Source organism: Rickettsia senegalensis, from assembly GCF_056135685.1.
Window position 1 is genome coordinate 1 of sequence record NZ_JBVYTQ010000002.1, and the last position, 179,658, is coordinate 179,658.

Below are 179,658 nucleotides of genomic sequence, written 5' to 3' on the forward strand. Positions count from 1 at the left end.
AATTCATTCGTAAATTTGTCGAAAATTGAGGAATGGCTCCCCGGGCCGGACTCGAACCAGCGACCGAACGGTTAACAGCCGTTTGCTCTACCACTGAGCTACCGAGGAATATAGAAGTTATCTAAAAATTTTTAGATAACTTCTTATAACAAATCTTTATTATAACGTCTAGCGTTTTTTTGATATAAAATAAAAAAGTTTACTCATCCCCAATTTTCAACGCTGCGATAAAAGCAGATTGCGGGATTTCGATATTACCGTACTGTCTCATTCTCTTTTTACCTGCTTTTTGCTTCTCAAGAAGCTTACGTTTACGGCTTATATCACCACCGTAGCATTTAGATAAAACATCTTTACGTAGGGCTTTAATAGTCTCACGAGCAATAATACGGCTACCGATACTTGCTTGAATTGCTATATCAATCTGCTGTCTAGGAATTAAATCCTTTAACCTTACGCATAACGCCCTACCCCTCTGCTCGGCACGTGAGCGGTGTACGATTGTGGACAGTGCATCAACCGCCTCTGCGTTAACTAAAATCCCAAGCTTAACAAGTTCAGAAGGTTCATAAACATCCATTTGCCATTCAAAACTTGCATAACCTTTAGAACAGCTTTTTAAACGATCGTAGAAATCGTAAACTATCTCATTTAGCGGTAATTTATAAATTATTTTAGCTCTATTTGCTATATAGCTATGATCGAGCTGCACACCTCTTTTTTCTGTACAAAGTGATAATACTGTACCTAAAAACTCATCAGGTACCATTATAGTTGCCTTAATCCAAGGTTCTTCCATCGATTCGATTTTTTGCAAATCAGGCAAATCTACCGGGTTATGAATCTCTAAGCTTTCGCCATCCCGCATATGGATTTTATACACAACACTTGGAGCGGTAGTGATTAAATCTAAATCGAATTCCCTACTTAAACGTTCTTGGATTATCTCTAAATGTAGCAACCCTAAAAAACCGCACCTAAATCCTACTCCAAGTGCTGACGAGCTTTCCATTTCATATTCAAAGCTAGCATCATTGAGGCGTAATTTAGCAAGCGAATCCTTTAGATGCTCGAATTCTGCGCTATCTGTTGGGTAAAGCCCACAAAACACTACGGGTAGGTTCGACTTAAAGCCAGGCAGTGCTTGCTCGCAAGGTTTCTTCTCATCAGTTATAGTATCTCCGACTTTACAATCCGCTACTTGTTTTATAGAAGCAGTAAAGAAACCGATTTCGCCTGCATGTAAAACATCCGAAATATGTTTTTTTGGAGTAAAATATCCGACATTCTCAACTGTATAAACTGAGTTAGTAGCCATCATTTTAATACGCATATTCTTACGTAAAGTTCCATCAATAATACGTACTAAAATAACCACCCCGAGATATGGGTCATACCAACTATCAACAAGCAGAGCTTTTAAAATATCAGTTTTACTTTCTTTCGGCGGAGGTAATTTATTTACTATCGCCTCTAAAACCAAATCAATTCCTATACCGCTTTTTGCCGAAATCAATACCGCTTCACTTGCATCGATTCCGATTATATCCTCTATTTGCTGCTTCACCTGCTCAGGTTCTGATGCCAGCAGATCAATCTTATTAAGCACCGGTACAATTTCATGATCATTCTCGATTGCTTGGTAAACATTGGTAAGCGTTTGGGCTTCTACTCCTTGCGTACTATCAACTACTAATAACGACCCTTCACAAGCAGCAAGCGACCTACTAACCTCATAAGCAAAATCGACATGCCCGGGAGTGTCCATCAAATTAAAGTAGTAAGTATTACCGTCTTTAGCCTTATATACAAGCCGCACGGTTTGTGCCTTAATAGTTATACCTCTCTCTTTTTCGATATCCATCGAATCTAGCACTTGCTGACTCATTTCTCTAGCCTGCAAGCCGCCGCAGTGCTCAATTAACCTATCAGCTAACGTAGATTTACCGTGATCAATATGAGCGATTATTGAGAAGTTCCGTATATATTTTTGATTATTCATAATTATTGTGATATAATTTGCATTTTGTCATCCCCGTCATTGCGAGGAAATTACGTTAGTAATTGACGGCGCAATCTCAGGAGTATTATTTCATGAGATTGCCACGTCGCTTCGCTCCTCGCAATGACGAACGACGCAGGCAGTACTCACTTGCAATTACGGCTACAATCACGATAATATACAATAAAACCAAAATTTATAACAGAAAAAAATAATGAGAGCCGAAATAGAAAATTACGTAAAAAAAATTGAGCAGTCTTTAGAACTACTTTGGAGGTCACTTTGACGTTGAAGCATTAACTGAAAGACTGAAAGAGTTAGAAGAGTTAACAGCCGATCCGAGTTTATGGAACGATCAGGCTAATGCTCAAAAATTACTGCGAGAAAAAAGTATTCTAGAAGAAAAACTAAATGCTTTTAATAAACTCAAATCCGATTTAAAAGATGCTTTAGAACTTGAAGAAATGGCTGAAGCCGAAAACGACTCAGAAACACTTTTACAAATTGAACAGGACTTAAAAAATTTAAGTGTCATTGCTGCAAAATTTGAAACTGAGTGCTTATTTTCAGGTGAAGCAGACGGTAATAATTGCTTTTTAGAGATTAATGCCGGCGCGGGAGGAACTGAAAGTCATGATTGGGCATCTATCATGATGCGTATGTATTTGCGTTTTGCAGAAAGGCTCGGCTTTAAAACCGAGATAATTAATATGATTAATGGCGAAGAAGCAGGCATTAAATCATGCACGATTAGGATAATAGGCAAGCGGGCTTACGGCTGGTTTAAGACTGAAGCGGGAGTTCATAGGCTAGTGCGTATTTCTCCGTTTAATGCGGCAGGTAAAAGAATGACTAGCTTTGCAAGTAGCTGGGTATATCCGGAAATTGACGATAATATAGCAATTACTATTGAGGATAAAGATTTAAGAATCGATACTTTTAGAGCATCAGGCGCAGGCGGGCAGCACGTTAATACTACCGATTCAGCCGTACGTATTACCCATATACCGACAAATACAGTAACTCAATGTCAAAGCGATAGGTCGCAGCATAAAAATAAAGCTCAAGCTATGAAAATGCTTCAGGCAAAACTCTATGAGCTTGAAATGCAAAAACGTACAGACAGCGTTAATGAACAGAACGCCGCTAAAACCAATAATAGCTGGGGGCATCAAATCAGATCATATGTGTTGCAACCTTACCAAATGGTGAAAGATTTACGCACTGATTATGAAACTTCTGATACTAAGGGCGTACTTGACGGTGACCTTGAAGAATTCGTCTCCGCAAGCCTTGCTATGAATGCGGGTGGTAGGAGGTAAAATTTACGCAGTAGGTTGCTGTGCAAATTCTCCAACAGGCTGTTGGAGAATTTCCATGGAGTCAATGGATCAATTTTTCCGTCATTGCGAGGAGATGCATAGCATCGACTCGGCAATCCAGTTAAAAATACTAATATTATTAGTATTTTTCATTATTTTTCTAGATTGCGGATGTATAATTACTTTGTAATTTCCTCGCAATGACGGAAAATAGTAATACCGGTTACTAAAAGTTATTTTTTTGCTATCATGGTCAAGATGTGATATGACCTTTTCATATTTCAACCTTATTATTTTTATCACAATATGAAAAACTGCAAAAATTTTAACGTAGCTATTTCTATAATTATTATAAGAATAGTCTCGGTTCTAGGGTTTCAAAATTACCAAAAATATTCTCAAGATAAACATTTTGAGCAAATAATTAGCAATCTAAATAATCTAGAGTTTGATCCTGCTAATGAAAAAATCCGCAAGAATTTTATCTCTGAAATACAAAATATTTATGAAACCGAAAATCCTGAGATAGATAAGAATATAAAATATGTATGGGTTTTATCGGCAAGACATTCTTATACAAAAATACCGATTAATTCTGATGCTCAAAATATAGGAGCTGCAGATAAAGAAGACGGTTATAATAGGATGAGACTTGGCATAGAGATTGCAAGAGAAGTGACAGCTAAAAAACTTGATAAGCAAATATCTAGCCTAACATCTGAAGAATTACAAAAATACGGACCGATAATTTTGTTTAATGGCGGAGCTTATGATAATAGCTTACTAAAAGAAGCCCTCGATAAAAATATTATTACCGATTATCCAAAAGAAAATTTTTATATTTTTACATTACCTGAAGGACAGGTTAATACAGGCGGACAATTTAAAACTTTATATAAAGAACATGAACACGGTAATATCGACTTAAGTAACGCCGAAATTGCAATTGTTACTCATGCTTATCATTTTCCCCGTGTTAACAGGTATTTTGATAACAAACCGAATTTTGACTTTTTCTTCACCCATAACACCAAACCTATAATTTCTTAGTTGATCGGAAATTTGAAGCCTCAGGAGTAGATAATGAACTAAAACAGGAGCTAATAAAATTACCGGGCTATATAGAGAAAGGTTTTGTTTCAGAAAAATTAAATGCTAATATTTAGCAATGCTTGATTAATCAATTACTATCTCTCTTGCGTCTTGCTCTTTAATCTCAATGCGAGGTAGAATAATAGTAAGTATTCCATTCTTAAGGCTTGAAGAGATATTTGCCTGGTCTACATCTTCATATAATGATATTACATAATTAAAATTTTTATTCATATAATTATCTGAATCATCAGCTTTATTTTTTGCTTCTATATTCCCTGTAATAAATAATTTATTGCCGTTCACTTTAACCTTAATTTGACTTTTATCAAACCCAGGTACTTCCATTATAATAATATACTGCTTGTCTTTAGTAATAAAATTGCTTTTTATGCTATTGGATTCATAAAGCGGCAATCTATTTTTAAATAAATTATCAATATTTGTAATTTGATTATCTATTAAATCCGCTACTTGACGCAAAGGCGTCGCATGACCGGTGTCATAATTATTATTAGCCATTGCAATATTACTAGATAAAATAATAGCCGCTATAGACGGAATATATAATTTTGCACTCTTTAACATAAAATTACCTTTACATTTATTGCTGATATATTTAAATATATAAAATTATCTACTCAAAATTCAAGTCTTACATTTCCATAATTTGCTGAAAGTACGCTGCCCAAAATAAAAACTAATAATCCCCGCAAAAATAGTTTAGTAATCCTCCCATTTTGCATCGCAATAGAGAGTAGAGAGTTAAGTTGCGAGAGCTAATTTTTATATTGGTGTTATACCGCCAATAACCATATTAGGTCTTTCGTTATTATAAGACCAAAGCCATTGAGTTGCAAGATCCTGTGCTTCTTGTATATTAACAAATAAATACTGATTTAACCAACCATATCTTACAGTTCTAGGTCATGCCTCCATATTGCAGTTATGCCTATTAAAAAGCTATACGTTCAATAAGAGTACCAATAACCTTATCATGAATATCCAATGACTTGGAAAAGCAGATTGTCTTACGTGCAAGCCTCTTGCATCTCGTTCTAAGGTTCAAGTTACTTCGTTCTATCCGTTGAGTGTATTTTTTACTGATAATATGCTTTTTAGGGTCTAATAACCTAGCATAACTCCCCCATCCATCTGTATAGTAAAAAGTCACCTTGAAATTCTCTAGTTTTTTCAGTAATGATTCTAATGTGCTATCACATCTTGTACCAAACGTATAAGCAACTACTTTTAACGAAATCTTATCCAAGGCATACCAAAGCCATCGTTGTATGGATTTATTCTGTACATAAGACCATTGTTCATCTATCTCAGGAGCAATAATACTGTAATAGTTGAGATTTAATCTTACATTTAGTAAAATTAAGATAATATTAAATGGAGGATTAGAGATGAATCTAAATCAAAAAATAATAAAGCCAAAAATAGGATTACTAGAATTAGCTAGGAGTCTTGGTAGTATATCGTCAGCATATAAAGCTATGGGTTACAGTAGAGACAGTTATTATAGGTTTAAAGAGTTATATGAAACAGGAGGAGAAGAAGCATTATATGAGATTAGTCGGAAGAAGCCAATTATAGCGAATAGAGTTGATCCTGCCGTAGAGAGAGCAGTATTAGATATGGCAATAGAATACCCCGCTTATGGTCAGCTGCGAGTATCAAATGAGCTTAAAAAGACTGGTATTCTTGTATCACCTGGAGGAGTTAGATCTATTTGGCTACGTAATGATTTAAATAATATCAATAAAAGACTTAAAGCATTAGAAGCCAAAATGGCTCAGGATGGTATTGTTCTTACCGAAGCTCAGTTACAAGTATTAGAGAAACGGCGTAGCGAGAAAGAAGCTCATGGTGAGATTGATACACAGCATCCAGGTTATCTAGGATGCCAAGACACATATTATGTAGGTAATTTTAAAGGCATAGGCAAGGTATATTCTCAAGTGTTTATTGATAGTTACACTCGGGTTGCAGAGGCTAAACTATATACTGATAAAACAGCACTTACCGCTGCTGACATGCTTAATGATAGAGTGTTACCATGGTATGAGAGTCAGCAAATACCAGTACTTCGTATTTTAACTGATAGAGGTGGTGAGTATAAAGGTAATATAGAACATCATGCTTTTGAATTGTTCTTAAGCATTGAGGGTATTGAGCATACTACTACTAAAGCATATTCTCCTCAAACAAATGGTATGTGTGAACGTTTTAATAAAACTATGAAACAAGAATTCTTTGATACTGCTATGCGTAAAAAGATCTATACTGATCTTGATGATCTACAACTAGATCTTGATATTTGGCTAGAATATTATAATAATGAAAGACCGCATTCCGGTAAATATTGCTATGGAAAAACACCTATGCAGACTTTTATGGATAGTAAAAAGTTAGCTGTTGAAAAGAATAACGAAATCTTATATCTTGAATACTCATCTGACAGTCATAACTTATCAGACATTCAGATATAATTTTTATAATGTCTGTAAGATTAAATCTTGACTTCTACAATATCTTACAGTTCTATTATATCTTTCAATATATGCATTTTGCTGAGGCATGCCTGGCTGAATGAATAATAACTTGATATTCTTTTCTTTTGCCCACTTGCTCAATAATTTGTAGAAGTCAAGATTTAATCTTACAGACATTATAAAAATTATATCTGAATGTCTGATAAGTTATGACTGTCAGATGAGTATTCAAGATATAAGATTTCGTTATTCTTTTCAACAGCTAACTTTTTACTATCCATAAAAGTCTGCATAGGTGTTTTTCCATAGCAATATTTACCGGAATGCGGTCTTTCATTATTATAATATTCTAGCCAAATATCAAGATCTAGTTGTAGATCATCAAGATCAGTATAGATCTTTTTACGCATAGCAGTATCAAAGAATTCTTGTTTCATAGTTTTATTAAAACGTTCACACATACCATTTGTTTGAGGAGAATATGCTTTAGTAGTAGTATGCTCAATACCCTCAATGCTTAAGAACAATTCAAAAGCATGATGTTCTATATTACCTTTATACTCACCACCTCTATCAGTTAAAATACGAAGTACTGGTATTTGCTGACTCTCATACCATGGTAACACTCTATCATTAAGCATGTCAGCAGCGGTAAGTGCTGTTTTATCAGTATATAGTTTAGCCTCTGCAACCCGAGTGTAACTATCAATAAACACTTGAGAATATACCTTGCCTATGCCTTTAAAATTACCTACATAATATGTGTCTTGGCATCCTAGATAACCTGGATGCTGTGTATCAATCTCACCATGAGCTTCTTTCTCGCTACGCCGTTTCTCTAATACTTGTAACTGAGCTTCGGTAAGAACAATACCATCCTGAGCCATTTTGGCTTCTAATGCTTTAAGTCTTTTATTGATATTATTTAAATCATTACGTAGCCAAATAGATCTAACTCCTCCAGGTGATACAAGAATACCAGTCTTTTTAAGCTCATTTGATACTCGCAGCTGACCATAAGCGGGGTATTCTATTGCCATATCTAATACTGCTCTCTCTACGGCAGGATCAACTCTATTCGCTATAATTGGCTTCTTCCGACTAATCTCATATAATGCTTCTTCTCCTCCTGTTTCATATAACTCTTTAAACCTATAATAACTGTCTCTACTGTAACCCATAGCTTTATATGCTGACGATATACTACCAAGACTCCTAGCTAATTCTAGTAATCCTATTTTTGGCTTTATTATTTTTTGATTTAGATTCATCTCTAATCCTCCATTTAATATTATCTTAATTTTACTAAATGTAAGATTAAATCTCAACTATTACAAACCAAATAAATACTGATTTAACCAATCATATCTTACAGTTCTATTATATCTTTCAATATATGCATTTTGCTGAGGCATGCCTGGCTGAATGAATAATAACTTGATATTCTTTTCTTTTGCCCACTTGCTCAATAATTTACTGATATATTCAGGTCCATTATCACAACGTATAGATTTTGGCTTACCTCGCCATTCTATAATTTGATCTAGTGACCTGATAACTCTTCCTGCTGACAATAAAAAATCAGTCTCAGTACCAAGGCTCTCTCTATTAAAGTCATCAATCACATTAAATAAACGATATTTCCTACCATTCTCTAAACTATCGTGCATAAAATCCATGGACCAGCAATCATTTATTGTTTTAGACACTATAAGCTTTTTAGGCTTTGCTCTAAGTAATCTCTTCTTAGGCTTTATTCTCATATTAAGGGCTAGCTCCTTATATATCCTGTATACACGTTTATGATTCCAACCAAAACCTTTGATATTACGTAAATATAAAAAGCAGAGGCCAAGGCCTCAGTTCTTTTGATCACCTACTAAACGCATTAGCTGGCCTGCTATAATATCATCCTCAGATGATAGCTTCCTTTTATATCTATAGCATGTTTCGCTGACACCAAAGATCTTGCATGCACTCCTTATAGAAATATCTTTTTCTCCAGATATTATTTTAGCCATCTCCCGCCTTTGAGATGGCTTCCTAACTTTTTTTCAAGTACTTCCTTTAATATATCAGCTCTTAGCCTTTCCTCAGCATACATCTTTTTAAGCCGTGCATTTTCCGATTCTAACTCCTTTAATTTAGTAATCATCGGTAAAGCCATACCACCATACTTTGATCTCCATTTATAAAATGTCGCTGATGGTATTTTGTGCTCTCTCAGTATAGACGCTACAGGCATCCCACCGCTCGCTTGCTTTAAGATAGACATGATTTGGCTATCACTGTGCTTTGATATTGTCATTTATAGAATCTCCTCCTTTGTTTCTAGAAAATTCTACTCCTTTTGTCGATTGTTTTTGGGGGGGTTACCGTTTGATCTTCTATGCTCTATAATATGTCTAGATACTCAACTAGCAGAGCAGAGCTTTTTAACGATTTATATTGCACATATTTAACACCTCCATACATTGCAAAGAAACTATAAGCAGCACCGGTCTTACCGAACCGTTTAAAGCATCAACCCAACTAACACCTGATTTATAGGTAGAATAAAAGAGAATATTGCTCTACCATTTCTTGTGATATGGTAAGCTCTGTAAAAGTCTTGGATTGATTGAGTTTGTTATTGGCAATTTGACGATCTAAAATATTTATCTCGTGTTTTTTTGTCGTTAATATCTTTGTATATTTTTAAAATCTCAGGAATGATAGAACTAATAAAGCCTGTAATCGCTGCAAATAAAGTAATCATAAATACCTATCTATATAATTTAGGATAAGTATAGCAAAGATTAATTACTGCACTAAGAAAGAGGAAAAAAGCGGTAGCATGGACTATGTCATTCCCGCGTAGGCGGGAATCCAGCATAAAGCGAGCTTTTAATTTTAAAAATTTACTGTATTTATATTTTTTTTTTGGATTCCTGCTTTCGCAGGAATGACATAGAGCACGTTTAATAATCTCTACAACAACACCAATAATAGGAACTACTTCAGATTAGACCAAATGCGGTTTTTTGCAATATAGAAAAAGATAGTAAGCACTACTAAAAACATCATAACTTTAAGACCCATAGATTTACGGTGTTCCATTTCCGGCTCAGCTGCCCATTGCAGAAATACCGCAACATCATGGCTCATCTGCTCTACGCTTGTTTTAGTACCGTCCATATAGGTTACCTGCCCGTCTGTAAGCGGCGGCGGCATTGCTATTTGCTCACCTGGAAAATACGGATTATAATGAGTCCCTTGCATCAACTTAAAATCTGCCGGTGGTTCGGTATAGCCGGTAAGCAGCGAATATATATAATTAGCTCCATCATGACGTGCTTTTATTATCAACGATAAATCAGGAGGATGTGCTCCGTTATTAGCTGCTCTTGCTGCCTGCTCATTAGGGTAAGGAGGTACAAAACGATCGGATGGAAGAGCGGGACGGTCAAACATCTCACCGTCATCATTCGGACCATCTTTTACCGTATAGCCTTTGGCAATCTCTTTTATCTCATCATCCGAAAAGCCAATATCTTTCAAGTTACGGTAATATAAATTGTTTAAACCGTGGCAAACGCTACAAACTTCTTTATAGACCTGAAAACCTCTTTGTGCTGCTTCACGATTAACTGTGCCAAATACACCGTCAAACGACCATTTCATCTTTTTTGGATGTAATGCTTCTTCACCTGCTAGGCATACGCTAGAAGTTATTAATATGATGATAGAGATAAGTAATTTTGTTTTCATAAATTTTTTATATCTTCGTGACGATGTCAGTCCTACAAAGCATTACCGGGATCGGTGTCATTCCTGCGAAAGCAGGAATCCAAAAAAATCCTAAATACAAAGCTCGATTTATCTCGCGTTATAGTGGATTCCTGCTTTCGCAGGAATGGCATCGAGTAGGTCTTTCGATCCATGCAACAAGGTTATATCAACGCGGGAATGACATAAAACCATCTGCTCGCAATGACGACTTCGGTACTGCAATGACAGTATCACAACTCCTCCGGTAGAGGTAGCGACTTCTCATATTTACCTACCAGCGGCAAGGCTGCTAAGAAATGGAAAAAGTAATAACAAGCAGCAAAGCGGCTAATTGTAATATACGGCTCTTCCGCCGGCTGTCCGCCTAAATAACCGAGTAATAAACAATCTGCCATAAATATCCAAAAAGCAATTCTATATATCGGTCTATAATTGCTACTTCTGACTTTTGAAGTATCAAGCCACGGTAGTAAGAATAACACGAATATACTTCCGAACATTAATAACACTCCACCGAGCTTAGACGGTACGGCTCTAAGGATTGCATAAAACGGTAGAAAATACCATTCAGGTACGATATGAGCAGGCGTAACTAAAGGATTTGCCGGGACGTAATTATCGGGATGCCCTAAATAATTAGGTTCGTAAAAAATAAAATAGGTAAATATTATGAAATAAACTCCGAAACCGACAAAATCCTTTACGGTATAATAAGGGTGGAAAGGGATAGTATCTTTAGGACTTTTAACGTCGATACCTTTCGGATTATTTGAACCATGTTGATGCAAGGCTACCAAATGCAACATCACTAAAGCAACGATAATAAACGGTAATAAATAATGCAGTGAAAAGAATCTGTTTAATGTCGGATTATCAACGGAAAAGCCGCCCCATAACCACGTAACTATCGACTTCCCTATTAATGGAATAGCTGAAAATAAGTTAGTAATAACCGTAGCTCCCCAGTAGCTCATCTGCCCCCAAGGCAGTACATAGCCCATAAAAGCAGTAGCCATCATGGTTAGAAAAATGATAATACCAATATGCCAAAGCAACTCTCTCGGTGCTTTATAAGAGCCGTAATACAAACCTCTTGCTATGTGTAAGTATACGGCAGCAAAAAACATCGATGCACCTACCGCATGAGTATAACGCAGTAACCAGCCGTAATTAACGTTACGCATGATTCGTTCAACACTATCGAAAGCATGATCAACATGCGGTGTATAGTGCATAGCAAGTATCACACCGGTAATTATCTGAATTACTAATGCAATACCTGCGATAGAACCTAAATTCCATAAATAGCTAAGATTTTTTGGAGTTTGATAATGGCTAAAATGCTTTAGGAAAGAGAAAATAGGTAGGCGATAATCTATCCATTCTATAATAGCATTGGGCTTTTTAGGGGTAATATCTTCATTCATAAATAACTACCCGATTCTAATTTTTTTGTCGCTAATAAAACTATAAGGCGGCACTGCTAAATTTAAAGGAGCAGGACCTCTTCTAACCCTACCTGAAGAATCATATTGTGAGCCATGGCACGGACAGAACCATCCGTCATACTCACCTTGATTAACAAGCGGCACACAACCTAAATGCGTGCAAATCCCGATTGTTACAAGCCAATTATCATACCCTGCTTTCACACGCGATTCATCAGTCTCAGGATCAATAAGCTCCGACATCTTTACCGCTCTTGCTTCAGCTATTTTATCAGGAGTACGGTTCGTTATAAAAACCGGTTTACCTTGCCATTTAACCGTAACTGTTTGCCCTACCGCAATATTTGATAGATCAACCTCAATTGATGATAAAGCAAGCACGTCTGCGGAAGGGTTTAAGGAATCAACGAGAGGCCAAAGCGTACACACAGCCCCAACTGCTGCAACACTACTAGCCGTTAGAACCATAAAATCACGACGTGTAGTTTGTTTGTTTTTATTATCTTCAGTATCCGACATATAATATTAAAGTGACATAAATTAACGATTATTATTACTACCGCTTTGGGTATTATTAAGATTATTTGGATTTTCTAGTTCTTCATAAGGATTTATTATGGGAGGTTCAGCGTCTGCAGCACTATCTGCTTGTTTTGGTGTAAGCTTATTTATTTCATCTTCTAACACTTTTGCCCCTGTCCCTTCTTCATGCTTATATTCTCCGGGATTACTTAAGCAATTCCAAAAACTAACTAAATGATTCCAATTAGGACCGAGTTTTGTAGTACAATTTTGAGCAACTGCTTTAGTTGTATCTAATATCTCAACTGTAGTTTCAGTAAAGTAATCTATAAACCCGATTTTTTTTAAGCCCAATACTGTATAATATAAAGTAATCAAGGAAGCAACTGCTATAATTAAATACCATTTAGTGATAATAGACCACAGAAAAAATCCCATAGGATTAGCTGCAATTAACCTTCGTAAAGCCTGCCACATATATTTTTCTCAAAAAAATTTATTAATAATATTCATCTTTATTTTATATCACTACATTAGTAAAAATAAAGCAAAATCACGTAATATTATAAATATTTTTAATTAAATAGGAACTCAAGAAGAATGAAATCGGTAAAAATACTAAATTCATTCCTATCGTAATAAAAATTAATTGTAAGTTATTATCTTGTAATATTAAGCCCGTCATTATAATATTCGGAATTAATAGCGGCATAATAAACGTACCGACAAAGTTAGCATTCTTCTTAAAATAACATTGCACGCTACCGGATAACACTACTAAACTACTTGATAAAACTAACATCATCCATACGCTAATAAAGAAAAATATTATCTCAAGCAAAGTTTGATCAAAAAAAACATAAATAATGGGTAAAACAAAAACCAGCCCTACCGTACTACTGATAAATATAGCAAAAAATTTAGCTAATATAATTTTTTCATAACTGACCGCCGATAACAATAATTCTAAAGTACCGTCTTCCAAATCAGATTTAAATATAACCGCAGAAAAACCGATTAATGAAATTAATAAACAAATTACCGAAAAAATTAAACCGAATTTGTTAATATCCCTTTCACTGTTAATTAAAACAGTACTAATTATGCAAAATAAAAAAAATATAACTATATATTTAATTATATTATTAATACGATTCTGCACTATAAATTCACGCTTAATTAATAAAAGTAAGTTATTCATGATTATTAAATACATTATAAATTAAGTACATTATTGCAGAAACCGTCAAACCTATACCAATTTCAACAATAACTATAGCGATATGCTGAGCAAGTAACTTATCATCGATAAAATTTGTTAATGTATAATAATTTAAATAATTATCGTTAAAAAAGAGTGATATTGTTCCTACAATTGCATATATTGCTACACCTAAAACAGCAATAGAAATTAGCACGTTAGGAGGAAAATATCTGCTTAATTTTCGATTGCCGTAAACTAAATCATAAGCAATGAGAGCGGAAGCAAATATAACACCCGCTTGAAACCCTCCACCCGGGGAAGATTCACCATTAAGCTGAATATATATACTATATAAAATTATATAAGGTATTATAAAACTAGTGATATATTTTATTATCGGATACGCTTTTAATATAGTGGCATCCTTACTCTCTGCTATGTCATTCCCACGAAAGCGGGAACCCCCTTTCACTTCCTCAAGTTTCTTTGAAAATACCAACAACACAGCAATTCCTGCAATTAAAATTACGCTAGTTTCACCTAAAGTATCATAAGCGCGGTAGCTTGCAAGAATAGCCGCAACAAAAGAAGGTACACCTATATCTCTAGAGGTGTTTGCGAGATAATATTTACTTAAATACATATGAATAGGAGCATTATCATCACCGTAATTCGGTAATTCTAACCCTATATAAGCAAGAGTTACTACAAACAATAAACATATTAAACTTGCGGGAATAATATTAGTTCTCTCAATATTCTTTAAATCAGGAGGTAATTTACGTAACAAATTCAAATATACGCATGTTGATAAGCAAGCTCCAAGTGCTGCCTCGGTCATTGCGACATCAGGGGCATCCATAATAAGATAAGACACACCGATTAATAAGCTAAATATTGACGCAGCAATAACTGCATTTAGTAAATCTTTAGCAAAAATTATTTTTATTGAGATTAAAATCAATAAAAAAGCAATTAAGTTAAGTAGGTAATTGCCGAGATCAAAATTTAAAGCTGTTGTTACTGACATACGGTTGTTAAAATTTAATGTCATTGCGAGGAGAAACGTAGTTTCGACGTGGCAATCTTATTAAGCAGCCTGAGATTGCTCCGTCAAATTACTTCGCAATTTTCTTCGCAATGACGGTAGCTCGAATTTTCATAAATAACGATGCTTTACCGAGCGCATGAGTTGCTACCGGATTTAGTAAGAAAATCAATAAAGCCGCTAAAATTAATTTACCGGAGTTAACAATATCTGCTTCAATGCACGCAAAACCTGTTAAGCAAACAGGCACTCCAAAACTTTCAATAACACTTGCTGCATGTAATTTAGTATAAAAATCAGGAAATCTAAAAAAACCGATTATCCCTGAAAATATAGCAAATAATCCAATAATTACTAATAATATTCCTATATAGTATAGTGTCATTGTGTTTATCCTTTTTTCGTCATTCCCGCAAGACCTTGTTGAGTAGATATAAAAAAAGTAGCTGCGAACTAAGAAAAGTAGTAAATCGACAAAAAACTTAACCACAAGTGTGTATGTCAAAGCTACAAAAAGTTTGCAACTGGAAAGAATATAACAGAAGTTTAAAGAAAAGAGGAACAATAATTTTCACATTTTGTGAAGAATATTTAAAAGAGTTATATTATGGAGGGGAACAGAGGCAAGGAGGAGCGAGAAGATATAATAGCAAGATGTATGAATATTTGCTAACAATTAAGCTGTTATTAAGATTGCCATGGCGAGCAACAAGCGGATTTGCAGAAGGAATGTTTAGCAAAATATTTGCGGGTAAAGATTTAAGGGTCGTGCCTCCGTATTGCAGTTTAGAGTAAATAGTCTATAATCCTCAAACAGTAATAAGAGAGAATTATAGTTAAGGAGTTATGGCAAAAATAGATGTTAAGTGTAGATATTGTAACAACACAGAAGAAGTAATAAAGTCAGGATATTCAATTTCAAAACAACAGAGATATCAATGCAAGCGGTGTAATCGATATTTTCAATTGGGTCATGCCTCCATATTGCAGTTACGCCTATTAAAAAGCTATACGTTCAATAAGAGTACCAATAACCTTATCATGAATATCCAATGACTTGGAAAAGCAGATTGTCTTACGTGCAAGCCTCTTGCATCTCGTTCTAAGGTTCAAGTTACTTCGTTCTATCCGTTGAGTGTATTTTTTACTGATAATATGCTTTTTAGGGTCTAATAACCTAGCATAACTCCCCCATCCATCTGTATAGTAAAAAGTCACCTTGAAATTCTCTAGTTTTTCAGTAATGATTCTAATGTGCTATCACATCTTGTACCAAACGTATAAGCAACTACTTTTAACGAAATCTTATCCAAGGCATACCAAAGCCATCGTTGTCTGGATTTATTCTGTACATAAGACCATTGTTCATCTATCTCAGGAGCAATAATTACTTCTGTTGTACTGATAGAATGATTTATTGTTTTTTAATACTAGATTTTTTTAAAACACGGATAACTGTATTGATACCCACTTTTAATACTCTTACTGTATCTCTAACTCCAGAGCCGTTGATTGACATTTCTACTATTTGCTCCTTAACTCCAGGCTTAGATGCATTATTAATATACTCCAATTGAAAATATCGATTACACCGCTTGCATTGATATCTCTGTTGTTTTGAAATTGAATATCCTGACTTTATTACTTCTTCTGTGTTGTTACAATATCTACACTTAACATCTATTTTTGCCATAACTCCTTAACTATAATTCTCTCTTATTACTGTTTGAGGATTATAGACTATTTACTCTAAACTGCAATACGGAGGCACGACCAAAGCATATTATCAGTAAAAAATACACTCAACGGATAGAACGAAGTAACTTGAACCTTAGAACGAGATGCAAGAGGCTTGCACGTAAGACAATCTGCTTTTCCAAGTCATTGGATATTCATGATAAGGTTATTGGTACTCTTATTGAACGTATAGCTTTTTAATAGGCGTAACTGCAATATGGAGGCATGACCGCTTGCTTTAAGATAGACATGATTTGGCTATCACTGTGCTTTGATATTGTCATTTATAGAATCTCCTCCTTTGTTTCTAGAAAATTCTACTCCTTTTGTCGATTGTTTTTTGGGGGGGTTGCCAAGTCACAAGATGAATTAAAGAATAAAAGCAAGGTAGAGAAAGAACATTTAGCTTACAGAGATAAAGTAATAAAAGGAATTAGAGAATATAAAAATTTTGATGAAGGTTTAAAAGCATGGAAAATTAATAGCGGCTATCATCAAAGGTCAAGGGTTGAATCGTTTATGTATAATGGACTGAGAAATCAAGACAAAAAATAATCAAATTCGTTTCCTATTTTTATTATATTGTTAAGCAGCTAATTGATAATAATTTTGCGTATAATTCAGATAAACATCCATAGGTTTTTTGTAACCAATACCCGAATGAAATCTTTGATAATTATACTTATACAGATAATTATCAATACCTATCCTCAGTTCTTTAATATTTTTAAAATCATTAATAAATATACAGTTATATTTTATAGTCCTAAAAAATCTCTCTATTACGATATTATCAATACTTCGACCTTTTCCATTCATTGAGATTTGAATATTATTATCTTTTAGTATCTGTATATGGTCATGACTAGTATATTGACTACCCTGATCACTATTAAATATCTTTGGAGCATTATATTTATTAAGGGCATCCTTCAAGACATCAGTAACAAGAGTTGCATCCATAGAATTGGATAATTTATAACTTAATATAGCTTTGCTATGCCAGTCTATAATAGCCGCCATATACATAAAGCCATCATGAGTTCTAATGTAAGTAATGTCACCACTCCAAACCTCATTGACATTAGGTACATGTACTGTTTTTGTTGTTCTAGATTTAGTCCAATATTGATCAAGTAAATAACTGTATACTTTATGCTCATTATCCTTTACAGAAGTAGACTTTCTCTTATGAGGATAAATGGCTTCTATTCCCATCATCCTCATATATTTTAATACTCGATCTCTGCCAATTGAAAAACCATCCTCTAATAACTGATGATAAATATAACGATAACCAAATTCGGGATTATCTGTATATATTTCATCTATTCTATTTAAGATACTTAATTTATCTACACTAAGCGGTTTAACTTTATAATATGTTGTAGAGCGACTAATATCTAGCAACTCACATTGTCTTGTCTTTGGTAGTTGATCTAGCTTGGACTGGACAAGACTCTTTCTATTTGATAAGTCCAAGCTTTTTAGCTTTCCCACAGCCCAGTCCCTCTCCACCGTAGCTTTCCCAAGAGCTTTAGCTAGTTCATCATTTTGTTCTTTGAGATCACTAATTTGTTCTTGATATTCACTCAAAACTTTAGCTGGCTCAAAAGCTAGAGCTGCATTAGCAACAAACTGCTTTTTCCAATTCTGAATTGTCTTGGAGCTTATCTCATATTTTGATGCTAATTGACTTAAGGTAGCATCCTCTTTTATTAATTCTAATACTACCTTAGTCTTTTCTTCACTACTGAAAATCCTAACCTTATTTTTCTTCATCTTTCCTCCTAAGTTTTACCTATTTATTGTAACTTATTTCGGAAACTTGAGTACTATTTTTTCTGTCCTGTTTTCTCAGTCCATTATACCTTTATACCCACCACCTCTATCAGTTAAAATACGAAGTACTGGTATTTGCTGACTCTCATACCATGGTAACACTCTATCATTAAGCATGTCAGCAGCGGTAAGTGCTGTTTTATCAGTATATAGTTTAGCCTCTGCAACCCGAGTGTAACTATCAATAAACACTTGAGAATATACCTTGCCTATGCCTTTAAAATTACCTACATAATATGTGTCTTGGCATCCTAGATAACCTGGATGCTGTGTATCAATCTCACCATGAGCTTCTTTCTCGCTACGCCGTTTCTCTAATACTTGTAACTGAGCTTCGGTAAGAACAATACCATCCTGAGCCATTTTGGCTTCTAATGCTTTAAGTCTTTTATTGATATTATTTAAATCATTACGTAGCCAAATAGATCTAACTCCTCCAGGTGATACAAGAATACCAGTCTTTTTAAGCTCATTTGATACTCGCAGCTGACCATAAGCGGGGTATTCTATTGCCATATCTAATACTGCTCTCTCTACGGCAGGATCAACTCTATTCGCTATAATTGGCTTCTTCCGACTAATCTCATATAATGCTTCTTCTCCTCCTGTTTCATATAACTCTTTAAACCTATAATAACTGTCTCTACTGTAGCCCATAGCTTTACATGCTGACGATATACTACCAAGACTCCTAGCTAATTCTAGTAATCCTATTTTTGGCTTTATTATTTTTTGATTTAGATTCATCTCTAATCCTCCATTTAATATTATCTTAATTTTACTAAATGTAAGATTAAATCTCAACTATTACACAATAAGAGTACCAATAACCTTATCATGAATATCCAATGACTTGGAAAAGCAGATTGTCTTACGTGCAAGCCTCTTGCATCTCGTTCTAAGGTTCAAGTTACTTCGTTCTATCCGTTGAGTGTATTTTTTACTGATAATATGCTTTTTAGGGTCTAATAACCTAGCATAACTCCCCCATCCATCTGTATAGTAAAAAGTCACCTTGAAATTCTCTAGTTTTTTCAGTAATGATTCTAATGTGCTATCACATCTTGTACCAAACGTATAAGCAACTACTTTTAACGAAATCTTATCCAAGGCATACCAAAGCCATCGTTGTCTGGATTTATTCTGTACATAAGACCATTGTTCATCTATCTCAGGAGCAATAATTACTTCTGTTGTACTGATAGAATGATTTATTGTTTTTTAATACTAGATTTTTTTAAAACACGGATAACTGTATTGATACCCACTTTTAATACTCTTACTGTATCTCTAACTCCAGAGCCGTTGATTGACATTTCTACTATTTGCTCCTTAACTCCAGGCTTAGATGCATTATTAATATACTCCAATTAAAAATATCGATTACACCGCTTGCATTGATATCTCTGTTGTTTTGAAATTGAATATCCTGACTTTATTACTTCTTCTGTGTTGTTACAATATCTACACTTAACATCTATTTTTGCCATAACTCCTTAACTATAATTCTCTCTTATTACTGTTTGAGGATTATAGACTATTTACTCTAAACTGCAATACGGAGGCACGACCCTGAATATATCAGTAAATTATTGAGCAAGTGGGCAAAAGAAAAGAATATCAAGTTATTATTCATTCAGCCAGGCATGCCTCAGCAAAATGCATATATTGAAAGATATAATAGAACTGTAAGATATGATTGGTTAAATCAGTATTTATTTGTTAATATACAAGAAGCACAGGATCTTGCAACTCAATGGCTTTGGTCTTATAATAACGAAAGACCTAATATGGCTATTGGCGGTATAACACCAATACAAAAATTAGCTCTCGCAACTTAACTCTCTACTCTCTATTGCGATTAAAAATGGGAGGATTACCAGATTGCTTCGTCGATCCCTATGGCGTCTTCTCGCAATGACGAAAAAAAACTCTACACACAACGCCGCCGGAGGGGTCACGGAATAACATTTATTTTTTCTTTTGACTATTAATAGCAGCATTCAACGCTAATTTAAACCACTTGCCTAATAACTCTTGATCCTCCATAATTTCAGATACCACCTTCCAATATGATAAAGTTACAAGTTTACCTTTACTTTGATATATAAATGGCTCAGAACCAAAAGATTGAAAATATTCATAAGTGCTTAGGTCTGACTTAAAATATAATTCATTGCCTTAATAATTCCTACCATAACACCACTCTTATATATACCATATCCACCAAACATTGCACGAACGGTTACTGAACCATATGGTTCTAACAATTCTTTGACATATTCAGTAAGTTCATTTTTATTCATAATAATCGCTTCAAATACAGTAGCCCATAAATAAACATACCTAATATAATAAACAATGGAGTTAAAGGTAAGTCAAAATAGAAAGAACTAAGTGCAGCACAAAAATTAATAAATAAAGAGATAAAAATTGATATTATAATCATCTGAGAGGGGCTATATGCCACAAACCGTGCAATCATTGCAGGAATAAGTAAAACAGCGGTCACCATCAATGCACCGACAATCTTTATAGCAGAAAATACCGATAATGAGAGAAGAAGTAAAAATATTAGCTCAATAATATTAACTTTTAAGCCTTTTATGACTGCAATATCTCTATTGATGATTATAAGAAGAATTTGATTATAAAAATATACTATAAAGCTTATAATAGTTATTAGCACTACCCCTAGTATAATCAAATCATTAAAAGACACAGATAAAATATCCCCAAACAATAAATTTACTATATTGTTCTGCGAGGAAGTAAAATAATTAATAACTAAAGCAATAGCGAGCATAAAGCTAGAAATCAAATTAATAACTGCATTTTTTTCAGAATTATTTTTAAAAATAAACACAAATAATGAAAAAAGAATTGCAACTATTATTCCTGAATATATTAATGGAAAATGTGCTATAATGCTTATGCTAGCCGCTAAAAAACTGCTATGAGCAAGCCCGTCACCGAAATAAATATATCTCTTCCATAGGGCAATGCAGCCAAGGGGAGCAAATATGCAGCTAATTAAAATTAAGGCTAGTATTATTAAAGTCATCTGAGTATATTATATATGTTTGTTGTATAGTGTGGTGATTCTGATGTCATTCCTGCATAGGCGGGAATTCAGCAAAATATATAAAAATTTATTTTGTACTAATATTAAGTTTATTTATTATAGATTCCCGCCTGCGCAGATAATGACATATACTACTTGATAATAATATAATACCTATATCATAGACTATGTCTTCAATCGATAAAAAAGAATTAGAAAAATTTGAGAAAAGTTCTCATAATTGGTGGAATAAGGATGGGGAATTCGGTATCTTACACCGCATAAATCCTATTCGCCTTGAATATATAATAGAGAAAATAACCTCGCATTACAATGATATTTCTAGTAGGCCTCTTTGGAAATTCGCTTATAGGGAGGAATTTGAAGGAGACACGGAAGCACTTGCCACTGCAGCGTATATAAGCATACGTGAGGATGCGAGTACCGGATCGACGTACAAATTACCCCTAGAAGTAGAGTTTCCGAAGAGGTCTAGTTTAGAAATATTAGACGTCGGTTGCGGCGGAGGGTTAATTGCAACGCCTTTAGCTGCTCAAGGTTTTAATGTTACAGCCATTGACGCTCTGCAAAGTAATATTGAAACGGCAAGCACTTATGCTAAGGAAAACGGCGTAAAAGTAAATTATTTACAATCTACTATAGAAGAATTACAGAGTGACAAGCTATATGATGTAGTAATTTGTCTTGAGGTTATTGAACATGTAGAAAACGTGCAGCAATTTATACTAAATTTGGTCAAACATATTAAGCCAAATGGTATGGCAATAATTTCTACGATTAACCGTACTAAAAAAGCTTATGTACTTGGAATAATAGTTGCTGAATATGTTTTAGGTTGGGTACCTAAAAACACTCATGATTATAGCAAATTTTTAAAACCATCAGAATTTTATGAAATGCTTACGGATACCGACATCGAAATTAAAGAGCTGAAAGGCTTGGTATATGATCCTGCTAAAAATGAATGGAAATTAAGCGACGATATAGACGTAAATTATTTTATGTGTTTGGGTAGGAAAACAAACCGTCATTGCGAGGAAATTACGAAGTAATTGACAAAGCAATCTCAGGATATTTGATGAGATTGCCACGCAGCCATGGCTGCGGTCTTGTTGCATGGCTTGAAAAACACACTCGCTGTCATTCCTGCGAAAGCAGGAAGGACATAAAGAGCATTACCGGTCCACGCAATTGTAAAGGTTACGTAACCTTTACACGGTATGACACCGAAGGTGTTTTTTGAGCTATGCAACAACGCCTACAGTCGCTCGCAATAACATATATATATTTAAAAAAGATAATAAATGACTAATAACGTAATCACTAGATTTGCTCCGTCACCGACGGGATTTTTACATATAGGTTCGGCAAGAACTGCTTTATTTAACTATTTGTTTGCAAGGTATCATAACGGTAAATTCTTGCTTCGCATCGAAGACACCGATAAAGAGAGATCAACTAAAGAAGCTGTAAAAGCTATATTCGCAGGTCTAAAATGGCTAGGACTTGATTGGGACGGCGAAGTTATATTTCAGTCTAAACGTAATAATCTTTACAAAGAGGCAGCACTAAGATTACTACAAGAAGGTAAAGCATATTATTGTTTTACTAGCCAAGAAGAAATAGAAAGACAGCGGCAAAAAGCTTTAGAAAATAAACAACATTTTATTTTTAATAGCGAGTGGCGTGATAAAGATTCGTCCACCTACCCTACCGATATTAAACCAGTAATACGCCTAAAAGTACCTTGTGAAGGTAGTATAACCATTCATGACACTTTACAAGGCGATGTAGTAATTGAAAACTTGCATATAGACGATATGGTACTACTCCGGGCAGACGGCACTGCTACTTACATGCTAGCCGTTGTAGTAGATGATCATGATATGGGTATAACTCATATTATTAGAGGTGACGATCATTTAACCAATGCAGCAAGGCAAATTGCTATTTATCAGGCTTTCGGCTATGAAGTACCGAGCATGACTCATATACCTTTAATTCATGGAGCAGACGGAGCAAAATTATCCAAAAGGCATGGGGCTTTAGGTGTTGAAGCTTATAAGGATATGGGATATTTACCGGAAAGTTTGTGTAATTATTTATTGCGTCTTGGATGGAGTCACGGTGATGATGAAATTATCTCACCGGCTCAGGCTATAGAATGGTTTAATCTTGATTCACTTGGTAAATCACCTTCTAAGCTTGATTTTGCTAAGATGAATAGCCTTAATGCCCATTACTTAAGAATGCTTGACAATGATAGCTTAACTTCAAAGACTGTAGAGATATTGAAACAAAATTATAAGATTAGTGAGAAAGAGGTAAGTTATATAAAACAAGCAATGCCGAGCTTGTTAGTTAGAAGCGAAACATTACTTGATCTAGCACGGCTTGCTCAAATTTATCTCATAGATTCGCCTATCATTTATAACCAAGATGCAAAAGAGATAATAGAAAATTTTGATACAGATTTAATCAAACAAGTTATAGAATCCTTAAGCAAACTTGAGCAGTTTGATAAGGAATCCGTGCAGAATAAATTTAAAGAAATAGCAACTCATAATGGCTTAAAGCTAAATGACATTATGAAACCCGTAAGAGCTTTAATAACTGGCATGACCGCATCGCCTAGCGTATTTGAAATTGCGGAAATTTTAGGAAAAGAAAATATTTTAAAAAGGTTAGAAATTATATGAAAGATTGTATAAAAAAAATTGCTTTTGTTCTTAGTGGATTATTTATAATAACCGGTACTTTTATTGTATACAGAGTAGAAAATGTCGATGCTTCATCAGCACCAAAAAAGTACGGAGCGTGGACCTTAAATTGCACTCTTAATAATGAGAAAAAACAACTTTGCTTCTTATCACAACAAATTAATAATCTAGAGAAAGATAAAGAAAAGGAAATATTAGCCATTTATCACATAAGTGATTTCAATGGGGAGCAAGAAGAACAGGAATTAAAAATAATAGAAATAGTCCCGTCAAATGTTCAAATTCCGGCAGGTACAGTTATTAATAGCGGTGATAAACGAATAGCAGCCGGAAAATACGTAAATTGTACGGTAAACGGCTGTCAGGCTTTGGCTGTTATTACAAAAGATGATCTAGATATGATTTTATCAAACGATAATTATTTAGAACTAATCACTGCAGACGGCAAACAAGCTAAAATTTCATTTATAAAAGACGGTCTAAAGGAAGGTCTAAAAGCGTTGAGTAGATAGTAACGGAATTTAAGCTGTAATAGTTGAGATTTAATCTTACATTTAGTAAAATTAAGATAATATTAAATGGAGGATTAGAGATGAATCTAAATCAAAAAATAATAAAGCCAAAAATAGGATTACTAGAATTAGCTAGGAGTCTTGGTAGTATATCGTCAGCATATAAAGCTATGGGTTACAGTAGAGACAGTTATTATAGGTTTAAAGAGTTATATGAAACAGGAGGAGAAGAAGCATTATATGAGATTAGTCGGAAGAAGCCAATTATAGCGAATAGAGTTGATCCTGCCGTAGAGAGAGCAGTATTAGATATGGCAATAGAATACCCCGCTTATGGTCAGCTGCGAGTATCAAATGAGCTTAAAAAGACTGGTATTCTTGTATCACCTGGAGGAGTTAGATCTATTTGGCTACGTAATGATTTAAATAATATCAATAAAAGACTTAAAGCATTAGAAGCCAAAATGGCTCAGGATGGTATTGTTCTTACCGAAGCTCAGTTACAAGTATTAGAGAAACGGCGTAGCGAGAAAGAAGCTCATGGTGAGATTGATACACAGCATCCAGGTTATCTAGGATGCCAAGACACATATTATGTAGGTAATTTTAAAGGCATAGGCAAGGTATATTCTCAAGTGTTTATTGATAGTTACACTCGGGTTGCAGAGGCTAAACTATATACTGATAAAACAGCACTTACCGCTGCTGACATGCTTAATGATAGAGTGTTACCATGGTATGAGAGTCAGCAAATACCAGTACTTCGTATTTTAACTGATAGAGGTGGTGAGTATAAAGGTAATATAGAACATCATGCTTTTGAATTGTTCTTAAGCATTGAGGGTATTGAGCATACTACTACTAAAGCATATTCTCCTCAAACAAATGGTATGTGTGAACGTTTTAATAAAACTATGAAACAAGAATTCTTTGATACTGCTATGCGTAAAAAGATCTATACTGATCTTGATGATCTACAACTAGATCTTGATATTTGGCTAGAATATTATAATAATGAAAGACCGCATTCCGGTAAATATTGCTATGGAAAAACACCTATGCAGACTTTTATGGATAGTAAAAAGTTAGCTGTTGAAAAGAATAACGAAATCTTATATCTTGAATACTCATCTGACAGTCATAACTTATCAGACATTCAGATATAATTTTTATAATGTCTGTAAGATTAAATCTTGACTTCTACACTCATCTGACAGTCATAACTTATCAGACATTCAGATATAATTTTTATAATGTCTGTAAGATTAAATTTTGACTTCTACAGCGTGAACTGTTTCCCTCTGTCATTCCGTGTTTTATTCACGGAATCCAGTTAAAAATATAATGTATTTTAGTTGTTTTCTGGACACCGTGAACAAGTTACCAAATGACACTGAGTGCGTTGTCCAATCCACGCAGCAGGCAATTGTTAGAGGCTCTCGATGCTCTGACCTACTAATTCAGTTTCACCCTCAAAATAAAATGTACTCATATCTATGTTTTGCTTAACACATTTATGACCTAAACCTTCATGTGCAGCATTAGATAGTGCGCCATTATCCTGATCTACGGTCCATGTGAAAATTCCTCCAAGACCAAATTTCTTTACATATTCTGCTTTAGCTTTAACAGTTCTAGGTGTGTCTATGGACATAAATACTTTAGATGTAGGATTGTAAAGGAAATCAGCATTAGCTACTGTATCAGTATAAAGTATAAATCCATTTTTCCCTTTTCCTGTGCTTGGATCAAAATAATTAAAATAAACATCATTCTGCTCAGTAACACCGTTTTCAAAAGTTCCAACTATTTGAGGATCTACTTTATATGTACCCTTTAATGGAGAAACTGACTCTATCTCTACCTCACGTGCATTACGGCTATAACCTGCATAACCTATATGCACACATTTCGCAGGGATCTGCAGTTTTTCAATAAGATATTGTACAGATTGATCTATAGACCACTCATTATTGTCGCTGCCACTACTATAAAGGTTAGTATGGTGTGCTAATTTTCCCTCTCCGTAGGTACCACCGAAAAGATCATATGTCATCAAGTGAATTTGGGTTACTCCTGCAGCAACCAAGTCTTTTATATTTGATAGCGCTAGTTTTGCAGGATCAGCTGCTGCTGCTATAGCAATGACAACATCTGTATGCCCCTTGGTGTTAAGTGTTTCTCTTAACTCTTTAACTAATAATGTATAATTCCTACCATCTTCAGGACCATGTGGGTTACCATTCCCTGCTGCTCCTGGATATTCCCAATCAATATCAATTTGTTTATACATTGGAAATTTTTCTATAAACTTTACTATTGAGTCATTGAATATTTTACGAGTTTCTGGAGATTTAGCCATTTCATGAAAAGCTTCGCTCATAGTCCATCCGCCGACGCTAAGGGCAAATTTTGTTCCCTCAGGACTTGCTTTTTTTAGGTTGTGAAAAGCACCTAGTGCTCCTTGAGCTTTTTGTTGGGTGTATAAGTTTGGGTAGTCTTCACTTACGTATGCTGGAAAACCACAATTAACATATGCTGCAAGCATATCCCAATTACCAACGGTGGTCATTTCAAACTTTTGTAATCCTAACTGATCAGCAGATAGTTTTATGATTGCTTCTTTTTCTCCTTTATCACCATTGATTGCAGCAAATCCTAAAACCAGCTTGTCAAAATTGTGATTATAATGTTTCTTTATATCTACGCCTCGCCCAGCCTCATTAATCGTTGCAGGCTTCTGTAGGCGTCCGTCAAATTGTGACCAAGCCGTATAGTAACCACCAACTTCAAATTTCTTATCTGACTCATATTTATTGTAAACATCTTTAAGTACCCTACCTGATGTATAACTAAAGTTAATAGTTTCGCTCTTAGGATTAAACCCAGTCAGTGTATATGTCTGCTCAGTTAAATCATCTTTTTGTACTAGTTTACTAGTTCCTGGCTCTGGTTCTGGCTCTGGCTCTGGTTCTGGCTCTGGCTCTGGTTCTGGCTCTGGTTCTGGCTCTGGTTCTGGCTCTGGCTCTGGATTCCCTATTAGTTCACCATTAAAAGTAAATTTTTCAGGTAGTGCATTTGGATTAGGAAGCACCGCCGGATTAAAATTCACCCCAAAAGTTACAGTTACAGAACCGTTAGCCGGTAGAGTTGCTAAATGTTCTGCTAACTTACCTTTAATTACAGGTAAAGTATTTGTTTGATGAGTAAAACCGGTATGAGCGTTAATTGGTTGTGTAGGATTAATGTGTTCTACTTTACTAAGATCAAAACTTATTTCCGGAGCAAATACTGCCTGGTTAGTATTGTTTTTTATTGTAACTTCTAATGGAAAATACCATCCAGTATCATGAGAACTTGTTACCCATTTTGCAGTAATTTCATATGACGACATAAAATAACCTCTTTAGTTTAATTGTTAAAAATTATAAATATTTTTGAAATAAAAATAGATTGAATAATAATCTACCTTTACAGTTAACAATGATTACTAAATTTTCAATATATTGCAAGAAGTTATAAAACACTAAAACGAAAAAATATTTGAGAATAAATAAAAAAAGCTTTTCTTTTTATTAAATTTTATTAACTGTTTTTATATTTTTACTTAAGCTACTAGATATTATTATACTGATTTCTTCAATTTATTATGTTAACAAAAATTAATATTAATGTAATGTAGCTGTGTAAAAAAATCACAAGAATATAATTCTATTTAAAAATCAAGATATAGTTTAACTTGTGCTTAACCATTGGCACCCCCCAAAAACAATCGACAAAAGGAGTAGAATTTTCTAGAAACAAAGGAGGAGATTCTATAAATGACAATATCAAAGCACAGTGATAGCCAAATCATGTCTATCTTAAAGCAAGCGAGCGGTGGGATGCCTGTAGCGTCTATACTGAGAGAGCACAAAATACCATCAGCGACATTTTATAAATGGAGATCAAAGTATGGTGGTATGGCTTTACCGATGATTACTAAATTAAAGGAGTTAGAATCGGAAAATGCACGGCTTAAAAAGATGTATGCTGAGGAAAGGCTAAGAGCTGATATATTAAAGGAAGTACTTGAAAAAAAGTTAGGAAGCCATCTCAAAGGCGGGAGATGGCTAAAATAATATCTGGAGAAAAAGATATTTCTATAAGGAGTGCATGCAAGATCTTTGGTGTCAGCGAAACATGCTATAGATATAAAAGGAAGCTATCATCTGAGGATGATATTATAGCAGGCCAGCTAATGCGTTTAGTAGGTGATCAAAAGAACTGAGGCCTTGGCCTCTGCTTTTTATATTTACGTAATATCAAAGGTTTTGGTTGGAATCATAAACGTGTATACAGGATATATAAGGAGCTAGCCCTTAATATGAGAATAAAGCCTAAGAAGAGATTACTTAGAGCAAAGCCTAAAAAGCTTATAGTGTCTAAAACAATAAATGATTGCTGGTCCATGGATTTTATGCACGATAGTTTAGAGAATGGTAGGAAATATCGTTTATTTAATGTGATTGATGACTTTAATAGAGAGAGCCTTGGTACTGAGACTGATTTTTTATTGTCAGCAGGAAGAGTTATCAGGTCACTAGATCAAATTATAGAATGGCGAGGTAAGCCAAAATCTATACGTTGTGATAATGGACCTGAATATATCAGTAAATTATTGAGCAAGTGGGCAAAAGAAAAGAATATCAAGTTATTATTCATTCAGCCAGGCATGCCTCAGCAAAATGCATATATTGAAAGATATAATAGAACTGTAAGATATGATTGGTTAAATCAGTATTTATTTGTTAATATACAAGAAGCACAGGATCTTGCAACTCAATGGCTTTGGTCTTATAATAACGAAAGACTTAATATGGCTATTGGCGGTATAACACCAATACAAAAATTAGCTCTCGCAACTTAACTCTCTACTCTCTATTGCGATTAAAAATGGGAGGATTACCCATTGATTATCGATCAATTTAAAAAATAAATATCATATCTTTCTAAAATCTTATTAATTTTCTTATAAAAATATTTGATACTAATAATATGTATATACTCCTTTTAAAAGAAGTTTAAATAATTAGTAGGTTTATGGAAGATATTGATACTTGGCAGCAAAAATTTGAGGTTTATGATTATAGTAATAAATTAATTGATCGAATTAAATATTTGAATACTATAGTAGACTCGCCTATAGATATCACAGAAATTGAAAAAGGTCTTTATTATACCCGTAAATATCATGCTTCTCAAATGCGTCAATCAGGGGAGCCTTATTATTCTCACCCTATAGAAGTTGCAATCATGCTTGCAGATTTTACGGCTCTTGAGGCTCCTAAACTTTACAAATCGTATATGACAAATGTCGCCCTTCTTCATGATACTATAGAGGATACAATACTTACATACGCTGATATTAGCAAAATTTTTGATAAGAATATTGCCGGTAGCGTAGAACGTTTAACAAGAATTAAGCTGTACGGTAAAATTAGCTCCGGTGAAATGTTAAATTTACTAATACAGGAACAAAGATATGATAACGCACTTATTAAAGCGTTTGATCGCCTACATAATTTACAAACTATAAATGCTAAATCTACAGAAAAGGTTTTAGAAACAGTAAAAGAAACTATAGAAAGTTTCTTACTCATAGCAGCTTATTTAGAAATACGAACCGTAGAACAACAACTATTAAATGTTTGCACTAATTTTATCAAGCAACATTTCCCTTCAGAACAAAAAGAAATATTTCAAAAAGCCTGTTTACGAAATTTCTTTTTTAAACTTCAAAATAATACAAAATAAATTAAAGAGTATACAATACTACTTTAGAAAGAAAGTGTATATTAGCTAAAATGTAATAGTTGAGATTTAATCTTACATTTAGTAAAATTAAGATAATATTAAATGGAGGATTAGAGATGAATCTAAATCAAAAAATAATAAAGCCAAAAATAGGATTACTAGAATTAGCTAGGAGTCTTGGTAGTATATCGTCAGCATATAAAGCTATGGGTTACAGTAGAGACAGTTATTATAGGTTTAAAGAGTTATATGAAACAGGAGGAGAAGAAGCATTATATGAGATTAGTCGGAAGAAGCCAATTATAGCGAATAGAGTTGATCCTGCCGTAGAGAGAGCAGTATTAGATATGGCAATAGAATACCCCGCTTATGGTCAGCTGCGAGTATCAAATGAGCTTAAAAAGACTGGTATTCTTGTATCACCTGGAGGAGTTAGACCTATTTGGCTACGTAATGATTTAAATAATATCAATAAAAGACTTAAAGCATTAGAAGCCAAAATGGCTCAGGATGGTATTGTTCTTACCGAAGCTCAGTTACAAGTATTAGAGAAACGGCGTAGCGAGAAAGAAGCTCATGGTGAGATTGATACACAGCATCCAGGTTATCTAGGATGCCAAGACACATATTATGTAGGTAATTTTAAAGGCATAGGCAAGGTATATTCTCAAGTGTTTATTGATAGTTACACTCGGGTTGCAGAGGCTAAACTATATACTGATAAAACAGCACTTACCGCTGCTGACATGCTTAATGATAGAGTGTTACCATGGTATGAGAGTCAGCAAATACCAGTACTTCGTATTTTAACTGATAGAGGTGGTGAGTATAAAGGTAATATAGAACATCATGCTTTTGAATTGTTCTTAAGCATTGAGGGTATTGAGCATACTACTACTAAAGCATATTCTCCTCAAACAAATGGTATGTGTGAACGTTTTAATAAAACTATGAAACAAGAATTCTTTGATACTGCTATGCGTAAAAAGATCTATACTGATCTTGATGATCTACAACTAGATCTTGATATTTGGCTAGAATATTATAATAATGAAAGACCGCATTCCGGTAAATATTGCTATGGAAAAACACCTATGCAGACTTTTATGGATAGTAAAAAGTTAGCTGTTGAAAAGAATAACGAAATCTTATATCTTGAATACTCATCTGACAGTCATAACTTATCAGACATTCAGATATAATTTTTATAATGTCTGTAAGATTAAATCTTGACTTCTACACGAATAACTAAACACCAATTAAAGCAATAAACTTGATTAAATTCTATTAATATTTCTAATTAATTTGCTATTTTAGTAAATATCAATAAAACTCAGCTTTAGTTGGATATTAATAGGAAAAATTGAGCTTGTGGCGAGCTTCGCACTACCCTACCCTATTATTTTTATCTTTTAGAACCTATTTTTTTAAGTTTTACATATAAAATTTAAATTATCTTATTTTAGTCTTTCTTAACTGTATAATTATAAGATTTTTTTAAAATAAGAATAGTAATTTTCTAAAACCTTACTAATTTTAATTAGTATAGTTAACAGACCAAAAGCTAAAAACTTTTATTACTAATTTTTTAAATTAAACGAATATATATTATAGATTAAGCTTGCCTATAGCTTTAACAAAAAATCTATTCTTAATAATTAAGGCAAAACCGCTTTAAACCTTTTGATCTTCTATATGGGACTGTTAACAAAATAACTTTAATTGAAATTAACAAGATTTTTGATAGGATAGCTATCCTTATTTTAACAAAACCTTATAATTTGTAATTAAAAAGAATTTAATGAGCTTTAAAATTATTTTGTTAACAGTCTCATAGGATAAATTCCAAAGGTTGAGCTATTATAATTAATTAAAAATTATTTGCAATCATTTATTGAAATAATTACAAGAAATTCTATATTTTATTTTTTAAGGAAGAGTTTTATTAAAGAATTTATTTTCAAGTTAAGCAAAGAATCGCTTTAAAACCCATTTGTTACATAAATCAGTTTTTAGTATCCTAACTACGACTTGATAGTATGTTGTACGGTACGTTGTTAAAATCGTTATTATAACAAGCATTGCCTGCGTGGACCACAAAACGCATTCGGTGTCATACCGTGACTTGTCCACGTTATCCAGTAAAACAACTAAAAATACTAATATTATTAGTATTTTTAACTAGCTCCCGTGTGGTCAAGCCAGCGTTGTTGCATGGCTCGTTTATGTCATTCCCGCAAGACCTTGTTGCGTAGATATAAAAAAAGTAGCTGCGAACTAAGAAAAGTAGTAAATCGACAAAAAACTTAACCACAAGTGTGTATGTCAAAGCTACAAAAAGTTTGCAACTGGAAAGAATATAACAGAAGTTTAAAGAAAAGAGGAACAATAATTTTCACATTTTGTGAAGAATATTTAAAAGAGTTATATTATGGAGGGGACAGAGGCAAGGAGGAGCGAGAAGATATAATAGCAAGATGTATGAATATTTGCTAACAATTAAGCTGTTATTAAGATTGCCATGGCGAGCAACAAGCGGATTTGCAGAAGGAATGTTTAGCAAAATATTTGCGGGTAAGGATTTAAGAATACCGGATTATGCCCATGCATCAAGAATCGCTAGTAAGCTAAAGTTACGAGTAAAAAATATTGGAGTACAAGAGAAAGGTTCAGGGAAAGAGATAGTATTTGATAGTACCGGAGTAAATGTATATAGCACCAGTGGGTGGCATCAAAGGAAATACGGTAAGGATGGATTATAACGGTAAGGATGGATTATATCGTAAGAGAGAACAGTGGAAGAAGATACATGTAGCAGTCGATTTAGATAGTATGGAAGTACTATCTGTAGCCTATACGGATAGTAACACAAACGACTGTGAAGTTGTTGGTGATATGAGCAAAGAGATAACAGGCAAAGCTAAAACCGTTATAGCAGATGGAGCTTATGATACGCAGGAGTTTAGAAAGATAATATATGATTGGGGAGCACAAGATTTAATGCCCCCAGCACGAACATCTAAGTCACAAGATGAATTAAAGAATAAAAGCAAGGTAGAGAAAGAACATTTAGCTTACAGAGATAAAGTAATAAAAGGAATTAGAGAATATAAAAATTTTGATGAAGGTTTAAAAGCATGGAAAATTAATAGCGGCTATCATCAAAGGTCAAGGGTTGAATCGTTTATGTTTAGGTTGAAGCGAACGTTTGGCTTTAACTTACAACAAAAAACAGAGAAAGGAAGAAAAAACGAAGTAATTACTAAGATAAATATATTAAATGAAATGATTGCCCTTGGGAAAGCTCAATATAGCTTTTAGAATTATATAAAATTTAATTATTTTTATACTCTAAGCGCTATATTGACTTTTTTTAATCTCCACGCAACAACGCCTTGCGAGAAAGGCTTGCTTGCGTGGACTCCCAGTCGTCATTGCGAGGAGCGAAGCGACGTGGCAATCCAGAAAAAGATTAAAAAAATTCTGTAAATCAGCATTTTTACTGGATTGCTTCGTCGAATTACTACGTAATTCTTCTCGCAATGACGAAAAGCAGGTCTACGCAACAATGCTTCACGGGAATGACATAGAATAGAAGTCCGGTACTATAGGTCAAGCCACTGAGTGACGGCGGTAAAACCGATCCATGCAGCAATGTCTCCTCGCAATAATGGAAGCGTGCAATGCAACAAGACGAGTTTATTAGACCTATTGCATAACATATCTTATGGAGATATAGACTTAGAAGTCCATACCGCCCATGCCTCCCATACCACCACGCATTGGCGGCATTGAATCTTCTTTATCAGAAGGCTCGTCAACAATTAAAGTTTCCGTGGTAATAATTAACGAAGCAACGGAAGCAGCATCTTGAAGTGCAGTACGCACTACTTTAGCCGGATCGATAATTCCTGCTTTAATCATATCGACATATTGCATGTCTTGAGCGTTAAAGCCATATTTTTTATCCTTATGCTCTAGTAATTTACCAACTACTACGCCACCGTTTTCACCGGCATTTTCAACAATCTGTTTTAACGGATCTTTTAGAGCTTCTATTACTATTTCAATACCTGCTTGTTGATCCTTGTTATCTACTTTAAGATTTCTTAAAGTTTGTGAAGCGTGAAGTAATGTTACACCGCCCCCTGCAACAACACCTTCCTCAACTGCTGCTCTTGTAGCAGCAAGCGCATCTTCAACACGATCTTTACGCTCTTTCACTTCAACTTCTGTAGCACCGCCGACCTTTAATACGGCAACACCGCCGGAAAGTTTAGCTAAACGCTCTTGTAGTTTTTCTTTATCATAATCAGAAGTAGTTTCAGCTATTTGAGATTTAATTTGTAATACCCTATCTTCAATATTTTTCTTATCACCGTTACCGTCAACAATTACGGTATTTTCTTTAGAAATTGTTACTCTTTTTGCCGTCCCTAGACTTTTAATACTCACATTTTCAAGCTTCATACCTAAATCTTCAGTAATAAGCTCACCTTTAGTTAGGATAGCAATATCTTCCATCATTGCTTTTCTTCTATCACCAAAACCTGGGGCTTTTACTGCCGCAACTTTTAAACCACCACGTAATCTATTGACTACAAGCGTTGCAAGAGCTTCACCCTCAACATCCTCAGCAATAATTAACAGCGGACGTTGTGATTGTACTACGGCCTCAAGTATAGGTAACATCGGTTGTAAATTTGATAATTTTTTCTCAAATAATAAGATGAAAGGATTTTCAAGCTCAGCAACCATTTTCTCGGGATTCGTTACAAAATACGGTGATAGATAACCCCTATCAAACATCATACCTTTAACTACTTCAACATCGAAGCTAAAATTCTTTGCTTCTTCAACGGTTATCACGCCTTCTTTACCGACTTCCTCCATTGCCTTAGCAATCTTCTCACCGATTTCCTTATCACCGTTTGAAGAGATAGTACCAACCTGTGCGATTTCCTCTTGGCTATTGATTTTTTTACTGGATTTTTTAATTTCTTCTACTACTGCGTTTACTGCTAAATCCATACCACGCTTTAAATCCATAGGATTATAGCCCGCTGCGACTAACTTATTACCCTCACGAGCTAATGCTCTAGCAAGTACCGTAGCTGTAGTAGTACCATCACCGGCTACTTCTGCAGCTTTTGTAGCAGCTGATTTTAATAGCTGAGCTCCTGCATTTCTAATTTTATCTTTTAACTCGATCGATTTTGCAACCGTCACACCGTCTTTGGTAATTTTCGGTGAACCGAATGATTGCTCGATAAGTACATTTCTGCCTTTTGGGCCTAAAGTAACTTTTACTGCATCTGCAAGTATATCAATGCCTTCCAGCATTTGCTCACGAGCTTTTGAGCCGTGTTTAATAAGTTTTGTTGCCATATTTAATTTCTCCTTAAAATAAATAATTAATTAATAATACCAAATACGTCGCTTTCTTTCATGACGATCAGTTTTTCGCCTTTAATTTCAATTTCGGTGCCTGCCCATTTACCGTATAAAACTTTATCGCCTATTTTTAGCTCTAAAGGATGAATTTCACCTTTTTTATTACGAATACCGTTACCTACGGCTACTATTTCACCTTGCATCGGCTTTTCTTTTGCGGTATCAGGAATAATAATTCCACCTTTAGTTTTTTCTTCGTGTTCGATAGGCTTTATTGCAATTCTATCATGTAATGGTTTAAAAGACATTTTAACCTCCAATTATTAAATCTTTAAATGTACATACTATATATATTTTATTTTTGCTAGTTCAAGGGGAAAGAATAATTTTTTTTTACGGACCTCTTTCAAATTCTTCTTTGTTTATACAAGAGGTCTATTCTTTCTCAAAATCCTCTAAACTAGTGCCGTGTTTAGTTTTGCTCCATTTGAAAGTACAGAAAATTATTTCAAATACTGCTTTATATGAAGCGATGGTATGTAATATAAAATAGCTATCCCATAAAACCAACGCTACTATATCCTGAAATTTTACTTTTCCGCTTTTTAAAGAATTCTTTAATATATACAGAGCAGTACTATAAGAGATATAAAAACGAAATAATACTATTAACAAGCCATAAATAATTAATTATAGAATTTTTATTTATAACAATAGAAAATATTATAAAAGGTAAACTCCAAAAATTATAGGTAGATAAGCCGATAAAAATATAAGTTGTTATTACTTGCAATAAAGTGAATTTTCGGTATTTATCTTTTTGTGCTTTAAATACAAAAATGTTTGTAGAAAACCTTTAATCCACATTGTAATAGTTGAGATTTAATCTTACATTTAGTAAAATTAAGATAATATTAAATGGAGGATTAGAGATGAATCTAAATCAAAAAATAATAAAGCCAAAAATAGGATTACTAGAATTAGCTAGGAGTCTTGGTAGTATATCGTCAGCATATAAAGCTATGGGTTACAGTAGAGACAGTTATTATAGGTTTAAAGAGTTATATGAAACAGGAGGAGAAGAAGCATTATATGAGATTAGTCGGAAGAAGCCAATTATAGCGAATAGAGTTGATCCTGCCGTAGAGAGAGCAGTATTAGATATGGCAATAGAATACCCCGCTTATGGTCAGCTGCGAGTATCAAATGAGCTTAAAAAGACTGGTATTCTTGTATCACCTGGAGGAGTTAGATCTATTTGGCTACGTAATGATTTAAATAATATCAATAAAAGACTTAAAGCATTAGAAGCCAAAATGGCTCAGGATGGTATTGTTCTTACCGAAGCTCAGTTACAAGTATTAGAGAAACGGCGTAGCGAGAAAGAAGCTCATGGTGAGATTGATACACAGCATCCAGGTTATCTAGGATGCCAAGACACATATTATGTAGGTAATTTTAAAGGCATAGGCAAGGTATATTCTCAAGTGTTTATTGATAGTTACACTCGGGTTGCAGAGGCTAAACTATATACTGATAAAACAGCACTTACCGCTGCTGACATGCTTAATGATAGAGTGTTACCATGGTATGAGAGTCAGCAAATACCAGTACTTCGTATTTTAACTGATAGAGGTGGTGAGTATAAAGGTAATATAGAACATCATGCTTTTGAATTGTTCTTAAGCATTGAGGGTATTGAGCATACTACTACTAAAGCATATTCTCCTCAAACAAATGGTATGTGTGAACGTTTTAATAAAACTATGAAACAAGAATTCTTTGATACTGCTATGCGTAAAAAGATCTATACTGATCTTGATGATCTACAACTAGATCTTGATATTTGGCTAGAATATTATAATAATGAAAGACCGCATTCCGGTAAATATTGCTATGGAAAAACACCTATGCAGACTTTTATGGATAGTAAAAAGTTAGCTGTTGAAAAGAATAACGAAATCTTATATCTTGAATACTCATCTGACAGTCATAACTTATCAGACATTCAGATATAATTTTTATAATGTCTGTGAGATTAAATCTTGACTTCTACAGAAGCGAACGTTTGGCTTTAACTTACAACAAAAAACAGAGAAAGGAAGAAAAAACGAAGTAATTACTAAGATAAATATATTAAATGAAATGATTGCCCTTGGGAAAGCTCAATATAGCTTTTAGAATTATATAAAATTTAATTATTTTTATACTCTAAGCGCTATATTGACTTTTTTTAATCTCCACGCAACAACGCCTTGCGAGAAAGGCTTGCTTGCGTAGACTCCCAGTCGTCATTGCGAGGAGCGAAGCGACGTGGCAATCCAGAAAAAGATTCTGATTTACAGAATTTTTTTAATCTTTTTCTGGATTGCCACGTCGCTTCGCTCCTCGCAATGACGACTCGGGTATCCACGCAGGAATTGCATAAAAAGAACTATATGATAACCCCTCTAAGCCCCAAGCAGCACTTGATTTTGTAGTTTAAATAATTCTGCCGCACCGCCTTTAGCAAGTTTTAACATTGCTATAAACTGCTCTTCGGAAAAAGGTTCTTTCTCTGCCGTGCCTTGTACTTCGATTAGATTACCGTTACCTGCAAATACAAAATTACTATCCACTTCAGCATCACTATCTTCTAAATAATCCAAATCTAGTATCGCCTCACCTTTATATATCCCGCAAGAAACAGCTGCGATTTGACTAATTAACGGATTTACCTTTAAAATTCTCTTTTTCATCAATGATCTAATAGCTAGGTGTAATGCTACGTAGCTTCCTGTTATCGCTGCCGTTCTAGTACCGCCATCAGCATTAATAACATCACAATCTATAATAATCTGCCTCTCACCTAGTTTCTTCAAGTCAACTACACATCGCATGCTTCTTCCTATCAAGCGCTGTATTTCTTGGGTTCTTCCTCCTTGCTTCCCTTGTGCTGCTTCTCTTTTAATACGCTGGGATGTAGAGCCTGGGAGCATGCCGTACTCAGCGGTAACCCAACCTTGATTCTGCCCTCGTAAAAACGGCGGTACGGTAGTTTCGCAAGTAGCACTACACATGACATGTGTATTACCGATTTTAATAAGGCATGAACCTTCCGTATTAATAAGCGGTGATAATTCTAATGAAATAGGACGTAATTGGTTGCTTTTTCTTCCTGACTGTCTCATAATACAATTTGTACTCCTAAATCGGTAGACGAAGTTTAATTTGAAAAAGGGCAAGACACTTTAAAGCTTACAACCGCAACGTAGGTATACTACGTGAGAATTATAAGCGCAAAGTGACGCCGCAATTTTTTAAATTAAACAAGTATACCATTGAAAAAATTTTTATTATATCTATATATACCTCAAAAAAGAACATAAATATAAAGTAAATAATATGATAAATGATAATATAGAAAATAATGAACAAACAATAAATGATATTGCTGAAGAGATAGTTGAAACGGCAAATCCGGAAATAACAGAGTTAAAAGCAGAAATTGAAGAGCTAAAAGACAAACTAATTAGAACTACTGCCGAAATAGATAATACAAGAAAGCGTTTAGAAAAAGCACGTGACGAAGCAAAAGATTATGCAATTGCTACATTTGCTAAAGAACTACTAAATGTTAGTGATAATCTTTCAAGAGCATTAGCTCATAAACCAGCGAATTCTGATATAGAAGTCACAAATATTATTGCAGGCGTTCAGATGACTAAAGATGAACTGGACAAAATCTTTCATAAACATCATATTGAAGAAATAAAGCCGGAAATAGGATCAATGTTCGACTATAATTTACATAATGCAATTTCGCAGATAGAACATCCTGATCATGCACCGAATAGCATTATTACTTTAATGCAATCAGGATATAAAATTAGAGATAGGCTACTTAGACCCGCTACCGTACAAGTAGTTAAAAAATCCGAATAGAAAATAATAATATGAATAGAACCGCTATATTTTGGCTAGTTTTTTTAGGGCTTTTTATAAGCGGCTTTATGCTAATTTCAGATGCAGTAAAACCATTTTTTATCGCATTTATAATATCTTACTTACTACAACCTGCTATAGGTTTTATCGCATCAAAATTTAAAATATCAAATAAATTTGCATCAAGCATAATTTATCTGATATTTTTGAGCATATTTTTCTTAAGCTTAACTATTTTAGTACCGATAATTTATGGACAAATTTTTACTTTTATAAATAATATTCCAAAATATAAAAATTATTTACAGGCAGAAATATTACCTCCTATAATGGCAAAAATTTATTCGATAGAGCCTGATATTGCCGATAAAATCAAGAATTCTTTAAGTGATTTTATAAATAGTATATTTATTATACTTGGCAGTATTGCTAATAATTTTTGGCGTTATACCATTATTACCATTAACATATTTGTTTTATTTTTACTTATACCTATAATATTATTCTATTTTCTACGTGATTGGGCTAAAATTATTGCAAACATAAAATCGTTATTACCTATAAAAACCCGACCGAAAATCCTTGAAATATTATCGGCAATTAATAATCTGTTATCTGCTTACATAAGAGGACAACTAAATATTTGCTTATTATTATCTACTTATTATAGTATTGCATTTACCGTAATAGGTATTGATCTCGCTCTTTTACTCGGTATTTTAACAGGGTTTTTAGTCATTATTCCTTTGCTTGGTACTTTTATATCGTTTCTTTTAACTCTAATTATCGGCTATTTAACTTTTGGTGTAACTAGCAAATTACTATATATAATGATAATTTATCTAGTCGGAAATATTTGTGAATCTTATATTCTAACCCCTAAAATTATCGGTGATAAAATAGGGTTGCATCCTCTTTGGATTATATTCTCGATTTTTGCCTGCGGCAGTTTATTTGGAATTATTGGAATATTTTTTGCTATACCGATTGCAGGGATTACAAAAATTTTACTCCTAAATCTAATTAAATTTTATAAATCTAGCAAATTCTATCAAACAGACGGCTAAGTTATAATATTATTGTATGATTTTTAAAAAGTGTCTAATGTCATACCCACTAAAGCGGGAATCCAGGCAAACCTATAAAAAACTTGTTTTTTTAGGTTTATTGTATGAATTAATGTATAATTGTTGTACTAGTATTAAGATTATTTTTTGGATTTCCGCTTGCGCGGGAATGACATAGAGAAGCATGAAAATGACCTCCTCGACCAACAACAATGCTGCTAAGGATTAATAAATGCAGCAATATATATTTCGATTTATTACTTCTAATAAATATCATCCTGATGAGTTTATTGTTTCTAGTTCTAACGAGCAAGCTTATAATATTATAAAAAATTGGCAGTGCAGCTTTGGCGTTAATCCTTATAAATCTACTTTATTAATTAAAGGACCTTCTTCGTCAGGAAAAACTTATTTAACCAAAATATGGCAAAATTTAAGCGGTGCCTATATTATTAAAGATATTTTTTTTAATGAAGAAATTTTAGAAAAATATAATGCTTTTATCATTGAAGATATTGAAAACTGGCAAGAGTCGGCATTACTTCATATATTTAATATTGTTAATGAAAAACAAAAATATCTTTTACTTACCTCATCTAATAAAAGCAGAAATTTTACTTTACCCGATTTATCTTCACGTATTAAATCAGTCCTTAGTATAGCATTAAACTCACCTGATGATGAATTAATCAAAATTCTAATATTTAAGCATTTTTCTATTTCTTCGGTAACAATATCAGAACAAATAATAGATTTTCTTTTAGTAAATTTGCCTAGGGAATATTCTAAAATTATAGAAACATTAGAAAATATTAACTATTTTGCTTTAATTTCCAAAAGAAAAATAACAACTTCATTAGTCAAAGAAGTTTTAAATAAGTATAATCATAAAATATTGTAACTTTTTTCTTGACTTTAAATCTTCTCAATATAACCTTTCTATAAATTAACTTTTTAGAAAAAATTGTGTTGGGATACGAAAAAAACAAAAAAATTTAAATAGAGCACAAAAATAGACTATCAGCTTACTATCGATAGGTACTTTTTTAGAGTATTTTGATCTTATGCTATATGTTCATATGGCAGTACCACTTAATGAGCTTTTCTTTCTGCATTATGATACTCACGTTAATCGCCTTCTTGCAGCTTTTTCTTTTTGTTCTACTTTTATTTTTAGACCCTTAGGAGCTTTGTTATTTGGCTGGATAGGAGATAATATAGGTCGGAAATTTACAGTCATTATTACCGCTATTTTAATGTCGTTTTCTTGCATCGTTATGGCCAATCTTCCTACTTATGCCCAAGTAGGTGCTAGTGCCGTTTGGATAGTAACAATATGCCGTATAGTGCAAGGTATGTCGTCCATGGGAGAAAGAGTAGGAGCAGAATTATATTTAACGGAATCCGTCGGAGTTCCTAAACGCTTTCCTGCCGTAGCATTTGTAGGGGTGTGTGCTAGCTTAGGATTAGCTGTCGCCCTTGGCGTAGCAACTTTAGGTCGTGCCTCCGTATTGCAGTTTAGAGTAAATAGTCTATAATCCTCAAACAGTAATAAGAGAGAATTATAGTTAAGGAGTTATGGCAAAAATAGATGTTAAGTGTAGATATTGTAACAACACAGAAGAAGTAATAAAGTCAGGATATTCAATTTCAAAACAACAGAGATATCAATGCAAGCGGTGTAATCGATATTTTCAATTGGAGTATATTAATAATGCATCTAAGCCTGGAGTTAAGGAGCAAATAGTAGAAATGTCAATCAACGGCTCTGGAGTTAGAGATACAGTAAGAGTATTAAATGTAGAAGTCAAGATTTAAACTTACAGACATTATAAAAATTATATCTGAATGTCTGATAAGTTATGACTGTCAGATGAGTATTCAAGATATAAGATTTCGTTATTCTTTTCAACAGCTAACTTTTTACTATCCATAAAAGTCTGCATAGGTGTTTTTCCATAGCAATATTTACCGGAATGCGGTCTTTCATTATTATAATATTCTAGCCAAATATCAAGATCTAGTTGTAGATCATCAAGATCAGTATAGATCTTTTTACGCATAGCAGTATCAAAGAATTCTTGTTTCATAGTTTTATTAAAACGTTCACACATACCATTTGTTTGAGGAGAATATGCTTTAGTAGTAGTATGCTCAATACCCTCAATGCTTAAGAACAATTCAAAAGCATGATGTTCTATATTACCTTTATACTCACCACCTCTATCAGTTAAAATACGAAGTACTGGTATTTGCTGACTCTCATACCATGGTAACACTCTATCATTAAGCATGTCAGCAGCGGTAAGTGCTGTTTTATCAGTATATAGTTTAGCCTCTGCAACCCGAGTGTAACTATCAATAAACACTTGAGAATATACCTTGCCTATGCCTTTAAAATTACCTACATAATATGTGTCTTGGCATCCTAGATAACCTGGATGCTGTGTATCAATCTCACCATGAGCTTCTTTCTCGCTACGCCGTTTCTCTAATACTTGTAACTGAGCTTCGGTAAGAACAATACCATCCTGAGCCATTTTGGCTTCTAATGCTTTAAGTCTTTTATTGATATTATTTAAATCATTACGTAGCCAAATAGGTCTAACTCCTCCAGGTGATACAAGAATACCAGTCTTTTTAAGCTCATTTGATACTCGCAGCTGACCATAAGCGGGGTATTCTATTGCCATATCTAATACTGCTCTCTCTACGGCAGGATCAACTCTATTCGCTATAATTGGCTTCTTCCGACTAATCTCATATAATGCTTCTTCTCCTCCTGTTTCATATAACTCTTTAAACCTATAATAACTGTCTCTACTGTAACCCATAGCTTTATATGCTGACGATATACTACCAAGACTCCTAGCTAATTCTAGTAATCCTATTTTTGGCTTTATTATTTTTTGATTTAGATTCATCTCTAATCCTCCATTTAATATTATCTTAATTTTACTAAATGTAAGATTAAATCTCAACTATTATATGCATGGCCAGTATGCTTTTATATTATCTATTTTCACTGTGGGAATATTATGAAAAATAATTTTAATTTTACCAGTGAGCAAATTATTCATCAAAATTTTATTGTTTCAATATTTCAGATATTTAGTTTCATAATATGGACCTATTTAAGCTATTATATCTATCCCTTAACTCTTTTAAGAGTTAATATAGTAATATTTGACATTCTTATTCTTATTTTTCCTTATTTATTAAATATAATAACTGCTCCTTTGAGTTTATTGATATTACAAGTTATACTAATTTCATTTTCTCTTAATTATTCACCTGCTGTACCTATATATATAAAGCATTTTCCAATTTTTAAACATTTTACCTATCCAAGTTGGTTATTTGCTTTATCACGAGCCTTAATGCATATTATTACCTCTTTTGGACTAGTTTTTTAGTTAAATATTTTGATAATTGGGGGGGGTATTGTTTATACTAATTCCAGTAAGTATAGGTTTTACGTGGAGAATATTATATTTTGAAAAGCTGGATAAAGTGGTTGAAAGCTATCCTCAAACTTCGTTAGTGACCGTTCCAGCTGATAATCTTTAGGATATAGATACTGATAGCATAAAAATAAGAGCCTTTCTTTTATTACTGTAATTTTAAAATATACAGCTATAGTTACAAAATGTATTAAAGTCTCTTCAATAATTTTTTTAGCTTTCTCAGGTGATTTAGCTCCTAAAGTCTGTATATTATGGGCTCTATCAAAAAGTTTTATGAGGGCTGTATCATATCTTTTTTGTTTGATTAACAGATTTAAGCTTTCCTCGGCACTGATTTTTCCATAAGGTTTGATTCTAGTTAAACCTTCTACATGTTTTGCTATTTCTTTACCAAAAATTTCGACGATCATCTTTTCAGTAAGCTCTGTATCCTCAATAGTATCATGAAGTAGAGCAGCATTTATCATGTTAGAAGTAAAAAGCTTAGGGGCTTCGTCCGCTACAAACTCCGCAAGCATAATCGCTACTTCAATTAGATGAGAATAGGAAGGATCGCCTGATTGACGCATTTGTGAACCGTGATATTTACGAGCGTAGTAGATGGCTTTTTTGACTTCCTCTATATCAACTGGATTTTTTACTTTAGTGTTTAAATATTCGAGTTTATCAAGTAGCTTTTTAGCATAAACGCAAACTTCAAACTTTTCTTTCCAAGAGCTTATATCTTCCATAAAAAGTTATTTCTTATTTTTGTTAATAATAGTTGATTACAATTAAAGTAAAAATTAAAAAGTTGCAATAATAAATAATTTTTTAACTTTAAATATATTAGCAACTTTTGATTATTTTGTATTTTAGCAACTATCATTTTACTTTATTAGTTGCTTTAGCTTCTTGTTCTTGCTGTAATTTATACTCTGCTATTTTTTTTGAAAAGCTAGTAAAAATAACAGCAACAGTAATAAATAATGCGGAAAAGAATTACAGTAAAATTTAGAAAGGTTCCAGACAAGATAAATTTAAAGGTAAGCGAGCTAGACATATATTAATATGTAAGCTGTAATAGTTGAGATTTAATCTTACATTTAGTAAAATTAAGATAATATTAAATGGAGGATTAGAGATGAATCTAAATCAAAAAATAATAAAGCCAAAAATAGGATTACTAGAATTAGCTAGGAGTCTTGGTAGTATATCGTCAGCATATAAAGCTATGGGTTACAGTAGAGACAGTTATTATAGGTTTAAAGAGTTATATGAAACAGGAGGAGAAGAAGCATTATATGAGATTAGTCGGAAGAAGCCAATTATAGCGAATAGAGTTGATCCTGCCGTAGAGAGAGCAGTATTAGATATGGCAATAGAATACCCTGCTTATGGTCAGCTGCGAGTATCAAATGAGCTTAAAAAGACTGGTATTCTTGTATCACCTGGAGGAGTTAGATCTATTTGGCTACGTAATGATTTAAATAATATCAATAAAAGACTTAAAGCATTAGAAGCCAAAATGGCTCAGGATGGTATTGTTCTTACCGAAGCTCAGTTACAAGTATTAGAGAAACGGCGTAGCGAGAAAGAAGCTCATGGTGAGATTGATACACAGCATCCAGGTTATCTAGGATGCCAAGACACATATTATGTAGGTAATTTTAAAGGCATAGGCAAGGTATATTCTCAAGTGTTTATTGATAGTTACACTCGGGTTGCAGAGGCTAAACTATATACTGATAAAACAGCACTTACCGCTGCTGACATGCTTAATGATAGAGTGTTACCATGGTATGAGAGTCAGCAAATACCAGTACTTCGTATTTTAACTGATAGAGGTGGTGAGTATAAAGGTAATATAGAACATCATGCTTTTGAATTGTTCTTAAGCATTGAGGGTATTGAGCATACTACTACTAAAGCATATTCTCCTCAAACAAATGGTATGTGTGAACGTTTTAATAAAACTATGAAACAAGAATTCTTTGATACTGCTATGCGTAAAAAGATCTATACTGATCTTGATGATCTACAACTAGATCTTGATATTTGGCTAGAATATTATAATAATGAAAGACCGCATTCCGGTAAATATTGCTATGGAAAAACACCTATGCAGACTTTTATGGATAGTAAAAAGTTAGCTGTTGAAAAGAATAACGAAATCTTATATCTTGAATACTCATCTGACAGTCATAACTTATCAGACATTCAGATATAATTTTTATAATGTCTGTAAGATTAAATCTTGACTTCTACATGTAAGCAAAGGCGATAGTACAAAATTCGCTTGTATCAAGCTTTATGAATTATGCTATATAAAAGATTCTAACAACTCGTATGAATCAGAAAATTTATTCAGCGTCATATCATAGCTTGTTGACCACGATATAGCATTATTACGTGGATCGATTCCACCCATATCATCCTAGCTCGCTTGACCGCAGGTTTCAAAAAAGATCAGCCAAGTAATGTAATATTATAATGAAATACGTAACTACGACTAAAGTGAGATAAAAAAGATATAAACTGTCACACTGGAACTTGTTCCCGGTATCCAGAAAATCTTAAAAAGTTCTGGATCTCATGGTCAAGACTATAGTACTGGATATTTTTCGTTCCATGTCATTCCCGCGTGGCATTGTTGCGTGGACCGGTAAAACCCACTGTGTCACCCCGTGGCTTGATCCATAGTACCGGACAATTTCTATTCTATATCATTCCCGCGTAGGCGGGCATCTAGTCAAATAAAGCTTTTTTAAAGCTTTATTTAAAAAAAACGATAGAATAAAAAATCTTTGAAATTAAGATTTTTTGTTCTGTATCCCCACTTTCGCGGGGATGGCATAGAGGTCTTTTCAAAAACTGTCCGGTACTATAGGTTTGATCACGGGGTCCATAAAAACAATAAAAAATACTAATAATTTTAGTGTTTTTAACTGGATTGTCTTAGCAATTACTCCGTAATTTTCTTGTAGTGGTATTAAACTATTAACTAATATATACTTAGTTAGAAATGCCATTTCATAAAGATACTGTTTTTCTTGATAGATTTAACTATTGTAACATTTAAGACTGAAAAGCTTGAGTTTAAGGCTCGTGGATTGCTTGATGTTTTCGTTGAAATACTAAAAACTTTCGGTTGGTGGGCGATGACGGACTCGAACCGCCGACACTCTCGGTGTAAACGAGATACTCTACCAGCTGAGCTAATCGCCCATATTTTTTATTAATTAGTAAAATAACATTATTTATAATTAATAAGAAGTATATATAATTAATTTAGCAAAATTTTATTAGCTCTTGCTTTTAGATTATCTATAAAGTGTTATTTACTTTCGTTCAAACTTTTTATTTGTTTTGACAACCTGCTGATTTTTCTTGAGGCTGTATTTAATTTAATTATATTTTTTTTCACACCTTGCATTATCTTAGACTGAGCAACAGATAAAGCTAAGTTAGCATTTTCTTTATTACCAAGACTAATTTCATGTACAACTTTCTTTATAAAAGTTTTTATTGCACTAGATCTTTTTCTATTGATTAGAGTTCTTTTTACTGTTTGTCTAGCAGCTTTTTTTGCTGAAGAATGATTAGCCATTACCAAGTCCCTTATATTTTAATTTTTAATTTCTTCATTAGCATCTTGCTGTATATTTCCTTTAGCATTAATATCTCTATCTACAAATTCAATATATGCTATCGGTGCTAAATCACCATAACGGAATCCGGCTTTTATTATTCTAGTATAACCGCCAGGTCTATCTTTATATCTGGTACCTAAAATATTTATAAGCTTTTCTACTGCTTTTTTATCTTTTATTTTTGGTAGAACGCTTCTTCTTGCCGTTAAATCAGCTTTTTTAGCTTTAGTAATTAGAGTTTCAATGTAAGGTCTTAATTCCTTAGCTTTGGGTAAAGTAGTTTTAATTTGTTCATGGGTTACAAGTGCTACAGCCATATTAGCGAGCATTGCTTGCCTATGACTACTTGTTACATTTAATTTTCTACCTTTAATTTTATGTCGCATTTTTATTAGTCCTTAATTATAAGAATCTTCATAACGTTTAGATAATTCTTGAATATTTTCCGGTGGCCAATCCGGTACATCCATACCGAATCTTAAATTAAATTTTGCCAATATTTCTTTAATCTCATTTAAAGATTTTCTACCGAAATTTGGAGTTCTTAGCATATCGGATTCCGTTCTTTTTACTAGATCCCCTATATATATTATATTATCATTTTTCAAGCAATTTGCCGATCTAACCGATAATTCCAATTCATCAACTCTCTTAAGTAAATAAGGTGAAAACGGTAAAGCATCAGTTTTAACTTGTTTATCTTCTTCCTGTTCTTCAAAAGAAATAAATAATTGTAATTGCTCTTGTAGAATACGTGCAGCTAAACCTACAGCCATTTCAGGTAATAAATCACCGTTAGTTTCTACAAACATAATTAATTTATCATAGTCGGTAACCTGACCTACCCTAGTATTTTCTACTTTATAAGTAACACTCTTTACCGGGTTAAATAAAGCATCTATAGCTATTTCACCAATAGGTAAATTATCCTCATAGCTATTTGTGCTAAGTACATATCCTTTACCAACCTTACAAGTTAATTCCATTTCGAGCTGTTTGTTCTTAGCTAGATTACAAATTACATGATCCGGATTCAGTATTTCTACATCATGACCTGTTTCAATCATACCGGCCGTTATAACACAAGGTCCCGTTGCTTTTAATTTCATGATACGTTTTTCCGCAACATGCATTTTTACTTCAATACCTTTAATGTTTAAAATCACTTCCGATACATCTTCTTTTACACCGGGTATAGAAGAAAATTCGTGTTCTATAGCAGGGATCTTTATAGAAGTGATAGCTGCTCCTTGTAAAGAAGAAAGTAATACTCTTCTCATAGCATTACCGAGTGTTAAACCAAAACCTCTTTCTAAAGGTTCAACTACAATTTTAGCTTTATTATTGGTTTCCGGAAAATTTTCATAAGCGACTTTATTCGGCTTTATTAAAGTATTCCAATTTTTACTTAACGATAACATTTAATACCTATGATTCTCTTATACTCTTCTTCTTTTTGGCGGTCTTACTCCATTATGAGCAATTGACGATACATCTAAAATTGATGTAACCACAAAATTTTGCCCGAATAAAGCTCTCATTGCTGATTCACGCTGAGCTCCCGGCCCTCCAATCCTAATAGAAATAGTTTTTAGACCATATTCTTTTGCTTTTTCCGATGCTCTATCAATTGTTACTTGAGCTGCATAAGGTGTTGCTTTTCTTGCCCCTTTAAACCCATTACCTCCTGCCGATGCAGAAGAGATAGTATTACCTTGAATATCAGTAAATGTTACTATAGTATTATTAAATGATGCTCGGATATGCACAACACCCAGAGTGATAGTTTTTTTCTTTTTCTTAACTTTAACCGTCTGATTCATTATTTATACTCTATACTTAAACTATTATTTTACAGCTTTTTTCTTTCCAGCTATCGCAATAGCTTTACATTTTCTAGTTCGAGCATTAGAATGCGTGTTCTGTCCTCTCACCGGCAACTTACGTATATGTCTAAGCCCTTGATAACATCTTATATCTTTCTTCTTTTTAATATTAAGCGTAACTTCTCGTCTTAAATCACCCTCAACTTTATACTCACTTTCAATAATATTACGTAAGCTTATTAACTCTTGATCCGTAAGTTCTTTAACTTTTTTATCTTTCGATATTTTTGCTTTATTACAGATCTCTGCTGCCATAGTAAGTCCAAGACCGTAAATGTAAGTTAAACTCACAACTAAGCGTTTATTATCGGGAATATTAACACTTGCAATTCTTGCCACAAATAATCTCCAAAATTTTACTGGTAACTAGAAAATAATATAAAAATCTTTGATAAAGTCAATTTATTTTTAGTATTTCCTGTATATCAATTTCTATTTCTTGTTCATTTTTACTTCCATTAACTATATAAAAATTACCACTATTCTTATAATAATCTATTAACGGATATGTTTCTGTTTTATATACTTCAATTCTTTTTTTTATTACTTCTTCATTATCGTCTTTTCTATAGTCAAATGTACTTGAACCACAAACATCGCATACATTATCAGTTTTAGGCTGCAAGAAGTAACTATTATATATTTTATCGCAATTTTTACAACTATATCTTCCTAAAACTCTTTTAATTAATAATTCATCTGAAACATCAAAATATATTATTTTAATTTTTTCTTTAATAAATAATTCAAAGAATTTTGCTTGCTCTAAATTACGTGGATATCCATCTAATATATAGCCGTTTTTGTATTCAGAGGATAATAAAAAATTTTTAATTACTTGATTAACTATTTCATTAGGGATGAGCTCACCTTGCTTAACATAATTATTAATTAACTCTGCTGCACTAGTTGATGTTTTAATAATTGTTCTAAATATATCACCGATTGCTATATGTGGTAAATCATTTTTTTTAGCTATCTTTTTTCCTTGTGTTCCCTTTCCGGCTCCTGGAGGACCTAAAAAAATTACTATCACTATTTAAGCTCATTTTTAATTTTTTAATTTTACTTTCTTCATTAAACCTTCATACTTACTACTAAATAAGTAAGTTTGAATCTGAGTCATAGTATCAAGTACCACGTTCACTACAATTAAAAAACTCGTACCTCCTAACGAAAGAGAAATTACATACTTATTCATTAATAGCTCCGGAATTACACATATTACACTTAAATATATCCCACCTATAACCGTAAGCCTTGTAAGTATATAATCAAAATAATCAGATGTATTTTTCCCTGGTCTTTTACCCGGAATATAAGCACCGTATTTTCTTAAATTATTAGCAGTTTCTTCAGAATTAAATACTATTGCAGTATAAAAAAAACTAAAAAACATAATTAATGCTATATATAATAAAATATATACGGGTTTTCCATGCCCTAAGTAATAAGTAAGCATGCCCATAGTTTCTGAATTACTATTAGAAAAATTAGCAAGCGTAGCAGGAAATAGTAAAATTGAACTAGCAAATATTGGAGGTATTACACCAGAAGTATTTAATTTAAGAGGCATATGCGTTGCTTCCCCTCCATAAATTTTATTTCCTACTTGTCTTTTAGGATACTGCACCAATAATTTTCTTTGGGCCTTTTCAAAAAATATAATTATAGCTATTAATACAACTACTCCAATACAAGCAGCTAACGCTATTAAAGGCGATAATGCTCCTTTTCTTGATAATTCAAACATACTAATAATAGCACTAGGTACTCCTGAAATTATGCCTATAAATATAATTAAGGATGTACCGTTACCTATTCCGCGTTGTGTAATTTGTTCTCCTAACCACATTAATAGCATAGTGCCTACAACCAAAGTAATTACGGTTGTAACCCTAAAGAAAAGACCCGCTAAAATTACTACAGGACCTGTATTTGTTACAATCGACTCTAAACTTATAGCAACTCCATAAGCCTGAAAAGAAGCAAGCAGAACCGTTAAATATCTCGATAGCTGATTTACTTTTCTTTTACCTACTTCCCCTTCTTTTTTTAAATTTTCTAAAGGTTTATATGCAACTGACATTAATTGGATAATAATTGAGGCGGTAATATACGGCATAATTGCTAAAGCAAAAATAGACATTCTACCTAGCGATCCTCCGGATAGCATGTTGAACATTCCGAGTATTCCGGATTGATTCTTTTCAGCCACACTACTTAAAGCAATTGAATCTATGCCGGGTATAGGTATAAAAGACCCAAATCTACATACTATAAGAATGAGAATAGTAAAAACAATGCGACTAACTAAATCATTACCGGATTTTTTAGAAAAATTCTGCCTCATATACTATAATAATTTTCCACCTGCTTTTTCGATTAAATCCTTAGCTTTAGAAGAATAAGCATCTAATTTTAATGATAGGGGAGAAACAAAATCATCACTACAAATAGATAATAATTTCACTAATTTTTTATTATTTTTATTATTAACTACTCCAGCTTCTACCAATTTTTCTTTTGTAATAGTATCAGCAGCACTTAAACGCCCATCGGCTAATGCTTCTTCAATATTATAAATATTTATTATATTGTATTTTTTAGTTGAAATGCAATTAAATCCTCTTTTAGGTAGTCTTTTGATCATAGGTGTTTGACCACCTTCAAAACCTCTTATTGCAACGCCAGATCTAGATTTTTGACCTTTAATTCCTCTACCACCGGTTTTTCCTTTACCACTACCAATACCGCGTGCTATTCTTTTCTTATTTTTTTTAGCACCTATATTATTATATAATTCATTTAATTTCATTTAAAAACTCTAATTACATATTTTCTATTTTTAACAAATGCTTTACTTTTTCGACCATCCCTTTGATTGAATTAGTATTTTCAAGAATAACGCTCTTATTAATTTTGTTTAAACCAAGCCCAACTAATGTCAATCTTTGATCATACTTACGACCTATAGCACTTTTAATTTGAGTAATTTTTATATTATTATTCATAACTTCACCTATACTTAACGCAACATTATTCATTAACTTGAATATCAGAGTATTTTACAGATATTTCATTTACTTTTTTATCTCTTCTCATAGCAATAGATTTTGGTGATGCAAGTTTATTTAAGGCATCAAATGTTGCAGAAATCATTGCATAAACATTCGTTGAACCTATTGATTTAGCAACAATATCATGAACGCCTAAAGAATCAAAAATTGCTCTCATAGACCCTCCGGCTATAACGCCTGTACCTGCTTTAGCTCTTCTTAAAATCACTTTAGCAGCTCCGCTTTTACCGACAACGTCATGGTGAATGGTCCTATTTTGATATAACGGCACTTTCATCATTCTCTTTTTAGCGGCTTGTTTTGCTTTTCCTCGAGCTTCGTTTACTTCTTTAGCTTTTCCGTGCCCCGCTCCGACTCTGCCAGTTTTATCACCGACAACTACATAAGCAGAAAAAGCAAATCTTCTACCGCCTTTTACTACTTTTGTGACTCTATTTACATCAACTAAAACTTCGCTTAAAGTCTCTTCATTTTTTTTAACTTTAGACATTACTACAACCTTATAACCTAAAATTTTATTTTCTCTCTAGCTGCATCAGCTAGAGCTTTTACAACACCGTGATACTTATATCCGCCTCTATCAAATACTACTTCTTTTATCCCTACAGAATCAGCTTTTTTTGCTATTGCCTCACCTACTTTGATAGCATTTTCAATATTACAATGAGATTTTTTTAATTTTTTTATTTTCTCATCTAAAGTTGAAGCAGAAGCAATCGTTATAGCCTTAGCATCATCAATAATTTGTGCATATATATGTCTACCTGATTTAAATATCGACAATCTCACTCTATTAGATGTTTTAGATATTTTATGTCTTATTCTACTTCTTCTTTTTTCAAATTTTAGCTTAGCACTACGCATATTTAACTCTTAAATTTAATTTTTCTTACCTTCTTTACGCGGTATAAATTGATTTTCAAATTTAATTCCTTTTCCTTTATAAGGCTCAGGTGGTCTCTGTTTTATAATAATTGAGGCAAATTGTCCTAATTTTTCTTTATCTGTTCCCTCAAGAATAATAATATTTTGTTTAGGTACCTCTATTTTAATATCTGAAGGTATTTCAATTTTTGTATTATGGCTTTTAGCAAGCATTAAATTTAAATATTTACCTTTTACCATTGCTCTGTAACCGACTCCGTTAATTTCGAGTTTAAGCTTAAGCCCTTCTTTAACGCCGGTAACCATATTTGATATTATGCTTCTTGCAGTACCCCACATAGCACGTGCATTTTTATTTGCGGCTAAAGGTTTTACTAAAAGCTGATTTTCTGCCAATGAAATTGCTATATTACCTTTAAAAGTTTTTGATAATTCGCCTTTAGGTCCGGATATTTTTACTTCTAAATCATTTAAACCAACTTTTACACCTTCAGGTATAGTAATCGGCAATTTTCCAACACGTGACATTTTTTTACCTTAAAATACTTTACAAATTACTTCGCCGCCGACATTTTTGATATGAGCTTCTCTATCAGACATAACACCGTAAGGAGTAGAAAGAATATATATACCCATATTATTATAATATCCTTTCAAATCTTTAATAGCAGAATATACTCTTTTTCCAGGCTTTGACACTCTATGAATTTCACATATAGAAGCATCACCGTTTACGGAGTATTTTAAAGCTACCTCAGTATAACTAATATTATTTTTTTGAGTAGTTACGTAATCTTTTATATAACCCTCTTTTTGCAAAACATCTAAAATTGAAGTTTTAATTTTAGAACTAGGAAAAGAAACATTTATCAATTTGCTTTTATAAGCATTTCTAATTCTAGTTAACATATCTGCTACATTATCCGTCATTGACATATTATTTACCTATCGACTTTTACCAACTTGACTTAACTACACCGGGAACTAAGCCTCTACCTATTAATTCCCTAAGCTTATTCCTAGATATACCGAATTTTCTTGTAACACCTCTTGGTCTACCTGTAAGCTCACATCTATTTCTTATTCTAGTAGATGATGAATTTCTAGGTAATTGTGCAAGTGACATTACCAAAGCAAAACGCTCTTCTAATGAAATATTTTTATCATAAATTTTACTTTTTAGTGCTGAACGTTTATTATGTAAAGTTTGTGATTTTTTTTTCCTACTTTCGTTCTTTTTTATAGAACTTACTTTTGCCATTATATATATCCTAAAAATTAATTATAAAAAGGTAAATTAAACCCTGATAACAAAAACTTACTTTCTTTATCTGTTTTAGCAGATGTAACGATTGTAATATCCATACCTCTTATTGTATCGATTTTATCGTAATTAATTTCAGGAAAAACTATCTGCTCTTTTAATCCAAGAGTAAAATTTCCTTTACCGTCAAAACTTTTATAAGAAAAACCGCGAAATTCTTTAACACGAGGTAACGCAACAATTACTAGCCTTTCTAAAAAGTCATACATTCTATCTTTACGTAATGTAACCTTGCAGCCTATTTTCATACTTTCACGTAACTTAAAGGTTGCAATAGATTTTCTTGCTAACGTTACAACCGGCTTCTGACCGGAAATCAAAGTAAGATCATTTACCGCATTATTAATTACTTTAGAATCAGCTATCGCTTCCCCTACTCCCATATTTATAACAATTTTCTTAATTTGCGGTATTTCATGCTTATTTTTATAAGAAAATTCTTTTTGTAAGTTTTCAATAATTTTTTGCTGATATAATTCTTTAAATCTTAACATTATTTACCTTCCTTACCGATAATTTCCCCTGATTTCTTTGCTACTCTAACCTTAGAACCATCTTCTAAGAATTTAAAAGCTACTTTGGTAAGGTTACCAGTTTTTGGATCGATGTGTGCAATATTTGAGATATGTATAGGTAATTCTTTAGTTATTATCCCGCCTTCACTCATGTGATTAGGTTTAGTATGCTTTTTTACTAAATTTACTCCAGAAACAATTACTTTACTGTCCTCAGGAAAAACTTTTAATATTTTACCTTTTTTTCCTTTGTGCTTTCCGGTAATAACAACAACTTCATCACCTTTTTTTACTTTTAATTTAATCATTTATAACACTTCCTCTGCAAGCGACATTATTCTAACATATTTTTTCGCTCTAAGTTCTCTTGTAACAGGACCGAAAACTCTAGTACCGATAGGTTCATCTTGTTTATTCAAAAGCACTAATGCGTTTTTATCAAATTTTATTGTACTACCGTCAGGTCTTACTACTCCGGTCTTTGTACGAACAATCACGCCTTTATAAACATCACCCTTTTTAACCTTACCGCCGGGTATAGCTTCTTTAACAGATACAACTATAACATCACCCAGCTTTGCCGTCATATGGTGAGAGCCACCTAAAACTTTAATACACATAACTTTTTTAGCCCCGGAATTATCTGCAACTTCCAAGATGCTCTGCATTTGAATCATAAACTACTTCCAATTTTTTATACACGAGAGATAAAATAAACAATCTACCTTATAAAGTCAAAGATTAAAAAACTTTATTCCCCATTTACCACTAACCATGTTTTGGTTTTTGAGATAGGACGACTTTCAATTATACTAACTTTATCTCCTTCTTGATATTTATTTTCTGAATCATGAGCAGCATATTTTTTAGATACTTTCACGAACTTTTTATAAATAGGGTGCTTAAACTTTCTTTCTACTTTTACTGTAACCGTCTTATCAGCTTTTGAACTTATAACCACGCCTTGTAACACTCTTTTCGGCATTTTAATATTCCTCACTATTAGATCTTTTTGTTAATTCAGTTTTAATACGTGCTATAGACTTTTTGACTAACGAAAACCTACTAGTATTTTTTAACTCACCTAAAGCTTGTTGAAATCTTAAATTAAACAATTCTTTTTTTAAAAGATTAAGGTTTTTATAAAGCTCTTCTATTGTTTCGGTAGATAACTTACTTCTTAATAATTTTAAATCATTCATAACGTCTCACTATCCTTGTTCTAACAGGTAATTTTGCACTTGCAAGCTCCAAAGCTCTAAGTGCAACATTTTCTTCTACCCCTTCAATTTCAAACATAATTCTTCCAGGCGAAACTCTAACTGCAAAAAATTCAGGAGAACCTTTACCTTTACCCATTCTTACTTCGGCAGGCTTTTTAGAAACGGGAACATCCGGAAAAATACGAATCCATAATCTTCCTTGCCTTTTCATACATCTAGTAGCAGCTTTTCTTCCTGCTTCTATTTGTCTTGCAGTAACACGCCAACCGTCTATAGATTTTAGACCAAATGATCCAAAAGCGAGCGTTGTACCTGCTTTTGCTTTTGAAGCAACTCTACCTTTATGAGCTTTTCTAAATTTTTGTTTTTTCGGAGCTAACATTTTAATACTTAAAATTAATTATATCTTTTATTTTCTGTATATTCACCTTTGTAAATCCACACTTTAACCCCTATAACTCCATAAGTAGTTATAGCCTCAGCTGTTGAATAATCAATATCAGCTCTTAAAGTATGTAACGGCATTCTTCCTTCTATATACCACTCGGTTCTAGCAATTTCAGCACCTCCAAGTCGTCCTGAACAACTAACTCTTATACCTTGTCCACCTTGTTTAAATGAAGCATGAATTGCTGCTTTCATAGCTTTTCTAAAAGAAACTCTTTTTTCAAGCTGTAGTGCTATAGTTTGAGCTACTATAGCAGCATTTATATTAAATTTTCTAACTTCGTGGATATTTATATAAACTTCTTTTAAAGAAGTCATTTTCTCGATAGCTTTTTTTAGTTTATCAATTTCACTACCGTTTCTACCGATAATGATATTTGGTTTTTTGGCATTAATATTAATTATAATACTTTTATTAGAAGGACGTTCAATTAAAACTCTACTAACTTGAGCTTGATTAAAACCCTTATTTATTAAATCCCTAATTTTTAAATCTTGTATAAAAAGAGTTTTATAATGTTTTTCTGCATATAATATGGAATCCCAACCTTTAATTAAAGTCGGTCCAACTCTAAAACCATGTGCACAAACTTTCTGCCCCATTTTAATTATCCTCTTTTTCTGTAACAGTTATATAAAGATTACTAAAAAACTTATTGATTCTAGTTGCTCTTCCTTTTGCTCTTGGCATAACTCTTTTCATTACTAAAGCCTTACCTACGGTCGCCTTAGTAATAACCAATCTATCTATATCTAGACCTAAATTATTTTCAGCATTTGCAACAGCAGATTGTAAACAATTTTTTACAACTTTTGCAATTCTTTTAGGAGAAAAAGTTAATTGTACCAATGCTTCAGATACTTTCATATTTCTAATAAAAGCTGCAACTAAATTTAACTTCCTTGGACTTACTCTAATAGATTTAGCTTTTGCCGTAGCAAAATTTTTATTTTCCTGTACCATATAAATCTTTACTTTCTTTTGACTTTTTTATCTGCTCCATGACCGTGAAATGTTCTAGTAGGAGCAAACTCACCTAATTTTCTTCCAACCATTTCTTCATTTACAGAAACTGGAATAAATTTATTTCCATTATGAACAGAAAAGGTAAACCCTACAAAAATAGGCAGAATCGTTGATCTTCTAGACCAAGTTTTAATCATTTCAGATTTACCTGATTCCATTAATTTTTGAACTTTCTTTATTAAATAACCGTCTACAAAAGGCCCTTTCCATATTGAACGCGCCATACTAATACCTAATTAATTTAAAATCTATTTTCTTTTCTTTATGATAAATTTTGAAGTACGTTTATTTTTACGTGTCTTCTTACCCTTTGTTGGGAATCCCCAAGGAGTAACAGGATGGCGTCCTCCTGAAGTTTTACCTTCACCACCGCCATGAGGGTGATCTACAGGATTCATTGCTACACCTCTAACATGCGGTCTCCAACCGAGCCATCTATTTCTACCTGCTTTGCCTAAATTAATATTTTTTTGATCCGGGTTAGATATACTACCTATAGTAGCTTTACAATCTAAAGGTACTAACCTAAATTCACCTGATCTTAATTTAATCTGAGCATACCCTGAATCTTTACCCACTAGATCTACTGAAGTGCCTGCAGACCTTGCAATTTGACCACCCTTACCCACTTTCATTTCAACGTTATGTAAAGTAGTACCGATAGGAATGAATTTTAAAGGTAAACAATTTCCTATTTTTATATCAGCATCTTGGCTTGATATTACTCTATCACCTACAGATAATTTTTGCGGTGCTAGAATATAAGAATATTCCTCATCTTCATATTTTATCAAAGCAATAAAAGCAGTTCTATTAGGGTCATACTCTATTCTTTCAACAATAGCAGAAATATCTATTTTATTTCTTTTAAAATCAATAATACGATATAATTTTTTGTGTCCTCCACCTCTGTGCCAAGAAGTGACTCTACCTTGATTATTTCGTCCACCGGTTTTAGATATACCTTTGGTCAAAGATTTTAAAGGTCTGCCTTTCCATAAACTAGTTTTATCAACTTGAACTAACTCTCTAAGAGAAGGAGTAATTGGATTAAAGTTTTTTAAAGCCATTTATTTAATTCCTCCGGCAAAATCGATATTATGGTCTTTTTCTAATGTAACAATAGCTTTCTTTCTATTGATTTGAGTCCCTATAATTCCTTTGAATCTTTTCTTCTTACCTTTAACGTTTAAAATATTCACTTTTTTTACTTTTACTTTAAATATTTCTTCTATAGCCTTTTTAACGGTAAGTTTTTCAGCAAATTTATCTACATAAAAAGCGTATTTATTTTGTTCCGAAAGGGTTGTAGTTTTTTCTGTAATAATAGGTTTTCTAATTAAATCGTAATATTTATAAGAACTCATCTTAACCTCTCTTCTAAAACGCTTACTGCTTCTTGTGATAATAGGACATATTCATATCGTATTATATCATAAACATTTGCCCCTATTTGTGGAACAATCACAGTATTATAAATATTTTTTGCAGCTAAAGAAAAATTAGTATCTACTTCATTTCCATCTATTATAAAGAAACTTTTTCCTTGAAATTTGCTTAATATATTTACAAGAGCAGAAGTGTTAGGCTTATCTAGCGTTAAAGAATCTATTACTAATAATTTTCCTTCAGCGAATTTCTCGGATAAAGCATGAATTAAACCAAGTTTTCGTACTTTTTTAGGTAATTTTGTTGCATGACTACGTACTCTAGGTCCGTGAGCTACACCACCGCCACGCATCTGTACCGATCTAAGGGAGCCTTGTCTTGCATTACCTGTACCTTTTTGCTTAAAAGGTTTTTTTGTGGTTCCTGATACTTCTGATACTGTTTTAGTTTTATGGTTACCGGACATTGCTTTAGCTCTCTGCCAATCAATAACCTGCTTTATTATATCATCTCTGATAAATTCAACAGCAAATATATCTTCGTTTAAGCTAATCTCACCAACTTCTTCATTAGCAAGACTTAATATTTTAGTTTTCATCTTTATTTAACCTTATACAGTTTTATATAAAACTTTTATATAAATAATATTGCATGGTGCTTTGTTAATTTAATAATCTTTAACCTCAACAAACATATCTAAATATCTATTATACAGTTATTGAAATCTTTTTTATTGCATCTTTTACTGAAAGATACGAATTTTTGTGACCAGGTATACTACCCTGAATCATAATAAGCTTACGCTCTTTATCAACGGCAAATATTTTCAAATTTTGAATAGTAACTTGGTTACATCCCATATGACCAGCCATTTTTTTGCCTTTGAAAACCTTTCCTGGATCTTGTCTTTGTCCTGTAGAACCGTGGGAACGATGGGATATAGAAACACCGTGAGAAGCTTCAAGACCTCTAAAATTATGTCTTTTCATACTACCGGCAAACCCTTTACCTATAGTAGTTGCCGTTATATCCACAAATTGTCCTGCCGTAAAATGATCTACTTCTAGACTTGCTGCTATATCAATAAAATTCTCTTCAGAAATTCTAAATTCTTTTAATTTAGTTTTAGGAGATATTTTAGCATTAGCAAAAACTTGTTTCATAGGCTTAGTTACTCTAGATATCTTTTTATCTTTTATACCTATAACCAAAGCATTATATCCATGTTTTTCTAGAGTTTTATGCCCTACCACTTGACAATCATCAACTTTTACTAATGTCAAAGAAATTCTTTCTCCTTTATCATTAAAAACACTAGTCATCCCAATTTTTTGAGCAATTATACCGGTTCTCATTTATTCCCCACTCTCTAATTCAATCACTACATCAACACCTGCTGCTAAATCAACTTTACTTAAAGCATCAACAACCGCCGGATTCGGATCGTCTATAACTAATAATCTTTTATGCTTTCTAATTTCAAATTGCTCTCTTGACTTCTTATGTACATGAGGAGACCTATTTACGGTAAATCTTTCAATTTTTCTAGGTAAAGGAATAGGACCATTAATGTTAGCAAATGTTCTTTTAACAGCACTAACTATCTCTTTTGTAGCTTGATCAAGACTACGGTGATCAAATGATTTTAAACGAATTTTGATTTTATTTTTCATTCAGTAAACCTAATATTTAAACAGCAAGATGTTTTTCAGACACCTTAAAATATAAATACCTATTATTAAAAAATAATAGGTATTTATAAAATCAATTAATTATTTATTTTAGTTACTACGCCGGCACCTACTGTTCTACCACCTTCACGTATAGAGAATTTTAACCCTTCTTTCATAGCAATCGGTTTAATTAATTCCACTGTAAAAGTAGCATTATCTCCAGGCATAACCATCTGCTTATCAGCAGGCAATTTTATTGTACCGGTAACGTCTGTCGTTCTAAAATAGAACTGCGGACGATAGTCATTAGTGAACGGTGTATGACGCCCACCTTCTTCTTTACTAAGCACATATACTTCAGCTTCAAACTTATCATGTGGCTTTATACTACCGGGTTTCGCAAGCACTTGTCCTCTTTCCACTTCTTCTCTCTTTGTACCACGTAGTAACAGACCGACGTTATCTCCAGCTTGTCCTTCATCAAGTAATTTTCTAAACATTTCTACACCGGTACAGGTAGTTTTTTGTGTATCTTTAAGACCAACTATTTCAATTTCCTCACCTACCTTAATTATTCCAGATTCTATTCTACCGGTTACGACCGTACCTCTTCCTGAAATAGAAAATACATCTTCTATCGGCATTAAGAAAGGTTTGTCAGTTTCTCTAGTAGGTTGCGGTATATAGCTATCTACTACATCCATTAACTCATTAATAGCTTTTTCACCTTCAGGCTTTCCTTCTAAAGCTTGAAGTGCAGAACCTTTAATAATAGGTATTTCATCACCCAGGAAACCGTATTTTGATAATAATTCCCTTACTTCCATCTCTACTAGTTCTAATAGATCAGGATCATCCACCATATCTACTTTATTTAAGAATACTACCATAGCAGGTACACCTACCTGTTTTGCTAGTAATATATGCTCTCTAGTTTGCGGCATAGGACCATCAGCAGCAGAAACTACTAATATTGCACCGTCCATCTGAGCGGCACCGGTTATCATGTTCTTTACATAGTCAGCGTGTCCCGGACAATCTACGTGTGCATAGTGTCTATTTTTAGTCTCATATTCTACGTGTGCAGTAGAAATAGTTATACCTCTTTCTTTTTCTTCGGGAGCAGCATCAATTTGATCATACGCTGTAGCTTTTGCTCCACCTGTCTTAGCAAGTACTATAGTGATTGCTGCCGTTAAGGAAGTTTTACCGTGATCTACGTGGCCGATCGTACCTATATTAACGTGCGGTTTAGTTCGTTCAAATTTTGCTTTTGCCATGTTATTACTCTCTACAATTAGGTTTAATACAAGTTAATTTTTTATAAGTGCATTTTTTGCTAAATTTATTTGTTACCACTATCTCTGGAGCGGGTGATGGGAATTGAACCCACACAGCCAGCTTGGAAGGCTGGAACTCTACCATTGAGCTACACCCGCATTGTGGCACTGTTAATAAAATAATGTCAAAGCTATTTTGTTAACAATGCTATATCAATTTTATTTAGATTTATAAATATACACAATTATGTTTTATTTTTAAATAAAATTAAACATATATACATGAATCTTTTAAAATAAAATGATACGCTTCCCTGAACCATTTAAGTGGTGGAGGGAGAAGGATTCGAACCTTCGAACGCTTACGCGGGCAGATTTACAGTCTGCTGCCATTGACCACTCGGCCACCCCTCCTAAAGAACTTTACTGTATTAAATAGACTAATTCACTGTAAAATACAATATATAATTAGTATTAGGACTTAATAAAACTTATTGCCGAATCATCAAATAAACAAATAGCAGCTTGCACATTTATTTAGTTGTAACTTTCTATAATAAATAGTAGTTTCTGTCAAGAACAAATTACTGACGGTTTTCAATAAGATGCAAAATAAAAAACTTGATTCTAAAAATTGTTATTATATGTATGGGAAACATCCTGTATTTTCTGCTCTAAATAATCCAAAACGTCAAATTGACAATATTTTATGCACTAGGGAAATTTTTGATACAAACAAAAAATTAATAGGTACTAGATCTTATGAAATTGTTAATAACGATATTTTATCTAAATTACTGGAAAACCAAACACATCAAGGAATAGCTGCAAAAGTTAGACCAATTTTTTCTTACAATCTAGAGGACGTAGATATAAAAAACCCAAAATGTAAAATTGCGATTCTTGATCAAATAACAGACACACAAAATATTGGAGCAATTATTCGTAGTGCCGCTGCTTTTGATATAAATGCTATAATATTACCTCAAGATAATTCTCCGAATGAAAGCGGCAGCATTGCTAAAGCGGCTTGCGGTACTTTAGAATTAATACATATAATTAAAGTTACTAACTTACGCTCATGTATGAATTATCTTAAAAAACACGGCTTTTGGATTATAGGTCTGACAGGCTCTGCAAATGACTACTTTACCGATAAATTAATTTCCGACAAAATGGCATTAGTATTTGGCTCAGAAGATAAAGGCATGCGAAGATTAGTCGAAGAAACATGTGATTATCTAGCCAAAATCCCTATTTCTAAGAGAGTAGAAAGTCTTAATGTATCAAATGCCGCTTCTATAATTTTTCATTCATTACATAAATAATATTTTTAATAAATCAAATATTGTTTTTTATTTACTTCGATATAAATATTTAGTCTACTAAAATTAAAGTCATAAACTTTTATTATATCAATTAATTTGAGAGAAAAGTCATGAAAAGGAGACCAAATGAACAAATTATCGAGAGTTTTGAAAAACAATTAAACATATTTATAAATGAACTTACAGAAGAAGAGATAACAACGGATATATTAAATAATTTTTTTGATAAAGTGATCAATAACCTCAAGAATGAAAGATTAATTAATGATACTATATTTGATATATATCAAGGTAAAGCAGTAATTACTAAACCTATATATTCCGATTATATAGAATCTTCTGAACCTAAATATAACGAGCATTGGCAAAAATTTTATAGTTTTAATCGTAATCTTATGATAGAAAGCACATTAATATTTATTGCTAAGAATCTAAAAAAAGCTTCTTTAACAGACAAATTATATTATAGCTTTGCTAAATTAGCCCAGCAATTAGATTTGAATGTAGTAAGTGATCATTTTATGAAAAAAATAGACAATTATATAACATTTAACAATTTATGAAAAATTACAGAACCGAAAGCGATTCTTTTGGAGAAATTCAGATAGAAGAAAAATTTTATTGGGGGGCTCAAACTCAAAGATCTTTAGAAAATTTTAAAATAGGCAAACAAAAAATGCCTGAAATTTTAATTCGTGCTCTTGCTATTTTAAAAAAATGTGCAGCACAGGTTAATTATGAGTTTGGTGATTTAGAAGCTAAAATAGCTACAAGTATCGATAAAGCCACGGATAGAATCTTAGCAGGTGAATTTGATGATAATTTTCCTTTAGTAGTTTGGCAAACAGGTTCAGGTACACAAACAAACATGAATATGAACGAGGTTATTGCCTCTATTGCTAATGAAGAATTAACAAGCAAGAAAGGCGGCAAATCTCCAGTACATCCTAACGATCATGTTAATAAAGGACAATCATCCAACGACTCTTTTCCAACCGCTATGCATATAGCAACAATACTTGCAACTAAACAGCAACTTATACCGGCTTTGAATAATTTACTTACCTCTTTGCAAGACAAGTCAAAAGATTGGGATAAAATCATAAAAATAGGACGTACCCACTTGCAGGATGCAACTCCTTTAACTCTTAAACAGGAATTCTCCGGATATATTACACAAATAGAGTATGCTTTAGAACGCATAGAAGATGCACTAAAAAAAGTTTATCTACTTGCTCAAGGTGGAACGGCAGTCGGCACAGCTATTAACTCAAAAATAGGCTTTGATATAAAATTTGCCGAGAAAGTGGCAGAGTTTACTAAACAACCTTTTAAAACGGCTCCTAATAAATTTGAAAGTCTAGCTGCCCATGACGCGCTAGTAGAATTTTCAGGCACTCTTAATACTATAGCAGTTAGCTTAATGAAAATAGCAAATGATATAAGACTGCTCGGCTCCGGCCCAAGATGCGGTCTTGGTGAGCTGCATTTACCTGAGAATGAACCCGGCTCTTCGATTATGCCAGGTAAAGTAAACCCTACCCAAGTCGAAGCTTTAACAATGGTATGCATTCAGGTGATGGGAAATCATGTTACGGTTACTATTGCCGGCTCAAACGGACATCTTGAACTTAACGTATTTAAACCTGTAATAATATACAATATCCTACAATCTATAGAGCTGTTATCCGATAGCGTAAATAGCTTTGTTACTCACTGCGTTAAAGGATTAGAACCCAATATAGCACGCATTAATGATTTACGTGATAAATCTCTAATGCTTGTTACTGCTCTTAATCCGCATATAGGCTATGATAATGCTGCAAAAATTGCTAAAGAAGCACATAAGCTCGGAATAACTTTAAAAGAAGCAGCTAAAAAACTCAATCTTTTATCCGAAGAAGAATTTGATAAAATAGTAGTTCCTGAAAAAATGATTGGGTAATCTTAGGTTTTATATAAAAATATTAATATTATTGTACAAAATCTTATAAATAGGCTAATATTACAATTGTAGAAGTCAAGATTTAATCTTACAGACATTATAAAAATTATATCTGAATGTCTGATAAGTTATGACTGTCAGATGAGTATTCAAGATATAAGATTTCGTTATTCTTTTCAACAGCTAACTTTTTACTATCCATAAAAGTCTGCATAGGTGTTTTTCCATAGCAATATTTACCGGAATGCGGTCTTTCATTATTATAATATTCTAGCCAAATATCAAGATCTAGTTGTAGATCATCAAGATCAGTATAGATCTTTTTACGCATAGCAGTATCAAAGAATTCTTGTTTCATAGTTTTATTAAAACGTTCACACATACCATTTGTTTGAGGAGAATATGCTTTAGTAGTAGTATGCTCAATACCCTCAATGCTTAAGAACAATTCAAAAGCATGATGTTCTATATTACCTTTATACTCACCACCTCTATCAGTTAAAATACGAAGTACTGGTATTTGCTGACTCTCATACCATGGTAACACTCTATCATTAAGCATGTCAGCAGCGGTAAGTGCTGTTTTATCAGTATATAGTTTAGCCTCTGCAACCCGAGTGTAACTATCAATAAACACTTGAGAATATACCTTGTCTATGCCTTTAAAATTACCTACATAATATGTGTCTTGGCATCCTAGATAACCTGGATGCTGTGTATCAATCTCACCATGAGCTTCTTTCTCGCTACGCCGTTTCTCTAATACTTGTAACTGAGCTTCGGTAAGAACAATACCATCCTGAGCCATTTTGGCTTCTAATGCTTTAAGTCTTTTATTGATATTATTTAAATCATTACGTAGCCAAATAGATCTAACTCCTCCAGGTGATACAAGAATACCAGTCTTTTTAAGCTCATTTGATACTCGCAGCTGACCATAAGCGGGGTATTCTATTGCCATATCTAATACTGCTCTCTCTACGGCAGGATCAACTCTATTCGCTATAATTGGCTTCTTCCGACTAATCTCATATAATGCTTCTTCTCCTCCTGTTTCATATAACTCTTTAAACCTATAATAACTGTCTCTACTGTAACCCATAGCTTTATATGCTGACGATATACTACCAAGACTCCTAGCTAATTCTAGTAATCCTATTTTTGGCTTTATTATTTTTTGATTTAGATTCATCTCTAATCCTCCATTTAATATTATCTTAATTTTACTAAATGTAAGATTAAATCTCAACTATTACAGTTCCGCTATTAAAAGAAAACTTATCTTAAACTTTTCATAAAATACTGTGGAAATTTTTAGGCTTTGTGAAGAAAAATTTAATTATTTATATTTTTAGATATTTTTGAGCGAAAATTAATAAGATTTTTGCAGCAAATAGCTGTTCCTATTTCAAAAAAATCTTATAATTTGCAGCCAAAAAGAACAAAAATATAAATAATTAAATTTTTCTTCACACAGCCTTAATCTTTTATTATACTTAAACATTAATTATGTAAAATAAAAGAGTATCATGGTTTTAAACATAAAAGCTCCTGAAAATATAGTATTAAAGCCGACCATTACGGTTTTCGGCGTTGGGGGCGCAGGTAGTAATGCAGTAAATAATATGATTAGTGCTAATCTGCAAGGCGCTAATTTTGTAGTAGCTAATACTGATGCACAATCGCTTGAACATTCTTTATGCACTAACAAAATACAACTCGGTGTTTCTACGACTAGAGGTCTTGGAGCAGGAGCTTCTCCTGAGGTTGGAGCACTTGCTGCTCAAGAATCAGAAAGCGAAATTCGTAGTTACCTAGAAAGTAGCAATATGGTATTTATTACGGCAGGTATGGGCGGCGGTACAGGTACCGGTTCTGCACCGGTTATTGCATGCATTGCTAAAGAACTAGGCATCCTTACGGTTGGGGTAGTAACTAAACCTTTCCATTTTGAAGGCGGTCATCGTATGAAAACTGCCGATAAAGGACTTATTGAATTACAGCAATTCGTTGATACTTTAATTGTAATACCGAACCAAAATCTATTCCGTATTGCTAATGAACAAACGACGTTTGCCGATGCTTTCAAAATGGCAGATGACGTATTACATGCAGGCGTTAGAGGAGTAACAGATTTAATGATTATGCCAGGACTTATTAATCTTGATTTTGCCGACATTAAGGCAGTAATGAGCGAAATGGGTAAAGCAATGATGGGTACGGGTGAAGCTAGCGGCGAAGATAGAGCTATTAAAGCGGCAGAATCTGCAATTTCAAATCCGCTGCTAGATCATAGCTCAATGCGCGGTGCAAGAGGTGTATTAATCAATATTACCGGTGGTTCTGACATGACCTTATTTGAAGTTGACAACGCTGCTAATAGAATTAGAGAAGAAGTAGATAATCTTGATGCTAATATTATTTTCGGTTCAACATTTAATCCGGAATTAAAAGGAATTATCCGAGTATCGGTTGTTGCTACCGGTATTGATGCCGATAAAGTACCGACATATAAACCCGCAATAGCTGGAACTACCAACATAGTTCCTGAAGAAACTTATAATGAATCTATAGTACAACCTACACAAATAGAAGAAATTCCTGATTTTAACAGCTATAGTACCGAAAATATTGAAATTACCGACTCTCCAATAAATCAAAATTTTATCGGAAATGAAAAAGAGCTAGGGTTACATGCAAATAGTTTCAACAGATCTGAAGATGACTCACCAAAACCATCATTTTTAGGAAAAATATGGGGTTCTCTGCGTGCTTCAAATAATCAAACTTTAGAACGCAAAAACATTATTGTTAATACTCTAGATCAAGATAATAAGGAGTCTGATATTCATGACATACCGGCTTTTTTAAGAAAGAGACGAGATTAGATTAGAAAATGAATATAATTTCAGAACAGCATAAAAAAGAATTATTAGAAATAACTAAAAATTTTCCTGCAGATATTGCGTCACTAATAGATTATTTAGAAGAGAAATTACAAAATAAAATTGAATCTTATAAACCTTCACAATTAAAAGATTTTAAATTTTTTGTAATGAAAAGCTTTGCAGATGAAATTAACGATGTTAAAGATGATAATAAATATATTCAGGAACTACTAGAAGAATTACAAATAATATGGGAAGATTTATTTGAAGAAGAATTGCAAGGTCAACATATATATACTTTGGAGATTGGTGATACAACCCACTATACTGAATTAGATTTTACTGCATTAAATTATAATAATGTACAAAATACAGTAGAACCTAAATTTCCTGACTTTACTCAACAGGAGTTGTTAAGTATTTTTTCTTCCAATATACAAAATAATCATAATAATTGTATACCATTTCCTAAAGGAATAAACCTTGAAGAACAAGTTACCATAGATGTATTAAATAATTTATTATTATTAGGCGCTTATAATAAATGTAATTTTTTTGAATACAATAACGGATCAGAAATATATTTTAGATTACCTAATAACGAAAGGCTTGCCATGAAAGTTTTTAGTTTAAATAATCAGCCTATATTAAAAGAAAATAAATTTGAAAATGCTATATTATTTTTAAGTAAAAAAATAAACGAAAATGGTGATGTTAACTATAGTGAAGGCTTTAGTGCTGATATAGCCGAGGGCAAAATAAATTCTTCTTATATAACTCCTTTAGGCGAAATAATGGATTTTAATTAATTTAAAAAACAATCATATGCAAAATAAAATTGGTCATGCCTCCATATTGCAGTTACGCCTATTAAAAAGCTATACGTTCAATAAGAGTACCAATAACCTTATCATGAATATCCAATGACTTGGAAAGGCAGATTGTCTTACGTGCAAGCCTCTTGCATCTCGTTCTAAGGTTCAAGTTACTTCGTTCTATCCGTTGAGTGTATTTTTTACTGATAATATGTAATAGTTGAGATTTAATCTTACATTTAGTAAAATTAAGATAATATTAAATGGAGGATTAGAGATGAATCTAAATCAAAAAATAATAAAGCCAAAAATAGGATTACTAGAATTAGCTAGGAGTCTTGGTAGTATATCGTCAGCATATAAAGCTATGGGTTACAGTAGAGACAGTTATTATAGGTTTAAAGAGTTATATGAAACAGGAGGAGAAGAAGCATTATATGAGATTAGTCGGAAGAAGCCAATTATAGCGAATAGAGTTGATCCTGCCGTAGAGAGAGCAGTATTAGATATGGCAATAGAATACCCCGCTTATGGTCAGCTGCGAGTATCAAATGAGCTTAAAAAGACTGGTATTCTTGTATCACCTGGAGGAGTTAGATCTATTTGGCTACGTAATGATTTAAATAATATCAATAAAAGACTTAAAGCATTAGAAGCCAAAATGGCTCAGGATGGTATTGTTCTTACCGAAGCTCAGTTACAAGTATTAGAGAAACGGCGTAGCGAGAAAGAAGCTCATGGTGAGATTGATACACAGCATCCAGGTTATCTAGGATGCCAAGACACATATTATGTAGGTAATTTTAAAGGCATAGGCAAGGTATATTCTCAAGTGTTTATTGATAGTTACACTCGGGTTGCAGAGGCTAAACTATATACTGATAAAACAGCACTTACCGCTGCTGACATGCTTAATGATAGAGTGTTACCATGGTATGAGAGTCAGCAAATACCAGTACTTCGTATTTTAACTGATAGAGGTGGTGAGTATAAAGGTAATATAGAACATCATGCTTTTGAATTGTTCTTAAGCATTGAGGGTATTGAGCATACTACTACTAAAGCATATTCTCCTCAAACAAATGGTATGTGTGAACGTTTTAATAAAACTATGAAACAAGAATTCTTTGATACTGCTATGCGTAAAAAGATCTATACTGATCTTGATGATCTACAACTAGATCTTGATATTTGGCTAGAATATTATAATAATGAAAGACCGCATTCCGGTAAATATTGCTATGGAAAAACACCTATGCAGACTTTTATGGATAGTAAAAAGTTAGCTGTTGAAAAGAATAACGAAATCTTATATCTTGAATACTCATCTGACAGTCATAACTTATCAGACATTCAGATATAATTTTTATAATGTCTGTAAGATTAAATCTTGACTTCTACACGACCATAAAATTATACTATTTCTTACATTATGTTTTTTAAATACTCATTTATTAGCTGATACCGATAAGCGGTTAAAAGATATTGCGCCCTACCCTACGCCACTTGAACATCAAAAGCGTTATGTAATTCATTTACCTACAGAGTCTAATGAAGAAAAGCTAAAAGTAGAATTGCAAGCAACAAAAAATGCAATGAAAGATTGTAATCGTGTTTGGTTTGGCGGTAATCTGGAAACAAAAACTTTAGAAGGATGGGGATATAATTATTATATAATCGATCAAGTTAGCGATCACCCTGCTAGTACAATGATGGCGTGCCCTGGGATAAAAGCAACCATGCAACCGGTTAGTGTATTTTTAGGCGTTGAAATATTTTTAAGATATAATAGCAAAATACCTATCGTAGTATATGTTGAACTACATTACGTTATTTGGCATCAAAATGATATAATTAATTCTGCAAAGGAAGGTTAGTATTATAGATATCGTCATTGCAAGTAGCTGAAGTTGTTATTATATAGCTTCTATGTCATTCCTAGCTAGAAGCGGGAATCCAGCATAAAGCGAGATAAATCGAACTTTTAATTTTAAAAATTTGCTGTATTTATGCTTTTTTTCTGGATTCCCGCTTCTAGCTAGGAATGACATAGAATGCGGGAACTGTAGAAGTCAAGATTTAATCTTACAGACATTATAAAAATTATATCTGAATGTCTGATAAGTTATGACTGTCAGATGAGTATTCAAGATATAAGATTTCGTTATTCTTTTCAACAGCTAACTTTTTACTATCCATAAAAGTCTGCATAGGTGTTTTTCCATAGCAATATTTACCGGAATGCGGTCTTTCATTATTATAATATTCTAGCCAAATATCAAGATCTAGTTGTAGATCATCAAGATCAGTATAGATCTTTTTACGCATAGCAGTATCAAAGAATTCTTGTTTCATAGTTTTATTAAAACGTTCACACATACCATTTGTTTGAGGAGAATATGCTTTAGTAGTAGTATGCTCAATACCCTCAATGCTTAAGAACAATTCAAAAGCATGATGTTCTATATTACCTTTATACTCACCACCTCTATCAGTTAAAATACGAAGTACTGGTATTTGCTGACTCTCATACCATGGTAACACTCTATCATTAAGCATGTCAGCAGCGGTAAGTGCTGTTTTATCAGTATATAGTTTAGCCTCTGCAACCCGAGTGTAACTATCAATAAACACTTGAGAATATACCTTGCCTATGCCTTTAAAATTACCTACATAATATGTGTCTTGGCATCCTAGATAACCTGGATGCTGTGTATCAATCTCACCATGAGCTTCTTTCTCGCTACGCCGTTTCTCTAATACTTGTAACTGAGCTTCGGTAAGAACAATACCATCCTGAGCCATTTTGGCTTCTAATGCTTTAAGTCTTTTATTGATATTATTTAAATCATTACGTAGCCAAATAGATCTAACTCCTCCAGGTGATACAAGAATACCAGTCTTTTTAAGCTCATTTGATACTCGCAGCTGACCATAAGCGGGGTATTCTATTGCCATATCTAATACTGCTCTCTCTACGGCAGGATCAACTCTATTCGCTATAATTGGCTTCTTCCGACTAATCTCATATAATGCTTCTTCTCCTCCTGTTTCATATAACTCTTTAAACCTATAATAACTGTCTCTACTGTAGCCCATAGCTTTACATGCTGACGATATACTACCAAGACTCCTAGCTAATTCTAGTAATCCTATTTTTGGCTTTATTATTTTTTGATTTAGATTCATCTCTAATCCTCCATTTAATATTATCTTAATTTTACTAAATGTAAGATTAAATCTCAACTATTACATAAATCAACTCTTTTTAGTCAATGCCTAAATTACTCAACATCTTCCTCTGCAGCTTCAACTTCTTGCACTTCCGGTACAAAATGTTTAAGCATGGATTCAATGCCGTTTTTTAAGGTAATAGTAGAACTCGGGCATCCAAGGCAAGCACCACGAAGTGCTAATTTAACTACACCGTTTTCAAAGCCTTTATATATTATGTCACCACCATCTTGTGCAACAGATGGTCGCACTCTAGTTTCAATAATCTCTACGATTTGCTTCTCTATTTCCGAAAGCCCATCAAGGTTATTATGTACATTATCTGCTTTTGTACTTTCTTCAAATACCGGAAATCCCGAAACAAAATGATCCATAATAACCATTAAAACTTCAGGCTTTATAACTTGCCAATTACTTTCAGCTTGCTTAGTCACCGTTATAAAATCACTACCAAAAAATACTGATTTCACATTATTAATATAAAATAGTGACTCTGCAAGTTTGCTTCTTCCTTTAATTTCAGCAATATCGCTAAAAAATACCGGCTGTTCACTACTTATTTCCTGCCCCGGGAAAAACTTTATTGCATCAGGGTTGGGAGTATCTTCAGTTTGAATAAACATAATTAAAGTACACTAATAAATTTGTTGATTATTATAAATCGATAGTACCGTTTTTACAATAGACTTCTTGCATAACTTGCTTCTAAGAGTAATTTGTGCGTCGATCCGGTACTCGCATCCTCACGTACTAAAGTGTACGCTGCAGTGGCAAGCACTCCCGTGTATCCTACAAATTCCTCCTTATTAGCTACGTTATGCAAGAAGTCTAATATATTTGTATTTATCTTGGATATTGTTGTATGGCACTGTTAACAAAATAATTTTAAAGCTATTTTGTTAACAGTACCATAGCAACTTTTTAATTTATCGTTGATTTTATTAAAATAAGTTATTATTTTAATATATTACTAACTACTGCTAGATTATTATGCCTAAAAAATTACTACAAGAAAAGGTGATATATATACTATTGATACTAAATTTATTTAAGAGCGTTATAAATAAGAACACTAGTGAAGCCTTTTGTTATATTTCACAATTTAATTTTCCTCTTTCTGACAATATAAAAACAATACGTTATTTTGCTATCGATGAAGATAAACCAAATAATGTTAGAATATTAAATAATGTTGGAACATCTCATAGTACCTTGTCTTTAATTGCGGTTATTAATAATGGTCTTGAAATGCTTAATTTATTAATAAATTTTGGATTTGATATAAATAGCCATAGTGGAATAAACTATATTACCCCTTTAGGGCTTGCGGCAGACAAAAGATATAAAGAGATAGTAAAATTGCTTTGTGAGCGAGATGATATTAAGGTTCAAAATGCATTATATTATGCGATTAGAGGAGAAAACAAAAGCATAGAAATAATAGATCTTTTAGTACAAAAAGGTGCAATCATTAAGCCAGAGCATATTGAATTGGCAATTAGTCATTCAAATTTAAGTGTATTTGAATATTTATTTGAGAAGAAATTACCGGATATTGAAAAAAATAATTTAAAACTTATCGGTTCATCACCGGCTATCTCATCCATTGATTATATATTAGGTGAAGCTTCAAAATATCAAAATACAGAGGTAATAAAATTTTTATTAAGTAGTGGATATAAACCTGAACAAAAATATATTGATGAATTTTTTGTATCAGCTGCAGACAATGGACGTCTAAAAACTTGTATTATACAAAAGCTAATATAGAAGAACATACACGACTAGAAGGTTTAAGCAAATACCAAAACTATCTTAAAGACAAATATCATGATTATTATAAAACTCATATAATATTTCTTTCCAAATTCTCTTATACGGACGAACCTGTGGAAATGTTCATGTTTGACAATGAATCGAATCTATTACTATTATCTATGAGTGGCACCCCCCCAAAAACAATCGACAAAAGGAGTAGAATTTTCTAGAAACAAAGGAGGAGATTCTATAAATGACAATATCAAAGCACAGTGATAGCCAAATCATGTCTATCTTAAAGCAAGCGAGCGGTGGGATGCCTGTAGCGTCTATACTGAGAGAGCACAAAATACCATCAGCGACATTTTATAAATGGAGATCAAAGTATGGTGGTATGGCTTTACCGATGATTACTAAATTAAAGGAGTTAGAATCGGAAAATGCACGGCTTAAAAAGATGTATGCTGAGGAAAGGCTAAGAGCTGATATATTAAAGGAAGTACTTGAAAAAAAGTTAGGAAGCCATCTCAAAGGCGGGAGATGGCTAAAATAATATCTGGAGAAAAAGATATTTCTATAAGGAGTGCATGCAAGATCTTTGGTGTCAGCGAAACATGCTATAGATATAAAAGGAAGCTATCATCTGAGGATGATATTATAGCAGGCCAGCTAATGCGTTTAGTAGGTGATCAAAAGAACTGAGGCCTTGGCCTCTGCTTTTTATATTTACGTAATATCAAAGGTTTTGGTTGGAATCATAAACGTGTATACAGGATATATAAGGAGCTAGCCCTTAATATGAGAATAAAGCCTAAGAAGAGATTACTTAGAGCAAAGCCTAAAAAGCTTATAGTGTCTAAAACAATAAATGATTGCTGGTCCATGGATTTTATGCACGATAGTTTAGAGAATGGTAGGAAATATCGTTTATTTAATGTGATTGATGACTTTAATAGAGAGAGCCTTGGTACTGAGACTGATTTTTTATTGTCAGCAGGAAGAGTTATCAGGTCACTAGATCAAATTATAGAATGGCGAGGTAAGCCAAAATCTATACGTTGTGATAATGGACCTGAATATATCAGTAAATTATTGAGCAAGTGGGCAAAAGAAAAGAATATCAAGTTATTATTCATTCAGCCAGGCATGCCTCAGCAAAATGCATATATTGAAAGATATAATAGAACTGTAAGATATGATTGGTTAAATCAGTATTTATTTGTTAATATACAAGAAGCACAGGATCTTGCAACTCAATGGCTTTGGTCTTATAATAACGAAAGACTTAATATGGCTATTGGCGGTATAACACCAATACAAAAATTAGCTCTCGCAACTTAACTCTCTACTCTCTATTGCGATTAAAAATGGGAGGATTACCCATTGATTATCGATCAATTTAAAAAATAAATATCATATCTTTCTAAAATCTTATTAATTTTCTTATAAAAATATTTGATACTAATAATATGTATATACTCCTTTTAAAAGAAGTTTAAATAATTAGTAGGTTTATGGAAGATATTGATACTTGGCAGCAAAAATTTGAGGTTTATGATTATAGTAATAAATTAATTGATCGAATTAAATATTTGAATACTATAGTAGACTCGCCTATAGATATCACAGAAATTGAAAAAGGTCTTTATTATACCCGTAAATATCATGCTTCTCAAATGCGTCAATCAGGGGAGCCTTATTATTCTCACCCTATAGAAGTTGCAATCATGCTTGCAGATTTTACGGCTCTTGAGGCTCCTAAACTTTACAAATCGTATATGACAAATGTCGCCCTTCTTCATGATACTATAGAGGATACAATACTTACATACGCTGATATTAGCAAAATTTTTGATAAGAATATTGCCGGTAGCGTAGAACGTTTAACAAGAATTAAGCTGTACGGTAAAATTAGCTCCGGTGAAATGTTAAATTTACTAATACAGGAACAAAGATATGATAACGCACTTATTAAAGCGTTTGATCGCCTACATAATTTACAAACTATAAATGCTAAATCTACAGAAAAGGTTTTAGAAACAGTAAAAGAAACTATAGAAAGTTTCTTACTCATAGCAGCTTATTTAGAAATACGAACCGTAGAACAACAACTATTAAATGTTTGCACTAATTTTATCAAGCAACATTTCCCTTCAGAACAAAAAGAAATATTTCAAAAAGCCTGTTTACGAAATTTCTTTTTTAAACTTCAAAATAATACAAAATAAATTAAAGAGTATACAATACTACTTTAGAAAGAAAGTGTATATTAGCTAAAATGTAATAGTTGAGATTTAATCTTACATTTAGTAAAATTAAGATAATATTAAATGGAGGATTAGAGATGAATCTAAATCAAAAAATAATAAAGCCAAAAATAGGATTACTAGAATTAGCTAGGAGTCTTGGTAGTATATCGTCAGCATATAAAGCTATGGGTTACAGTAGAGACAGTTATTATAGGTTTAAAGAGTTATATGAAACAGGAGGAGAAGAAGCATTATATGAGATTAGTCGGAAGAAGCCAATTATAGCGAATAGAGTTGATCCTGCCGTAGAGAGAGCAGTATTAGATATGGCAATAGAATACCCCGCTTATGGTCAGCTGCGAGTATCAAATGAGCTTAAAAAGACTGGTATTCTTGTATCACCTGGAGGAGTTAGACCTATTTGGCTACGTAATGATTTAAATAATATCAATAAAAGACTTAAAGCATTAGAAGCCAAAATGGCTCAGGATGGTATTGTTCTTACCGAAGCTCAGTTACAAGTATTAGAGAAACGGCGTAGCGAGAAAGAAGCTCATGGTGAGATTGATACACAGCATCCAGGTTATCTAGGATGCCAAGACACATATTATGTAGGTAATTTTAAAGGCATAGGCAAGGTATATTCTCAAGTGTTTATTGATAGTTACACTCGGGTTGCAGAGGCTAAACTATATACTGATAAAACAGCACTTACCGCTGCTGACATGCTTAATGATAGAGTGTTACCATGGTATGAGAGTCAGCAAATACCAGTACTTCGTATTTTAACTGATAGAGGTGGTGAGTATAAAGGTAATATAGAACATCATGCTTTTGAATTGTTCTTAAGCATTGAGGGTATTGAGCATACTACTACTAAAGCATATTCTCCTCAAACAAATGGTATGTGTGAACGTTTTAATAAAACTATGAAACAAGAATTCTTTGATACTGCTATGCGTAAAAAGATCTATACTGATCTTGATGATCTACAACTAGATCTTGATATTTGGCTAGAATATTATAATAATGAAAGACCGCATTCCGGTAAATATTGCTATGGAAAAACACCTATGCAGACTTTTATGGATAGTAAAAAGTTAGCTGTTGAAAAGAATAACGAAATCTTATATCTTGAATACTCATCTGACAGTCATAACTTATCAGACATTCAGATATAATTTTTATAATGTCTGTAAGATTAAATCTTGACTTCTACATCTCTAATACTTGTAACTGAGCTTCGGTAAGAACAATACCATCCTGAGCCATTTTGGCTTCTAATGCTTTAAGTCTTTTATTGATATTATTTAAATCATTACGTAGCCAAATAGATCTAACTCCTCCAGGTGATACAAGAATACCAGTCTTTTTAAGCTCATTTGATACTCGCAGCTGACCATAAGCGGGGTATTCTATTGCCATATCTAATACTGCTCTCTCTACGGCAGGATCAACTCTATTCGCTATAATTGGCTTCTTCCGACTAATCTCATATAATGCTTCTTCTCCTCCTGTTTCATATAACTCTTTAAACCTATAATAACTGTCTCTACTGTAACCCATAGCTTTATATGCTGACGATATACTACCAAGACTCCTAGCTAATTCTAGTAATCCTATTTTTGGCTTTATTATTTTTTGATTTAGATTCATCTCTAATCCTCCATTTAATATTATCTTAATTTTACTAAATGTAAGATTAAATCTCAACTATTACAATTTATGATTCCAACCAAAACCTTTGATATTACGTAAATATAAAAAGCAGAGGCCAAGGCCTCAGTTCTTTTGATCACCTACTAAACGCATTAGCTGGCCTGCTATAATATCATCCTCAGATGATAGCTTCCTTTTATATCTATAGCATGTTTCGCTGACACCAAAGATCTTGCATGCACTCCTTATAGAAATATCTTTTTCTCCAGATATTATTTTAGCCATCTCCCGCCTTTGAGATGGCTTCCTAACTTTTTTTCAAGTACTTCCTTTAATATATCAGCTCTTAGCCTTTCCTCAGCATACATCTTTTTAAGCCGTGCATTTTCCGATTCTAACTCCTTTAATTTAGTAATCATCGGTAAAGCCATACCACCATACTTTGATCTCCATTTATAAAATGTCGCTGATGGTATTTTGTGCTCTCTCAGTATAGACGCTACAGGCATCCCACCGCTCGCTTGCTTTAAGATAGACATGATTTGGCTATCACTCTGCTTTGATATTGTCATTTATAGAATCTCCTCCTTTGTTTCTAGAAAATTCTACTCCTTTTGTCGATTGTTTTTGGGGGGGTTGCCAAAAGATTCTATGGATAGATTAATGAATTTATATATTAAGGGACAAATAAGCGAAGAGGAACACGAAGAAAAACGATTAGAATTGGAGCAGAAATGCAAAGAAATAACAAAAGAAATTGAAACGCGTGAAAAAGATGATGATAGCTTTACAAAAATGCTAGTTTCCTTGATATCGACAGCCTCAAGTGCCTATAAGATATTTAAAAGTTCCGGCGTGAGCGAAAAAAGACGTTTAATAAATTTAATATTTGGGAACTTAATATTGAAACCTGGAAAGCATGACTTTATGCTGCGTTCGCCGTTTGATACATTGGTGAATTTGCCTAAAACTGGCGAATGGTACCCGCGGCCGGACTTGAACCGGCAAGAGCTTACGCTCCACGAATTTTAAGTCCGTTATGTCTACCATTCCATCACGCGGGCAATTATAAATACAGAACTGTATTTTTCTAAGTGGACAGAATAATAAAAAAAATACAAAAAAGCAAGTACTTTTATCGTTAATATATTAGTCGGATATAAAAAAAATATTAAACCACTTTAAAATAGTTAGTTTACTCATTAATTTATTTAGATAATTAACTTAAATAGTGACAAAATAGTAATAATATGATAGATTAGTTTCAGAAAGTAATACTTTCTCTTGCATGTTATTGACATGTTTATTGACAAATGCCGCAAGGTAAGGTAGTTTTGCATAATGAATTTTTATCGACTCTTATATTTAAGTAAGATTTAAAGTAAAATTTAAGTTTTAGTTATTATAAGCGTGTGTTAAGTTCAAATAAGTAATTTCTATCTAATAAAGGTTTTTATGGCTACAAATATAGTAGGTAAAGTTAAGTGGTATAATTCTACGAAGAATTTTGGATTTATTGAACAGGAAAATGGCGGCAAAGATGTGTTTGTACACAAATCAGCCGTAGACGCGGCAGGTTTGCATAGCCTTGAAGAAGGACAAGATGTAATTTTTGATCTTGAAGAAAAGCAAGGAAAAACCTACGCTGTTAACCTCAGAATTAAATAAATATATTTATAATACCAAAAGCAGCTATCCAAAATTGTTTATAATTTAGGGTAGTCTAGTCATCTTTATCACAATAGTAAATATTTTGTTTTTGTCTTATAATAACCTATATAATTTTAAGTATAATAAATTATTTTTACTAAAGGGCATGAAAATGCCCTAAATCTAATAATATTATTCTGGCTTGAATAAGATTCTAAAAATAGTTTCATTATTCATTATCGTTTTATATATTTAGTTGGTTTGTAATCTAGCTTAAGCATATTTTTTGATTCAGGATAATTATATAAGTCGTTATTTTAATTTACTATAACTTATTTTTTATACAATAACCTGCATAACTTATCTTAGAGACTATCTGTAAATAAATTTTAATTAGTAATTAAAGAGTTTTTTTAGCGAAAAGTGATAAGATTTTTGAAGAAATAGTGATTCATATTTCAAAAAAATCTTATAATTTGCAGCCAAAAAGAATTAAATTATCAGTTAAAATTTATTTACAGCTAGGCTCAGGAAATAAGAGATCTCTACTCTACTCAAGCGTACTATAGTTAAGTATGTAAGGCTGAGAGAGCGTCTCATATATCTTTAAGAAATGGGTTATGTAATAGATCTAATCAATAATGTGCATATTTTGACTTAAAACTATATTGGATTACATAATGAAAAATTTTAATTTATCTGAAGAATTAATTATCGCTCTTGAGACAATGAATATCACTGAGCCGACTGAAATACAAAAGCAATCGATTCCGGTTGCAATGACGGGGTCGGACATACTCGCTTCTAGCCAAACAGGTTCAGGAAAAACTCTCGCTTATTTATTGCCGTTAATTGATTCATTTATTAAAAATAAAACTACTGCTTTAATTCTTGTTCCGACTAGAGAATTAGCAACGCAAATACACAGTACTTTAAATAAAGTAACTACATCCTATAAAATTAATAGTGCAGTTTTGATAGGCGGCGAACCGATGCCTAAACAATTTATGCAATTAAAAAGGAATCCGAAAGTGATTATCGGTACGCCTGGGCGTATTATCGATCACTTAAATAGAGGAAGTTTAAAAATTGATCGTATAGGCATAACCGTACTTGACGAAATGGATAGAATGCTTGATATGGGGATGAAAGAACAGTTAGAAAAAATCAATAAATTTTTACCGGAAAAAAGACAAGTTTTAATGTTTTCTGCTACTATGCCAAAACATATTATTGCTGTTTCTCAAAAATATCTAAACAATCCGATACGTATTACAGTAGGTGCTACTAATAAAGCAGCTGCAGAAATAAAACAGGAATCAATGCATGTTTCTGATAAAGAAAAATTTAGTGAATTAACTAAACAACTTGGTAATAGGGAAGGATCGGTAATTATTTTTGTGAAGACTAAACGCTCTGCTGATCAATTAGCTAAAATGTTAAAATATGAAAATCATAAAGCAGAAGCTATACATGGTGATTTAAGTCAGCGTCAACGTGAAAGAGTAATTTTATCATTTCGTAAGTCAAATCATAGAATAATGGTAGCAACTGATGTAGCGGCTCGTGGACTTGATATTCCTCATACACAGCATGTTATTAATTATGATTTACCTATGTGTCCTGAAGATTATTTACATAGAATAGGTAGAACGGGTAGAGCAGGGGGCACCGGCCATGCACTGTCTTTTATTTCTCCTGATGATGTTATTAGATGGCGTGCAATTGATCGTCTATTAAATAAAGGTGAATCTACACCACGCAGTGAGTTTAGGAGTGATAAAAATAATCGTAAAAGACCATTCGGTAAAAGAGCAGGCGTTGAGGGTAAAAAGTTTAATTCTTTTGATAATAATCATAAAAAAACTTTTGACGGTAACAATTACGGTAATAAAAGAAAGAAAGCCTCGTAGTTTAGATTTACGTCATTGCGAGCAGCCATAGGCTGTGCGGCAATCTCATGAAATAATAAAATCCTGAGATTGCTTTGTCAAAACTTACAGCTTTTCCTCGCAATGACGGAAAAACCGATCTATGCAACAACGCCAACGCTATGCGGGAATGAAATCAAATCATTTTATATGTAATAGTTGAGATTTAATCTTACATTTAGTAAAATTAAGATAATATTAAATGGAGGATTAGAGATGAATCTAAATCAAAAAATAATAAAGCCAAAAATAGGATTACTAGAATTAGCTAGGAGTCTTGGTAGTATATCGTCAGCATATAAAGCTATGGGTTACAGTAGAGACAGTTATTATAGGTTTAAAGAGTTATATGAAACAGGAGGAGAAGAAGCATTATATGAGATTAGTCGGAAGAAGCCAATTATAGCGAATAGAGTTGATCCTGCCGTAGAGAGAGCAGTATTAGATATGGCAATAGAATACCCCGCTTATGGTCAGCTGCGAGTATCAAATGAGCTTAAAAAGACTGGTATTCTTGTATCACCTGGAGGAGTTAGATCTATTTGGCTACGTAATGATTTAAATAATATCAATAAAAGACTTAAAGCATTAGAAGCCAAAATGGCTCAGGATGGTATTGTTCTTACCGAAGCTCAGTTACAAGTATTAGAGAAACGGCGTAGCGAGAAAGAAGCTCATGGTGAGATTGATACACAGCATCCAGGTTATCTAGGATGCCAAGACACATATTATGTAGGTAATTTTAAAGGCATAGGCAAGGTATATTCTCAAGTGTTTATTGATAGTTACACTCGGGTTGCAGAGGCTAAACTATATACTGATAAAACAGCACTTACCGCTGCTGACATGCTTAATGATAGAGTGTTACCATGGTATGAGAGTCAGCAAATACCAGTACTTCGTATTTTAACTGATAGAGGTGGTGAGTATAAAGGTAATATAGAACATCATGCTTTTGAATTGTTCTTAAGCATTGAGGGTATTGAGCATACTACTACTAAAGCATATTCTCCTCAAACAAATGGTATGTGTGAACGTTTTAATAAAACTATGAAACAAGAATTCTTTGATACTGCTATGCGTAAAAAGATCTATACTGATCTTGATGATCTACAACTAGATCTTGATATTTGGCTAGAATATTATAATAATGAAAGACCGCATTCCGGTAAATATTGCTATGGAAAAACACCTATGCAGACTTTTATGGATAGTAAAAAGTTAGCTGTTGAAAAGAATAACGAAATCTTATATCTTGAATACTCATCTGACAGTCATAACTTATCAGACATTCAGATATAATTTTTATAATGTCTGTAAGATTAAATCTTGACTTCTACATTTTTATATAAGGAGGATAAATTCATAAGTTTAAATTTTTCACGATTTCAATCTATATTTAATATTTTATTCATATTGATAATTTCTTTTCCAGGTGGTGTAATTTATTTACTTACCGGTTCAACTCTTTCTTTTTGGCTTCGAGAATCCGGTTTTGATAAAATCACTATCGGGCTTTTTAGTTTAGTTAATTTTATTCATATATTTAAATTTTTATGGGGTCCTTTACTAGAAAAAGTAAGTTTTGCTCCTTTAAGTAAGCAAGGATATAAATATTGTTTAATTATTACTTTGGTTAGCTGTATTTGTTGCGTATATGTTCTAACAAATTTTAACCCTAACACTCATTTTATATCTTTTGCTTTATGCTTAGTAGCTGCGGCATTTTTCTCTTCCATTTATGATATGTTGCTTCAATCATCACAGATGTTACTTATTATAAATAAAAATTGGGGCATAAGTGAGGCAGCTTGTACTACAGGCTTTAGGATAGGTATACTTATAGCAGGTTCAGGGGCGTTATATTTATCAACTATCATATCTTGGCAAGATGTTTATCGTTCTATAGCAATTTTATGTATGCCGTCATTACTATCAATTATAATCTATCCGCTTAAATTTACAGATAAAATAATTATTAATGGTTTTGATAGATTTTGGTATGCTTTTTATGACTTTATCAAGAAACCTAAATGGCTAATAATTGTTAGTTTTATGCTTCTATATCGTCTTCAAGATAATTTTCTTTCAATGATGCCGAATATGTTTTATCTCGATATCGGGTATACGAAGAAAGATTTAGCGCTTGGATATAAAGCTTTTGGTATGTGTGCTGCAATCCTTGGAGGTTTTATAGGCGGGTTTTTGTGCCGAAAATATGAATATTCTTATTTGCTTAAAAGAGCATTAATATATCATGCTTTATCTAGCCTATCTTTTTTATTTCTCTATTTTTATAATCGAGATATTACAAGTTTGTATATAGCGGTCTTTTTTCAAGAATTTACCAAAGGCTTAACTATGTCGCCGTTTTTTTCTTACCAATTAAGATGTTGTAGCTCTAAATATTGTATAACCCAAATTGCGTTAATTACTTCTATTGCTTATATTAGTACCATATTGTTTGGTAGTATTTCAGGCTATGCAGCTACTTATTTAGGTTGGGCTTATTTTTTCATCGTAGCAGGATTTTGTTTTATACCGGCTTATATATTAATTAGATATTTACCGACTTATGTCATTCCTAGCTAAAAGGGTTGTTGTTGTGTGGCTCGGCTCCATCATCCCGTGATTTATTCACGGGATCTAGTTAAAAATACTATATTATTAGTATTTTTAGTTGTTTTACTGGATACTGTAGATAAGCCACGGTATGACACTGAACGCGCTTTCCGAACCATACAACAACACCTAAATTAATCCGCTAATCCGGCTAGCTTTACTTCAGGAAATAATTCTTCTTCCAATTTTGATAGGCCGTGTATTAGTTCCGGACTAAATAGAGGTGCTAATTTGTTAGATAATGGAACTAAGTCTTCATCTGTAGTTATCTTTATAAATTCAATCCTTGCCTTAAATCGTGCCAATTCAAGTTCTTTAATACTAAGATGTGTGTTATTAAAATTTCCTTGATCGCATCGTGTATTATATAGCTATCTGGTCATGCCTCCATATTGCAGTTACGCCTATTAAAAAGCTATACGTTCAATAAGAGTACCAATAACCTTATCATGAATATCCAATGACTTGGAAAAGCAGATTGTCTTACGTGCAAGCCTCTTGCATCTCGTTCTAAGGTTCAAGTTACTTCGTTCTATCCGTTGAGTGTATTTTTTACTGATAATATGCTTTTTTTGTAGAAGTCAAGATTTAATCTTACAGACATTATAAAAATTATATCTGAATGTCTGATAAGTTATGACTGTCAGATGAGTATTCAAGATATAAGATTTCGTTATTCTTTTCAACAGCTAACTTTTTACTATCCATAAAAGTCTGCATAGGTGTTTTTCCATAGCAATATTTACCGGAATGCGGTCTTTCATTATTATAATATTCTAGCCAAATATCAAGATCTAGTTGTAGATCATCAAGATCAGTATAGATCTTTTTACGCATAGCAGTATCAAAGAATTCTTGTTTCATAGTTTTATTAAAACGTTCACACATACCATTTGTTTGAGGAGAATATGCTTTAGTAGTAGTATGCTCAATACCCTCAATGCTTAAGAACAATTCAAAAGCATGATGTTCTATATTACCTTTATACTCACCACCTCTATCAGTTAAAATACGAAGTACTGGTATTTGCTGACTCTCATACCATGGTAACACTCTATCATTAAGCATGTCAGCAGCGGTAAGTGCTGTTTTATCAGTATATAGTTTAGCCTCTGCAACCCGAGTGTAACTATCAATAAACACTTGAGAATATACCTTGTCTATGCCTTTAAAATTACCTACATAATATGTGTCTTGGCATCCTAGATAACCTGGATGCTGTGTATCAATCTCACCATGAGCTTCTTTCTCGCTACGCCGTTTCTCTAATACTTGTAACTGAGCTTCGGTAAGAACAATACCATCCTGAGCCATTTTGGCTTCTAATGCTTTAAGTCTTTTATTGATATTATTTAAATCATTACGTAGCCAAATAGATCTAACTCCTCCAGGTGATACAAGAATACCAGTCTTTTTAAGCTCATTTGATACTCGCAGCTGACCATAAGCTGTAATAGTTGAGATTTAATCTTACATTTAGTAAAATTAAGATAATATTAAATGGAGGATTAGAGATGAATCTAAATCAAAAAATAATAAAGCCAAAAATAGGATTACTAGAATTAGCTAGGAGTCTTGGTAGTATATCGTCAGCATATAAAGCTATGGGTTACAGTAGAGACAGTTATTATAGGTTTAAAGAGTTATATGAAACAGGAGGAGAAGAAGCATTATATGAGATTAGTCGGAAGAAGCCAATTATAGCGAATAGAGTTGATCCTGCCGTAGAGAGAGCAGTATTAGATATGGCAATAGAATACCCCGCTTATGGTCAGCTGCGAGTATCAAATGAGCTTAAAAAGACTGGTATTCTTGTATCACCTGGAGGAGTTAGATCTATTTGGCTACGTAATGATTTAAATAATATCAATAAAAGACTTAAAGCATTAGAAGCCAAAATGGCTCAGGATGGTATTGTTCTTACCGAAGCTCAGTTACAAGTATTAGAGAAACGGCGTAGCGAGAAAGAAGCTCATGGTGAGATTGATACACAGCATCCAGGTTATCTAGGATGCCAAGACACATATTATGTAGGTAATTTTAAAGGCATAGGCAAGGTATATTCTCAAGTGTTTATTGATAGTTACACTCGGGTTGCAGAGGCTAAACTATATACTGATAAAACAGCACTTACCGCTGCTGACATGCTTAATGATAGAGTGTTACCATGGTATGAGAGTCAGCAAATACCAGTACTTCGTATTTTAACTGATAGAGGTGGTGGGTATAAAGGTAATATAGAACATCATGCTTTTGAATTGTTCTTAAGCATTGAGGGTATTGAGCATACTACTACTAAAGCATATTCTCCTCAAACAAATGGTATGTGTGAACGTTTTAATAAAACTATGAAACAAGAATTCTTTGATACTGCTATGCGTAAAAAGATCTATACTGATCTTGATGATCTACAACTAGATCTTGATATTTGGCTAGAATATTATAATAATGAAAGACCGCATTCCGGTAAATATTGCTATGGAAAAACACCTATGCAGACTTTTATGGATAGTAAAAAGTTAGCTGTTGAAAAGAATAACGAAATCTTATATCTTGAATACTCATCTGACAGTCATAACTTATCAGACATTCAGATATAATTTTTATAATGTCTGTAAGATTAAATCTTGACTTCTACAGTCCACGGTATGACACCCTGCAGATTTTCCGAGCCATGCAACAACGCTCGTCAAGCGAACTAGGTGACATTGTCTAACATTTCGGCAATTCTCAAATAATCCTGAGGAGTAAGATTTTCAGCACGATAATTATCATTGATTTTCAACTGAGTTAATATTTCATGTATGTTAGGTACAAGATTTTTCAGTGATGATTTGATCATTTTCCGTCGTCCTGCAAAAGCAAGTTTTGTTATTTGCTCAACTTTATTTATCAGAGCAATAGACGGGGGATTTTCTAAAGGTATTAGTTTGACTATCGCAGAATATACTTTAGGAGGTGGATAGAAAGCAGTCGGTGCTACGTCAAAGCATTTTTTCACTTTAGTAATTAACTGACATATTACCGATAACCTGCCATATGCTTTAGTTGACGGCATAGCACAAATACGTTCTACTACTTCCTTTTGTAACATTAGCGTCATATTAGTAATTAACCGCGCTTCTTTCAGCCATCTAATTACTAACTCAGTACCTATATGATATGGTAAATTAGAGATTATAGTTATTTTATCATAACCTAAATCAGTTAAATTTATTTTAAGAGCATCTTGTTTTATAATATTTAGATTAGGATAATATTCTTTAATCTCATTAAGGAGTGGGATACATCTCTCATCTGTTTCTATAACAGTTAAGGATGCAGGATTTTTCTGCAATATTGACCTAGTTAATCCTCCGGTGCCGGGTCCTATTTCTAGCGCTCTGCTATTTTCTGCAAGGTTACTCGCACGTACAATTTTATCACATAGACTACTGTCAAAAATAAAATTTTGTCCGTGCTTTTTAATAGGATTAATTTGATGAGATGCTGCATGTTTTGCAATTGAAGGGAGCATGGATTTTAAAGGTGATTGTGTAGAGCAAGCATCGTCATCGCGAGGAAATACGAAGTATTGACGAAGCAATCTCAGGAGTTTGTATTATTTCATGAGATTGCCACGTCGCTTCGCTCCTCACAATGACGTTATTCTGATAACATTATTTTTATAACTGCTTTCTTACGCATATTTTCAAACATTTTTTGTGCTTTTTGTGAAATCTTTTTATTGGTTAGGAAGTTTACTACATAATTATTTTCATCTTCATTAACATTTAAGATTTTTTTGCTGCACACTAATATTATTTCAAATTTGTTATTTACTTCAAAAACATTGCTTGCTTTGTCCGAGCTTAAGTCCTTTACAATAGTTTGTTTTACGGCTTCTATCTTGCTAAGCTTATCGGTAATAATTTGCATAGTAGCAAAATTATCATAAAGTGATTTTTTAACGTCTGCACATTTTTTTAGTTGATTTTTCAAATTATTCATCTGTGTAAACGCTTTATTGCCAGCATCTTTAGATGTAAATACTTGCATTGAAATTTCTACGTCTTTTTGATCACTAGATAAAATTGCGACATCTATTTCTTTATTACTTACTTGTACCGATCTTGATAGACTTGATAAAATATTCATTTTAATCAACTCGGATTTAATTTGGGAAATAAAACTATCAGGATTAACCGATCTGCTTTTTAAATACTGAAGAAGAGAACCGTGGGGCATTTTATTACGATCTTCAATAGATTTAATAGCATTATCTATCTCTTCTTGCGGAATTTCTCTATCTCCGGCATATTGAAAAAGCAAAGATTCGTCAATTAAGCTCTTGATTGCTAAGTCACTTAGCTGCTTATCTTGAGCAGGCGTTAGACTTTCAACATTATTTAGTGCCATAATCATTTTTTTTCTAGCACGGAACTCATTAAGAGTAATAGGTTCATCATTTACGGATGCTACTATATTCGGCAACGAAGCTTGTGCTACATTAAAAGCAAAAAAAACAGTAATGATTATAAGTAGTAATTTATTCATATTTTTTCAGACTCACATAACGTAATAATTGGAATAGTTTTTATGTGGATAGCAACTCGTCATTGCGAGAAGAATTACGTAGTAATTCGACGAAGCAATCCAGTAAACATGCTGATTTACAGAATTTTTTTAATCTTTTTCTGGATTGCCACGTCGCTTCGCTCCTCGCAATGACGACTGGGAGTCCACGCAAGCAAGCCTTTCTCGCAAGGCGTTGTTGCGTGGAGATTAAAAAAAGTCAATATAGCGCTTAGAGTATAAAAATAATTAAATTTTATATAATTCTAAAAGCTATATTGAGCTTTCCCAAGGGCAATCATTTCATTTAATATATTTATCTGTAGAAGTCAAGATTTAATCTTACAGACATTATAAAAATTATATCTGAATGTCTGATAAGTTATGACTGTCAGATGAGTATTCAAGATATAAGATTTCGTTATTCTTTTCAACAGCTAACTTTTTACTATCCATAAAAGTCTGCATAGGTGTTTTTCCATAGCAATATTTACCGGAATGCGGTCTTTCATTATTATAATATTCTAGCCAAATATCAAGATCTAGTTGTAGATCATCAAGATCAGTATAGATCTTTTTACGCATAGCAGTATCAAAGAATTCTTGTTTCATAGTTTTATTAAAACGTTCACACATACCATTTGTTTGAGGAGAATATGCTTTAGTAGTAGTATGCTCAATACCCTCAATGCTTAAGAACAATTCAAAAGCATGATGTTCTATATTACCTTTATACTCACCACCTCTATCAGTTAAAATACGAAGTACTGGTATTTGCTGACTCTCATACCATGGTAACACTCTATCATTAAGCATGTCAGCAGCGGTAAGTGCTGTTTTATCAGTATATAGTTTAGCCTCTGCAACCCGAGTGTAACTATCAATAAACACTTGAGAATATACCTTGCCTATGCCTTTAAAATTACCTACATAATATGTGTCTTGGCATCCTAGATAACCTGGATGCTGTGTATCAATCTCACCATGAGCTTCTTTCTCGCTACGCCGTTTCTCTAATACTTGTAACTGAGCTTCGGTAAGAACAATACCATCCTGAGCCATTTTGGCTTCTAATGCTTTAAGTCTTTTATTGATATTATTTAAATCATTACGTAGCCAAATAGGTCTAACTCCTCCAGGTGATACAAGAATACCAGTCTTTTTAAGCTCATTTGATACTCGCAGCTGACCATAAGCGGGGTATTCTATTGCCATATCTAATACTGCTCTCTCTACGGCAGGATCAACTCTATTCGCTATAATTGGCTTCTTCCGACTAATCTCATATAATGCTTCTTCTCCTCCTGTTTCATATAACTCTTTAAACCTATAATAACTGTCTCTACTGTAACCCATAGCTTTACATGCTGACGATATACTACCAAGACTCCTAGCTAATTCTAGTAATCCTATTTTTGGCTTTATTATTTTTTGATTTAGATTCATCTCTAATCCTCCATTTAATATTATCTTAATTTTACTAAATGTAAGATTAAATCTCAACTATTACATATTTTACTCGTAACTTTAGCTTACTAGCGATTCTTGATGCATGGGCATAATCCGGTATTCTTAAATCCTTACCCGCAAATATTTTGCTAAACATTCCTTCTGCAAATCCGCTTGTTGCTCGCCATGGCAATCTTAATAACAGCTTAATTGTTAGCAAATATTCATACATCTTGCTATTATATCTTCTCGCTCCTCCTTGCCTCTGTTCCCCTCCATAATATAACTCTTTTAAATATTCTTCACAAAATGTGAAAATTATTGTTCCTCTTTTCTTTAAACTTCTGTTATATTCTTTCCAGTTGCAAACTTTTTGTAGCTTTGACATACACACTTGTGGTTAAGTTTTTTGTCGATTTACTACTTTTCTTAGTTCGCAGCTACTTTTTTTTATATCTACGCAACAAGGTCTTGCGGGAATGACGGCTATCCACACAAGCACAATGCTAAACTCACATATTTAGCACCTTTAAACCGATAGAAATAGTCGGCGAAGAGGCAGTCTTTGTGATTCCTCTGTTTCTATCGGCTAGATAATCGGAATAAATCTTTGCAGTAATTCTAACACAATCTTTAGCATATGTCACCCTAATAGTTCGAGTAAGTAAATTTGGAGAACGTCTAGAGAGGTCAATACGTGCACCAAAGCCTATAGTCCAATTTTCCGCTAGCTGATAATTTATGTCTCCATAAAATTGTCGTACTCTATTATTTGAAACCTTTATACTTTCTACGGAATAATATTTTTTAAGGTTTGTAAGCTGAATAAAACTACCTAGCAAGTTAATCTTATCATAGTTAAAATTTCCTCCCACCTCATCTCTAATAGGTCTGAAATATTTATCTTTCCGAAAGCTATAAAACACTTCTAAATTATTAGAAAGATTACCTAGAATCTGTCCTACATTTTCCGTATCATCCGCAGGCAAATCTATACTATATCTTGTATTACGTGACTGTCCTAAAAATAATTTTAAATAATTTTCTTCTTTAGCGATACTAGTATTTAAGCCGTAACTTAATCTATTACCGAAATCATGGCAATCAATACCGCTATAACGATTTGATAAAAAGATATTCTTTTCGGATAATTCATATTTAGCAGGATCAATTATAACAAATTTTTTATCTTTCTTAGATAGTTTACGTCCTATAGTAAAAGAAACTACCGGCTCAATAAGTAAATTTATCGTTTTTGTTGTATTACCTACTAACGGATAACGCCATAAGGTTTGCAATTCCGGTATATTCCTTTGAAATGATTTACTTTCTCTCGTCTTATCTAAATAAGCCCGTCTAGCAAGATAAAAATCACCTCTATCTTTTGCTACAAAATCAAAAATTTGCCCTGAAGAAGTAAGCACATTCTGCATAAAGGATAGTTGCAAAGAGGTTCTAGCGACTTGTTTCCCTATTCTTTCTTTGTACATTAACGTATTATTTTCAACAACGATATGGCTGTTTTCATTATCATTCAAATTTATCACGTTTTTTGTATTGATTTTCGGTAATACTAACGGGTCAGTATATTTACTATCATTACTACCTAAGCCTTGAAAACTTAATCCTTCCGCCGAAAAATAATCAGCTTCATGAATTTTGTTTAAGAATATTTTAGAAGTTAAATATGAAGCGTAGTTATTATAATAATTTTTTAAATAAGCTTTATCCGATGTACGCTCCACCCTGAAGCCGTAATCATAAACTTTATCGGTACTAATAAAATTACCGCTTGCTATATAATGATAAGAAGAAGCATTTTTATTTTTTACTATATTTCCGTCTTTTTTTAGAAAATACGGTAATTTACCGTAACTACCTTGAAAATTCATATTATCGGTATCATTCGGGCGATCACGTGCTTCTAGCTCATAAGTTTGATATTTACTAAAAATCCTTGGAGTGAGAGTAAAATCCATATTAGGTTTTGCACGTAGATATAGAGGTATACCAAACCCTTTATTTTTGACGTCAGGTACCAATAATCCGGAAGTTGCAGGGGCCGTAGGAGTCGGATGAAAAAAATACGGTAAGTAAAAAATCGGTACGCCGTATACTTCAAAAAACACGTTTTTATAAACTACTCTATGTTCTTCAGAGTAAATATAAGTATCCTTAGCAGCAATTTGCCAAATAGGGTTTCTATTACAAGTAACATCGCAAGGGGTAAATTCGGCATGGTGCAGCTTAAGATTATTTTCGTCTATTCTTTCGGCAAGTTTAGCAATTAAAAGATTATTATCACCGGAAAGTAAAATGAATTCCGATATAATCCCTTTCTTAAATTCGTCTTTTAAAACTACTTTATCACCCTCTATTATTCTGTTTTGTTTATCCTTAATTCGGATATTACCTTCTGCCCATAAAATATCATTTTTTATATCATAAAGTAAATTATCTGCCGTTAATAAATACTCATCCGTGATAATTCTTATATTACCTTTAGCATATATCAAATCCTGACTTTCGTTATACTCTACGAAGTCGGCTATCATATTACTAATTTTAATATTCTGACCATTCTTAGAAAGATCGGCAAAGCTTACCAAAGAAAATATTATGATAATAAGCAAGCATATTATTCGCAATAGCATTTATATTAATAAATATATTTTAATAGTAAAAAATAATAGCAAGCTATTAGTAATATATCAAATAATAAAAAATTTTGCTTGCTCTTTTGAGAGTAGCAAGGTTATTCTATTGAGGTAACGTCATTGCGAGGATATGCGTAGCATCGACGTGGCAATCTCGTCAAACTTCCTGAGATTGCTTCGTCGAAACTTATAGCTTCTCCTCGCAATGACGAATAATGCACTACTCTCAGCCCCAAAAAACCAAGAATAAAATGCTAGACAATTTCATTGCAAATCAAGCAACCAAAGAGTTTTCAGTTAGTGAGATTTCTAATAAAATCAAAGAATTATTAGAAAATAATTTTGGCTATATTAAGGTAAAAGGAGAAATTTCAGGTTTAAAAATAGCAAGCTCAGGTCATGCTTATTTTAACTTAAAAGAAAATACCGCTATTTTAGCTTGTACTTGCTGGCGTCCTATTCTTGCTAAAATCAAATTTCCTTTAAATGACGGTATGGAAGCGGTGATTAGCGGCAAGCTTTCAAGTTATGCAGGTAATTCACGCTATCAATTATCGGTAGATAATTTGCAGCCTGCAGGACTTGGCGCTATGTTGCAAATTCTAAATGAACGCAAAGCTCGTTTAGAAAAAGAGGGGCTATTTAATAAAATACGTATTCCTATACCCTTTTTACCTGATAAAATAGGCGTTATCACTTCAATAACCGGTGCTGTTATTAAAGATATTATTCATCGCATTCGCGAACGTTTTCCAACTCGGATAATAATATGGCCGGTTAGCGTACAAGGCGAAAATTCCGGCAATGAAATTGCTGAAGCAATTGAAGGATTTAACAATTTAGAAGAGATAAATAAACCAAGTGTTATAATTGTTGCTAGAGGCGGCGGTTCTATAGAAGATCTTTGGTCATTTAACGATGAGATATTAGTACGTGCCGCTTATAATTCAAAAATTCCTATTATTTCCGCAGTAGGTCATGAAGTGGATTATACTTTAATAGATTTAGCAGCCGATAAAAGAGCTCCAACACCGACTGCTGCCGCAGAATTTGCTGTACCGGTACGGTCTGTTTTCAATAATACTCTACAATCTTATGAAAAAATATTATTGAATAATACTAGCGGGTTAATTAAATATCACGAACAAAATATAATAAATTACGATAAAATACACAGATATCTCTCGCACTATATGAATAATAAGCAACAATTACTGGACGAAACCGGTTTTAATTTGCTAGATGCTTTACCGTGCTTTATTGAACTACAAGAAACAAAGATTAAATCTTTTTCTAAAGAAAGAGTTAACCCTGCTAAAATACTCAATTACAAAACATTAGAATTAACACATCAAACAGCTTATCTATCAAAATCGGCAAATAATACTTTGAAAAATTTTGAGTATAAATTAGAATTAAATAGTACGTTACTTGCAAGCCTTGATTATAATAACGTATTAAAACGAGGTTTTGCTATAGTTAAAGGAGAAACGGGTAATTTTTTATCTTCTAAAATTACTGCTGTAGATGAAAAAATTTTTAATATTAGATTTTCTGACGGCGAAATTAAGGTAGTTCGTAATACCGTCATTGCGAGCGACTAAAAGGAGCGTGGCAATCTCAGGAATTAGTATTACCTCATGAGATTGCTGCGTCGCTTCGCTCCTCGCAATGACGATAAAGTATTGCCGCGGGATGACACGTTAATTTAAAAAAATACAAACCATGAAAACTTTAAAGCTTTTTATTTTTATACTTCTCGTTCCTAAAAATTTTTATGCTTTGAGCATAGGTGCAAACGAACAACAAGCAATTTTAGAATACGAGGAGACAGCCGATAAAAAACTTTGATAAATGCCGGTATATAAATGAGCCTTACCAATACTTAATTGCTACTTCAAACGGTCATACTACCGTTTCTGGTATGGATATAGAATTAATTAACGCTGTTGCTGCAAAAATAGGTATCAATATTAAGTATAATCAAGATAGCTGGTATCAGGATCAATTAGATATTCAAAGCGGAAATACCGACATGGCAGCAGGAGCTACTTATACTACTGAGAGAAGTAACTATGCTTATTTTCAAAGCCTTATCGTCTTGAAGAATTATCATTATTTATTATTGAACCGCTTGCCAAAAAGTTAAATTTCCAAAATGTTAATGAACTAGCAGCACAAATACGTCTATTTAATCTTCAGTTAAGAATAGTGAAAGGTACTGTATACGGAGAACCTAAATTTACGGAGTTTTTATATAATGAGAAAAATCAAGATATAATTAGAATATATCAAAATAATATGGAATTGATAAACGGAATAATCAAGAAAGAAATTGATGGTTTCATTAGTGATCGAATTGTCGGTGCCGTTAATATTTTAGGAAGAACAATGGACAGGAATATATTAGAAGTTCCCTTAAATATTAAAACTCCCCTACATTTAATGTTTAGCAAAAAAACCGTATCTTTAAATATAGTTGAACAATTTAATTTTGCGATAGATGATTTTCTTGCAAGTAACAAGTATAAAAAAATTATTAAGACATATATATCATATTCTATTGCCTAAATCTATAGATTCTCGTTGGTGCCATGTTATAGGTTTACTTGGTTGCCTTGCTTTTGCTTTTTCGGGAATTATTTTGAGTAGCAGAAAAAATAGTACTTTATTCGGTACATTTTTATTTGCGGTATTACCATCTGTTAGGAGCTGTATAATGTTAGATTTAATAGTAAACCATGATACCGGACATTTAAACTTCTACTTTACTCCTTCTTATTTCTATTACATATTTGTAGTAGTTTTACTCGGTTTTACAATTATTAAATTATTCAGCTATTATAATAAGCAGATTGCTGAAGATAATTATTTAGAACAATCATTAAATAATATAGTAGCAATTTGCGATTCATTCGGACAAGCAACTTTTATAATTATAGGAGTTACAATGGTTATTATTCACAAAATTGAGCCTCTAAGTTTTTGGGGACCGTTTTTTGCTTTCATTACGGCTAATTGTGGTGCAATATTACGAGATTTTATTATGAAAGAAAATTCAATTAAGAAGGTACCAAGAGGCGTTAATATTGAAATCACTATATTATGGGGTATAGCTTTTAGCGTATTATTAGATATGTATGGTAGTAATCCAAATTATCATACAATAAAATATTCAATGATTATAGTAATTTCCGGAGCATTTATTACTAGTCTCTTAGTCTATCATTTTGGTTTTCTTGAGTGGCGATTCCGTAATGAAAAATTAGAAGACATAGAAAAACAAACATGAAGATAGCTACTTGGAATATTAATTCCATAAAAACAAGACTTAATTTATTGCATAATTTTTTATCTAAAGAAAATCCGGATATTTTATTATTGCAAGAAATAAAATGCGAAACCGAAAAATTTCCTTTTGATGAATTATCCGATCTACCTTATAATTTTTATGTTCACGGGCAAAAATCATATAACGGTGTTGCTATAATTTCAAAATTTCCTGCCGATGAAATGATTAAGGATTTTTCGAATAATTACTGCAGTGATCAAGCAAGATTCTTAGAAATAAAATTATCATTACCTATAGGGTTTTGTAATATAATCTCTCTCTATGCTCCTAACGGTTCATTTGTCGGTAGCGATAAATTTGTAGCAAAGCTAGCATTTTATGATAATTTTATTAATTATCTATCAACTAAAAAATCTTTTGACGAACAAACTATCATAGGCGGTGATTTCAATATTGCGCCGTTCGATATAGACGTATATTCACCTAAAGCTCTTGCTGAAACTACTTGTTTTACTGAAATTGAACAAAAAAAACTACGTACTATTCTAAATTCCGGATTTGAGGATTTATATAGATTGATACATCCGAGTAAACAAGAATTTTCATGGTGGGATTATAGAGCCGGATGTTTTGAACAAAATAAAGGTATGCGAATTGATATGATTCTTGGTTGTAATAATACTATTGACTATTTAGAAAATTGCTATATGGATTATAATTTAAGGACTCAAGAAAAACCTTCGGATCATATACCGGTAATTGCAAGTTTTAAGGGGTAGTCAGGGTTGTCCAACTCGTCATTCCCGCGTAAGCATTGTTGCGTGGAGATTAAAAAAAGTCAATATAGCGCTTAGAGTATATGTAGAAGTCAAGATTTAATCTTACAGACATTATAAAAATTATATCTGAATGTCTGATAAGTTATGACTGTCAGATGAGTATTCAAGATATAAGATTTCGTTATTCTTTTCAACAGCTAACTTTTTACTATCCATAAAAGTCTGCATAGGTGTTTTTCCATAGCAATATTTACCGGAATGCGGTCTTTCATTATTATAATATTCTAGCCAAATATCAAGATCTAGTTGTAGATCATCAAGATCAGTATAGATCTTTTTACGCATAGCAGTATCAAAGAATTCTTGTTTCATAGTTTTATTAAAACGTTCACACATACCATTTGTTTGAGGAGAATATGCTTTAGTAGTAGTATGCTCAATACCCTCAATGCTTAAGAACAATTCAAAAGCATGATGTTCTATATTACCTTTATACTCACCACCTCTATCAGTTAAAATACGAAGTACTGGTATTTGCTGACTCTCATACCATGGTAACACTCTATCATTAAGCATGTCAGCAGCGGTAAGTGCTGTTTTATCAGTATATAGTTTAGCCTCTGCAACCCGAGTGTAACTATCAATAAACACTTGAGAATATACCTTGCCTATGCCTTTAAAATTACCTACATAATATGTGTCTTGGCATCCTAGATAACCTGGATGCTGTGTATCAATCTCACCATGAGCTTCTTTCTCGCTACGCCGTTTCTCTAATACTTGTAACTGAGCTTCGGTAAGAACAATACCATCCTGAGCCATTTTGGCTTCTAATGCTTTAAGTCTTTTATTGATATTATTTAAATCATTACGTAGCCAAATAGATCTAACTCCTCCAGGTGATACAAGAATACCAGTCTTTTTAAGCTCATTTGATACTCGCAGCTGACCATAAGCGGGGTATTCTATTGCCATATCTAATACTGCTCTCTCTACGGCAGGATCAACTCTATTCGCTATAATTGGCTTCTTCCGACTAATCTCATATAATGCTTCTTCTCCTCCTGTTTCATATAACTCTTTAAACCTATAATAACTGTCTCTACTGTAACCCATAGCTTTATATGCTGACGATATACTACCAAGACTCCTAGCTAATTCTAGTAATCCTATTTTTGGCTTTATTATTTTTTGATTTAGATTCATCTCTAATCCTCCATTTAATATTATCTTAATTTTACTAAATGTAAGATTAAATCTCAACTATTACATATTTTACTCGTAACTTTAGCTTACTAGCGATTCTTGATGCATGGGCATAATCCGGTATTCTTAAATCCTTACCCGCAAATATTTTGCTAAACATTCCTTCTGCAAATCCGCTTGTTGCTCGCCATGGCAATCTTAATAACAGCTTAATTGTTAGCAAATATTCATACATCTTGCTATTATATCTTCTCGCTCCTCCTTGCCTCTGTTCCCCTCCATAATATAACTCTTTTAAATATTCTTCACAAAATGTGAAAATTATTGTTCCTCTTTTCTTTAAACTTCTGTTATATTCTTTCCAGTTGCAAACTTTTTGTAGCTTTGACATACACACTTGTGGTTAAGTTTTTTGTCGATTTACTACTTTTCTTAGTTCGCAGCTACTTTTTTTATATCTACGCAACAAGGTCTTGCGAGGAGCCATAGGCTGCGTGGCAATCTCATGAGATAATAACAAACTCCTGAGATTGCTTCGTCGCTTCACTCCTCGCAATGACGCAAAAATAAGAAATAAACATATGTCTCCAAAATTCATGAAATTTTACGAAAGATATATGACGATTGTCGGTACAATCGGCAATTTTATGTTTTATGTACAGGCTCATAAGATTTGCACCTGCAAATCTTCGGCTTCTGTTTCTATGCCCGCCTTTACTATAAGTGCTATTGCTCTTTGTAGTTGGCTTATATACGGCATATTAATAAAAAATACACCTATTATAATAGCAAATATAGTAGGTTTTATCGGAGCATTATTAGTTCTCTTAACCATAATAATATATTAATAATGACTAAGAAAATCATTACTTTAGTTGGTCGTCCGAATGTAGGCAAATCAACCCTTTTCAATAGATTAAGCATACATAAAAAAGCTATTGTTCACGATTTGCCGGGCGTCACTAGGGATAGAAAATATACAGAAGGCAAAATCGGCTCTTTTGAATTTTTATTAATTGATACCCCAGGACTTGAAGAGAATCCTGATAGTATGGGAGAAAGGTTAATGGAACAGACTACTAAAGCAATTTTAGAGGCAGATTTAATTTGTTTTATGGTTGATGGTAGAAGCGGAATATTGCCCGGTGATAAGCTACTTGGTAGCTTTGTTAGAAAATATAATAAGCCTGCTATATTGATAGTTAATAAATGCGAGAAAGCTTTTGATTTTGATAAAGAATACTACAAATTAGGGTTTGATAGTATGGTGGCTATCTCTGCCGAGCATGGCACAGGCTTAATTGATTTATATGACGAAATTATTGCCAAGTTACCTGAAGAAGAATCAATCGAGATAAATATAGCCGATCCAATTAAAGGAGATTGTTTGCAGATAGTAGTTAGTGGCAGACCTAACGCCGGAAAATCTACTTTTATAAACGCTCTTATTAATGATGAAAGATTATTAACCGGTCCTGAAGCTGGTATTACTCGTGAATCAATTGAAATTGATTGGCAATATAAAAATAATCACATTAAATTAATCGATACGGCAGGACTCCGCAAAAAATCTACTATTACAGAGTCTTTAGAAAAATTATCGGCTTCAGATGCTATTAACTCTATTAAATTTGCTAATACCGTAATCTTAATGATTGATGCTTTAGCCCCTTTAAAACAGCAAGATTTAAATATTGCAAGCCATGTGGTAAATGAGGGGAGAAGTATAGTTATAGTAGTGAACAAATGGGATTTAGTTAAAGAATCCAAAAAAGAAGCATTTCAGGAAGAATTTTATTATCAGATAAATACTCATCTGCCTCAGGTTAAAGGCGCACCCGTTCTATTTATTTCAGCAATAAATAAACAAAATATAGAGCAGGTTTTAGATGCGTGTCTTAAAATCTATAAAATTTGGAATAAGAGAATAACTACTAGCAAATTAAATGAATGGCTTAATTTTACTACGGAAGCACATCCACTACCTCTACAAAAAGGCGGTAAAAGAGTGCGTGTAAAATATATGACTCAAACAAAAACCCGCCCCCCTACTTTCAAATTATTCTCCAATAATCCGGAAAAAATTACCGATAGCTATACCAGGTATTTAGTAAATAATATGCGTGAGGCTTTTGACATGCCAGGCATTCCTATTAGATTTACTTACGTAAAAACTAAAAATCCTTATGTGTAGTTTAACATTCACTAATAACAGTTTAAGCACAGAAAAATCTGAATTAGATGTATTACTAGATAATATTACTGACTCTCATTATCATCTGTGTGATTTGTAGACATAGTTACAACTAAGATGTCTGTAGAAGTCAAGATTTAATCTTACAGACATTATAAAAATTATATCTGAATGTCTGATAAGTTATGACTGTCAGATGAGTATTCAAGATATAAGATTTCGTTATTCTTTTCAACAGCTAACTTTTTACTATCCATAAAAGTCTGCATAGGTGTTTTTCCATAGCAATATTTACCGGAATGCGGTCTTTCATTATTATAATATTCTAGCCAAATATCAAGATCTAGTTGTAGATCATCAAGATCAGTATAGATCTTTTTACGCATAGCAGTATCAAAGAATTCTTGTTTCATAGTTTTATTAAAACGTTCACACATACCATTTGTTTGAGGAGAATATGCTTTAGTAGTAGTATGCTCAATACCCTCAATGCTTAAGAACAATTCAAAAGCATGATGTTCTATATTACCTTTATACTCACCACCTCTATCAGTTAAAATACGAAGTACTGGTATTTGCTGACTCTCATACCATGGTAACACTCTATCATTAAGCATGTCAGCAGCGGTAAGTGCTGTTTTATCAGTATATAGTTTAGCCTCTGCAACCCGAGTGTAACTATCAATAAACACTTGAGAATATACCTTGCCTATGCCTTTAAAATTACCTACATAATATGTGTCTTGGCATCCTAGATAACCTGGATGCTGTGTATCAATCTCACCATGAGCTTCTTTCTCGCTACGCCGTTTCTCTAATACTTGTAACTGAGCTTCGGTAAGAACAATACCATCCTGAGCCATTTTGGCTTCTAATGCTTTAAGTCTTTTATTGATATTATTTAAATCATTACGTAGCCAAATAGATCTAACTCCTCCAGGTGATACAAGAATACCAGTCTTTTTAAGCTCATTTGATACTCGCAGCTGACCATAAGCGGGGTATTCTATTGCCATATCTAATACTGCTCTCTCTACGGCAGGATCAACTCTATTCGCTATAATTGGCTTCTTCCGACTAATCTCATATAATGCTTCTTCTCCTCCTGTTTCATATAACTCTTTAAACCTATAATAACTGTCTCTACTGTAACCCATAGCTTTATATGCTGACGATATACTACCAAGACTCCTAGCTAATTCTAGTAATCCTATTTTTGGCTTTATTATTTTTTGATTTAGATTCATCTCTAATCCTCCATTTAATATTATCTTAATTTTACTAAATGTAAGATTAAATCTCAACTATTACATCTAATAACCTAGCATAACACCCCCATCTATCTGTATAGTAAAAAGTCACCTTGAAATCCTCGGTCATGCCTCCATATTGCAGTTATGCCTATTAAAAAGCTATACGTTCAATAAGAGTACCAATAACCTTATCATGAATATCCAATGACTTGGAAAAGCAGATTGTCTTACGTGCAAGCCTCTTGCATCTCGTTCTAAGGTTCAAGTTACTTCGTTCTATCCGTTGAGTGTATTTTTTACTGATAATATGCTTTTTAGGGTCTAATAACCTAGCATAACTCCCCCATCCATCTGTATAGTAAAAAGTCACCTTGAAATTCTCTAGTTTTTTCAGTAATGATTCTAATGTGCTATCACATCTTGTACCAAACGTATAAGCAACTACTTTTAACGAAATCTTATCCAAGGCATACCAAAGCCATCGTTGTCTGGATTTATTCTGTACATAAGACCATTGTTCATCTATCTCAGGAGCAATAATTACTTCTGTTGTACTGATAGAATGATTTATTGTTTTTTAATACTAGATTTTTTTAAAACACGGATAACTGTATTGATACCCACTTTTAATACTCTTACTGTATCTCTAACTCCAGAGCCGTTGATTGACATTTCTACTATTTGCTCCTTAACTCCAGGCTTAGATGCATTATTAATATACTCCAATTGAAAATATCGATTACACCGCTTGCATTGATATCTCTGTTGTTTTGAAATTGAATATCCTGACTTTATTACTTCTTCTGTGTTGTTACAATATCTACACTTAACATCTATTTTTGCCATAACTCCTTAACTATAATTCTCTCTTATTACTGTTTGAGGATTATAGACTATTTACTCTAAACTGCAATACGGAGGCACGACCAATTTTTTTGGCATTTTCAACTAACTCTACTATTTGAGGTTTTTTCCTTTTAATAACTCTTTTTTAGTTTCAGTATCTAACTCTTTCATATTTAGGTTAATTTTAGTCCAACGTTGATTTTCTTTAAGCTGACTATAAGCTTTTATAGCTGAAGGAGTACTTTCAATTAATTTTTCGCTAGAATTTGCAAGTAGTGCTACTGTATTTGCAATTAATTCAGGTTTAACGATTTTTTGTGCTTTATTATTTATTATATTTTCCGTAATCTGAACTAACTCCTTTTGATTATCAGGATTTTTTAAAAATTGTACTAAATCGTGATTAAGAAGGGGCTTTACTTTGTCTGAAGTAATAATGTCATGTATATTTTTTAATATAACACCTTGAGATGACTCGTTTTTTTGTTTAATATTCTTATATATTTCTTGTAGTTTTGGGTTTAAATCGCTTTCTAGCGCTTTAGATATTAAATCTACTCCTAGGGTAGATAATTCTCTGACAAATTTAGGACTTATTTTGTCTAATATATTTATTTTTTCTGTTTCGGAAGCTTGAAAGTTTTTTGTTATCTTGTTAAACCTCTTATTTAAAATAGATGTGAGAAAATATGAGATAACTTTAGATTGTAAAATAGTTTCTTTTGAGCTATTAGATATAGTTTCGGAATGTAAAACAGAAGCGCATTTTTTTACAAGCGATTCTGCATCTGCTATTATCTTGCAACCGGCTTCAATAGAATCTACATTAGTGGTAGCACTTCTCGCTTTTCTGAGGTTATTAAGCTCCAGTGCAAGATCAGGTAAAACTTGAGAAGCCTCCCAGGTAAATTGCAATGCACTAGGGACATTCCGACTGCTTGGATAACACTTTGTATTATACCTAAATTATCTTTATTAAGATCTAGATATTGTTTATTTAACTCATCATATTTTTTGTTACCTGTTTCAGCCCCAATAGCTGCCCATCCAGCTACAACCCAAGAAAGGTTTTTATATTCTTCATCAAGCTGTTGCCTTATATTATCATTGGATTCCTGCTCTTGGCTTTTAGACATTTAAATACCTTTATATAATTTAGGTTCTTACGTACGTTTTCTAAAAAGATCCAATTTTGGTTATTTTTTGCTGCAAATTATAAAATTTTTTTGAAATATGAATAACTATTCCTTCAAAAATTTTATTAATTTTCGCTAAAAAATACCTCAAAATAGCAAATCAATTAGAAAACGTACGTAAGAACTTAATATTATTTTACTATAATTATTTAAAGACTTATAAAATTTTACTTTTTAATTTTTGTTAATTTTTAAAGTCATGGTTATCTTGCAATGGTTTTTTACTGTAATTCTTCGTTACCTGAAAATTTATATCCGGGTTGTTATACTTTTCATTTTTCTGAATCCGGTGGTAGTAGTAATCAGGATCAGGCTCTAATTCCATGTCAGGGTATAATTTCATTATTTTCGGTAAAGGTTTTTGCTCTATAGCACTGATATTATACTCACATTTTAAAGCTTCAGCCGCTCCCTCTTCTGCATCACCATTTGCCGGTAAATCCATATTAACCTTTCCACATAATGAAACAATATTCTCCCTTACCTGAGGGTCTATATCCGGGTTGTTATGCTCTTTATTTTCCTGAATCCAGTCGTAGTAATAAGGGTTAGGCCATAATTCCGTGATTTTCGGCAAAGATTCTGGCGGTATAGTACCAAACTTGTACTCGCGTTTTAAAACTTCAACCGGCGCCCCCCTGTATCACCGATACAATATATTTGTGAGTAATGCAAAATCGATTTAATATTATTATCGATATCTATATGGATTATATAATATTCACGTTGTATATCATTAAGAAATGTCGCTGCTATAAGCGATATATCAGGATATTTTTCTATATTTACTAAAGCTATATTTTCTAAGTTTTCAGGGCATTGAATTATTCTATCTGAAGCCGTTAATCCTTCAAACTCTTCCTCGTCTATTTTTTCTTTTAGTCTATTTTTGTATTCTTGCTCTTTATCTGAAGGAAATACTATTTTATCGTTTTTACAATCAACCAAAAAAGGAGTTTTAATAGCATGTTTAATAAATAAATCTTTTAGTTTCATAATAATAAATTTTTTAATATATGTGGCTATAATATTAATAATTTATTATATGTCAAACAATATCCTTAGGCTATCTAAGTAATGCTTTACTAGTCGTAGCAACTTCGCTTCAGGGCTTAAGTTTTTCACTGCCCATTTTTTAATCCAAGGTTCGGCGAGTTGCCACATATTAACATTACCGTCTAACTGCCTGCCTATCCCTTCAACCATTATCAAAGTCTTTTGCAATAACAATAACTCCGGTTGTACTTCCATGCCGAAATCTTCAGTGATTTTAAATAAATGTGCAAGCAGCTTCCCTATGGAAATATTTTTTGTGGGTGCCCCTACTATAGGTTCAGTAACTGCTCTACAACTTTGAGCGAATAAATCTAAATCGGTATTTGATGGGATGTAGCCGGCTCTTAAATGTACTTTGGCGACTAATTTATAATCACGGTTTAAAAAACCGAATAGACTTTCAGCAACAGCTAAACGATCTTTTTCTTTAAGTCTGCCCATAATACCGAAATCAAGTAAAATTATCTTACCTTGCTTATTCACTAAAATATTGCCTGCATGTAAATCAGCATGAAAAAACCCGTCTCTATAGGCTTGATTGAAAAACATTACGGCGAAATTCTGAGCTATTTTTGCAGGCTCTAATCCCATTTCTTTTAGCAGCGAAGTATCATATATAGAAGTTCCTTCTAACCACTCGGTAGTTAGTATATTTTCTGATGCTAAGTCCCAATATATTTTAGGGATTATCACATTAATATCATTTCGCATATTATCCATAAGCTCAGAAGAAGCTGCCGCTTCTAGCCGTAAATCAAGTTCAAATCTCATAGTTTCATGAAATTTATCAACTACTTTAATAGGTTTTAGCCTTTTTGCTTTAGAGAATTTTGAGATAATTTTTGCAAGAAAATATAGCAGCTTAATATCTCTGTTATATTTTTTATGAATACCAGGACGCAGAATTTTCACCGCAACATATTCACCGGTTGTGAGTTGTGCTTTGTGTACTTGCGAGATTGATGCTGCGGCAATGGGATGGTCGTCGAAATGTAGGAAAGGGAGGGCGTCATTGTGAGCATTCGTAGAATGCGTGGCAATCTTTTGCTTACTTGCTGAGATTGCTTCGTCGACATAAATGTCTCCTCGCAATGATGCTATCAACTTCCTCGCCACCCCACCATCAAACGGAGGTAATTTATCTTGCAGTAATCTTAAATAACCTGCTATCTCTGCTCCTACTAAATCGGGTCTTGTCGAAAGAGTTTGTCCGAATTTTATATAAATAGGTCCAAGTCCACTTAAACAATCTATTAAGCGTTTGCCGTAATCTTCATGCGGTTTTTTAAATAATGATAACGGAGCAGTAAATAAAGCTAATATATAACCGACAAACCTGAAATATTTAGGGCTTCTTGAATCAATTAGGATTCGTTTTTTACTGATGATACGAAAAATACGTATTAAATTCAAAAAATTACTTATCATATCTTATACGCACTGTGAATAGCAACTATTCCGCCACTCAAATTTTTATAACCGACTTCCTCAAAGCCGGCTTCTTTGATCATTATTCTAAACTCGTCTTGTGAGGGGAATAACTCGATACTTTCGACCAAATATTCATATGCCTCTTTATTACCGGTGATTGCCTGACCGATGGTAGGTATAATACTAAATGAATAAAATTTATAAAAATCTTTAAAATAACTTTCTTTTACCTTTGAAAACTCAAGGCATATAAACTTACCCATCGGTTTCAGAACTCTATAAGCTTCTTTTAAAGCTTTATTAATGTCAGGTACGTTTCTAATACCAAATGCTATAGTATAATAATCAAAACTATTATCTGAAAAAGGCAATTCTTCTGCACTTGCTACAGTAAATTTAAGGTTCTGAAATAAATTAAGATCAATTGCTTTTTTCTTAGCATTCTTTAGCATCTCTTCATTTATATCGCTTAAAGTTAAAGCAGTATTATTGCCTCTATCTCTTGCTTTTTTAGCAAGCTTTAAAGCGATATCACCGCTACCGCTAGCGACATCTAATATATGAGAATTAAGATTTGGAATTTGCCTAATAAATTCCTCTTTCCATAAGCGATGTAATCCAAAACTCATTAAGTCATTCATTAAATCATACTTATCGGCGACATTAGAAAAAACGCTATTTACTAACCTTTGTTTTTTAGTGTAATCTACTTTTTTAAAGCCAAAATTTGTTTGGTTCATAGTTTTTTATTATAAATATTAGTATCAAATGCCGGAACTTCCTGAAGTAGAAACTCTTAAAAACTCTCTAAAAGATAAGTTAATTGGGCTTATTATAGAAAATGTAGAGTTAAAAAGAGATAATTTACGTTATAAACTATCCCCGCTTTTAGCTACAGAAATCTCAAATACTAATATACTGGATGTTAGGCGTCGTGCAAAATATTTAATTATACATTTTAATAATGATTATTCTTTAATAGTTCATCTAGGTATGAGCGGTAGATTTACTCTGCAATCTTCTAACTATAAAACTAAAAAACACGATCATGTAATTTTTGATTTAAGTAACGGTGAAAAGTTAATTTTTAACGATACTAGACGCTTTGGAATGATTTATAATTTTAAAACTCACTTCCTAGAAAAAGAGTTATTTAATAATTTAGGGGTAGAGCCTTTTTCTGGTTCATTGACACTGGAATATTTAAAAAGCAAATTAATTACTAGAAAAATACCGATAAAAAATTTAATTATGGATAATGGAATTATAGTCGGAGTCGGCAATATTTACGCTTCAGAAAGTCTTTATTTAGCTAGAATTCATCCGGATAAATTAGGTAGCAATTTAAGGGATGATGAAATAGAAAATTTAATTAAATCGATTAGAGAGGTATTAGCTAAAGCTATAACTGCAGGCGGCGCTACCCTTAAAGATTTTGTAAACGGTGATAACAGGCTCGGTTATTTTACCCAGCAGCTTACGGTTACGGCAGAGAAAGACAAAATTGTTTAAACTGCTCTAGCACTATTATCAAGACAAAACATTCAGGCAGAAGTACTTTTTATTGTAGGACCTGTCAATATAGTGAATTTACTTGACATATTTTTTAAAACTATTTATAAAACTCTCTATTGTTTATTCAATTAATAGTTGTAAATATACGGGAATAGAGCCGGTGATTATAGCAGGGGGTAGCAGTAAAAGACTATGACCCTTACCATCTAAGGATAAACCGAAACAATTTAAAAAAATATTGAGTGATCTAACTTTACTTCAGCAAACATTAAACCGAAATAAATTTCTAGGACAACCTACTATTATTACTTCCAAAAAATATGAATCAATCACTAAAGAACAAGCGGCAGAAATAGATGTAGAGATAGAATTAATTACCGAGCCTTTACAAAAAAATACTGCTGTTTGTGCCATTATTACGGCATTATCAGCTAAAGCACAAGGGTTTGATATCGTAGCGTTACTACCTTCGGACCATCATATAGCGGATAATCTAAATTATCTTAATACTATAAATAAAGCTTTACATTATGTTAATGAATTCGGTATTTGCACTATAGGCATTCCTATAAATTTTATAAGTGCCGAGTATGGCTATATAAACGCAGGATTATCAATTGCAGAAAATGTTTATCTAGTTGATCATTTCATTGAAAAACCTATATTAGAGCAAGCAAAAAAACATTTTCAAAGTAATGAATATTTTTAGAATTCAGGCATTTTTGTATACGATATTAACTTCTTCTTAAACTTAGCAATGAACCTTCAACCTGATTTATTTTGTATTGCAGAAAAAGCATTTAATACTGCTATAAAAAATGAGAAAAGTTTGGCAATAGACGATGAGGCTTATAATGAAATCGAAGCAATTTCTATAGACAATGCTATAATGGAATATATTTCGGGAATGGTCATGATAAAAGCTGATTTTGTTTGGAACGATCTTGGTACTTGGCATTCCTTATTACAAGTAAAACATCAAAATATAAATGATAATTATTGCGAGGGGAGCGTAGTAACAAGCAATACTACAAACTCTTTCATTAGTTCTAATAATAAATTAACTACCGTAGTAGGTGTAGAAGTCAAGATTTAATCTTACAGACATTATAAAAATTATATCTGAATGTCTGATAAGTTATGACTGTCAGATGAGTATTCAAGATATAAGATTTCGTTATTCTTTTCAACAGCTAACTTTTTACTATCCATAAAAGTCTGCATAGGTGTTTTTCCATAGCAATATTTACCGGAATGCGGTCTTTCATTATTATAATATTCTAGCCAAATATCAAGATCTAGTTGTAGATCATCAAGATCAGTATAGATCTTTTTACGCATAGCAGTATCAAAGAATTCTTGTTTCATAGTTTTATTAAAACGTTCACACATACCATTTGTTTGAGGAGAATATGCTTTAGTAGTAGTATGCTCAATACCCTCAATGCTTAAGAACAATTCAAAAGCATGATGTTCTATATTACCTTTATACTCACCACCTCTATCAGTTAAAATACGAAGTACTGGTATTTGCTGACTCTCATACCATGGTAACACTCTATCATTAAGCATGTCAGCAGCGGTAAGTGCTGTTTTATCAGTATATAGTTTAGCCTCTGCAACCCGAGTGTAACTATCAATAAACACTTGAGAATATACCTTGCCTATGCCTTTAAAATTACCTACATAATATGTGTCTTGGCATCCTAGATAACCTGGATGCTGTGTATCAATCTCACCATGAGCTTCTTTCTCGCTACGCCGTTTCTCTAATACTTGTAACTGAGCTTCGGTAAGAACAATACCATCCTGAGCCATTTTGGCTTCTAATGCTTTAAGTCTTTTATTGATATTATTTAAATCATTACGTAGCCAAATAGATCTAACTCCTCCAGGTGATACAAGAATACCAGTCTTTTTAAGCTCATTTGATACTCGCAGCTGACCATAAGCAGGGTATTCTATTGCCATATCTAATACTGCTCTCTCTACGGCAGGATCAACTCTATTCGCTATAATTGGCTTCTTCCGACTAATCTCATATAATGCTTCTTCTCCTCCTGTTTCATATAACTCTTTAAACCTATAATAACTGTCTCTACTGTAACCCATAGCTTTATATGCTGACGATATACTACCAAGACTCCTAGCTAATTCTAGTAATCCTATTTTTGGCTTTATTATTTTTTGATTTAGATTCATCTCTAATCCTCCATTTAATATTATCTTAATTTTACTAAATGTAAGATTAAATCTCAACTATTACATGAAGATCGGGTAAGATACCATCATTCACTCGATGTGCATTAATAATAATATTACTTGTTGCAGCTTGCCTAAATATTTCAGTTAACTTGACCGTCGGTATAACGTTAGAATTAATAATATCCTTGAGTACTTGCCCAGCACCTACAGAAGGTAGTTGGTCTACATCACCAACTATTAGTAATGCTGAAGTGTATGGCATCGCTTTTAATAATGCATGAAATAGCGATATATCTACCATTGAAGCTTCATCTATTACTAAATAATCGCATAGTAATGGTGAATCCTCATTACGTTTAAATCCTCCGTAGGCAGGGTCTATTTCAAGCAATCTATGTATGGTGGTAGGGTCATGCCTCCATATTGCAGTTACGCCTATTAAAAAGCTATACGTTCAATAAGAGTACCAATAACCTTATCATGAATATCCAATGACTTGGAAAAGCAGATTGTCTTACGTGCAAGCCTCTTGCATCTCGTTCTAAGGTTCAAGTTACTTCGTTCTATCCGTTGAGTGTATTTTTTACTGATAATATGCTTTTTAGGGTCTAATAACCTAGCATAACTCCCCCATCCATCTGTATAGTAAAAAGTCACCTTGAAATTCTCTAGTTTTTTCAGTAATGATTCTAATGTGCTATCACATCTTGTACCAAACGTATAAGCAACTACTTTTAACGAAATCTTATCCAAGGCATACCAAAGCCATCGTTGTATGGATTTATTCTGTACATAAGACCATTGTTCATCTATCTCAGGAGCAATAATTACTTCTGTTGTACTGATAGAATGATTTATTGTTTTTTAATACTAGATTTTTTTAAAACACGGATAACTGTATTGATACCCACTTTTAATACTCTTACTGTATCTCTAACTCCAGAGCCGTTGATTGACATTTCTACTATTTGCTCCTTAACTCCAGGCTTAGATGCATTATTAATATACTCCAATTGAAAATATCGATTACACCGCTTGCATTGATATCTCTGTTGTTTTGAAATTGAATATCCTGACTTTATTACTTCTTCTGTGTTGTTACAATATCTACACTTAACATCTATTTTTGCCATAACTCCTTAACTATAATTCTCTCTTATTACTGTTTGAGGATTATAGACTATTTACTCTAAACTGCAATACGGAGGCACGACCCAATTTTAGGAGACCCAAATTATAATAATATGTATAACCATGGTTGAACACATATTGTTACATAATTTACTACTAATATTCACGACTATTGACATAGTATTATTGCTTATATATCCTATTTTTACGAGGCTTAAACCTCATCATTATAGTAATAGATGTTGAATTATATCCAATTTATAAGAAATATTTTATTTTTTTAAGAATATAGCGAATACCGACAAATAGCTAACCCATTTACGATATGAGGTATGTTTTTAAAAAATTAAAAGATAATGGGTAAATTAGATCTCTTCGGAAACAAGGGTTTAGGGCGGAATTTGAACGAGACACGGAAGTGCTTGCCACCACAGCGTACAAAAGCGTATGTGAGGATTCGAGTACTGGATTGACGTACAAATTACCCCTAGAAGTAGAGTTTCCGAAGAGGTCTATTGAACATAATTCAATTTCTTTTACTATAAATATAGCTAATCTTATAAACTTCAAAAATCTGTAAGTTATAGGAACAACTTAGTAATAAAGAAGTTCATTTTAGTTGAGTTACAACATGGAAAATACTACAGAAGAACAAATAATAATATCTGAATTCAAAAATGATGAAGAGATAGATGAAGAAGAGAAAAGATTAAAAGCAGAAGATTCGCGAAAGCAACTTAAAGCAATATTAATAACATTTGGTATTATTTTGACCGGTTTTTTAACTTTTACTTATTTCTTTTTTAATTACATAGAAGAAAAAGCGGAAGAATACAAACAACAGCAACAACAAGAAATTCAAAAGACTAATAAAAATTGAATATTAAATTACCACAATTCTCCTTTAATTATGGTCTTGTTACATGGCTACTATATCGTTCCAGCAAGACATTGTTGCGTGGATACCACCCCGTCATTACGAACGACTGCGGCGTTGTTGTATGGCTCGCAACACCCACTCGATGTCATTCCCGCGTAGGCGGGAATCCAGCATAAAGCGAGATAAATCGAGCTTTTAATTTCAAAAACTTGCTGTATTTATACTTTTTTTCTGGATTCCCACATACGCGGGCATGACATCAGCGAGCCATGCAACAAGACTGCGACTGCAAGGAGCGTGGCAATCCAAAAAAAATAACAAAAAAAATTCTGTAAATCAGAATTTTTTTCTTTCTTGGGCAACCCCCCCAAAAACAATCGACAAAAGGAGTAGAATTTTCTAGAAACAAAGGAGGAGATTCTATAAATGACAATATCAAAGCACAGTGATAGCCAAATCATGTCTATCTTAAAGCAAGCGAGCGGTGGGATGCCTGTAGCGTCTATACTGAGAGAGCACAAAATACCATCAGCGACATTTTATAAATGGAGATCAAAGTATGGTGGTATGGCTTTACCGATGATTACTAAATTAAAGGAGTTAGAATTGGAAAATGCACGGCTTAAAAAGATGTATGCTGAGGAAAGGCTAAGAGCTGATATATTAAAGGAAGTACTTGAAAAAAAGTTAGGAAGCCATCTCAAAGGCGGGAGATGGCTAAAATAATATCTGGAGAAAAAGATATTTCTATAAGGAGTGCATGCAAGATCTTTGGTGTCAGCGAAACATGCTATAGATATAAAAGGAAGCTATCATCTGAGGATGATATTATAGCAGGCCAGCTAATGCGTTTAGTAGGTGATCAAAAGAACTGAGGCCTTGGCCTCTGCTTTTTATATTTACGTAATATCAAAGGTTTTGGTTGGAATCATAAACGTGTATACAGGATATATAAGGAGCTAGCCCTTAATATGAGAATAAAGCCTAAGAAGAGATTACTTAGAGCAAAGCCTAAAAAGCTTATAGTGTCTAAAACAATAAATGATTGCTGGTCCATGGATTTTATGCACGATAGTTTAGAGAATGGTAGGAAATATCGTTTATTTAATGTGATTGATGACTTTAATAGAGAGAGCCTTGGTACTGAGACTGATTTTTTATTGTCAGCAGGAAGAGTTATCAGGTCACTAGATCAAATTATAGAATGGCGAGGTAAGCCAAAATCTATACGTTGTGATAATGGACCTGAATATATCAGTAAATTATTGAGCAAGTGGGCAAAAGAAAAGAATATCAAGTTATTATTCATTCAGCCAGGCATGCCTCAGCAAAATGCATATATTGAAAGATATAATAGAACTGTAAGATATGATTGGTTAAATCAGTATTTATTTGGTTTGTAATAGTTGAGATTTAATCTTACATTTAGTAAAATTAAGATAATATTAAATGGAGGATTAGAGATGAATCTAAATCAAAAAATAATAAAGCCAAAAATAGGATTACTAGAATTAGCTAGGAGTCTTGGTAGTATATCGTCAGCATGTAAAGCTATGGGTTACAGTAGAGACAGTTATTATAGGTTTAAAGAGTTATATGAAACAGGAGGAGAAGAAGCATTATATGAGATTAGTCGGAAGAAGCCAATTATAGCGAATAGAGTTGATCCTGCCGTAGAGAGAGCAGTATTAGATATGGCAATAGAATACCCCGCTTATGGTCAGCTGCGAGTATCAAATGAGCTTAAAAAGACTGGTATTCTTGTATCACCTGGAGGAGTTAGATCTATTTGGCTACGTAATGATTTAAATAATATCAATAAAAGACTTAAAGCATTAGAAGCCAAAATGGCTCAGGATGGTATTGTTCTTACCGAAGCTCAGTTACAAGTATTAGAGAAACGGCGTAGCGAGAAAGAAGCTCATGGTGAGATTGATACACAGCATCCAGGTTATCTAGGATGCCAAGACACATATTATGTAGGTAATTTTAAAGGCATAGGCAAGGTATATTCTCAAGTGTTTATTGATAGTTACACTCGGGTTGCAGAGGCTAAACTATATACTGATAAAACAGCACTTACCGCTGCTGACATGCTTAATGATAGAGTGTTACCATGGTATGAGAGTCAGCAAATACCAGTACTTCGTATTTTAACTGATAGAGGTGGTGGGTATAAAGGTAATATAGAACATCATGCTTTTGAATTGTTCTTAAGCATTGAGGGTATTGAGCATACTACTACTAAAGCATATTCTCCTCAAACAAATGGTATGTGTGAACGTTTTAATAAAACTATGAAACAAGAATTCTTTGATACTGCTATGCGTAAAAAGATCTATACTGATCTTGATGATCTACAACTAGATCTTGATATTTGGCTAGAATATTATAATAATGAAAGACCGCATTCCGGTAAATATTGCTATGGAAAAACACCTATGCAGACTTTTATGGATAGTAAAAAGTTAGCTGTTGAAAAGAATAACGAAATCTTATATCTTGAATACTCATCTGACAGTCATAACTTATCAGACATTCAGATATAATTTTTATAATGTCTGTAAGATTAAATCTTGACTTCTACACCTAATATGGCTATTGGCGGTATAACACCAATACAAAAATTAGCTCTCGCAACTTAACTTTCTACTCTCTATTGCGATTAAAAATGGGAGGGTTACCCTTGCTTTATCAATTACTTACGTAATTTCCTCGCAATAACTATTTTTATACTGCCTTAAGTTTAGATTGCTTGAAATTAGTTTTATCAAAATCATAGATAAAATCTTTGATAATGGGTACTATAAACTGTTTAAATTTACTTCCGCTAAATATACCGTAATGCCCTGCCCCTTTTTGTAAATGGTATCTTTTCATTGATTCAGGTATATTTGAACAAAGTTTTAAAGCAGCTTTTGTTTGCCCTACCGCTGCAATATCATCTAATTCTCCTTCAATACCAAGTAAAGCACATTTAGTAATATGTTTTAAATCAATCGGACGCTTCTCAGAAACTAATTTACCTCTTGCTAACGAAAATTGTTGGAATACTTCATCTATAGTTTGTAAGTAAAACTCTGCCGACATATCCATACCCGCTAAATACTCATCATAAAATTTAATAGTATGATCGGCTTTGTTATAATCAGAATTTAATAAACTTTGCCATAATTCTAAATGTGAATCTATATGACGGAATAAGTTTAAACTCATAAAACCGGCAAGTTGGAGGAAGCCGGGATATACTTTTCTTCCATGACCTGGATAGTTTGGCGGCACCTGCATTGTAACCATTTTGCAGAACCATTCTAAACTTTTACTTTGAGCAAATTCATTAACTGCTGTAGGGTTTTTTCTAGCATCAATAGGTCCGCCCATCAAAATCATCGAACTCGGCACATTCGGGCTATTACTCTCCGACATTAAGCTAATGGCGGCAAGCAGTGGAACAGTAGGTTGGCAAACTGCCATAGCGTGAACATTAGGTCCTATAAAATTGATAAACTCCATTACGTAATCAATATAATCATCCATATCAAAACGCCCTGCTTCAAGCGGCACGAAACTTGCTTCCGTCCAATCTGTAATATAAATATCAGTATATGGTAATAATTCTTGTACGGTTGATCTAAGTAAAGTAGCGTGATGCCCTGCCATAGGTGCTACTATTAATAATTTAGGTAATTCTTTTTTAAAACCTATTTTCTGAAAATGCCTTAGTTCACAAAAAGACTTTTTTAGTATAACTTTTTCATTAATGTTATAGGTTTTATCATCAATAATTGTTTCAAGAATATTAAATTCGGGTTTTTCATATTTTCTAGTCATGCGTTCACAAAGCGTTAAATAAGAATGCATAATTCTTGCAAACCCATTATCCTCTAGAGACTCATGTTCATACGCCTCTTTCAGGATTTTTATACCTAAATGTATTGGAGCAATTTGCGCTCTAAGCCCCTCTAACATATAATATGTATAATTAGTACTTAAATCACAGTTCATCATAATTTATCCCCAAATCTAAAAATAATTAACATAATCATTTAGTTTAACATCAAAAATTTCTTTAGTACAGTAATTTTAGGATTCACGGCTTAAATTTTTATAAATGCGTGATAATAATGGTGGTCGTACCTCCGTATTGCAGTTTAGAGTAAATAGTCTATAATCCTCAAACAGTAATAAGAGAGAATTATAGTTAAGGAGTTATGGCAAAAATAGATGTTAAGTGTAGATATTGTAACAACACAGAAGAAGTAATAAAGTCAGGATATTCAATTTCAAAACAACAGAGATATCAATGCAAGCGGTGTAATCGATATTTTCAATTGGAGTATATTAATAATGCATCTAAGCCTGGAGTTAAGGAGCAAATAGTAGAAATGTCAATCAACGGCTCTGGAGTTAGAGATACAGTAAGAGTATTAAAAGTGGGTATCAATACAGTTATCCGTGTTTTAAAAAAATCTAGTATTAAAAAACAATAAATCATTCTATCAGTACAACAGAAGTAATTATTGCTCCTGAGATAGATGAACAATGGTCTTATGTACAGAATAAATCCAGACAACGATGGCTTTGGTATGCTTTGGATAAGATTTCGTTAAAAGTAGTTGCTTATACGTTTGGTACAAGATGTGATAGCACATTAGAATCATTACTGAAAAAACTAGAGAATTTCAAGGTGACTTTTTACTATACAGATGGATGGGGGAGTTATGCTAGGTTATTAGACCCTAAAAAGTATATTATCAGTAAAAAATACACTCAACGGATAGAACGAAGTAACTTGAACCTTAGAACGAGATGCAAGAGGCTTGCACGTAAGACAATCTGCTTTTCCAAGTCATTGGATATTCATGATAAGGTTATTGGTACTCTTATTGAACGTATAGCTTTTTAATAGGCATAACTGCAATATGGAGGCATGACCTAATTTTCCATGCTTTTAAACCTTCATCAAAATTTTTATATTCTCTAATTCCTTTTATTACTTTATCTCTGTAAGCTAAATGTTCTTTCTCTACCTTGCTTTTATTCTTTAATTCATCTTGTGACTTGGCACCCCCCCAAAAAAACAGGTCATGCCTCCATATTGCAGTTATGCCTATTAAAAAGCTATACGTTCAATAAGAGTACCAATAACCTTATCATGAATATCCAATGACTTGGAAAAGCAGATTGTCTTACGTGCAAGCCTCTTGCATCTCGTTCTAAGGTTCAAGTTACTTCGTTCTATCCGTTGAGTGTATTTTTTACTGATAATATACTTTTTAGGGTCTAATAACCTAGCATAACTCCCCCATCCATCTGTATAGTAAAAAGTCACCTTGAAATTCTCTAGTTTTTTCAGTAATGATTCTAATGTGCTATCACATCTTGTACCAAACGTATAAGCAACTACTTTTAACGAAATCTTATCCAAGGCATACCAAAGCCATCGTTGTATGGATTTATTCTGTACATAAGACCATTGTTCATCTATCTCAGGAGCAATAATTACTTCTGTTGTACTGATAGAATGATTTATTGTTTTTTAATACTAGATTTTTTTAAAACACGGATAACTGTATTGATACCCACTTTTAATACTCTTACTGTATCTCTAACTCCAGAGCCGTTGATTGACATTTCTACTATTTGCTCCTTAACTCCAGGCTTAGATGCATTATTAATATACTCCAATTAAAAATATCGATTACACCGCTTGCATTGATATCTCTGTTGTTTTGAAATTGAATATCCTGACTTTATTACTTCTTCTGTGTTGTTACAATATCTACACTTAACATCTATTTTTGCCATAACTCCTTAACTATAATTCTCTCTTATTACTGTTTGAGGATTATAGACTATTTACTCTAAACTGCAATACGGAGGCACGACCAGAAATAGTATCGTCTTGATAAATCATAATACATTTCCTATTTTAGTTTAATTGTAAAAAATAATACTATTAATTGATAAAAAGTAAATATATTAATTTGGTGTTACTACATAAGAAATTAACTATATTAACAAACCTCTATAGACTCAGAATTACCTATTAATATCTCGAAGCCTTCCCCTCCGTTATCATTATTATCATAATAATAATTAAAATCATTTTTAGGACAACACGGTTTAGATATAATATCTTTAGTAAGCCTTGTATTTATAGTAGCATGATGTCCATTCGCCGAAGAAACTATTGCTCCATTACCTAAGCTATTATAATTTATATTAGAAAAATTTCCAAATTTGAGTGTATCACTTACCTGATATCGAACTATCCCTTGCTCCTAGATTCTCTATGCTAGCACTATTATATAGTGTTGTATTTTTTGTCATAATTTCTACCTTATTTTTTGTTAAAAAACCATAATACACAAAATTATAAATTAAGTAAAGAGGATATTAATAAATTAGTACTTTATTTACTTTTCTCCTCCTGCTGTTTATACCAAAGTTCCGCATAGTAGCCTTTGTGCTGTAGCAAGGTTTTATGGTTGCCTCGTTCTACTATATAGCCATTATCTAAAACAATAATCTCGTCTGCATCGATAATAGTTGATAGTCTATGGGCAATGATAAGAGTAGTATGATACTGTGATATTTCTTTAAGGCTTGCTTGAATTAGCTTTTCGGTTTTAGTATCAAGCGAGCTAGTGGCTTCATCAAAAACATATATTGCAGGATTTTTTAGGATAGTTCTTGCTATTGCAATACGCTGTTTTTCACCGCCCGAAAGCTTCAAGCCTCTCTCGCCTACCTGTGTCTCGTAACCTTCGGGTAGCGCGCTAATAAACTCATGAATATGAGCATTTTTTGAGGCTGCTATAACTTCATCGTAACTAGCTGCATTATTGCCGTATGCGATGTTGTAATATATCGTATCATTAAACAACACCGTATCTTGCGGAACAATCCCGATAGACCTACGAAGTGAGACCTGCGTGACTTCTTGTATATCTTGATTATCTATAGTAATGCTACCGCTATTGATATCGTAAAATCTAAACAACAAGCGTGATATTGTTGATTTCCCCGCTCCACTACTACCCACTACTGCTAAAGTTTTACCGCTCTTAATCGTAAAACTTATATTATGCAAAATCGGACGTTCCTGATTATAAGCAAAGCTAACATTATCGAAACTAACCGCACCTTTTGAGATGATTAGCTCCTTAGCATCTAGCGTATCCTGTACTTCTGCCGGTATATCAAGCAGCTTAAACATATCTTCCATACTAACTAGAGCGTTTTTAATTTCTCTATAAGCAAAACCAAGTATTGAAAGCGGAATTGATAGCTGAAACAAGTAAGTATTAACCATTATTAAATCACCGACGGTCATTTTATTTTGGTTAATAGCATGTGCCGAAAGTATCATTAAAGAAACAAGACCTAAGGATATTATAACATCTTGCCCGATATTTAAAATCGATAGGCTGTTAGTGATTTTAGTAGAAGATTCTTCATAATTTTGTAAGGCCTCATTAAACCTTACTGCCTCATATTCTTCATTACCGAAATATTTAACAGTCTCAAAATTTAGTAAACTATCTATTGCAATATTATTAGCGGTGTTATCACTTTTATTTACTTCTCTTACGAACGAAATTCGCCAAGTGCTGATCTTGAACGTATAAACCACATAAACTATCATCGTTATTAAAATAGTTACGGCAAACCAAATACCGTAAACATACCATAACATTCCACTTACAAGGATTATCTCTAGGCTTGTCGGAAAAATATTAAATAATGAATAACGTAATATTGCTTCAATACCTGTAGTACCACGCTCTATTGACCTACTTAAACCTCCTGTTTTTCTAGTAATATGAAAACGCATACTTAAATTATGCATGTGCTTAAAGACGTTCAGAGCAACTAAGCGTGTTGCCTGATGTCCTACTTTTGAGAAAATAATATTTCGCAGCTCACTAAATATTTGTAGCAATATTTTAGTTCCGCCATATGCAACAATAATCCCTATAATAACCGAAAGAGCCAAATTTTTATTTAGCCCATCTATTATATATTTATAAACAATCGGAATGAAAATATTTATTACTTTGGCTATGACTAGACAAATAAGAGACGTAACAATACGCAGACGTATATCAAAATTCTTCGACCATAAATAAGGCAGAAGTAAATAGAATGAATTTTTATGATTGTTGTTGGACATTGGAGGATTTTTTATAGTTTTCGGCGTCATTGCGAGCAGCCATAGGCTGCGTGGCAATCTCAGGAATTTTGCCCGAGATTGCTTCGTCAATTACTTCGTAATTTCCTCGCAATGACGTTTTTATTAGTTACGCCTCGGCTGCAGGCATAGTCATCTTCTTCTTCGGCTGATTTTCTAACAACTTATCTAGCCTTCCCTCTTTTTCAAGATCAAACAGAGCATCACAACCTCCAACATGTATATTATCTATAAATATCTGCGGGACGGTCTTTTTTCCACCGGATTTCTTAATAAATTTTTCTTTCTCTTCCTGAGTAAAATTACTTACTTCAATTTCCTCATAAACAACATTTTTCTCATCAAGCAATGCTTTAGCTTTTATACAATAAGGACAACTAGCGAGAGTATAAATAATAATTGTGTGTAATATAGCTTTATTCATAATATAATATTTTTTTGTTAGATTTTAATATATTATCTTAAACTATAGTTTTTAAAGCAAGTAAAAATACATGAATAATTTTTCTATTATCTCAGAATATAAACCGGCAGGTGATCAACCAAAAGCAATAGATGAAATTATAGCAGGGTTAAACAGTAAAAAACGCTCACAAATGTTGCTTGGTATTACAGGGTCAGGTAAGACTTTTACTATGGCGAATATTATAGAGAGAACTAATCGCCCTACTCTGATAATGGCACATAATAAAACTTTAGCTGCTCAAATTTATTCAGAAATGAAGTCGATTTTTCCAAAGAACGCCGTTGAGTATTTTGTCTCATATTATGATTATTACCAGCCCGAAGCTTATATAGCACGTACCGATACTTTTATAGAAAAGGATTCATCAATTAACGAGCAGATTGATTTAATGCGTCATTCCGCTACAAGATCATTATTAGAGCGTCGTGACGTTATAGTAGTTTCTTCCGTTTCCTGTATTTACGGGCTTGGCTCTCCTGATTTATATTATCAGATGACGGTTAATCTAGAGCCTGGTAAAAGCTATCCTCGTGATAAACTATTAAACGATTTGATAAATCTACAATATGAGCGTAACGATATTGGGTTCGAGCGTGGTTGCTTTAGAGTTAAGGGTGACAATATCGATATTTTCCCCTCACATTATAGCGATAAAGCTTGGCGTTTATCGTTTTTCGGTAATGAACTCGAATATATACACGAATTCGATCCCCTAACGGGCGAGAAACTTGCTAAGCTCGATAAAGCTATGGTCTTTGGTAATTCGCATTTCGTGATGCCGCAAGAAACGGTAAATAGTGCCATATCAGGTATTGAGGAGGAGTTACAAAAACGCTTAGAGTTCTTAAAGTCGCAAGATAAACCGCTTGAAACGCAAAGGCTAAATCAACGTACTCAATATGACCTTGAAATGCTGACAGAAACCGGCAGCTGTAAATGCGTTGAAAATTATTCGAGATTCTTTACCGGTCGTAATGCCGGTGAGCCGCCACCGACATTATTCGAGTACTTGCCGGAAGATGCGTTATTATTTGTTGATGAAAGCCACGTATCCGTACCGCAAATTAGAGCGATGTACAACGGCGACCGGGCAAGGAAAGAAGTATTGGTAGAGCATGGGTTTCGTCTGCCTTCTGCTCTTGATAACAGACCTTTAAAATTTGAAGAATGGGAAAAATTTAGACCGCAAACCGTTTTTGTATCAGCAACCCCGGGACCGTTTGAGCTAGAAGAAACCGGAAGCACTGTAGTAGAGTTGATTATCAGACCTACGGGACTGCTTGATCCCGAATGTATTATAAAGCCGGCCACCAATCAGGTTGAGGATTTAATTAGCGAGATTCAAGCCACTATAGCTAAAGGTTTTCGTGTTCTAGTTACCACCTTAACTAAAAAAATGTCAGAAGATTTAACCGCCTATTTGCAGGAGCTAAAATATAAAACCTCTTATTTACATTCTAACGTTCATACTTTAGAGCGTATTGAGATTTTACGAGATTTAAGACAAGGTACTATCGATATTTTAGTCGGTATTAATTTACTTCGAGAAGGGCTTGATATCCCTGAATGCGGCTTAGTTGCTATACTTGATGCAGATAAAGAGGGATTTTTACGGTCTGAAGTATCGTTAATACAAACAATCGGAAGAGCTGCAAGAAATAGTGAGGGCAGAGTAATACTTTATGCCGATAAAATGACTAAATCTATTGATAAAGCCATGAGTGAAACTTCGCGTAGACGGCAAATTCAGCAGGAATATAATGAAAAACACGGCATAATTCCAAAAACCATCAACCGTGCTATTCATGCTTTAGCAGAACTTGAGAAAGTCGATAGTAAGCTTGATAAAAAACAAGCTCATACTTTATTTGATAACCCTGCTAAGTTAAAAGCCCATATTGAAAAATTAAAGAAAGACATGCTTAAAGCCGCAAGTAATCTCGAATTTGAACAAGCCGCAAAACTTCGTGATCAGCTAAAAACTCTAGAAGAGGCGGCATTGGAGTTAAGCTGATGGTGTGCGTTGTAAATACCAATAATCGTCATTGTTGCGTGGATACCAAAAACGTCATTGCGAGGAGCGAAGCGACGCGGCAATCTCATGAAATAATAAACTCCTGGGATTGCTTCGTCAAAACTTATAGTTTTTCCTCGCAATGATGATAAAAATCAATTCACTCAACAACACTTAAAACTTCTTCTATGATACGGTGATAAGCCATATGTATTAATAGCTTCTATATGTTCTTTGGTACCGTAGCCGGAATTTTTGTACCATAAATATTGTGGGAATTCAGTGCTTAAATCTAGCATCAAACGATCCCTAGTAACTTTTGCAATAATGGAAGCTGCAGCAATCGATAACGATAAATTATCACCGTTAACTATACTAACAAATCTTTCATCATTAAACTGCATATTACCATCAACTAAAACTATTTCCGGCTTAAGGCTAAGATTTGCCGCAGTAATAGAGCAAGCTTTTTTAGTTGCTTCTAATATATTAATTTCATCAATTTCAGTATGAGAAATAATAGCAGTTGTCCAAACATAATTACTAGTTATTTGTTCATATAGTAATTCTCTTTTCTTTTTGGAAAGCTTTTTAGAATCTTTAATGCCCGATATAATATTAGTGTTATCTATTATAACGGCACTTGCTACTACCGGACCTGCTAGCGGTCCTCTGCCTGCTTCATCTATACCTGCGACAATATAGTTAAGATATTTTTTTTCAAAATGTAATAGATCTACTTCCATAATTGTATTTTTTTAATTTTTAATGTATATAATATCATAGTCTTTGTTGTATGAACGCTGAGTCGTCATTGCGAGCAGTCGTAGGCTGCGTGGCAATCTCATGAAATAATAAACTCCTGGGATTGCTTCGTCAAAACTTATAGTTTTTCCTCGCAATGATGATAAAAATCAATTCATGCAACAAAACCTAAAATAATATAAAATTTTAAAGTGCAAAATTATTTTCAATTATTAGGACTTCCGCAAGATTATAATATTGATTTAAAGATATTAGAAAAGCAATATTTTACTATGCAGGTAAAGTATCATCCCGATAAAGCAAAAACTTTGCAGGAAAAGGAACAAAATCTAATTATTGCGGCTGAATTAAATAATGCTTACTCTACTCTTAAAGATGCCTTAAAGCGCGCTGAATATATGCTGCTTTTGCAAAATATAAATTTGAATGACGAAAAGACACGTAGTTTACTTTCGCCTCTAGAATTAAGCATATTCTGGGATGAAATGGACATAATCGAAAATACAATCTTATTTAGTGATTTAGAAAAAATAAAAGACAAATATGAATTAATGAAAAAGCTTGAGATTGATTCTTTAAAACAAGCTTTTGAAGAACAAAATCTATCAGACGCAACTATAAAAACTAGCAAGCTTAAATATATTGGGACATTGCTGCATAAACTGCAAGCAAAAATAAAATCATGCAAATAATAGAAATTACAGAACCGGAGCAAGCTGATTTTAAGCAAGAACGGCAAATAGCAGTCGGTATCGATTTTGGCACTACTAACTCATTAATAGCTATTGCAACTAATAGAAAAGTTAAAGTTATTAAATCTAGAGATGATGAGGAACTAATCCCAACTACTATAGATTTTACAAACGAAAATTTTATAATAGGTAATAATAAAGGGCTGCGTTCTATTAAAAGACTATTTGGCAAAACATTAAAAGAAATTCTAAATACTCCGGCACTTTTTTCGTTAGTTATAGATTATCTAGATGTAAATAGTAGTGCACTTAAATTAAACTTTGCAAATAAACAACTGCGAATCTCTGAAATTGCAGCAGAAGTTTTTATTCACTTAAAAAATCAAGCAGAAGAGCAATTAAAGACTAATATAACTAAAGCAGTTATAACCGTACCTGCACATTTTAACGATGCAGCAAGAGGCGAAGTAATGCTTGCGGCTAAAATAGCAGGTTTTGAAGTATTAAGGCTAATTGCCGAACCTACTGCAGCTGCCTATGCTTACGGCTTAAATAAAAACCAGAAAGGTTGTTATTTAGTATATGACCTAGGTGGCGGCACTTTTGACGTATCTATTCTTAATATACAAGAAGGTATTTTTCAAGTTATAGCAACAAACGGCGATAATATGCTTGGTGGCGACGATATAGATGTAGTAATTACACAATATCTTTGCAATAAATTTGATTTACCTAATTCTATAGATACTTTACAACTTGCAAAAAAAGCAAAAGAAACTTTAACATATAAATATAGTTTTAATAATGATATTATATCAATTAATAAGCAAACATTAGAACAATTAATTTTACCTTTAGTAGAACGTACTATCAATATAGCTAAAGAATGTTTAGCACAAGCAGGGAATCCAAAGATAGAAGGCATTATTTTAGTTGGCGGTGCAACTCGTACTCCTTTAATAAAAACCGAATTATCTAAAGCATTTAAAGTGCAGCATATTTCCAAAAGGTTCAGACAAGATGAATTTAAAGACGAGCCTGCGGAGCGTATAAAAATACGTGAGCACAGTCAAGTCCTGCAAAATTCGCTTGTATCAAACTTTATGGAATATGCTGTAGATATTTTATCAGATATCGATCCTGATAAAGCAGTCGTATGGGGAGCTGCATTACAAGCAGAAAATTTAATAGCACCCCATACAAATTCATTATTGATTGATGTAGTACCTTTATCGCTGGGTATGGAATTATATGGCGGTATAGTTGAAAAAATCATTATGCGTAATACTCCGATTCCTATTTCGGTAGTAAAAGAATTTACCACTTATGCCGATAATCAAACCGGTATACAATTTCATATATTGCAAGGTGAACGTGAAATGGCTGCCGATTGCCGTAGCTTGGCTCGATTTGAGTTAAAGGGGCTTCCTCCTATGAAAGCCGGCAATATTAGAGTCGAAGTTATTTTTGCTATTGATGCAGACGGTATATTATCCGTTTCTGCTTATGAGAAAATCAGCAATACATCACATACTATAGAAGTAAAGCCAAATCACGGTATTGATAAAACGGAGATTGATATTATGTTAGAAAACGCTTATAAAAATGCTAAAATAGATTATACTACAAGATTATTACAAGAAGCAATGATTGAAGCAGAGGCTTTAATCTTTAGCATAGAACGTGCTATAGCAGAATTAACAGCTTTATTATCGGAAAGTGAGATATCTATAATTAATTCTTTATTAGATAATATAAAAGAAGCCGCACACGCTAGAGATCGGATCTTAATTAACAATTCTATTAAAGAATTTAAATCAAAAATAAAAAAATCTATGAATACAAAGCTTAATATAATAATTAATGATTTGCTAAAAAGCAAAAATATCAATCAAATTAAATAGCCTCAGTTATATATAAAATTTTATATATAATCGAACTAATTTAGATAAGGAAAAATAAGAAGAATGTCAGGAAAAATAAAAGTAACATTTATTATAAATGATGGAGAAGAAAAAACTGTAGAAGCACCTATAGGGCTTTCCATTTTAGAAATTGCCCATAGTAACGATCTAGACCTTGAGGGGGCTTGTGAAGGATCTCTTGCTTGTGCTACTTGTCACGTTATTTTAGAAGAAGAATTTTACAACAAATTTAAAAAACCTACGGAAGCAGAGGAAGATATGCTTGACTTAGCCTTCGGTCTTACCGATACTTCTAGATTGGGATGCCAAATTATTTTAACCGAAGAATTAGACGGCATAAAAGTACGCCTTCCTTCTGCTACTCGTAATATAAAATTATAATGGATTAAAAAGTGATACGTCAAATACTTCTTTTTGTGTTTTTAGCCTTTACTATAATATGGTTTGCAACTGCATATACTATAAAAAATAACGTTGTAAGTTTAATTAAGAATTCTGAATCCGATAATCTTAAAATATCTTATAATACAGTTAAGTTTTCAGGCTATCCTTTTAATTGGAAAATTACCGTAACGGATCCTAAAGTAAAATTAATTGATCATGTAAATTCTAAAGAATTTACTAGTGAAAATATTGTCCTAAATATAGCTTTTAGTACTAAAAGAGCCGCTCTTAATTTCGGTCCTTTTATTAGAGAAGTCGATAATTACGGCGATAAAACATTTACCTATGATGTACGCAGCGATGATGACATAAAAGGTATAGGAAAATTTAATAAACCTTTATACAAAATATCCAGGAATGATAATTTGAAAGAGATATTAAAATCGGTTCAACTAAATAACAAAGCATTATCGATATTTAAAGATAATCAAGCAATCTTTAAAATTAACGGTTTAGCATTTCTTGTAAGAAAACAGAATTTAGCAACTGAGGAAAATATATTCTTATTTTTAAATATGAATTATTATTCAGAAAAAGATATTTTGAATTTTAAAAATGCTAATTTAGATATTGCTGCTTCTTTAAAATTCGCTGAAGACGGAGAAGGTTCAGCTATTTTACAAAATTTTAATATAGAAAGATTTATTTTTACTTGTGATCATGATTCTAAAGTTAATTTAAACGGTGCTTTACAATTCTTTGCGGGTAAATTACCGGAAGGAAAACTATATTTTGAGCTGGAAAATTATAATTCCATAGTTGATAAATTATTACCGAATAATATTATTTTTTCTAAGAAAATAATTAAAACAATTATTGCTAAAGCAATTAATAAAACTTCCGACGAACAATTAAATATAGATCAAAATGGTTCAAATTCGGCTTACAACAATATAGAAAAAGCTAAGTTTGATATTGAGTTTTCAGATAAAGGAATAAATATCGGTTCTATTAATTTATTAGAACTAAAGCTTGGTGAACATAAAAAAGACCAAAACACCGCAAATAATTCAAATTAGCCGAAAATAATTTAAATTAGTTTTATGAATAATTTTAAACTAGCTACTATTATTAGCATATTTCTTATTTGCAGTAATATTTATGCTGCTCCAAAAGTCATTGAAATCGGTACCGGCTCTATTTTAAAAGGATATTATGCTATTGGACTTGATTTATGCAAGACTATTACAAATGATGATAAAAATAATGAACATATTAAATGTGAAGTTGTTGCAACAAACGGCAGTATAGAAAATTTAAAATTATTACAACAAGGCAAAATTGATTTAGCTCTAGTGCAAGCTAATATTGCAGTAGAAGCATATGAGGGCATAGGTTATTATCATGATCAAGAAAAAATGCAAAATTTACGTCAGGTACTTAATCTACATGATGAGTTTTTTACGGTTATTGTAAAAGATGAGGATAAAATAAAAGTTTTTGCTGATATTGACGGAAAAAAATAACTAACGGTCCAGCATTTTCCAGTAGTAATATTACTTATGATGCCATACGTTCTTTATATAAATTTTCTAAAGAACCTGAAGAGCTACATATTAATTATGAAGATTCTATTGATAAATTCTGTAATAAGAAATAGATGCTATAATAATGATGGTTGGACACTCTAACCCCTTAGTAAATTTAATAGCTAATAAGCGTGAAGTTGATTTCGTTTCAATTGAAAATGATAAAATAGCAGAATTAATAAAACAAAATAGAGCGTTTCATAAAGCTATACTTCACAAGGGCTTATATCCAGGGATTACCGATGATCAAACTACAGTGAAAGTATCAGCAATCTTAGTAACTAGAGATGAAGCGAATCGTGATATTTTAGATAAATTTATTGGAGCTTTTCATAGAAACGTAGCAAATTTTAAACTTTCTAATTACTTATTAAATAACCTCGATATTAACTATTTTGCCGATACTAAAAATTTTGTTCTACCAAAACATGATTCAGTAAGAAATAAAAACTAAGAATATCTTATGTCTGAAAATACTATATTTAAAAATATACTTATACCTATAGATTTAAATGATAAAAAATCTATAAAAGGCATTCTTTCTAAGGCTTTAATGCTTGCGACGAACTTTCAAGCAAAATTACATTTTATGTATGTAATTCCTGAATTCGGTACGAAAATGTTTGAAGATTATTTACCTAAAAATTGGAAAACAGAGAAAAAAGGAAAGTATCAGACTCAAATTAAAGAGCTTATCAAACAATATATTCTTGATGAAATTGAAACAGATTATTATATAGGTAGCGGTGCCGTTTATGATGAAATAATTAAGCACTCTAATGAAATTAAAGCCGATTTAATAATAATCTCTGCAGTCAGACTACAATTAAAAGATTATATGCTTGGACCTAATGCTTCTAAAATCGTCCGTCATTCTGATATATCAGTTTTAGTAGTAAGAGACGAGTAATAAGTATTATTTATGGTTCTTACGTCATTCCCACATGGCGTTGCCTGCGTGGGTCAATTTCACCTCTGTCATCCCGTGGCTTGACCGGTCTTGTTGCATGGCTCGAAAAAAACGTACGATGTCATTTCCGCGTAGGCGGGAATGACATAAACGAGCTAGACTTGACCACGAGATCCAGTTAAAAATACTAAAATATTAGTATTTGTTATTGTTTTTATGGATCTAGTTAGCAAGCGAACTAGGTGACACAGTAGGTTTTACCGGTCGACGCGAGCAAAGCCTCCTCGCAATGACGATTAGATATCCACGCAGCAATACCACGCGGGATGACATTCATTTGTAGAAGTCAAGATTTAATCTTACAGACATTATAAAAATTATATCTGAATGTCTGATAAGTTATGACTGTCAGATGAGTATTCAAGATATAAGATTTCGTTATTCTTTTCAACAGCTAACTTTTTACTATCCATAAAAGTCTGCATAGGTGTTTTTCCATAGCAATATTTACCGGAATGCGGTCTTTCATTATTATAATATTCTAGCCAAATATCAAGATCTAGTTGTAGATCATCAAGATCAGTATAGATCTTTTTACGCATAGCAGTATCAAAGAATTCTTGTTTCATAGTTTTATTAAAACGTTCACACATACCATTTGTTTGAGGAGAATATGCTTTAGTAGTAGTATGCTCAATACCCTCAATGCTTAAGAACAATTCAAAAGCATGATGTTCTATATTACCTTTATACTCACCACCTCTATCAGTTAAAATACGAAGTACTGGTATTTGCTGACTCTCATACCATGGTAACACTCTATCATTAAGCATGTCAGCAGCGGTAAGTGCTGTTTTATCAGTATATAGTTTAGCCTCTGCAACCCGAGTGTAACTATCAATAAACACTTGAGAATATACCTTGCCTATGCCTTTAAAATTACCTACATAATATGTGTCTTGGCATCCTAGATAACCTGGATGCTGTGTATCAATCTCACCATGAGCTTCTTTCTCGCTACGCCGTTTCTCTAATACTTGTAACTGAGCTTCGGTAAGAACAATACCATCCTGAGCCATTTTGGCTTCTAATGCTTTAAGTCTTTTATTGATATTATTTAAATCATTACGTAGCCAAATAGATCTAACTCCTCCAGGTGATACAAGAATACCAGTCTTTTTAAGCTCATTTGATACTCGCAGCTGACCATAAGCAGGGTATTCTATTGCCATATCTAATACTGCTCTCTCTACGGCAGGATCAACTCTATTCGCTATAATTGGCTTCTTCCGACTAATCTCATATAATGCTTCTTCTCCTCCTGTTTCATATAACTCTTTAAACCTATAATAACTGTCTCTACTGTAACCCATAGCTTTATATGCTGACGATATACTACCAAGACTCCTAGCTAATTCTAGTAATCCTATTTTTGGCTTTATTATTTTTTGATTTAGATTCATCTCTAATCCTCCATTTAATATTATCTTAATTTTACTAAATGTAAGATTAAATCTCAACTATTACACTATATTGACTTTTTTTAATCTCCACGCAACAATGCCTTGCGAGAAAGGCTTGCTTGCGTAGACTCCCAGTCGTCATTGCGAGGAGCGAAGCGGCGTGGCAATCTCATGAAATGATAACAAACTCCTGAGATTGCTTCGTCAATTGCTATGCAATTTCCTCGCAATGACGATATCCGGCCTTAATATAATTAAGATAAATATACTTCCTTATCTAAAGTATCTTCGCTGTTATCTATAATCATAGTAATTGTTGCATCGCCGGTAATATTGATAGTAGTACGTAGCATATCAAGTATTCGGTCAATACCGGCAATAATTGCTACTCCCTCTATAGGTAAGTGAACCGAAGAAAGAACCATAGGAAGCATTATCAAAGAGGCGCCGGGAATACCAGCTCCGCCGATAGATCCAAGTGTCGAGGTGAGAATAATTACTAAATAGTCATGAGGAGCAAGTGTTACTCCCATCATTTGAGCAAAGAATATAGTAGTAAGAGATAGATTTATGGCGAATCCGTCCATATTAATTGACGCCCCTATCGGAAGTACGAATGAAGTACTAGACTCTGAAATGCCAAGCTTTTCACGACAAACTTGCATAGTAGTTGCAAGAGTTGCCTTACTACTTGAAGTAGAAAAAGCAAGTATCTGATATTCAAAACTTTTTTTATAAAAAGGTATAGGGGAAACACGGCAGAATACATATATAAGTAAGCCGAAAACTAAATATTGAAATGTCATTGCCACAACTACCGCTACAACAAGTTTCGATAAACTAATCATTACTTCAACTCCCTGCATGCCTACAATCCAGCCTGTTAAAGCAAAAGCACCGTAAGGGGATAATTGAATAACAAACGATATCATTTTTAATATTAATTTTGACATTACATGAATTAAATCAGTCACAGGTTCACCGATAGATTTCATTTTGTTTAAGGTAGTCCCAACAAAAATAGCAAAAAATACAACTTGCAAGACATCACCGTTTGCAAAAGCCCCAACAGCATTATCAGGGACGATATTTACAAAAAAATCAATTATATTAAATGAAGCTCTACTTGTCGTTCCTGAAGAGGTAAAATCTATATGTATGCCTACTCCCGGCTTTAATACTAAGGCAACAGTAAGCCCAAAAACCGTGGCAAAAAAAGTAGTACCTAAAAAAGCAGCTACCGCTTTCATTCCTACTCTGCCAAGGGCGGAAGTATCATTCATACTAGTGATACCGGAAACCAAGCTAAAGAAAATTAAAGGGGTAATGATCATTTTTATCAAGCGTAAGAAAATGTCACCGATAGGTTTAATATAATTAACATATTGTGGTAAGTATATACCAAATATAATACCTAAGATTAACCCTAAGGTAACTTTTTGCCATAATTTCATAATTTACTTACTTAATTTTTAAATTTGCTCGACTATAAGTTTATTTACTATTTTGGTCAATCCATTCTAAGTACTTTTGAAAGCCATAGTCAATATTTATTTTTATTATTTGCGGTAATTCATAATTATGAATTTCAAGGAGTTTATTTTCAATTTCGTTATAATTAGAAGATTTTGTTTTAATTACAAGTCTATATTCGGTTTCTAAAGTTACTCTCCCATCCCATCTAAAGTAACTTTTGACATCGTCAATTTGAATGCAGACAGCAAGATTTAATTCTAACAAAACAGATGCTATTTTCTCGGCAATTTGCAGATCATTTGTAGTAGTTAAAATTAAACAGTAATCTTGCATACTCGATGGACTTGAAAAATTGGCTACGTCATCTTTGTAAGTCCTCGGATGCTCACGTACTTTTGTACGCTCCGCTCCTCTGCTTACAAATTCCTTGCTCTTTTCCAAGTTGATCTTCGTATGACTCCTCTTCATTCTATAAAGATACACACTTAAACCTCAACAAAACAATTAGGTGTTTCATATAGTTTTAGGCTCGCTACGAAGAAGTTTTGACCTACGAAAAGTTTAGGAAAAATTTCATTCTTTAAATGCGTCGCTATATTTTCTGCAGTTGGGTTATTCTGCATGTAATATATTTTTTGACCGGTACAATTTTCTATTTGCCGCCCCATTTCCTTATCGTCTTGATGTAGGATTAAGCTATGATCAAAATTTTCATCAATCCATTTTTTAGCTGCATCCTTAATTAAACCAAAATCGATTACCATACCAAGTTTATCGGTTTTGTTTGCGGCTATAGCGATCTCAAGAACATAGCGATGACCGTGCAGGAATTGACATTTATTTTGATGCCCTATAATTCTATGTCCTGCATCGAACTCAATACGACGAGTACATTTTATCATTATTGTATATTTCCTTTCTTTGAATAATTTTACTTTTTTTCAAAAAGTAAAACGAGACCACGTCATTGCGAGGAAAAATTGAAAATTTTGACGAAGCAATCTCAGGAATTTGTTATTATTACATGAGATTGCCGCGCAGCCTACGGCTGCTCGCAATGACGATATTTTCTATAAATTCAACAATAACCTCTCAGGATTCTCGATTAGTTCCTTAATTTTTACCAAGAACGATACTCCTTCTTTCCCATCAATTATGCGATGATCGTAAGATAAAGCTATATACATCATCGGACATATTTCAATTTTACCGTCTATAACTACAGCTCTTTCCTCGGTTTTATGTAAGCCTAGAATACCTGATTGAGGAGGATTAATAATTGGTGTAGATAATAATGAACCATATACGCCTCCGTTAGAAATCGAGAATGTCCCCCCTGACAAATCAGCCATAGAAAGTTTACCTTCACGAGCCTTTTTAGCCAGAGTGCCTATAGCTTTTTCCACTTCGGCAAATCCCATTTTATCGGCATCCTTAACAACCGGTACAACAAGTCCTTGCTCTGTTCCGACAGCTACACCTATGTCATAGTAATTTTTATATACTAAATCATCGCCGTCTATTTCAGCATTTACCGACGGAATAAACTTTAAAGCTTCAATTGTTGCTTTAACAAAAAACGACATAAAGCCAAGTCTCACAGCGTGCTTTTTCTCAAACTCTTCTTTATATTGATTACGCAAGGCAATTACTTTTGACATATCAATTTCATTAAAAGTAGTCAAAATAGCTGCCGTATTTTGTGAATCTTTTAAACGCTGTGCAATAGTTTTACGCAAGCGTGACATACGAACACGCTGTACTCTTTCTTCATTAGTTTTGTTTACTGTAGGAGTAGAAGTAGCAGCAGACGGTGTGTTTATTGTTTCAAGCACGTCACCTTTGGTAATTCTACCGTCTCTACCTGTTCCTTTTATATTATTGGGATCAAGCTTATTTTCGGTAACTAATTTTTGTACGGAAGGAGCAAGAATATTATTAACCACGGCAGGTTTCTCTACAGGCTTTTCTGAAGTAGGTTGCGTAACTGCTTGAGCTTTAGCAGATTCATTATTAGTACCCGCAGTATTTGCAGCTGTCCCTTCATTTATTTCGCCTATTTCTTCGCCAACTGCTACATTTGCACCGTCAGTTTTCGATATTTTACCTATAGTGCCGTTACAAGGAGCATTAACTTCTAAAGTTACTTTTTCAGTTTCAATTTCTAACAGTAATTCATCGGTTTTAACCGAATCACCTTCTTTCTTATACCATTTGGCAATAGTTGCTTCCGTTACGGATTCTCCAAGCGATGGTACTATAATTTTAACGCTCATAATTTATTTTACTCCTATATTTTTATCGTCATTGCGAGGAGGCCTTGCCTGCATGGAGACCAAAGCCGTCATTGCGAGAAGAATTACAAAGTAATTCGCCGAAGCAATCTCAGGAGATGTGACGAGATTGCCACGTCGCTTCGCTTCTCGCAATGACGATTCGGGTATCCATGAGGGCGACGCCTTCAGTCGCTCGCAATGACGATTCTTAGGTAATATACCCCAAAGAATCACATCCCCAATGCTTCCCTTAATAGCTTCTCTTGCTGTTTATTATGCGCTTGCAGCGAACCTACTGCCGGAGAGGCCGATTCCTCTCTGCCTATATATTTAAATTCGTCATTAATTCCTGCTTCTTTTAAAGCATCGTTTAAGTGAGAAACTATATAACGCCAAGCTCCCATATTCTTTGGTTCTTCCTGACACCAAATAAATTCCTGCGTCCTATTATATTTTTTTAATAGTGATGCTACAAGTTTTTTTTCAAAAGGGTATAATTGCTCAAGCCTAATAATCGCTATGTTACTGTTATTGCCACGCATTTCAAATAGATCGTAATATACCTTACCGCTACATAAAATTACTTTAGTAATATTGTTTGTGTCTAGTTTATTTACCTCATCTAAAACCGGTAAGAAAGTAGTATTTTCGCCTAGCTCATCAAGTTTAGATACGGCATATTTATGACGTAATAATGATTTCGGCGACATTACGATTAGCGGTTTGCGGGTATCATCAAGTATTTGATGACGTAGCAGGTGGAAAATCGAGGCAGGAGTAGTTGGATATGTAACATACATATTATCCTCAGCCGCTAGCTGCAAGAACCTCTCAAGCCTTGCCGAACTATGCTCAGGTCCTTGTCCTTCAAATGCGTGCGGAAGTAGGACCACAAGTCCGCTCATACGAAGCCATTTTGTTTCGCTGCTTGAAATAAACTGGTCAAAAATGATCTGAGCTCCATTAGCGAAATCACCGAATTGTGCTTCCCATAAAACTAAATTTTTTGGATTTGCGAGTGAATAACCATACTCAAAACCAAGCACCGCATATTCAGATAAATTACTATCGGCTACCTCGTATTTTGCTTGTGTCTTAGATAAATTATTTAGAGGTATATAGGTAGTATCGTCAATTTGGTTGTGCAATACTGAATGACGATGCGAGAAAGTACCGCGTCCGCAGTCTTGTCCGGTTAGCCTTATATTTGTACTTTCGCTAAGCAAGCTTGCAAAAGCTAGCTGCTCAGCTGTTGCCCAATCAATAGGCTGATCGTTAGTCAGATTAGCTTTTCGAGCTTCAAATAGTTTTACAAGTTTTGGATTAACGGCAAAATCTTTCGGTATTTCGCATAGTTTAGTTCCTAAATCTTGTAATGTTTTTTTTTCGACGCCCGTTATTGCAGCTTGTGTAGAGGTGCGAGAAATGCCTTGCCATAACCCACCTAAGAAATGTACTTCCGGCTTATAACTTTTTGCCTGCTCATATTCCTTATCTAGTCTTGCTTTAAATTCTTCTTTTAACTTAGCAAAATAATTATTATCAATTATACCGCTTTTTACTAACTCATTTGCGTAAATATTTCCAGGGGTCGGTTTGCTTTTAATAATATTATACATCTTACCTTGAGTATACATCGGCTCATCGCCCTCATTATGCCCGTATTTGCGGTAACAAATAATTTCTACCACAACATCTTTACCGAATTTTTGCCTGTATTCTACTGCAATATTAGTTGCTTTTAATACCGCTTCTATATCATCACCGTTAACGTGCAAAATCGGAGCAGCTATGATTTTAGCAAACTCCGTAGAATATCTGCTAGATCTAGTATCCGCAGCATTTGCCGTAAAGCCTAGTTGGTTGTTAATTACGAAATGTAATATCCCGCCGATATCATAAGCAACAAGCGGCGACATCGACAAGCACTCTGCAACTACTCCTTGACCGCAAAAAGCAGCGTCACCATGCATTAGAATGGCCTTAACTTTATTGCGTTTAGCATCGTTAAGTATATCCTGTTTTGCTCTTACTTTCCCTGCAACTATAGGATTTACTGCCTCTAAATGGGATGGATTATCGGCAAGTGATAAATGTATTTTTTTATCCCCAATGACTCTAACAGATGAATAGCCTAGATGATATTTCACGTCACCTGAAACATTTAATTCATCAGGAAATACACTACCGCTTATGAAACTCGCAATAACGGCTTTATAAGGTTTGCCGACTACTTTAGTCAGAGTGTTTAATCTCCCTCGATGCGCCATACCAATAACGATTTCTTCAACGTCTTGATTCATGGATAAATCTATAGCTTTACTCATAGCAACTATAGAAGCATCTCCGCCTTCAACGGAAAAACGCTTAGCTCCTGGGAATTTAGTATGTAGATACTGCTCAAACCCTTCTACTTCTACTAAATCATTTAAGATAGTTTTTTTGTCTTCAGAAGAAAATGTAACTTCACTTTCTAGCTTATTATATAACCAATTTTTTTCATCTACATTTTCTATTTGCTCAAATTCAACACCGATAGAACCTGTATAAACTTTATCGAGCTTGGTAATTAATTCAGATAATTTACAGTTCCAAGTACCGACAAATTCATCCGTGATATTGATATTTTCCTCTAGTTGACTGTTATCAAGGCCAAAAGTTTCTATATTAAGCTTTAAATCATTTTTTGTTTTACGTAGCTCAAGACCAAGCGGGTCAAGATTCGCTAAATAGTGAGCATGCTTGCGATAAGCATTGATCATTGCTTTAGCTTTTAAACTAGACATCTTTCCAAACTTCGCTTCTAGAGGTAATTTAGACGTCGATCCGGTACTCGCATCCTCACGTATGTCTATATACGCTGCGGTACTGCGTTCCGTGTCTCCTTTAAGTTCCTCTCTATAAGCTGGTTTGGCAAGGTGTCTGTTATTTAAGACTTCAGAAGATAGATTATTATTTAGCGGTTCTTTTTTTATTTCATAAGGAATAATTATCTTTGCCGTACTTTTATTAAGCACGGTACTATTATCCTTAATGCCGGCAAAAAATTCTTGCCAAGTTTGATCAACCGAGGCGGGATTGGCTAAATATTGCTTATATAGCTCTTCAACAAAAACGGCGTTCCCGCCAAATAAATAACCTGTTTTTTTTAAGTCTTCTGCCATATTATTGTTTGATTAACGTCATTGCGAGGGATACGGGAGTCGTCATTGCGAGTAGCCATAGGCTGCGTGGTAATCTCGTCAAATATCCTGAGATTGCTTCGTCAATTACTTCGTAATTTCTTCGCAATGGCGTTTCAGTATCCACGCAGGCAATGCCTTCTTGCAATGACAGTTTTATTACTATAAATATTTCCCCTCTAAATACCTTATATACACTTCAGGATTTATCTTGTCCTCACCGCTAGCACTTTTTAATAAATCGGCTGAATTTTTTAACGAGCCGAGATTTCTAAAATTCTTATTTAGATAATTATTTAGATTACTAAAATCACCCTTTAATATATCATCTTTTATATTAGGATACATCTCTTTTACTTTTTTCATCACCATTGATGCGATAATTGCACCGTTTGTATAGGCGGGAAAGTAACCGAAATTTCCGTGTGACCAGTGAATATCTTGAAGACAGCCATTACTAAAGCTTACCGGTTTTAGCCTCAAATATTCTTGCATCTTATTATCCCAAAAGCTTGGTAACTCATCAAGATTCAAATCCCCGGTGATGAGCAGCTCCTCTATCTCAAAACGTAATATTACATGCAGAGGGTAAGTTACTTCATCTGCATCCACTCTTATAAAATCAGGTTTAACTTTAGTAATCTTTCTATATAAATTTTCTGCTGAATATTCTTCGCTTTTAAAAGCAAATTCGTCTCGAAGTAATTTGGCTAAAAATTCTGTAAATTCTCTTGATCTACCTACTTGCATCTCCATAAATAAAGATTGGCTTTCATGAAAAGCCATACCTTTAGCACGTCCTACCGGTTGTCCTTTATACATTTCCGGTAGATTCTGCTCATATAGAGCATGACCTGTTTCGTGAATAATTCCCATTAAACCGCTTATGAAATTATCTTTATAATACCTAGTAGTTAAACGTATATCGTTTGGTGTTCCACCGCAAAAAGGATGAGTAGATTCGTCTAAGCATCCTTTTGTTAGATCAAACTGCATAATTTCCATAATGCGTTTTCCGATACGTTTTTGCATTTCAGGAGCTAGTTCGGTGTTCTTTACTAGTTCTTTCTCGCTTTTCTGTTTTTCTAAAACTTTATTTATGAGTTGTGGGAGTTCTTTTTTAAGCACTGAAAAAACTTGTTTGATTTCGCTACTTTTTCTGCTTGGATCAAACATATCTATTAATGAGTCGTATAATCCGCAATTAAAAGCATCTGCTCGTACTTTAGCAACTTCTCTCGTATAATCTAAAACTTTTTGTAAATGCGGTTTGAATAAATTATAGTCATTATTTTTTCTTGCTTCTCGCCAAACAAGTTCAGCTTTGGTAGTCGCTGCTACTAGTTTCTTTTGTAGCTGCTCATCTATACAATTTGCATCTATTATTTGCCTCTCAATCTCTCTAATATTACCATTCTGCCATTCATCAAGGTTCTTTGATTCTTCTTTTGCCTTGCTAACTAACTCTTTTAGCATAGGAGATTTGAGCAGCGAGTGAACGAGCGACGTTAAAGTTACTATTTCGTTTGTTCTACTCTCACCTGAACCCATAGGCATATTTACGGCAATATCCCAGTATAATATGCCCAATATATTATTAAAATGCGAAATGGTCGCAAATTCGTTTTCTAATTTTGTGTAGTTGCTCATATGTTCCTTGTTTTTTGTCATTGTGAGGAGACGCTATAAGCGTCGACGAAGCAATCTCGGGTGAATTCCTGAGATTGTCATGCCCCTTTCAGTCGCTCGCAATGACGATTAATGATCCACGATACCCAGCAATGACGATTATTACAAATGCAACAACTCTTTTGCTGCTTTTAAACTTGCTTCGGTGATTGTCTTACCTGAAATCATGCGGGCGAGTTCCTCCTGTCTCTCAGCTAAATTTAAAGCTTTTACCGTTACTTTTGTTTCTTTCTCTAGCTGTGTTTTCTTTATTTTTATATGCAAATCTGCTTTACCTGCTACTTGCGGCTGGTGCGTAATAACTATTACTTGAGTAACGCTACTAAGTTTTTTTAATCGCTCACCTACTTTATCTGCGACCTCTCCGCCAATCCCAACATCTATTTCATCAAATATAATAGATGGTTTTACCATTTTATCAAACAAAGAAGTTTTTAAAGCAAGCATGAACCTTGATAATTCACCGCCGGAAGCGATTTTATTGATTGCTTCGGTTGCCATTCCGGGGTTAGTAGAAGCTTTAAACACAACATCATCATTACCGCCGGCTGTCGGCTCTTTTCCGGCGATTATCTCAATCTCAAAAATTGCTTTCGCCATTTTAAGCTGTTTTAGCTCCTGATGCAACGATTCTTCTAGATGTTTTGCGGCAATAAGACGCTTTACGGATAAATCGCTTGCTAGTTTATAATATTTTTTCTGTAATAGCACTTCTTGAGCTTTTAACTCATTACTATTCGCTATTTTGTTTTTTAATATACCGAGCTGCTTTAAAGATTTATCTAAAAATATACCCAATTCATCAGCAGGAACATTATATTTGCGGCTAATAGCTTTTATTAAAAATAATCGTTCTTCTGTTTCTTCAAGATTATATTCCTCATAATTAAAACTATCTAACAGATTTGATAATCCTTGGCGTGCTTCTTCTAGGTTATTATAGGCTTCTTCTAAGCTTGTAGCAATAGCTTCAAAACGCTCATTATCGCCTTGCCTTGCTAATAATTTCTCTGCTCTATTAATCGATGTATTTATTTCGGGGTTATTAATCTGTTCTAGAATATCTTTTATTAACTGTAAATCCTTATCTTTATTTTGCAAATCTTTTCGTATATTTGTAAGTTTCTCTTCTTCGCCTATGTGAATATTAAGCTTAGTTAATTCTTCCGTTGCAAAGCTCAAATAATCGATTTCTTGGTTTATAGAATTTTGTTTAAGTGTTATTTCAGCAATTTCTTTCCGAGTATTTTGCCAAGTCTGATAACATTTGGAAAGCTCGACTCGGAAGTCCAAAAGATTTCCGTAACTATCTAAAATATCACGCTGAGTATTGGCGTATAGAAGGGAAATATTATTATTTTGTCCATGAAGTTCAAATAAATAAGTAGCTAATTGCTGCATTATAGCTTTATTAACTACTTGATTATTAATAAAAAAATTTTTTCGCCCTTCGGCTTTTTGCAAACATTTTACAAGCAATAACTCTTCAGGCTCAATAAAATTTTGGATTAGAAAGTTTTTTATCTCTTCATTTAAAGAGAATATTATATTAACAACAGCGTAATCTTTTCCACGCTTTATTATATTGTTTGAAGTTTTATAACCAAGGCAAAATAAAATAGCGTCAAGTAAAATAGATTTACCAGCTCCCGTTTCACCGGTAATAACGCATAAACCTTTATTAAACTCAATTTCCAGCTCGTCTATCAGAATGAAGTTTTTGACTGAGAGACTATGAAACATAGTTATACTCGATGAATTTGAAAAGCTGCGTTGTACGGTTCGTTTATTTCATTCCCGCGGAAGCGGGAATCCAGCGTAAAGTGAGATAAATCGAGCTTTAAAAAAAGCTTTAAAGTACTGGATTCCCGCTGCCGCGGGAATGACATCGAACATTTTTTAAGAACCATGAATATCTTACTACTTAACCAACTTATATGCGTAACTATACCACTGATTATCAGGATCATTATAACCTAGCACCGAGGCGTATTTCTTTGCTTCATCCGGCAGCCCAAGCATCATATAGCTTTCAGCTAAACGGTAAAGAGCTTCTACCGAGTGAGAAGTAGTTTGATAATTATCAATTACCTCTTCAAATCTGTTAATTGCTGCCATCGGATTCTTATTCTTTAAGTAGAACCGACCTACCATCATCTCTTTACCTGCTAAATGATCGTTTACTAAGTCGATTTTTAAAGATGAATCAATAGCATATTTAGTATTTGGGAATTTTGCTATTACATCTTCAAAACTATCTTTAGCTAAGAAAGTTCTAGATTGATCATGATATACGTCTGAAATTAACATATAATATGATAATGCTTTAAGGTAATATGCATAAGCAATGTCAACATTTGCAGGGTGCAAATTAATGAACATATCAAGTACGTCAACCGTTTCTTCATATTGAGCGGCAAGGAATAAAGAATAGGCCTGCATCAATTCAGCTTGCGGCGTCATTTCATTACCTGGATGTTGGTAAAATACTCTTCCGAATTCTTCCGCAGCTTTCTTATATTTTTTCTTTTCTAACAAAGTAACACCTTCGTTATAAAGCGTAGGTATAGGAACTACTATATCATCACTGTTTTTTTTGCTTTTACAGCCACTTAAAGATAGGCCTATAATAAAAAAGATGCTTAATAATTTTGTTAATTTCATAGGAACTTAAATTCAGTTAATAACTAAATATACATATAGGCTTAAAGAATTTCAAGGATTCAATTAATAACATGATATAAATTGTTGGTGTTTACAATAAAATCATATAGTAGACTCCTCTATAAGCGGATTATTTCCTAATAAATTAATATCGCATCGAGTAAGTACATCTTTTATCATATTATCGTTAATTAAATCATCCGTATTAAAGAAGTTATTAACTGTAGCTAATGACAATATTTTTAAAGATAAAACTGGCTGGTTAACTGCTTCAGCATTAATATAAGCATTATAAAACTTATGTTCAAATTTTTCATTTTTACAGTCATGATATTTCTTTACATGAAATAAAGCATTTAAATATTTTTGAAAATTTTTATCTAATATATTATGTGGTCATGCCTCCATATTGCAGTTATGCCTATTAAAAAGCTATACGTTCAATAAGAGTACCAATAACCTTATCATGAATATCCAATGACTTGGAAAAGCAGATTGTCTTACGTGCAAGCCTCTTGCATCTCGTTCTAAGGTTCAAGTTACTTCGTTCTATCCGTTGAGTGTATTTTTTACTGATAATATGCTTTTTAGGGTCTAATAACCTAGCATAACTCCCCCATCCATCTGTATAGTAAAAAGTCACCTTGAAATTCTCTAGTTTTTTCAGTAATGATTCTAATGTGCTATCACATCTTGTACCAAACGTATAAGCAACTACTTTTAACGAAATCTTATCCAAGGCATACCAAAGCCATCGTTGTATGGATTTATTCTGTACATAAGACCATTGTTCATCTATCTCAGGAGCAATAATTACTTCTGTTGTACTGATAGAATGATTTATTGTTTTTTAATACTAGATTTTTTTAAAACACGGATAACTGTATTGATACCCACTTTTAATACTCTTACTGTATCTCTAACTCCAGAGCCGTTGATTGACATTTCTACTATTTGCTCCTTAACTCCAGGCTTAGATGCATTATTAATATACTCCAATTGAAAATATCGATTACACCGCTTGCATTGATATCTCTGTTGTTTTGAAATTGAATATCCTGACTTTATTACTTCTTCTGTGTTGTTACAATATCTACACTGAACATCCATTTTTGCCATAACTCCTTAACTATAATTCTCTCTTATTACTGTTTGAGGATTATAGACTATTTACTCTAAACTGCAATACGGAGGCACGACCACTTTTTTTAATCTCCACTCAACAACGCCTACGCGGGAATGACATATGACTATAATATTTTATAACATCGGAGGTTTCATTTTTATAGGAAAGTTAAATAAAATTCATGACCATAGACTTTTCATTTTATTAAAAAAGCTACCATCATTTTCTTTTTCATTTATGGATTCTTTTTTGAATTCTTCTAGTAGTTCACGTTGTCTTTTAGATAAATTTTTAGGTACTTCGACATGAATATGTGTAAGCATATCACCCCTAATAGTTGACCTCATTTTAGACATACCTTTGCTGCGTAGCCTTAATTGATCACCGTTTTGCGTGCCTGCCGGAATTGTTAAGTTGACTTTCCCACCTTCAATTACCGGTACTTCTATCTCTCCTCCAAGAGCAGCATTTACAAAACTAATAGGTAGTTTACAATGTAAATTTGCGCCGTCTACTTTATAAATATCATGTGGTTTTATTGCTATATCAACGTATAAATCACCGCTATTTCCGCCTCTAATACCCGCTTCTCCTTCTCCGGTATGTCTTATTCTAGTACCGTTTTCGACACCGGCAGGAATATTTACCGATAAATTTCGTTGCTTATGGTAACGTCCCATGCCATGACATTTCTTACAAGGATTTTTTATAATTTGTCCGTTACCTTGGCATTTGTGACAAGCTTGTTCGATCGTAAAGAACCCTTGCTGAATTCTAGTCGCTCCAACACCGCCGCAAGCATCACAAGTTGTTACGGTTTCACCTTTTTCAGAACCGCTGCCGTGACAAGTATCACATTTCACTTCGCTAGAAAAGCTGATATTTTTTTCTATACCGTGAAATGCTTCCCCTAGGTTAATTGTCAGATCATATTTTAAATCCGAACCTCTAGCCTTACTTGATGTAGGCTTTCTTCTACCACCTCCCATAAAGTCACTAAAGAAGTCGCCGAAAATATCGTTAATATCAGGATGAAAATCGCCGTGATTTCCTCCTCCCCCTCGTGACTGTTGATTTTGAAAAGTATCATGCCCAAAGCGGTCGTAAGCGGCTCTTTTCTGCTCGTCTTTTAGAACATCATAAGCACTCTTTATCTCTTTAAATTTCTTTTCAGCATCTTTAGCGTCAGTAGTATCAGGGTGATATTGCTTGGCTAGCTTAAGGTAGGCTTTTTTAAGATCAGCTTGGCTAGCTGTTTTACTAACGCCTAGTATTTGATAATAATCTTGTGACATAATTTAATTTATAAAATGAAATTGTAACATCATTGCGAGGAAAATTACATAGTAATTTGACGAAGCAATCTCAGGAGTTTGGCCCGAGATTGCCGCGTCGCTTCGCTCTTCGCAATGACGGGGGATGCCCACGCCCAATGACGAAATTACTTCTACTTCTTCTCTACCTCCTGAAAATCGGCATCTACTACTTTTCCATCGTTAGCAGTATTTTCTTCAGCAGGTTGGCTTTCGCTTTGCACTTTATACATTGCTTCACCGATTTTCATACTAGCTGCAGTTAAGCTCTCTGTCTTTTCTTTAATTAAAGCAGCATCTTCTGACTCAAGAACAGCTTTTAAAGCAGATAGTGCTTCTTCAGCAGCTCCTCTATCTTCTGATGATAATTTATCACCATACTCCGTAAGACTCTTTTCAGTAGAATAAACTAAACTATCGGCGGCATTTTTCGCTTCAATAAGTTCCTTACGCTTTTTATCTTCATCGGCATTCTGCTCAGCATCTTTAACCATTTGTTCGATTTCGGCATCGCTAAGACCACCGGAAGCCTGAATAGTTACTTTCTGCTCCTTACCGCTTGCTTTATCTTTAGCCGAAACATGCACTATTCCATTAACGTCAATATCAAATGTTACCTCTATTTGTGGAACACCTCTAGGCGACGGAGGTATGCCTTCAAGATTAAACTGACCAAGTAATTTATTACTAGCTGCCATTTCACGTTCACCTTGAAACACTCTAATAGTTACGGCATGCTGATTATCGTCAGCAGTTGAGAATACCTGACTTTTTTTAGTAGGTATAGTAGTATTACGATCGATTAATCTTGTAAATACGCCGCCAAGGGTTTCAATACCAAGGGATAGAGGCGTAACGTCTAATAATAATATGTCCGTTACTTCTTTGTTAAGTACTCCTCCTTGAATAGCAGCACCAAGTGCTACAACCTCATCAGGATTTACGCCTTTATGCGGTGCGCGTCCAAAGAATTTCTCTACGGCTTCTTGTACTTTCGGCATTCTAGTCATGCCGCCGACAAGTACTACTTCCTGAATATCAGAAGCTTTTAAACCTGCATCCTTTAACGCTTTACGGCAAGGCTCAACAGTTTTTTCAATTAAATCATCTACTAATTTTTCGAGTTCTGCTCTAGTGAATTTAATATTTAAATGTTTTGGTCCTGTACTATCAGCTGTAATATAAGGTAAATTAATATCGGTAGTTACTGCGGAAGATAGCTCTTTTTTAGCCTTTTCTGTCGCTTCTTTCAAACGTTGAAGTGCTAAAGGATCATTACGTAAATCTATACCGCTTTCTTTTTTGAATACATCTATTAAATGGTTTAATATTCTTGTATCGAAATCTTCACCGCCAAGGAATGTGTCACCGTTTGTTGATTTTACTTCAAAAACACCATCGCCGATTTCAAGAATTGAAACATCGAATGTTCCGCCGCCAAGATCGTATACTGCAATAGTTTTACTTGCCGATTTATCAAAACCGTAAGCAAGAGCTGCGGCAGTCGGCTCGTTGATTATTCTAAGGACCTCAAGACCTGCTATTTTACCTGCATCTTTTGTTGCTTGACGCTGTGCATCATTAAAATAAGCAGGCACGGTAATTACTGCTTGTGTTACTTTTTCGCCTAAATAATTCTCTGCGGTTTCTTTCATTTTTTGTAAAATAAAGGCACTAATTTGGCTTGGTGAATATTTATTGTTATCCACTTCGACCCATGCGTCACCGTTATCGGCTTTAACTATATTATACGGTACGATATCTTGGTCTTTCTTAACCATAGGATCGGTGAAATTTCTACCGATTAATCGCTTTACCGCATATATAGTATCGCGAGGGTTGGTTACTGCTTGTCTCTTAGCAGACTGCCCGACTAATTTTTCGCCGTTTGCAAAAGCTATTATTGACGGCGTAGTTCTCTCGCCTTCTGAATTTTCTATTACTTTTGGCTCTTTACCTTCCATGACTGCAACACAAGAGTTGGTAGTCCCAAGGTCGATACCTATTACTTTTCCCATAAGATTCCTCGTTTTCTTTTTTTATTTTATTATGACTTTTTATTTGATATAGTGCGGCTTAAATGATTTTACAAGAGGTGAAAATGAAAAAACTACCGATTTTACTAAAACTTTTATTTATCATTAATTTAGTTTTCCTAAATAATATAGTTTTAGCATCTTCTGAAGCAAGCAGTGCTATATTTGAAAAAGCGAAGAAAGCAATCGTAACAATTGATACTAGAATTGCCGTATCTGCATATGATGATACAAGTAGTTGGACAGGAACGGGATTTATTAACGATAAGAACAACGGTTATATAATTACTAATACTCATGTTGTCGGCGGTGCGTCTATCGGAACTTATTTTGTTACTTTTTATAATGGCGAGCAGGCGGAAGCAAAACTTATCTATTACGATATTTGGCAAGATTATGCCGTTCTAAAAGTAGAGAGCAAAGATATACCGGCATCCGCTACACAAATAGCTTTCTCAAGCGAGTTGCCAAAATTAAATCAGAAGGTTTTCGTAGTCGGTAACACAGAGGCAAAAGGCTTTTCTTTCCATACCGGTTATTTGTCCGATCTTTATAATATTGAAGGTTTAATGCCGCAATGTACTTATGTTATTAATTTAAATAGTACCGGCGGTGCTAGCGGTTCACCGGTATTAAACGATAAAATTGAGGCTATAGGAGTATTATACGGCGGCGGTAAAACTCATTCTCTAGCACTGCACGGTGATTATGTAGCTCGCACCTTAGAAAGTTTAAAGAATAATAAACAACCAAACAGAAAGCATATAGGAATAATAAGCGAGTTATATTCTTTAAATAAAGCAGTTAGACATCATAATTTCCCTAAAGAAGAAATGGATAAATATATAAATAAGTTTCCTGACAGTAGAAATAGGGTGATAAGCGTTAAGGCAGTTTTAGCCGGTTCGCCTGCTGAAAAATCTTTAAAAGCCGGTGATATTATTTGGGCAGTAAATGATAAGGAACTCGGCGGCAATCTAGCATTATTTGATAGAGAAATGGATAATTTTAAAGGAATAGCTATTAAACTTACTATATTTCGTGACGGCAAAAAGTTAGAGCAGTCAGTGGATTTATATGATGTGAACAATAATAAAATCTCTAAAATGATAAATTTCGGCGGTGCAGTATTTTTTGAAGTCGATGATTATTTTAGTAATAAATCAGGCATTCCACTTAAAGCTTTAAGTATAGCTTCCGTTCAATCCGGTAGTAGTTTCAGCTCTATACCGACATTCTTTACCAAAGATTATAAAAATGTTTATAGATTACAAATTTTTGAGATGAAAGATTTGGCTTTAAGTAATCTTGATGATTTGGTGAAATTCTTACCTGCTATTACTAAAGAGAAATTTATAACGGTTAGATTTAAAAATTATCAACCTTATTACGCTAATTTCGGTTATAACGAACTTATCTCATCACATGATGATATGATTGCCGATGTAACCTTGGATTCTATAGATACCAAGCCTTATATATTAAAGTATAATACTGTTTCTCATGATTGGGATATGGAAAATATAAAACTTCAGTAACTAATCGATTGTGATAAATTAACAATTCTTAATCAATTAAGTTGCAATCAATTCAACTCGGTTTGTTGCGTTATTATTCCTAAATTTATAATCTTAATTTTAGGAGAATTGCAAATTGGCTCAGTGTTGTTCACTATACTATAATATTCCTACGTGGATACTAAAGTCGTCATTGCGAGCAGCCATAGGCTGCGTGGCAATCTCATGAATAATAACAAATTCCTGAGATTGCTTCGTCAAATTACTATATAATTTTCCTCGCAATGGCGGGGTGGTATCCATGTGGGCAATGGCATCAATCCACCACTAATTCACAATCCCTTCTAAAATAATTAATAACTTATAAATTTAGGAAAATTAATGAGAAAACAAAAAATACCTACTTTATCTACATCAGTTTTAAGTCAATATAAAACTCCAAGCCTAGATTCCCCCGATTCAGAGAGAGAAATGAAACCTGCATCGGTAAAGAGTGATATAGAAGAGCTGGAAGTGTGATTTAAAGATAAAACAAAAAGCGGCATAAAAGCTTTTAATAGTGCATTAAAGGTATGTATTGAAAATAATCCCACTGCCTTATTACATGAAGCGGCTGAGCATGGTAAAAAAGATTTAGTAATAGAGATATTAAAATTAAATCCAGATTCTATAAATTCTAGTACCCCTCAAGGCTTATCGGTCTTACATTCAGCAATTGCAGGGGTTGATAATAATAAAGAAATTATTGAAATCCTATTACAGGCGAAACCTACTTTAGTAATACAAAAAGATGCTTCAGGTCTTACTCCGTCATTTTATAACACTAATAAAGAAATAAGGTCATGCCTCCATATTGCAGTTACGCCTATTAAAAAGCTATACGTTCAATAAGAGTACCAATAACCTTATCATGAATATCCAATGTAATAGTTGAGATTTAATCTTACATTTAGTAAAATTAAGATAATATTAAATGGAGGATTAGAGATGAATCTAAATCAAAAAATAATAAAGCCAAAAATAGGATTACTAGAATTAGCTAGGAGTCTTGGTAGTATATCGTCAGCATATAAAGCTATGGGTTACAGTAGAGACAGTTATTATAGGTTTAAAGAGTTATATGAAACAGGAGGAGAAGAAGCATTATATGAGATTAGTCGGAAGAAGCCAATTATAGCGAATAGAGTTGATCCTGCCGTAGAGAGAGCAGTATTAGATATGGCAATAGAATACCCCGCTTATGGTCAGCTGCGAGTATCAAATGAGCTTAAAAAGACTGGTATTCTTGTATCACCTGGAGGAGTTAGATCTATTTGGCTACGTAATGATTTAAATAATATCAATAAAAGACTTAAAGCATTAGAAGCCAAAATGGCTCAGGATGGTATTGTTCTTACCGAAGCTCAGTTACAAGTATTAGAGAAACGGCGTAGCGAGAAAGAAGCTCATGGTGAGATTGATACACAGCATCCAGGTTATCTAGGATGCCAAGACACATATTATGTAGGTAATTTTAAAGGCATAGGCAAGGTATATTCTCAAGTGTTTATTGATAGTTACACTCGGGTTGCAGAGGCTAAACTATATACTGATAAAACAGCACTTACCGCTGCTGACATGCTTAATGATAGAGTGTTACCATGGTATGAGAGTCAGCAAATACCAGTACTTCGTATTTTAACTGATAGAGGTGGTGAGTATAAAGGTAATATAGAACATCATGCTTTTGAATTGTTCTTAAGCATTGAGGGTATTGAGCATACTACTACTAAAGCATATTCTCCTCAAACAAATGGTATGTGTGAACGTTTTAATAAAACTATGAAACAAGAATTCTTTGATACTGCTATGCGTAAAAAGATCTATACTGATCTTGATGATCTACAACTAGATCTTGATATTTGGCTAGAATATTATAATAATGAAAGACCGCATTCCGGTAAATATTGCTATGGAAAAACACCTATGCAGACTTTTATGGATAGTAAAAAGTTAGCTGTTGAAAAGAATAACGAAATCTTATATCTTGAATACTCATCTGACAGTCATAACTTATCAGACATTCAGATATAATTTTTATAATGTCTGTGAGATTAAATCTTGACTTCTACATATCCAATGACTTGGAAAAGCAGATTGTCTTACGTGCAAGCCTCTTGCATCTCGTTCTAAGGTTCAAGTTACTTCGTTCTATCCGTTGAGTGTATTTTTTACTGATAATATGCTTTTTAGGGTCTAATAACCTAGCATAACTCCCCCATCCATCTGTATAGTAAAAAGTCACCTTGAAATTCTCTAGTTTTTTCAGTAATGATTCTAATGTGCTATCACATCTTGTACCAAACGTATAAGCAACTACTTTTAACGAAATCTTATCCAAGGCATACCAAAGCCATCGTTGTCTGGATTTATTCTGTACATAAGACCATTGTTCATCTATCTCAGGAGCAATAATTACTTCTGTTGTACTGATAGAATGATTTATTGTTTTTTAATACTAGATTTTTTTAAAACACGGATAACTGTATTGATACCCACTTTTAATACTCTTACTGTATCTCTAACTCCAGAGCCGTTGATTGACATTTCTACTATTTGCTCCTTAACTCCAGGCTTAGATGCATTATTAATATACTCCAATTAAAAATATCGATTACACCGCTTGCATTGATATCTCTGTTGTTTTGAAATTGAATATCCTGACTTTATTACTTCTTCTGTGTTGTTACAATATCTACACTTAACATCTATTTTTGCCATAACTCCTTAACTATAATTCTCTCTTATTACTGTTTGAGGATTATAGACTATTTACTCTAAACTGCAATACGGAGGCACGACCAGAAATAATAGCAATATTACAACATTATGAAGGAAATGTTATAGACCGGCTTAATATAAAGCCATGGAAAGGTTGGGAAGAAGATATGCACGAATATTTAAAAAATGAGATGCTTATAATTGGGAACACCAAGCATACAATAAATGGAGATTGTATAGAAAATTTGTAAATTATTAGACAAGCCTCTTCCTTGTAAATTTAATATAGAGTATTAGATTTGCAAGGAAGATGTAGAGAGTTCTTTAATAAAAAACGATAAGTATGTAAAACTTACCTATAAAGTATTTTAAGTGTAGAAGTCAAGATTTAATCTTACAGACATTATAAAAATTATATCTGAATGTCTGATAAGTTATGACTGTCAGATGAGTATTCAAGATATAAGATTTCGTTATTCTTTTCAACAGCTAACTTTTTACTATCCATAAAAGTCTGCATAGGTGTTTTTCCATAGCAATATTTACCGGAATGCGGTCTTTCATTATTATAATATTCTAGCCAAATATCAAGATCTAGTTGTAGATCATCAAGATCAGTATAGATCTTTTTACGCATAGCAGTATCAAAGAATTCTTGTTTCATAGTTTTATTAAAACGTTCACACATACCATTTGTTTGAGGAGAATATGCTTTAGTAGTAGTATGCTCAATACCCTCAATGCTTAAGAACAATTCAAAAGCATGATGTTCTATATTACCTTTATACTCACCACCTCTATCAGTTAAAATACGAAGTACTGGTATTTGCTGACTCTCATACCATGGTAACACTCTATCATTAAGCATGTCAGCAGCGGTAAGTGCTGTTTTATCAGTATATAGTTTAGCCTCTGCAACCCGAGTGTAACTATCAATAAACACTTGAGAATATACCTTGCCTATGCCTTTAAAATTACCTACATAATATGTGTCTTGGCATCCTAGATAACCTGGATGCTGTGTATCAATCTCACCATGAGCTTCTTTCTCGCTACGCCGTTTCTCTAATACTTGTAACTGAGCTTCGGTAAGAACAATACCATCCTGAGCCATTTTGGCTTCTAATGCTTTAAGTCTTTTATTGATATTATTTAAATCATTACGTAGCCAAATAGATCTAACTCCTCCAGGTGATACAAGAATACCAGTCTTTTTAAGCTCATTTGATACTCGCAGCTGACCATAAGCGGGGTATTCTATTGCCATATCTAATACTGCTCTCTCTACGGCAGGATCAACTCTATTCGCTATAATTGGCTTCTTCCGACTAATCTCATATAATGCTTCTTCTCCTCCTGTTTCATATAACTCTTTAAACCTATAATAACTGTCTCTACTGTAACCCATAGCTTTATATGCTGACGATATACTACCAAGACTCCTAGCTAATTCTAGTAATCCTATTTTTGGCTTTATTATTTTTTGATTTAGATTCATCTCTAATCCTCCATTTAATATTATCTTAATTTTACTAAATGTAAGATTAAATCTCAACTATTACATTTTAAGCTTAAAAATTATAATTCAGTAGTAAGGATATATTTGATATTTCCATCTTCTCCTATCAATGGGCAATACTCTGTTTGAGAATTATAATCATCATTACTAATTGATGTTTGTGGTGATAGTTTTTGTGCTAATATTACCAATTTTTCTTCATATCACTCAAAAGATTTTTTTAAATCCTCTTTTGTAATTTTTACAGTTTTAGCTTTATCTACTTCATCTATGTTTATGCTAGATGTTTCAAAAGCTTTTGTTACTTTTTTGGGGAAAGAAAAATATGTTTTTATTTTTACTAATGTTGTTTTTATTTCCGTTGAAAAAATGTAATAAGTTTATCCAATAACATCTAATACCTTAAAATTATTTTGAAGCGGCAATATAAGTCTTATTTATAAATGTCAACATAAATTAATATATAATTACTATAAGTATTAACAAATGCTAATTATTATAATTTTCTTTCACAAAATCGAAATAAGCTGTTATTAATATAAAAAACCAATCTTAATCTAGTATATGCGTTCTTTATTTATAGTAATTATATTCTTTCTAATGAGTAGTTGTAATTTAAAACCGGTATATAGTGAAAAATACAGTAGAAATAATGATTTAGAAGCGATTACAGTTGAACCGATTAGAACAATTGAAGGAGCTGAGTTTTATCATCGTTTAACTAGTATTTTACCTCAGAAAGCAAAAGCAAAATACCTGCTTAAAGCAGAGCTTATCGCAACAACTATGCCTGCTACTATTGAAAAAAACTCTAATGTTTTAAGGGAATATATTAATCAATTAGTTAGGTATAAATTAATTGATATAGAAAGCCAAAAGGTTTTAATTGAAGAGAAGTTTTACCAAAACACGTCATATAATGCTATTTTTACACCATATGCAACAAATGTTGAAAGAGATGCAACAGGAATAGACTTGGCATATCAAGCAGCAGAAGAAATTCGTAGCAGATTAATTTTATATTTTACACGGACATAGTTAAGCTATGAAATTTTATTTTTCACAAATAGGTAGATTATTTGGACCAATAAAAGCCGGAAAGATTAGAGCTCTTTTACTATACGGTCCTGATAAAGGCTATATAGAAAAAATTTGTAAGCATTTAGTAAAAAGTTTAAATATGCTACAAACTTCTATAGAATACTCAGAGCTTAATATTTCATCTTTAGAAATGTTACTTAATGCGCCTAATTTTTTTGGTCAAAAAGAATTAATTAAAATTAGATCGGTTGGGAATTCAATCGATAAGAATTTAAAAACAATTCTAAGCAGTGATTATGTAAATTTTCCTGTATTTATAGGGGAAGAAATTACTTCAAGTAGCAGCTGTAAAAAGTTTTTTGAAACAGAAGAATATTTAGCGGCAGTTGCTTGTTATCATGATGATGAAGCAAAAATTGAACGAATTATTTTAGGTAAAGTAGAAAAAACTAATAAAATTATAAGTAAAGAGGCTATCCCTTATTTAAAAGCTCATTTAAAAGGTGATCATGATTTAATTTGTAGCGAAATAAATAAATTGATATATTTTGTTCATGATCGAAGAGAAATTACTTTAAACGATGTTCTAAAAGTTATAAGTAGCGAAATTACGGCAAACGGTAGTGATTTAGCAATGTATTTTTCAAAAAAAGATTATAGTAATTTTCTACAAGAGCTGGAGATATTAAAAAAACAAAATATCAATGAAGTTTTAATTATTAGAGCATTAATAAGGCATTATTTAAATTTATATATAGTTTTGTCGAAAATAAAAAACGGTGAGAGTTTGGAGCTCGCAATAAGATCATTATCACCACCGATTTTCTATCAATATATTAATGATTTTACAAAGATAGTAAACAGTCTTAGCCTAACTGAATGTTTACAGACTTTAAAACTGTTACAGCAAGCGGAGGTAGATTATAAATTAAATCCTGCTGGTTTCGATTTATTCCAAAGTATACTTTAAAGTAAATGAAGAGTAGACGAGGTTTAATTTGGAAAAGAGCAAGGAGACTATAAGGCGAGGAGCAGAGCGTATACTTAATACGTGGCTACTCGCACTCTTATAAGACGACGTAGTCAATTTTTCAAATTAAACGAGTATACATTATGCCAAGACCTGATTTTTCTGACCCTAACAAACAAATTCACGAAATAATTAGAGTTAATTATGCTGGAGAGTATGGGGCAAAAAGAATTTATCAAGGGCAGCTAAAATATATCAAATCTCAGAATGATCATATATTAATTAAAGAAATGCTTGAACACGAAGAGGTACATTTAAATTATTTTGAAAAAAAATTACTAGAAAAAGAAGTAAGGCCCACGTTTTTATTATTTTTTTGGCATCATTACGGATTTTTACTTGGTGCCTTATCTTCCTTGACGGGAATAAAAACAGCGATGCTTGTTACCGAGAGTGTAGAAGAAGTAATAGAAAAACATTATGGACAACAAATAAATTATTTAGAAAATAAAAATATTGAGCCGGAATTATTAAATAATATTATTAAATTTCGACTTGATGAAATTGAACATAAAAATATTGCTATAATGAATGATAGTACTGAGGCAGTATTTGCAGAAATAACTAGTAAAATAGTGAAGATAATTTGTCGTATCTCTATAATTTTAAGTAAGAAAATTTAGAGTTAACAGCTTCATTAGTTGAAAAATCTAGAAATATTTTACTTCTAAGATATTAAGAAGATGATAAAAAACATTAATAATATTATTAAAAACGATGATGAAAAGAAAAACTTTTTTCTAATTTTTTCTTTATTTTTTGCATTTGTATTTTTTAGAATTAATAAATCTTTATTTTTATTAAACACAAGCTAATACTACTCACAATTCCTTTATTTAATTTATACCTAAACCTAATCTAGAATTAATAAATAAAGGTGCCAGGGGTTAAGCTCCGTTGCTGTAAGACAACAACCTCCATTATACTTCATGATTTTACTCACTTATAATAATAGACCCCTGGCATAACTTAATATTAAGTTTTGACAGATTGGTCTTGCAACAATGGAGCTTAAACATTATTAACGGTCTATATATTAGTTGAATAATATAAAGAGTCAAGGGATTTTAGTTGTCATTAATAATAAATAATGTAATTCTGAGTTACGAGGTATATTTTCTATATAATCTGTTTCTAGAATTTGCTTTTACATCAATAATAATTTATATTTATTTATATACTAAGATAGAACTTGAAAAATTGACCATCTCGTCTTTGTAAGACCTTGGACGCTCACATATTGCTATACGTTCTGCTCCTCGACCTACAGACCTATTACTCTTTTCCAAGTTGATCGTCGTATATCTATTCGTAAGTATAATTAGAAAATGATAAAATAAAATATGAATCCAAATTCACATCCTATGACTAAATCGCATTTATTCCATATAGTAGACCCAAGCCCTTGGCCCGTCCTAACATCTTTTGCTTTACTTCTTTTGGTTATAGGCGGTGTCTCGTTCATGCATGGCTACAAATTTAATATATATATATTATCTGCAGGAGTTATTTCAGTAGGTTACTGTTTATATTCTTGGTGGAGAGATGTAGTGAAAGAAGGCATAGTCGAACATCAGCATACTAGTCCTGTTAGAAAAGGTTTACAAATAGGTATGGCACTATTTATTTTAACGGAAATAGTATTTTTTGGTGTATTTTTTGCCTCTTTTTTTAAATCAAGTCTATCACCCGTAGGTCTTTTAGACGGTGTATGGGTTGTAAAGCAGGGAATTTGGCCTCCACCTGCAATTAAAACTTTTGATCCATTTGATATTCCTTTTATCAATACTTTAATACTACTCTTATCGGGTACTACCGTTACTTGGGCTCACTATGCCTTAGAAGAAAAAAATCAAAAAGATTGCGTAACTGCACTTGCTCTTACCATAATGCTTGGAATATTTTTTACAACTATGCAAACATATGAATATTATCATGCGGCGTTTAAATTCACGGATGGTATATATGCTTCTAATTTTTATTTAGCCACGGGTTTTCATGGAGCTCATGTAATTATAGGTACTATATTTCTAATAGTTTGCTACTTTAGAGCAAAAAGAGGAGATTTTACTACAGAAGGTAATGGACATTTAGGGTTCGAATTTGCTGCATGGTACTGGCATTTTGTGGACGTGGTTTGGTTATTTTTATTTACATTTGTTTATATATTTGGAAGCTGAATTATACTATATGTGATTATAATGTTACTTAAAATAAGTGTTTTTAAAATATTTTTACATATTAATTAAAATTGCATATATTTAGGAGTTGATTTATATATAAATAAATTATACATTATTTTTTAAATGCTAATTATTTTATTGAGGTAAAACACATGAACTTTCCTATTCGTAAATTAAACGAAGAATTAATCGATTATAATCTATCATTACGCATACTATTTACTATTCTAAGCGTGGCTATTATTATGGTAGCTTTTGATAGCTTAGGTAGTAGTGTCGGCGATCCTGTGGGTGATGCATTATGTAAGTTAATTCTAGTATTCAGAGGCAATACTGCAAAAGGTATAGCTGTTGTCGGTATAATTGTTTTGGGAATTCAAACATTAAGAGGAAAATTGCAGTGGGAAGTAGCTTTAGTAGTAGTTACTGCAATCATTATATTATTTAAAGCTCCAGATATCGTTAATATGGTATCAAGTGATACTAATAGCTCAAGCTGTGGTGTTTCCTAATACGCGATAATAAAAATTATTATATCTTTAGTAATACCCATAAGTTTCGGCTTATGGGTATTTTTATTTTTAAGTGACGTTCTTACATAGCCTAAGCATTGCCTGTGTGGATAATACCGAGTCGTCATTGCGAGGAGGCATTGATGCGTGGACCGGTTTATCCGTCATTGCGAGGGAAAATGTAAGTTTTGACGGTCATGCCTCCATATTGCAGTTATGCCTATTAAAAAGCTATACGTTCAATAAGAGTACCAATAACCTTATCATGAATATCCAATGACTTGGAAAAGCAGATTGTCTTACGTGCAAGCCTCTTGCATCTCGTTCTAAGGTTCAAGTTACTTCGTTCTATCCGTTGAGTGTATTTTTTACTGATAATATGCTTTTTAGGGTCTAATAACCTAGCATAACTCCCCCATCCATCTGTATAGTAAAAAGTCACCTTGAAATTCTCTAGTTTTTTCAGTAATGATTCTAATGTGCTATCACATCTTGTACCAAACGTATAAGCAACTACTTTTAACGAAATCTTATCCAAGGCATACCAAAGCCATCGTTGTATGGATTTATTCTGTACATAAGACCATTGTTCATCTATCTCAGGAGCAATAATTACTTCTGTTGTACTGATAGAATGATTTATTGTTTTTTAATACTAGATTTTTTTAAAACACGGATAACTGTATTGATACCCACTTTTAATACTCTTACTGTATCTCTAACTCCAGAGCCGTTGATTGACATTTCTACTATTTGCTCCTTAACTCCAGGCTTAGATGCATTATTAATATACTCCAATTAAAAATATCGATTACACCGCTTGCATTGATATCTCTGTTGTTTTGAAATTGAATATCCTGACTTTATTACTTCTTCTGTGTTGTTACAATATCTACACTTAACATCTATTTTTGCCATAACTCCTTAACTATAATTCTCTCTTATTACTGTTTGAGGATTATAGACTATTTACTCTAAACTGCAATACGGAGGCACGACCGTTTTGACGAAGCAATCTCAGGATATTTGATGAGATTGCCACCCTCCTTACAGTCGCTCGCAATGACGGCTCAGTGTCACCCTGTGGCTTGACTACGGGATGACAGAGGTGAAATTGAACCACGCAACCGACTTTACTTAAATAAAAGCCCTAATCTATTACCTATAGCAATATCAATATATTTTGCTGTAACAGGGATTCCTTCAATATTCATTTCTAGATATATTGCTTGTTTTGCAGGGATTTTTGCTTGCAGCTTTGTAATTGATACACATTCATCTAAAGCTTGATTATTACTATCCATTACTCTAACTTTGATTATAGGATCAGAAATTAAATAATCAGACTGATTAGATAATTTATAAAATATCTTCATACCGCCTATATGATGAGATTTTCCTAAATTAATTTCTTCTATCTTTAATTGATCATATTTACCTAAAAATTTAAAACTATCTATTAGTAATATCGCTAAACAAAAAATTATAAAGCTAGTCCATAATATTGAAGATATATTATATTTTTTCTTAGTATGAATATACGGTAAAATAACCGGCACATTAGCATTATAATGATTTTTAATAGGAGTTTTAATAGTTTCCGTGTTTACTTTATCTTTAAAGTCATTTAATTTACTAGTATTATAGTCTAATTTTTGATACCACAAATGGCTACATTTGGAACATTTTACTCGTCGTCCGTTAATACCTATTTGATTGCTTGTAACGATAAATCTTGTTTGGCAATTTGGGCAAGTAATATACATAGTTAATTATAATTATTATGTTTGACTTCATGATAATCTCATTTATTATTTTTGGCAATAAAACAGTTAAAAGATATGTCCTCTCTTATTAAAGAAATTGAAGAAGCTTGGCAAATTAAGGACAAACTTCTTCAAGATTCTTCAAAGCTTATAACATTAAAAAAAACACTTAATGATATTATAGAAAGCTTAAATCAAGGTACAATTCGTGTTTGTGAAAAGAAAGAAAATAGTTGGGAAGTTAATGAATGGGTAAAGAAAGCTATATTGCTATATTTTATCACTACGGAATCGCAACTTTATAATAACAATTATAGTAGTTGGTATGACAAAGTTGCTCCTAAATTTTCTGCGGATACTGATAAAAATATATTCAAAAAAGCAGCTATACGTAAAGTTCCCGGAGCTGTTGTTAGAACCGGTACTTATATAGCTAAAAATGTTGTAATTATGCCTTCTTTCATTAATATAGGTGCTTATATAGATGAGGGAACAATGATTGATACATGGTCTACTATCGGCTCATGTGCTCAAATCGGTAAGAATTGCCATATTTCAGGTGGTACGGGAATAGGAGGGGTGCTTGAGCCGTTGCAAGCAAAGCCGGTTATCATTGAAGATAATTGTTTTATCGGTGCAAGATCGGAAATAGCAGAAGGGGTAATAGTAGAAGAAGGAGCAGTAATTAGTATGGGAGTGTTTATTGGTAGCTCTACAAAAATAATATACAGAGATACAGGTGAAATTATTTACGGCAGAATTCCGGCTTATTCTGTTGTAGTTCCCGGAGTATTACCTGCTAAGGAAGCCGGCAAGCCTGGACTTTATTGCGTAGTTATCGTAAAACAAGTCGATAAAGCTACTAGAGCTAAAGTAAGCATTAATGATTTGTTAAGGTGATTGTTCGCTGTCACCTAGTTCGTGTAACTAGCGTTGTTGCATGGCTCAAGAAAAGTACTCGGTGTTATTCCTGCGGAAGCAAGAATCCAGCATAAAGCGAGATAATCTCAGCTTTTAATTTCAAAAATTTTCTGTATTTATACTTTTTTTTGGATTCCTGCTTTTAGCTAAGAACGACATAAGAACCATGCAACAAGACCCGCTTGACCACAGGATAACAAAGAGGAACAATAAGGCACTCAACACTAATGAACGGTCACGGATCAATAATATCGCCGATTATATCTTTAAGTGTAATAGTTGAGATTTAATCTTACATTTAGTAAAATTAAGATAATATTAAATGGAGGATTAGAGATGAATCTAAATCAAAAAATAATAAAGCCAAAAATAGGATTACTAGAATTAGCTAGGAGTCTTGGTAGTATATCGTCAGCATGTAAAGCTATGGGTTACAGTAGAGACAGTTATTATAGGTTTAAAGAGTTATATGAAACAGGAGGAGAAGAAGCATTATATGAGATTAGTCGGAAGAAGCCAATTATAGCGAATAGAGTTGATCCTGCCGTAGAGAGAGCAGTATTAGATATGGCAATAGAATACCCCGCTTATGGTCAGCTGCGAGTATCAAATGAGCTTAAAAAGACTGGTATTCTTGTATCACCTGGAGGAGTTAGATCTATTTGGCTACGTAATGATTTAAATAATATCAATAAAAGACTTAAAGCATTAGAAGCCAAAATGGCTCAGGATGGTATTGTTCTTACCGAAGCTCAGTTACAAGTATTAGAGAAACGGCGTAGCGAGAAAGAAGCTCATGGTGAGATTGATACACAGCATCCAGGTTATCTAGGATGCCAAGACACATATTATGTAGGTAATTTTAAAGGCATAGACAAGGTATATTCTCAAGTGTTTATTGATAGTTACACTCGGGTTGCAGAGGCTAAACTATATACTGATAAAACAGCACTTACCGCTGCTGACATGCTTAATGATAGAGTGTTACCATGGTATGAGAGTCAGCAAATACCAGTACTTCGTATTTTAACTGATAGAGGTGGTGGGTATAAAGGTAATATAGAACATCATGCTTTTGAATTGTTCTTAAGCATTGAGGGTATTGAGCATACTACTACTAAAGCATATGTAGAAGTCAAGATTTAATCTTACAGACATTATAAAAATTATATCTGAATGTCTGATAAGTTATGACTGTCAGATGAGTATTCAAGATATAAGATTTCGTTATTCTTTTCAACAGCTAACTTTTTACTATCCATAAAAGTCTGCATAGGTGTTTTTCCATAGCAATATTTACCGGAATGCGGTCTTTCATTATTATAATATTCTAGCCAAATATCAAGATCTAGTTGTAGATCATCAAGATCAGTATAGATCTTTTTACGCATAGCAGTATCAAAGAATTCTTGTTTCATAGTTTTATTAAAACGTTCACACATACCATTTGTTTGAGGAGAATATGCTTTAGTAGTAGTATGCTCAATACCCTCAATGCTTAAGAACAATTCAAAAGCATGATGTTCTATATTACCTTTATACTCACCACCTCTATCAGTTAAAATACGAAGTACTGGTATTTGCTGACTCTCATACCATGGTAACACTCTATCATTAAGCATGTCAGCAGCGGTAAGTGCTGTTTTATCAGTATATAGTTTAGCCTCTGCAACCCGAGTGTAACTATCAATAAACACTTGAGAATATACCTTGCCTATGCCTTTAAAATTACCTACATAATATGTGTCTTGGCATCCTAGATAACCTGGATGCTGTGTATCAATCTCACCATGAGCTTCTTTCTCGCTACGCCGTTTCTCTAATACTTGTAACTGAGCTTCGGTAAGAACAATACCATCCTGAGCCATTTTGGCTTCTAATGCTTTAAGTCTTTTATTGATATTATTTAAATCATTACGTAGCCAAATAGGTCTAACTCCTCCAGGTGATACAAGAATACCAGTCTTTTTAAGCTCATTTGATACTCGCAGCTGACCATAAGCGGGGTATTCTATTGCCATATCTAATACTGCTCTCTCTACGGCAGGATCAACTCTATTCGCTATAATTGGCTTCTTCCGACTAATCTCATATAATGCTTCTTCTCCTCCTGTTTCATATAACTCTTTAAACCTATAATAACTGTCTCTACTGTAACCCATAGCTTTACATGCTGACGATATACTACCAAGACTCCTAGCTAATTCTAGTAATCCTATTTTTGGCTTTATTATTTTTTGATTTAGATTCATCTCTAATCCTCCATTTAATATTATCTTAATTTTACTAAATGTAAGATTAAATCTCAACTATTACAAACCAAATAAATACTGATTTAACCAATCATATCTTACAGTTCTATTATATCTTTCAATATATGCATTTTGCTGAGGCATGCCTGGCTGAATGAATAATAACTTGATATTCTTTTCTTTTGCCCACTTGCTCAATAATTTACTGATATATTCAGGTCCATTATCACAACGTATAGATTTTGGCTTACCTCGCCATTCTATAATTTGATCTAGTGACCTGATAACTCTTCCTGCTGACAATAAAAAATCAGTCTCAGTACCAAGGCTCTCTCTATTAAAGTCATCAATCACATTAAATAAACGATATTTCCTACCATTCTCTAAACTATCGTGCATAAAATCCATGGACCAGCAATCATTTATTGTTTTAGACACTATAAGCTTTTTAGGCTTTGCTCTAAGTAATCTCTTCTTAGGCTTTATTCTCATATTAAGGGCTAGCTCCTTATATATCCTGTATACACGTTTATGATTCCAACCAAAACCTTTGATATTACGTAAATATAAAAAGCAGAGGCCAAGGCCTCAGTTCTTTTGATCACCTACTAAACGCATTAGCTGGCCTGCTATAATATCATCCTCAGATGATAGCTTCCTTTTATATCTATAGCATGTTTCGCTGACACCAAAGATCTTGCATGCACTCCTTATAGAAATATCTTTTTCTCCAGATATTATTTTAGCCATCTCCCGCCTTTGAGATGGCTTCCTAACTTTTTTTCAAGTACTTCCTTTAATATATCAGCTCTTAGCCTTTCCTCAGCATACATCTTTTTAAGCCGTGCATTTTCCGATTCTAACTCCTTTAATTTAGTAATCATCGGTAAAGCCATACCACCATACTTTGATCTCCATTTATAAAATGTCGCTGATGGTATTTTGTGCTCTCTCAGTATAGACGCTACAGGCATCCCACCGCTCGCTTGCTTTAAGATAGACATGATTTGGCTATCACTGTGCTTTGATATTGTCATTTATAGAATCTCCTCCTTTGTTTCTAGAAAATTCTACTCCTTTTGTCGATTGTTTTTGGGGGGGTTGCCGTATATATATGTTACTTCCGGTGATATTGTTGTATTAAGCAATAAAACGGTTTTACATAAAAGAGATAGCTATAGTCCTAAATGGGATGGAGAAGATCGTTATTTTATTAGAATATATTCAGTTAAAGATATCAACCAAGGTATATTAGCAAATTCTGCTCAACCTTGGATATGGGTATAGTAACCATAATACAACTAAATTCACAAAACTTCAGACAAGCTAAATTTAAGGACGAGTCTGCAAAGCGTACATCAGTACGTGGGCACAGACGAGTCCTACAAAATTGCTTGTATCAAGCTTTGTGAATTTAGCTGTACTAGACGGTTTTATGTAAATCACATAAAAACGTCATTGCGAGCAGGCATTGTTGCGTGGACCGGTAAATGCTCTTTATGTCATTCCAGCAACCGCGGGAATCCAGAAAATGACTGTCACCCCGTGGCTCGGCCTATAGTACCGGACAATTTTTATTATATGTCATTCCTGCGTAGGCGGGAATCCAGTAAAGTAAAGCTTTTTTTAAAAGCCTTACTTTAAAAAAACTATGTAATAAAAAATCTTTAATTTTAAAGATTTTTTAATATGGGTCTCCGCTTTCGCGGGGATGACATCGAGATTTTTTAAAGAAATGTCCGGTACTATAGGCTTGACCACGGGGTCCAATTAAAAATACTAAAATTTAGTATTTTTAAGTTGTATTTTTGGGTACCGAGATCAAGTCGCGGTATGACAACGGTGGATTCCCGCCTACGCGAGAATGACATAGAGCCGGCTTTTTGAGCCATGCAAAAACGTCTACAGTCGCTCGCAATGACTGGGTGGTACCCAAGCAATAACGCTATAAAAATTTTAAAAAAATTAGAATAGGTTTTTATCTTAACTTGTAAGCTATAAATAGAAACTCTACCAAAATTTAACGGTGGGAATTGCAAAGCTTTTTTATTTCTTTTTCCTTTTCTTTATTTCTTTTCTTAATGCTATTTCTTTCTTTTATAATTTTCTGTTTAGTTTCAAACGGAGCAAAAAAATAAAGCAGTATAATATTCTGCGTCAGAAGCATATAATTTTCTACTAGCATCCACTGCTATCCAATCTAAAGCTCTTTTTCCTTTAAAATCTTTAATTTTTTGATCTGCTCCATACTCTAATAAAATATGAACAGGTTCAACATTAAGATATGATGCTGCATGCATAAGGGAAGTCATTCCGGTTTTAGAATTTTGAATGTTAGGATTAACGCCTAGCTTAAGCAAAAGTTTTATGAAATCAGGATTATTTCTTTCTGCGGCTAGCATCATTCCGGTAATACCGTCTTCATATCTTAAATTGGGTCTCATTCCCTGATTAATTAAAAATTCGGCAATTTCCGACTTCATAAATCCTATATTTATATGGATTAAACTCATGGATGCACCACGCTTTAATAAAAAATCGGCAATTTTTATATTATTATTCGATATAGCATAATCTAGAGGAACCCAACCCAAGCATGGTTGATTTACTCCGTATCCTTCATCTAATATCTTTTTTACTTCATCAAGATTATTTGCCTTAATAGCATCTGCTATCGGTGTAATTGGATCTCCAACTTTTTGATCATACGCAACACCGTTCACATATATCTTTTTAGTTTTAAACTCGAGCTTACATTCCTTAGCATGGATAGAAGGAATAATAAAAATAATTATAAACTTTAAAATTACATGAATAATTTTCATATAATCAATCTAGGTACTATATAACTATGCAGCATTAAACCTTTATCGGTAAGAGAGATATTGTTATCTAACTTAATTAGACCTTGGTTTTGATAATGCTGCAAGTTATTCATGTCTAAAATATCAACTAATTTTGCATTTATTTTCTGCTCTAGTGCCGCAATATTTATACCGCTTTTAAGACGTAAGCCCATCATTAACGTTTCTTCAATGATTTCTTGATGCGTTAACTTAGTATTAGTTTGAATACCGACATTTTTTGCGTTAACCGAGTCTAACCATTTTTCAGGTTTATGCCACATCATAATTGCTGATACCGTTGCCGGTTCAATTATTCTACTATGGGCTCCGGGACCTATACCTAAATAACTATTATAATTCCAATAAGTTAAATTATGCAAACATTCCTGACCTTTTTTAGCATAATTAGATATTTCATATCTCAAATATTTTTGAGATTCTAGATAATGATTTGTCCATTCATACATTTCAGCTGCCGCATCTGAATGAGGCAAAATCAGATTACCGTCTTTAAATAATTTATAAAACGGCGTACCTTTTTCGATAGTCAGTTGATAAAGAGAAATATGACAATTTACGAGCTGCATAGCTTGCGTTAATTCTTCTTGCCAATCTTTTAATTTCTGGTCGCTACGTGCATATATTAAGTCAAATGATACTCTTGGAAAAATCGCATTTGCCGCTTCAATTGTTTTGATGGCTTGCAAGGAATCGTGGGTTCTTCCTAATTTTTTTAAATCATCCTCTTTTAAGGATTGTACCCCAATAGAAACACGATTAATCCCGGCGGATTTGAATGCTTTAAACTTCTCAGTTTCAAAGGATGTGGGATTAGTTTCTAGAGTTATCTCGGTTTTATTATCAATAATTGCTAGATTACTGATTTTATTTATTATCCCTGCAACTACTATAGGGTTCATTAACGAAGGAGTACCGCCGCCGAAAAAAATAGATTTAATGTATTTATTTTGAATAATATCCTTAAAATACTCGATTTCCGTTTCATAGGGTTTAAGCCATTGATTATGGTTTACAGCACTTGCCACATGAGAATTAAAATCACAATATGGACATTTTGACAAACAAAACGGCCAGTGAATATAAATGCTTAAATCATTAGCCATAACTCTCATATTTTTTAAGAATTCAGGCAGTTTGTTGTAACTTCTCAATTTCTTCTTTTTTTAAGCCTGTTGAGGCAATTATTAAGTCAGTTTTTAAGCCGGCTTTGATTAAATTTTTGGCTATAATAATTTTTTCTTTTCTTCTACCTTCTTGCCTACCTTTTTCTATACCTTTTAGTTCCCAATTACGTGCTATGCTTACCATAATTTTTTCTCTCTTTTTAGGATTTAAATGTGATTTAAGCATTGTTTCTAGTTCTATTTTATCAGTTTACTCAATTTTAGTCAAAGTATAGAATAAAATTAGCTCTATATAATCAATACCTATATTGACCTTAGAAAATTTAGGCAAGAGATTAGCTATCTCTGTCCATCTTTTCAATAAATCACGTTCATGAATATGCTTCATAAAAAATTGTAAAATTACGGACCAAGCATGTTCTTTCAATTGTTCATCAGGAATTTCATGAACATTAATTAGCTGATAACCATTAGTCCAAGTAGCTTTTACTAATTCACTATTTTCAAATAATTCCCATAAATTTAAAGGAACATTATATTTTTGTATGCCGTTATAAAACATTAACGGATATATAAAAGGAAATTTCTTGCTTTTTGTTGCTTTCATATAATATTCGGCAATCTTTAACATATAATTAAACAAGCGAAAAGCCATGTAATAATCAGGTTTGCTTTGATGTTCTAATAATAAAAATAAGTAACTATCTTCACTATTAAATTTAACGGAAAATAAAATATCTAATATGGATTTCTTAAGTGTTTTATCTACAAAACTATCTTTTTCCATTTTAAGAGTTTTAAAAGAAATCAAACTTTGTATATGAAGCGGTAAGTGCATTTGAAAAAACTCTTTGGCAACTATTGGATTTTCAAATGCACTGCGTATAATCTCGTCGTGCTTTAGATTTTTAGGCATAAATATTAATGATATTCTGCGCTACAAATACACCATTAATAATACTTTTGCAATTATACATTGAGATAAATTAAGCTTTACAATTTTTGTTTATTAATCCAATATATATCACTTAAATATAAAATTCTTGTACCAGAAGATTATAAGGATAAATATATTATGTACATGGAATAAAATCGATTAGCCGAGATTTCAATAATAAATATTTTTAATTTAAGAGATATTATTAAAGTGATGAAAAAAATTACCTACTATTTTACAATTATTTTATTAACCTTTTGTGTTCAAGCTATGGGAGATAATAATAAACAAATATATAACTCTCAAGATACCAAATTTCTAGAAGAAGCTGAAGGTGCTGAAGCTTTAAAATGGGCAAAAGAGCGTACGGCAAAAACTAAAAAATCTTTTAAGGGCATGCCGGAATATAAGCCAATAAAAAAAGAAATAGAGTCTATACTATATGACCAAAGAGAAATACCTTATGGGTTTATCCGCAACGGTTACGTATATAATTTTTGGATGGATGATAAAAATCCGCAAGGTTTATGGCGTAGAACGTTATTAGAAAATTATTCTAAGGACAGACCGGAATGGGAAGTTTTGATTGATTTTGATAAATTATCGAAAAAGTACGGCAAAAAAGTAATGTATCGAGGTGATATAGAATGTTTTCAAAGCCCCAATCTTTACCTTATTGCTATGTCATTCGGCGGCAAAGATGAACTTTGTTTAAAGAATGGAGTTTAGAGAAAAAAGATTTCGTAAAGAATGGTTTTGAGCCAAAAGCAAGTAACGGAAAATTATTAGAAGGAAAGTTTACTGTCCCTACTTGGGTTAACCAAGATACTATTATCGCTAACGTTCTTTTACATAAAAAAGAATTCGGCGCAGGTCATTCTTGGGTAACTGAGCATGGTGATCCGGAAAATCCTCAAGATTTAGTGCATATCAAAAAATATGCACCGCTAGAAAATTTATCTTTAACGCAAAAATACCCGGCTGTCTTAATTACGGATTCAGTATGGGATCAGCGTGTACACCCATGGCATGGAAGAATTTTTGAGTATGTGTTTGAGCAAAACCCAAATACTAAAACTTACTTTCTAGAAAGTAGTGATAGCGGACATGGTAGCGGTAGCGACTTAAAAATGTAATAGTTGAGATTTAATCTTACATTTAGTAAAATTAAGATAATATTAAATGGAGGATTAGAGATGAATCTAAATCAAAAAATAATAAAGCCAAAAATAGGATTACTAGAATTAGCTAGGAGTCTTGGTAGTATATCGTCAGCATATAAAGCTATGGGTTACAGTAGAGACAGTTATTATAGGTTTAAAGAGTTATATGAAACAGGAGGAGAAGAAGCATTATATGAGATTAGTCGGAAGAAGCCAATTATAGCGAATAGAGTTGATCCTGCCGTAGAGAGAGCAGTATTAGATATGGCAATAGAATACCCCGCTTATGGTCAGCTGCGAGTATCAAATGAGCTTAAAAAGACTGGTATTCTTGTATCACCTGGAGGAGTTAGACCTATTTGGCTACGTAATGATTTAAATAATATCAATAAAAGACTTAAAGCATTAGAAGCCAAAATGGCTCAGGATGGTATTGTTCTTACCGAAGCTCAGTTACAAGTATTAGAGAAACGGCGTAGCGAGAAAGAAGCTCATGGTGAGATTGATACACAGCATCCAGGTTATCTAGGATGCCAAGACACATATTATGTAGGTAATTTTAAAGGCATAGGCAAGGTATATTCTCAAGTGTTTATTGATAGTTACACTCGGGTTGCAGAGGCTAAACTATATACTGATAAAACAGCACTTACCGCTGCTGACATGCTTAATGATAGAGTGTTACCATGGTATGAGAGTCAGCAAATACCAGTACTTCGTATTTTAACTGATAGAGGTGGTGAGTATAAAGGTAATATAGAACATCATGCTTTTGAATTGTTCTTAAGCATTGAGGGTATTGAGCATACTACTACTAAAGCATATTCTCCTCAAACAAATGGTATGTGTGAACGTTTTAATAAAACTATGAAACAAGAATTCTTTGATACTGCTATGCGTAAAAAGATCTATACTGATCTTGATGATCTACAACTAGATCTTGATATTTGGCTAGAATATTATAATAATGAAAGACCGCATTCCGGTAAATATTGCTATGGAAAAACACCTATGCAGACTTTTATGGATAGTAAAAAGTTAGCTGTTGAAAAGAATAACGAAATCTTATATCTTGAATACTCATCTGACAGTCATAACTTATCAGACATTCAGATATAATTTTTATAATGTCTGTAAGATTAAATCTTGACTTCTACACTTAAAAGACAGCACTGATTATTATACCAATTTCTTTACATTTTTTTGCGAATGTCTTAAAACTGAAAATTGATTGAATTTTACTTCACGGAGATGTTGCCCGTGTGGATCAATTTCACCTCTGTCATCCCGTGATTTATTCACGGGATCCAGTTAAAAATACTAAAATTATTAGCATTTTTTATTACTTTTTCTGGATTGCCACGTCGCTTTCCTCCTCGCAAGACATTGTTGTGTGGATACCGATGTCATTCCCGCGTAGACGGGAATCCAGCATAAAGCGAGATAAATCGAGCTTTTAATTTCAAAAATTTGCTGTATTTATACTTTTTTTCTGGATTCCCGCTTCGCGGGAATGACATAAAGAGCATTTACCGGTTCACGCAACAACGCCTCCTCACAATGACGGTTTTATAGTATCCACGCATCAACGCCTAGCTGGAATGACATGAACTAGCCACACAACAACACCAAAAGTTGCTCGCAATGACGGTGCAGGTATCCATGCAATAATGCCGTTTTACGAAAACAATTTTCCAATTCCGCTACGTAATAGGTTTTTAGGGTTCATTTTACTGGCTTTTTTCATCATCTCACTTATTTGCTTATATTGCTTTAGCAAAATATTTACCTTTTGTACTGTAGTCCCTGCTCCAGCAGCTATACGTTTTCTACGAGAAGCATTAATGATGTCAGGATTCTTACGTTCTTTCAGCGTCATAGATAAAATAATTGCTTCTTGATGTTCAATTATTTTACTATTTAATTTTGATTGATCTATTTGGTTCATAATTTTACCGCTACCCGGTAACATGCTAAGTATACTTCCAAAACCTCCCATTTTTTTTATGCTTCTCATTTGCTGAAGATAATCATTTAAATCAAACTTACCTTTTTTCAATTTAGCTGCCGTTTTTTCGGCTTCTTCTCTATCAACGATACTAGCTGCTTTTTCAACAAAAGAGATAATATCACCCATATCAAGTATTCGAGAAGCTAAACGTTCAGCATCGAATTCTTCTAAATCTGTTAATTTCTCACCGCTACTTAAAAATTTAATCGGCTTTTTAGTAATATATTTTACACTGAGTGCTGCACCGCCCTTGGAATCGCCATCAATTCTAGATAAAATCAATCCTGAAATCTCTAGCTTTTCATTAAAACTGCTTGCCGTAACTACCGCATCCTGCCCTGTCATACTATCAATTACTAACAAAGTTTCCGTAGGTTCCACTATCTTTTTTATTGCAAGAGCTTCCTCCATCATCTCTTTATCAATTTGTGTACGACCTGCCGTATCATAAATTACGACGTCATAAGCAGAAATTTTAGCCTCGGCAATAGCTCTTTTGACAATATCAAGAGGTTTCTCACCTTGCACAATAGGTAATGAATTAATCTGTACTGAGTTTGCAAGTATAGCAAGTTGCTCTTGTGCGGCCGGTCTGTAAGTATCCAAAGAAACAAGCAAAACTTTTTTATTTTGATTTTTAAGTCGTAAAGCAAGCTTACTGCTCGCCGTAGTTTTACCGCTCCCTTGCAACCCTACCATTAGGAAATTTACCGGCGGCTTTGAATTTAAATTTAGCTTTGTCTCACTTTCGCTTGAAGCTAAGAGATTTATCATCTCTTCATGAATAATTTTAATTATCATCTGCCCCGGTGAAACGGATTTAATAACCTCCTGTCCAAGTGCCTTTTGTTTAACTTCCGCTATAAAATCTTTTATCACCGGTAATGCAACATCCGACTCTAAAAGAGCTACTCTTATATCCCGCATAGCAGCATCTATTTGAGCTTCCGTCAAAATGCCTGAGCTAACTAGTTTATCAAAAATCTTCGTTAAATTTTGTGTTAAAGTTTTAAACATGCAAATAATTTAATTTATAAAGTTCTAATATATTTTGCTCAATATGTTTTAGCAACAATATATTTTGTTGGGTCATGCCTCCATATTGCAGTTATGCCTATTAAAAAGCTATACGTTCAATAAGAGTACCAATAACCTTATCATGAATATCCAATGACTTGGAAAAGCAGATTGTCTTACGTGCAAGCCTCTTGCATCTCGTTCTAAGGTTCAAGTTACTTCGTTCTATCCGTTGAGTGTATTTTTTACTGATAATATGCTTTTTAGGGTCTAATAACCTAGCATAACTCCCCCATCCATCTGTATAGTAAAAAGTCACCTTGAAATTCTCTAGTTTTTTCAGTAATGATTCTAATGTGCTATCACATCTTGTACCAAACGTATAAGCAACTACTTTTAACGAAATCTTATCCAAGGCATACCAAAGCCATCGTTGTCTGGATTTATTCTGTACATAAGACCATTGTTCATCTATCTCAGGAGCAATAATTACTTCTGTTGTACTGATAGAATGATTTATTGTTTTTTAATACTAGATTTTTTTAAAACACGGATAACTGTATTGATACCCACTTTTAATACTCTTACTGTATCTCTAACTCCAGAGCCGTTGATTGACATTTCTACTATTTGCTCCTTAACTCCAGGCTTAGATGCATTATTAATATACTCCAATTGAAAATATCGATTACACCGCTTGCATTGATATCTCTGTTGTTTTGAAATTGAATATCCTGACTTTATTACTTCTTCTGTGTTGTTACAATATCTACACTTAACATCTATTTTTGCCATAACTCCTTAACTATAATTCTCTCTTATTACTGTTTGAGGATTATAGACTATTTACTCTAAACTGCAATACGGAGGCACGACCTTTTGTTGTTTTATGTAGGCGTTGTTGCATGGATCGATTTTCCGTTGTCATCCTAGCTAGCTTGTAGTGGGATCCAATTAAAAATACTAAAATTATTAGTATTTCAGGTTGTTTTTATGGACCTAGTGGTCAAGCCAATAGTACCGGATAATTTCTATTCTATGTCGTTCCTGCGTAGGCGGGAACCCAGTCAAATAAAGCTTTTTTAAAGCTTTATTTGAGAAAAGCGATATAATAAAAAATCTTTAGAATTAAGATTTTTTATTCTGGATCCCCGCTTTCGCGAGGAGGACATCGGGGTCTTTTCAAAAACTGTCCGGTACTATAGGTCAAGCCACGGGGTGACACAACGGGTTTTACCTGTCCATGCAATAACGCCTTTTATGGATAACGTGGAAAAGAACGTAGTGATATCGTGTTAATTACTAAAAAACTCATTCACCACTAATATATAACTTGTTTTTAAGTCTAAATCATAATCAACGGTATTATATATTAGCTTTTTTATGTCGGTAAATTTTTGTAGTAAATAGGAAGGATGCTTATTTGGCAGTTTATCAAAAATCTTATTTTCTAAATCTAGAAGCTCAATATTGACGTTAGCAGATTTTTTAAGAATTCTATTCAATAATAATAATAAATTATCAATAAAATCTAGCCATAATTCTCGGTCTTTAGTAGTAAAACGATTAATAAAATCTAACGTTTCATTATTTGCTATCGGCTGAATAAATTGAAGATATAATTCATTTATAGAATGAGGTTGAGATGAGCTAACATTAATTTTAAAGCATCTTGATCTAATTGTAGATATAATACTTGCAGCTCTTGAAGTAATTAAAAAAATGTAACTATTCTTTGGTGCATCTTCAAGAATTTTTAAGCATGAATTCGCCGCATTTAAATTCATAAGATCAGCCGCATAAATTACGGCAACTTTATAACCTGAAATTGCAGCAGTTTTACTTAAGAAATCTTGTAATTTTCTTATTTGTTCAATAGAAATATTTTTAGCATTAGATGTAGTTGAGGTTTCCCTAGCGATGAAATGATAATCAGGATTATTTTCAAGAGGAATGCTATTCTTAAAAAGCTTACTATATATAAAATCTTCTATATCTTTTAAAGATTGCTTTATATTTTCGGCTTCGATAAGCCAACTATTATATAGCTTATTATGTTTTAAGTTAAACTCTAGGCGTTCAATTATCATAAGTGGTTTATGCGTGGTTTCTCGTCATTGCGAGAAAATTGCATAGCAATTGACGAAGCAATCTCAGGAGTTTGTTACTATTTCATGAGATTGTCACGTCGCTTCGCTCCTCGCAATGACGATTTTGATCAACGTCACATTATTTATTAATTAATTACAAGCTTCTTTCATTTTTCTTCCAGCTCTAAAAGTAGGTTGATTGTAAGCATCTATTTTCATTTTTGCTCCGGTTTTTGGGTTACGACCCTCACGTGCTTTTCTATGATGTATTTCAAATGAACCGAAACCTGTTATATTAATATTATGGTGACTCTTTATGGCACTAATCACACTATCAAGAACTAAATTAAGTGCTTTCTCAGCATCAGCTTTTGTTAATGTTTTATGTGAAGCATGTTTATGATTATGACCATGGTCGGTCATAAATGCTATAAATTTGGTTTTATTCATTTTTTTTGGTTCTTTTTTGTTATGTGTACTCATAATAAAATCAACTCTCCTTTAATGGGTTAATATGTATTGATGTTTTTTTATAAAACAATATATACAACTGGCAATAATATACATCAATATATTTTTTTATGTGAGTTAATTATAACAAACTACCCACATACTGCAAATGCCAGTTATTTACAAAGTTTAAATATATACGTTATTATATTAATTTATAGAAAAATGTAGCCATTTTACATCAGTTATACTGTTAAAACTATCTTAATCAAGTCATTAAAGTGAAAATTTATCATTAAAACCCTAATTTATTGTCAATAGTAAATTACAAAAGCTAATTTCTACTTTTGTAAAAAATTATAAGTTTTTTAATAAAAACAATATATACTTAATTTATATAATAAGTTGGAAACCATCTTTCACCTTTTATATAGAATATTCTTAACCGAATAGCAGATTTATGTAATAATTCGCTATTCACATTAATTTAGAATAGAATTTTTAAAGAAAAATATATTAAATCCAATGTTATTGTCTGAAATTTGTATTAAACGCCCTGTCTTTGCCACGGTTTTGAGTTTGGTTATCGTAGCTCTTGGAGCAATTTTTTTTACCAAACTACAAATTAGAGGAACTCCGGATATTTCAGTTCCCATTATAAATGTCGAAGCTCATTATGAAGGTGCCGATGCTTTATATATGGAAAAAGAAATAACGACGCGTATAGAAAAAGCTTTAAAGACGGTTAAAAATTTAGATTATATAACTTCTCAAAGTTCTACAGGCGAAAGTAGTATTACTTTATCATTTTTATTATCTACCGATATTGAAGTAGCATTAAACGATGTTCGTTCTAAAATATCCGATATCACTTATATGTTTCCGCAAGATATGAAAGCTCCGTCGGTTGCAAAACTTGACGCCGATAGTTTCCCAAGCCTCTTCATAAGTGTTGAAAGTGATCAATATAGCGATTTAGAATTAACAAAGATCGTTGAAGATAATCTACAAACACCTTTAGATAAACTTGAAAGTGTAGGACAATCACAAATTTACGGCGGTCGGGAATATATAATGAGAATAGAACCTGACTCCAAAAAATTATATCAACATAAAATTTCTTTATTGGAGATTGAATCTGCAATAAAAGAGCAAAATAAAGATTATCCCGCAGGTACGATTAAAACAAAAAGTAATAATTTTATAGTCACCCTTGAAGGTTCTTTATCTACACCGGAAGAATTCGGTAATATTATTCTAAAAGTACAAAACGGAGGTATCACAAAATTACGAGATATAGCGAAAATATCTTTAACTTCTCCCGATGAGGACATACTGTTCAGATATAACGGCAAAAGCTCCATTGCTCTTGGTCTTATAAAAGAATCAAAAGCTAATGTCATAGATTTATCAAATGAAGTAACTAAAGAGCTAGAAAGAATTAAAGAATCCATGCCCAAAGGAATAAGTATGGGTATCGCATATGATGGAGCAACACCTGTAAAAGCATCAATTTATGCGGTATTTCAAACAATTTTTGAAGCTTTAATATTAGTAGTTTTAGTCACTTATTTATTTCTTGCTTCTGCTAAAATTACCTTAATTCCATTTGTGACGATTCCGGTATCATTGATCGGTACTTTTAGCGTAATGTATGCTTTTGGATTTTCTATTAATATATTTACGCTCCTTGCTATGATACTTGCTATAGGTTTAGTCGTCGATGATGCGATAGTTATGCTTGAAAACATTTTTAGATATAATGAAATGGGGCATAAACCCATGGAAGCAGCTTTACTTGCTTCTAAAGAAATCGGCTTTGCAATCATTGCTATGACTATTACGCTTGCTGCCGTATTTTTACCCGTCGGTTTTATAGAGGGTTTTATCGGGAAATTATTTATTGAATTTGCTTGGACTTTAGCATTTTGTGTTTTGTTCTCAGGATTTGTTGCTTTAACTTTAACTCCTATGATGTCGAGTCGTATGGTTACAAAACATAATACGGACTTACCGAAATTCTTAGTAAAGTTTAACGACATTCTACAATTTATTCAAAATAAATATATTTACTATCTAAAGCTAACTTTTGACAATAAAAAGAAATTTATCATCATTATTGCATCATCTTTTATAGTGCTGATTATTAGTTTTAAATTTACTCAAAAAATTTTCGCACCCCAAGAAGATGACGGATTTTTACAAATTTCTCTTAAAGGACCCGAAGGTTCTAGTTTAGAATCCTCTACTAAAGTAGTGAAAGAAGCCGAAAAAATCCTTGCTAATTATAAAGATATATTAGGTTATCTGATGGTAATAGGTGCAGGCGGTAGTGATAATGTTTTTGGATTCATTCCGTTAAAAGATTGGGGTGAGCGCTCTCGTTCCCAAGAAACTATTAAGAATATGTTAAATAAGCAGTTTTCCGGAATACCGGGCATGTCGATTTTCGCTATGGATCCACGTTCAATGGTTAGCGGGAATGCAAGTAGCCCTATCGAGTTTACTATTCAAACGAACCTTGAATATAATGATTTAGATAAAATATCACAACAATTTATTGATATAATGAAAACAAATCCTATTTTCTTAAACGTCAATAGAAATTTACAATCGGCAATGCCGACTATAAGTATAGAAGTCAACCGTGATAAGGCTTATTTATACGGAATGGATTTAGCAAATATAGGCAAAACGGTGCAATATTTACTTGCAGGTCAACAAATCGGGGATTTTAGAATGGGTAATGATTTATATGACGTTATATTACGATTTAATCAAAAAGATCGAAAAGATATTAGCGATTTTAGTAAAATTTTAATCAGGGCAAAAAATAATAATATGTTACCGCTGGAATCAATAGCCAATATTACAGAAAAAATATCAGTGAAATCATATAGTCATTATAATAATTCAAAATCCGTTACTATTTCTTCCGATCTTGCTCCTGATGGAAAAATTAATGATGCAATTAATGAAATCAATAAAATAGCCGCTCAGTTACTCGACCCTAGTAATACTATAATTGAATATATCGGCGAAATTAAACAAATGAGAGAGGCAGACAGTAATATGCTTATAACATTTGTATTCGCTCTTGTATTTATCTATTTAGTGCTTGCAGCTCAATTTGAAAGCTTTACTGACCCTTTATTAATATTACTCGCCGTACCTTTCTCAATAACCGGCGGTGTACTTGCTCTCTGGCTTGCCGGTAATAGCCTTAATATGTATAGTAATATAGGACTTATTACTTTAATTGGATTAATTACTAAGAATTCTATTATGATAGTAGAATTTGCTAATCAGCTAAGAGAAAAAGGAGTAAAGGTTCAAGAAGCTATAATAGAATCCTCAAAACTTCGCTTGCGTCCAATTCTAATGACTACCCTTGCTGCTGTAGTGGGAGCTTTACCTCTAGTCTTTGCAGATGGAGCCGGTGCTGCTGCTCGTAATTCTATAGGCTTTGTAATAGTTGGAGGATTAAGCATCGGTACTATATTTACAATTTTTGTTATACCTGTAATATATCAAACTTTTAAGAAGGAATAATAAATTATAGAATTATAAAATTTAGTAGACATATAGCTCAAAATGAGAAATGATTATTTTATATACTCGATGAACTTCAAAAATTGGCTACGTTATTCTACAAGTTCTGCGGTGCTCACGTATTAAGTATACGCTCCACTCCTCGCCTTGTGAACTCCTTGCTCTTTTTGAAGTTGATCTTCGTATAACTACCATTCATTTATTCGTAGTATACTAATTAACAAAAGGTTTTATATGCTAATAAATACTTCTAATAATCCGCTTATTACTACTATACATTTATTATCTTCTATAGGTGCTGTAAATTGGGGCTTAGTCGGATTATTTAATTTTAATTTAGTCACACTTTTATTTGGCTCATTTCCAATTATTGTTACAATACTTTATATAATTATAGGCTTTTGTGGTGTATATTCTTTCCTTTGTTTAGGTAAGCTATTTTGTAAACCCGGAATAGAAAAGGTGAGGTAACTCTCTCTTTTCGTCATTGCGAGGAGCGAAGCGACGTGGTAATCTCATGCCAAATTCCTGAGATTGCCTCCGCTCTCTGCTACGCATCTCCTCGCAATGACGACTCAGGTATTCATGCGGGCAATACCTAGCGACAATGACGACTTAACAACCTAACTTGTGCTATAGCAGTTATTGCTGCTGTTTCAGCACGTAATATATTATTTCCTAAACTTACAGATTTTGTATTCTTATATGAGGCAAGAAGTTCCAGCTCATCATTAGTAAAGCCTCCCTCCGGTCCTATAATAATAGTTATATCACTATTACTAAGTGATGATAAAATGCGTAATATAGAATTTTCTTCTTGTTCATGTTCATTAGCATATAACATCAAATTATTATTCTCTTTAAGGTAATCTTGTATTGTGATAGCTTTTTCAATTATCGGGGGAGTAAGACGTTCTGATTGCTCTGTTGCCTCAATAACACATTTCGTTAAACGTTCGATATTTATCGTTCTAAATTGACACCGCCCAGTAATTAAGGGAATAATTTTAGTTATACCGAGTTGCGTAGCCATATTTATTGCAAGCATTAATTTATCTTGCTTTATTATAACAGCAGCAAGAGTTAACGCAGATTCTGTATATGGCTTTTTTAACTGTTCTTTAAGCCTAACCGATAGGTTATGCTTACCTATATCGGTAATTTGTGCTAAAAATTCTCCATCCGTACCGTTAAAGATACGCAAGCTATCATTTACTTTAAGACGTAGCACCGTTTTAACATAATGCACATGATCATTTGCTAATTCTATCTTGCTATTTTCAGCTAAATGACTATTAATATAGATACGGTTATACTTCATATATACTCGATGAACTTGAAAAATTGGCGACAATGTCTTTATAAGTCCTCGGATGCTGAACGTTTATTATACGCTCCGCTCCTCGGCTTACAGCCTCCTTGCTCTTTTCCAAGTTGATCTTCGTATATCAACTCTTCACTTCGCAGGAGTGTTAATTATGGATAATAAAAAAGATAATATATCAGAAGAAGAAAAATTGCCAAAAGAAAAAGAAATCGGTGGCGTTAAAGGCTTAGAACCGACAAGATACGGTGATTGGCAGCATAAAGGTAAAGTAACTGACTTCTGATGGCTTTTTTCCAGCAAACAAAAATTTTACTCTATAAACCGCAAGAATTGTTTGATTTGGTCTGGGACGTAAAATCTTATCCTAAATTCTTGCCTTGGTGTTCTGCTTCTAGAGTTATTTCAGAAGATAAATATGAGATCATTGCTGAGTTAGTAATTCAGTTAAAAGGCTTTTCAGAAAAATATAACTCACGAGTTACAAGCGAAATAACAGATGATGGAATATATTTGATTAATACGGTAGCTATTTCAGGACCTTTTGAATATTTAAAAAGTACTTGGCAATTTGTTCCATGCACGGCAGGAACTGAATTAAGATTCTTTATTGATTTTAAAATGAAATCTGTAATACTGGATAAATTAATTGGCACTTATTTTACCAAAGCAACCGACAAAATGATTATAGCTTTTGAAAAGAGAGCTAAAGAGGTTATTAAATAAAAAGGGGTAAGATTATAGATCTATAATCTTACTCTTTAGAAAATTTTGTATTTAGTTACTAGGCAATATCAGATATATCCTTCATCTTTTTCATCTCCTAAGATTTGAGTTTGATCATCATTAAGATTATTATAATCAAGGCTATAAAACTGCTCTTCTTGCTCTTCGCTAGTACTAGAAGTGTGGTGGTT

At 33.1% G+C, this 179,658-nt stretch carries 168 protein-coding genes, 5 tRNA genes and 33 pseudogenes; 84 read left to right on the top strand and 122 right to left on the bottom strand.

Translation table 11 applies throughout. The features are described 5' to 3' along the window. Positions 1 to 33: 33 nt before the first annotated feature. Together AC0ODJ_RS07615 and lepA are read right to left on the bottom strand one after the other, a co-directional pair. Positions 34 to 108, bottom strand: a tRNA-Asn gene (locus tag AC0ODJ_RS07615). Positions 109 to 199: 91 nt separating this feature from the next. Then, positions 200 to 2,002: a translation elongation factor 4 gene (gene lepA / locus AC0ODJ_RS07620; protein ID WP_218460645.1), complete on the bottom strand. Its 1,803-nt coding sequence runs from the start codon at positions 2,000 to 2,002 to the stop codon at positions 200 to 202. Positions 2,003 to 2,216: 214 nt separating this feature from the next. Between lepA and prfB the strand changes: the two genes are divergently transcribed. Together prfB and AC0ODJ_RS07630 are read left to right on the top strand one after the other, a co-directional pair. Then, a protein-coding gene (prfB, locus tag AC0ODJ_RS07625) for a peptide chain release factor 2 (protein ID WP_218460646.1) occupies positions 2,217 to 3,324 on the top strand; the annotation gives its coding sequence in 2 pieces (ribosomal slippage) (positions 2,217 to 2,285 and positions 2,287 to 3,324; 1,107 coding nt in all). A gap of 744 nt (positions 3,325 to 4,068) precedes the next feature. After that, positions 4,069 to 4,252, top strand: a pseudogene (locus AC0ODJ_RS07630) (hypothetical protein). 248 nt (positions 4,253 to 4,500) lie between these two features. On the opposite strand, the gene AC0ODJ_RS07635 reads toward AC0ODJ_RS07630, so the two are convergent. The 3 genes and pseudogenes from AC0ODJ_RS07635 to AC0ODJ_RS07645 form a co-directional block, all read right to left on the bottom strand. Then, positions 4,501 to 5,004, bottom strand: a complete 504-nt coding sequence (locus AC0ODJ_RS07635) for an Hsp20/alpha crystallin family protein (RefSeq protein ID WP_218460647.1) — start codon at positions 5,002 to 5,004, stop codon at positions 4,501 to 4,503. A gap of 198 nt (positions 5,005 to 5,202) precedes the next feature. Continuing rightward, positions 5,203 to 5,340 (bottom strand): annotated as a pseudogene (locus tag AC0ODJ_RS07640) (integrase core domain-containing protein); the annotation flags it as partial. Positions 5,341 to 5,371: 31 nt separating this feature from the next. Beyond that, the gene (locus tag AC0ODJ_RS07645; RefSeq protein WP_474466010.1) at positions 5,372 to 5,830 is read right to left on the bottom strand and encodes an IS1 family transposase; all 459 of its coding nucleotides are present in this window, start codon (positions 5,828 to 5,830) and stop codon (positions 5,372 to 5,374) included. Between AC0ODJ_RS07645 and AC0ODJ_RS07650 the strand changes: the two genes are divergently transcribed. Then, positions 5,829 to 6,914: an IS481 family transposase gene (locus AC0ODJ_RS07650; RefSeq protein WP_121834048.1), complete on the top strand. Its 1,086-nt coding sequence runs from the start codon at positions 5,829 to 5,831 to the stop codon at positions 6,912 to 6,914. The two genes, AC0ODJ_RS07645 and AC0ODJ_RS07650, sit on opposite strands and share 2 nt — an antisense overlap. Positions 6,915 to 6,953: 39 nt before the next feature. Here the strand turns inward: AC0ODJ_RS07650 and AC0ODJ_RS07655 are convergent. The 10 genes and pseudogenes from AC0ODJ_RS07655 to AC0ODJ_RS07700 form a co-directional block, all read right to left on the bottom strand. Next, positions 6,954 to 7,028: pseudogene (locus AC0ODJ_RS07655) on the bottom strand (integrase core domain-containing protein); the annotation flags it as partial. A gap of 74 nt (positions 7,029 to 7,102) precedes the next feature. Continuing rightward, on the bottom strand, positions 7,103 to 8,188 hold the full coding sequence (locus AC0ODJ_RS07660; RefSeq protein WP_121834048.1) for an IS481 family transposase: 1,086 nt from the start codon (positions 8,186 to 8,188) through the stop codon (positions 7,103 to 7,105). Positions 8,189 to 8,257: 69 nt separating this feature from the next. Continuing rightward, positions 8,258 to 9,225: pseudogene (locus AC0ODJ_RS07665) on the bottom strand (IS3 family transposase); the annotation flags it as partial. A 686-nt stretch (positions 9,226 to 9,911) separates the two neighbouring features. Further along, on the bottom strand, positions 9,912 to 10,667 hold the full coding sequence (locus AC0ODJ_RS07670; protein WP_218460052.1) for a cytochrome c1: 756 nt from the start codon (positions 10,665 to 10,667) through the stop codon (positions 9,912 to 9,914). Between the two features lie 251 nt (positions 10,668 to 10,918). Continuing rightward, positions 10,919 to 12,115, bottom strand: coding sequence for a cytochrome b (locus tag AC0ODJ_RS07675; protein ID WP_218460053.1), 1,197 nt, complete (start codon positions 12,113 to 12,115; stop codon positions 10,919 to 10,921). A 6-nt stretch (positions 12,116 to 12,121) separates the two neighbouring features. Continuing rightward, positions 12,122 to 12,655: a ubiquinol-cytochrome c reductase iron-sulfur subunit gene (gene petA / locus AC0ODJ_RS07680; RefSeq protein ID WP_218460054.1), complete on the bottom strand. Its 534-nt coding sequence runs from the start codon at positions 12,653 to 12,655 to the stop codon at positions 12,122 to 12,124. 21 nt (positions 12,656 to 12,676) lie between these two features. Further along, a complete protein-coding gene (locus tag AC0ODJ_RS07685) occupies positions 12,677 to 13,135 on the bottom strand; it encodes a DUF2670 domain-containing protein (RefSeq protein WP_011271327.1) in 459 nt (152 codons plus the stop codon). 76 nt (positions 13,136 to 13,211) lie between these two features. Further along, on the bottom strand, positions 13,212 to 13,859 hold the full coding sequence (locus AC0ODJ_RS07690) for a heme exporter protein CcmB (RefSeq protein WP_218460056.1): 648 nt from the start codon (positions 13,857 to 13,859) through the stop codon (positions 13,212 to 13,214). After that, positions 13,852 to 14,916 carry a DUF4040 domain-containing protein gene (locus AC0ODJ_RS07695; RefSeq protein ID WP_474465876.1) on the bottom strand — a complete coding sequence of 355 codons (1,065 nt, stop codon included), beginning with the start codon at positions 14,914 to 14,916 and terminating at the stop codon, positions 13,852 to 13,854. Before AC0ODJ_RS07695 ends, AC0ODJ_RS07690 begins: the two co-directional genes overlap by 8 nt. Before the next feature lie 64 nt (positions 14,917 to 14,980). After that, on the bottom strand, positions 14,981 to 15,295 hold the full coding sequence (locus tag AC0ODJ_RS07700) for a Na+/H+ antiporter subunit G (RefSeq protein ID WP_218460059.1): 315 nt from the start codon (positions 15,293 to 15,295) through the stop codon (positions 14,981 to 14,983). A gap of 113 nt (positions 15,296 to 15,408) precedes the next feature. On the opposite strand from AC0ODJ_RS07700, the gene AC0ODJ_RS07705 reads away from it, so the two are divergent. After that, entirely contained in the window at positions 15,409 to 15,705 is a 297-nt protein-coding gene (locus AC0ODJ_RS07705) for a transposase (RefSeq protein WP_474465880.1), read from the top strand. A gap of 51 nt (positions 15,706 to 15,756) precedes the next feature. Beyond that, positions 15,757 to 15,966 (top strand): IS1 family transposase, encoded by a 210-nt coding sequence (locus AC0ODJ_RS07710; protein ID WP_474465528.1) that lies wholly within the window; start codon positions 15,757 to 15,759, stop codon positions 15,964 to 15,966. On the opposite strand, the pseudogene AC0ODJ_RS07715 reads toward AC0ODJ_RS07710, so the two are convergent. Next, a pseudogene (locus AC0ODJ_RS07715) lies at positions 15,910 to 16,603 on the bottom strand (IS1 family transposase). The gene AC0ODJ_RS07710 and the pseudogene AC0ODJ_RS07715 overlap by 57 nt on opposite strands. A gap of 29 nt (positions 16,604 to 16,632) precedes the next feature. Between AC0ODJ_RS07715 and AC0ODJ_RS07720 the strand changes: the two are divergent. Both AC0ODJ_RS07720 and AC0ODJ_RS07725 read left to right on the top strand, forming a co-directional pair. Further along, entirely contained in the window at positions 16,633 to 16,848 is a 216-nt protein-coding gene (locus AC0ODJ_RS07720) for an IS1 family transposase (RefSeq protein WP_474465744.1), read from the top strand. A 132-nt stretch (positions 16,849 to 16,980) separates the two neighbouring features. Continuing rightward, positions 16,981 to 17,202: a hypothetical protein gene (locus tag AC0ODJ_RS07725; protein WP_474465883.1), complete on the top strand. Its 222-nt coding sequence runs from the start codon at positions 16,981 to 16,983 to the stop codon at positions 17,200 to 17,202. A 30-nt stretch (positions 17,203 to 17,232) separates the two neighbouring features. On the opposite strand, the gene AC0ODJ_RS07730 is transcribed toward AC0ODJ_RS07725, so the two are convergent. The 3 genes and pseudogenes from AC0ODJ_RS07730 to AC0ODJ_RS07740 form a co-directional block, all read right to left on the bottom strand. Next, positions 17,233 to 18,429: an IS3 family transposase gene (locus AC0ODJ_RS07730; protein WP_474464651.1), complete on the bottom strand. Its 1,197-nt coding sequence runs from the start codon at positions 18,427 to 18,429 to the stop codon at positions 17,233 to 17,235. A gap of 78 nt (positions 18,430 to 18,507) precedes the next feature. Beyond that, positions 18,508 to 19,236, bottom strand: a pseudogene (locus AC0ODJ_RS07735) (helix-turn-helix domain-containing protein); the annotation flags it as partial. Positions 19,237 to 19,296: 60 nt separating this feature from the next. Beyond that, positions 19,297 to 19,979: pseudogene (locus AC0ODJ_RS07740) on the bottom strand (IS1 family transposase). Between the two features lie 81 nt (positions 19,980 to 20,060). Here AC0ODJ_RS07740 and AC0ODJ_RS07745 point away from each other — a divergent pair. Continuing rightward, positions 20,061 to 20,330: pseudogene (locus tag AC0ODJ_RS07745) on the top strand (integrase core domain-containing protein); the annotation flags it as partial. A gap of 130 nt (positions 20,331 to 20,460) precedes the next feature. Here AC0ODJ_RS07745 and AC0ODJ_RS07750 read toward each other — a convergent pair. From AC0ODJ_RS07750 to AC0ODJ_RS07760, 3 genes and pseudogenes are all read right to left on the bottom strand, one after another. Next, positions 20,461 to 20,607: pseudogene (locus AC0ODJ_RS07750) on the bottom strand (TfoX/Sxy family protein); the annotation flags it as partial. A gap of 32 nt (positions 20,608 to 20,639) precedes the next feature. Further along, the gene (locus tag AC0ODJ_RS07755; RefSeq protein ID WP_474465886.1) at positions 20,640 to 20,795 is read right to left on the bottom strand and encodes a TfoX/Sxy family protein; all 156 of its coding nucleotides are present in this window, start codon (positions 20,793 to 20,795) and stop codon (positions 20,640 to 20,642) included. After that, positions 20,792 to 21,553, bottom strand: coding sequence for a metal ABC transporter permease (locus tag AC0ODJ_RS07760; RefSeq protein WP_218460284.1), 762 nt, complete (start codon positions 21,551 to 21,553; stop codon positions 20,792 to 20,794). The genes AC0ODJ_RS07755 and AC0ODJ_RS07760 overlap by 4 nt, the downstream gene beginning before the upstream one ends. Before the next feature lie 188 nt (positions 21,554 to 21,741). Here AC0ODJ_RS07760 and ubiG point away from each other — a divergent pair, with 188 nt between their 5' ends. The 4 genes from ubiG to AC0ODJ_RS07780 all read left to right on the top strand — a co-directional run bounded on the left by ubiG (position 21,742) and on the right by AC0ODJ_RS07780 (position 25,972). After that, the gene (gene ubiG, locus AC0ODJ_RS07765) at positions 21,742 to 22,626 is read left to right on the top strand and encodes a bifunctional 2-polyprenyl-6-hydroxyphenol methylase/3-demethylubiquinol 3-O-methyltransferase UbiG (protein WP_218460285.1); all 885 of its coding nucleotides are present in this window, start codon (positions 21,742 to 21,744) and stop codon (positions 22,624 to 22,626) included. 252 nt (positions 22,627 to 22,878) lie between these two features. Next, on the top strand, positions 22,879 to 24,273 hold the full coding sequence (gene gltX / locus AC0ODJ_RS07770; protein ID WP_218460286.1) for a glutamate--tRNA ligase: 1,395 nt from the start codon (positions 22,879 to 22,881) through the stop codon (positions 24,271 to 24,273). Then, the gene (locus AC0ODJ_RS07775; protein WP_218460287.1) at positions 24,270 to 24,806 is read left to right on the top strand and encodes an invasion associated locus B family protein; all 537 of its coding nucleotides are present in this window, start codon (positions 24,270 to 24,272) and stop codon (positions 24,804 to 24,806) included. The genes gltX and AC0ODJ_RS07775 overlap by 4 nt, the downstream gene beginning before the upstream one ends. An 80-nt stretch (positions 24,807 to 24,886) precedes the next feature. Then, positions 24,887 to 25,972: an IS481 family transposase gene (locus AC0ODJ_RS07780; RefSeq protein WP_121834048.1), complete on the top strand. Its 1,086-nt coding sequence runs from the start codon at positions 24,887 to 24,889 to the stop codon at positions 25,970 to 25,972. Positions 25,973 to 26,235: 263 nt separating this feature from the next. Here the strand turns inward: AC0ODJ_RS07780 and AC0ODJ_RS07785 are convergent, their stop codons facing one another. Beyond that, positions 26,236 to 28,200 (bottom strand): glycosyl hydrolase family 18 protein, encoded by a 1,965-nt coding sequence (locus tag AC0ODJ_RS07785; protein WP_474465896.1) that lies wholly within the window; start codon positions 28,198 to 28,200, stop codon positions 26,236 to 26,238. A gap of 427 nt (positions 28,201 to 28,627) precedes the next feature. Between AC0ODJ_RS07785 and AC0ODJ_RS07790 the strand changes: the two are divergent. From AC0ODJ_RS07790 to AC0ODJ_RS07815, 6 genes and pseudogenes are all read left to right on the top strand, one after another. Beyond that, positions 28,628 to 29,715: pseudogene (locus AC0ODJ_RS07790) on the top strand (IS3 family transposase). Between the two features lie 173 nt (positions 29,716 to 29,888). Beyond that, positions 29,889 to 30,602 (top strand): HD domain-containing protein, encoded by a 714-nt coding sequence (locus tag AC0ODJ_RS07795; protein ID WP_218460320.1) that lies wholly within the window; start codon positions 29,889 to 29,891, stop codon positions 30,600 to 30,602. A 116-nt stretch (positions 30,603 to 30,718) separates the two neighbouring features. After that, positions 30,719 to 31,804 (top strand): IS481 family transposase, encoded by a 1,086-nt coding sequence (locus AC0ODJ_RS07800; protein WP_474465598.1) that lies wholly within the window; start codon positions 30,719 to 30,721, stop codon positions 31,802 to 31,804. A gap of 1,120 nt (positions 31,805 to 32,924) precedes the next feature. Next, positions 32,925 to 33,098: a hypothetical protein gene (locus AC0ODJ_RS07805; RefSeq protein ID WP_474464565.1), complete on the top strand. Its 174-nt coding sequence runs from the start codon at positions 32,925 to 32,927 to the stop codon at positions 33,096 to 33,098. After that, positions 33,080 to 33,364: a transposase gene (locus AC0ODJ_RS07810; RefSeq protein WP_474464682.1), complete on the top strand. Its 285-nt coding sequence runs from the start codon at positions 33,080 to 33,082 to the stop codon at positions 33,362 to 33,364. Before AC0ODJ_RS07805 ends, AC0ODJ_RS07810 begins: the two co-directional genes overlap by 19 nt. Next, positions 33,354 to 33,923 (top strand): transposase, encoded by a 570-nt coding sequence (locus AC0ODJ_RS07815; protein ID WP_474464679.1) that lies wholly within the window; start codon positions 33,354 to 33,356, stop codon positions 33,921 to 33,923. The genes AC0ODJ_RS07810 and AC0ODJ_RS07815 overlap by 11 nt, the downstream gene beginning before the upstream one ends. A gap of 420 nt (positions 33,924 to 34,343) precedes the next feature. Here AC0ODJ_RS07815 and groL read toward each other — a convergent pair whose 3' ends face one another. Together groL and AC0ODJ_RS07825 are read right to left on the bottom strand one after the other, a co-directional pair. Further along, positions 34,344 to 35,990, bottom strand: a complete 1,647-nt coding sequence (gene groL, locus AC0ODJ_RS07820; protein WP_218460483.1) for a chaperonin GroEL — start codon at positions 35,988 to 35,990, stop codon at positions 34,344 to 34,346. A gap of 26 nt (positions 35,991 to 36,016) precedes the next feature. Beyond that, positions 36,017 to 36,304 carry a co-chaperone GroES gene (locus AC0ODJ_RS07825; protein WP_218460482.1) on the bottom strand — a complete coding sequence of 96 codons (288 nt, stop codon included), beginning with the start codon at positions 36,302 to 36,304 and terminating at the stop codon, positions 36,017 to 36,019. A gap of 624 nt (positions 36,305 to 36,928) precedes the next feature. On the opposite strand from AC0ODJ_RS07825, the gene AC0ODJ_RS07830 reads away from it, so the two are divergent. Then, the gene (locus tag AC0ODJ_RS07830) at positions 36,929 to 38,014 is read left to right on the top strand and encodes an IS481 family transposase (protein WP_121834048.1); all 1,086 of its coding nucleotides are present in this window, start codon (positions 36,929 to 36,931) and stop codon (positions 38,012 to 38,014) included. A gap of 432 nt (positions 38,015 to 38,446) precedes the next feature. Here the strand turns inward: AC0ODJ_RS07830 and rph are convergent, their stop codons facing one another. Next, positions 38,447 to 39,166: a ribonuclease PH gene (gene rph / locus AC0ODJ_RS07835; RefSeq protein WP_218460626.1), complete on the bottom strand. Its 720-nt coding sequence runs from the start codon at positions 39,164 to 39,166 to the stop codon at positions 38,447 to 38,449. 214 nt (positions 39,167 to 39,380) lie between these two features. On the opposite strand from rph, the gene grpE reads away from it, so the two are divergent. The 5 genes from grpE (at position 39,381) to AC0ODJ_RS07860 (ending at position 42,805) form a co-directional block, all read left to right on the top strand. Then, positions 39,381 to 39,920 carry a nucleotide exchange factor GrpE gene (gene grpE / locus AC0ODJ_RS07840; RefSeq protein ID WP_218460627.1) on the top strand — a complete coding sequence of 180 codons (540 nt, stop codon included), beginning with the start codon at positions 39,381 to 39,383 and terminating at the stop codon, positions 39,918 to 39,920. Between the two features lie 11 nt (positions 39,921 to 39,931). After that, positions 39,932 to 40,987 (top strand): AI-2E family transporter, encoded by a 1,056-nt coding sequence (locus AC0ODJ_RS07845; RefSeq protein WP_218460628.1) that lies wholly within the window; start codon positions 39,932 to 39,934, stop codon positions 40,985 to 40,987. 232 nt (positions 40,988 to 41,219) lie between these two features. After that, the gene (locus AC0ODJ_RS07850) at positions 41,220 to 41,888 is read left to right on the top strand and encodes an HdaA/DnaA family protein (protein ID WP_218460629.1); all 669 of its coding nucleotides are present in this window, start codon (positions 41,220 to 41,222) and stop codon (positions 41,886 to 41,888) included. 133 nt (positions 41,889 to 42,021) lie between these two features. Continuing rightward, complete coding sequence (locus AC0ODJ_RS07855) at positions 42,022 to 42,525, top strand: MFS transporter (protein WP_474466012.1); 504 nt, start codon at positions 42,022 to 42,024, stop codon at positions 42,523 to 42,525. A 40-nt stretch (positions 42,526 to 42,565) separates the two neighbouring features. Next, entirely contained in the window at positions 42,566 to 42,805 is a 240-nt protein-coding gene (locus AC0ODJ_RS07860) for an IS1-like element transposase (protein WP_474465904.1), read from the top strand. Between the two features lie 20 nt (positions 42,806 to 42,825). Here AC0ODJ_RS07860 and AC0ODJ_RS07865 read toward each other — a convergent pair whose 3' ends face one another. After that, positions 42,826 to 43,911, bottom strand: a complete 1,086-nt coding sequence (locus AC0ODJ_RS07865; RefSeq protein ID WP_474465598.1) for an IS481 family transposase — start codon at positions 43,909 to 43,911, stop codon at positions 42,826 to 42,828. Between the two features lie 551 nt (positions 43,912 to 44,462). Beyond that, complete coding sequence (locus AC0ODJ_RS07870) at positions 44,463 to 45,185, bottom strand: HD domain-containing protein (protein WP_218460296.1); 723 nt, start codon at positions 45,183 to 45,185, stop codon at positions 44,463 to 44,465. Between the two features lie 392 nt (positions 45,186 to 45,577). Here AC0ODJ_RS07870 and AC0ODJ_RS07875 point away from each other — a divergent pair, with 392 nt between their 5' ends. After that, positions 45,578 to 46,663, top strand: a complete 1,086-nt coding sequence (locus AC0ODJ_RS07875) for an IS481 family transposase (protein ID WP_121834048.1) — start codon at positions 45,578 to 45,580, stop codon at positions 46,661 to 46,663. A 922-nt stretch (positions 46,664 to 47,585) separates the two neighbouring features. Here AC0ODJ_RS07875 and AC0ODJ_RS07880 read toward each other — a convergent pair. The 32 genes from AC0ODJ_RS07880 to AC0ODJ_RS08035 all read right to left on the bottom strand — a co-directional run bounded on the left by AC0ODJ_RS07880 (position 47,586) and on the right by AC0ODJ_RS08035 (position 63,229). Next, positions 47,586 to 47,661, bottom strand: a tRNA-Val gene (locus tag AC0ODJ_RS07880). 109 nt (positions 47,662 to 47,770) lie between these two features. Then, complete coding sequence (rpsT, locus tag AC0ODJ_RS07885; RefSeq protein ID WP_218461037.1) at positions 47,771 to 48,043, bottom strand: 30S ribosomal protein S20; 273 nt, start codon at positions 48,041 to 48,043, stop codon at positions 47,771 to 47,773. Positions 48,044 to 48,061: 18 nt separating this feature from the next. Continuing rightward, positions 48,062 to 48,472 carry a 50S ribosomal protein L17 gene (gene rplQ, locus AC0ODJ_RS07890; RefSeq protein WP_218461036.1) on the bottom strand — a complete coding sequence of 137 codons (411 nt, stop codon included), beginning with the start codon at positions 48,470 to 48,472 and terminating at the stop codon, positions 48,062 to 48,064. Between the two features lie 12 nt (positions 48,473 to 48,484). Further along, entirely contained in the window at positions 48,485 to 49,507 is a 1,023-nt protein-coding gene (locus AC0ODJ_RS07895) for a DNA-directed RNA polymerase subunit alpha (RefSeq protein ID WP_040256091.1), read from the bottom strand. Positions 49,508 to 49,525: 18 nt separating this feature from the next. Next, positions 49,526 to 49,909 (bottom strand): 30S ribosomal protein S11, encoded by a 384-nt coding sequence (gene rpsK, locus AC0ODJ_RS07900; protein ID WP_008580920.1) that lies wholly within the window; start codon positions 49,907 to 49,909, stop codon positions 49,526 to 49,528. Between the two features lie 24 nt (positions 49,910 to 49,933). Continuing rightward, positions 49,934 to 50,311 (bottom strand): 30S ribosomal protein S13, encoded by a 378-nt coding sequence (gene rpsM / locus AC0ODJ_RS07905; RefSeq protein ID WP_218461035.1) that lies wholly within the window; start codon positions 50,309 to 50,311, stop codon positions 49,934 to 49,936. A 58-nt stretch (positions 50,312 to 50,369) separates the two neighbouring features. Next, positions 50,370 to 51,008 carry an adenylate kinase gene (locus AC0ODJ_RS07910; RefSeq protein WP_218461034.1) on the bottom strand — a complete coding sequence of 213 codons (639 nt, stop codon included), beginning with the start codon at positions 51,006 to 51,008 and terminating at the stop codon, positions 50,370 to 50,372. A 15-nt stretch (positions 51,009 to 51,023) separates the two neighbouring features. Further along, a complete protein-coding gene (secY, locus tag AC0ODJ_RS07915) occupies positions 51,024 to 52,325 on the bottom strand; it encodes a preprotein translocase subunit SecY (RefSeq protein ID WP_474465912.1) in 1,302 nt (433 codons plus the stop codon). Positions 52,326 to 52,328: 3 nt separating this feature from the next. Next, the gene (gene rplO / locus AC0ODJ_RS07920; RefSeq protein ID WP_218461032.1) at positions 52,329 to 52,790 is read right to left on the bottom strand and encodes a 50S ribosomal protein L15; all 462 of its coding nucleotides are present in this window, start codon (positions 52,788 to 52,790) and stop codon (positions 52,329 to 52,331) included. A 13-nt stretch (positions 52,791 to 52,803) separates the two neighbouring features. After that, positions 52,804 to 52,986 (bottom strand): 50S ribosomal protein L30, encoded by a 183-nt coding sequence (gene rpmD, locus AC0ODJ_RS07925; protein ID WP_218461038.1) that lies wholly within the window; start codon positions 52,984 to 52,986, stop codon positions 52,804 to 52,806. 25 nt (positions 52,987 to 53,011) lie between these two features. Continuing rightward, positions 53,012 to 53,542, bottom strand: coding sequence for a 30S ribosomal protein S5 (gene rpsE, locus AC0ODJ_RS07930; RefSeq protein WP_218461031.1), 531 nt, complete (start codon positions 53,540 to 53,542; stop codon positions 53,012 to 53,014). Between the two features lie 17 nt (positions 53,543 to 53,559). Then, positions 53,560 to 53,916, bottom strand: coding sequence for a 50S ribosomal protein L18 (gene rplR, locus AC0ODJ_RS07935; RefSeq protein ID WP_218461030.1), 357 nt, complete (start codon positions 53,914 to 53,916; stop codon positions 53,560 to 53,562). A gap of 15 nt (positions 53,917 to 53,931) precedes the next feature. Further along, positions 53,932 to 54,465 (bottom strand): 50S ribosomal protein L6, encoded by a 534-nt coding sequence (rplF, locus tag AC0ODJ_RS07940; RefSeq protein WP_218461029.1) that lies wholly within the window; start codon positions 54,463 to 54,465, stop codon positions 53,932 to 53,934. Positions 54,466 to 54,474: 9 nt separating this feature from the next. Then, complete coding sequence (rpsH, locus tag AC0ODJ_RS07945) at positions 54,475 to 54,873, bottom strand: 30S ribosomal protein S8 (RefSeq protein WP_011270641.1); 399 nt, start codon at positions 54,871 to 54,873, stop codon at positions 54,475 to 54,477. 19 nt (positions 54,874 to 54,892) lie between these two features. Beyond that, positions 54,893 to 55,198: a 30S ribosomal protein S14 gene (rpsN, locus tag AC0ODJ_RS07950; protein WP_218461028.1), complete on the bottom strand. Its 306-nt coding sequence runs from the start codon at positions 55,196 to 55,198 to the stop codon at positions 54,893 to 54,895. Between the two features lie 17 nt (positions 55,199 to 55,215). Beyond that, positions 55,216 to 55,755 (bottom strand): 50S ribosomal protein L5, encoded by a 540-nt coding sequence (gene rplE, locus AC0ODJ_RS07955; RefSeq protein ID WP_218461027.1) that lies wholly within the window; start codon positions 55,753 to 55,755, stop codon positions 55,216 to 55,218. Continuing rightward, entirely contained in the window at positions 55,755 to 56,084 is a 330-nt protein-coding gene (rplX, locus tag AC0ODJ_RS07960) for a 50S ribosomal protein L24 (RefSeq protein ID WP_218461026.1), read from the bottom strand. Before rplX ends, rplE begins: the two co-directional genes overlap by 1 nt. Continuing rightward, positions 56,085 to 56,453 carry a 50S ribosomal protein L14 gene (gene rplN, locus AC0ODJ_RS07965; RefSeq protein ID WP_218461025.1) on the bottom strand — a complete coding sequence of 123 codons (369 nt, stop codon included), beginning with the start codon at positions 56,451 to 56,453 and terminating at the stop codon, positions 56,085 to 56,087. Between the two features lie 74 nt (positions 56,454 to 56,527). Beyond that, positions 56,528 to 56,761 carry a 30S ribosomal protein S17 gene (rpsQ, locus tag AC0ODJ_RS07970; protein WP_039594825.1) on the bottom strand — a complete coding sequence of 78 codons (234 nt, stop codon included), beginning with the start codon at positions 56,759 to 56,761 and terminating at the stop codon, positions 56,528 to 56,530. Position 56,762: 1 nt separating this feature from the next. Next, entirely contained in the window at positions 56,763 to 56,978 is a 216-nt protein-coding gene (gene rpmC, locus AC0ODJ_RS07975; RefSeq protein ID WP_004596213.1) for a 50S ribosomal protein L29, read from the bottom strand. Then, complete coding sequence (rplP, locus tag AC0ODJ_RS07980) at positions 56,971 to 57,381, bottom strand: 50S ribosomal protein L16 (RefSeq protein ID WP_011270636.1); 411 nt, start codon at positions 57,379 to 57,381, stop codon at positions 56,971 to 56,973. The genes rpmC and rplP overlap by 8 nt, the downstream gene beginning before the upstream one ends. Before the next feature lie 14 nt (positions 57,382 to 57,395). Beyond that, positions 57,396 to 58,049, bottom strand: a complete 654-nt coding sequence (gene rpsC / locus AC0ODJ_RS07985) for a 30S ribosomal protein S3 (RefSeq protein ID WP_218461024.1) — start codon at positions 58,047 to 58,049, stop codon at positions 57,396 to 57,398. Between the two features lies 1 nt (position 58,050). Then, on the bottom strand, positions 58,051 to 58,410 hold the full coding sequence (rplV, locus tag AC0ODJ_RS07990) for a 50S ribosomal protein L22 (protein WP_010421669.1): 360 nt from the start codon (positions 58,408 to 58,410) through the stop codon (positions 58,051 to 58,053). An 8-nt stretch (positions 58,411 to 58,418) separates the two neighbouring features. After that, positions 58,419 to 58,697, bottom strand: coding sequence for a 30S ribosomal protein S19 (gene rpsS, locus AC0ODJ_RS07995; RefSeq protein ID WP_008580964.1), 279 nt, complete (start codon positions 58,695 to 58,697; stop codon positions 58,419 to 58,421). Between the two features lie 24 nt (positions 58,698 to 58,721). Beyond that, positions 58,722 to 59,543 (bottom strand): 50S ribosomal protein L2, encoded by an 822-nt coding sequence (gene rplB / locus AC0ODJ_RS08000; protein ID WP_218461023.1) that lies wholly within the window; start codon positions 59,541 to 59,543, stop codon positions 58,722 to 58,724. Beyond that, positions 59,544 to 59,840 carry a 50S ribosomal protein L23 gene (rplW, locus tag AC0ODJ_RS08005; protein WP_011270632.1) on the bottom strand — a complete coding sequence of 99 codons (297 nt, stop codon included), beginning with the start codon at positions 59,838 to 59,840 and terminating at the stop codon, positions 59,544 to 59,546. Next, positions 59,837 to 60,460, bottom strand: coding sequence for a 50S ribosomal protein L4 (gene rplD, locus AC0ODJ_RS08010; RefSeq protein WP_218461022.1), 624 nt, complete (start codon positions 60,458 to 60,460; stop codon positions 59,837 to 59,839). Before rplD ends, rplW begins: the two co-directional genes overlap by 4 nt. A gap of 109 nt (positions 60,461 to 60,569) precedes the next feature. After that, positions 60,570 to 61,217 (bottom strand): 50S ribosomal protein L3, encoded by a 648-nt coding sequence (gene rplC, locus AC0ODJ_RS08015; RefSeq protein WP_218461021.1) that lies wholly within the window; start codon positions 61,215 to 61,217, stop codon positions 60,570 to 60,572. Then, positions 61,218 to 61,535: a 30S ribosomal protein S10 gene (gene rpsJ / locus AC0ODJ_RS08020; protein ID WP_011270629.1), complete on the bottom strand. Its 318-nt coding sequence runs from the start codon at positions 61,533 to 61,535 to the stop codon at positions 61,218 to 61,220. Between the two features lie 95 nt (positions 61,536 to 61,630). Beyond that, on the bottom strand, positions 61,631 to 62,815 hold the full coding sequence (tuf, locus tag AC0ODJ_RS08025; protein WP_218461020.1) for an elongation factor Tu: 1,185 nt from the start codon (positions 62,813 to 62,815) through the stop codon (positions 61,631 to 61,633). Positions 62,816 to 62,900: 85 nt separating this feature from the next. Further along, a tRNA-Gly gene (locus AC0ODJ_RS08030) sits at positions 62,901 to 62,974 on the bottom strand. 169 nt (positions 62,975 to 63,143) lie between these two features. Further along, positions 63,144 to 63,229: transfer RNA gene (locus tag AC0ODJ_RS08035), tRNA-Tyr, on the bottom strand. 191 nt (positions 63,230 to 63,420) lie between these two features. On the opposite strand from AC0ODJ_RS08035, the gene rlmB reads away from it, so the two are divergent. The 3 genes from rlmB (at position 63,421) to fumC (ending at position 66,088) form a co-directional block, all read left to right on the top strand. After that, positions 63,421 to 64,143: a 23S rRNA (guanosine(2251)-2'-O)-methyltransferase RlmB gene (gene rlmB, locus AC0ODJ_RS08040; RefSeq protein ID WP_218461019.1), complete on the top strand. Its 723-nt coding sequence runs from the start codon at positions 63,421 to 63,423 to the stop codon at positions 64,141 to 64,143. 110 nt (positions 64,144 to 64,253) lie between these two features. Beyond that, complete coding sequence (locus tag AC0ODJ_RS08045; RefSeq protein WP_218461018.1) at positions 64,254 to 64,706, top strand: hypothetical protein; 453 nt, start codon at positions 64,254 to 64,256, stop codon at positions 64,704 to 64,706. Then, the gene (gene fumC / locus AC0ODJ_RS08050; RefSeq protein WP_218461017.1) at positions 64,703 to 66,088 is read left to right on the top strand and encodes a class II fumarate hydratase; all 1,386 of its coding nucleotides are present in this window, start codon (positions 64,703 to 64,705) and stop codon (positions 66,086 to 66,088) included. Before AC0ODJ_RS08045 ends, fumC begins: the two co-directional genes overlap by 4 nt. Positions 66,089 to 66,194: 106 nt before the next feature. Here fumC and AC0ODJ_RS08055 read toward each other — a convergent pair whose 3' ends face one another. Then, positions 66,195 to 67,280, bottom strand: a complete 1,086-nt coding sequence (locus AC0ODJ_RS08055) for an IS481 family transposase (protein ID WP_474465620.1) — start codon at positions 67,278 to 67,280, stop codon at positions 66,195 to 66,197. Positions 67,281 to 67,617: 337 nt separating this feature from the next. Between AC0ODJ_RS08055 and ftsZ the strand changes: the two genes are divergently transcribed. Together ftsZ and AC0ODJ_RS08065 are read left to right on the top strand one after the other, a co-directional pair. Continuing rightward, complete coding sequence (gene ftsZ / locus AC0ODJ_RS08060; protein WP_218460624.1) at positions 67,618 to 68,976, top strand: cell division protein FtsZ; 1,359 nt, start codon at positions 67,618 to 67,620, stop codon at positions 68,974 to 68,976. A 275-nt stretch (positions 68,977 to 69,251) separates the two neighbouring features. Next, positions 69,252 to 69,785 (top strand): hypothetical protein, encoded by a 534-nt coding sequence (locus tag AC0ODJ_RS08065; protein ID WP_256621353.1) that lies wholly within the window; start codon positions 69,252 to 69,254, stop codon positions 69,783 to 69,785. 61 nt (positions 69,786 to 69,846) lie between these two features. Here AC0ODJ_RS08065 and AC0ODJ_RS08070 read toward each other — a convergent pair. Next, positions 69,847 to 70,005: pseudogene (locus AC0ODJ_RS08070) on the bottom strand (IS1 family transposase); the annotation flags it as partial. 63 nt (positions 70,006 to 70,068) lie between these two features. On the opposite strand from AC0ODJ_RS08070, the gene AC0ODJ_RS08075 reads away from it, so the two are divergent. Together AC0ODJ_RS08075 and eco are read left to right on the top strand one after the other, a co-directional pair. After that, positions 70,069 to 71,154, top strand: a complete 1,086-nt coding sequence (locus AC0ODJ_RS08075) for an IS481 family transposase (RefSeq protein WP_121834048.1) — start codon at positions 70,069 to 70,071, stop codon at positions 71,152 to 71,154. 52 nt (positions 71,155 to 71,206) lie between these two features. After that, entirely contained in the window at positions 71,207 to 71,668 is a 462-nt protein-coding gene (gene eco, locus AC0ODJ_RS08080) for a serine protease inhibitor ecotin (protein ID WP_474466015.1), read from the top strand. Positions 71,669 to 71,894: 226 nt separating this feature from the next. Here eco and AC0ODJ_RS08085 read toward each other — a convergent pair whose 3' ends face one another. From AC0ODJ_RS08085 to AC0ODJ_RS08095, 3 genes and pseudogenes are all read right to left on the bottom strand, one after another. Continuing rightward, the gene (locus tag AC0ODJ_RS08085) at positions 71,895 to 72,980 is read right to left on the bottom strand and encodes an IS481 family transposase (protein ID WP_127896995.1); all 1,086 of its coding nucleotides are present in this window, start codon (positions 72,978 to 72,980) and stop codon (positions 71,895 to 71,897) included. 95 nt (positions 72,981 to 73,075) lie between these two features. Then, a complete protein-coding gene (locus tag AC0ODJ_RS08090; RefSeq protein ID WP_218460239.1) occupies positions 73,076 to 73,648 on the bottom strand; it encodes a NifU family protein in 573 nt (190 codons plus the stop codon). 56 nt (positions 73,649 to 73,704) lie between these two features. After that, a pseudogene (locus tag AC0ODJ_RS08095) lies at positions 73,705 to 73,881 on the bottom strand (palindromic element RPE1 domain-containing protein); the annotation flags it as partial. Between the two features lie 134 nt (positions 73,882 to 74,015). On the opposite strand from AC0ODJ_RS08095, the gene AC0ODJ_RS08100 reads away from it, so the two are divergent. The 4 genes and pseudogenes from AC0ODJ_RS08100 (at position 74,016) to AC0ODJ_RS08115 (ending at position 78,213) form a co-directional block, all read left to right on the top strand. After that, the gene (locus tag AC0ODJ_RS08100) at positions 74,016 to 74,795 is read left to right on the top strand and encodes an ankyrin repeat domain-containing protein (protein WP_218460240.1); all 780 of its coding nucleotides are present in this window, start codon (positions 74,016 to 74,018) and stop codon (positions 74,793 to 74,795) included. A gap of 241 nt (positions 74,796 to 75,036) precedes the next feature. Further along, positions 75,037 to 76,124: pseudogene (locus AC0ODJ_RS08105) on the top strand (IS3 family transposase). A 173-nt stretch (positions 76,125 to 76,297) separates the two neighbouring features. Then, positions 76,298 to 77,011, top strand: a complete 714-nt coding sequence (locus AC0ODJ_RS08110; protein WP_218460320.1) for an HD domain-containing protein — start codon at positions 76,298 to 76,300, stop codon at positions 77,009 to 77,011. Positions 77,012 to 77,127: 116 nt separating this feature from the next. Next, positions 77,128 to 78,213, top strand: coding sequence for an IS481 family transposase (locus AC0ODJ_RS08115; protein WP_474465598.1), 1,086 nt, complete (start codon positions 77,128 to 77,130; stop codon positions 78,211 to 78,213). A 40-nt stretch (positions 78,214 to 78,253) separates the two neighbouring features. Here the strand turns inward: AC0ODJ_RS08115 and AC0ODJ_RS08120 are convergent. The 3 genes and pseudogenes from AC0ODJ_RS08120 to AC0ODJ_RS08130 form a co-directional block, all read right to left on the bottom strand. Next, positions 78,254 to 78,688 (bottom strand): annotated as a pseudogene (locus tag AC0ODJ_RS08120) (helix-turn-helix domain-containing protein); the annotation flags it as partial. 66 nt (positions 78,689 to 78,754) lie between these two features. Continuing rightward, positions 78,755 to 79,263 (bottom strand): annotated as a pseudogene (locus tag AC0ODJ_RS08125) (transposase); the annotation flags it as partial. A gap of 406 nt (positions 79,264 to 79,669) precedes the next feature. Then, positions 79,670 to 79,755 (bottom strand) — tRNA-Leu (locus tag AC0ODJ_RS08130). A gap of 391 nt (positions 79,756 to 80,146) precedes the next feature. Here AC0ODJ_RS08130 and AC0ODJ_RS08135 point away from each other — a divergent pair. From AC0ODJ_RS08135 to AC0ODJ_RS08150, 4 genes are all read left to right on the top strand, one after another. Next, positions 80,147 to 80,359 carry a cold-shock protein gene (locus AC0ODJ_RS08135; protein ID WP_218460298.1) on the top strand — a complete coding sequence of 71 codons (213 nt, stop codon included), beginning with the start codon at positions 80,147 to 80,149 and terminating at the stop codon, positions 80,357 to 80,359. Between the two features lie 662 nt (positions 80,360 to 81,021). Further along, positions 81,022 to 82,254 (top strand): DEAD/DEAH box helicase, encoded by a 1,233-nt coding sequence (locus tag AC0ODJ_RS08140; protein ID WP_218460297.1) that lies wholly within the window; start codon positions 81,022 to 81,024, stop codon positions 82,252 to 82,254. A 234-nt stretch (positions 82,255 to 82,488) separates the two neighbouring features. Next, positions 82,489 to 83,574 (top strand): IS481 family transposase, encoded by a 1,086-nt coding sequence (locus AC0ODJ_RS08145; protein WP_121834048.1) that lies wholly within the window; start codon positions 82,489 to 82,491, stop codon positions 83,572 to 83,574. Positions 83,575 to 83,637: 63 nt separating this feature from the next. Then, on the top strand, positions 83,638 to 84,864 hold the full coding sequence (locus AC0ODJ_RS08150) for an MFS transporter (protein ID WP_474466017.1): 1,227 nt from the start codon (positions 83,638 to 83,640) through the stop codon (positions 84,862 to 84,864). Between the two features lie 164 nt (positions 84,865 to 85,028). On the opposite strand, the gene AC0ODJ_RS08155 is transcribed toward AC0ODJ_RS08150, so the two are convergent. The 3 genes and pseudogenes from AC0ODJ_RS08155 to AC0ODJ_RS08165 form a co-directional block, all read right to left on the bottom strand. Then, the gene (locus AC0ODJ_RS08155; protein ID WP_218460275.1) at positions 85,029 to 85,199 is read right to left on the bottom strand and encodes a hypothetical protein; all 171 of its coding nucleotides are present in this window, start codon (positions 85,197 to 85,199) and stop codon (positions 85,029 to 85,031) included. Between the two features lie 102 nt (positions 85,200 to 85,301). Next, positions 85,302 to 85,475 (bottom strand): annotated as a pseudogene (locus AC0ODJ_RS08160) (IS1 family transposase); the annotation flags it as partial. Positions 85,476 to 85,506: 31 nt separating this feature from the next. Beyond that, positions 85,507 to 86,343: pseudogene (locus AC0ODJ_RS08165) on the bottom strand (integrase core domain-containing protein); the annotation flags it as partial. Between the two features lie 65 nt (positions 86,344 to 86,408). Between AC0ODJ_RS08165 and AC0ODJ_RS08170 the strand changes: the two are divergent. Continuing rightward, positions 86,409 to 87,494 carry an IS481 family transposase gene (locus AC0ODJ_RS08170; RefSeq protein WP_474465612.1) on the top strand — a complete coding sequence of 362 codons (1,086 nt, stop codon included), beginning with the start codon at positions 86,409 to 86,411 and terminating at the stop codon, positions 87,492 to 87,494. A gap of 98 nt (positions 87,495 to 87,592) precedes the next feature. Here AC0ODJ_RS08170 and rsmA read toward each other — a convergent pair whose 3' ends face one another. From rsmA to AC0ODJ_RS08195, 5 genes are all read right to left on the bottom strand, one after another. After that, the gene (rsmA, locus tag AC0ODJ_RS08175; RefSeq protein ID WP_218460536.1) at positions 87,593 to 88,411 is read right to left on the bottom strand and encodes a 16S rRNA (adenine(1518)-N(6)/adenine(1519)-N(6))-dimethyltransferase RsmA; all 819 of its coding nucleotides are present in this window, start codon (positions 88,409 to 88,411) and stop codon (positions 87,593 to 87,595) included. A 128-nt stretch (positions 88,412 to 88,539) separates the two neighbouring features. Next, the gene (locus AC0ODJ_RS08180) at positions 88,540 to 89,430 is read right to left on the bottom strand and encodes a SurA N-terminal domain-containing protein (protein ID WP_474465940.1); all 891 of its coding nucleotides are present in this window, start codon (positions 89,428 to 89,430) and stop codon (positions 88,540 to 88,542) included. A gap of 378 nt (positions 89,431 to 89,808) precedes the next feature. After that, entirely contained in the window at positions 89,809 to 90,894 is a 1,086-nt protein-coding gene (locus tag AC0ODJ_RS08185) for an IS481 family transposase (protein WP_474465632.1), read from the bottom strand. Between the two features lie 46 nt (positions 90,895 to 90,940). Further along, complete coding sequence (locus AC0ODJ_RS08190; protein ID WP_474465942.1) at positions 90,941 to 91,285, bottom strand: transposase; 345 nt, start codon at positions 91,283 to 91,285, stop codon at positions 90,941 to 90,943. 124 nt (positions 91,286 to 91,409) lie between these two features. Continuing rightward, positions 91,410 to 93,551 carry an LPS-assembly protein LptD gene (locus tag AC0ODJ_RS08195; protein ID WP_474465945.1) on the bottom strand — a complete coding sequence of 714 codons (2,142 nt, stop codon included), beginning with the start codon at positions 93,549 to 93,551 and terminating at the stop codon, positions 91,410 to 91,412. Between AC0ODJ_RS08195 and AC0ODJ_RS08200 the strand changes: the two are divergent. The 7 genes and pseudogenes from AC0ODJ_RS08200 (at position 93,517) to xth (ending at position 97,625) form a co-directional block, all read left to right on the top strand. Further along, a pseudogene (locus AC0ODJ_RS08200) lies at positions 93,517 to 93,724 on the top strand (hypothetical protein). The gene AC0ODJ_RS08195 and the pseudogene AC0ODJ_RS08200 sit on opposite strands and share 35 nt — an antisense overlap. An 81-nt stretch (positions 93,725 to 93,805) precedes the next feature. Further along, a complete protein-coding gene (gene xseA / locus AC0ODJ_RS08205) occupies positions 93,806 to 95,158 on the top strand; it encodes an exodeoxyribonuclease VII large subunit (RefSeq protein ID WP_474465948.1) in 1,353 nt (450 codons plus the stop codon). Positions 95,159 to 95,279: 121 nt separating this feature from the next. Then, positions 95,280 to 95,405 (top strand): hypothetical protein, encoded by a 126-nt coding sequence (locus tag AC0ODJ_RS08210; protein ID WP_474465950.1) that lies wholly within the window; start codon positions 95,280 to 95,282, stop codon positions 95,403 to 95,405. 73 nt (positions 95,406 to 95,478) lie between these two features. Further along, positions 95,479 to 95,703 (top strand): transporter substrate-binding domain-containing protein, encoded by a 225-nt coding sequence (locus tag AC0ODJ_RS08215; protein ID WP_474465952.1) that lies wholly within the window; start codon positions 95,479 to 95,481, stop codon positions 95,701 to 95,703. 62 nt (positions 95,704 to 95,765) lie between these two features. Next, the gene (locus AC0ODJ_RS08220) at positions 95,766 to 96,125 is read left to right on the top strand and encodes a hypothetical protein (RefSeq protein ID WP_474465954.1); all 360 of its coding nucleotides are present in this window, start codon (positions 95,766 to 95,768) and stop codon (positions 96,123 to 96,125) included. Further along, the gene (locus AC0ODJ_RS08225; protein ID WP_474465956.1) at positions 96,118 to 96,846 is read left to right on the top strand and encodes a trimeric intracellular cation channel family protein; all 729 of its coding nucleotides are present in this window, start codon (positions 96,118 to 96,120) and stop codon (positions 96,844 to 96,846) included. The genes AC0ODJ_RS08220 and AC0ODJ_RS08225 overlap by 8 nt, the downstream gene beginning before the upstream one ends. Then, entirely contained in the window at positions 96,843 to 97,625 is a 783-nt protein-coding gene (xth, locus tag AC0ODJ_RS08230; protein ID WP_218460727.1) for an exodeoxyribonuclease III, read from the top strand. The genes AC0ODJ_RS08225 and xth overlap by 4 nt, the downstream gene beginning before the upstream one ends. Before the next feature lie 120 nt (positions 97,626 to 97,745). Here xth and AC0ODJ_RS08235 read toward each other — a convergent pair whose 3' ends face one another. Together AC0ODJ_RS08235 and AC0ODJ_RS08240 are read right to left on the bottom strand one after the other, a co-directional pair. After that, on the bottom strand, positions 97,746 to 98,831 hold the full coding sequence (locus AC0ODJ_RS08235) for an IS481 family transposase (RefSeq protein WP_121834048.1): 1,086 nt from the start codon (positions 98,829 to 98,831) through the stop codon (positions 97,746 to 97,748). 46 nt (positions 98,832 to 98,877) lie between these two features. Continuing rightward, positions 98,878 to 99,222 carry a transposase gene (locus AC0ODJ_RS08240; protein WP_474465942.1) on the bottom strand — a complete coding sequence of 115 codons (345 nt, stop codon included), beginning with the start codon at positions 99,220 to 99,222 and terminating at the stop codon, positions 98,878 to 98,880. A gap of 190 nt (positions 99,223 to 99,412) precedes the next feature. On the opposite strand from AC0ODJ_RS08240, the gene AC0ODJ_RS08245 reads away from it, so the two are divergent. After that, positions 99,413 to 99,679 carry a SemiSWEET family sugar transporter gene (locus tag AC0ODJ_RS08245; RefSeq protein ID WP_218460390.1) on the top strand — a complete coding sequence of 89 codons (267 nt, stop codon included), beginning with the start codon at positions 99,413 to 99,415 and terminating at the stop codon, positions 99,677 to 99,679. 2 nt (positions 99,680 to 99,681) lie between these two features. After that, on the top strand, positions 99,682 to 101,025 hold the full coding sequence (gene der, locus AC0ODJ_RS08250) for a ribosome biogenesis GTPase Der (protein WP_218460389.1): 1,344 nt from the start codon (positions 99,682 to 99,684) through the stop codon (positions 101,023 to 101,025). A gap of 161 nt (positions 101,026 to 101,186) precedes the next feature. Here the strand turns inward: der and AC0ODJ_RS08255 are convergent, their stop codons facing one another. The 8 genes from AC0ODJ_RS08255 to ubiE all read right to left on the bottom strand — a co-directional run bounded on the left by AC0ODJ_RS08255 (position 101,187) and on the right by ubiE (position 107,547). After that, positions 101,187 to 102,272 carry an IS481 family transposase gene (locus AC0ODJ_RS08255; RefSeq protein WP_121834048.1) on the bottom strand — a complete coding sequence of 362 codons (1,086 nt, stop codon included), beginning with the start codon at positions 102,270 to 102,272 and terminating at the stop codon, positions 101,187 to 101,189. Between the two features lie 157 nt (positions 102,273 to 102,429). Next, positions 102,430 to 103,124, bottom strand: a protein-coding gene (locus AC0ODJ_RS08260; RefSeq protein WP_240466735.1) for an IS1 family transposase whose coding sequence is annotated in 2 segments (ribosomal slippage) — positions 102,430 to 102,851 and positions 102,851 to 103,124 — 696 coding nt in all. Because the reading frame shifts where the segments join, the coding sequence is not laid out codon by codon here. A 111-nt stretch (positions 103,125 to 103,235) separates the two neighbouring features. Beyond that, complete coding sequence (locus AC0ODJ_RS08265; protein WP_256621149.1) at positions 103,236 to 104,039, bottom strand: hypothetical protein; 804 nt, start codon at positions 104,037 to 104,039, stop codon at positions 103,236 to 103,238. Continuing rightward, the gene (locus AC0ODJ_RS08270) at positions 103,946 to 104,260 is read right to left on the bottom strand and encodes a hypothetical protein (RefSeq protein ID WP_256621148.1); all 315 of its coding nucleotides are present in this window, start codon (positions 104,258 to 104,260) and stop codon (positions 103,946 to 103,948) included. The genes AC0ODJ_RS08265 and AC0ODJ_RS08270 overlap by 94 nt, the downstream gene beginning before the upstream one ends. A gap of 244 nt (positions 104,261 to 104,504) precedes the next feature. Continuing rightward, positions 104,505 to 104,897 carry a hypothetical protein gene (locus AC0ODJ_RS08275; RefSeq protein ID WP_256621150.1) on the bottom strand — a complete coding sequence of 131 codons (393 nt, stop codon included), beginning with the start codon at positions 104,895 to 104,897 and terminating at the stop codon, positions 104,505 to 104,507. A gap of 38 nt (positions 104,898 to 104,935) precedes the next feature. Continuing rightward, positions 104,936 to 105,316, bottom strand: a complete 381-nt coding sequence (locus AC0ODJ_RS08280; RefSeq protein ID WP_218459773.1) for a hypothetical protein — start codon at positions 105,314 to 105,316, stop codon at positions 104,936 to 104,938. A gap of 45 nt (positions 105,317 to 105,361) precedes the next feature. Continuing rightward, positions 105,362 to 106,804: a 2-polyprenylphenol 6-hydroxylase gene (gene ubiB / locus AC0ODJ_RS08285; protein ID WP_218459770.1), complete on the bottom strand. Its 1,443-nt coding sequence runs from the start codon at positions 106,802 to 106,804 to the stop codon at positions 105,362 to 105,364. Further along, the gene (gene ubiE, locus AC0ODJ_RS08290) at positions 106,801 to 107,547 is read right to left on the bottom strand and encodes a bifunctional demethylmenaquinone methyltransferase/2-methoxy-6-polyprenyl-1,4-benzoquinol methylase UbiE (protein ID WP_218459771.1); all 747 of its coding nucleotides are present in this window, start codon (positions 107,545 to 107,547) and stop codon (positions 106,801 to 106,803) included. The genes ubiB and ubiE overlap by 4 nt, the downstream gene beginning before the upstream one ends. Before the next feature lie 28 nt (positions 107,548 to 107,575). On the opposite strand from ubiE, the pseudogene mutM reads away from it, so the two are divergent. The 3 genes and pseudogenes from mutM (at position 107,576) to AC0ODJ_RS08305 (ending at position 109,418) form a co-directional block, all read left to right on the top strand. Then, positions 107,576 to 108,405 (top strand): annotated as a pseudogene (gene mutM, locus AC0ODJ_RS08295) (bifunctional DNA-formamidopyrimidine glycosylase/DNA-(apurinic or apyrimidinic site) lyase). Positions 108,406 to 108,473: 68 nt separating this feature from the next. Next, positions 108,474 to 109,031: pseudogene (locus tag AC0ODJ_RS08300) on the top strand (sugar phosphate nucleotidyltransferase); the annotation flags it as partial. Between the two features lie 48 nt (positions 109,032 to 109,079). Beyond that, a complete protein-coding gene (locus AC0ODJ_RS08305; protein ID WP_474465963.1) occupies positions 109,080 to 109,418 on the top strand; it encodes a hypothetical protein in 339 nt (112 codons plus the stop codon). A 20-nt stretch (positions 109,419 to 109,438) separates the two neighbouring features. On the opposite strand, the gene AC0ODJ_RS08310 is transcribed toward AC0ODJ_RS08305, so the two are convergent. From AC0ODJ_RS08310 to AC0ODJ_RS08320, 3 genes are all read right to left on the bottom strand, one after another. Further along, the gene (locus AC0ODJ_RS08310; RefSeq protein ID WP_121834048.1) at positions 109,439 to 110,524 is read right to left on the bottom strand and encodes an IS481 family transposase; all 1,086 of its coding nucleotides are present in this window, start codon (positions 110,522 to 110,524) and stop codon (positions 109,439 to 109,441) included. Positions 110,525 to 110,570: 46 nt separating this feature from the next. After that, a complete protein-coding gene (locus tag AC0ODJ_RS08315; RefSeq protein ID WP_474466019.1) occupies positions 110,571 to 110,966 on the bottom strand; it encodes an ATP-dependent DNA helicase in 396 nt (131 codons plus the stop codon). Next, positions 110,966 to 111,660 (bottom strand): IS1 family transposase gene (locus AC0ODJ_RS08320; protein ID WP_474464353.1). Its coding sequence is split into 2 segments (ribosomal slippage): positions 110,966 to 111,387 and positions 111,387 to 111,660, totalling 696 coding nucleotides; the frame shifts between segments, so codons are not numbered across the junction. The genes AC0ODJ_RS08315 and AC0ODJ_RS08320 overlap by 1 nt, the downstream gene beginning before the upstream one ends. 362 nt (positions 111,661 to 112,022) lie before the next feature. Here AC0ODJ_RS08320 and AC0ODJ_RS08325 point away from each other — a divergent pair. The 4 genes and pseudogenes from AC0ODJ_RS08325 to AC0ODJ_RS08340 all read left to right on the top strand — a co-directional run. Continuing rightward, positions 112,023 to 112,172: pseudogene (locus AC0ODJ_RS08325) on the top strand (palindromic element RPE1 domain-containing protein); the annotation flags it as partial. 117 nt (positions 112,173 to 112,289) lie between these two features. Next, complete coding sequence (locus AC0ODJ_RS08330) at positions 112,290 to 112,538, top strand: RP671a family tick cell line-upregulated protein (protein WP_218460496.1); 249 nt, start codon at positions 112,290 to 112,292, stop codon at positions 112,536 to 112,538. A gap of 426 nt (positions 112,539 to 112,964) precedes the next feature. Beyond that, positions 112,965 to 113,932: pseudogene (locus AC0ODJ_RS08335) on the top strand (IS3 family transposase); the annotation flags it as partial. Between the two features lie 69 nt (positions 113,933 to 114,001). Beyond that, positions 114,002 to 115,087, top strand: a complete 1,086-nt coding sequence (locus tag AC0ODJ_RS08340) for an IS481 family transposase (RefSeq protein WP_474465677.1) — start codon at positions 114,002 to 114,004, stop codon at positions 115,085 to 115,087. Between the two features lie 181 nt (positions 115,088 to 115,268). On the opposite strand, the gene AC0ODJ_RS08345 is transcribed toward AC0ODJ_RS08340, so the two are convergent. Next, on the bottom strand, positions 115,269 to 116,546 hold the full coding sequence (locus tag AC0ODJ_RS08345) for a polyhydroxyalkanoate depolymerase (protein WP_218460756.1): 1,278 nt from the start codon (positions 116,544 to 116,546) through the stop codon (positions 115,269 to 115,271). A gap of 203 nt (positions 116,547 to 116,749) precedes the next feature. On the opposite strand from AC0ODJ_RS08345, the gene AC0ODJ_RS08350 reads away from it, so the two are divergent. After that, positions 116,750 to 117,444 (top strand): IS1 family transposase gene (locus AC0ODJ_RS08350; protein WP_474465112.1). Its coding sequence is split into 2 segments (ribosomal slippage): positions 116,750 to 117,023 and positions 117,023 to 117,444, totalling 696 coding nucleotides; the frame shifts between segments, so codons are not numbered across the junction. Positions 117,445 to 117,651: 207 nt separating this feature from the next. Here the strand turns inward: AC0ODJ_RS08350 and AC0ODJ_RS08355 are convergent. From AC0ODJ_RS08355 to grxC, 3 genes and pseudogenes are all read right to left on the bottom strand, one after another. Then, positions 117,652 to 118,346: pseudogene (locus tag AC0ODJ_RS08355) on the bottom strand (IS1 family transposase). Positions 118,347 to 118,953: 607 nt separating this feature from the next. Then, positions 118,954 to 120,717, bottom strand: coding sequence for an ABCB family ABC transporter ATP-binding protein/permease (locus AC0ODJ_RS08360; protein ID WP_474466022.1), 1,764 nt, complete (start codon positions 120,715 to 120,717; stop codon positions 118,954 to 118,956). A gap of 127 nt (positions 120,718 to 120,844) precedes the next feature. Then, entirely contained in the window at positions 120,845 to 121,159 is a 315-nt protein-coding gene (gene grxC / locus AC0ODJ_RS08365; protein WP_218460163.1) for a glutaredoxin 3, read from the bottom strand. A gap of 70 nt (positions 121,160 to 121,229) precedes the next feature. Here grxC and uvrB point away from each other — a divergent pair, with 70 nt between their 5' ends. Further along, a complete protein-coding gene (uvrB, locus tag AC0ODJ_RS08370; RefSeq protein WP_474465967.1) occupies positions 121,230 to 123,215 on the top strand; it encodes an excinuclease ABC subunit UvrB in 1,986 nt (661 codons plus the stop codon). Between the two features lie 164 nt (positions 123,216 to 123,379). Here uvrB and AC0ODJ_RS08375 read toward each other — a convergent pair whose 3' ends face one another. Continuing rightward, positions 123,380 to 123,961, bottom strand: coding sequence for a ribonuclease HII (locus AC0ODJ_RS08375; RefSeq protein ID WP_218460161.1), 582 nt, complete (start codon positions 123,959 to 123,961; stop codon positions 123,380 to 123,382). Between the two features lie 210 nt (positions 123,962 to 124,171). On the opposite strand from AC0ODJ_RS08375, the gene hscB reads away from it, so the two are divergent. The 6 genes and pseudogenes from hscB to AC0ODJ_RS08405 all read left to right on the top strand — a co-directional run bounded on the left by hscB (position 124,172) and on the right by AC0ODJ_RS08405 (position 129,480). Next, a complete protein-coding gene (gene hscB / locus AC0ODJ_RS08380) occupies positions 124,172 to 124,672 on the top strand; it encodes a Fe-S protein assembly co-chaperone HscB (RefSeq protein ID WP_218460160.1) in 501 nt (166 codons plus the stop codon). Beyond that, positions 124,663 to 126,576, top strand: a complete 1,914-nt coding sequence (gene hscA / locus AC0ODJ_RS08385; RefSeq protein ID WP_218460159.1) for a Fe-S protein assembly chaperone HscA — start codon at positions 124,663 to 124,665, stop codon at positions 126,574 to 126,576. The genes hscB and hscA overlap by 10 nt, the downstream gene beginning before the upstream one ends. A 63-nt stretch (positions 126,577 to 126,639) precedes the next feature. Further along, a complete protein-coding gene (locus tag AC0ODJ_RS08390) occupies positions 126,640 to 126,978 on the top strand; it encodes a ferredoxin family 2Fe-2S iron-sulfur cluster binding protein (protein ID WP_218460157.1) in 339 nt (112 codons plus the stop codon). An 11-nt stretch (positions 126,979 to 126,989) separates the two neighbouring features. Beyond that, positions 126,990 to 128,060, top strand: coding sequence for an RP198 family tick cell line-upregulated protein (locus AC0ODJ_RS08395; protein ID WP_218460156.1), 1,071 nt, complete (start codon positions 126,990 to 126,992; stop codon positions 128,058 to 128,060). A gap of 24 nt (positions 128,061 to 128,084) precedes the next feature. Further along, a pseudogene (locus tag AC0ODJ_RS08400) lies at positions 128,085 to 129,024 on the top strand (TAXI family TRAP transporter solute-binding subunit). A 9-nt stretch (positions 129,025 to 129,033) separates the two neighbouring features. Further along, positions 129,034 to 129,480 (top strand): universal stress protein, encoded by a 447-nt coding sequence (locus AC0ODJ_RS08405; protein ID WP_218460154.1) that lies wholly within the window; start codon positions 129,034 to 129,036, stop codon positions 129,478 to 129,480. A 377-nt stretch (positions 129,481 to 129,857) separates the two neighbouring features. Here AC0ODJ_RS08405 and AC0ODJ_RS08410 read toward each other — a convergent pair whose 3' ends face one another. From AC0ODJ_RS08410 to dnaK, 12 genes are all read right to left on the bottom strand, one after another. Continuing rightward, on the bottom strand, positions 129,858 to 130,943 hold the full coding sequence (locus AC0ODJ_RS08410) for an IS481 family transposase (RefSeq protein ID WP_121834048.1): 1,086 nt from the start codon (positions 130,941 to 130,943) through the stop codon (positions 129,858 to 129,860). A 254-nt stretch (positions 130,944 to 131,197) separates the two neighbouring features. Beyond that, positions 131,198 to 132,397 carry a dicarboxylate/amino acid:cation symporter gene (locus AC0ODJ_RS08415; RefSeq protein ID WP_218460227.1) on the bottom strand — a complete coding sequence of 400 codons (1,200 nt, stop codon included), beginning with the start codon at positions 132,395 to 132,397 and terminating at the stop codon, positions 131,198 to 131,200. Between the two features lie 40 nt (positions 132,398 to 132,437). After that, positions 132,438 to 132,752, bottom strand: coding sequence for a divalent-cation tolerance protein CutA (gene cutA, locus AC0ODJ_RS08420; protein WP_256621200.1), 315 nt, complete (start codon positions 132,750 to 132,752; stop codon positions 132,438 to 132,440). Positions 132,753 to 132,904: 152 nt separating this feature from the next. Beyond that, positions 132,905 to 133,321 (bottom strand): 6-pyruvoyl trahydropterin synthase family protein, encoded by a 417-nt coding sequence (locus AC0ODJ_RS08425; protein WP_218460228.1) that lies wholly within the window; start codon positions 133,319 to 133,321, stop codon positions 132,905 to 132,907. A 168-nt stretch (positions 133,322 to 133,489) separates the two neighbouring features. After that, entirely contained in the window at positions 133,490 to 134,695 is a 1,206-nt protein-coding gene (gene odhB, locus AC0ODJ_RS08430; protein ID WP_218460229.1) for a 2-oxoglutarate dehydrogenase complex dihydrolipoyllysine-residue succinyltransferase, read from the bottom strand. Positions 134,696 to 134,925: 230 nt separating this feature from the next. Next, positions 134,926 to 137,859, bottom strand: a complete 2,934-nt coding sequence (locus AC0ODJ_RS08435) for a 2-oxoglutarate dehydrogenase E1 component (protein ID WP_474465978.1) — start codon at positions 137,857 to 137,859, stop codon at positions 134,926 to 134,928. A 180-nt stretch (positions 137,860 to 138,039) separates the two neighbouring features. Beyond that, positions 138,040 to 139,527, bottom strand: coding sequence for a carboxypeptidase M32 (locus AC0ODJ_RS08440; RefSeq protein ID WP_218460232.1), 1,488 nt, complete (start codon positions 139,525 to 139,527; stop codon positions 138,040 to 138,042). A 141-nt stretch (positions 139,528 to 139,668) separates the two neighbouring features. Further along, positions 139,669 to 141,309, bottom strand: coding sequence for a DNA repair protein RecN (gene recN, locus AC0ODJ_RS08445; RefSeq protein ID WP_218460233.1), 1,641 nt, complete (start codon positions 141,307 to 141,309; stop codon positions 139,669 to 139,671). Positions 141,310 to 141,486: 177 nt separating this feature from the next. Beyond that, a complete protein-coding gene (locus AC0ODJ_RS08450; protein WP_218460234.1) occupies positions 141,487 to 142,230 on the bottom strand; it encodes an outer membrane protein assembly factor BamD in 744 nt (247 codons plus the stop codon). Between the two features lie 424 nt (positions 142,231 to 142,654). Beyond that, positions 142,655 to 143,349, bottom strand: a protein-coding gene (locus AC0ODJ_RS08455) for an IS1 family transposase (protein ID WP_474465985.1) whose coding sequence is annotated in 2 segments (ribosomal slippage) — positions 142,655 to 143,076 and positions 143,076 to 143,349 — 696 coding nt in all. Because the reading frame shifts where the segments join, the coding sequence is not laid out codon by codon here. Positions 143,350 to 143,535: 186 nt separating this feature from the next. Further along, the gene (gene dnaJ, locus AC0ODJ_RS08460; RefSeq protein ID WP_218460221.1) at positions 143,536 to 144,651 is read right to left on the bottom strand and encodes a molecular chaperone DnaJ; all 1,116 of its coding nucleotides are present in this window, start codon (positions 144,649 to 144,651) and stop codon (positions 143,536 to 143,538) included. 152 nt (positions 144,652 to 144,803) lie between these two features. After that, positions 144,804 to 146,687: a molecular chaperone DnaK gene (gene dnaK / locus AC0ODJ_RS08465; protein WP_218460222.1), complete on the bottom strand. Its 1,884-nt coding sequence runs from the start codon at positions 146,685 to 146,687 to the stop codon at positions 144,804 to 144,806. A 62-nt stretch (positions 146,688 to 146,749) separates the two neighbouring features. On the opposite strand from dnaK, the gene AC0ODJ_RS08470 reads away from it, so the two are divergent. From AC0ODJ_RS08470 to AC0ODJ_RS08485, 4 genes are all read left to right on the top strand, one after another. Next, entirely contained in the window at positions 146,750 to 148,243 is a 1,494-nt protein-coding gene (locus AC0ODJ_RS08470) for a S1C family serine protease (protein WP_218460223.1), read from the top strand. A gap of 360 nt (positions 148,244 to 148,603) precedes the next feature. Next, complete coding sequence (locus tag AC0ODJ_RS08475) at positions 148,604 to 148,741, top strand: ankryin (protein ID WP_218460225.1); 138 nt, start codon at positions 148,604 to 148,606, stop codon at positions 148,739 to 148,741. A gap of 57 nt (positions 148,742 to 148,798) precedes the next feature. Beyond that, positions 148,799 to 149,113, top strand: coding sequence for an ankyrin repeat domain-containing protein (locus tag AC0ODJ_RS08480; RefSeq protein ID WP_474466029.1), 315 nt, complete (start codon positions 148,799 to 148,801; stop codon positions 149,111 to 149,113). A 96-nt stretch (positions 149,114 to 149,209) separates the two neighbouring features. Beyond that, the gene (locus AC0ODJ_RS08485; protein WP_121834048.1) at positions 149,210 to 150,295 is read left to right on the top strand and encodes an IS481 family transposase; all 1,086 of its coding nucleotides are present in this window, start codon (positions 149,210 to 149,212) and stop codon (positions 150,293 to 150,295) included. Positions 150,296 to 150,329: 34 nt separating this feature from the next. On the opposite strand, the pseudogene AC0ODJ_RS08490 reads toward AC0ODJ_RS08485, so the two are convergent. From AC0ODJ_RS08490 to AC0ODJ_RS08500, 3 genes and pseudogenes are all read right to left on the bottom strand, one after another. Next, positions 150,330 to 150,982, bottom strand: a pseudogene (locus tag AC0ODJ_RS08490) (IS1 family transposase). A 412-nt stretch (positions 150,983 to 151,394) separates the two neighbouring features. After that, the gene (locus AC0ODJ_RS08495; protein WP_121834048.1) at positions 151,395 to 152,480 is read right to left on the bottom strand and encodes an IS481 family transposase; all 1,086 of its coding nucleotides are present in this window, start codon (positions 152,478 to 152,480) and stop codon (positions 151,395 to 151,397) included. A gap of 80 nt (positions 152,481 to 152,560) precedes the next feature. Then, positions 152,561 to 152,895, bottom strand: a pseudogene (locus AC0ODJ_RS08500) (hypothetical protein). 170 nt (positions 152,896 to 153,065) lie between these two features. On the opposite strand from AC0ODJ_RS08500, the gene AC0ODJ_RS08505 reads away from it, so the two are divergent. The 5 genes from AC0ODJ_RS08505 (at position 153,066) to AC0ODJ_RS08525 (ending at position 157,267) form a co-directional block, all read left to right on the top strand. Next, positions 153,066 to 153,539, top strand: a complete 474-nt coding sequence (locus AC0ODJ_RS08505; protein WP_218460573.1) for a hypothetical protein — start codon at positions 153,066 to 153,068, stop codon at positions 153,537 to 153,539. A gap of 7 nt (positions 153,540 to 153,546) precedes the next feature. Beyond that, entirely contained in the window at positions 153,547 to 154,512 is a 966-nt protein-coding gene (holA, locus tag AC0ODJ_RS08510; protein ID WP_218460574.1) for a DNA polymerase III subunit delta, read from the top strand. A 143-nt stretch (positions 154,513 to 154,655) separates the two neighbouring features. Beyond that, complete coding sequence (locus AC0ODJ_RS08515; RefSeq protein ID WP_218460575.1) at positions 154,656 to 155,195, top strand: demethoxyubiquinone hydroxylase family protein; 540 nt, start codon at positions 154,656 to 154,658, stop codon at positions 155,193 to 155,195. A 720-nt stretch (positions 155,196 to 155,915) separates the two neighbouring features. Further along, positions 155,916 to 156,752, top strand: a complete 837-nt coding sequence (locus AC0ODJ_RS08520; RefSeq protein WP_218460576.1) for a cytochrome c oxidase subunit 3 — start codon at positions 155,916 to 155,918, stop codon at positions 156,750 to 156,752. A 155-nt stretch (positions 156,753 to 156,907) separates the two neighbouring features. Then, the gene (locus AC0ODJ_RS08525; RefSeq protein ID WP_218460577.1) at positions 156,908 to 157,267 is read left to right on the top strand and encodes a TrbC/VirB2 family type IV secretion system protein; all 360 of its coding nucleotides are present in this window, start codon (positions 156,908 to 156,910) and stop codon (positions 157,265 to 157,267) included. 223 nt (positions 157,268 to 157,490) lie between these two features. Here the strand turns inward: AC0ODJ_RS08525 and AC0ODJ_RS08530 are convergent. Continuing rightward, positions 157,491 to 158,185 (bottom strand): annotated as a pseudogene (locus AC0ODJ_RS08530) (IS1 family transposase). A gap of 215 nt (positions 158,186 to 158,400) precedes the next feature. Continuing rightward, positions 158,401 to 159,033: an MJ0042-type zinc finger domain-containing protein gene (locus AC0ODJ_RS08535; protein ID WP_474465997.1), complete on the bottom strand. Its 633-nt coding sequence runs from the start codon at positions 159,031 to 159,033 to the stop codon at positions 158,401 to 158,403. A 75-nt stretch (positions 159,034 to 159,108) separates the two neighbouring features. Between AC0ODJ_RS08535 and dapD the strand changes: the two genes are divergently transcribed. Together dapD and AC0ODJ_RS08545 are read left to right on the top strand one after the other, a co-directional pair. Continuing rightward, positions 159,109 to 159,933 carry a 2,3,4,5-tetrahydropyridine-2,6-dicarboxylate N-succinyltransferase gene (gene dapD, locus AC0ODJ_RS08540; protein WP_218459902.1) on the top strand — a complete coding sequence of 275 codons (825 nt, stop codon included), beginning with the start codon at positions 159,109 to 159,111 and terminating at the stop codon, positions 159,931 to 159,933. 357 nt (positions 159,934 to 160,290) lie between these two features. Next, positions 160,291 to 161,082, top strand: a pseudogene (locus AC0ODJ_RS08545) (helix-turn-helix domain-containing protein); the annotation flags it as partial. Positions 161,083 to 161,120: 38 nt separating this feature from the next. On the opposite strand, the gene AC0ODJ_RS08550 reads toward AC0ODJ_RS08545, so the two are convergent. Beyond that, complete coding sequence (locus tag AC0ODJ_RS08550; RefSeq protein ID WP_474465632.1) at positions 161,121 to 162,206, bottom strand: IS481 family transposase; 1,086 nt, start codon at positions 162,204 to 162,206, stop codon at positions 161,121 to 161,123. Positions 162,207 to 162,275: 69 nt separating this feature from the next. Next, positions 162,276 to 163,243, bottom strand: a pseudogene (locus tag AC0ODJ_RS08555) (IS3 family transposase); the annotation flags it as partial. A gap of 55 nt (positions 163,244 to 163,298) precedes the next feature. Here AC0ODJ_RS08555 and AC0ODJ_RS08560 point away from each other — a divergent pair. Then, entirely contained in the window at positions 163,299 to 163,493 is a 195-nt protein-coding gene (locus AC0ODJ_RS08560) for a hypothetical protein (RefSeq protein WP_474465999.1), read from the top strand. Between the two features lie 995 nt (positions 163,494 to 164,488). On the opposite strand, the pseudogene AC0ODJ_RS08565 reads toward AC0ODJ_RS08560, so the two are convergent. The 4 genes and pseudogenes from AC0ODJ_RS08565 to AC0ODJ_RS08580 all read right to left on the bottom strand — a co-directional run. Beyond that, positions 164,489 to 165,031, bottom strand: a pseudogene (locus AC0ODJ_RS08565) (ankyrin repeat domain-containing protein); the annotation flags it as partial. Further along, positions 165,028 to 166,185, bottom strand: coding sequence for a radical SAM family heme chaperone HemW (gene hemW, locus AC0ODJ_RS08570; protein ID WP_474466031.1), 1,158 nt, complete (start codon positions 166,183 to 166,185; stop codon positions 165,028 to 165,030). The gene hemW and the pseudogene AC0ODJ_RS08565, both read right to left, overlap by 4 nt. Before the next feature lie 13 nt (positions 166,186 to 166,198). Then, positions 166,199 to 166,423, bottom strand: coding sequence for an RpnC/YadD family protein (locus AC0ODJ_RS08575; RefSeq protein WP_256621344.1), 225 nt, complete (start codon positions 166,421 to 166,423; stop codon positions 166,199 to 166,201). A gap of 24 nt (positions 166,424 to 166,447) precedes the next feature. Then, on the bottom strand, positions 166,448 to 167,113 hold the full coding sequence (locus AC0ODJ_RS08580) for an Rpn family recombination-promoting nuclease/putative transposase (RefSeq protein ID WP_474466002.1): 666 nt from the start codon (positions 167,111 to 167,113) through the stop codon (positions 166,448 to 166,450). A gap of 234 nt (positions 167,114 to 167,347) precedes the next feature. Between AC0ODJ_RS08580 and AC0ODJ_RS08585 the strand changes: the two are divergent. The 3 genes and pseudogenes from AC0ODJ_RS08585 to AC0ODJ_RS08595 all read left to right on the top strand — a co-directional run. Next, positions 167,348 to 167,997 (top strand): annotated as a pseudogene (locus AC0ODJ_RS08585) (prolyl oligopeptidase family serine peptidase); the annotation flags it as partial. Between the two features lie 21 nt (positions 167,998 to 168,018). Next, a pseudogene (locus AC0ODJ_RS08590) lies at positions 168,019 to 168,270 on the top strand (prolyl oligopeptidase family serine peptidase); the annotation flags it as partial. Positions 168,271 to 168,330: 60 nt separating this feature from the next. Then, positions 168,331 to 169,416, top strand: coding sequence for an IS481 family transposase (locus AC0ODJ_RS08595; RefSeq protein ID WP_474465598.1), 1,086 nt, complete (start codon positions 168,331 to 168,333; stop codon positions 169,414 to 169,416). 559 nt (positions 169,417 to 169,975) lie between these two features. On the opposite strand, the gene ffh is transcribed toward AC0ODJ_RS08595, so the two are convergent. The 4 genes from ffh to AC0ODJ_RS08615 form a co-directional block, all read right to left on the bottom strand. Further along, positions 169,976 to 171,325, bottom strand: coding sequence for a signal recognition particle protein (gene ffh / locus AC0ODJ_RS08600; protein ID WP_474466004.1), 1,350 nt, complete (start codon positions 171,323 to 171,325; stop codon positions 169,976 to 169,978). Between the two features lie 100 nt (positions 171,326 to 171,425). After that, positions 171,426 to 172,120, bottom strand: a protein-coding gene (locus tag AC0ODJ_RS08605) for an IS1 family transposase (protein ID WP_240466735.1) whose coding sequence is annotated in 2 segments (ribosomal slippage) — positions 171,426 to 171,847 and positions 171,847 to 172,120 — 696 coding nt in all. Because the reading frame shifts where the segments join, the coding sequence is not laid out codon by codon here. Positions 172,121 to 172,620: 500 nt separating this feature from the next. Beyond that, on the bottom strand, positions 172,621 to 173,415 hold the full coding sequence (locus tag AC0ODJ_RS08610) for a DNA polymerase III subunit delta' (protein WP_218460737.1): 795 nt from the start codon (positions 173,413 to 173,415) through the stop codon (positions 172,621 to 172,623). Between the two features lie 150 nt (positions 173,416 to 173,565). Further along, positions 173,566 to 173,898, bottom strand: coding sequence for an HU family DNA-binding protein (locus AC0ODJ_RS08615; RefSeq protein WP_218460738.1), 333 nt, complete (start codon positions 173,896 to 173,898; stop codon positions 173,566 to 173,568). Between the two features lie 492 nt (positions 173,899 to 174,390). Here AC0ODJ_RS08615 and AC0ODJ_RS08620 point away from each other — a divergent pair, with 492 nt between their 5' ends. Both AC0ODJ_RS08620 and AC0ODJ_RS08625 read left to right on the top strand, forming a co-directional pair. Next, entirely contained in the window at positions 174,391 to 177,417 is a 3,027-nt protein-coding gene (locus AC0ODJ_RS08620) for an efflux RND transporter permease subunit (RefSeq protein WP_218460739.1), read from the top strand. Positions 177,418 to 177,651: 234 nt separating this feature from the next. After that, positions 177,652 to 177,888 (top strand): DUF378 domain-containing protein, encoded by a 237-nt coding sequence (locus AC0ODJ_RS08625; RefSeq protein WP_218460740.1) that lies wholly within the window; start codon positions 177,652 to 177,654, stop codon positions 177,886 to 177,888. Between the two features lie 127 nt (positions 177,889 to 178,015). On the opposite strand, the gene AC0ODJ_RS08630 is transcribed toward AC0ODJ_RS08625, so the two are convergent. Beyond that, positions 178,016 to 178,738, bottom strand: coding sequence for a 16S rRNA (uracil(1498)-N(3))-methyltransferase (locus AC0ODJ_RS08630; RefSeq protein WP_218460741.1), 723 nt, complete (start codon positions 178,736 to 178,738; stop codon positions 178,016 to 178,018). Between the two features lie 116 nt (positions 178,739 to 178,854). On the opposite strand from AC0ODJ_RS08630, the pseudogene AC0ODJ_RS08635 reads away from it, so the two are divergent. Next, a pseudogene (locus AC0ODJ_RS08635) lies at positions 178,855 to 179,027 on the top strand (DUF1674 domain-containing protein). Further along, positions 179,027 to 179,467: a type II toxin-antitoxin system RatA family toxin gene (locus tag AC0ODJ_RS08640; protein ID WP_218460743.1), complete on the top strand. Its 441-nt coding sequence runs from the start codon at positions 179,027 to 179,029 to the stop codon at positions 179,465 to 179,467. Before AC0ODJ_RS08635 ends, AC0ODJ_RS08640 begins: the two are co-directional and overlap by 1 nt. Positions 179,468 to 179,658: the final 191 nt, after the last annotated feature.

Excerpts from the sequence above, each read along its gene's own strand:
- lepA (WP_218460645.1), bottom strand. The coding sequence starts at position 2,002 with ATGAATAATCAAAAATATATACGGAACTTCTCAATAATCGCTCATATT.
- AC0ODJ_RS07635 (WP_218460647.1), bottom strand. The coding sequence starts at position 5,004 with ATGTTAAAGAGTGCAAAATTATATATTCCGTCTATAGCGGCTATTATT.
- AC0ODJ_RS07650 (WP_121834048.1), top strand. The coding sequence starts at position 5,829 with ATGAATCTAAATCAAAAAATAATAAAGCCAAAAATAGGATTACTAGAA.
- AC0ODJ_RS07660 (WP_121834048.1), bottom strand. The coding sequence starts at position 8,188 with ATGAATCTAAATCAAAAAATAATAAAGCCAAAAATAGGATTACTAGAA.
- AC0ODJ_RS07670 (WP_218460052.1), bottom strand. The coding sequence starts at position 10,667 with ATGAAAACAAAATTACTTATCTCTATCATCATATTAATAACTTCTAGC.
- AC0ODJ_RS07675 (WP_218460053.1), bottom strand. The coding sequence starts at position 12,115 with ATGAATGAAGATATTACCCCTAAAAAGCCCAATGCTATTATAGAATGG.
- petA (WP_218460054.1), bottom strand. The coding sequence starts at position 12,655 with ATGTCGGATACTGAAGATAATAAAAACAAACAAACTACACGTCGTGAT.
- AC0ODJ_RS07685 (WP_011271327.1), bottom strand. The coding sequence starts at position 13,135 with ATGTGGCAGGCTTTACGAAGGTTAATTGCAGCTAATCCTATGGGATTT.
- AC0ODJ_RS07690 (WP_218460056.1), bottom strand. The coding sequence starts at position 13,859 with ATGAATAACTTACTTTTATTAATTAAGCGTGAATTTATAGTGCAGAAT.
- AC0ODJ_RS07695 (WP_474465876.1), bottom strand. The coding sequence starts at position 14,916 with ATGACATTAAATTTTAACAACCGTATGTCAGTAACAACAGCTTTAAAT.
- AC0ODJ_RS07700 (WP_218460059.1), bottom strand. The coding sequence starts at position 15,295 with ATGACACTATACTATATAGGAATATTATTAGTAATTATTGGATTATTT.
- AC0ODJ_RS07705 (WP_474465880.1), top strand. The coding sequence starts at position 15,409 with ATGTCAAAGCTACAAAAAGTTTGCAACTGGAAAGAATATAACAGAAGT.
- AC0ODJ_RS07710 (WP_474465528.1), top strand. The coding sequence starts at position 15,757 with ATGGCAAAAATAGATGTTAAGTGTAGATATTGTAACAACACAGAAGAA.
- AC0ODJ_RS07730 (WP_474464651.1), bottom strand. The coding sequence starts at position 18,429 with ATGAAGAAAAATAAGGTTAGGATTTTCAGTAGTGAAGAAAAGACTAAG.
- AC0ODJ_RS07755 (WP_474465886.1), bottom strand. The coding sequence starts at position 20,795 with ATGAATAAAAATGAACTTACTGAATATGTCAAAGAATTGTTAGAACCA.
- AC0ODJ_RS07760 (WP_218460284.1), bottom strand. The coding sequence starts at position 21,553 with ATGACTTTAATAATACTAGCCTTAATTTTAATTAGCTGCATATTTGCT.
- ubiG (WP_218460285.1), top strand. The coding sequence starts at position 21,742 with ATGTCTTCAATCGATAAAAAAGAATTAGAAAAATTTGAGAAAAGTTCT.
- gltX (WP_218460286.1), top strand. The coding sequence starts at position 22,879 with ATGACTAATAACGTAATCACTAGATTTGCTCCGTCACCGACGGGATTT.
- AC0ODJ_RS07775 (WP_218460287.1), top strand. The coding sequence starts at position 24,270 with ATGAAAGATTGTATAAAAAAAATTGCTTTTGTTCTTAGTGGATTATTT.
- AC0ODJ_RS07780 (WP_121834048.1), top strand. The coding sequence starts at position 24,887 with ATGAATCTAAATCAAAAAATAATAAAGCCAAAAATAGGATTACTAGAA.
- AC0ODJ_RS07785 (WP_474465896.1), bottom strand. The coding sequence starts at position 28,200 with ATGTCGTCATATGAAATTACTGCAAAATGGGTAACAAGTTCTCATGAT.
- AC0ODJ_RS07795 (WP_218460320.1), top strand. The coding sequence starts at position 29,889 with ATGGAAGATATTGATACTTGGCAGCAAAAATTTGAGGTTTATGATTAT.
- AC0ODJ_RS07800 (WP_474465598.1), top strand. The coding sequence starts at position 30,719 with ATGAATCTAAATCAAAAAATAATAAAGCCAAAAATAGGATTACTAGAA.
- AC0ODJ_RS07805 (WP_474464565.1), top strand. The coding sequence starts at position 32,925 with ATGTCAAAGCTACAAAAAGTTTGCAACTGGAAAGAATATAACAGAAGT.
- AC0ODJ_RS07810 (WP_474464682.1), top strand. The coding sequence starts at position 33,080 with ATGTATGAATATTTGCTAACAATTAAGCTGTTATTAAGATTGCCATGG.
- AC0ODJ_RS07815 (WP_474464679.1), top strand. The coding sequence starts at position 33,354 with ATGGATTATAACGGTAAGGATGGATTATATCGTAAGAGAGAACAGTGG.
- groL (WP_218460483.1), bottom strand. The coding sequence starts at position 35,990 with ATGGCAACAAAACTTATTAAACACGGCTCAAAAGCTCGTGAGCAAATG.
- AC0ODJ_RS07825 (WP_218460482.1), bottom strand. The coding sequence starts at position 36,304 with ATGTCTTTTAAACCATTACATGATAGAATTGCAATAAAGCCTATCGAA.
- AC0ODJ_RS07830 (WP_121834048.1), top strand. The coding sequence starts at position 36,929 with ATGAATCTAAATCAAAAAATAATAAAGCCAAAAATAGGATTACTAGAA.
- rph (WP_218460626.1), bottom strand. The coding sequence starts at position 39,166 with ATGAGACAGTCAGGAAGAAAAAGCAACCAATTACGTCCTATTTCATTA.
- grpE (WP_218460627.1), top strand. The coding sequence starts at position 39,381 with ATGATAAATGATAATATAGAAAATAATGAACAAACAATAAATGATATT.
- AC0ODJ_RS07845 (WP_218460628.1), top strand. The coding sequence starts at position 39,932 with ATGAATAGAACCGCTATATTTTGGCTAGTTTTTTTAGGGCTTTTTATA.
- AC0ODJ_RS07850 (WP_218460629.1), top strand. The coding sequence starts at position 41,220 with ATGCAGCAATATATATTTCGATTTATTACTTCTAATAAATATCATCCT.
- AC0ODJ_RS07860 (WP_474465904.1), top strand. The coding sequence starts at position 42,566 with ATGGCAAAAATAGATGTTAAGTGTAGATATTGTAACAACACAGAAGAA.
- AC0ODJ_RS07865 (WP_474465598.1), bottom strand. The coding sequence starts at position 43,911 with ATGAATCTAAATCAAAAAATAATAAAGCCAAAAATAGGATTACTAGAA.
- AC0ODJ_RS07870 (WP_218460296.1), bottom strand. The coding sequence starts at position 45,185 with ATGGAAGATATAAGCTCTTGGAAAGAAAAGTTTGAAGTTTGCGTTTAT.
- AC0ODJ_RS07875 (WP_121834048.1), top strand. The coding sequence starts at position 45,578 with ATGAATCTAAATCAAAAAATAATAAAGCCAAAAATAGGATTACTAGAA.
- rpsT (WP_218461037.1), bottom strand. The coding sequence starts at position 48,043 with ATGGCTAATCATTCTTCAGCAAAAAAAGCTGCTAGACAAACAGTAAAA.
- rplQ (WP_218461036.1), bottom strand. The coding sequence starts at position 48,472 with ATGCGACATAAAATTAAAGGTAGAAAATTAAATGTAACAAGTAGTCAT.
- AC0ODJ_RS07895 (WP_040256091.1), bottom strand. The coding sequence starts at position 49,507 with ATGTTATCGTTAAGTAAAAATTGGAATACTTTAATAAAGCCGAATAAA.
- rpsK (WP_008580920.1), bottom strand. The coding sequence starts at position 49,909 with ATGAATCAGACGGTTAAAGTTAAGAAAAAGAAAAAAACTATCACTCTG.
- secY (WP_474465912.1), bottom strand. The coding sequence starts at position 52,325 with ATGAGGCAGAATTTTTCTAAAAAATCCGGTAATGATTTAGTTAGTCGC.
- rplO (WP_218461032.1), bottom strand. The coding sequence starts at position 52,790 with ATGAAATTAAATGAATTATATAATAATATAGGTGCTAAAAAAAATAAG.
- rpmD (WP_218461038.1), bottom strand. The coding sequence starts at position 52,986 with ATGAATAATAATATAAAAATTACTCAAATTAAAAGTGCTATAGGTCGT.
- rpsE (WP_218461031.1), bottom strand. The coding sequence starts at position 53,542 with ATGTCTAAAGTTAAAAAAAATGAAGAGACTTTAAGCGAAGTTTTAGTT.
- rplR (WP_218461030.1), bottom strand. The coding sequence starts at position 53,916 with ATGCGTAGTGCTAAGCTAAAATTTGAAAAAAGAAGAAGTAGAATAAGA.
- rplF (WP_218461029.1), bottom strand. The coding sequence starts at position 54,465 with ATGTCACGTGTTGGAAAATTGCCGATTACTATACCTGAAGGTGTAAAA.
- rpsH (WP_011270641.1), bottom strand. The coding sequence starts at position 54,873 with ATGTCAATGACGGATAATGTAGCAGATATGTTAACTAGAATTAGAAAT.
- rpsN (WP_218461028.1), bottom strand. The coding sequence starts at position 55,198 with ATGGCAAAAGTAAGTTCTATAAAAAAGAACGAAAGTAGGAAAAAAAAA.
- rplE (WP_218461027.1), bottom strand. The coding sequence starts at position 55,755 with ATGTTAAGATTTAAAGAATTATATCAGCAAAAAATTATTGAAAACTTA.
- rplX (WP_218461026.1), bottom strand. The coding sequence starts at position 56,084 with ATGATTAAATTAAAAGTAAAAAAAGGTGATGAAGTTGTTGTTATTACC.
- rplN (WP_218461025.1), bottom strand. The coding sequence starts at position 56,453 with ATGATTCAAATGCAGAGCATCTTGGAAGTTGCAGATAATTCCGGGGCT.
- rpsQ (WP_039594825.1), bottom strand. The coding sequence starts at position 56,761 with ATGCCGAAAAGAGTGTTACAAGGCGTGGTTATAAGTTCAAAAGCTGAT.
- rpmC (WP_004596213.1), bottom strand. The coding sequence starts at position 56,978 with ATGAATGATTTAAAATTATTAAGAAGTAAGTTATCTACCGAAACAATA.
- rplP (WP_011270636.1), bottom strand. The coding sequence starts at position 57,381 with ATGTTAGCTCCGAAAAAACAAAAATTTAGAAAAGCTCATAAAGGTAGA.
- rpsC (WP_218461024.1), bottom strand. The coding sequence starts at position 58,049 with ATGGGGCAGAAAGTTTGTGCACATGGTTTTAGAGTTGGACCGACTTTA.
- rplV (WP_010421669.1), bottom strand. The coding sequence starts at position 58,410 with ATGGTACAGGAAAATAAAAATTTTGCTACGGCAAAAGCTAAATCTATT.
- rpsS (WP_008580964.1), bottom strand. The coding sequence starts at position 58,697 with ATGGCGCGTTCAATATGGAAAGGGCCTTTTGTAGACGGTTATTTAATA.
- rplB (WP_218461023.1), bottom strand. The coding sequence starts at position 59,543 with ATGGCTTTAAAAAACTTTAATCCAATTACTCCTTCTCTTAGAGAGTTA.
- rplW (WP_011270632.1), bottom strand. The coding sequence starts at position 59,840 with ATGAGTTCTTATAAATATTACGATTTAATTAGAAAACCTATTATTACA.
- rplD (WP_218461022.1), bottom strand. The coding sequence starts at position 60,460 with ATGAAAACTAAAATATTAAGTCTTGCTAATGAAGAAGTTGGTGAGATT.
- rplC (WP_218461021.1), bottom strand. The coding sequence starts at position 61,217 with ATGAGAACCGGTATAATTGCTCAAAAAATTGGGATGACTAGTGTTTTT.
- rpsJ (WP_011270629.1), bottom strand. The coding sequence starts at position 61,535 with ATGAAAAATAAAATCAAAATTCGTTTAAAATCATTTGATCACCGTAGT.
- tuf (WP_218461020.1), bottom strand. The coding sequence starts at position 62,815 with ATGGCAAAAGCAAAATTTGAACGAACTAAACCGCACGTTAATATAGGT.
- rlmB (WP_218461019.1), top strand. The coding sequence starts at position 63,421 with ATGCAAAATAAAAAACTTGATTCTAAAAATTGTTATTATATGTATGGG.
- AC0ODJ_RS08045 (WP_218461018.1), top strand. The coding sequence starts at position 64,254 with ATGAAAAGGAGACCAAATGAACAAATTATCGAGAGTTTTGAAAAACAA.
- fumC (WP_218461017.1), top strand. The coding sequence starts at position 64,703 with ATGAAAAATTACAGAACCGAAAGCGATTCTTTTGGAGAAATTCAGATA.
- AC0ODJ_RS08055 (WP_474465620.1), bottom strand. The coding sequence starts at position 67,280 with ATGAATCTAAATCAAAAAATAATAAAGCCAAAAATAGGATTACTAGAA.
- ftsZ (WP_218460624.1), top strand. The coding sequence starts at position 67,618 with ATGGTTTTAAACATAAAAGCTCCTGAAAATATAGTATTAAAGCCGACC.
- AC0ODJ_RS08075 (WP_121834048.1), top strand. The coding sequence starts at position 70,069 with ATGAATCTAAATCAAAAAATAATAAAGCCAAAAATAGGATTACTAGAA.
- AC0ODJ_RS08085 (WP_127896995.1), bottom strand. The coding sequence starts at position 72,980 with ATGAATCTAAATCAAAAAATAATAAAGCCAAAAATAGGATTACTAGAA.
- AC0ODJ_RS08090 (WP_218460239.1), bottom strand. The coding sequence starts at position 73,648 with ATGTTTATTCAAACTGAAGATACTCCCAACCCTGATGCAATAAAGTTT.
- AC0ODJ_RS08100 (WP_218460240.1), top strand. The coding sequence starts at position 74,016 with ATGCCTAAAAAATTACTACAAGAAAAGGTGATATATATACTATTGATA.
- AC0ODJ_RS08110 (WP_218460320.1), top strand. The coding sequence starts at position 76,298 with ATGGAAGATATTGATACTTGGCAGCAAAAATTTGAGGTTTATGATTAT.
- AC0ODJ_RS08115 (WP_474465598.1), top strand. The coding sequence starts at position 77,128 with ATGAATCTAAATCAAAAAATAATAAAGCCAAAAATAGGATTACTAGAA.
- AC0ODJ_RS08135 (WP_218460298.1), top strand. The coding sequence starts at position 80,147 with ATGGCTACAAATATAGTAGGTAAAGTTAAGTGGTATAATTCTACGAAG.
- AC0ODJ_RS08140 (WP_218460297.1), top strand. The coding sequence starts at position 81,022 with ATGAAAAATTTTAATTTATCTGAAGAATTAATTATCGCTCTTGAGACA.
- AC0ODJ_RS08145 (WP_121834048.1), top strand. The coding sequence starts at position 82,489 with ATGAATCTAAATCAAAAAATAATAAAGCCAAAAATAGGATTACTAGAA.
- AC0ODJ_RS08170 (WP_474465612.1), top strand. The coding sequence starts at position 86,409 with ATGAATCTAAATCAAAAAATAATAAAGCCAAAAATAGGATTACTAGAA.
- rsmA (WP_218460536.1), bottom strand. The coding sequence starts at position 88,411 with ATGCTCCCTTCAATTGCAAAACATGCAGCATCTCATCAAATTAATCCT.
- AC0ODJ_RS08180 (WP_474465940.1), bottom strand. The coding sequence starts at position 89,430 with ATGAATAAATTACTACTTATAATCATTACTGTTTTTTTTGCTTTTAAT.
- AC0ODJ_RS08185 (WP_474465632.1), bottom strand. The coding sequence starts at position 90,894 with ATGAATCTAAATCAAAAAATAATAAAGCCAAAAATAGGATTACTAGAA.
- AC0ODJ_RS08190 (WP_474465942.1), bottom strand. The coding sequence starts at position 91,285 with ATGTCAAAGCTACAAAAAGTTTGCAACTGGAAAGAATATAACAGAAGT.
- AC0ODJ_RS08195 (WP_474465945.1), bottom strand. The coding sequence starts at position 93,551 with ATGCTATTGCGAATAATATGCTTGCTTATTATCATAATATTTTCTTTG.
- xseA (WP_474465948.1), top strand. The coding sequence starts at position 93,806 with ATGCTAGACAATTTCATTGCAAATCAAGCAACCAAAGAGTTTTCAGTT.
- AC0ODJ_RS08210 (WP_474465950.1), top strand. The coding sequence starts at position 95,280 with ATGAAAACTTTAAAGCTTTTTATTTTTATACTTCTCGTTCCTAAAAAT.
- AC0ODJ_RS08215 (WP_474465952.1), top strand. The coding sequence starts at position 95,479 with ATGGATATAGAATTAATTAACGCTGTTGCTGCAAAAATAGGTATCAAT.
- xth (WP_218460727.1), top strand. The coding sequence starts at position 96,843 with ATGAAGATAGCTACTTGGAATATTAATTCCATAAAAACAAGACTTAAT.
- AC0ODJ_RS08235 (WP_121834048.1), bottom strand. The coding sequence starts at position 98,831 with ATGAATCTAAATCAAAAAATAATAAAGCCAAAAATAGGATTACTAGAA.
- AC0ODJ_RS08240 (WP_474465942.1), bottom strand. The coding sequence starts at position 99,222 with ATGTCAAAGCTACAAAAAGTTTGCAACTGGAAAGAATATAACAGAAGT.
- AC0ODJ_RS08245 (WP_218460390.1), top strand. The coding sequence starts at position 99,413 with ATGTCTCCAAAATTCATGAAATTTTACGAAAGATATATGACGATTGTC.
- der (WP_218460389.1), top strand. The coding sequence starts at position 99,682 with ATGACTAAGAAAATCATTACTTTAGTTGGTCGTCCGAATGTAGGCAAA.
- AC0ODJ_RS08255 (WP_121834048.1), bottom strand. The coding sequence starts at position 102,272 with ATGAATCTAAATCAAAAAATAATAAAGCCAAAAATAGGATTACTAGAA.
- AC0ODJ_RS08270 (WP_256621148.1), bottom strand. The coding sequence starts at position 104,260 with ATGTCTAAAAGCCAAGAGCAGGAATCCAATGATAATATAAGGCAACAG.
- AC0ODJ_RS08280 (WP_218459773.1), bottom strand. The coding sequence starts at position 105,316 with ATGAAACTAAAAGATTTATTTATTAAACATGCTATTAAAACTCCTTTT.
- ubiB (WP_218459770.1), bottom strand. The coding sequence starts at position 106,804 with ATGATAAGTAATTTTTTGAATTTAATACGTATTTTTCGTATCATCAGT.
- ubiE (WP_218459771.1), bottom strand. The coding sequence starts at position 107,547 with ATGAACCAAACAAATTTTGGCTTTAAAAAAGTAGATTACACTAAAAAA.
- AC0ODJ_RS08305 (WP_474465963.1), top strand. The coding sequence starts at position 109,080 with ATGAACCTTCAACCTGATTTATTTTGTATTGCAGAAAAAGCATTTAAT.
- AC0ODJ_RS08310 (WP_121834048.1), bottom strand. The coding sequence starts at position 110,524 with ATGAATCTAAATCAAAAAATAATAAAGCCAAAAATAGGATTACTAGAA.
- AC0ODJ_RS08330 (WP_218460496.1), top strand. The coding sequence starts at position 112,290 with ATGGAAAATACTACAGAAGAACAAATAATAATATCTGAATTCAAAAAT.
- AC0ODJ_RS08340 (WP_474465677.1), top strand. The coding sequence starts at position 114,002 with ATGAATCTAAATCAAAAAATAATAAAGCCAAAAATAGGATTACTAGAA.
- AC0ODJ_RS08345 (WP_218460756.1), bottom strand. The coding sequence starts at position 116,546 with ATGATGAACTGTGATTTAAGTACTAATTATACATATTATATGTTAGAG.
- AC0ODJ_RS08360 (WP_474466022.1), bottom strand. The coding sequence starts at position 120,717 with ATGTCCAACAACAATCATAAAAATTCATTCTATTTACTTCTGCCTTAT.
- grxC (WP_218460163.1), bottom strand. The coding sequence starts at position 121,159 with ATGAATAAAGCTATATTACACACAATTATTATTTATACTCTCGCTAGT.
- uvrB (WP_474465967.1), top strand. The coding sequence starts at position 121,230 with ATGAATAATTTTTCTATTATCTCAGAATATAAACCGGCAGGTGATCAA.
- AC0ODJ_RS08375 (WP_218460161.1), bottom strand. The coding sequence starts at position 123,961 with ATGGAAGTAGATCTATTACATTTTGAAAAAAAATATCTTAACTATATT.
- hscA (WP_218460159.1), top strand. The coding sequence starts at position 124,663 with ATGCAAATAATAGAAATTACAGAACCGGAGCAAGCTGATTTTAAGCAA.
- AC0ODJ_RS08390 (WP_218460157.1), top strand. The coding sequence starts at position 126,640 with ATGTCAGGAAAAATAAAAGTAACATTTATTATAAATGATGGAGAAGAA.
- AC0ODJ_RS08405 (WP_218460154.1), top strand. The coding sequence starts at position 129,034 with ATGTCTGAAAATACTATATTTAAAAATATACTTATACCTATAGATTTA.
- AC0ODJ_RS08410 (WP_121834048.1), bottom strand. The coding sequence starts at position 130,943 with ATGAATCTAAATCAAAAAATAATAAAGCCAAAAATAGGATTACTAGAA.
- AC0ODJ_RS08415 (WP_218460227.1), bottom strand. The coding sequence starts at position 132,397 with ATGAAATTATGGCAAAAAGTTACCTTAGGGTTAATCTTAGGTATTATA.
- cutA (WP_256621200.1), bottom strand. The coding sequence starts at position 132,752 with ATGCAAGATTACTGTTTAATTTTAACTACTACAAATGATCTGCAAATT.
- AC0ODJ_RS08425 (WP_218460228.1), bottom strand. The coding sequence starts at position 133,321 with ATGATAAAATGTACTCGTCGTATTGAGTTCGATGCAGGACATAGAATT.
- odhB (WP_218460229.1), bottom strand. The coding sequence starts at position 134,695 with ATGAGCGTTAAAATTATAGTACCATCGCTTGGAGAATCCGTAACGGAA.
- AC0ODJ_RS08435 (WP_474465978.1), bottom strand. The coding sequence starts at position 137,859 with ATGGCAGAAGACTTAAAAAAAACAGGTTATTTATTTGGCGGGAACGCC.
- AC0ODJ_RS08440 (WP_218460232.1), bottom strand. The coding sequence starts at position 139,527 with ATGAGCAACTACACAAAATTAGAAAACGAATTTGCGACCATTTCGCAT.
- recN (WP_218460233.1), bottom strand. The coding sequence starts at position 141,309 with ATGTTTCATAGTCTCTCAGTCAAAAACTTCATTCTGATAGACGAGCTG.
- AC0ODJ_RS08450 (WP_218460234.1), bottom strand. The coding sequence starts at position 142,230 with ATGAAATTAACAAAATTATTAAGCATCTTTTTTATTATAGGCCTATCT.
- dnaJ (WP_218460221.1), bottom strand. The coding sequence starts at position 144,651 with ATGTCACAAGATTATTATCAAATACTAGGCGTTAGTAAAACAGCTAGC.
- dnaK (WP_218460222.1), bottom strand. The coding sequence starts at position 146,687 with ATGGGAAAAGTAATAGGTATCGACCTTGGGACTACCAACTCTTGTGTT.
- AC0ODJ_RS08470 (WP_218460223.1), top strand. The coding sequence starts at position 146,750 with ATGATTTTACAAGAGGTGAAAATGAAAAAACTACCGATTTTACTAAAA.
- AC0ODJ_RS08475 (WP_218460225.1), top strand. The coding sequence starts at position 148,604 with ATGAGAAAACAAAAAATACCTACTTTATCTACATCAGTTTTAAGTCAA.
- AC0ODJ_RS08485 (WP_121834048.1), top strand. The coding sequence starts at position 149,210 with ATGAATCTAAATCAAAAAATAATAAAGCCAAAAATAGGATTACTAGAA.
- AC0ODJ_RS08495 (WP_121834048.1), bottom strand. The coding sequence starts at position 152,480 with ATGAATCTAAATCAAAAAATAATAAAGCCAAAAATAGGATTACTAGAA.
- AC0ODJ_RS08505 (WP_218460573.1), top strand. The coding sequence starts at position 153,066 with ATGCGTTCTTTATTTATAGTAATTATATTCTTTCTAATGAGTAGTTGT.
- holA (WP_218460574.1), top strand. The coding sequence starts at position 153,547 with ATGAAATTTTATTTTTCACAAATAGGTAGATTATTTGGACCAATAAAA.
- AC0ODJ_RS08515 (WP_218460575.1), top strand. The coding sequence starts at position 154,656 with ATGCCAAGACCTGATTTTTCTGACCCTAACAAACAAATTCACGAAATA.
- AC0ODJ_RS08520 (WP_218460576.1), top strand. The coding sequence starts at position 155,916 with ATGAATCCAAATTCACATCCTATGACTAAATCGCATTTATTCCATATA.
- AC0ODJ_RS08525 (WP_218460577.1), top strand. The coding sequence starts at position 156,908 with ATGAACTTTCCTATTCGTAAATTAAACGAAGAATTAATCGATTATAAT.
- AC0ODJ_RS08535 (WP_474465997.1), bottom strand. The coding sequence starts at position 159,033 with ATGTATATTACTTGCCCAAATTGCCAAACAAGATTTATCGTTACAAGC.
- dapD (WP_218459902.1), top strand. The coding sequence starts at position 159,109 with ATGTCCTCTCTTATTAAAGAAATTGAAGAAGCTTGGCAAATTAAGGAC.
- AC0ODJ_RS08550 (WP_474465632.1), bottom strand. The coding sequence starts at position 162,206 with ATGAATCTAAATCAAAAAATAATAAAGCCAAAAATAGGATTACTAGAA.
- hemW (WP_474466031.1), bottom strand. The coding sequence starts at position 166,185 with ATGAGAGTTATGGCTAATGATTTAAGCATTTATATTCACTGGCCGTTT.
- AC0ODJ_RS08575 (WP_256621344.1), bottom strand. The coding sequence starts at position 166,423 with ATGCTTAAATCACATTTAAATCCTAAAAAGAGAGAAAAAATTATGGTA.
- AC0ODJ_RS08580 (WP_474466002.1), bottom strand. The coding sequence starts at position 167,113 with ATGCCTAAAAATCTAAAGCACGACGAGATTATACGCAGTGCATTTGAA.
- AC0ODJ_RS08595 (WP_474465598.1), top strand. The coding sequence starts at position 168,331 with ATGAATCTAAATCAAAAAATAATAAAGCCAAAAATAGGATTACTAGAA.
- ffh (WP_474466004.1), bottom strand. The coding sequence starts at position 171,325 with ATGTTTAAAACTTTAACACAAAATTTAACGAAGATTTTTGATAAACTA.
- AC0ODJ_RS08610 (WP_218460737.1), bottom strand. The coding sequence starts at position 173,415 with ATGATAATTGAACGCCTAGAGTTTAACTTAAAACATAATAAGCTATAT.
- AC0ODJ_RS08615 (WP_218460738.1), bottom strand. The coding sequence starts at position 173,898 with ATGAGTACACATAACAAAAAAGAACCAAAAAAAATGAATAAAACCAAA.
- AC0ODJ_RS08620 (WP_218460739.1), top strand. The coding sequence starts at position 174,391 with ATGTTATTGTCTGAAATTTGTATTAAACGCCCTGTCTTTGCCACGGTT.
- AC0ODJ_RS08625 (WP_218460740.1), top strand. The coding sequence starts at position 177,652 with ATGCTAATAAATACTTCTAATAATCCGCTTATTACTACTATACATTTA.
- AC0ODJ_RS08630 (WP_218460741.1), bottom strand. The coding sequence starts at position 178,738 with ATGAAGTATAACCGTATCTATATTAATAGTCATTTAGCTGAAAATAGC.
- AC0ODJ_RS08640 (WP_218460743.1), top strand. The coding sequence starts at position 179,027 with ATGGCTTTTTTCCAGCAAACAAAAATTTTACTCTATAAACCGCAAGAA.